This is a genomic window from Flavobacterium celericrescens, assembly GCF_011392075.1.
Taxonomy (GTDB): Bacteria; Bacteroidota; Bacteroidia; order Flavobacteriales; family Flavobacteriaceae; genus Flavobacterium; species Flavobacterium celericrescens.
The window spans coordinates 1-177240 of record NZ_JAAJBV010000007.1; the positions used below are offsets into that span (position 1 = coordinate 1).

The 177240-nt window shown below is 31.3% G+C and carries 176 protein-coding genes, 1 tRNA gene and 2 pseudogenes; 133 read left to right on the forward strand and 46 right to left on the reverse strand.

Annotation, left to right across the window (positions count from 1 at the left end):
- Positions 1-201: 201 nt before the first annotated feature.
- Positions 202-1491, reverse strand: a complete 1290-nt coding sequence (locus G4L40_RS09690) for a replication-associated recombination protein A (RefSeq protein ID WP_166237010.1) — start codon at positions 1489-1491, stop codon at positions 202-204.
- Positions 1492-1563: 72 nt separating this feature from the next.
- Here G4L40_RS09690 and G4L40_RS09695 point away from each other — a divergent pair, with 72 nt between their 5' ends.
- Entirely contained in the window at positions 1564-2316 is a 753-nt protein-coding gene (locus G4L40_RS09695) for a rhomboid family intramembrane serine protease (RefSeq protein WP_166237011.1), read from the forward strand.
- 56 nt (positions 2317-2372) lie between these two features.
- Here the strand turns inward: G4L40_RS09695 and rlmB are convergent, their stop codons facing one another.
- Positions 2373-3107: a 23S rRNA (guanosine(2251)-2'-O)-methyltransferase RlmB gene (gene rlmB / locus G4L40_RS09700; RefSeq protein WP_166237012.1), complete on the reverse strand. Its 735-nt coding sequence runs from the start codon at positions 3105-3107 to the stop codon at positions 2373-2375.
- Positions 3108-3160: 53 nt separating this feature from the next.
- Complete coding sequence (locus G4L40_RS09705) at positions 3161-4822, reverse strand: BamA/TamA family outer membrane protein (RefSeq protein WP_166237013.1); 1662 nt, start codon at positions 4820-4822, stop codon at positions 3161-3163.
- A 214-nt stretch (positions 4823-5036) separates the two neighbouring features.
- Here G4L40_RS09705 and rpsL point away from each other — a divergent pair, with 214 nt between their 5' ends.
- The 35 genes from rpsL (at position 5037) to G4L40_RS09880 (ending at position 26361) form a co-directional block, all read left to right on the forward strand.
- Positions 5037-5444: a 30S ribosomal protein S12 gene (gene rpsL, locus G4L40_RS09710; RefSeq protein WP_026725646.1), complete on the forward strand. Its 408-nt coding sequence runs from the start codon at positions 5037-5039 to the stop codon at positions 5442-5444.
- 24 nt (positions 5445-5468) lie between these two features.
- Positions 5469-5945, forward strand: coding sequence for a 30S ribosomal protein S7 (rpsG, locus tag G4L40_RS09715; RefSeq protein ID WP_073583337.1), 477 nt, complete (start codon positions 5469-5471; stop codon positions 5943-5945).
- An 11-nt stretch (positions 5946-5956) separates the two neighbouring features.
- On the forward strand, positions 5957-8113 hold the full coding sequence (fusA, locus tag G4L40_RS09720) for an elongation factor G (protein WP_166237014.1): 2157 nt from the start codon (positions 5957-5959) through the stop codon (positions 8111-8113).
- A gap of 11 nt (positions 8114-8124) precedes the next feature.
- A complete protein-coding gene (gene rpsJ / locus G4L40_RS09725; RefSeq protein ID WP_009779180.1) occupies positions 8125-8430 on the forward strand; it encodes a 30S ribosomal protein S10 in 306 nt (101 codons plus the stop codon).
- Between the two features lie 233 nt (positions 8431-8663).
- Positions 8664-9281 (forward strand): 50S ribosomal protein L3, encoded by a 618-nt coding sequence (gene rplC, locus G4L40_RS09730; protein ID WP_166237015.1) that lies wholly within the window; start codon positions 8664-8666, stop codon positions 9279-9281.
- Positions 9281-9910 (forward strand): 50S ribosomal protein L4, encoded by a 630-nt coding sequence (rplD, locus tag G4L40_RS09735; protein ID WP_166237016.1) that lies wholly within the window; start codon positions 9281-9283, stop codon positions 9908-9910. The genes rplC and rplD overlap by 1 nt, the downstream gene beginning before the upstream one ends.
- Before the next feature lie 7 nt (positions 9911-9917).
- Complete coding sequence (gene rplW / locus G4L40_RS09740) at positions 9918-10208, forward strand: 50S ribosomal protein L23 (RefSeq protein WP_166237017.1); 291 nt, start codon at positions 9918-9920, stop codon at positions 10206-10208.
- 6 nt (positions 10209-10214) lie between these two features.
- Positions 10215-11039 carry a 50S ribosomal protein L2 gene (rplB, locus tag G4L40_RS09745; RefSeq protein WP_166237018.1) on the forward strand — a complete coding sequence of 275 codons (825 nt, stop codon included), beginning with the start codon at positions 10215-10217 and terminating at the stop codon, positions 11037-11039.
- Between the two features lie 10 nt (positions 11040-11049).
- Entirely contained in the window at positions 11050-11328 is a 279-nt protein-coding gene (rpsS, locus tag G4L40_RS09750; protein WP_073583326.1) for a 30S ribosomal protein S19, read from the forward strand.
- Between the two features lie 6 nt (positions 11329-11334).
- Entirely contained in the window at positions 11335-11745 is a 411-nt protein-coding gene (rplV, locus tag G4L40_RS09755) for a 50S ribosomal protein L22 (protein WP_166237019.1), read from the forward strand.
- Positions 11746-11753: 8 nt separating this feature from the next.
- The gene (rpsC, locus tag G4L40_RS09760) at positions 11754-12485 is read left to right on the forward strand and encodes a 30S ribosomal protein S3 (RefSeq protein WP_166237020.1); all 732 of its coding nucleotides are present in this window, start codon (positions 11754-11756) and stop codon (positions 12483-12485) included.
- A gap of 19 nt (positions 12486-12504) precedes the next feature.
- Positions 12505-12924: a 50S ribosomal protein L16 gene (gene rplP / locus G4L40_RS09765; RefSeq protein ID WP_008254483.1), complete on the forward strand. Its 420-nt coding sequence runs from the start codon at positions 12505-12507 to the stop codon at positions 12922-12924.
- A gap of 12 nt (positions 12925-12936) precedes the next feature.
- Positions 12937-13128, forward strand: a complete 192-nt coding sequence (gene rpmC, locus G4L40_RS09770; protein ID WP_073583320.1) for a 50S ribosomal protein L29 — start codon at positions 12937-12939, stop codon at positions 13126-13128.
- A gap of 18 nt (positions 13129-13146) precedes the next feature.
- A complete protein-coding gene (rpsQ, locus tag G4L40_RS09775) occupies positions 13147-13404 on the forward strand; it encodes a 30S ribosomal protein S17 (RefSeq protein WP_026725636.1) in 258 nt (85 codons plus the stop codon).
- Positions 13405-13406: 2 nt separating this feature from the next.
- On the forward strand, positions 13407-13775 hold the full coding sequence (gene rplN / locus G4L40_RS09780; protein ID WP_007803649.1) for a 50S ribosomal protein L14: 369 nt from the start codon (positions 13407-13409) through the stop codon (positions 13773-13775).
- An 11-nt stretch (positions 13776-13786) separates the two neighbouring features.
- Positions 13787-14101 carry a 50S ribosomal protein L24 gene (gene rplX / locus G4L40_RS09785; RefSeq protein ID WP_026725635.1) on the forward strand — a complete coding sequence of 105 codons (315 nt, stop codon included), beginning with the start codon at positions 13787-13789 and terminating at the stop codon, positions 14099-14101.
- 2 nt (positions 14102-14103) lie between these two features.
- Positions 14104-14655, forward strand: coding sequence for a 50S ribosomal protein L5 (rplE, locus tag G4L40_RS09790; protein ID WP_166237021.1), 552 nt, complete (start codon positions 14104-14106; stop codon positions 14653-14655).
- 3 nt (positions 14656-14658) lie between these two features.
- Positions 14659-14928 carry a 30S ribosomal protein S14 gene (rpsN, locus tag G4L40_RS09795; protein ID WP_008254474.1) on the forward strand — a complete coding sequence of 90 codons (270 nt, stop codon included), beginning with the start codon at positions 14659-14661 and terminating at the stop codon, positions 14926-14928.
- Between the two features lie 104 nt (positions 14929-15032).
- Positions 15033-15431 carry a 30S ribosomal protein S8 gene (rpsH, locus tag G4L40_RS09800; protein ID WP_166237022.1) on the forward strand — a complete coding sequence of 133 codons (399 nt, stop codon included), beginning with the start codon at positions 15033-15035 and terminating at the stop codon, positions 15429-15431.
- A 16-nt stretch (positions 15432-15447) separates the two neighbouring features.
- Entirely contained in the window at positions 15448-15990 is a 543-nt protein-coding gene (rplF, locus tag G4L40_RS09805; protein ID WP_166237023.1) for a 50S ribosomal protein L6, read from the forward strand.
- An 11-nt stretch (positions 15991-16001) separates the two neighbouring features.
- Positions 16002-16352 carry a 50S ribosomal protein L18 gene (gene rplR, locus G4L40_RS09810; protein ID WP_073583312.1) on the forward strand — a complete coding sequence of 117 codons (351 nt, stop codon included), beginning with the start codon at positions 16002-16004 and terminating at the stop codon, positions 16350-16352.
- A 6-nt stretch (positions 16353-16358) separates the two neighbouring features.
- Positions 16359-16883, forward strand: coding sequence for a 30S ribosomal protein S5 (gene rpsE / locus G4L40_RS09815; RefSeq protein WP_166237024.1), 525 nt, complete (start codon positions 16359-16361; stop codon positions 16881-16883).
- Between the two features lie 13 nt (positions 16884-16896).
- Entirely contained in the window at positions 16897-17079 is a 183-nt protein-coding gene (gene rpmD, locus G4L40_RS09820; protein ID WP_166237025.1) for a 50S ribosomal protein L30, read from the forward strand.
- A gap of 12 nt (positions 17080-17091) precedes the next feature.
- Positions 17092-17544: a 50S ribosomal protein L15 gene (rplO, locus tag G4L40_RS09825; RefSeq protein ID WP_166237026.1), complete on the forward strand. Its 453-nt coding sequence runs from the start codon at positions 17092-17094 to the stop codon at positions 17542-17544.
- A 13-nt stretch (positions 17545-17557) separates the two neighbouring features.
- A complete protein-coding gene (secY, locus tag G4L40_RS09830; protein ID WP_166237027.1) occupies positions 17558-18904 on the forward strand; it encodes a preprotein translocase subunit SecY in 1347 nt (448 codons plus the stop codon).
- 5 nt (positions 18905-18909) lie between these two features.
- On the forward strand, positions 18910-19125 hold the full coding sequence (gene infA, locus G4L40_RS09835) for a translation initiation factor IF-1 (protein ID WP_014387717.1): 216 nt from the start codon (positions 18910-18912) through the stop codon (positions 19123-19125).
- Positions 19126-19135: 10 nt separating this feature from the next.
- Positions 19136-19252 carry a type B 50S ribosomal protein L36 gene (ykgO, locus tag G4L40_RS09840; RefSeq protein WP_002987490.1) on the forward strand — a complete coding sequence of 39 codons (117 nt, stop codon included), beginning with the start codon at positions 19136-19138 and terminating at the stop codon, positions 19250-19252.
- Positions 19253-19254: 2 nt separating this feature from the next.
- A complete protein-coding gene (gene rpsM / locus G4L40_RS09845) occupies positions 19255-19629 on the forward strand; it encodes a 30S ribosomal protein S13 (RefSeq protein ID WP_008254460.1) in 375 nt (124 codons plus the stop codon).
- Positions 19630-19640: 11 nt separating this feature from the next.
- The gene (gene rpsK, locus G4L40_RS09850) at positions 19641-20024 is read left to right on the forward strand and encodes a 30S ribosomal protein S11 (protein ID WP_008254446.1); all 384 of its coding nucleotides are present in this window, start codon (positions 19641-19643) and stop codon (positions 20022-20024) included.
- 84 nt (positions 20025-20108) lie between these two features.
- The gene (rpsD, locus tag G4L40_RS09855; RefSeq protein WP_166237028.1) at positions 20109-20714 is read left to right on the forward strand and encodes a 30S ribosomal protein S4; all 606 of its coding nucleotides are present in this window, start codon (positions 20109-20111) and stop codon (positions 20712-20714) included.
- Between the two features lie 21 nt (positions 20715-20735).
- Positions 20736-21728, forward strand: coding sequence for a DNA-directed RNA polymerase subunit alpha (locus tag G4L40_RS09860; protein WP_166237029.1), 993 nt, complete (start codon positions 20736-20738; stop codon positions 21726-21728).
- A 60-nt stretch (positions 21729-21788) separates the two neighbouring features.
- Complete coding sequence (rplQ, locus tag G4L40_RS09865; protein WP_026725622.1) at positions 21789-22271, forward strand: 50S ribosomal protein L17; 483 nt, start codon at positions 21789-21791, stop codon at positions 22269-22271.
- A 133-nt stretch (positions 22272-22404) separates the two neighbouring features.
- A complete protein-coding gene (gene carA, locus G4L40_RS09870; protein ID WP_166237030.1) occupies positions 22405-23514 on the forward strand; it encodes a glutamine-hydrolyzing carbamoyl-phosphate synthase small subunit in 1110 nt (369 codons plus the stop codon).
- Positions 23515-23615: 101 nt separating this feature from the next.
- Positions 23616-24911 (forward strand): phosphopyruvate hydratase, encoded by a 1296-nt coding sequence (gene eno / locus G4L40_RS09875; RefSeq protein WP_166237031.1) that lies wholly within the window; start codon positions 23616-23618, stop codon positions 24909-24911.
- A gap of 166 nt (positions 24912-25077) precedes the next feature.
- A complete protein-coding gene (locus G4L40_RS09880; RefSeq protein WP_166237032.1) occupies positions 25078-26361 on the forward strand; it encodes a citrate synthase in 1284 nt (427 codons plus the stop codon).
- A gap of 53 nt (positions 26362-26414) precedes the next feature.
- Here the strand turns inward: G4L40_RS09880 and G4L40_RS09885 are convergent, their stop codons facing one another.
- On the reverse strand, positions 26415-26786 hold the full coding sequence (locus tag G4L40_RS09885) for a hypothetical protein (protein ID WP_166237033.1): 372 nt from the start codon (positions 26784-26786) through the stop codon (positions 26415-26417).
- A 163-nt stretch (positions 26787-26949) separates the two neighbouring features.
- Between G4L40_RS09885 and G4L40_RS09890 the strand changes: the two genes are divergently transcribed.
- Genes G4L40_RS09890 through ctlX form a run of 3 tightly spaced genes read left to right on the forward strand, consistent with a single transcriptional unit; the run spans position 26950 to position 28951 of the window.
- Positions 26950-27864 (forward strand): dimethylarginine dimethylaminohydrolase family protein, encoded by a 915-nt coding sequence (locus tag G4L40_RS09890; RefSeq protein WP_166237034.1) that lies wholly within the window; start codon positions 26950-26952, stop codon positions 27862-27864.
- Between the two features lie 3 nt (positions 27865-27867).
- Positions 27868-28032 carry a hypothetical protein gene (locus G4L40_RS09895; RefSeq protein ID WP_166237035.1) on the forward strand — a complete coding sequence of 55 codons (165 nt, stop codon included), beginning with the start codon at positions 27868-27870 and terminating at the stop codon, positions 28030-28032.
- On the forward strand, positions 28016-28951 hold the full coding sequence (ctlX, locus tag G4L40_RS09900; protein ID WP_166237036.1) for a citrulline utilization hydrolase CtlX: 936 nt from the start codon (positions 28016-28018) through the stop codon (positions 28949-28951). The genes G4L40_RS09895 and ctlX overlap by 17 nt, the downstream gene beginning before the upstream one ends.
- A 155-nt stretch (positions 28952-29106) precedes the next feature.
- On the opposite strand, the gene G4L40_RS09905 is transcribed toward ctlX, so the two are convergent.
- Positions 29107-29748 carry a MarC family NAAT transporter gene (locus tag G4L40_RS09905; protein ID WP_166237037.1) on the reverse strand — a complete coding sequence of 214 codons (642 nt, stop codon included), beginning with the start codon at positions 29746-29748 and terminating at the stop codon, positions 29107-29109.
- 110 nt (positions 29749-29858) lie between these two features.
- On the opposite strand from G4L40_RS09905, the gene G4L40_RS09910 reads away from it, so the two are divergent.
- Entirely contained in the window at positions 29859-30215 is a 357-nt protein-coding gene (locus tag G4L40_RS09910; protein WP_235922635.1) for a CoA-binding protein, read from the forward strand.
- Here G4L40_RS09910 and G4L40_RS09915 read toward each other — a convergent pair.
- Positions 30212-31708 carry a sodium:solute symporter gene (locus G4L40_RS09915; RefSeq protein WP_166237039.1) on the reverse strand — a complete coding sequence of 499 codons (1497 nt, stop codon included), beginning with the start codon at positions 31706-31708 and terminating at the stop codon, positions 30212-30214. The genes G4L40_RS09910 and G4L40_RS09915 overlap by 4 nt on opposite strands.
- A 91-nt stretch (positions 31709-31799) precedes the next feature.
- Here G4L40_RS09915 and recR point away from each other — a divergent pair, with 91 nt between their 5' ends.
- From recR to G4L40_RS10030, 23 genes are all read left to right on the forward strand, one after another.
- On the forward strand, positions 31800-32417 hold the full coding sequence (gene recR / locus G4L40_RS09920; protein ID WP_166237040.1) for a recombination mediator RecR: 618 nt from the start codon (positions 31800-31802) through the stop codon (positions 32415-32417).
- A gap of 140 nt (positions 32418-32557) precedes the next feature.
- Positions 32558-33343, forward strand: a complete 786-nt coding sequence (locus G4L40_RS09925; protein WP_166237041.1) for a polysaccharide biosynthesis/export family protein — start codon at positions 32558-32560, stop codon at positions 33341-33343.
- Positions 33344-33349: 6 nt separating this feature from the next.
- A complete protein-coding gene (locus tag G4L40_RS09930) occupies positions 33350-35806 on the forward strand; it encodes a polysaccharide biosynthesis tyrosine autokinase (RefSeq protein ID WP_166237042.1) in 2457 nt (818 codons plus the stop codon).
- 7 nt (positions 35807-35813) lie between these two features.
- Positions 35814-36797: an SDR family oxidoreductase gene (locus G4L40_RS09935; protein WP_166237043.1), complete on the forward strand. Its 984-nt coding sequence runs from the start codon at positions 35814-35816 to the stop codon at positions 36795-36797.
- 6 nt (positions 36798-36803) lie between these two features.
- Positions 36804-38195 (forward strand): UDP-glucose 6-dehydrogenase, encoded by a 1392-nt coding sequence (locus G4L40_RS09940; RefSeq protein ID WP_166237165.1) that lies wholly within the window; start codon positions 36804-36806, stop codon positions 38193-38195.
- A gap of 10 nt (positions 38196-38205) precedes the next feature.
- Entirely contained in the window at positions 38206-39483 is a 1278-nt protein-coding gene (locus G4L40_RS09945) for a nucleotide sugar dehydrogenase (protein ID WP_166237044.1), read from the forward strand.
- Between the two features lie 31 nt (positions 39484-39514).
- Positions 39515-40798, forward strand: coding sequence for an O-antigen translocase (locus G4L40_RS09950; protein WP_262886067.1), 1284 nt, complete (start codon positions 39515-39517; stop codon positions 40796-40798).
- Positions 40782-41516 (forward strand): FkbM family methyltransferase, encoded by a 735-nt coding sequence (locus G4L40_RS09955; RefSeq protein WP_166237046.1) that lies wholly within the window; start codon positions 40782-40784, stop codon positions 41514-41516. The genes G4L40_RS09950 and G4L40_RS09955 overlap by 17 nt, the downstream gene beginning before the upstream one ends.
- Before the next feature lie 2 nt (positions 41517-41518).
- The gene (locus G4L40_RS09960; protein WP_166237047.1) at positions 41519-42040 is read left to right on the forward strand and encodes a CatB-related O-acetyltransferase; all 522 of its coding nucleotides are present in this window, start codon (positions 41519-41521) and stop codon (positions 42038-42040) included.
- Positions 42027-43235: a glycosyltransferase family 4 protein gene (locus G4L40_RS09965; protein WP_166237048.1), complete on the forward strand. Its 1209-nt coding sequence runs from the start codon at positions 42027-42029 to the stop codon at positions 43233-43235. Before G4L40_RS09960 ends, G4L40_RS09965 begins: the two co-directional genes overlap by 14 nt.
- Entirely contained in the window at positions 43232-44368 is a 1137-nt protein-coding gene (locus G4L40_RS09970; protein WP_166237049.1) for a glycosyltransferase family 4 protein, read from the forward strand. The genes G4L40_RS09965 and G4L40_RS09970 overlap by 4 nt, the downstream gene beginning before the upstream one ends.
- A complete protein-coding gene (gene wzy / locus G4L40_RS09975; protein ID WP_166237050.1) occupies positions 44368-45633 on the forward strand; it encodes an O-antigen polysaccharide polymerase Wzy in 1266 nt (421 codons plus the stop codon). The genes G4L40_RS09970 and wzy overlap by 1 nt, the downstream gene beginning before the upstream one ends.
- Positions 45630-46760, forward strand: a complete 1131-nt coding sequence (locus G4L40_RS09980; protein WP_166237051.1) for a glycosyltransferase — start codon at positions 45630-45632, stop codon at positions 46758-46760. Before wzy ends, G4L40_RS09980 begins: the two co-directional genes overlap by 4 nt.
- The gene (locus G4L40_RS09985) at positions 46744-47787 is read left to right on the forward strand and encodes a polysaccharide biosynthesis protein (RefSeq protein ID WP_166237052.1); all 1044 of its coding nucleotides are present in this window, start codon (positions 46744-46746) and stop codon (positions 47785-47787) included. The genes G4L40_RS09980 and G4L40_RS09985 overlap by 17 nt, the downstream gene beginning before the upstream one ends.
- A complete protein-coding gene (locus G4L40_RS09990) occupies positions 47787-48905 on the forward strand; it encodes a polysaccharide biosynthesis C-terminal domain-containing protein (protein ID WP_166237053.1) in 1119 nt (372 codons plus the stop codon). Before G4L40_RS09985 ends, G4L40_RS09990 begins: the two co-directional genes overlap by 1 nt.
- Before the next feature lie 3 nt (positions 48906-48908).
- Positions 48909-50045: a non-hydrolyzing UDP-N-acetylglucosamine 2-epimerase gene (gene wecB, locus G4L40_RS09995; RefSeq protein ID WP_166237054.1), complete on the forward strand. Its 1137-nt coding sequence runs from the start codon at positions 48909-48911 to the stop codon at positions 50043-50045.
- A gap of 110 nt (positions 50046-50155) precedes the next feature.
- The gene (locus G4L40_RS13145) at positions 50156-51358 is read left to right on the forward strand and encodes a glycosyltransferase family 4 protein (RefSeq protein WP_166237055.1); all 1203 of its coding nucleotides are present in this window, start codon (positions 50156-50158) and stop codon (positions 51356-51358) included.
- 20 nt (positions 51359-51378) lie between these two features.
- On the forward strand, positions 51379-51984 hold the full coding sequence (locus G4L40_RS10005) for a sugar transferase (protein WP_166237056.1): 606 nt from the start codon (positions 51379-51381) through the stop codon (positions 51982-51984).
- Positions 51985-52005: 21 nt separating this feature from the next.
- Complete coding sequence (locus G4L40_RS10010) at positions 52006-52650, forward strand: acetyltransferase (RefSeq protein WP_166237057.1); 645 nt, start codon at positions 52006-52008, stop codon at positions 52648-52650.
- The gene (locus G4L40_RS10015; protein WP_166237058.1) at positions 52650-53780 is read left to right on the forward strand and encodes an aminotransferase class I/II-fold pyridoxal phosphate-dependent enzyme; all 1131 of its coding nucleotides are present in this window, start codon (positions 52650-52652) and stop codon (positions 53778-53780) included. The genes G4L40_RS10010 and G4L40_RS10015 overlap by 1 nt, the downstream gene beginning before the upstream one ends.
- 100 nt (positions 53781-53880) lie before the next feature.
- Entirely contained in the window at positions 53881-55785 is a 1905-nt protein-coding gene (locus G4L40_RS10020) for a polysaccharide biosynthesis protein (protein WP_166237059.1), read from the forward strand.
- A 47-nt stretch (positions 55786-55832) separates the two neighbouring features.
- Positions 55833-56597 carry a polysaccharide biosynthesis/export family protein gene (locus G4L40_RS10025; protein WP_166237060.1) on the forward strand — a complete coding sequence of 255 codons (765 nt, stop codon included), beginning with the start codon at positions 55833-55835 and terminating at the stop codon, positions 56595-56597.
- A 4-nt stretch (positions 56598-56601) separates the two neighbouring features.
- Positions 56602-58971, forward strand: coding sequence for a GumC family protein (locus G4L40_RS10030; RefSeq protein ID WP_166237061.1), 2370 nt, complete (start codon positions 56602-56604; stop codon positions 58969-58971).
- On the opposite strand, the gene G4L40_RS10035 is transcribed toward G4L40_RS10030, so the two are convergent.
- Positions 58972-59706, reverse strand: a complete 735-nt coding sequence (locus G4L40_RS10035; RefSeq protein WP_166237062.1) for a tyrosine-protein phosphatase — start codon at positions 59704-59706, stop codon at positions 58972-58974.
- 294 nt (positions 59707-60000) lie between these two features.
- On the opposite strand from G4L40_RS10035, the gene G4L40_RS10040 reads away from it, so the two are divergent.
- From G4L40_RS10040 to G4L40_RS10175, 28 genes and pseudogenes are all read left to right on the forward strand, one after another.
- Positions 60001-60891: an ABC transporter permease gene (locus G4L40_RS10040; RefSeq protein WP_394367769.1), complete on the forward strand. Its 891-nt coding sequence runs from the start codon at positions 60001-60003 to the stop codon at positions 60889-60891.
- 68 nt (positions 60892-60959) lie between these two features.
- The gene (locus tag G4L40_RS10045; RefSeq protein ID WP_166237063.1) at positions 60960-61307 is read left to right on the forward strand and encodes a four helix bundle protein; all 348 of its coding nucleotides are present in this window, start codon (positions 60960-60962) and stop codon (positions 61305-61307) included.
- Positions 61308-61352: 45 nt separating this feature from the next.
- On the forward strand, positions 61353-62642 hold the full coding sequence (locus tag G4L40_RS10050) for an ABC transporter ATP-binding protein (protein WP_166237064.1): 1290 nt from the start codon (positions 61353-61355) through the stop codon (positions 62640-62642).
- Positions 62643-62941: 299 nt separating this feature from the next.
- Positions 62942-63098, forward strand: a pseudogene (locus G4L40_RS13205) (chloramphenicol acetyltransferase); the annotation flags it as partial.
- A 102-nt stretch (positions 63099-63200) separates the two neighbouring features.
- Positions 63201-64016 carry a polysaccharide pyruvyl transferase family protein gene (locus tag G4L40_RS10060; protein WP_166237066.1) on the forward strand — a complete coding sequence of 272 codons (816 nt, stop codon included), beginning with the start codon at positions 63201-63203 and terminating at the stop codon, positions 64014-64016.
- Positions 64013-65041: a glycosyltransferase family A protein gene (locus tag G4L40_RS10065; protein ID WP_166237067.1), complete on the forward strand. Its 1029-nt coding sequence runs from the start codon at positions 64013-64015 to the stop codon at positions 65039-65041. Before G4L40_RS10060 ends, G4L40_RS10065 begins: the two co-directional genes overlap by 4 nt.
- Before the next feature lie 10 nt (positions 65042-65051).
- Positions 65052-66128, forward strand: coding sequence for a DegT/DnrJ/EryC1/StrS family aminotransferase (locus tag G4L40_RS10070; protein ID WP_166237068.1), 1077 nt, complete (start codon positions 65052-65054; stop codon positions 66126-66128).
- A complete protein-coding gene (locus G4L40_RS10075; RefSeq protein WP_166237069.1) occupies positions 66125-66829 on the forward strand; it encodes a WbqC family protein in 705 nt (234 codons plus the stop codon). The genes G4L40_RS10070 and G4L40_RS10075 overlap by 4 nt, the downstream gene beginning before the upstream one ends.
- Before the next feature lies 1 nt (position 66830).
- Positions 66831-67790 (forward strand): glycoside hydrolase family protein, encoded by a 960-nt coding sequence (locus G4L40_RS10080; RefSeq protein ID WP_166237070.1) that lies wholly within the window; start codon positions 66831-66833, stop codon positions 67788-67790.
- Positions 67787-68752: a glycoside hydrolase family protein gene (locus G4L40_RS10085; protein WP_166237071.1), complete on the forward strand. Its 966-nt coding sequence runs from the start codon at positions 67787-67789 to the stop codon at positions 68750-68752. Before G4L40_RS10080 ends, G4L40_RS10085 begins: the two co-directional genes overlap by 4 nt.
- Positions 68752-69198, forward strand: a complete 447-nt coding sequence (locus G4L40_RS10090; RefSeq protein ID WP_166237072.1) for a GNAT family N-acetyltransferase — start codon at positions 68752-68754, stop codon at positions 69196-69198. The genes G4L40_RS10085 and G4L40_RS10090 overlap by 1 nt, the downstream gene beginning before the upstream one ends.
- Positions 69195-69935, forward strand: coding sequence for a class I SAM-dependent methyltransferase (locus tag G4L40_RS10095; protein WP_166237073.1), 741 nt, complete (start codon positions 69195-69197; stop codon positions 69933-69935). Before G4L40_RS10090 ends, G4L40_RS10095 begins: the two co-directional genes overlap by 4 nt.
- A 1-nt stretch (position 69936) precedes the next feature.
- Positions 69937-70842: a glycosyltransferase gene (locus G4L40_RS10100; protein ID WP_166237074.1), complete on the forward strand. Its 906-nt coding sequence runs from the start codon at positions 69937-69939 to the stop codon at positions 70840-70842.
- A 9-nt stretch (positions 70843-70851) separates the two neighbouring features.
- Positions 70852-71991 (forward strand): glycosyltransferase family 4 protein, encoded by a 1140-nt coding sequence (locus G4L40_RS10105; RefSeq protein WP_166237075.1) that lies wholly within the window; start codon positions 70852-70854, stop codon positions 71989-71991.
- Positions 71992-71993: 2 nt separating this feature from the next.
- Complete coding sequence (locus tag G4L40_RS10110) at positions 71994-72872, forward strand: glycosyltransferase family 2 protein (RefSeq protein WP_166237076.1); 879 nt, start codon at positions 71994-71996, stop codon at positions 72870-72872.
- A gap of 41 nt (positions 72873-72913) precedes the next feature.
- Positions 72914-74350, forward strand: coding sequence for an MBOAT family O-acyltransferase (locus G4L40_RS10115; RefSeq protein WP_166237077.1), 1437 nt, complete (start codon positions 72914-72916; stop codon positions 74348-74350).
- 1 nt (position 74351) lies between these two features.
- Entirely contained in the window at positions 74352-75260 is a 909-nt protein-coding gene (locus G4L40_RS10120) for a hypothetical protein (protein WP_166237078.1), read from the forward strand.
- Positions 75261-75270: 10 nt separating this feature from the next.
- Complete coding sequence (locus tag G4L40_RS10125) at positions 75271-76428, forward strand: acylneuraminate cytidylyltransferase (RefSeq protein WP_166237079.1); 1158 nt, start codon at positions 75271-75273, stop codon at positions 76426-76428.
- A gap of 179 nt (positions 76429-76607) precedes the next feature.
- Positions 76608-77483 (forward strand): N-acetylneuraminate synthase family protein, encoded by an 876-nt coding sequence (locus G4L40_RS10130; RefSeq protein ID WP_166237080.1) that lies wholly within the window; start codon positions 76608-76610, stop codon positions 77481-77483.
- Positions 77484-77592: 109 nt separating this feature from the next.
- Positions 77593-78987 (forward strand): glycosyltransferase family protein, encoded by a 1395-nt coding sequence (locus G4L40_RS10135; RefSeq protein WP_166237081.1) that lies wholly within the window; start codon positions 77593-77595, stop codon positions 78985-78987.
- Positions 78988-78991: 4 nt separating this feature from the next.
- Positions 78992-80425 carry an MBOAT family O-acyltransferase gene (locus tag G4L40_RS10140; RefSeq protein WP_166237082.1) on the forward strand — a complete coding sequence of 478 codons (1434 nt, stop codon included), beginning with the start codon at positions 78992-78994 and terminating at the stop codon, positions 80423-80425.
- Entirely contained in the window at positions 80425-81312 is an 888-nt protein-coding gene (locus tag G4L40_RS10145) for a hypothetical protein (RefSeq protein WP_166237083.1), read from the forward strand. The genes G4L40_RS10140 and G4L40_RS10145 overlap by 1 nt, the downstream gene beginning before the upstream one ends.
- Positions 81312-82190, forward strand: a complete 879-nt coding sequence (locus tag G4L40_RS10150) for a hypothetical protein (RefSeq protein WP_166237084.1) — start codon at positions 81312-81314, stop codon at positions 82188-82190. The genes G4L40_RS10145 and G4L40_RS10150 overlap by 1 nt, the downstream gene beginning before the upstream one ends.
- A 3-nt stretch (positions 82191-82193) precedes the next feature.
- Positions 82194-83342 carry a glycosyltransferase family 4 protein gene (locus G4L40_RS10155; RefSeq protein ID WP_166237085.1) on the forward strand — a complete coding sequence of 383 codons (1149 nt, stop codon included), beginning with the start codon at positions 82194-82196 and terminating at the stop codon, positions 83340-83342.
- Position 83343: 1 nt separating this feature from the next.
- Positions 83344-84297 carry a hypothetical protein gene (locus tag G4L40_RS10160; protein WP_166237086.1) on the forward strand — a complete coding sequence of 318 codons (954 nt, stop codon included), beginning with the start codon at positions 83344-83346 and terminating at the stop codon, positions 84295-84297.
- Positions 84298-84300: 3 nt separating this feature from the next.
- Positions 84301-85830: a glycosyltransferase family 2 protein gene (locus G4L40_RS10165; RefSeq protein WP_166237087.1), complete on the forward strand. Its 1530-nt coding sequence runs from the start codon at positions 84301-84303 to the stop codon at positions 85828-85830.
- A 3-nt stretch (positions 85831-85833) separates the two neighbouring features.
- Positions 85834-86853, forward strand: a complete 1020-nt coding sequence (locus G4L40_RS10170; RefSeq protein ID WP_166237088.1) for an exostosin domain-containing protein — start codon at positions 85834-85836, stop codon at positions 86851-86853.
- A gap of 1 nt (position 86854) precedes the next feature.
- Positions 86855-87847 (forward strand): glycosyltransferase family 2 protein, encoded by a 993-nt coding sequence (locus tag G4L40_RS10175; protein WP_166237089.1) that lies wholly within the window; start codon positions 86855-86857, stop codon positions 87845-87847.
- 10 nt (positions 87848-87857) lie between these two features.
- Here the strand turns inward: G4L40_RS10175 and G4L40_RS10180 are convergent, their stop codons facing one another.
- The 6 genes from G4L40_RS10180 to G4L40_RS10205 form a co-directional block, all read right to left on the reverse strand.
- Positions 87858-88238: a response regulator gene (locus G4L40_RS10180; protein ID WP_166237090.1), complete on the reverse strand. Its 381-nt coding sequence runs from the start codon at positions 88236-88238 to the stop codon at positions 87858-87860.
- Between the two features lie 5 nt (positions 88239-88243).
- Entirely contained in the window at positions 88244-89224 is a 981-nt protein-coding gene (locus tag G4L40_RS10185; protein ID WP_166237091.1) for a response regulator, read from the reverse strand.
- A 1-nt stretch (position 89225) separates the two neighbouring features.
- Complete coding sequence (locus G4L40_RS10190; protein ID WP_166237092.1) at positions 89226-89657, reverse strand: response regulator; 432 nt, start codon at positions 89655-89657, stop codon at positions 89226-89228.
- Positions 89658-89768: 111 nt separating this feature from the next.
- Complete coding sequence (locus tag G4L40_RS10195; protein ID WP_166237093.1) at positions 89769-90692, reverse strand: sensor histidine kinase; 924 nt, start codon at positions 90690-90692, stop codon at positions 89769-89771.
- A 17-nt stretch (positions 90693-90709) separates the two neighbouring features.
- Positions 90710-92326: an ATP-binding protein gene (locus G4L40_RS10200; RefSeq protein ID WP_166237094.1), complete on the reverse strand. Its 1617-nt coding sequence runs from the start codon at positions 92324-92326 to the stop codon at positions 90710-90712.
- Complete coding sequence (locus G4L40_RS10205; RefSeq protein ID WP_166237095.1) at positions 92323-96348, reverse strand: PAS domain S-box protein; 4026 nt, start codon at positions 96346-96348, stop codon at positions 92323-92325. Before G4L40_RS10205 ends, G4L40_RS10200 begins: the two co-directional genes overlap by 4 nt.
- Before the next feature lie 351 nt (positions 96349-96699).
- Here G4L40_RS10205 and G4L40_RS10210 point away from each other — a divergent pair, with 351 nt between their 5' ends.
- The 10 genes from G4L40_RS10210 (at position 96700) to G4L40_RS10255 (ending at position 110836) form a co-directional block, all read left to right on the forward strand.
- Complete coding sequence (locus G4L40_RS10210) at positions 96700-100944, forward strand: T9SS type B sorting domain-containing protein (protein WP_166237096.1); 4245 nt, start codon at positions 96700-96702, stop codon at positions 100942-100944.
- A 148-nt stretch (positions 100945-101092) separates the two neighbouring features.
- On the forward strand, positions 101093-102025 hold the full coding sequence (locus G4L40_RS10215; protein ID WP_166237097.1) for a PorP/SprF family type IX secretion system membrane protein: 933 nt from the start codon (positions 101093-101095) through the stop codon (positions 102023-102025).
- 178 nt (positions 102026-102203) lie between these two features.
- Positions 102204-103397, forward strand: coding sequence for a sensor histidine kinase (locus G4L40_RS10220; protein WP_166237098.1), 1194 nt, complete (start codon positions 102204-102206; stop codon positions 103395-103397).
- Between the two features lie 80 nt (positions 103398-103477).
- On the forward strand, positions 103478-104233 hold the full coding sequence (locus G4L40_RS10225) for a LytR/AlgR family response regulator transcription factor (RefSeq protein ID WP_166237099.1): 756 nt from the start codon (positions 103478-103480) through the stop codon (positions 104231-104233).
- A gap of 48 nt (positions 104234-104281) precedes the next feature.
- On the forward strand, positions 104282-104650 hold the full coding sequence (locus G4L40_RS10230; RefSeq protein ID WP_166237100.1) for a response regulator: 369 nt from the start codon (positions 104282-104284) through the stop codon (positions 104648-104650).
- Between the two features lie 65 nt (positions 104651-104715).
- Positions 104716-105846 carry a glycosyltransferase family 4 protein gene (locus G4L40_RS10235; protein ID WP_166237101.1) on the forward strand — a complete coding sequence of 377 codons (1131 nt, stop codon included), beginning with the start codon at positions 104716-104718 and terminating at the stop codon, positions 105844-105846.
- A 139-nt stretch (positions 105847-105985) separates the two neighbouring features.
- Complete coding sequence (locus G4L40_RS10240; protein WP_166237102.1) at positions 105986-107059, forward strand: glycosyltransferase; 1074 nt, start codon at positions 105986-105988, stop codon at positions 107057-107059.
- Positions 107056-108414 (forward strand): O-antigen ligase family protein, encoded by a 1359-nt coding sequence (locus G4L40_RS10245; RefSeq protein WP_166237103.1) that lies wholly within the window; start codon positions 107056-107058, stop codon positions 108412-108414. Before G4L40_RS10240 ends, G4L40_RS10245 begins: the two co-directional genes overlap by 4 nt.
- The gene (locus tag G4L40_RS10250) at positions 108374-109387 is read left to right on the forward strand and encodes a glycosyltransferase family 4 protein (RefSeq protein WP_166237104.1); all 1014 of its coding nucleotides are present in this window, start codon (positions 108374-108376) and stop codon (positions 109385-109387) included. The genes G4L40_RS10245 and G4L40_RS10250 overlap by 41 nt, the downstream gene beginning before the upstream one ends.
- 66 nt (positions 109388-109453) lie before the next feature.
- Complete coding sequence (locus G4L40_RS10255) at positions 109454-110836, forward strand: exopolysaccharide biosynthesis polyprenyl glycosylphosphotransferase (protein WP_166237105.1); 1383 nt, start codon at positions 109454-109456, stop codon at positions 110834-110836.
- Between the two features lie 37 nt (positions 110837-110873).
- Here the strand turns inward: G4L40_RS10255 and G4L40_RS10260 are convergent, their stop codons facing one another.
- Entirely contained in the window at positions 110874-111992 is a 1119-nt protein-coding gene (locus tag G4L40_RS10260; RefSeq protein WP_166237106.1) for a lipoprotein N-acyltransferase Lnb domain-containing protein, read from the reverse strand.
- Positions 111993-112057: 65 nt separating this feature from the next.
- Positions 112058-113131 carry a putative type IX sorting system protein PorV2 gene (locus G4L40_RS10265; RefSeq protein ID WP_207785362.1) on the reverse strand — a complete coding sequence of 358 codons (1074 nt, stop codon included), beginning with the start codon at positions 113129-113131 and terminating at the stop codon, positions 112058-112060.
- A gap of 129 nt (positions 113132-113260) precedes the next feature.
- Between G4L40_RS10265 and G4L40_RS10270 the strand changes: the two genes are divergently transcribed.
- Positions 113261-114004 carry a CDP-alcohol phosphatidyltransferase family protein gene (locus G4L40_RS10270; RefSeq protein WP_207785364.1) on the forward strand — a complete coding sequence of 248 codons (744 nt, stop codon included), beginning with the start codon at positions 113261-113263 and terminating at the stop codon, positions 114002-114004.
- Positions 114004-114855, forward strand: coding sequence for a glycoside hydrolase family 25 protein (locus G4L40_RS10275; protein ID WP_166237107.1), 852 nt, complete (start codon positions 114004-114006; stop codon positions 114853-114855). The genes G4L40_RS10270 and G4L40_RS10275 overlap by 1 nt, the downstream gene beginning before the upstream one ends.
- 148 nt (positions 114856-115003) lie before the next feature.
- Here G4L40_RS10275 and G4L40_RS10280 read toward each other — a convergent pair whose 3' ends face one another.
- From G4L40_RS10280 to G4L40_RS10300, 5 genes are all read right to left on the reverse strand, one after another.
- Positions 115004-115462 (reverse strand): hypothetical protein, encoded by a 459-nt coding sequence (locus G4L40_RS10280; protein WP_166237108.1) that lies wholly within the window; start codon positions 115460-115462, stop codon positions 115004-115006.
- Positions 115463-115569: 107 nt separating this feature from the next.
- A complete protein-coding gene (gene lptB, locus G4L40_RS10285; protein ID WP_166237109.1) occupies positions 115570-116367 on the reverse strand; it encodes an LPS export ABC transporter ATP-binding protein in 798 nt (265 codons plus the stop codon).
- Positions 116368-116488: 121 nt separating this feature from the next.
- Positions 116489-116839 (reverse strand): carboxymuconolactone decarboxylase family protein, encoded by a 351-nt coding sequence (locus tag G4L40_RS10290; RefSeq protein ID WP_166237110.1) that lies wholly within the window; start codon positions 116837-116839, stop codon positions 116489-116491.
- 3 nt (positions 116840-116842) lie between these two features.
- Positions 116843-117664 carry a twin-arginine translocase subunit TatC gene (gene tatC / locus G4L40_RS10295; protein WP_166237111.1) on the reverse strand — a complete coding sequence of 274 codons (822 nt, stop codon included), beginning with the start codon at positions 117662-117664 and terminating at the stop codon, positions 116843-116845.
- Entirely contained in the window at positions 117664-118629 is a 966-nt protein-coding gene (locus G4L40_RS10300) for a KpsF/GutQ family sugar-phosphate isomerase (protein WP_166237112.1), read from the reverse strand. The genes tatC and G4L40_RS10300 overlap by 1 nt, the downstream gene beginning before the upstream one ends.
- 85 nt (positions 118630-118714) lie before the next feature.
- Here G4L40_RS10300 and recQ point away from each other — a divergent pair, with 85 nt between their 5' ends.
- Positions 118715-120910, forward strand: a complete 2196-nt coding sequence (gene recQ / locus G4L40_RS10305; protein ID WP_166237113.1) for a DNA helicase RecQ — start codon at positions 118715-118717, stop codon at positions 120908-120910.
- Between the two features lie 79 nt (positions 120911-120989).
- Here the strand turns inward: recQ and G4L40_RS10310 are convergent, their stop codons facing one another.
- Positions 120990-121223: a hypothetical protein gene (locus tag G4L40_RS10310; protein WP_166237169.1), complete on the reverse strand. Its 234-nt coding sequence runs from the start codon at positions 121221-121223 to the stop codon at positions 120990-120992.
- An 82-nt stretch (positions 121224-121305) separates the two neighbouring features.
- On the opposite strand from G4L40_RS10310, the gene G4L40_RS10315 reads away from it, so the two are divergent.
- Positions 121306-122868, forward strand: a complete 1563-nt coding sequence (locus G4L40_RS10315) for an NAD(P)/FAD-dependent oxidoreductase (RefSeq protein WP_166237114.1) — start codon at positions 121306-121308, stop codon at positions 122866-122868.
- 50 nt (positions 122869-122918) lie between these two features.
- On the opposite strand, the gene G4L40_RS10320 is transcribed toward G4L40_RS10315, so the two are convergent.
- On the reverse strand, positions 122919-123365 hold the full coding sequence (locus tag G4L40_RS10320; protein WP_166237115.1) for a cold-shock protein: 447 nt from the start codon (positions 123363-123365) through the stop codon (positions 122919-122921).
- A gap of 301 nt (positions 123366-123666) precedes the next feature.
- Here G4L40_RS10320 and idi point away from each other — a divergent pair, with 301 nt between their 5' ends.
- The 6 genes from idi (at position 123667) to G4L40_RS10350 (ending at position 126611) form a co-directional block, all read left to right on the forward strand.
- Complete coding sequence (gene idi, locus G4L40_RS10325) at positions 123667-124194, forward strand: isopentenyl-diphosphate Delta-isomerase (protein WP_166237116.1); 528 nt, start codon at positions 123667-123669, stop codon at positions 124192-124194.
- Between the two features lie 49 nt (positions 124195-124243).
- Positions 124244-124654 (forward strand): 6-pyruvoyl trahydropterin synthase family protein, encoded by a 411-nt coding sequence (locus G4L40_RS10330; RefSeq protein WP_166237117.1) that lies wholly within the window; start codon positions 124244-124246, stop codon positions 124652-124654.
- Between the two features lie 2 nt (positions 124655-124656).
- Positions 124657-125109 carry a peroxiredoxin gene (locus G4L40_RS10335; protein ID WP_166237118.1) on the forward strand — a complete coding sequence of 151 codons (453 nt, stop codon included), beginning with the start codon at positions 124657-124659 and terminating at the stop codon, positions 125107-125109.
- A gap of 60 nt (positions 125110-125169) precedes the next feature.
- Complete coding sequence (locus G4L40_RS10340; protein ID WP_394367770.1) at positions 125170-126135, forward strand: type I phosphomannose isomerase catalytic subunit; 966 nt, start codon at positions 125170-125172, stop codon at positions 126133-126135.
- Positions 126136-126192: 57 nt separating this feature from the next.
- The gene (locus tag G4L40_RS10345) at positions 126193-126462 is read left to right on the forward strand and encodes a hypothetical protein (protein ID WP_166237120.1); all 270 of its coding nucleotides are present in this window, start codon (positions 126193-126195) and stop codon (positions 126460-126462) included.
- Positions 126463-126537: 75 nt separating this feature from the next.
- Positions 126538-126611 (forward strand) — tRNA-Thr (locus G4L40_RS10350).
- Positions 126612-127356: 745 nt separating this feature from the next.
- Here G4L40_RS10350 and G4L40_RS10355 read toward each other — a convergent pair.
- The 6 genes from G4L40_RS10355 to G4L40_RS10380 form a co-directional block, all read right to left on the reverse strand.
- A complete protein-coding gene (locus tag G4L40_RS10355) occupies positions 127357-128076 on the reverse strand; it encodes a DUF4369 domain-containing protein (RefSeq protein WP_166237121.1) in 720 nt (239 codons plus the stop codon).
- A gap of 122 nt (positions 128077-128198) precedes the next feature.
- Positions 128199-130061 (reverse strand): M61 family metallopeptidase, encoded by a 1863-nt coding sequence (locus G4L40_RS10360; protein WP_166237122.1) that lies wholly within the window; start codon positions 130059-130061, stop codon positions 128199-128201.
- Between the two features lie 52 nt (positions 130062-130113).
- Positions 130114-130395 carry a TIGR03643 family protein gene (locus tag G4L40_RS10365; protein WP_166237123.1) on the reverse strand — a complete coding sequence of 94 codons (282 nt, stop codon included), beginning with the start codon at positions 130393-130395 and terminating at the stop codon, positions 130114-130116.
- A 54-nt stretch (positions 130396-130449) separates the two neighbouring features.
- On the reverse strand, positions 130450-130731 hold the full coding sequence (locus G4L40_RS10370) for a TIGR03643 family protein (protein ID WP_166237124.1): 282 nt from the start codon (positions 130729-130731) through the stop codon (positions 130450-130452).
- A gap of 138 nt (positions 130732-130869) precedes the next feature.
- Entirely contained in the window at positions 130870-131472 is a 603-nt protein-coding gene (locus G4L40_RS10375; RefSeq protein ID WP_166237125.1) for an alpha-ketoglutarate-dependent dioxygenase AlkB family protein, read from the reverse strand.
- 47 nt (positions 131473-131519) lie between these two features.
- Complete coding sequence (locus G4L40_RS10380; RefSeq protein WP_166237126.1) at positions 131520-132425, reverse strand: EamA family transporter; 906 nt, start codon at positions 132423-132425, stop codon at positions 131520-131522.
- 157 nt (positions 132426-132582) lie between these two features.
- Between G4L40_RS10380 and G4L40_RS10385 the strand changes: the two genes are divergently transcribed.
- Entirely contained in the window at positions 132583-133179 is a 597-nt protein-coding gene (locus tag G4L40_RS10385) for a murein L,D-transpeptidase catalytic domain-containing protein (protein ID WP_166237127.1), read from the forward strand.
- Between the two features lie 60 nt (positions 133180-133239).
- On the opposite strand, the gene G4L40_RS10390 is transcribed toward G4L40_RS10385, so the two are convergent.
- From G4L40_RS10390 to G4L40_RS10430, 9 genes are all read right to left on the reverse strand, one after another.
- Positions 133240-134058, reverse strand: a complete 819-nt coding sequence (locus G4L40_RS10390) for a hypothetical protein (protein ID WP_166237128.1) — start codon at positions 134056-134058, stop codon at positions 133240-133242.
- A gap of 2 nt (positions 134059-134060) precedes the next feature.
- Entirely contained in the window at positions 134061-134891 is an 831-nt protein-coding gene (locus G4L40_RS10395; RefSeq protein ID WP_166237129.1) for a hypothetical protein, read from the reverse strand.
- A gap of 69 nt (positions 134892-134960) precedes the next feature.
- Positions 134961-135359, reverse strand: coding sequence for a DUF2721 domain-containing protein (locus G4L40_RS10400; RefSeq protein ID WP_166237130.1), 399 nt, complete (start codon positions 135357-135359; stop codon positions 134961-134963).
- Positions 135356-135712 carry an iron chaperone gene (locus tag G4L40_RS10405; protein WP_166237131.1) on the reverse strand — a complete coding sequence of 119 codons (357 nt, stop codon included), beginning with the start codon at positions 135710-135712 and terminating at the stop codon, positions 135356-135358. Before G4L40_RS10405 ends, G4L40_RS10400 begins: the two co-directional genes overlap by 4 nt.
- Before the next feature lie 6 nt (positions 135713-135718).
- Positions 135719-136108, reverse strand: coding sequence for a VOC family protein (locus G4L40_RS10410; RefSeq protein ID WP_166237132.1), 390 nt, complete (start codon positions 136106-136108; stop codon positions 135719-135721).
- A gap of 2 nt (positions 136109-136110) precedes the next feature.
- Positions 136111-136557 (reverse strand): hypothetical protein, encoded by a 447-nt coding sequence (locus tag G4L40_RS10415; RefSeq protein ID WP_166237133.1) that lies wholly within the window; start codon positions 136555-136557, stop codon positions 136111-136113.
- 12 nt (positions 136558-136569) lie between these two features.
- Complete coding sequence (locus tag G4L40_RS10420; protein ID WP_166237134.1) at positions 136570-137088, reverse strand: TlpA family protein disulfide reductase; 519 nt, start codon at positions 137086-137088, stop codon at positions 136570-136572.
- An 80-nt stretch (positions 137089-137168) separates the two neighbouring features.
- The gene (htpG, locus tag G4L40_RS10425; protein ID WP_166237135.1) at positions 137169-139055 is read right to left on the reverse strand and encodes a molecular chaperone HtpG; all 1887 of its coding nucleotides are present in this window, start codon (positions 139053-139055) and stop codon (positions 137169-137171) included.
- A gap of 150 nt (positions 139056-139205) precedes the next feature.
- Entirely contained in the window at positions 139206-139811 is a 606-nt protein-coding gene (locus tag G4L40_RS10430) for a hypothetical protein (RefSeq protein WP_166237136.1), read from the reverse strand.
- 128 nt (positions 139812-139939) lie between these two features.
- Here G4L40_RS10430 and G4L40_RS10435 point away from each other — a divergent pair, with 128 nt between their 5' ends.
- Positions 139940-140860 carry an ABC transporter ATP-binding protein gene (locus tag G4L40_RS10435; RefSeq protein WP_166237137.1) on the forward strand — a complete coding sequence of 307 codons (921 nt, stop codon included), beginning with the start codon at positions 139940-139942 and terminating at the stop codon, positions 140858-140860.
- A 28-nt stretch (positions 140861-140888) separates the two neighbouring features.
- Here G4L40_RS10435 and G4L40_RS10440 read toward each other — a convergent pair whose 3' ends face one another.
- Positions 140889-141506 carry a hypothetical protein gene (locus tag G4L40_RS10440; RefSeq protein WP_166237138.1) on the reverse strand — a complete coding sequence of 206 codons (618 nt, stop codon included), beginning with the start codon at positions 141504-141506 and terminating at the stop codon, positions 140889-140891.
- 111 nt (positions 141507-141617) lie between these two features.
- Between G4L40_RS10440 and G4L40_RS10445 the strand changes: the two genes are divergently transcribed.
- A complete protein-coding gene (locus G4L40_RS10445; RefSeq protein ID WP_166237139.1) occupies positions 141618-142625 on the forward strand; it encodes a 3-oxoacyl-ACP synthase III family protein in 1008 nt (335 codons plus the stop codon).
- A gap of 101 nt (positions 142626-142726) precedes the next feature.
- Here G4L40_RS10445 and G4L40_RS10450 read toward each other — a convergent pair whose 3' ends face one another.
- A complete protein-coding gene (locus G4L40_RS10450) occupies positions 142727-145141 on the reverse strand; it encodes a TonB-dependent receptor domain-containing protein (protein ID WP_166237140.1) in 2415 nt (804 codons plus the stop codon).
- A 167-nt stretch (positions 145142-145308) separates the two neighbouring features.
- On the opposite strand from G4L40_RS10450, the gene argS reads away from it, so the two are divergent.
- From argS to G4L40_RS10515, 13 genes are all read left to right on the forward strand, one after another.
- Positions 145309-147087, forward strand: coding sequence for an arginine--tRNA ligase (gene argS, locus G4L40_RS10455; RefSeq protein WP_166237141.1), 1779 nt, complete (start codon positions 145309-145311; stop codon positions 147085-147087).
- An 85-nt stretch (positions 147088-147172) separates the two neighbouring features.
- On the forward strand, positions 147173-148621 hold the full coding sequence (locus G4L40_RS10460; protein ID WP_166237142.1) for an SGNH/GDSL hydrolase family protein: 1449 nt from the start codon (positions 147173-147175) through the stop codon (positions 148619-148621).
- Positions 148611-150023, forward strand: a complete 1413-nt coding sequence (locus tag G4L40_RS10465; protein ID WP_166237143.1) for a GDSL-type esterase/lipase family protein — start codon at positions 148611-148613, stop codon at positions 150021-150023. Before G4L40_RS10460 ends, G4L40_RS10465 begins: the two co-directional genes overlap by 11 nt.
- A gap of 2 nt (positions 150024-150025) precedes the next feature.
- Complete coding sequence (locus G4L40_RS10470; RefSeq protein WP_166237144.1) at positions 150026-151717, forward strand: MBOAT family O-acyltransferase; 1692 nt, start codon at positions 150026-150028, stop codon at positions 151715-151717.
- Positions 151718-151782: 65 nt separating this feature from the next.
- Positions 151783-151971 carry a hypothetical protein gene (locus G4L40_RS10475; RefSeq protein ID WP_166237145.1) on the forward strand — a complete coding sequence of 63 codons (189 nt, stop codon included), beginning with the start codon at positions 151783-151785 and terminating at the stop codon, positions 151969-151971.
- A gap of 42 nt (positions 151972-152013) precedes the next feature.
- On the forward strand, positions 152014-152328 hold the full coding sequence (locus tag G4L40_RS10480; RefSeq protein ID WP_166237146.1) for a hypothetical protein: 315 nt from the start codon (positions 152014-152016) through the stop codon (positions 152326-152328).
- Between the two features lie 66 nt (positions 152329-152394).
- A complete protein-coding gene (locus G4L40_RS10485; RefSeq protein WP_166237147.1) occupies positions 152395-153996 on the forward strand; it encodes a hypothetical protein in 1602 nt (533 codons plus the stop codon).
- Positions 153997-154102: 106 nt separating this feature from the next.
- Positions 154103-154309, forward strand: a complete 207-nt coding sequence (locus G4L40_RS10490) for a hypothetical protein (RefSeq protein WP_166237148.1) — start codon at positions 154103-154105, stop codon at positions 154307-154309.
- 145 nt (positions 154310-154454) lie between these two features.
- Positions 154455-155768: a TolC family protein gene (locus G4L40_RS10495; protein WP_166237149.1), complete on the forward strand. Its 1314-nt coding sequence runs from the start codon at positions 154455-154457 to the stop codon at positions 155766-155768.
- 48 nt (positions 155769-155816) lie between these two features.
- The gene (locus tag G4L40_RS10500) at positions 155817-156899 is read left to right on the forward strand and encodes an efflux RND transporter periplasmic adaptor subunit (RefSeq protein WP_166237150.1); all 1083 of its coding nucleotides are present in this window, start codon (positions 155817-155819) and stop codon (positions 156897-156899) included.
- Positions 156900-156970: 71 nt separating this feature from the next.
- Entirely contained in the window at positions 156971-160165 is a 3195-nt protein-coding gene (locus G4L40_RS10505) for an efflux RND transporter permease subunit (RefSeq protein WP_166237151.1), read from the forward strand.
- Between the two features lie 58 nt (positions 160166-160223).
- On the forward strand, positions 160224-160529 hold the full coding sequence (locus G4L40_RS10510; RefSeq protein WP_166237152.1) for a hypothetical protein: 306 nt from the start codon (positions 160224-160226) through the stop codon (positions 160527-160529).
- A 9-nt stretch (positions 160530-160538) separates the two neighbouring features.
- A complete protein-coding gene (locus G4L40_RS10515; protein WP_133609854.1) occupies positions 160539-160727 on the forward strand; it encodes a YgaP family membrane protein in 189 nt (62 codons plus the stop codon).
- 33 nt (positions 160728-160760) lie between these two features.
- On the opposite strand, the gene G4L40_RS10520 is transcribed toward G4L40_RS10515, so the two are convergent.
- The 4 genes from G4L40_RS10520 to G4L40_RS10535 are packed head-to-tail and all read right to left on the reverse strand — an operon-like array spanning position 160761 to position 165513.
- Positions 160761-163304: a TonB-dependent receptor gene (locus tag G4L40_RS10520; RefSeq protein ID WP_166237153.1), complete on the reverse strand. Its 2544-nt coding sequence runs from the start codon at positions 163302-163304 to the stop codon at positions 160761-160763.
- Positions 163305-164204 carry a FecR family protein gene (locus tag G4L40_RS10525; protein WP_166237154.1) on the reverse strand — a complete coding sequence of 300 codons (900 nt, stop codon included), beginning with the start codon at positions 164202-164204 and terminating at the stop codon, positions 163305-163307.
- Positions 164205-164252: 48 nt separating this feature from the next.
- Positions 164253-164954 carry a c-type cytochrome gene (locus G4L40_RS10530; RefSeq protein ID WP_166237155.1) on the reverse strand — a complete coding sequence of 234 codons (702 nt, stop codon included), beginning with the start codon at positions 164952-164954 and terminating at the stop codon, positions 164253-164255.
- Positions 164955-164997: 43 nt separating this feature from the next.
- The gene (locus tag G4L40_RS10535) at positions 164998-165513 is read right to left on the reverse strand and encodes an RNA polymerase sigma factor (protein ID WP_166237156.1); all 516 of its coding nucleotides are present in this window, start codon (positions 165511-165513) and stop codon (positions 164998-165000) included.
- A gap of 301 nt (positions 165514-165814) precedes the next feature.
- Here G4L40_RS10535 and G4L40_RS10540 point away from each other — a divergent pair, with 301 nt between their 5' ends.
- From G4L40_RS10540 to G4L40_RS10555, 4 genes are all read left to right on the forward strand, one after another.
- Positions 165815-166849: a hypothetical protein gene (locus tag G4L40_RS10540; protein ID WP_166237157.1), complete on the forward strand. Its 1035-nt coding sequence runs from the start codon at positions 165815-165817 to the stop codon at positions 166847-166849.
- A gap of 42 nt (positions 166850-166891) precedes the next feature.
- On the forward strand, positions 166892-167356 hold the full coding sequence (locus G4L40_RS10545) for a hypothetical protein (RefSeq protein WP_166237158.1): 465 nt from the start codon (positions 166892-166894) through the stop codon (positions 167354-167356).
- 135 nt (positions 167357-167491) lie between these two features.
- Positions 167492-168838 (forward strand): signal recognition particle protein, encoded by a 1347-nt coding sequence (gene ffh, locus G4L40_RS10550; RefSeq protein ID WP_166237159.1) that lies wholly within the window; start codon positions 167492-167494, stop codon positions 168836-168838.
- 129 nt (positions 168839-168967) lie between these two features.
- Positions 168968-169849, forward strand: coding sequence for a bifunctional 5,10-methylenetetrahydrofolate dehydrogenase/5,10-methenyltetrahydrofolate cyclohydrolase (locus tag G4L40_RS10555; RefSeq protein ID WP_166237160.1), 882 nt, complete (start codon positions 168968-168970; stop codon positions 169847-169849).
- 44 nt (positions 169850-169893) lie between these two features.
- Here G4L40_RS10555 and G4L40_RS10560 read toward each other — a convergent pair whose 3' ends face one another.
- Both G4L40_RS10560 and G4L40_RS10565 read right to left on the reverse strand, forming a co-directional pair.
- Positions 169894-170103 carry a hypothetical protein gene (locus G4L40_RS10560; protein ID WP_166237161.1) on the reverse strand — a complete coding sequence of 70 codons (210 nt, stop codon included), beginning with the start codon at positions 170101-170103 and terminating at the stop codon, positions 169894-169896.
- A 52-nt stretch (positions 170104-170155) separates the two neighbouring features.
- Positions 170156-171751, reverse strand: coding sequence for a peptide chain release factor 3 (locus tag G4L40_RS10565; RefSeq protein ID WP_166237162.1), 1596 nt, complete (start codon positions 171749-171751; stop codon positions 170156-170158).
- An 89-nt stretch (positions 171752-171840) separates the two neighbouring features.
- Between G4L40_RS10565 and G4L40_RS10570 the strand changes: the two genes are divergently transcribed.
- Positions 171841-172467, forward strand: a complete 627-nt coding sequence (locus tag G4L40_RS10570; protein WP_166237163.1) for a response regulator — start codon at positions 171841-171843, stop codon at positions 172465-172467.
- Here G4L40_RS10570 and G4L40_RS10575 read toward each other — a convergent pair.
- Complete coding sequence (locus G4L40_RS10575) at positions 172464-175451, reverse strand: sensor histidine kinase (RefSeq protein ID WP_166237164.1); 2988 nt, start codon at positions 175449-175451, stop codon at positions 172464-172466. The two genes, G4L40_RS10570 and G4L40_RS10575, sit on opposite strands and share 4 nt — an antisense overlap.
- A 228-nt stretch (positions 175452-175679) precedes the next feature.
- On the opposite strand from G4L40_RS10575, the pseudogene G4L40_RS10580 reads away from it, so the two are divergent.
- Positions 175680-177240 (forward strand): annotated as a pseudogene (locus G4L40_RS10580) (hypothetical protein); the annotation flags it as partial.

Consider the following 177240-nt stretch of genomic DNA (forward strand, 5'->3'; position numbering starts at 1 on the left):
AAAAGTAAAAAGTAAAAAGTAAAAAGTAAAAAGTAAAAAGTAAAAAGTAAAAAGTAAAAAGTAAAAAGTAAAAAGTAAAAAGTAAAAAGTAAAAAGTAAAAAGTAAAAAGTAAAAAGTAAAAAGTAAAAAGTAATTTTGCACTACTCACTACTCACTACTCACTACTCACTACTCACTACTCACTACTCACTACTCACTACTCAATAACCATACTTATCTTTCCATCTGTTTTTTAAAAATTGACGTAATTCTTTTTCACGAGCATTTTCGCCAGGTTCAAAGAATTTAGTTTCCGCAATTTCAGTTGGTAAAAACTCTTGCTCGGCAAAGTTGTTAGGAAAATCGTGTGAGTATTTGTACTCTTCGCCATAACCTAACTCTTTCATTAGTTTGGTTGGAGCATTTCGTAAGTGAATTGGAACCGGTAAATCACCAGTTTGTTTTACCATTTGTTGCGCTTTCCCAATCGCCATATAACTCGCGTTACTTTTTGCTGAAGTTGCCAAATAAATCGCACATTGACTCAAAATAATTCTGCTTTCAGGATAACCAATGGTGGTTACGGCTTGAAACGTATTATTTGCCATTATCAATGCCGTTGGATTGGCATTTCCAATATCTTCACTGGCTAAAATAAGCATTCTTCGGGCGATGAATTTTACATCTTCGCCACCTTCAATCATTCGAGCTAACCAATACACCGCACCATTTGGGTCGCTTCCACGAATTGATTTGATGAATGCGGAAACAATATCATAATGTTGTTCGCCTGTTTTGTCATACAATACCGTGTTTTTTTGCACCAATTGCATTACTTTTTCATTTGTAACTTCTATGAGTGCTGAGCTTGTCGAAGTATCGGTTGCATTAATGACCAATTCGAAAATATTCAATAATTTTCTTCCATCTCCACCCGAAAGTCTTAACAAAGCTTCGGTTTCTTTTAATTGAATGTCTTTGTTTTGTAGCTGAATATCGGTTTTCATAGCACGATGTAATAAAGCTTCCAAATCTTCTTTGGTAAACGCATTCAAAACATAAACCTGACATCTTGACAATAAAGCAGGAATGACTTCAAAACTCGGATTTTCAGTGGTTGCGCCTATCAAAGTTACCCAACCTTTTTCTACCGCAGCTAATAGTGAATCTTGTTGCGATTTAGAAAAACGATGAATCTCGTCAATAAATAAAATCGGATTTTTTGCGGTGAATAAACCGCTGCTTTGCTTTGCTTTTTCAATAACTTCACGAATGTCTTTTACTCCAGAATGTATCGCACTCAATTGATAAAACGGACGTTTACTTTCTTGCGCCATAATTTGCGCTAAGGTCGTTTTCCCAGTTCCGGGTGGTCCCCATAAAATTAAACTTGGGATTAATCCTTTGGCAATTTGTTGCGTTAAAGAACCATCAGGTCCAACTAAGTGCAATTGGCTGATGTAATCTGATAATTGTTGTGGGCGAATGCGTTCGGCTAATGGTTGATTCATGACGTAAAATTACAATTTTATGACAAATGTGCATAGAAATAATTTTGGCTTTATCTTTGAACGCAATTCAACATGGAAAAACAGCATGATAATCCTTTTCAGTTTACAAAAGCGGTCATTTTATTACCGCTATTTTTTGTATTGACTTTATGGTTGGTTTTTTGGTACGAGTTGCATTTTCATCATAGTTTGTCGCATTTTGGAATTTATCCAAGGGAAGTTTTTGGATTAAAAGGAATTCTTTTTAGTCCGTTTTTACATGGCGATATTGAACATTTGGCCAATAATTCTGTTGCTTTATTAGTGTTGTTACCTATTTTGAGATATTTCTACAAGGAACAATCATTTGTCGTGTTGTTTTTGGGAATTCTGTTTTCAGGATTAGGAACTTGGTTGCTCGGAAGACCAAGTTATCACATTGGCGCTAGTGGATTAATCTATGCTTTGGTAAGTTTTATTTTCTTCAAAGGTATTTTTACCAAATATTATCGATTAGTTGCTTTATCCTTCACTATCGTAATTTTATACGGCGGAAGCGTTTGGTATATGTTTCCGAATGTGAAAGAAGGTATTTCTTGGGAAGGCCATTTAGCTGGATTTATTGTAGGATTAGCATTAGCATTAGTTTTAAAAACGCCACAATTTGGGAAAACAATTTTTTACGAATGGCAAAAACCCGATTTCAATCCTGAACTCGATCCATTTATGAAAAACTTCGACGAAAAAGGAAATTTTAATCCGCCACCAAAACCTGAAGAAATGATTAGAGAATATTTCAATTCTTCTATGAAAGTGGTTTATGAGTTTTTGGGAGGGAAGAAGTAATTTTAAAAAAAAATGCTTCTGGATTCAGAAGCATTTTATAAAATATCTATATAAGATTACATTCTCTGTCTAACCACTTCATACAAAAAAGCACCGCAAGCTACAGAAACATTTAACGATTCGATAGTTCCAAACATAGGTAATTTTGCTTTTTCATCAACAATTTTTAATACAGATGGATTTACTCCTCTGTCTTCGCTACCCATAATAATTGCTACGCCTTCGTTGAAGTTGATGTCAAAAATGTGTTGGTCCGTTTTTTCAGTTGCCGCAACGGTTTTGATTCCGCTTCCTTGTAAATAGAAAATAGCATCTTTAATGTGGTCTACTTTACAAATCGGTACATTAAAAACAGCTCCAGCCGAAGTTTTAACCGTATCACCATTCACAGGGGCCGAACCTTGTTTTTGGATAATGATTCCGTCAACACCCGTACATTCTGCAGTTCTAATGATAGCGCCAAAGTTACGCGCATCAGATAATTGATCTAAAATTAGGAATAAAGGTTTTTTACCACTTTCAATAACACTTTCAACCATAGTTTCTAAGGCTACAAAAGAAATAGGAGCAATGGTTGCCACCGCACCTTGGTGATTATTTGGAGTTAATCGGTTTAGTTTTTCAACAGGAACGTAAGAAAAGTTAATGTTGTTTCTTTTCATCGTTTTCATCAAATCCTGCATCAAGTCGCCTTGCGCATCTTTTTGAACGAATACTTTGTCAATTTCCTTTTTAGCGTTAATTGCTTCAATTATTGCTCTAATCCCGAATATTTGGTTGTCTTTTTCCATGGTGCAAAGATAGGATTTTAGTTTGATTTTTGGAGAGTTTCTAATTTAGTGAATTAGAAATTCGTTTTAAAACTAATATGCACAATAGAATTCGAAAGTTTTATCGCTTGTTCGCTCGTGCTTCCATTAGCGTAAACTAAATTGAATAATCCGTTTTTGGTAAACAATCCAAATCCGAAACCTAAACCTAATAATCGGTCTTCAATGTTAGCAGTTTTGTCTTGGAAATAGCCGAAATCGGTAATAGAATGTAAATATAAATTAGAAGCTAATAAATAACGATATTCCGCTATGATTCCGCTATACGCATTCGCTTGCAAACTGTTCTCGTTGAAACCTCGAATCGAATTAATTCCTCCAAATCGAAACAATTCATTTATAATGTAATTATCACTTTGTAAATAAAAAGATTGATTTCTAACAAAAATGCTGTTTTTCTGATTCAGATTAAAACTATAATTCAAATCTAATTGTGTAAAAAACTGACTCGTTTTCTGAGATGCAATTGTTCGATTTCCTGTTCCAAATTTTATAAAAACTTTTGCTTTTTCAGGAAAAATAAAACTATCGGGATTTAACTCAAGATGCTCAAAACTTGAAGTTAAAAAGGTGTTGGTAAAATCATTCAAACTAAATGAATTCGTATTTTGAATATCTACAGAAGTTGTTTTTTGATAACCTACAAAAGCTTTCGTGTTGTAAGCGAAATAGTAACCCAAATTCAAATCGGTCATGGTATTCTGAAAAGTGGAATCTTGTTTAAAAATTCTCAAATTCGCTTTAATTCCAATAGGACTTTTGAAGATATACGGCAATTCTGTTCCGATGTTGAAAGAAGTTTGTTTGTTGCCATCGTTTTTCCAATACAAATTGAATTTTTCTCCCGTGTTTAAAATGTTTTGCAATTGTAAATCTAAATAGCCATTAAAAGTTAATTTACTTTTATCGTCATTAGAGAATCCAATAAAACCATCAAATTTATTCGGTTTCGATTTTTCAACGTAAACGAAAATCTTGGTGGAATCGGTAGTAAATAAAATTTCAGGATATTTGATTTGATTCACGAATTGCAATTTGTCAAAAGTATCGTTAATCTGTTTTAAATTGTCTTGATTGAAAGTGGCTTTTTTGGCTTTTTTGGTGATTGCTTTTTTAATCCCTGTTGGAAATTTATCATAACCTACAATTACTAAATCGGTAATATTTCTTTTCGAATTGAGTTTTAGTTGTAATTCAGAAAACAAATTATTCTCAATTTTTCGTTGATTAATCAATTGTAAATTTGCTAAGGAATAGCCTTTCTTTTCTAATAAAGCGATTTTACCTTTCATGAAATTCTCTACTTCATTTGTGGCAATAATCAAAGTGTCACTTTCTAATTGCAGCAACAATTTTTCTTCGGTAGAAAGTTTACCTATATATATAGTGTTGTTTTTTATCGGATTTCCCAAATTGTATTTAAAAACAAAACTGCTGTCATTCACTTTTTTCTGTTCCAATAACTGCCAATCAAAATAACCTTGATTTGTTAATTTACTTTCAAAACGTTTTTGTTCTTCTAAAATAGAAGCCACCGAAGCGTGTTTGGATTCGTATTGCAAACTATCAATGGTTTTGTTTTCTTTTTCAGATGTTCCAGCTACTTCTAAATAGAAGTTTTGTCCCAATGAAAATTGGAAGCATAGACATACGATAAAAAGAAGAATAGATTTCATTGCTGTAAAGAAACGAAAAAAAGCAAAATAAATTTTATTTGTAGTACTGTGTTGTTGTTCTATTTTGATAACTCAATACAAATCAAATTACTACTAAAATGTAATCATATTGAAAATTAATAAATTATGATTTGGAAAGTAAAAAATAATTCCTACATTTGCAACCCCGTAAAAAGCGGGAATTTTAAACAGTAAAAATTTTTAGTATTTAATTATGCCAACAATTCAACAATTAGTAAGAACAGGGAGAACCCAAATAACTAAGAAGAGTAAATCGGCTGCTTTAGATTCTTGTCCTCAAAGAAGAGGTGTGTGTACTCGTGTTTACACAACAACTCCTAAAAAACCAAACTCAGCAATGAGAAAGGTAGCTAGGGTTCGTTTAACAAACGGTAACGAGGTGAATGCATACATTCCTGGAGAAGGTCACAATCTACAAGAGCACTCGATAGTATTAGTTAGAGGTGGAAGAGTAAAAGATTTACCAGGTGTACGTTACCACATCGTACGTGGAGCATTAGACACTGCGGGTGTTGCAGGAAGAACACAACGTAGATCTAAGTATGGAGCAAAACGTCCAAAACCAGGACAAGCACCTGCACCAACTGGAAAGAAAAAGTAATTTAAAATCTTTTAAAGAAAAGACATGAGAAAAAGAGCGGCCAAAAAAAGACCACTTTTACCAGATCCAAAATTTAACGATCAGTTAGTAACACGTTTTGTGAATAACTTAATGTGGGATGGTAAAAAATCAACAGCTTTTAAAGTTTTCTATGATGCATTAGAAATCGTTGAAACTAAAAAGCAAGATGCAGAAAAATCTGCTTTAGAGATTTGGAAAGATGCATTAACAAACGTTATGCCTCACGTAGAAGTTCGTTCACGTAGAGTGGGTGGAGCTACATTTCAAATTCCAATGCAAATTCGTCCAGATAGAAAGATTTCTTATGCTATCAAATGGATGATTCTTTATGCAAGAAGAAGAAACGAAAAATCAATGGCAGGTAAATTAGCTTCTGAAATTTTAGCTGCGGCTAAAGAAGAAGGTGCTGCTGTTAAGAAAAGAATGGATACTCACAAAATGGCAGATGCTAATAAAGCATTCTCTCACTTTAGATTTTAATTCGTATAGAAATGGCTAGAGATTTAAAATATACAAGAAACATTGGAATTGCTGCTCACATTGATGCTGGTAAAACAACAACTACTGAGCGTATCTTATTCTATACTGGAAAATCACACAAAATTGGTGAAGTACATGATGGTGCTGCAACAATGGACTGGATGGCACAAGAGCAAGAAAGAGGTATTACAATTACTTCTGCTGCTACAACTTGTGAATGGAGTTTTCCAACAGAGCAAGGAAAAATTTTATCAGAATCAAAACCTTACCACTTTAATATTATCGATACTCCTGGTCACGTTGACTTTACAGTTGAGGTAAACCGTTCGTTACGTGTATTAGATGGTTTAGTGTTTTTATTTAGTGCAGTTGATGGTGTTGAGCCTCAATCTGAAACTAACTGGAGATTAGCAGATCAATATAGAGTTCCACGTATGGGATTCGTAAACAAAATGGACCGTCAAGGTTCTAACTTCTTAAATGTTTGTCAACAAGTGAAAGACATGTTGAAATCAAACGCGGTTGCTATTACTTTACCTATTGGTGAAGAAAATGATTTCAAAGGAGTAGTTGATTTAGTGAAAAACCAAGCTATTATTTGGCATGACGAAACTCAAGGGGCAACTTTTGATATTGTGCCTATCCCAGCAGATATGGTTGACGAAGTAAAACAATACCGTTCAATTTTAATTGAAGAGATTGCTACTTACGACGAAAACTTGTTGGAAAAATATATGGAAGACGAAAACTCTATTACTGAGGATGAAATCAATACAGCTTTAAGAGCTGCTACAATTGATATGGCTATCATTCCTATGATTGCTGGTTCTTCATTCAAAAATAAAGGAGTTCAGTTCATGTTAGATGCAGTATGTAAATACTTGCCATCGCCAATGGATAAAGAAGGTATCGAGGGAATCCATCCTGATGATAAAGATTTATTAGAAGAAGATCAAAAGAAAATTTTACGTCGTCCTGATCCAAAAGAGCCTTTTGCAGCTTTAGCATTTAAAATCGCTACTGACCCTTATGTTGGTCGTTTAGCTTTCTTCCGTGCTTATTCAGGTCGTTTAGATGCGGGTTCTTATATCTTGAACACTCGTTCTGGAAACAAAGAGCGTATATCTCGTATTTATCAAATGCACGCTAACAAACAAAATCCAATCGAATATATTGAGGCTGGAGATATTGGAGCGGCTGTAGGATTTAAGGATATCAAGACAGGAGATACAATGTGTGATGAAAAACACCCAATTATTCTTGAGTCAATGAAATTCCCTGATCCAGTAATTGGTATCGCTATTGAGCCAAAAACAAAAGCTGACGTAGATAAAATGGGTATGGCTTTAGCTAAATTAGCAGAAGAAGATCCAACGTTTACTGTTAGAACTGATGAGGCTTCAGGTCAAACGATTATTTCAGGTATGGGTGAGTTACACTTAGACATCCTTGTAGATCGTATGAAACGTGAGTTTAAAGTTGAGGTTAACCAAGGTGAGCCACAAGTAGAGTATAAAGAAGCGTTCACAAAATCTGCACAACACAGAGAAGTTTACAAAAAACAATCTGGAGGTCGTGGTAAATTTGGTGATATCGTATTCCGTTTAGAACCTGCTGATTTAGTAGACGGTAAAGCTCCTATGGGATTACAGTTTGTTAATGAAGTAAAAGGTGGTAACGTACCAAAAGAATATATTCCAGCTGTAGAAAAAGGTTTCAGAGAAGCTATGAAAGCAGGTCCTTTAGCAGGATATGCTGTAGATAGTTTGAAAGTAACTTTATTAGACGGATCTTTCCACCCTGTGGATTCTGATGCTCTTTCTTTTGAATTAGCTGCAAAAATGGGATATAAAGAAGTTGGACGTGCTGCTGGAGCTGTTATTCTTGAGCCAATCATGAAAATCGAAGTTATTACTCCAGAAGAAAACATGGGTGATATCGTAGGTGACTTGAACCGTCGTAGAGGTCAAGTAAATGATATGGGTGATAGAAATGGTGCTAAAACTATCAAAGCTGATGTGCCTTTATCTGAAATGTTTGGTTATGTAACTACATTAAGAACATTATCATCTGGTAGAGCTACTTCAACAATGGAGTTTTCACATTATGCAGAAACACCTTCTAATATTTCAGAAGCTGTAATCAAAAAAGCAAAAGGTAACGCTTAATTTTTAAGAAAATGAGTCAAAAAATCAGAATAAAATTAAAATCTTACGATCACAATTTAGTAGATAAATCTGCTGAGAAGATTGTAAAAACTGTAAAAAGTACAGGTGCAGTGGTGACAGGTCCAATTCCATTACCAACTCACAAAAAGATTTTTACTGTATTACGTTCTCCACACGTTAATAAAAAATCAAGAGAGCAATTCGAATTAAGTTCATATAAGAGATTGTTAGATATCTACAGTTCTTCTTCTAAAACTATCGATGCTTTAATGAAATTGGAATTACCTAGCGGAGTTGAAGTAGAAATCAAAGTATAATTGATTTAGATTTAAAAATCGCAATAAATTGAAAAAACCGTTAATGTTGTAAGCATTACGGTTTTTTTCTTATCATTTTTGTTGAGTAAAAAAGCCTTTTTTAAAGAAATTTTACTTAACTATTTATTTTTGCGATAATTAAAAAATAATTTATATATTTGCACCCTCAAAATGAGTAGTGTGCAAATACTATTTGTTATATAAAAAAGAGTTTAATTAATAATTAGTTTAATATGTCTGGGTTAATCGGAAGAAAAATTGGCATGACTAGCATCTTTGATGAGAACGGGAAAAATATTCCTTGTACTGTAATCGAGTGTGGTCCATGCGTTGTTACCCAAGTCAGAACCAATGAAGTAGACGGATATTCTGCTATTCAGTTAGGTTTCGATGACAAAGCTGAAAAACGTTCTATTAAAGCTGAGTTAGGTCACTTTAAGAAAGCGGGAACAGCTGCAAAGAAAAAAGTCGTTGAATTCAAAGGTTTTGAACAGGAGTACAAATTAGGCGATGTAATCGCTGTTGACTTATTCGCAGAAGGTGAATTTGTTGATGTTGTTGGAGTATCAAAAGGTAAAGGATTCCAAGGGGTTGTAAAACGTCATGGTTTTGGAGGTGTTGGACAAGCTACACATGGTCAACATAACCGTTTGAGAGCACCTGGTTCTGTAGGAGCTTCGTCTTATCCGTCAAGAGTATTCAAAGGAATGCGTATGGCTGGAAGAACTGGAGGAGAAAATGTAACAGTACAAAACCTTAGAGTTTTAAAAGTGGTTGGAGAAAAGAATCTTTTAGTGATAAAAGGTTGTGTACCAGGTCATAAAAACTCTTATGTAATCATTCAGAAGTAATGGAAGTAAAAGTTTTAGATATCAACGGAAAAGAAACTGGAAGAAAAGTTCAACTTTCTGATTCAGTTTTCGCAATTGAGCCTAACAAGCACGCGGTTTATCTTGATGTTAAGCAATACTTAGCAAATCAAAGACAAGGAAATCATAAAGCAAAAGAAAGAGCTGAAGTTGCTGGAAGTACTCGTAAAATCAAGAAACAAAAAGGGACAGGAACTGCTCGTGCAGGATCTGCAAAAAATCCTTTGTTTAAAGGAGGAGGTACTGTTTTTGGACCAAGACCAAGAAGCTACTCGTTCAAATTGAATAAAAACTTAAAAAGATTAGCTCGTAAATCGGCTTTATCTTTAAAAGTAAATGAATCAAATTTAGTAGTAGTAGAAGATTTTACATTTGAAACACCAAGCACTAAAAATTTCATTAACGTATTGAAATCTTTAGGGTTAGAGAATAAAAAATCTTTATTTGTGTTGGGTGATACAAATAAAAATGTATATTTGTCGTCACGCAATTTAAAAGCGTCTAGCGTTGTAACTACTTCAGAATTAAGTACTTATGCAATTTTAAATGCAAAAAGTTTAGTTCTTTTAGAAGGTGCAGTAGACGGAATTGAAGCTAATTTAAGTAAATAATAAGATTATGAGTATCATAATTAAGCCTATTATAACTGAGAAAATAACTAAAGATGGTGAAGTTTTTAACCGTTTTGGTTTTGTAGTTGCAAAATCTGCTAACAAAATTCAAATCAAAAATGCTGTTGAGGCAGCTTTTGGAGTGAATGTAGTTGCAGTTAATACAATGAACTATAGAGCTGATAGAAGTGTTAAATATACCAAAAGTGGTTTAATCAGTGGGAAAACAAATGCTTACAAAAAAGCAGTTGTTCAAGTTCAAGAGGGAGAAACAATAGATTTTTATACTAATATCTAATAGAAAATGTCAGTTAGAAAATTAAAACCTATTACCCCAGGTCAGCGATTTAGAGTTGTTAATAGCTTTGACACTATTACAACTGATAAGCCGGAGCGTTCATTGATCGCACCGAAAAAAAACTCTGGAGGTAGAAATAGTCAAGGAAAAATGACCATGCGTTACACAGGCGGTGGTCACAAACAAAAGTATCGTATTATTGATTTTAAAAGAACTAAAGCTGGAATTCCTGCGACAGTTAAAACAATAGAGTATGATCCAAATCGTTCAGCTTTTATTTCATTGTTAGTGTATGCTGACGGAGCAAAAACTTATGTTATTGCACAAAATGGATTACAAGTTGGACAAACTGTAGTTTCAGGTGTTGATGCGTCTCCAGAAATTGGAAATGCAATGCCTTTAAGTAAAATTCCTCTAGGAACTGTTATTTCGTGTATCGAATTAAGACCAGGTCAAGGAGCTGTAATTGCTCGTTCTGCAGGAACTTTCGCTCAATTAATGGCAAGAGACGGAAAATATGCAACAATTAAAATGCCTTCAGGTGAAACAAGATTAATCTTGTTGACTTGTTCAGCAACAATTGGAGCTGTTTCTAACTCAGACCACCAATTAATCGTATCAGGTAAAGCTGGTAGATCAAGATGGTTAGGTAGAAGACCAAGAACAAGACCAGTAGCAATGAATCCAGTTGATCACCCAATGGGAGGTGGTGAAGGACGTTCATCTGGAGGTCATCCACGTTCAAGAAAAGGTTTACCTGCTAAAGGTTATAGAACTCGTTCTAAAGTTAACCCGAGTAATAAGTATATTGTAGAACGTAGAAAGAAATAATTAGATAGACATGGCACGTTCATTAAAAAAAGGACCATTCGTTCACTATAAATTAGAGAAGAAAGTTCAAGAAAATATTGCAGGTGGTAATAAAGGTGTTGTAAAGACTTGGTCTAGAGCATCTATGATTACTCCAGATTTTGTTGGACAGACAATCGCAGTTCACAATGGTCGTCAATTTGTTCCAGTTTATGTAACTGAGAACATGGTAGGACACAAATTAGGAGAGTTTTCACCAACAAGATCTTTTAGAGGTCATGCTGGAGCTAAAAATAAAGGTAAAAAATAAGAAGCAATGGGAGTTCGTAAAAGAGAAGTTGCGGATGCAAGAAAAGAGGCTAACAAGTCTATTGCATTTGCTAAATTAAATAACTGTCCAACTTCACCTAGAAAAATGCGCTTAGTTGCAGATTTAGTAAGAGGTCAGAAAGTTGAACTAGCTCTTAATATTTTAAGATTTAGTCAAAAAGAAGCTTCAAGAAAATTAGAAAAATTGTTATTATCTGCTATCAATAATTATATGCAGAAAAACGAAGACGCTAATTTAGAAGAAGCAGGCTTATTTGTAAAAACGATTACTGTAGATGGTGGTATGATGTTAAAAAGACTTCGTCCAGCTCCACAAGGTCGTGCACACAGAATTAGAAAACGTTCTAATCACGTAACAATCGTGTTAGGATCAAATAATAACACACAAAGCAATTAATAAACAGTATGGGACAAAAGACAAATCCAATAGGAAATAGACTTGGTATCATCAGAGGATGGGACTCAAACTGGTATGGAGGTAATGACTACGGTGATAAAATCGCTGAAGATTACAAAATCAGAAAGTATATCCATGCACGTTTATCTAAAGCTAGTGTATCAAAAATAATTATCGAGAGAACTTTAAAACTTGTAACCGTTACTATCACTACTGCTAGACCTGGTATTATTATCGGAAAAGGTGGTCAAGAGGTAGACAAGTTAAAAGAAGAACTTAAGAAAATTACTGACAAAGAAGTTCAAATTAACATCTTTGAAATTAAAAGACCTGAACTTGATGCTTACTTAGTAGGTACAAGTATTGCTCGTCAAATTGAAAGTAGAATTTCATACAGAAGAGCAATTAAAATGGCTATTGCTGCTGCAATGCGTATGAACGCAGAAGGTATCAAAGTACAAATTTCTGGTCGTTTGAATGGAGCTGAAATGGCGCGTTCAGAAAACTTTAAAGAAGGTAGAATTCCTTTGTCAACTTTCAGAGCTGATATTGATTATTCATTAGCTGAAGCACATACTACTTATGGTAGAATGGGTATCAAAGTATGGATAATGAAAGGTGAGGTTTATGGAAAAAGAGATCTTTCTCCGTTAGTTGGTATGGACAAACAAAAGTCTAAATCATCAGGATCATCTGCTCCAAAAAGAGAAGGTAAACCAAACGCACGCAAAAGAAAGTAATTATTTAAACTAAAGAAAAATGTTACAGCCTAAAAGAACAAAATACCGTAAGGTACAGAAAGGTAGAATGAAAGGCGTTTCTCAAAGAGGACACGAGCTTTCTAACGGAATGTTTGGTATCAAATCTTTAGATTCTTCATTTATTACTTCTCGTCAAATTGAAGCAGCTCGTATCGCAGCAACACGTTTCATGAAAAGAGAAGGTCAATTATGGATCAAAATATTTCCAGATAAACCTATTACAAAGAAACCATTAGAAGTACGTATGGGTAAAGGTAAAGGTGCAGTTGAATATTGGGCTGCAGTTGTTAAACCTGGTAAAATTATGTTTGAAGTTGGAGGAGTTCCTCTATCTGTTGCTAAAGAAGCTTTACGCTTAGCGGCTCAAAAACTTCCTGTTAAAACTAAGTTTATCGTTGCTAGAGATTTCGAAGCATAATCAAAATTTATTATGAAACAATCAGAAATTAAAAATCTATCTGCAGCTGAGTTACAAGAACAACTTAGTCAGTTAAAGAAAACGTATACCGACCTAAAAAATGCTCATGCAATATCTCCAATTCAAAATCCTCTTCAGTTAAGAACTTTAAGAAGATCGGTTGCGAGATTACATACAGAGTTAACTAAAAGAGAGTTACAATAATTGTACACTAGCTGAAAGATGGAAAAAAGAAATTTAAGAAAAGAGAGAATTGGTGTGGTGACTTCAAACAAAATGGAGAAATCTATTGTTGTGTCACAAACTACAAAAGTGAAACACCCATTATACGGTAAGTTCGTGTTGAAAACTAAAAAATATGTTGCACACGACGAAACAAACGATTGTAACATTGGAGATACTGTAAGAATTATGGAGACACGTCCATTAAGTAAATCTAAATGTTGGAGATTAGTTGAAATCATTGAAAGAGCGAAGTAATTATGGTACAACAAGAGTCAAGATTAAAAGTAGCAGATAACACAGGAGCGAAAGAAGTTCTTACGATCCGTGTTTTAGGAGGAACGAAACGTCGTTATGCCTCTGTTGGTGACAAAATTGTAGTTTCAATTAAAGATGCAACTCCAAACGGAAACGTTAAAAAAGGAGCAGTATCAACTGCAGTAGTTGTACGTACCAAAAAAGAAGTGAGAAGAGCTGATGGATCTTACATCCGTTTTGACGATAACGCATGTGTATTGTTAAACGCTGCAGGAGAAATGAGAGGAACTCGTGTTTTTGGTCCGGTTGCCAGAGAACTTCGTGAAAAACAATTCATGAAAATTGTATCATTAGCACCTGAAGTGCTTTAATTCTTATACAAATGATAAAGCTAAAAATTAAATCAGGAGATATCGTAAGAGTTATTGCTGGAGACCACAAAGGTTCTGAAGGTAAAGTTCTTAGAGTTCTTCGTGAGAAAAACAAAGCGGTTGTTGAAGGGGTTAACATGGTTTCAAAACATACTAAACCAAGTGCTAAAAACCCTCAAGGAGGAATCGTTAAGAAAGAAGCTCCTATTCATGTGTCTAACTTGTCTTTAATTGACCCTAAGTCAAAAGAAGTAACTAAAGTTGGTTTCAAACAAGAAGGAGACAAGAAAGTGAGATTTTCAAAAAAATCTAATCAAGTACTATAGTTATGGCATATATTCCTAGACTAAAAGAAGAATATAAGAGTAGAGTAATTGCTGCTCTTACAGAAGAATTCGGTTACAAAAACGTTATGCAAGTTCCAAAACTTGAAAAAATTGTTGTAAGCCGTGGAGTTGGTGCAGCTGTATCTGACAAAAAGTTAGTTGATTACGCTGTTGAAGAAATGACAAAAATTACTGGGCAAAAAGCAGTTGCTACTATTTCTAAAAAAGACGTTGCGTCTTTCAAATTAAGAAAAGGTATGCCAATTGGTGCTAAAGTAACTTTACGTGGAGAAAGAATGTATGAATTCTTAGATAGATTGATTACTTCATCTTTACCGCGTGTTAGAGATTTCAGCGGAATTAAATCTACAGGTTTTGACGGAAGAGGAAATTATAACTTAGGTGTTTTAGAACAAATCATTTTCCCTGAAATTGATATTGATAAAGTAAATAAAATATCTGGTTTTGATATCACTTTTGTAACATCTGCTCAAACAGATAAAGAAGCAAAATCATTATTAGCGGAATTAGGATTACCTTTTAAAAAGAATTAAGATATGGCTAAAGAATCAATGAAAGCCCGTGAGGTAAAGAGACAAGCAGTTGTTGACAAATATGCAGAAAAAAGAAAAGCGCTAAAAGCTGCTGGTGATTTTGAAGCATTACAAAAATTACCTAAAAATGCATCTCCAGTACGTTTACATAATCGTTGTAAATTAACAGGTAGACCAAGAGGGTATATGCGTCAATTCGGTCTTTCTCGTGTTACATTCCGTGAAATGGCTAACCAAGGATTAATTCCAGGTGTGAAAAAAGCATCTTGGTAATTTGAAATAAAGTTATTACTTTTGCAATCCAAAAAATAATTTAACTGGTTAAAGGTTCAATCCGCTGAGGGCGGATTGAAAACCATAACCGCAAATATATACATATGTATACAGATCCAATTGCCGATTATCTAACACGTGTTAGGAATGCAGTGAGAGCTAACCATAAAGTGGTTGAAATTCCAGCATCTAACATGAAGAAAGAAATCACAAAAATTTTATTCGATCAAGGATATATCTTAAGTTACAAATTTGAAGACAACTCTGTTCAGGGTTCAATCAAAATTGCTCTTAAATATGATAAAGACACGAAAGAGTCTGTTATCAAAGATATCCAAAGAATTAGTAAACCAGGTTTACGTAAATATGCAAGTTCAGCTAACTTACCAAGAATCTTAAATGGTTTAGGTATTGCTATTGTTTCTACATCAAAAGGATTGATGACTGGAAAACAAGCTAAGCAATTAAATGTTGGTGGAGAAGTAATTTGTTACGTATATTAATAATAAAGACGAGACAATGTCAAGAATAGGTAAAAATCCAATTGCAATTCCAGCTGGAGTAACTGTAGAAGTTAAAGATGCTGTAGTTACAGTTAAAGGAAAATTAGGCGAGCTTACTCAAGAATTTTCTGATGTAACAGTAAAAATCGAAGATAACAATGTTATCGTTGAACGTTCATCAGATCACAAAGATGAGAGAGCGAAACACGGACTTTATCGTGCATTAATCAACAATATGATTGTTGGTGTTTCTGAAGGTTTTACAAAAGAGTTAGAATTAGTTGGGGTTGGATATAGAGCTTCTAATCAAGGTCAAAAACTTGATTTAGCTTTAGGTTTCTCTCACAACATCGTTCTAGAAGTTGTAAAAGAAGTTACTGTTGAAACAGTATCAGAAAAAGGTAAAAATCCGATAGTGAAATTATCTTCATTCGACAAACAATTATTAGGTCAAGTAGCTGCGAAGATCAGAGGTTTCCGCAAACCTGAACCATATAAAGGAAAAGGAGTTAAGTTTGTAGGAGAAGAACTAAGAAGAAAAGCAGGTAAATCAGCTTAAAAATTAAGACTATGTCATTAACAAAATCTGAAAGAAGACAAAGAATTAAGTTCAGAATCAGAAAGATTGTAAGCGGAACTGCTGCTCAACCAAGACTTTCTGTATTCAGAAGTAATAAAGAAATCTATGCGCAAATCATAGACGACGTAAACGGTACAACTTTAGTTGCAGCTTCATCGAGAGATAAAGGTGTTGCGCAAGGAACTGCTGTTGAAACTGCAAAGGCAGTTGGTAAATTAGTTGCTGAAAAAGCACTTAAAGCAGGTATTTCAACAATCTCTTTTGATAGAGGTGGGTATTTATACCATGGACGTGTGAAATCATTAGCTGAAGGAGCTAGAGAAGCTGGACTTAAATTCTAAGAAATTATGTATCATAATTATAAAAACGTAGAGATTGTAAAACCAGGAGGTCTTGAATTAAAAGATCGTTTGGTGAGTGTAAATCGTGTTACTAAAGTTACTAAAGGAGGTAGAGCATTTGGTTTCTCTGCTATCGTAGTAGTTGGTGATGAAAACGGTGTGGTAGGTCATGGATTAGGAAAATCTAAAGATGTTTCTGAAGCTATTGCTAAAGCAGTAGAAGATGCTAAGAAAAATCTTGTTAGAATTCCTTTACATGGACAATCAGTACCTCATGAACAAAAAGGTAAATTTGGTGGAGCAAGAGTGTTTTTAATGCCTGCTTCTCATGGTACTGGAGTAATTGCTGGTGGTGCGGTTCGTGCCGTATTAGAATCAGTAGGTATTCATGATGTATTGTCTAAATCACAAGGTTCATCGAACCCTCATAATGTTGTTAAAGCTACTTTTGATGCTTTATTACAAATGAGAAGTGCTGTAACTATTGCGAAACAAAGAGGAGTATCTTTAGAAAAAGTATTCAAAGGTTAATTAACAGGAAATCATGGCAAAATTATTAGTAAAACAAGTAAGAAGTAAAATCAATTGTCCTCTTGATCAAAAGAGAACTTTGGAAGCTTTAGGTCTTCGTAAAATGGGACAAGTTGTTGAGCATGATGCAAATCCTGCTATCCTTGGAATGGTAAATAAAGTTAAACACTTAGTTTCTGTTGAAGAAACTAAATAACACTATACAGTTATGAATTTAAGTAACTTACAACCAGCTGAAGGTTCAGTTCACAACCAAAATAAAAGAGTAGGTAGAGGAGAAGGTTCTGGTAAAGGTGGTACCGCTGCACGTGGACACAAAGGAGCTAAGTCTCGTTCTGGATATTCTAAGAAAATTGGTTTTGAAGGTGGTCAAATGCCACTTCAAAGACGTGTGCCTAAATTTGGTTTCAAGAATATTAATAGAGTAGAATATCAAGGAATTAATCTTGATTCATTACAATTATTAGTAGAAAACGGAGTAGTTACAGATACAGTTGATTTTACTGTATATGTTGATACACGTTTGGCTACAAAAAATAGCTTAGTAAAGATTTTAGGAAGAGGTGAGCTAAAAACAAAACTTAAAGTAAGTGCTCACAAATTTACTGCATCTGCTAAAGCGGCAATTGAAGCTGCTGGTGGAGAAGCTGTAACTTTATAATCCTTTTAGTAAAATGAAGAAATTTATAGAATCATTCATCAACGTTTGGAAAATTGAAGAGTTAAAAAATAGAATTTTATTAACTCTTGGATTGTTATTAGTGTATCGTTTTGGTGCGCAAGTAACACTTCCTGGAATTGATGCTACTAAATTGACAAATCTTACAAACCAAACTAATGAAGGTATTGGATGGTTAATTAATGTATTTACAGGAGGTGCGTTTTCGCAAGCTTCTGTATTTGCATTGGGTATCATGCCATATATCTCAGCTTCCATTGTAGTTCAATTAATGGGAATTGCAGTGCCATATTTACAAAAATTACAAAAAGACGGTGAAAGTGGTAGAAAGAAAATTAACCAAATTACAAGATGGTTAACTATTTTGATTACTTTAGTTCAAGGTCCGGGTTATATTTATAACTTATATAACACATTGCCAGGTGAGGCATTTATGTTAGGAGCTGGCTCTTTTCCATTCTTATTTTCATCTGTACTAATTTTAGTTACAGGTACAATTTTTGCAATGTGGTTAGGAGAAAAAATTACCGACAAAGGTATTGGTAATGGTATATCTTTATTGATAATGGTTGGTATTATTGCTAGAATGCCTCAGGCTTTTATTCAAGAATTTTCATCTAGAACAACACAAGCAAATGGTGGTGTGATGATGATTGTTATTGAATTAATACTTTGGTTCTTAGTAATTATAGCATGTATTTTATTAGTAATGGCTGTAAGAAAAATTCCAGTACAATACGCTAGACGTACAGTTTCTGGGGATTTTGAACAAGACATGATGGGAGGAAACAGACAGTTTATTCCTTTGAAGTTAAATGCATCAGGTGTTATGCCGATCATTTTTGCTCAAGCGATTATGTTTATTCCAGCTGCAGTTTCTGGTTTGTCAAAATCAGATAGTGCACTTTCATTAGCAGCAATGTTTAATGATCCATTTGGTTTGGTATATAATATTGTTTTTGCTTTGTTAATTGTAATTTTTACGTACTTTTACACCGCAATTACTGTACCAACAAATAAAATGGCTGATGATTTAAAAAGAAGTGGTGGTTTTATTCCAGGTGTTAAACCAGGAGTTGAAACAGGAGATTACCTAGATAAAATAATGTCATTAATAACTTTCCCAGGTTCGTTATTTCTTGCTTTAATCGCTGTGTTCCCAGCTATAGCAGTAAGTTTACTTGGTGTACAAGGAGCATGGGGTTATTTTTATGGAGGTACTTCTTTATTAATTATGGTTGGAGTTGCAATAGATACTATTCAACAAATAAATTCTTATTTATTGAATAAACACTATGATGGTTTGATGAAAAGTGGTAAAAATAGAAAAGCAGTAGCTTAATTTTTATGGCAAAACAATCAGCAATAGAACAAGACGGAACAATTGTAGAAGCATTGTCAAATGCTATGTTTCGTGTAGAGTTAGAAAACGGACACGTTGTAATTGCTCATATATCTGGTAAAATGCGTATGCATTATATAAAATTATTACCAGGTGACAAGGTAAAACTTGAAATGAGCCCTTATGATTTGTCTAAAGCAAGAATTACTTATAGATACTAAAGCTATTAAAATGAAAGTAAGAGCATCAGTTAAAAAGAGAAGTGCCGAGTGCATTATTGTACGTAGAAAAGGAAGATTATACGTTATTAACAAAAAGAATCCTAGATTTAAACAAAGACAAGGATAATTATGGCAAGAATTGCAGGGGTAGATATACCTAAACAAAAAAGAGGAATCATTGCTTTAACATACATATTTGGTATTGGTAAAAGCAGAGCTAAAGATATTTTAGCTAAAGCTCAAGTGAGCGAAGACAAAAAAGTTCAAGACTGGAATGATGACGAGATCGGAGCAATCCGTGATGCTGTTTCTTATTTCAAAATTGAAGGAGAATTGCGTTCAGAAATTCAATTAAACATCAAGCGTTTAATGGATATTGGATGTCAAAGAGGTATTCGTCATAGAGCTGGACTTCCATTAAGAGGTCAAAGAACTAAAAACAACTCTAGAACTAGAAAAGGTAAGAGAAAAACTGTTGCTAACAAGAAAAAAGCAACTAAATAATAAGTAATAATATGGCTAAAGCAACTGCAAAAAAACGTAAAGTTATCGTTGAATCTTCGGGTGAAGCGCATATTAATGCTACTTTTAACAACATCATCATTTCTTTAACAAATAAGAAAGGTGAAGTAATTTCTTGGTCTTCAGCTGGTAAAATGGGCTTTAGAGGTTCTAAAAAGAATACTCCTTATGCAGCTCAAATGGCAGCAGAAGATTGTAGTAAAGTAGCTCTTGAAGCTGGACTAAAGAAAGTTAAAGTTTATGTGAAAGGTCCAGGAAATGGAAGAGAATCTGCAATCAGATCTATTCATAATTCTGGAGTTGAAGTTACAGAAATCATTGATGTAACTCCAATGCCACATAACGGATGTCGTCCTCCGAAAAGAAGAAGAGTATAATTTAAGTATAATATAGGTAGGTTTAAAATTATCGAAGGATATAGACCTGAATTCATAATTCCTACCTTTTTTAATTTTTTTAAAATGGCAAGATATACTGGTCCAAAAACTAAAATTGCTCGTAAATTTGGCGAAGCAATATTCGGAGAAGACAAAGCCTTCGAAAAAAGAAATTACCCTCCAGGGCAACATGGTTTAGCTAAAAAGAGAGGTAAAAAATCTGAATATGCAGTTCAGTTAATGGAAAAGCAAAAAGCGAAGTACACTTACGGAATTCTTGAAAAACAATTCAGAAACTTATTTAAAAAAGCATCTGCTGCTTCTGGAGTAACAGGTGAAATTTTACTTCAATTATGTGAAGCTCGTTTAGATAATGTTGTTTACAGAATGGGTATTGCTCCTTCTCGTAGAGCTGCACGTCAAATCGTAGTTCACAGACACATCACTGTTAATGGTGAATTAGTAAACGTTCCTTCTTATCACTTAAAAGCGGGTGATAAAGTTGCTGTGCGTGAAAAATCAAAATCTCTTGAAGCTATTGACCGTTCTTTAGCTGCATCTTCTCAAGTTTATGAGTGGATTACTTGGAATAATGATACTAAAGAAGGTACTTTTGTTTCTGTACCTCAAAGACTTCAAATTCCAGAAAATATTAAAGAACAACTAATCGTTGAGTTGTATAACAAATAATAATTGACATTAGTCGAACATATGGCAATATTTAATTTTCAAAAGCCCGATAAAGTTATCATGATCGATTCTACCGATTTCGAAGGTAAATTTGAATTTAGACCTTTGGAACCTGGTTACGGATTGACTGTTGGTAATGCACTTAGAAGAGTTTTGCTTTCTTCTCTTGAAGGATATGCAATTACATCAGTAAGAATTGAAGGTGTAGAACATGAGTTCTCTACAATTTCTGGTGTGGTTGAAGATGTTACAGAAATTATCTTAAATCTAAAACAAGTACGTTTCAAACGTCAAATTGAAGATATCGATAATGAATCTGTTTCTATTTCTCTTTCAGGAAAAGATAAAATTACTGCAGGTGATTTTCAAAAATTTATTTCTGGTTTTCAAGTATTGAATCCAGATTTAGTTATCTGTAATTTAGATAGCAAAACAACTTTGAACATGGAGCTTTCTATCGAAAAAGGTAGAGGTTATGTTCCTGCAGAAGAAAACAAGAAAAACAATGCACCAATAGGAACTATTTTTACAGATTCGATTTACACACCTGTAAAGAATGTAAAATATTCTATTGAAAATTTCCGTGTGGAACAAAAAACTGATTACGAAAAATTAGTTTTTGAAATTATTACAGACGGTTCTATTCATCCTAAAGACGCATTAACTGAAGCAGCTAAAACGTTGATTCACCACTTTATGTTGTTTTCTGATGAGAGAATTACTCTTGAGGCTGATGAAATTGCTCAAACTGAGTCTTATGATGAAGAATCACTTCATATGAGACAGTTATTGAAAACTAAATTAGTTGATATGGACTTGTCAGTTAGAGCATTAAATTGTTTAAAAGCGGCTGAAGTTGATACATTAGGTGATTTAGTATCTTTCAATAAGAACGACTTAATGAAGTTCCGTAATTTTGGTAAAAAATCATTAACTGAATTAGATGAGTTAGTGGCAAATAAAAACCTAACTTTCGGAATGGATTTAACTAAATACAAGTTAGATAAAGAATAATTGCTTCATATTTTGCGCTCCGAAAGGATTGAAGCAAGATGAAGATAAATAATAGACGTCATGAGACACGGAAAAAAATTCAATCATTTAAGTAGACAAAAAGGACATAGAGCTGCTATGTTAGCTAATATGGCTTGTTCTTTAATCGAACATAAACGTATCAACACTACTGTTGCTAAAGCGAAAGCTTTAAAACAATTTGTTGAACCATTAGTTACAAAATCAAAAGAAGATACTACTCACAACCGTCGTATTTGTTTTTCTTACTTAAGAAACAAATATGCAGTTACAGAACTTTTCAGAGAAGTTGCTGCTAAAGTAGGTGACCGTCCAGGAGGATACACTCGTATCATCAAGTTAGGAAACCGTTTAGGAGATAACGCTGATATGGCAATGATTGAGTTAGTAGATTTCAACACATTGTATAATGGTGGTAAAAAAGAAGTTAAGAAAACGACTCGTCGTGGAAAAGCTAAAAAAGCTGAAGGTACTCCTGAAGCTCCAGCAGCTGAAACTTCTGAAAACACTGAAGCTACAGAATAATCATGATATCATTCATGTAAAAATAATAAGGATAGACTTTTTTAAGTTTATCCTTTTTTTTTGGTTTTACGAATCAAACATTTTCTTAAAACAACTTTTATAACTAAATTTGCATTCACAACAACACAACACAATGAAATACAACAATCGTTCTAAAGCCGTTTTACTTCTTAAAGACGGTACTATTTTTCACGGAAAATCAATCGGAATTGAAGGTGTAACTTTTGGTGAAGTCGCTTTTAACACAGGAACAACAGGGTATCAAGAAATTTTTACAGATCCTTCTTATTTCGGTCAAATCATGGTTACTACCAATGCGCACATTGGAAATTATGGTGTGAATGAGAAAGAAGTAGAATCAGATTCAGTGAAAATTTCAGGATTAGTTTGTAAAAATTTCAGCTTTAATTTTTCACGCGAAGACGCAACTGAAAGTTTATTTGATTATTTAAACAAGCAAAATCTTATTGTAATTTCCGATGTTGATACAAGAGCATTGGTAAGTTATATCAGAGATAACGGTGCAATGAATGCGGTTATTTGTACGGATGGAACTCCGATTGAAGAATTAAAAGAAAGATTAGCAAATGTTCCAGATATGAATGGTTTGGAATTGGCTTCTAAAGTATCTACTAAAGAACCATATTTCTTTGGTGAACAATCGGCTAAATATAAAATATCAGCTTTAGATTTAGGAATTAAAACAAATATTCTCAGAAATTTGGCTAAGAGAGATTGTTATATCAAAGTTTTCCCATATAACGCTTCATTTGAGGATTTGAAAGCATTTAATCCGGATGGTTATTTCTTATCAAACGGACCTGGTGACCCGGAGCCATTAGAAACTGCTCAAGAAGTTGCACGTCAAATTTTAAATGAGAATAAACCATTATTTGGGATTTGTTTAGGGCACCAAATTATTGGTTTAGCCAACGGAATTTCAACATATAAGATGTTCAACGGCCATCGTGGAATCAATCATCCAGTAAAAAATGTAATTACAGGAAAAGGTGAAATTACTTCTCAAAATCACGGTTTTGCTATCGTAAGAGAAGAATTAGACAAGCATCCTGATTTCGAATTAACTCACGAGCATTTGAATGACGGAACTGTAGCAGGGATGAGAATGAAATCGAAAAACTGTTTTTCAGTGCAATATCACCCAGAAGCTAGCCCTGGACCACATGATTCAAGCTATTTATTTGACCAATTTATTGAAAATATAAAAACTGCAAGCAACTAAAACGTTATCGTTTATAAGTTTTTAGAGTTTTTAAAAATCATTGTAGTTTAAATTATAAATTTGTTATTATTCAAAAGATAGTAACTTAAAAAAAATATAAAATGAGTATAATTATCAAAGTTCACGCTAGACAAATTTTAGATTCTCGTGGAAATCCAACAATTGAAGTTGATGTAGTTACAGATAACGGAATTTTAGGAAGAGCAGCTGTGCCAAGTGGTGCTTCTACAGGCGAACATGAAGCGGTGGAGCTTCGTGATGGTGGTAAAGCTTACATGGGTAAAGGTGTAATGAAAGCGGTTGAAAATGTAAATTCAAAAATTGCTGAAGCGGTTGTAGGAATGTCGGTTTTTGAGCAAAATTTAATCGACAAAATGATGATTGAATTAGACGGAACAGCAAACAAATCAAACTTAGGTGCTAATGCTATTTTAGGTGTTTCTTTAGCGGTTGCAAAAGCTGCGGCTAATGAATTAGGAATGCCGTTATATCGTTACGTTGGAGGTGTTTCTGCGAATACATTGCCAGTTCCGATGATGAATATCATCAACGGTGGTTCACATTCTGATGCTCCAATCGCGTTTCAAGAATTCATGATTATGCCTGTGAAAGCAAAAGATTTCACTCACGCTATGCAAATGGGAACTGAAATCTTTCACAACTTAAAAAAAGTATTACACGACAGAAATTTATCTACAGCAGTAGGTGATGAAGGTGGATTTGCTCCAAATTTAGCTGGAGGAACTGAAGATGCTTTAGATTCAATCAAATTAGCGGTTACCAATGCTGGCTACACTTTTGGTGATGATGTAATGATTGCTTTAGATTGTGCAGCTTCTGAATTTTATGTTAACGGAAAATACGATTACACTAAATTTGAAGGTGAAACAGGAAAAATCAGAACTTCTGAAGAACAAGCTTCTTACTTAGCAGAATTAACGGAAAAATATCCAATTATTTCTATCGAAGACGGAATGTATGAAGACGATTGGGAAGGATGGAAATTATTAACAGAGAAAATCGGTGATAAAGTACAATTAGTGGGTGACGATTTATTCGTAACAAACGTAGAAAGATTATCTCGCGGAATAAGTCAATCAATTGCGAATTCTATTTTAATTAAAGTAAACCAAATCGGAACGTTAACAGAAACGATTGCAGCTGTAAATATGGCGCATAACGCTGGATATACTTCGGTAATGTCACACCGTTCTGGAGAAACAGAAGATAACACGATTGCAGATTTAGCAGTTGCTTTGAACTGTGGACAAATCAAAACGGGTTCGGCTTCTCGTTCAGATCGTATGGCAAAATACAATCAATTATTACGCATTGAAGAAGAATTAGCAGATGTGGCTTATTTTCCTGGCGTAAATGCTTTTAAAATAAAAAGATAAATATTTTAATAATATTTTTAAAATCCTGTTATAATTTATTTATAGCAGGATTTTTTCATGTATATTATTTAACCATAAATTATAATAATTTTCTTTATTGTTCGAGGATTATTTGTTAAATTCGCAAAATACATAAATATTTATCAAAAAAACACATTATAATTATATGTCAAAAACTGCAATATTAGAGCTTGATGGCAAAAAGTATGAGTTCCCGGTAATTGTTGGGACTGAAAATGAGGTTGCTATCGACATAGACAAGTTACGAAGTGCCTCTGGTGCTATCACAATTGATCCTGGATATAAAAACTCTGGGTCGTGTACAAGTGAGATTACTTTTTTAGATGGTGAAGAAGGAATTTTACGTTATAGAGGATATTCAATAGAAGATTTAGCAGATAAAGCTGATTTTCTGGAAGTTTCTTATTTGTTAATCTTTGGAGAACTTCCTACAGCAGAACAATTAGAAAAATTTGAAAATGATATTAGAAAGTACACTTTAGTTAGTGAAGAGATGAAAAGCATCATAGATGGTTTTCCTAGAACAGCTCATCCAATGGGTGTTTTGGCTTCATTAACAAGTGCTTTAACTGCTTTTAATCCTAAGTCTGTGAATCCTCACAACGAAAAAGAAATGTATGATGCAGTTTGTAAAACTATGGGTAAATTCTTAGTAATTGCTACATGGACTTACAGAAAAACAATGGGATATCCATTAAATTACTACGATAATACAAAAGGATACGTTGATAATTTCATGCGCTTAATGTTTGAATTGCCAACTGGACCTTATAAAGCTGACCCAAAAGTAGTAGCTGCTTTAGATAAATTATTCATCTTACACGCAGACCACGAACAAAACTGTTCTACTTCTACTGTAAGAATTGTAGGTTCATCTCATGCTGGATTATTTGCTTCTATTTCTGCAGGAGTTTCTGCACTTTGGGGGCCACTTCACGGTGGAGCTAACCAAGCGGTTTTAGAAATGTTACAAGAAATTCATGATAATGGTGGTGATGTTGCTAAATTCGTTTTAAAAGCAAAAGATAAAGACGATCCGTTCCGTTTAATGGGATTTGGTCACCGAGTTTATAAAAACTTTGATCCAAGAGCAACAATCATTAAAAAAGCAGCTGATGATGTATTAAACTCGTTAGGAGTTGATGATCCATTATTAGATATTGCAAAACAATTAGAAAAAGTAGCTTTAGAAGACGAATATTTCAAATCAAGAAACTTATATCCAAATGTAGATTTTTATTCAGGAATCATCTACCGTGCAATGGGAATTCCGGTTGAAATGTTTACAGTGTTATTCGCTATTGGTCGTTTACCAGGTTGGATTGCACAATGGAAAGAAATGAGAGTGAATAAAGAACCAATTGGTCGTCCAAGACAAGTTTATACAGGTTATACATTACGACCTTTCAAAGAAGTAAAAGACAGATAATCATAAAAAATCCCACTACAATTAGTGGGATTTTTGTTTTATAAGTTTAGAATTTATTCAGTAGGTTTTTGTGCTTCCTCTTCTGTATTTCCTGTTAAATCTTCTACTTTATCTTCTACAGTTTCAGCTGCATTTTGTAATGATTCTTTTAAGTTGTGTGCTTTTTCTTCCACCCAACCAGCTGCTTCTGCGGTTTTTTCTTTAGCGACATCAACAAATTCGTTTACTTTTTCTGGTACGCCCATTTCTTCAAGTTTGCCTGAAACTTTTTCGGCTACATTTTCAACCGTTTCTTTTACATCTTCTGCTACATCGGCAGCTTTTTCTGCTACACTTTCTGCAACTTCGCTTAAATTTTCTTTTGCGCTTTCTGCTGTTTGTTTAGCTTTTCCAAAAAGAGAGCTAAAAAAATTTGATAATCCCATGATAATTTGATTTTTAAGTTCTTATCAAATGTAGTGAAAAATTATGAATTTCAAGAAGTTGAATATGTGAAATAAACCAATAAATGGCAATAACTATATCGTTTGCTTTTTTTATATTTGCCATATTAGCGAAACCAATAAACGCAATCAAAAAACTAAAGTTATGTTACAATTAAATGTAAAAAACGAAACATCACGATTAAGGGCAGTGGTGTTAGGAACTGCTTTAAGTAATGGTCCAACACCTACAATAGAAGAAGCTTATGATCCAAAATCATTAGAACATATCAAAGCAGGTACATATCCTGTAGAAGCTGATATGATTAAAGAAATGGAAGCTTTTAACGCTGTATTTCAAAAATATGATGTAAAAGTTTTTAGACCACAAATAATTGAAAATTATAACCAAATTTTCGCAAGAGACATTGGGTTTGTTATAGATGATATTTTTATTAAAGCAAATATTTTACCAGATAGAGAGCGTGAATTAGATGCAATTCAGTATGTTATTGATCAAATTGATCCCAAAAAAGTAGTGCGTCCTCCAGAAGAAGTTCATATCGAAGGTGGCGATGTAATGCCTTGGAACGATTATATTTTTATCGGAACGTACAAAGGTTCAGATTATAAAGATTATATTACTGCAAGAACTAACATGCAAGGTGTGAATTATATTAAAGAATTATTTCCAAATAAAATTGTGAAGGAGTTCGACTTAGTAAAATCGAAAATTGAACCTCGTGATAATGCATTGCATTTAGATTGTTGTTTTCAACCTGTTGGAACAGACAAAGGAATTATTTACAAAAGTGGTTTCCGTGAAGAAGCCGATTATATGTTTTTAGTAAATTTATTCGGAAAAGAAAACTTATTTCACATCGAGAGAGAAGAAATGTATCACATGAATTCAAATGTGTTTTCCATCGCTCCTGATGTAGTGGTTTCCGAAAAAAACTTTACCAGATTAAACAATTGGCTTCGTGAAAACGGATTTACAGTAGAAGAAATTCCCTACGCAGAAATTGCAAAACAAGAAGGTTTGTTAAGATGTTCAACTTTACCTTTAATTAGAGATTAGGTTATGCTTACTACAATCTATTTTTATGTGGTTTTTCCAATAATTATTGTAAGTGCAATAGTGTATGTTGTTAAGAACACTAAAAATCCAAATAAAAATAATGTCGTAATTAAAAAATACGATTTATCAGAAAAAAATAAAGAAGAAAAACATGAACCAAACAACTAATTCCATATTGATGATTCGTCCGGTAGCATTCCGTATGAACGAACAAACAGCGGTGAATAATTATTACCAAAAAGTATTAGATAATTTAACACCAACTTCGGTTAACGCAAAAGCACAAGAAGAATTTGATACTTTCGTTCAAAAGTTAAGAATGATTGGATTAAATGTTGTGGTAGTTGAAGATACATTAAGTCCAGATACACCAGATAGTATTTTTCCAAACAATTGGATTTCATTTCATGAAAATGGAGATGTAGTTTTATATCCAATGTTTGCCGAAAATCGTCGTTTAGAAAGAAGAGAAGATGTTTTAGATCGTTTGGAAGATGAAGGTTTTGTAATCAACGAAATCATGGATTACACTTCAGCTGAAGAAGACGAAGTTTTCTTAGAAGGAACTGGAAGTATCGTTTTAGATAGAGCAAACGGAAAAGCATATTGTGCCTTATCTCCAAGAGCAGATGAAGAATTATTCATCGAATTTTGTGAAGATTTCGAATTTACTCCTGTAATTTTTGAAGCCTTCCAAACGGTAAGCGGAGAAAGAAAACACATTTATCATACCAATGTAATTATGTGTGTAGGCGAAACTTTTGCGGTTATTTGTGCAGATTGTATAGATGATAAAAAAGAACGCAAAATGGTCTTAGATAGCTTGAAAGGCGATGAAAAAGAAGTTATTCTTATCACTGAAGACCAAGTAAACAATTTCGCTGGAAATATGTTAGAAGTTAAAGGAACTGATGATAGAAGATATTTAATTATGAGCGCTTCAGCACATCAAAGTTTGACTAAAAAGCAAATTGCACAATTAGAAGAACATGTAACTATTGTAAGTTCAAGTTTAGATACCATTGAAGCTTGTGGTGGTGGAAGCGCGCGTTGTATGATGGCAGAAATTTTCTTGCCTAAAGAATAATAATGCCGTCATTTCGAGTGGTTTTTAAGAGTGAAAATGCTAATTTTTGCTCTTAAAAATTGTATCGAGAACTATAGAAATAATACAATTTAAAAAAAAGAATCCCAAATTTCGAAGTATTCGGAATTTGGGATTCTTTTTTCTTAATTCAAAAATTAAATTCCTCTTACAATACTCAAAACCGCACTGATAATGTATTGAATACCAATTGCAATCGTCAAAAAGCCAATGATTCTAGAAATAGCAACAATTCCAGATGAACCTAAAATGTTTGCTAAATAGTGTGCACTTCTTAAAATAATATAGATTGCAAATGCAACTGTTAAAATGGCAATACAAGAGCTTACAATTTCATAAGTTGAGATAACTTCTCCACTTTCTTTTAGTTCTTGATAGTAGGCAATCAATAATGAAATAGATCCTGGTCCAGCTAGCATTGGCATTGCTAATGGTGTCAATGCGATATCATGACGATTTTCAACCTCTTTTTGCACCTTCTTATTAATTCCTTTGTTTTTGCTGAAATTTCCATTTAGTAAACCAAATCCAGAACTAGTAATGATTATTCCTCCAGCAATTCGAAGTGCAGTAATTGTGATGCCAAAAAAACTTAACACATATTGTCCAATAAAAAAGGATATTATCAATATGATAAAAACATTAAATGATGTCAATAAGGATACTTTTGATCGTTCGGCTTTACTATAACCTTGTGTAAGTCCAACAAATATTGGAACAGTTCCAATTGGGTTTAGAACAGAAAATAAAGCAGCAAATAGATAAATAAATATTTCCATAGTTTTTTTGCAAATGTAATAGCGATTTTTTTGTAGGGTATTAAAATAATGTAATTTCAAAGTTATACTTATTATTTTAATTTACTAAATTTATGAAAAATATTATTCAAATGAAAACATTAGTATTAGGAGCATCAACCAATAAAGAGCGTTATTCATATAAAGCTATTCATAACTTAGTGGATAAAAGCCATCAAGTAGTAGCCATAGGTTCAAAAAAGGGAATGGCATTTGATATTCCAATTGAAACAGATAAAATAGATTTTCACGCTATTGATACTGTAACTATATATTTGAATCCAAAAGCTCAAGAAGAATATTATGACTATATTTTGTCATTAAAACCAAGACGTGTTATTTTTAATCCCGGCACTGAAAATCCAACTTTTTTTAAACTTCTTGAGGCAAATAATATTCAATATGAAGTAGCTTGTACTTTAGTATTATTGGCTACAAATCAATATTAAAATTTTGTTTGCCCAGTTGCTGGTTTACTGATTAAAAATAAACCTATAAAAGTAATCAATCCATTTACAATAATTAGTTCATTATCAAAAACATAATCACCAAATAAATCGGTTGAATATGTAGATATAAAAAAGCAAATTGCAGGTGAAATTACACAAATTAAAGGCACTAATTTATCGTTAACTGTTTTGGATTTTACAAATAGACCAAAAGCATATAATCCTAAAAGTGGGCCATAGGTATAAGAGGCAATTTTAAAAATCATTTTAACTACTGAAGCATCATTAACAGCGTTAAAAAATACAATTACCAAAAACATTAACAACGAAAAGCCTAAGTGAACAGCATGTCTTTTGCGAACAATATTTGGACTATTTAAGTTTTCACTTTTGTCCATGCCTAAAAAATCAACGCAAAAAGAGGTAGTTAAAGCTGTTAAAGCAGAATCGGTTGTAGCAAAAGTAGCCGCGGTTAATCCTAATAAAAAAACTATTGCGGGAATTAACCCTAATGATTTTAAAGCAATTTCAGGAAATAAAAAATCTGTTCTAGCAACACCATCAACCACAGGAACTTGAATGCCGTTTTTTTCTGCAAATAAATAAAGAAGGGCACCAACACTCAAAAAGAAAATATTGATAATTACAAAAATTCCGGTAAAGGTGAACATGTTTTTTTGTGCCTCGCCTATAGTAGCACAGCTCAAATTCTTTTGCATTAAGTCTTGGTCAAGCCCAACCATAGCAATAGTTACAAAAATTCCACCCAAAACTTGTTTCCAAAAATAATTTCCTTTTAAAAAATCTTCAAAGAAGAAAACTTTTGAATATTGACTTTCTTTTACAGTTTCAAAGGCTTGTAAAAAGCTTAAATCTAAACTTTTGCAAATAAAAATAATGGTTAAAAATACCGAAGAAACTAAGAAAAAAGTTTGTAAAGTATCTGTAATAATGATTGTTTTTAATCCACCTCTATAGGTGTATGCAAATATTAATGCTAATGAAATCAATACTGTTAGAGCAAACGGAATTTTGTAATAATCAAAAACATAACGTTGTAAAACAATAACTACTAAGTATAATCTAAATGCCGAGCCAATTGTTCTACTAATCAAAAAAATAGAAGCGGCCGTTTTGTAACTTACTATTCCTAAGCGTTGTTCAATATAACCGTAAATTGAAGTTAAATTCATGCGATAGTACAGTGGTAATAGTACTTTAGCAATAATTAAAAAACCAATAGCATTTCCAAGTACAAACTGAAAATATTTGAATTGCAAATCAGGATTTCCTACTTCGCCAGGGACCGAAATAAAAGTTACGCCAGATAGTGCTGTTCCTATCATTCCAAAAGCAACTAAATACCATTTTGAGTTTTTATTTGCTTTAAAAAAAGCTTCATTTCCACTATCTTTTCTACTTACAAAATGGGAGATGATAAATAATAAACCAAAGTAAATTATGATTAATGATAAAATTGCAAATGGACTCATTTTTTATATTAATTTTTGTTGGTGGCAATTTACATAAATAATCTTCAAAAAATCAAATTATCTAAACCTCAAAATTTGTTACTTTTGTACCATGGAATTGCCTTCAAAATTATTAGAAAATGCGGTCAACGAGATGTCTCAATTGCCAGGAATTGGTAAAAGAACGGCATTACGATTGGTATTACATCTATTAAAACAACCTGTAGAGCAAACTGAGGAACTTACAACTGCACTAGAAAACATGCGAAAAGACATTCAATTTTGCAAAAAGTGTCATACAATTTCTGATGCCGAAGTTTGTATAATTTGTTCAAATCCTGCGAGAGATAAGTCAATTATTTGTGTTGTTGAAGATGTTAGAGATGTAATGGCTATTGAAAACACAAATATGTTCAAAGGCGTTTATCATGTGCTTGGAGGCAAAATTTCTCCAATTGAAGGAGTTGGTCCAAGTCAACTGAAAATTACATCATTAGTTGAAAAAGTAAAAGAAGGAACTATTTCTGAAATTATTTTTGCTTTAAGCTCAACAATGGAAGGAGATACAACTAATTTTTACATTTATAAACAAATCAAAGAGTATCAAATCAAAACTTCTACAATAGCACGCGGAATCGCTGTGGGTGACGAATTAGAATATGCAGATGAAGTTACTTTAGGTAGAAGTTTGTTAAACAGAATTCCATTTGAAACTTCAATCAAGCAATAATTGATGAAATTTGCATCAAATTGTTATAATCACTTCGTTATTTTAATTGTAAAAACTATATTTGTTTCCTAAAATAGTATAGGTTTTTTAGTTTTATAGCTAAGTAAAATAAATTCCCTAACTTTTATGTTATTTATCTGATGAAAAAAATAATTGTTTTTGCTATAATTGCTTCTTTATTTGCGTCTTGTATTCCAAATAAAGATTTGGTTTATCTACAAAATAAAGGTACAAATTCTAGTGCAATTGAAGTAACTCAAGAAGCTTCAAAGCCATATCGAGTTCAAACAAACGATATTATCACCATTTCAATAAAAGCACTTGATCAAAAATTGGTCGATATGTTTAATCCATCAGAATCGGGTTCGACAGAAACTTCTCAACAAGGACTATATTTTAAAGGCTTTACGGTTGATGATCATGGTAACATTAGAATTCCAGTTTTAGGAGAATTAAACGTATTAGGTTTTACCTTAGATGAGATAAGACAAAAAGTCGAAAAACAATTATTGGACGAATATTTTAAAGCGGAAGCTAATATTTTTGTAACAGTTAAATTAGCTGGATTGCGTTATACTATCAATGGCGAAATAGGTTCACCAGGTACAAATGTTTTATATCAAGATAGAGCAACAATTATGGAGGCAATCGCAAATTCTGGAGATATTACAATTACCGGAAATAGAAAAGAGGTTCAGATTATTAGAAAATTTCCTCATGGTTTTGAAACGCATTCTATAGATTTAACAGATGCAAAATCTATGAATTCTCCATATTTTTATATTCAACCAAACGATTATATCATCGTTAAACCATTGAAACAAAAATCATGGGGAACAGGAACTACAGGAGTACAAACTGTAGCAACTATAGTTTCAGCACTTTCATTGGTAACCACTGCAATTCTGTTAAGTAAAAATCTATAATTAATTATGTTAGATACAAAAGATTTTAATTTTTTTGAGTCACAAAACAGCTTTGATTTTAAAGGATTTCTTTTAAAAATTTTAAGTTATTGGAAGTGGTTTGTATTATCTTTGATAATAACTTTTCTAATTGCATATAATGTAAATATTAGAAAGGAGAAGATTTATGGAATGGAATCTTTAATTGTAGTTGAAGATCAAAATAATCCATTTTTTACTTCAAATACAAGTTTAGTTTTCAATTGGGGAGGAACATCAGATAAAGTGCAAACCATTATTACTTCCTTAAAATCTCGTTCACATAATGAAGTTGTTGTTGATAAATTGCAATATTATATCAAGTATTTAAGAAAAGGTAAATACTATTTTCAAGATGCCTATGGAGAAGTTCCTTTCTATGTAAAAATTGATAAAAGTAAAGGACAACTTTTTGCAAGACCTATCAAAGTTAAATTTGTTAGTCCAACACAGTTTGAAATTAGCGTAGATTTTGAAGAAGCAACTTCGGTTCCGTTGATGCATTATGCTGATTTGTCTACAACTAATTTTGCTGTTGGAAATAAAGAATTTAAAAAAGTATTTAAAGTTGGGGAGCAAATTAACCTTCCATTTTTACATTTAATAGTTGAAGTCAAACCAGAAGCTTTTGATTATGTAAATGCTGAATATTATTTGCAATTTGACGATTTTAATGCAACTGTAGGTGCTTACAGAGGAATTGATGTTTCTGCGGATGTAAAAGCTTTATCTGTTGTAAGACTGCAACTTGAAGGCTCAAATAAGTATCGATTGGTTGAATATTTAAATGCAACAGTTGATGTTTTAAGAAAAAATCAATTAGACAGTAAAAATCTTTTTGCTAATAATACCATTAATTTTATTGATAGTACATTAGTTGAAATGGAAGGTCAAATAAAAGATGCAGAAGGCGAGTTGAAGGCATTTAGAAAAGGTAAAAATGTTTTTGACTTAGAAGAAGAAGGTGGTTCAATACTTTCTGAAAAGCTATCAACTTATGATATTCAAAAAGATGAAATTGATAGAAAAATTGCTTATTACAATCTTTTAAAAAATTATTTAGTCAAAAGTACAGATTATTCTAAATTACCTGCTCCAACTGTTGCTGGGATTGATGATCCAAATATTATTGGAAATGTTTCAAGATTAATCCAACTTTCTGCTGAACGTTCAAAAATGGCATATTCAGTAAAAAATAAAGGAATGTTTACTGATTTTGATGTGCAAATGGAGGCTGTTAAAAATGTGCTTCTAGAAAATATTGCTAGCTCAAAAAGTGCTTTGATGATTGATTTATCAATTGTAAATAAAAATATAGGTCTTGCAGAAAGCCAAGCGAGTTTATTGCCTGAACAAAAACAAGAACATTTAAAAATCACTAGAAAATACAATCTAAAAGACAAAATTTATAGCACTTTTCTAGAAAAACGAAGCGAGGCTGAAATTGTTAAAGCAGCTAATATTTCTGATATCAATTTTTTAGATAGAGCAAAAGACGTTGGAGGCGGACTAAGAGGTCCAAAAACAAGTATTAACTATATTTTAGCTGCGCTTTTAGGTTTTTTAATCCCATTAGTAATTGTATTTATTATTACGCTTTTAGATAATAATATTAATAGTGTTGAAGATATTCAAAAATTAACAAAAATTCCTGTAATTGGTGTCATTGGGAAAAAGAATACAGACAACAACTTATCCGTTTTTGAAAAACCAAAATCACCTTTGGCAGAATCATTTAGAGCCATTCGTTCTTCACTTCAGTTTTTGTATAAAAAACAACAAAAAGAAGGAGCAAAAATATTAATGCTAACCTCATCAGTGAGTGGTGAAGGTAAAACATTTTGTTCTATCAATTTAGCTACAGTTTTTGCTTTAAGCGAAAAGAAAACAGTAATTGTTGGTTTAGATTTAAGAAAACCTAGAATTTTTGGAGATTTTAATATTGATAATATAACTGGGGTCGTGAATTATCTTATTGGACAAAAAACAATTGATGAAGTTGTTCAAAAAACACATATTCCATTTTTAGATGTGATTCCTTCAGGACCAATTCCTCCTAATCCAGCAGAATTATTAATGGGAGAGTCTATGGCGGAAATGATTGAAGAATTAAAACAAAAATATGATTACATAATTTTGGATACTCCACCAGTTGGTTTGGTTTCTGATGCATTAGAATTGGCACATTTTTGTGATGCAACACTTTATGTAACAAGACAAAGTTTTACCAAAAAAGGAATGTTAAGCGTTGTAAATGAGAAACATAAACGCGGTGAATTACATAATATTAGTGTCCTTTTTAATGGTTTTCAAAACAAAGCAAAATATGGTTACGGTTATGGGTATGGCTACGGTTACGGGTATGGAGCTTATGGAGAAGGTTATCATGATGATAAAATAGAACCAAAAGGTTGGAAAAAAATTCTTGAAAAATTTAAGAAATAAGAAGCAAATGACAAGAATAGTTGATAAAAAAATATTGATTACAGGTGGAGCGGGTTTTATCGGTTCAAATCTTTGTAACTATTTTTTAGAAAACAATATCGTGGTTTGCTTAGATAATTTCTCTACAGGACATAGATACAATATTGAGCATTTACTTTCTAATCCAAATTTCACGTTGATTGAAGGAGATATTAGAAATTTTGAAACTTGTGAAAAAGCAGTTTCAGGAATTGATTATGTACTTCATGAAGCTGCATTGGGTAGTGTGCCTCGTTCAATTAATGATCCTATCACTTCAAACGCGGTAAATGTTTCGGGATTTTTAAACATGTTGACAGCTGCCAGAAATGCAAATGTTAAGCGTTTTATATATGCTGCAAGTTCATCTACTTATGGTGATTCTGAAAAATTACCAAAAATTGAGGAGGTTATTGGAAAACCACTTTCGCCTTATGCTGTTACTAAATATGTAAATGAATTGTATGCAGATGTGTTTAGTAAAACCTATGGAATTGAAACAATAGGATTGCGTTATTTTAACGTTTTTGGAAGAAATCAAGATCCAAATGGCGCTTATGCAGCAGTAATTCCTAAATTTGTAGCCCAATTTTTAAATCATGAAAGTCCAGTTATTAATGGTGATGGTAATTTTTCTCGAGATTTTACTTACATCGATAACGTGATTCAAATGAATGAATTGGCTATGTTGACAGAAAATCCAGAGGCAATAAATACAGTTTATAATACTGCTTTTGGTGAAAGAACAACTTTAAATGAGTTAGTAAATTCATTAAAAGAGTTTTTGTCAAAACATGATGAAGAAATCGCGAATGTTCCCATCATTTATGGAGCAAATAGAGTTGGAGATATTCCTCACTCGTTAGCAAGTATTGAAAAAGCAAAAAAACTACTAAATTACCAACCAAAGTTCTCCATGAGAGATGGTTTGAAAGAAGCGGTAAATTGGTATTGGAATAATTTAAAAAAATAAATTTATATAATGATTACTAATATTTGTTGTATCGGTGCAGGATATGTTGGAGGCCCTACAATGGCAATTATTGCTCAAAAATGTCCACATATAAGAGTTACTGTAGTTGATTTAAACGAAAAGAGAATTGCCGCTTGGAACGATCCAAATGTAAATAATATTCCTATCTATGAGCCAGGATTAAGTGATGTTGTGGCTGAAGCTAGAGGAAGAAATTTGTTTTTTTCAACAGAAGTTGATAAAGCAATTGATGAAGCACAAATGATTTTCATTTCGGTAAATACACCAACTAAAACCTATGGAGTAGGAAAAGGAATGGCTGCCGATTTAAAATATATTGAGTTGTGTGCACGTCAAATTGCTCGTGTATCAAAAAACGATAAAATTGTTGTAGAAAAATCAACATTGCCAGTTAGAACAGCGAGTGCGATTAAAGATATTTTAGATAATACAGGAAATGGAGTTAATTTTCAAATTTTGTCTAATCCTGAATTTTTAGCAGAAGGAACAGCCGTTGAAGATTTATTTGCACCAGACAGAGTTTTAATAGGTGGAGATACAACTCCTGAAGGACAAAAGGCAATCCAACAATTAGTTGATGTATATGCAAATTGGGTTCCAACGGATAAAATTTTAACCACTAATGTTTGGTCTTCTGAATTGTCAAAATTAACAGCTAATGCTTTTTTAGCACAACGAGTTTCTTCAATTAATGCATTGAGTGAATTATGTGAAAAAACAGGTGCTGATGTTAATGAAGTAGCAAAAGCAATTGGATTGGATAGTAGAATTGGGCCTAAATTTTTAAAGGCTTCTGTTGGTTTTGGAGGTTCATGTTTTCAAAAAGATATTTTAAACTTAGTTTATATCGCAAAATCATACGGTTTAAACGAAGTAGCTGATTATTGGGAACAAGTAATTATTATGAACGATCACCAAAAACGTCGTTTTGCAAAAAATATAATAAAAACATTATATAACACCGTTTCGGGTAAAAAAATAGCATTCTTAGGTTGGGCATTTAAAAAAGATACTAACGACACTCGTGAATCAGCAGCAATTTATGTAGCAGATGATTTGTTAAGCGAGCAAGCAAATATTAGTGTTTATGATCCAAAAGTTGGTATTGAACAAATCCAATTTGATTTAAACTATTTGGAAACCCGTTCTGAAGCAGAAAATTTAAAGGGTGTTCAAGTAGCAACTAATGCATACGAAGCTTGTAATAATGCTCATGCTATTGCTGTTTTAACGGAATGGGACGAATTTAAAACATATGACTGGCAAAAAATATATGACAATATGTTAAAGCCTGCATTTGTTTTTGATGGAAGAAATTTACTAAATAAAGCAGAATTAGAAAAAATTGGTTTTGTTTACCAAGCAATTGGTTCATAATAAAGAAATAATGAGTATAAAAATTGCAGTAATTGGTTTAGGTTACGTAGGGCTTCCGTTAGCAAGATTGTTTGCTACGAAATTTCCCGTGATTGGTTTTGATATTAATGGGCAACGTATTTCTGAACTAAACAACGGAATTGATTTAACATTAGAGGTTGAAGAAGATTTATTAAAATCAGTATTAGTCAATAAGCCTTCAAATGAAATAGGATTATATTGTTCAAATCAATTAGTAGATATTGCCGATTGTAATTACTATATCGTTACGGTTCCAACACCAGTAGATAAACACAATAAACCTGATTTGACACCTCTATATAAAGCAAGTGAAACAGTTGCTAAAGTTTTAAAGAAAGGTGATATTGTAATTTATGAATCAACAGTTTATCCTGGAGTTACAGAAGAAGAATGTGTACCTGTTTTAGAAAAAATGTCAGGATTGAAATTCAATGAAGATTTCTTTGCAGGCTATTCTCCTGAACGAATTAATCCAGGAGATAAAGAGCATACGGTTGAAAAAATATTAAAAGTAACTGCTGGTTCTACTCCAGAAATTGGTAAAAAAGTAGATGCTCTATACAATAGTGTGGTAACTGCTGGAACGCATTTAGCACCAACAATCAAAGTAGCAGAAGCAGCAAAAGTGATTGAAAACTCACAGCGTGATATTAATATTGCTTTTGTAAATGAATTGGCAAAAATTTTTAATATTCTTGAAATAGATACTAAAGCTGTATTAGAAGCTGCTGGAACAAAATGGAACTTTCTTCCTTTTAAACCAGGTTTGGTTGGTGGGCATTGTATAGGAGTTGATCCGTATTATTTGGCCCAAAAAGCATTAGAAGCAGGTTATCATCCAGAAATTATTTTAGCGGGTCGCCGTATGAATGATAGTATGGGTGAATATGTAGCTTCACAAGTAGTGAAGTTAATGATTAAAAAAGAAATTGTTTTACACGAAGCGAAATTATTGCTTTTAGGCGTGACTTTTAAAGAAAACTGCCCAGATGTTCGTAATACTAAAATTGTAGATATTGTTCATGCTTTAAAAGGATATGGAATTAATATTACTATATATGATCCTTGGGCAAAACCTGAAGAAGTAAAGCATGAATATGGAATAGAAACGACACAAGTTTTACCAAATTCTAAGTTTGATGCTGTTATTTTGGGTGTCGCACATAAAGAATTTGCTGCCTTGGATTTAAAATCATTAACAAAAGATTCAAATGTAATTTACGATGTTAAAGGCTTTTTATCAGATGTAGTAGACGGAAGATTATAGTTTTTCATTTTAATAAAATCCCCCAAATCTATTGAAAGAAAAAATAAAATCTCTTTTAAATTCTCAGCTCGTACAAGTATCTTCTTTTACGTCGATTTCAACATTGATAAAAATAGGAACTACTTTTATTTCAGCTAAAGTTTTGGCGGTTTTTACTGGTCCAGCAGGGATTGCCATGTTGGGACAATTGACAAATTTTATTACAATCTTAATACAAGTTTCTACTGGAGCAACTGGGACAGGAATTGTGAAACTGACGGGTCAATATCAAGAGGATAAGCCACAACTTAAAAAAATTATTGACACCTCGTTTACGTTAAACATCTTGTTTTCGGGTTTAGTTTTATTATTAATTTTTTTATTTCAAAATCAACTTACACTTTTTGTGTTTAATGATTTAAAATATAAATGGTTGTTGTATTTTGTCGCTATTGGAACGCCTTTAATAGCAATAAATAATTTTATTTTATCTGTAATTAGTGGATTGCACCAATTTAAAAAATATGTGGCGATTAATATTTTTTCAAGTATATTAAGCGTAATTCTAACGGTAGGATTAGTTTATTTTTACACTATAGATGGCGCGCTTTTGGCATACATCTTGACGCAAACTCTGATATTTTTCGTGAGTTTATTTTATAGTAAAACCATTCAGTGGAAAGAAACAATTTCTTTTGCAATAGATAAATCGATTACAAAAAAACTAGCTCATTTTTCACTTTATGTTATTGTAAGCGCATTTTGTTTTCCTTTTGCGCAAATCTTAGTTAGAAATTTAATAATCGATACATTAGGAATTGATACTGCAGGAATTTGGGAAGGGACAAATCGTATTTCAAGTATGTATTTGTTGTTGATAACAAGTGCAATTGGAGTTTATTTTTTTCCAAAAATTAGCAACTTAAAAACTATTCAAGATGTTAGTAAAGAATTAAATTTTGCATTCAAAGTATTTGTTGGAGCAACCCTTTTTGCTGGATTTTTACTTTTACTATTAAAAAGTTTTATTATTCCATTAGTACTTTCAAAAGCATTTTTACCTATAAATAACATTTTATATATTCAAGTTATTGGAGATGTTTTTTTAATAGCCAAAATGTTACTTTCCATGGTTTTATTAAGCAGGGATAAAACGAAAGTAATGGTGTTTTTTGAAATTATTTTCACAGCAATTTATATTGTATCCAATTATATTTTGGTTTCAAGTTTTCCCGATTTGACAAATATTATTTGGGCTTATCCAATTTATACATTTTTATATTTCCTAACTTTGTTTTTAACCTACAAGAAAATTGCAAATGTTGTTGAAAATTAAAGCCTTAATCGCAAAAATAATTGTAAATGATTTTACTGGAAAAGTAATAACAACATTATTTTCCAACAAAATTTCATTTCATAATTTGACAATTAATATTTCTAATCCAATAATTAGAAAAAGAATTGGAGCATCATTATATTTCAAAACCTATGAAAGTGCTGAGGTTCGATTCATATCAAAATATTTACAAAATTTTGATGGAAATATTGTCGAATTTGGAGCAAGTATTGGCGTGGTTTCTTCTACATTAGCAAAAGCAAACCCAAAAGCAAAATTGTTTTCTTTTGAAGCAGATTCAAGATTTATACCTGTAATTACTAACAATTTTAAAATTAACAAGATTGATAATGCCAATTGCTTTAATGAAATAATAGGCGCTTCGGGATATGAATTTATTCCGGGTGAAGACAATACAATGGGTAAAATTTCTAAAAGGGATGTAGTTTTAAACAACATGAATTCGCTATCTACTATTTTAGAAAAATATAAAATTCAAGAGTATATTTTGGTTTCAGATATTGAAGGAGCCGAATATTTTGTATTAAGTGAAAATGAATCCGTTTTTAAAAATTGCCCAATGCTAATAATGGAATTACATCCTATACAAATTGAAGATAAATTAATTTCAGTTGAAGATTTAAAAGTAAGAATTCAAGAGCTAGGTTATTCAATTGTTGAGCAATATGGTTCAAATGTTGTAGCGAAAAAAAACTAATAATGAAATTAATCAAAGCAATATTATCTGATATTTTATCTTTTTTTGAAAGGATAATTTCCTATTGCTTTTGGAATTTTAAAGGAGTTAGAATTACAATTTCTTGTCAAGTTTCAAGAAAAGCTATTATTGAGAAAGGTTGTGTTTTTTCTGGACATTCAATCATTACTGAAAATGCTAAAATTGGCACTTTTACTTATGGTTACAATGTAAATATTAATAATGCAGTTGTAGGAAGTTATTGTTCATTAGCACCAGATGTTAAAATAGGTTTAGACGAACATCCATTAGATAAAACTTCAACACACCCACATTTTTATCCTAAAATGGAGCAAAAAAAAGCGGTTATTGGAAATCACGTTTGGTTAGGAGCAAATGCTGTTGTTTTATCTGGAGTAATAATTGAAAATCATAGTGTTATTGCTGCTGGAGCTGTTGTTACTAAAAATGTAAATGAATATGAAATTGTAGGTGGTGTTCCTGCAAAAATCATTGGAAATAGAGATAAAAATGCAACAAAATAAATACATCGTAGTTCATGCAGGTAAGCGAGATGATTACCAAGTGGCTTTAGCATTGCATGAAGCTAATATGTTGTATTGCTTAGTCACTGAAGCCTATTTTCCATTAGATAAAAAGTGGTTTGTATTTTTAACTGATTTTTTAGGTATTCGGTCTAAATTTTATAGAAGATACAAAGAAGGTTTGCCATCATCAAAAGTTTGTATTCCTTGGAAAGCACATTTTTATGAGATGTTGTTTTTGTGGACTAAAAATGTTTCATTTGATAGTAAAAAAGGATATGCTTTAGGCAAATATGCAAGAAAATTAAGCCAAAAATATAATATTCCGATAATAGCCGTAAATACTTGTGCGGCTGATGCTTTTCAAGGAAATTTGATTCAACCAAAAATTCTATTTCAATTTCATCCACAAGCTGATTTTGTTAAAGAATTATTTTTAGAAGAAATTAAATTCAATCCAAAAGCAGAAAAAACATTACGACAAGAATATGAGTTTTCACTTTCAACAGAGCAATTACAACTTCTTTCAAGTGAAGTGAAATTAGCAACAGATTTTCTTTGTGCAAGTTCATTAACTAAAAAATCATTGATGTTCAAAGGTGTATCTGAAGATAAAATTAAAGTGATTCCTTATGGAGTTGATACAGCTAAATTCACTTTTTCGGAAAGAAAACATTCAGAGATTTTTAAAGTGATTTTTATCGGAAGTTTGAACCAACGAAAAGGAATTACTTATTTGTTAGATGCTTTAGCGCAATTGCAAAACATTGAGTTAACCATTGTAACTCGAGGAATTTATGATGAAACGTTGATACAGAATTATAATTTTCCAATACATGTTGTAGTCGATGTACCACACGAAAAATTGCAAGACGAATTACACAAAGCACATTGTTTTGTTTTGCCTTCAATTTTGGAAGGATTTGGCCAAGTGATTCTTGAAGCTATGGCAACCGGAATTCCAGTAATTGCAACGGAAAACACCGCCGCTATTGATATTATTGAAAGCGGCAAAGAAGGTTTTGTAACACCAATTAGAAATGTTCAAGCAATAAAAGAAAATATAGAAAAATTACAAAACGATTTCTCTCTAGTACAAGTAATGGGAAAAGCCGCGCACGAAAAAGCTAAAATATATTCTTGGCAAAAGTTTAGAACCGATTTAGTAACCCATATACAATCACTTTCTAAATGAAGTTATTAGTTGTTACCAATATTCCAACTCCTTATCGCATTGCATTTTTTAATGTATTGCAACAACAACTATTGCTTCAAAATGGAAAATTAAAAGTGTTATATTGTGCTGAAAATGAACCTGATCGTCATTGGAAAATTGATTTTTCAGAACAAAAATTTGAATACGAAATTCTCAAAGGTTTTCATGCAACTGTTGGAGGTTTGTTTCTACATTTTAATCCATCAATTTTAAAAAAAACTGCAGCATTTAATCCAGATTATATTTTATATGCTGGTTCTTGGAATATGCCAACAGTAGTTTTTAGTTTGCTTTTCAATTCGGTTTTCAATACAAAGTACAAGAAGATTTTTTGGAGCGAAGGTCATGATGGAAGTATTTTGCATAAAACAGGAATTGTACCAACCATTAGAAAATTTATTCAGAATAAATTTGATGCTTTTGCGGTTCCAAACGAAAGAAGTAAAAGCTATCTTTTTGAAATATTAGGTTTGAAAAAGAAGCCTATAGTAATTTTACCCAACACGGTTGATGGTGATTTTTTTACCAAACCTGAAACTTGGAACATAGAAAATTCAAAAGAAGTAAAATTAGAATTTAATATTCCGCACAATTCAAAAATCATCATTCAAGTTGCACAAATCGAAGATAGGAAAGGTGTTTTTGAACTTGTATCTTATTGGCAAAAATTGCAACATAAAGAAAATTATCATTTAGTTTTTGTTGGAGAAGGCTCATTAAAAAATAAATTAATAGCAGAAAATCAATCTGAGAATACCATTCATTTCTTAGGAAATCAAACCAAAGAAAATGTTCGAAAGTTATTATTTGCTGCTGATGTTTTTGTATTATTAACCAAAAACGACCCGAATCCACTAACTCTTATTGAAGCTAGTTATGCAAAACTACCGATTCTAACTACAAAATTTGCAGGAAATTGCAATGAAATTGTGCTTGGCGAAAACGGTGTTGTTATGCAGGAAATTAGTTTTGCTACCTTTGAAATTGCTTTCGAAAAAATGAAACAAATTTCAGCAAGTAATCGTGGCGAAATTTCTTTTCAAAATGTAAAACAAAATTTTGATAGCGAGCAAGTTGCTCGTAATTTTATAGAACAATTATACAAAGTTTAATGAGTATTTATTTAGATATAATTTTAGTTGCTTTTCTCTTTATTTATTTGGTAAAAGAGAAGAAATTGAATATTCTAAATTCGTCATTAATTTACTTATTTATTCATGTTTTTTTTGTTACGTTGAGAGGAATTCAAATTTTTTTCTTGGATGCAAAAATCATCTCAAATAAGTGGTATTCAACGTATATTACAATTGATGAAATTGATAAAGCAATATTTTTAGCCGATATTTCATTAGTTGCTTTTTTTATAGGTTTCAATTTTTTTACCGACGGTTTTAGAAAAAAAGGAGCTTTATTAGTAAAGAAATTTCAAAACTATAAAGAAACAAGACAACGCTGGATTGACTATTATTTAATTGCTGTTTTTGTAGCTGGAATAATTGGAATTGTAACCTATCGTTCCATTGCTGACCGAGATATTGATACTGAAGAATTTTCAACATTTTCAAACTTTTTGACTAGTTTAGGAATTATTTCTGCAATTGTTTTATTGTATGAAAAAGGATTTAAAAAGGTATATGTTGCTTATTTTTTCTTGTTAATTGTCTTTTATTCGCTTCAAGGAGAAAATCGATTTAGAGTAGTTTTAGCATTGTTATTTGTGTTAATGTATTACTTAAAAACACTAAATCTTAGAATGCCACCTTGGAAATATTACATTCTGGGATTTGTATTTATTTTATTCAGTTTTCCATTAAAAGAGGTAGGTAAAAACTTTCAAGAAACTGGTAAAATTGATGTTTCAGAAGTGGTTAAAGATTCATTTGAAGAGTTTTCTGAAGGTGAATCTGGAGATATGTCATTTATTGAACAAAGCGCTGGTATGGTTGGTGCTATGGAATTAAAAAACAAGATTTTTTATGGAAGCACTTATCAACCTATTTTCTTTTTCTTTGTGCCAAGAAGTATGTGGGCAGAAAAACCTGCTTTGAACGAATGGCAACATCAAATTTCAATTTCAGGGCGTGATTTTGGCGAAATGGGACAAATCTCATTAATTAGTGGTGAATCGTATGCTAATTTTAGATATTTTGGCGTTTTTATAGTTTCATTTTTAATTGGTAGATGGTATTCATATTTGTACAATAAATATTCAAATTTACCAGCCAAACACAAAGGTTTTTTATTGCTTTTATTGTTCAATATGGTCTTATTTCAAGTGTGGAGAGATGGAATGATTTCATTAATTTTATTCCCATTTTTGAACTACTTACCGATTATGATTTTATATTTTATTAAGAAACCAATTCCTGTAAAATGAAAATACTAATCAATTGTTCAAATTTGCGCGTTGGCGGTGGTTTACAAGTTGCTCATTCTTTTTTGCATGAAATCAAAAGCAACATTGAACACGATTTTTTGGTTGTATTGTCAGAAAATTTGCAGCCGCAAATCAATAAAGATGATTTTGGCCGAAATTTTCAATTTGTAAATTATAGCATCAAGCCATCGGTTGCAAAAACGGTTTTTGGTAGAGACAAAAAATTAGATGATTTAGAGCATATATTTCAGCCAGAAGTTGTTTTTTCTGTATTTGGTCCTACGTATTGGCGCCCTAAAACAAAACATATTTGCGGATTTGCTAAGCCAGATTATATTTACAAAGATTCGCCATACTTTAAACAAATTTCGTTATTTCAAAAAATGAAATTAAGTGCAATGGAGTTTTTTCACATGTCGGATTTTAAAAGAAATAATGATTTGTTGATTACTGAAAATCCAGATGTAACTCGAATTCTTGCCCAAAAAGTACCTCAAAAAGTAGTAACGGTTACCAATTTTTACAATCAAATTTTTGAAGATGAATCACTTTGGGATAAATCAATTCAAATTAATGAATCAAAGGAAACCCTAAAATTGCTAACGATATCAGCAAATTATCCTCATAAAAATTTAGCGATTATTAAAAAAGTAATTCCAGTTTTAAAAAATCAATTTCCGAGTTTTCAATTTAAGTTTTTTCTAACCATAGATAGAAGTGAATTCGGAATTTCTGAAACAGATTCTTTAAATCAAAATATAGAATTTTTGGGAAAAGTTGCAATAAATCAATGTCCAAGCCTATATTCTCAATGTGATTTCTTATTTTTACCAACATTGTTAGAATGTTTCTCAGCATCGTATTGTGAGGCAATGTTTATGCAAAAACCAATTTTAACATCAAACTTATCATTTGCAACAGGAATTTGTGGAAAAGCAGCACAATATTTTAATCCAATGGATGAAAACGATATAGCAAATACAATTTATGAATTAGCTACTAATAATGAATTACAAAATGAAATAAAAGCATTCGGAATCCCCCAATTAAAAACATTTGACTCGTCCCAAATTAGAGCCAAAAAATATATAGAACTAATCACATCAAAAGATGCAATTAAAAGATAAAATATTATTGATTACTGGAGGAACTGGTTCTTTCGGAAATGCAGTTTTGCATAAATTTTTACCTACTGAACACTTTAAAGAAATCCGAATTTTAAGTCGTGATGAGAAAAAGCAAGATGATTTACGAAAAAAAGTAAATAATCCTAAAGTGAAATTTTATATTGGCGATGTTCGTGATATACATAGTATTGACGCTGCTATTAAAGGCGTAGATTATATTTTTCATGCTGCTGCTTTAAAACAAGTGCCTTCATGTGAATTTTTTCCAATGGAAGCCGTAAAAACAAATATCATTGGAACTGATAATGTATTAACAATTGCCGAAAAATATGAAGTTAAAAAAGTAGTTGTTCTCAGTACAGATAAAGCCGCTTATCCAATTAATGCTATGGGAATGTCTAAGGCAATGATGGAAAAAGTAATGGTAGCTAAATCTCGTAATTTAGATGATACCAAAACCATTTTTTGTGGCACACGCTATGGAAATGTAATGGCTTCAAGAGGTTCTGTGATTCCGTTATTTGTAGAACAAATTAAAGCTGGAAAAGCAATTACTATCACCGATCCAAACATGACACGTTTCATGATGACGCTGGAAGATGCAGTTGACTTGGTTTTATACGCTTTCGAAAATGGAAAACAAGGTGATTTATTTGTGCAAAAATCACCAGCTTGTACAATTGAAGTTTTGGCTAAAGCCTTAAATTCATTATACGAATCGAATTCAGAAATTAAAATCATTGGTACACGTCATGGTGAAAAAGTGTATGAAACATTAGTCAATAGAGAAGATATGGTTAAAGCGGAAGATTGTGGAAATTATTTCAGAATCCCAGCGGATAATCGTAATTTGAATTATGAACAATATTTTTCAGAAGGTGAGGTTAAATTAGCCGATTTAGAAGAATATCATTCCAATAATACCGAAATTTTCGATGTTGAAGAAATGAAACAGTTGTTGTTGCAATTGCCTTTAATCAGAAAGGATATTTTAGGAGAAAGTATGAATCAATATTTTGATTTATAATGATTAGAATAGGAATCACAGGTCAAGAAGGTTTCGTTGGCAAACATTTATGCAATACATTAGGTTTATTTCCTGATGAATTTATTCGTGTCGAATTTCAATGTGATTTTTTTGGAAATGATAATGAATTAGACAATTTTGTTTCTCAGTGTGATGTGATTGTGCATTTAGCAGCTATGAATCGCCATGAAAGCCAAGAAGTTATTTATGAAACGAATGTAAATTTGGTTCATAAATTAATTGCTTCTTTAGAAAGAACAAATTCAAAACCACATGTTTTGCTTTCTTCTTCAACTCAAGAAGAGCGTGATAATTTGTACGGAAAATCAAAAAAAGAGGGTAGAGAGCTAGTTGCCAATTGGGCAAAAAAGAATCAAGCTATTTATACAGGTTTAGTCATTCCAAATGTTTTTGGACCTTTTGGAAAACCTTTCTATAATTCAGTTGTAGCCACATTTTGTCATCAAGTTTCGCATAACGAAACTCCAAAAATTGATGTAGATGGTGACTTAAAACTGATTTATGTTGGCGAGTTGGTACAAGAAATTATTAACCAAATTAGAACTAAGAATCATCAGTCAAAACTAGAAATTCAACATACATCTGAAAAGAAAGTTTCTGAAATTTTGGCTTTAGTACAACACTATAAATCAGAATATCAAGATAAAGGAATTATTCCAATAGCAGCATCAACTTTTGAATTAAACTTATTTAATACCTATCGATGTTATATGGATATTGCGAATCATTTTCCAGTGAAATTGACACAACATACAGATGATAGAGGAAGTTTTGTGGAAATTATTCGATTAGATGTTGGTGGACAAGTTTCTTTTTCAACAACCAAACCAAATATTACAAGAGGGAATCACTTTCATACAAGAAAAATTGAACGTTTTGCAGTTATTAAAGGAAAAGCATTAATTCAATTGCGAAAAATTGGAACTAATGAGGTTTTAAATTTTGAATTAAATGGAGACGAACCTGCTTACGTAGATATGCCAATTTGGTACACACATAATATAAAAAATATAGGTGATGACATTTTGTACACCAACTTTTGGATTAATGAATTTTTCAATCCAAATGATACAGATACCTATTTCGAAGAAGTGTAAATTATGAAAAAACTAAAACTTATAACTGTTGTAGGAACACGTCCAGAAATTATTCGTTTATCACGAGTGATGGCAGCTTTTGATGCTTCTGAAGCTATAGAACATACACTTGTTCACACAGGACAAAATTATGATTACGAGTTAAATCAAATATTTTTTGATGATTTAGGTATTCGTAAACCTGATTATTTTTTGGATGCTGCTGGAAAAACAGCTACAGAAACCGTTGGACAAATTTTAATTAAAATCGACCCACTTTTAGATGAAGTCCAACCAGATGCATTCTTAGTTTTGGGCGATACGAACAGTTGTTTGTGTGCTATTCCTGCTAAAAAACGTCAAATTCCAATTTTTCACATGGAAGCTGGAAACCGTTGTTTTGATCAGAGAGTTCCTGAAGAAACCAATCGTAAAATTGTAGATCATATTTCAGATGTGAATTTAACTTATAGCGATATTGCTCGCGAATATTTACTTCGCGAAGGTTTGCCTGCAGATAGAATTATCAAAACGGGTTCGCCAATGTTTGAAGTGCTGCATCATTATTTACCAAATATTCAAGCATCAGATATTCTTTCAACACTTAATTTAGAAAAAGGAAAATACTTTGTAGTATCATCACATCGTGAAGAAAACATCAATAATCTTGATAATTTTAATAGTTTAATTGAAAGTTTAAATCAAATTGCAGAACAATATAAATTGCCAATTATTGTAAGCACCCACCCACGAACTCGTAACATGATTGAAAGTAAGAATGTAAAAGTTCGTGAGGAAGTTCAGTTTTTAAAACCAATGGGATTTAACGATTATAATGCTTTACAAATGAATGCATTTGCGGTTTTATCGGACAGTGGAACCATATCAGAGGAATCTTCAATTTTAAATTTTCCAGCTTTAAATATTCGCCAAGCACACGAACGACCAGAAGCCATGGAAGAAGCATCTGTAATGATGGTCGGACTTTCACCTGAAAGAATCATGCAAGGTTTAGTTCAATTACAAACTCAAAAAACGGGCTTTGAAAGAAATTTCCGCCCAGTTGCCGATTATTCTATGCCAAATGTTTCTGAAAAAATGGTACGAATTATTTTGAGTTATACGGATTATGTGAATCGAGTAGTTTGGAGTAAAAAATAGTGTTCAGTTGTCAGTTTTTAGTGTTCAGTAAAATTGTTAAAAGCCCAAAGTTATACACAAAGTAAAGAATCCATAAAATCCTTTTAATCTGCGTGAAATAAAAATATTTCGTGAAACAAAACAGTAAAATTTTATTTTTAGCATTAGCTTATCCAAAAATTCCAAATTCGAGTAATTTATACACCGATTTAATGGAAGAATTTCGCAATCAAGGTCATGATATTTTTGTTGTGGCGCCAGCTGTGAATGATTCAGAAATTGGATTGATAAACGAAGAAGGGATTTCAGTAATCCGTGTTAAAACGTTGCCTTTGTTGAATGTCAACCCAATTCAAAAAGGAATTGCAAATGTGTTATTGCCTTTTCAATATAAGAAAGCAATTAAAAAGCATTTCAAATCAGAAACATTAGATTTAATCATCATGCCAACACCTCCAATTAGTTTAGTAGATGTGGCAAGTTGGTTAAAAAATAAATATCAATCGAATTTATATTTAATTTTGAGAGATATTTTTCCTCAAAACGCAGTCGATTTGGGTATGATGAAAAAAGGTGGAATGTTATATAATTTCTTCCGAAAAAAAGAGCATTTACTTTATGAATTGGCTGATCAAATTGGCTGTATGTCACAAGGAAATATTGATTATGTGATGCGTCATAATCCAAAAGTAAAAGTTAGAAAATTACATCTATTACCAAATTGGCAAAAAGAAATTCCACAGTTTTCTGGAGACAAAGAAGCTTTAAGAAAGAAATATAGTTTTGATGATAACTTTGTTATTATTTTTGGTGGAAATATTGGGTTGCCTCAAAAGTTAGAAAATATTTTGGCTGTCGCCGAATTATTTCAGCCAGAAGATAAAGTTTTGTTTTTTATTGTTGGACAAGGAACTGAAAAAGCTAAGATTGAAAAATTAATTCAAGAGAAAAACATCCAAAATGTGGTGATTAAAAATTCATTACCACGAGAAGATTATCAAAACATTATCTCGGTGGCCGATTGTGGCTTGATTTCTTTACATGAAAATTTTACCATTCCGAATATTCCATCTAAATCGTTGAGTTATTTCAATGCTAGAATTCCGGTTTTAGCAGCAATTGATAGTAATACAGATTACGGAAAGATTATTCAAGACGAAGTTAAAGCTGGAGTTTGGGCACCATCAAACCAAGCTTATCTAATCAAAGAAAAAATTGATTTATTGCGGGCAAATCCGCAACTTTGTATACAAATGGGTGAGAATGGTTATCAATATTTTGTGAATCATGTGACACCAAAGCATAGTTATGAGATAATTATGAATCAAGTATAAAGAGCCAAGTAAAAAGTAATATGTATTTAAAAATAGTAAAACCAATTTTAGATTTTCTACTTGCCGTGATAGGATTTATTATCTTATTGCCAGTGTTTCTATTGGTTACTGTTTTGTTGTTTTTTGCTAATGAAGGAAAACCTTTTTTCATTCAGCGTCGACCTGGTAAAAATTGTAAAGTATTCAGTATTATCAAGTTCAAAACCATGAATGATAAAAAAGATGCTACGGGAAAATTATTACATGATTCAGAAAGATTGACAGCTGTTGGGAAATTTGTTCGGAAAACTTCTTTAGATGAAATTCCGCAATTATTAAATGTGATAAAAGGAGATATGAGTTTAATAGGACCAAGACCATTACTAACCGATTATGTTCATTTATATAATGCATTTCAAAATCGCCGACATGAAATGAAACCTGGAATTACAGGTTGGGCTCAAGTTAATGGTAGAAATGCAATTTCTTGGGATAAGCGTTTTGAATTGGATGTTTATTATGTTGATCATGTTTCTTTTACATTAGATTTAAAAATCTTATTTTTAACCGCTAAAAAAGTAGTAATTAGCGAAGGAATAAATGCGGAAAACGCCGCTACAATTGAGCCTTTTGAAGGTCAATATTAATTATTTATGTGCCCCCTACATATGAAAAAAATAGCTATTATAGGAGCTGGAGGTTTTGGAAGAGAAGTAAAAATGCTTATTGACCAAATTAATGCAGTTGGAAATAAATACCAATTCATTGGATATTATGATGATGGAAAAGAAAAAGGAACATTAATAAATGGTTTTCCAGTTTTAGGAAAGGTTGCCGATTTGAATAATGTTTCTGAAGAGATTGCTGTAGCTTTGGCATTAGGAAATCCAGCTTACAAAAAGAATGTAGTTGCTCTAATTAACAATTCAAAAATAACATACGAAACGTTGATTCATCCTTCTGTTTTAATTGGGAATGATGCTGTTTCAATTGGAAAAGGAACCGTAATTTGTGCAGGAAATATAATCACATGTAATATTATGATTAAAGATTATGTTACAATTAATTTAGCTTGTACAATAGGGCACGATACTATTTTAGAATCTTATGTGTCTTTGATGCCAGCAGTGAATGTTTCTGGAGAAGTAGTTATTGAAGAGGCTGTTTATGTAGGTACAGGAGCAAAAATAATCAATCAAGTTTCTGTTGGAAAAAACACCACAATTGGTGCTGGAGCTGTGGTTTCTAAATCGCTTCCCGAGAATTGTACAGCTGTTGGAATTCCAGCTAAACCTATAAAATTTCATTCATAATGCAACAAGAAAAAATATGGTTGTCTTCACCACATATGGGTGGCAACGAGCAGAAATTTGTACAGCAAGCCTTTGAAACCAATTGGGTAGCGCCATTGGGACCTAATGTGAATGGATTTGAACAAGATTTAGAATATTATTTGGACCAAAATGTTTTTGTTGGTGCTTTGAGTTCAGGGACTGCAGCGTTACATTTAGGGTTGATTTTATTAGGAGTTAAGGCTGGTGATGAGGTAATCTGTCAATCGATGACTTTTTCGGCATCTGCTAATCCTATTGCTTATTTAGGAGCTACACCAATCTTCATTGACAGCGAAAAAGATACGTGGAACATGTGTCCAATAGCATTAGAACAAGCAATCAAAGATAGAATTTCAAGAGGTAAAAAGCCCAAAGCTATAATTCCTGTTCATTTATATGGAATGCCAGCTAAAATGGATGAGATAAAAGCAATTGCAAATCAGTATGAAATCCCAATTTTAGAAGATAGTGCCGAGGCTTTAGGAAGTTCGTACAAAGGTCAAAAATGTGGAACATTCGGTGATATATCCGTTTTGTCTTTTAATGGGAATAAAATTATAACTACTTCGGGTGGCGGGGCAATTGTTACACATACTAAAGAATTAAAAGATAAGGCAGTTTTCTTATCTACACAAGCTAGAGATAATGCGCCACATTATCAGCATTCTCAAATCGGCTATAATTATCGAATGAGTAATATTTGCGCTGGTATTGGTCGAGGACAAATGGAAGTTTTGAATGCTCATGTAGGATTGCGAAGAAAAATGCATCAATTTTATATGGATTTCTTTTCAACAATAGATTCGGTTAAAGTATTACACGAACCAACGGCTGATTATTATTCTAATCACTGGTTAACGGCTATTGTATTAGAGTCTTATGAGAAAAGAGAAGCTTTGCGATTAGTTTTTGAACAAGCAAATATTGAAACTAGACCATTATGGAAACCAATGCATTTGCAACCTGTTTTTGAAAATTCTCCTTATTATGGAACTTCAGTTTCTGAAGAATTGTTTACTAATGGATTGTGTTTGCCGTCGGGTTCTAATCTTTCTGAAAATGAGCAAAATAGAATTCTTTCAGTGCTTAACTATTTCTTTATGAAGTAATTTGAGATTGCTAATCAAATTTTGTTAAATTTGTCTCCCCAAATTAATTTTAGTGCCACAAAATAAAAGCGAAAATACTTCGTCAATTGCTTCATTTTTAATGAAGAACAAAATTATTCACTTAGGATATCTACCTAGATGGGTTATATTTTCTATTGATATTGCCATTGTTTTATTCGCCAATTTAGTTACTTATTTGATAGTTTCTAATTTGACTTTCAAATATTATGATACAGCTTCAGTTTTTCAGAGAACATTGATTATTGTATTGACACAGGTTTTTTTCTTTTTTTCTTTTAAAACGTATGCCGGAATTATAAGACATTCTACTTTAAATGACGGATTCAATCTTTTCAAAGCAACATTTAGTACTTTTCTAGCTTTAGCGGTATTAAATTATTCTCATTATTATTTTATAGGAACTAAGATTTTTTTAATGCCGGCTTTGCTGTTGATGTTTTTTATTTCCTTTATTTTTTTGTTATCTTTTAGAATAGCGGTAAAAATTATATACCAAATTTATATAGAAGCAAGTCATGCTTCTGGATATCAAAGAGTCGTGATTTATGGAACCGATAATCATGCAATTGCACTAGCAAACGCTTTAAAAGCAGAGCAGCCTAGACGATACAAATTGGTAGGTTTTATTGATAAATACAAGAATAATGTTACTAAAACTATCTTGGATTTGCCTATTGTTTCTCATGATACATCTATTGTTAAAATCTTAGCTGAATTAAATGCTGATAACTTAATAATTGCAGATAAAAATATTCCTAGTAAGTTACAGCTTTTAATTATAGATCAGTGTTTAGAAAACGATATTAAATTATTGACTGTTCCTGTGGTAACTGATTGGAACAATCAAAGACAACTTACAAAGAGCATTAAAACTTTTGAAATACAGGATTTGTTAGATAGAAAACCAATTGTTTTAAATACAGATTTAATTTCTAAGCAAATTCAAAATAAAATTGTTTTAATCACAGGAGCTGCAGGTTCTATAGGAAGCGAAATAGTAAATCAAGTAATTGAATTTAATCCTCAAAAAATCATTGTTGTAGACCAAGCCGAAACACCACTACACCAATTGTGCCTTGATTTAGAAAAGAAAATGAATAAAAGCACTTTTATCCCATATGTTGCAGATGTAAGAGATGAAAAGGTTATGGAACAAATTTTCGAGTTGTATCAACCTCATGTGGTATATCACGCTGCGGCTTATAAGCATGTGCCTTTGATGGAAAGCAATCCGTATCAGGCAATTTATACTAATGTTTTTGGGACAAAAGTGATTGCTGATTTAGCATTGAAATACAAAAGCGATTCTTTTGTAATGGTGTCGACAGATAAAGCGGTAAATCCTAGTAATATTATGGGAGCTAGTAAGCGAATTGCAGAGCAATATGTACAGGCGTTAGCGTTTGAAGTTGAAAATAGTGCTATCTACAATACAAAATTTATTACTACCCGCTTTGGAAATGTATTAGGTTCAAATGGTTCAGTTGTGCCGTTATTTACAAAACAAATTGAAGCTGGAGGGCCAATTACAATTACACATCCTGATATTATTCGATATTTTATGACCATTCCCGAAGCTTGTCAATTGGTTTTAGAAGCGGGCTCTATGGGTAATGGTGGTGAAATTTATATTTTTGATATGGGTAAGCCAGTAAAAATTATTGATTTGGCTCATAAAATGATTCGATTGGCTGGTTTTGTTCCTGAAAAAGATATTCAAGTTGCAATTGTTGGTTTACGCCCAGGTGAAAAGTTATTTGAGGAATTATTGAATGACTCTTCTAAAACTCAACCAACACATCATGAAAAAATAATGATAGCAAAGGAAGAGAGTACGCAAGAGTTCAAAGAAATTAAAATAGCTATTAACCGATTGGTGCAAGAAGCATCAGGTTTGACAACTCTAGAAATTGTAAAGCAAATGAAAGTGCTTGTGCCTGAATTTAAAAGTAATAATTCTGAATTTACAGATTTAGACAGTTAAAAGAGCTATAATTCATGAAAGAAATTATATTTGTAAAAAAATCCCCTATGAAAGCAATTTATCGATTAGCTACATTTTTGTTACTTGCTGTGCTACTACAGTCTTGTTCTTCGTCTAAAAATATTGCTTATTTTCAAGATACAATTGCTAGTTCGGCTGCACAAAAGTTTGAACCTGTTCTACAACCAGACGATGTTTTGAATATTGTGATTTCTTCTGAAAATCCTGAAATTGCTGCACCATACAATTTAAAAACAGTTGTTTTTCAAGGGAATACAGAAAGTAGTGTGGCACAAGAACGTCTGCAAACGTATCTAATTGACCAGACAGGTTTTATAGAATTGCCTATGGTTGGCAAGGTAAAATTAGCTGGTCTAACCAGAACAGAAGCAGTTAATGAACTTAAAAAAGTATTAACAGACCATATCAAAGATCCTATAATTAATTTAAGAATTGTAAATTTTAAAGTCTCTATTTTAGGTGAAGTTGCTAAACCTGGGGTTTACACGATTCAAAGTGAGCGCGTTACTTTGGTTGAAGCTTTGGCTTTAGCGGGAGATTTAACTATTTATGGTAAACGAAATGATATTCTTTTAATCCGAGAAAAAGAAGGTGTAAAAACCATGCAACGCATTGATATCACGAAATCGGAATTTATTAATTCTCCGTATTATTATTTAACTCAAAACGATGTAGTTTATATTGAGCCTAATAAAACTAGAGTTAATTCATCTGTAATTGGACCTAATATAGCTGTTGGGATTTCGGCATTGTCATTAGTGGTTACTATATTAGCCTTAACAATAAAATAATAAGATGTATCAGTATAGCAATTCAATAGAAGATAGTTCGGAGAAAAGTTTTAATCTTCGTGAACAAATTGAAGGATATTTAAGCTATTGGAAATGGTTTGTTGTTGGCGTTGCCATTACGATTTCTGTGGCTTTTATTTATTTGCGTTATGCTGTTCCGTTGTATAGTGCTAGTTCCACTATTTTAGTTAAGGATGAACGAAAAGGTGGTTTGGCTTCAGAATTGTCTGCGTTTTCAGATTTAGGAATGCTAAAAAATGTAAAAAGTAATGTAGATAACGAAATAGAAGTTATTAAATCTAGAACGCTTGTTGAAAAAACAGTTAAAGATTTAGGGTTGAATATTTCCTACATTAACGAAGGAAGAATCAAAGATGGTGAAATTTATAAAGATTCTCCAATTGTGGTTTTCTTTTCTAATCAAAACGAGCAATTTTATAAAGAAAGCCATAAACTTAGAGTTGTTGCTGCTTCAGCTTCTACGTATACATTGTATGATGAAACAGGCAATAAAAGAGGTGTTTTTAAATATGGTGAAACTATTAAATATAAATCTGGAACTTGTAGTATTTTAAAAAACAATTTAGAGCCAGAGAAGAATAAAACCGAATTTTCTATTCGAATTGAAATCCAACCTGTTTTACAAGTTGCTGAAAGCTATAAAGCCCGATTAAAGGTAATGGCTTTGAGTAAAAACACTAGTGTTATAGAGTTGTCGTTTGTAGATCCAGTGTTGTATAGAGCGGAGGATTTTTTAGACGCATTAGTTCGAAATTACAATCAAGATGCTATTGATGATAAAAACTTTATTTCTGAAAATACTTCAAAGTTTATCGAGCAGCGATTGAAATTAATTTCTCAAGAATTAGAAGGTGTTGAAAAAGACGCGGAAGAATTTAAGAAAACGAATAAAGTAACTGACATAACTTCAGAAGCAGGGTTGTTTTTAGAAAATGCAAGTGAGTTTGAAAAACGTGAAATTGAAACAGAAACCCAATTGAAAGTAGTAAACACAATGTTGGACTACATGAAAAACACCACAAATGAGAATTTAATTCCAGCCAATATTTTAACTTCAGATGTAAATGCAGTGGGATTAATTGATCAATACAATCAATTGGTTCTTGAACGCAACCGAATATTAAAAACTGCGGGACCAAAAAATAGCATGGTATTAGCAGTTGATAAAAAAATTGCGTCATTAAAAAGTAATGTTTCTTCTAGTTTGAATCAATTAAAAGCATCCTTGCAAATTAAGAAGAACGATTTAGCGCGTCAAAATGCTATAGTGGATGGTCGAATTTCTCAAATACCTACACAAGAAAAAGAATTTAGAATTATTGCTAGACAACAACAAGTTAAAGAAGCACTGTATCTATATTTATTAGAAAAAAGGGAAGAAACAGCTATTTCGTTAGCGGTTACAGAGCCTAATGCAAAAGTAATTGATCAAGCACATGCAGCATTAAGTCCTGTTTCGCCTAATAGAAAAGTGGTTTATATTGTATCACTTTTCTTAGGATTATTTATTCCCTTTGCAATTATTTATTTGATTCGATTATTTGATACCAAAGTAAAATCACGATTGGATATTGAAAAAGCAACAACAATGCCTTTTATTGGTGATGTGCCAAAATCGGAAACTTCGGAACAAATTATTAGTACCAATAGCAGAACAAGTACAGCTGAAGCGCTACGAATTGTGCGTACTAATTTAGAGTTTTTATTGAATGAAGTGCCAGAAGGAGTTGCCAAAACTATTTTCTTAACATCAACATTTCCAAAAGAAGGAAAAACATTTATTTCGGTAAACTTGGCGTCAACTATTGCGTTGTCTGATAAGAAAGTGCTGTTAGTTGGATTAGATATTAGAAATCCTAAATTAGAAGAGTATTTAGTAGTTCCAAAAGTAGGAATAACTAATTATTTAGCTTCTAAAGAATATACAAATATTGAAGATTTTATTACTAAAGTTGATGGTTTCTCAAATTTTTATGCGTTGCCAGCGGGTGTTATTCCTCCTAATCCAGCTGAGTTATTGATGGGTAAAAAAGTAGGGGAGTTATTTGAGAAATTAAAACAAGATTATGATTACATTATCGTTGATACAGCTCCTGTAAGTTTGGTAACGGACACATTGTTAATTGCAAAATATGCCGACACATTTATTTATGTAACTCGTGCCAATTATTTAGACAAACGTATGTTGTCGTTGCCAGAAAAATTATACCAAGAAAAGAAATTACCTAATATGTCAATCTTGATCAATGATACTGATTCTACCAAAGGGTATGGCTATGGCTATGGATACGGTTATGGCTATGGTTTAGATGAAAAACCAGCGTCAGCTTGGAAGAGATTGTTTAAGAAATAGTTACTTAAAAAACACATTTTTAGCAATTGTTTCTTCTAGTATTTGATTGTTTTTGATGATTAATTTGTTTTGAAATGCTGCTACGTGGTTTTTGTGATGAAAATCGGAACCCACAAAGTCGTATAGTTTTTCTTTTAGTAAATAATCAGCAATTTCTGAGGCATTTTTACCATAATAACCTACTGTGGCAAGTAAATTTAATTGAAATAAGCAACCCGCTTTTTTCAGTTTAGCAAACTCTTTTTTATTAGAATGGAAATAGGTGTATCGTTCTGGGTGTGCTAAAACCAATTGATATCCTTTTAATTGCAATTCAAATAGAAAATCATACAATTGAATGGGTGCATTCAAATATGACATTTCAATTAAAATGAAATTGTCTTTTAATGTTAATAGTTTTTCTTGTTGTATTTGCTGCATTAAATTTTCGTCTAAAAAATATTCTGAAGCATACTGTAAATCAACTTGTTTGGTTAAACTTGGTAGCTCTGTTTGCGTTTTTTGATGAGCAGCTATTATAGTGTTTGTTGTGTTATCCCATACGTTTTTCATTGTATGAGGTGTAGTAATCACTTTTGAAAAACCATAACTTATCATTGATTCTAATAAAAATTTAGAATCTTCTATTTGTTGTGCACCATCATCAATTCCGGGTAATATATGGGAATGAATGTCCACATAATTTGTAGGAATTAGTTCAGAAAGTTTAGGTTTTGTCTTGAAAAAGGATAACATGATTGGGAATTTGATGCAAAGATAGTTTTTTTTATGAAGTTCAATATCTGAATAAGAAGTTGTGCTATTATATTCTTACGGTATATAGTTTATATATAGTATCAGTGCTATATCAGTGCTATATTAGTGCTGTATCTATGCTTTATTGTGCTTTTTGACTAACTTTAAAATGCTTGTATTTAGGCTTGTTATTTATTTTATAACTATAATTTTGAATTTTTTGTATAGAATTTGCGTTATTTCTTGAATTAATTTGTCTTCTGTTTAAAATAGTGTATTTTTGATATGGTAAAAATGAAAGTCCCTGAATACATGAATAAAACCGAATTTTCAGACGAAGAATGGTTGTTTGAGATTGCTCCTAAAAACAATTTTTTTTCACTAAATCTTAAAGAGGTTTGGCGTTATAGAGATTTACTTATGCTGTTTGTAAAGCGTGATATTGTAACGGTATACAAGCAAACTATTTTAGGTCCTCTTTGGTACTTAATACAACCCTTATTTACTTCTATAATATTTACAATTATTTTTAATAATGTAGCCGGAATTAAAACGGGAGAAACACCAGCTTTCTTATTTAATTTAGGTGGTGTTATGGTGTGGAATTATTTTACTTCTTGTTTAAATGATACCTCTGATACTTTTAAGAAAAATGCTTCGATATTTGGAAAAGTATATTTTCCAAGGCTTATTGTTCCATTATCAATTGTGATTTCTAATTTGGTAAAATTTGGTATACAGTTTTTAATTTTCATTGCCTTTTATATCTATTACTTTATGATTGGTAAAGTAACTTTCCAATTCACAACAGCAACTTTATTTTTCCCAATATTAGTAGCTATTATGGGAATTCTTGGCTTAGGCTTAGGGATGATTATTTCTTCATTGGTTACAAAATATCGCGATTTAAGTTTTTTGGTTGGATTTGGAGTGCAACTCTTAATGTATGTATCTGCTGTGATGTATCCAATGGTATTATTAAAAGAAAAGTTACCCACTTTTGGATGGTTAATTGAATATAATCCTTTAGCTTATGTAATTGAAACAGCGCGTTATATGTTATTAAACGAAGGAAGTATTTCTGTTTCAGGATTGCTTTATACTGTTGTAGTAACAATTGTTGTGTTTTTTGTAGGATTATTGATTTTTAATAAAACAGAAAAGAGTTTTATTGATACGGTTTAGAGTGAGGAGTGAGAGGTGAGGAGTTAAATTTGGGAGATAATAAAGAATAGTAATTTGTAAATAAAAAGATGAATCACAAAGATTTAGATGTTTGGAAAAAAAGTATGGATTTGGTTGAAGCCATTTATGCTTTATCTAAGTTTTTTCCTGATGATGAAAAGTTTGGACTTACAAATCAGATTAGAAGAGCATCGGTTTCTGTTCCTTCAAATATTTCTGAAGGTGCCGCAAGAAAAAGCGATAAAGAGTTCATACAATTTCTTTATATTGCTTTAGGATCTTTGTCAGAATTGGAAACACAATACTTGATAGCTGTTCGTTTAAAATACATAATTGAGAATAAAGAAATTGAAAATAAAATTAATGAAGTAAAGAAGATGATAGTTGGATTACGAAATTATTTATTGAAAAAATAATTTTTACAATTCACTTCTCACCATTCACTTCTCACCATTTTTAGGATGAAAGATATCATATTAAGAGCCGAAAACATTTCTAAACAATATCGTTTAGGTACTGTGGGTACTGGTACATTGAGTCATGATTTGAATCGATGGTGGCATGCCATTCGTGGTAAAGAAGATCCTTATTTAAAAGTAGGCGAAACCAATGATCGAAGTGCAAAAGGGAATAGCGAATATGTTTGGGCTTTGCAGGACATTAATTTTGAAGTTGCTAAAGGAGAGGTTTTAGGAATTATTGGAAAAAATGGAGCTGGAAAATCAACGTTATTAAAAATATTATCAAAAGTTACCGCACCTACTACAGGTGTAATTAAATCTAGAGGAAGAATTGCTTCTTTGTTGGAAGTAGGAACTGGTTTTAATCCTGAATTGACTGGAAGAGAAAATATTTATTTGAATGGCGCTATTTTAGGGATGACCAAAAAAGAAATCACTTCAAAATTAGATGAAATAGTAGCTTTTAGTGGTTGTGAACGTTATATTGATACGCCAACAAAGCGTTACAGCAGTGGAATGACTGTTCGATTAGCTTTTGCTGTAGCCGCTTTTTTAGAACCCGAAATCTTAGTTGTAGATGAGGTATTAGCCGTTGGAGATGCTGAGTTTCAAAAGAAAGCCATTGGTAAAATGCAAGACATTTCTAAAAGCGAAGGTAGAACGGTTTTATTTGTGAGTCATAATATGGCGGCGGTAAGAAGTTTGTGTACCAAAGGAATGTTGATAGAACATGGAAAAACTGTTTTTTTTGGTGATATTGATGAAACGATTGATTTGTATTTAAAAAGTAGTATTTTTTCCTTCAACAGCAATAATTATATTGAATTTGAAGAGAAAGAAAATATGCCAATTCAAATTTCAAAGTTTGAGGTTAGCTCTTTGAATTCTAGAGGGGAGCGTTCTAATTCTAGTGGAGTATTGATGGGCGATATTCTTGAATTTTCAATTTTTGTTTTAGCTAAACAGGCTTACAGCAATTTAAAAGCAAGTGTTATTATTTCTACTGCCAGTGGTACTCGAATAGCAGCAATAAGATCGAATGAAATTACGGATATAGTATATGAAACAAATGGAGATTTTGTTTTTAAAGCTACTGCTTCTGATTTAAAATTAATGCCTGGTGATTATGTAGTTACTATAGCATTGGCAGAGAATAATACTACTATAGCAATTAAAGAAGAATGTATCGGCTTTAGTATTGTGCCTACAGATGTTTATGGAACGGGAAGAATTCCAAAAGGAAATTTATATGTTTATTCTGAAGCAAAATGGGAATTAAATCAAAAATAAAATATTGGTTATCTGTAAAATTGAAGCGTGTGCTGGACTATGAAAAACTTCCTGTACTAATTCAATCTAACACTTCCGTTGAGGTAGGTAGAGATAGTTTTCATAATGGTAAATTTGAGATTCGAGGTATAGGAAAAATTCTAATTGGCTCGTTTTGCGCGTTTGGTAGAGATATTAAATTGATAACATCAAATCATGATTATAATTTTGCCGCATTACAATACGGATTTTATAAAAAATACTTTGCTCAAAAGCCAAATCTAGCTAATGGAATAAGTGCTGCATATGCTATCGAAATAGGTAGCGATGTGTGGATAGGTGACAATGTAAGTATACTTCCAAATGTAAAGATAGGACATGGAGCCATTATAGGAACAGGCAGTGTAGTTACTAAAGATGTTGCACCATACACCATTGTTGGAGGAGTTCCTGCTAAGTTTATAAAGGATAGGTTTACTGAAGCCTCAAAAAATATGTTATTAGCTTCTGAGTGGTGGAATTGGGATGATGAAAAGATAAAATCGAACAAAGATTTTTTCTTTAAAAATTATAATGCTAATGAATAAGATATATGTTTATTGGTGGGCATTACATGAAAGAGGTGCTGTAGATAATTATGGAGATATTTTAGCTCCTTTTTTAGCTGAAAAATTATCAGGTAAAAAAGTGGTTAAAGTTTCGCATCCAATGCATCGATGGTACAAATGGCTCATAAAGCATTATGTTACAGTAGGTAGTATAATTTGCGCTGCCAGTAAGAATTCGATAGTTTGGGGAAGTGGTATTATAAAGGCAAATGAAAATGTTAGAGCAGCAAAGTTTGTTGCGGTTAGAGGACCAAGAACTCGAAATAGATTATTAGAATTAGGATATGAAGTTCCTGAAGTTTATGGTGATCCAGCCTTGTTGTTGCCAAGATTTATTCCAAATGTAGCAGAAAAAAAATATGACCTAGGAATTATTCCTCATTATGTAGATTATGATAGTGTTGTGGAGCAATTTAAGTCTAATTCAAAAGTTAAGGTTATTAATTTGATGACAGCTGATATTGTGAAAACAACTCAAGAAATTTTAGCATGTAAACAAATCATATCATCATCGTTGCATGGTGTAATTGTGTCGCATGCATATGAAATTCCAGCTCTGTGGGTTAAATTTTCCAATAAGTTGGCGGGTGATAACGTTAAGTTTTATGATTATTTCGAATCGTTAGACATTTCTTATACACAAGAATTTTATATTGATCCAACAAAAAGTACAATTGCGGATTTTGAAACATTATTAATCGAAAATAGTTCGATTTTATTACCATCGCCAGCAATTCTAAAACAAAGACAAGAAGCCCTTTTTGCATCTTGTCCTTTTAAAAAATGAGAAAAGGAGCTAATATTTCAAAAGATGTTATACTAGAGTCGAGTGTTTCTTCACATCGGGTAATTATTCCTTTGTATATTCCACATGAAGAAGATTACTATAAAGAATCCTATCAAATTTTTGAATATTGTTTGTTTTCAATAATTAAAACAAGTGTTACAAAACTAAAAATTTCGGTAGTAAGCAATAATTCATGTAATTCAGTAAACGATAAACTTTATGCTTTGCAAAAACAAGGCTATATAGATGAATTGATTATTGAAAATGAGGCAATAGGAAAAGTCAATAGTATTTTAAAAGCTTTGCGAACAGCTGAAGAGCGGTTAATAACCATTACAGATGCTGATGTTTTGTTTTGTAATGGATGGGAAGCAGCTGTTGTTGAAGTGTTTGAAGCTTTTCCAAAAGCAGGAGCGGTTTGTCCAGTGCCTGTTTTTAGAAAGCAATTGCATTTAACGAGTAATATTTGGTGGCGCTATTTGTTCTCAAAAAAGTTATCTTTTAGTCCGGTAAAAAATCCTGAAGCGATGGAGCGTTTTGCACAAAGTTTGGGATGGTTTTCGCTTGAAGATAGATTTAAAGATGTAATCTGTACCTTGGAAGGTAAAAATAATGTTTTAGCTGTTTTAGGTTGTTCTCATTTTGTAGCAACGTATAAAAGAGAAGTGTTTGAGCAATTACCAAGAAGTAATTCCAAATACAAATTAGGTGGCGATAGCGAGTTTTTGTATACAGATGAACCTGTTTTAAAAATGGGTGGTTATCGATTGGCAACATATGACAACTATGCTTATCATATGGGAAATCATGTAGAGCCATGGATGCAAAATGTATATGAAACCATTACAGAAATAGAAAGTAAAAAAGAAATAGCTCATGCTTTTAAAAAATTAAAGAAAAGCTCGTGGAGTTATTTTTTTACAGAACGTATTTTTAAAAAAATATTCTATTTTAAAGTGTGTTATGATTTTCTTCTTCACAAAAAAGGATTAACAAAAGAGCAGTTAAAAAAATTTTGGTATTAAACACGAATATATGATTAATGTAACTAAAACATTTTTTCCTCCGATAGAGGAATATCAAATGCAACTGCAACGCATTTGGAGTAACCAATGGTTAACGAATCGCGGAGAGTTGGTGTTGGAGTTAGAAGAGAAGCTGAAAAAATATTTGGAGGTTAATCATATATTAATTACAAATAATGGCACCATTCCATTGCAAATAGCTTTGAAGCTATTAGGGAAAGAAGGAGAAATTATAACCACTCCTTTTAGTTATGTGGCTACTACAGCTGCAATAGTTTGGGAAAATTGTAAGCCTGTTTTTGTTGATATTCATCCAGAATATTTAACTATCGATGAGACAAAAATTGAAGAAGCTATAACAGATAAAACAACAGCAATTTTAGCAACGCATGTTTTTGGTAACCCATGTAACGTAGAAGTTATCAACTCCATTGCTCAAAAACACAATTTAAAAGTAATTTATGATGCTGCTCATGCTTTTGGAGTTACTTATAATGAACATTCTATTTTTAATTACGGAGATATTAGTACTTGTAGTTTTCATGCTACAAAGTTATTCCATTCAGGAGAAGGCGGTGCGTTATTTGCAAAAGATGCAGATTTGCAACATCAATTGTTTTATAGTCACAATTTTGGGCATAATGGACCTTTAGCTTTTTATGGATTAGGAATAAATGCTAAAATTTCTGAATTGCAAGGAGCTATGGGTTTAGCTGTTTTACCTCATATGCAAACGATTCTTTCAGAGCGAAAAAAAGTTGTTGATTTTTATAACACGCAATTAGATTTCGATAAATTAAAAACTATTAAGATAAGATCAAATACGGAATGGAATTATAGTTATTATCCTGTAATTTTTGAGTCTGAAAAGAAATTATTAGAAGTTCAAGCTGCTTTAAATCAAATGCAAATTTTTCCAAGACGTTATTTTTATCCATCTTTGAATAAGATAGAATACATTGAAGCATTAGAAATGAAAGTGTCTGAGAGTATTGCTTCAAGAGTATTGTGTTTGCCTTTGTATGTAGGGTTAAAAAATGCTGAATTACATCAAATAATTACTACTATTAATTATGCATTAAAATGAAAGTAGCAATAATGCAACCTTATTTTTTTCCTTACATTGGTTATTTTCAATTAATCAATGCGGTAGATATATTTGTGTTATATGATGAAATTGAATACACAAAAAAAGGTTGGATTAATAGAAATAGATTATTAAAAAATGGTTCGGATGAACTTTTTTCTTTACCATTAAAAAAGGATTCTGATTTTTTAATGATTAATCAGCGCTATTTGTCTGATAATTGGTCTGTGGACAAAAAAAAGTTATTGAATACTTTTAATGAAGCATATAGAAAAGCGCCTTTTTTTAAGGAAACTTTTATATTAATAGAGCAATGTTTAAATTACTCTAATATAAATTTATTTCATTTTTTATATGAGTCTATTAAGTGTATTTGTAATCATTTAAATATTGAGACAAAATTGATTGTTTCATCAACTTTAGATTTTGATAATAGTCTAAAGGCAGCAGATAAAGTTTTAAATATTTGTAAAGTATTAAAAGCAAATGAATATATAAATCCCATAGGAGGACTAGAATTATATAATAAAGATTTTTTTAAAAAAGATGACATAGTTTTACATTTTTTAAAAGCTAAAAATGTGACTTACAAGCAATTTGAAAATAATTTTATTCCATTCTTGTCTATAATAGATGTATTAATGTTTAATTCTATAGAAGAAGTTAAAAAGATGATAGCATCTGAATACGAAATACTATAAAATGGAAAAATTAAATTGGATAAAAAAAGGATTATTATTTAATCCAAAAGAGCATAATACTCCACTATGGATGAATGAATTTGCACAAGCACCACACGTGTTGCATTTTCAAGATTTTATTAGAGTTTATTTTTCATGTCGTCCATGCCCTGATGCTAATGGACAATATGTAAGTTATTCTGCATATGCTGATTTTGATTTTGATTTTAAGCTTATATCAATTTCAGAGCATCCGATTTTACCTTTAGGACAACTGGGTACTTTTGATGAATTTGGAACTTATCCTGTTTCTGTAATAAAAAATGAAGATCAATATTATGCCTATTATGCTGGGTGGACAAGATGTGAATCGGTTCCTTTTAATACTGCCATAGGTTTTGCAAAAAGTAATCACCCAGATTCATTTAATAAAGTAGGTGATGGTCCTTTAATTTCTTATTCTGTTGATGAACCATTTGTAATTAGTGGTCCTAAAATTAGAAAATTTAATGATATTTATTATTTGTTTTATATAGCTGGAACTGATTGGATTTTAGATAATGGTAAACCAGAACCAATCTATAAAATAAGAATGGCAGAGAGTAAAGATGGGATTCATTTTATAAAAGCAGATAAACAATTAATTGAAAATAAATTAGGCGAGTATGAAGCACAGGCAAGTCCTGATGTCTTTTATAAAAATGGCAAATATCATATGTTTTTTTGCTATCGGGGAGGAGCTAATTATAGAGGCAAAGAGAATGGTTATCGAATAGGTTATGCTAATTCAATTGATTTAGTAAATTGGAACAGAAATGATGATTATGTTGGTATAGATGTTTCAGATGAAGGATGGGATAGTGAAATGATAAGTTATCCTCATGTGTTTGAGCTAAACAATAAAGTACATATGTTTTATTTAGGTAATCAAGTTGGAAAGCAAGGATTTGGTTGGGCAACATTAGAAAATGAATTGTTATGATTTGGAAGAAAAAAGGAAAGTTTTTTGATCCGACTATAGATAAGTTGGCAAATCATATTGTAGAGTTTGCTCAATCGCCACAAACTATTGTTTTTGATGATTTTATTAGGGTTTATTTTTCTACTAGAACACGTGATGAAAAAGGAGCTTATTTAAGCCATATTGCTTACATTGATGTTGATTTGAATTTTGAAAAAATAATTGACTTTTCAAAAAAAGAGGTTATTGGATTAGGTCATTTAGGAACATTTGACGAGCATGGAATTTTTCCAATAAGTCCCTTCAAAGATGAAGATAAACTATATGCTTTTACTTGTGGATGGAATAGAAGAATTTCTGTTCCAGTTGAAACAGGTATAGGATTGGCAATTTCAAATGATAATGGGGCTACTTTTCAAAGAATTGGGAAAGGACCTATTCTAGCTTCTTCCCTTTTAGAGCCTGTTTTAGTAGGTGATGGATTTGTTCAAAAATATGAAGAAATATATCATATGTGGTATATTTTTGGTACAAAATGGATACCAGAAACAGAAAATGAACCAGTAGCAAGGGTATACAAAATTGGTCATGCAACATCTACTGATATGATAAATTGGACAAAGGAAGAAGGAAAACAAATTGTTTCTGATATTTTAAATGAAAATGAATGTCAAGCATTACCAACAGTAATAAAGATAAAGGATACTTATCATATGTATTTCTGTTTTAGAGAAGCAACAGATTTTAGGAAAAACCCAGAAAGAGGCTATAGATTAGGATATGCAACATCCAAAGATTTGATAAATTGGAATAGAGATGATGAAAAAGGAGGACTGTTTAAATCTCAAAAAGTATCAGATTGGGATAGTGAAATGATGTGTTATCCACATATTTTTACTGCAAATGAAAAAGTGTTTTTGCTGTATAATGGAAATGAATTTGGTAAATTTGGTTTTGGTGTAGCGGAATTAATTAGTGAATAATGGAAAAAATAGAATATCAAATCAATCAATCAAGCTATGATGATATTTATGACCATTTAATTGCTTGCGATGTTTATTTTGTTCCAAGGCTTAGTGAAAAAGTAGCTATTGATATATATTCTAAGAAAATTATTGATAATGCAATTCGAATTGAAGCATGGGAAAATAATGTACTTGTCGGATTAATTGCGTTTTATTCAAATAAAGAAAATTCATTTGCATACATAACAAATGTAAGTGTCTTGAATGAATTTAAAGGAATTGGGATTGCAAAAAAGCTTATGCAAGAAACAATAAATGAAGTTCAAAAAATAAAATTTAAAACAATACAATTAGAAGTTAATAAGTCAAATTCAAAAGCAATAAGTTTATACAAGTTATTAGATTTCGAAATAGACGATGAAAATCAAGATAATTATTTAATGAAAAAAAATATTATAAAATGAATACAAGAGATTACAACAAAGAATTAAAAGATACTTCAGATCATAAATATGCTTATAATTTTGATTTTGATGTAATGCATCATTTTATGCTTAAATCATTTCTTCCATTTTTTAAAGAAGGAAATTTTCTTGAATTAGGTAGTTTTAAAGGCGATTTTACAAGAAAATTTTTGCCATATTTTGATGATATTACTTGTGTAGAAGCATCTGATGAAGCAATGGATTTAGCAAAAAAAGAGTTTGGTGATAGTGTAAAATATATCAACTCTCTTTTTGAAACAGCTTCTTTGCCAACAAAATATGATAATATTGTTTTAACACATGTATTAGAACATATTGATGACCCAGTTAAAGTATTAAAACGAATTAACGATGAATGGCTTTCTGAAAACGGGAGATTTTTTTTAGTTTGTCCAAATGCTAATGCACCTTCAAGACAAATTGCAGTAAAAATGGGATTAATTTCTCATAATGCTGCGGTTACGCCAGCAGAAAAAGAGCACGGACATCATATTACATATACACTTGATACTTTAGAACGTGATGCAAAAGCAGCAGGGTTAAAAGTTGTACATCGTTCAGGTATATTTTTTAAAGCATTGGCAAATTTTCAATGGGATAGATTATTACAAACTGATATTATTTCAAAGGAATATTTAGAGGGTTGTTACGAACTAGGACAACAATATCCAGATTTGTGTTCTAGCATTTTTTTAATGTGTGAGAAAGGAGAATAATATGAATAAAAAACCTCTGTCTGTTTGTTTTATTACTTATAATCATGAAAAATATGTCACACAAGCATTAGATAGTATCTTGATGCAAAAAACAGATTTTGAATGGGATTTAGTAGTCGCGGATGATTATTCAACAGATTCGACAAGAGCTAAAATTCTGGAATATAAAGCTAGGTTTCCTGAAAAGATACATTTAATTTTTCAAGAAAAAAATGTTGGGCCTGCACAAAACTTTATAGATTTAATCACTTTTCCAAATTCAAAATATATTGCCTATTTAGAAGGTGATGACTATTGGACTGATCCTTATAAATTGCAAAAACAATATAATATTTTAGAACAGCATCCTGATTGTGTTTTATGTTTTACAGATTATTCTAATTTATATGCAGAAAACAAATTGGTTGAGGTTAGTAAAAATAAATTAGCCATCAAAACTCAATTTTCAGATTTAATACAACGAAATTATATAGCAACTCTAACTGTTATGTATCGAAATACTAAAGAGGTTTTACCTATTTGGTATAAAGATATGAAAATTGGTGATTGGCCCCTTTATTTATGGTTAATGAAGGATGGTCATAAGGCATATTATCTAAAAGAAAACACTGCGGTTTATAGACACGGAGTTGGAGTTTCTGTTAATATGGTCAAGAGAATTAGTGTTATTACTTTAAATTTATTACAAATCTTAAATGAACTTCAAAAAGACGTTTCTTTTAAACCGCATAAGAATGTAATTTCTAATAGTATTTTTGAAAGAAAAAAAGAATTATTAAAAAGTTATATAAGGGAAAATCAAGTAAGTAAAGTAATATCGGTTTATTTTGAAATGATTAGATTTTCAACTTTCATAAGTATTACTAAATTATTGTTATTCTCTATGTTTAAAAAAATCAGAAGTTAGTTTTAATACATGAAAATTCTATTCGTCTCTATACCAAATCATCATTTTTTTCAATGGGCTAACCAGTTGAAAGATGCTGGGCATGAAGTGCATTGGTTTGATATTACAGATGGTGCAGGTTTTTCTTCAAAAATCAATTGGATTCAACAGCATAATGGTTGGAAGTTGCGATGGAATTTCCCCGGTCGTTATTTTATAAAACGAAAATTTCCAAGCATTTATCAGTTCATCAATCGATTTAATACACATAAAACAGCAACTGTTTTTGATAATTTACTTGCTACCATACAACCCGATGTAATTCACTGTTTTGAGATGAATTTGTCTGGAATTCCAATACTACCTGTTTTAGAAAAATATCCTAATATTCCATTAATTTATTCATCTTGGGGAAGTGATTTGTATGATTTTAAAAGTTTTGGATTAAGTGAAGCTATAGTAAAACAATTTTTACAACGCGTCGATTATTTGATTACAGACTGTAAAAGGGATTATCAATTGGCACTTTCATACGGATTTTCCAATGCGTTTTTAGGTGTTTTTCCTGGTAATGGAGGTATTTTATTTCAGTCAACTTATATTTTGCCTACCGAAGAAAGAGACATTATCTTGGTAAAAGGATATGAAGATGGTGTAGGCAAGGCATTAAATGTCTTAGAAGCCATACAAGAATTAGGATTGTTTGTTATCCAGAATTATAAAATTGTGGTCTATAGTGCTGATAAAAAAGTGGTGGATTTTATAGCTACATCACGTTTTTATGAATCAGCAGAAGTGTTTGAGAGAAATCATTATATTCCCAATGAAGCTATATTAGAATTCATGGGAAAATCAGTAATTCATATTGGTAATAGTGTCTCAGATGGAATGCCTAATTCTTTGTTAGAGGCTATGGGCATGGGTGCATTTCCAATTCAAACGAATCCTGGTGGCGCAACAGAAGAGGTTGTTGAGCACGGTGTAAATGGTTATTTAATTACTTTTCCAGAAAGTAAATCAGAAATAGCTCATTTGATTAAGAGTGCTTTAACTAACTTGACATTGCGAAAAAAGGCGCAAGAATATAATGTGTCTTTTATGAATGCGCATTACAATAGAGCTATTTTACAATCAAAAATAGTGGCGTTATATCAAAATTTGTTACCATAATTATGCAAGTTTCTTTTTTAATTGTTACTAAAAATCGTCCAGAGGCTTTGGCTTTTACTTTGAATAAGTTGAAAGCTCAAATTGATTTGTCTGTACATGAGGTATTGGTTTTTATTGATGGTTGTAAAGCGACTGAAGCATTAGTTAGCCAATTTGATTGGGTACAATGGACGATTGCAAAGAAAAGCATTAGTGCTTCACCAGCTCGAAATGTATTGTATAAAAAAGCTGAAGGCGAAATTTTTATTGGTTTAGATGATGATGCGCATCCTATAACGGCTGATTTTATTACTAAAGTACAAGCGCAATTTAATAGTAATGAAACGCTAGGAATTATTGCTTTTCAGGAGATAAGAGGTGTTTATGATGCTGACGAAACGGCTTTGTCTCATTTTAAAGAAAAAGATTCTTATTTTACAAATGATTTTATTGGTTGTGGTTTTGCAATTAAAAAAAGTGTATATCATCAAACGAATGGTTTTCCTGTGTGGATGACAATATATGGTGAAGAACCTGCTTTGGCTTTAGAAGTTTTAGATTTAGGTTATACGATATATTACCAAAATGATATTGCTGTTAATCATCGGGTTGATACTAAAAAACGATTGGGTCAAGGCAGAAACTATTTTCGTTTTGAAAACCAATTTCGTAATAGTATCCGTTTTTATTTGGTGTATTATCCTAAGCCATTTTTAAAAGTAATCAAATTGTTGGTTCATAATTTAAAAAAATATGGGGTAAAAGATTTTCATTTTTTCAGATTATATGTCAAAGTATTTTTTACTTTTTTGATACAACTATTTTCCATCTTAAGCTATAGAAAGCCAGTTAAAAAGGAAACATTGCAAAAAAGAAGTCAATTAAAAAGTATGAATTATTAATTTTTTTAGATATTTGAACTTTTTAAACCCTAAACTATTCCATGCTTTTTAATTCTATAGACTTTGCTCTTTTCTTTCCATTAATATTTATATTATATTGGTTTTTTACTTCAAAAAGTTTGAAGTGGCAAAATCTATTATTACTTGTAGCCAGTTATTATTTTTATTCTTGTTGGGATTGGCGTTTTCTTTTTTTACTTGTTTTTTCTACACTATTAGATTATTATTCAGGTTTGCAAATTGAAAAAAGTGGCTCTGAACGATTGCGAAAGTTTTGGTTTTGGTTGAGTATTGGTATTAACTTAGGTTTTTTAGGTGTTTTTAAATATTTTAACTTTTTTGCCAGTTCATTTGCTGATTTGTTTGCTTCATTTGGTTTTCAAATCAACATTTGGTCTTTAAATATTATCTTGCCTGTAGGTATTTCTTTTTATACGTTTCATGGGCTCTCGTATGTTATTGATGTGTATAAAAAAAGGATTCCTGCAGAGAAAAATTTTGTTGAATACTCCGTTTTCGTATCTTATTTTCCACTTTTAGTTGCAGGACCTATTGAGCGAGCTACTCATTTATTACCTCAAATAAAAAAAGCACGCAAATTTAATTATTTCCAAGCTGTGGATGGTTTGCGACAAATATTATGGGGTTTATTTAAAAAGATAGTAATCGCTGATAATTGTGCTGAATATGCCAATTTAGTATTTAATAATTCAGATGATTATTCGGGTAGTACATTAGTAATGGGAGCTATTTTTTTTACTTTTCAGATTTATGGTGATTTTTCAGGCTATTCTGATATTGCTTTAGGAACCTCCAGATTGTTTGGTATTGAATTGTTGAAGAATTTTTCATTCCCATATTTTTCTAGAGATATTGCCGAATTTTGGCGCCGCTGGCATATATCGTTATCGTCTTGGTTTAAAGATTATTTATACATTCCATTGGGTGGAAGCAAAGGCGGAAAATGGATGCAAATACGCAACACCTTTGCCATATTTTTAGTAAGTGGCTTTTGGCATGGTGCCAACTGGACCTTTATTATTTGGGGATTATTAAATGCAATTTACTTTTTACCCTTATTGTTGTCCAATAAGAACAGAAACCATATTGATATCGTTGCAAAGAATAGTTATTTGCCTTCAATCAGAGAGTTTTTTGCAATGGCAGTAACTTTTATGTTAACCGTTTTTGCATGGATATTTTTTAGAGCCAATACTTTAACGCATGCTATTCATTACATAAAAGCTATTTTCACCAAGCAATTGTTTAGCCTTCCTGAGGTAAGACCATCACATGTAATTGCGCTAATTTTTGTTTTTATGTGTATTGAGTGGTTTGGAAGAAAAAATGATTATGCTTTAGCGACTTTTGGATTGAGTTGGCCAAAAGCTTTTCGTTGGTCATTTTATATGGTTTTGCTAATTGCTATTTTTATTTTAGGAACTAAAGAACAAGAATTTATTTATTTTCAATTTTAACATGAAAAAGTTTTTACTTAAGCTACTTTTATTTGCGGCTATCTTTTTTATAATTGATAAGCTTTTTTATGTTTTTATTCATGTGTCGCCTAATTATCAGGTGGATAACCGAATTGAATTATTATTGCAAGGAAAAATTAATAAAGATATCATCGTTTTAGGTTCTTCACGTGGTGCAATGAATATTATTGCAGGTCAAATAGAAAAAGAAACAAAGCAATCAGCTTATAATATAGCTTTCCCAGGTTCAGATGTGGAATTTCATGAATTTATTTTAAAAACATTATTGAAATACAACAAAAAGCCAAAAACTATAATTTTTGCAGTCGATGAATCGCTTGAATTAATTCCAACAACTTCAATAACGTATCGTTTGGATAGGTTGTATCCATTGGTAAAATACAATTATATTAATCAGGAATTGATTCGTAGAGGCGATCGAAATTTTACCTCTTGGTTTATGTGTTTGTCACGATTGAATAAAACTAATTTTGCGTTAGAACGAAAACCAACAAAATTTGATTCTATACTTCCATGTGGCTCTATGCCAGTTAATTTTGAAGATACAAAGTATACTAAGCCCTATAAGTATGAAATTCCATCTTATAGTATAGCCAAGGAATCATCAGTTAAAAAAGCGGCATATCAATCTATTTTAAAGCAATGTGAGGCTAATAATATTCAAGTCGTTTTTGCCTTTTCACCTAATTTTGTGGCACATAGTAAAGCTTTTGAAAATAGAATCCGCGATTTGGCACTTCCTAACTCCAAATTTTTTATTTACGACACTACCAATTCAGTTTATCAAAATAAATTGTATTTTTACGATGAATCGCATTTGAATCAAAAAGGAGCAGCCATTTTTACAAGTGAGTTGAGTGCTTTTTTAAATCAAATGCCACAAAAATAATTTCAAATACATGAAAAAAGTAGCCATTATACCACTTCGTAAAGGTTCGAAAGGGATTCCAGGAAAGAATAAAAAAAAATTATTAGGTCGCCCTTTATTTTCATGGGTTTTGGGCGCAGCTATTTTTTCCGATTTGGATGAGGTTTATGTGTTTACAGATGATGAAGAGATATTAAATTATGTAGAAAAAGAATATCATTGGACTACAAAAGTAAAAGGATTACTGCGTGATGATGTTAATGCAAATGATACCGCATCAACAGAAAGTGCTATGCTTGAATTTGCAGAAAAGATCAACTATAATTTTGATATGTTGTGCTTGTTGCAAGCTACTTCGCCATTAACAACAGCTGAAAATATCAATGAAGCCATTGTAAATATGTATGTTCCAAATAATGTTTCTGTATTGTCTGTAGTAAAAACACATCGTTTTACTTGGAATTCTGATGGTACTCCTCAAAATTATGATGTTTTTAATCGCCCGCGTCGTCAAGATTTTGATAGTTTATTGGTGGAAAATGGAGCGATTTATATGACTACAAAAGATGCTTTTATAAGTTCAAAAAATAGAGTGAGTGGTAAAATTGGTTTGGTTGAAATGCCAGAAGAAACACTTGTGGAAATCGATAGTTTGAGCGATTGGACAATGGTTGAGAATTTAGTAGCTGCAAGACAAAAATCGTTAAAAGCACAACAGCGAATCAATTATTTGGTTTTAGATGTTGATGGTGTTTTTACAGATGGTTGTGTGTATTATGGTGCTGAAGGCGAGTTGATGAAAAAGTTTGATATGCGCGATGGTATGGGCTTGGAAATTTTGAGACAAAATGGAGTAGAAGTTGTAGTGATTACTTCTGAAAATTCAGATTTGGTAGCTAAGCGCATGCAGAAATTACAAATTAAGCATACTTTTTTAGGTGTTAAAGATAAATATTCATTCCTTCAAAATTTTATAGACCAACAACAAACTTTATGGGCTAATTTAGCTTATGTGGGTGATGATGTAAATGATTTGGCAAATCTTTGTACGGTAGGTTGGTCATTTGCTCCAGCTAATGCCACTGCTGTTGTAAAACAAAATGTAGATTTTACTTTGACTAATAATTCTGCTGATGGTGCTATCAGAGAAGTTTGTGAGTGGATCATGAAGTATAATGCAAGGTTTTAAAGACTTCGACAGGCACACTCTGACATTTGAGTTAATTGGTTATATATTTGTGTGAAATTATTTTAGTTTGACAGAATAGAAGTTCTTTCTAAACACAATTAACCAAATAATAATCACTTAACATTGTGATTATTCGATAAAATTATTTTTCTTTGCCTTTCCTTACTAATTGTATGAAAATGAACACTTATAAAGCCCCTTATGTAATCGCTGAAATTGGTTGTAACCACAAAGGCGAAATGGAAATTGCTAAAGAACTAATCAAAATCGCAAAGATTTTTTGTAATGCCGATGCAGTAAAATTTCAAAAGCGTAATAATGTAGAATTGCTAACTGAAGAGCAGTATAATGCACCGCATCCAAATCCAGCAAACTCTTATGGAGATACTTATGGAGCACATAGAGAGTTTTTGGAATTTGATGTTAATCAACATGCCGAATTAAAAGCCTATTGTGAAGAAATTGGTATTGTGTATTCAACTTCTGTTTGGGATACTACTTCGGCTAAAGAAATAGCTTCTTTAAATCCTGAATTTATTAAAATTCCTTCCGCCTGTAACAATAATTATGACATGTTAGGTTGGCTGTGTGATAATTATCAAGGTGAAATTCATATTTCTACAGGGATGACTACTAAAGGAGAAGCCGATGATTTGGTTAATTTCTTTACTTCAAAAGGGCGTAACAAAGATTTGGTGTTATATAACTGTACTTCTGGATATCCAGTTCCTTTTGAAGATGTTTGTTTGTTAGACATTAACTTATTGCTAGATAAATACGGAGATAAAGTAAAACATATTGGTTTCTCTGGGCATCATCTAGGAATTGCGGTAGATGTTGCTGCTTACACTTTAGGAGCAAATATTATCGAACGCCATTATACTATTGATAGAACTTGGAAAGGTACTGATCATGCAGCATCGTTAGAGCCAGAAGGATTGCGCAAATTATGCCGAGATTTAAAAGCGGTTTCTAAAGCCTTAACTTTTAAAAGCCAAGATATTTTGCCAATTGAACAGGTACAACGAGATAAATTAAAAAATAAAAAAGTATAATATTTAATCCCTTCGTAAGAAGGGATTTTATTTCTTAGGTGTATTAGTTTTAAAGCCTTATAGAAATGAAATAAATACTATATTTGCTCCCTATTTAATGAATTTAAAAATGAATAAAAAGGCTTTTATTTTTTTGCCAGATGGTGTGGGTTTGCGCAATTTTGCGTTGACTAATTTTAATACTATAGGAAAAGCTTTGGGCTATGAAATAGTGTATTGGAATAACACTCCTTTTAAAATAAAAGATGAATTAGGTTTTGATGAATTAGTTATCGAAAATCAACAATTACATCCTATGACCACTGTGTTTACACGTGCCCGTAAAAGAAGTGAATTAAATGTTTTTGATAAGAAATTCAAAGAAACAGTCTACAATACTTATAATTTTCCACAATCTTATAAAGGAATAAAAAATGCTTTTAAAAGTTTGTATGTAGATTTTTTAGTAGCTACAAAATCTTCTGAAAGAGGCGTTGTTTCAATACGTGAAAAAATTAAAAAGTTGGAGCGTTCAACTGCAAAATATGAGTATTGTAAAAAACAATTATTAGAACATAAGCCGGATATTGTTTTCTGTACGAATCCACGACCTACTCAAGCCATTGCACCAATATTAGCGGCTCAAGATTTAGGAATTCCAACAGCTTCCTTTATTTTTTCATGGGATAATTTACCCAAGGCAACCACTTTAATCGAGCCTGATTATTATTTTGTTTGGAGTGATTACATGAAAAATGAGTTACTACAATATTGTCCGTATGTAAAACCAGAACAGGTTTTTGTAACTGGGACACCGCAATTTGAAAGTCATTTTGATGTAAGTTTGTTGCAATCGAAAGAAGATTTTTATAATACTCATCATTTAAATTTAAGTACAAGATATATTTGTTTTTCGGGTGATGATATCGTTACCTCACCTTTAGATCAATATTATTTAGAAGATTTAGCTGTATCGGTTCGTGAGTTAAACCAACTAGGTTATAATTTAGGCATAATTTATAGAAAATGCCCCGTTGATTTTACAGATAGATATGATGCTGTCTTAAAAAAATATGACGATGTTATTATTTCTATTGATCCTTTATGGCGACCAGTTGGAACAAGTTGGAATGAAATTATGCCAACTAAGGAAGATTTTGCATTGCAAGCTAATATTTGTCATCATACAGAATTTGTTGGCAACATTGCCTCATCCATGGTTTTTGATTTTGTTGCACATGATAAATCGTGTTTGTTTTTTGATTACGAACAACCGCAATTACAAAAAGGAATTCGTGATATAGGACAAAACTATAAATACATTCATTTCCGTTCAATGCCTAATAATGAAGCGGCTTTATTTGTACATAACAAAAAAGAATTAACTACAATTGTAAAAGCTATTTTAGACGAAAATAAATCTAATGTTCCAGTGGGAAAAAAATGGTTTGATGTGGTTGTAGGAAATGAGCCAACAAAAGCTTCTGAAAATATTTGGGAAGGCATTAATGCAATTGTAAAATAAAAGTATGTTTTTCAACTCCTTATCTTTCGCTATATTTTTACCAATTGTATTTTTATTCTATTGGTTCATTTTTGCTAAAAATAAAACTACTCAAAACGCAGTGCTAATCGTTGCGAGTTATTACTTTTACTCGTGTTGGGATTGGCGTTTTTTGTTTTTATTGGTGTTTTCTACGTTGTTGGATTACTTTAGTGCCATCATGATGGAAAATAGTACGACTGATAAAAAGCGTAAATTGTGGTTGTGGTTGACAATTGGTATTAACTTAGGGTTTTTAGGCGTTTTTAAATATTATGATTTTTTTGCCCAATCCTTTGCTGATTTATTACAAGGTTTTGGATTCCATACTAATCCAGTTTTATTGAAATTAATTCTTCCAGTAGGAATTTCGTTTTATACGTTTCATGGCTTATCGTATGTGATTGATATTTATTACAAACGCATCACAGCCGAACGCAATTTTATAGACTATTCACTGTTTGTGAGTTATTTTCCGCTTTTAGTTGCTGGGCCAATTGAAAGAGCCACGCACTTATTGCCACAAGTAAAAGTTAAACGCCATTTTGATTTAGAGAAAGCCAAAGAAGGTGTTTATCAAATTATATGGGGATTGGTTAAAAAAGTGGTTATTGCTGATAGTTGTGCTACTTATGCCAACGCTGTTTTTGATCATTACGAATCGATGAATTCGTTGTCATTAGCATTGGGAGCCGTGTATTTTGCTTTCCAAATTTATGGGGATTTTTCAGGCTATTCCGATATCGCACTAGGGACATCCAAATTGTTTGGGATTGATTTATTAAAGAATTTTAATTATCCTTATTTTTCTCGAGATATTGCAGAATTTTGGCGCCGTTGGCATATTTCATTGTCGTCTTGGTTTCGCGATTATTTGTATATTCCATTGGGAGGAAGTCAAGGTGGTATGTGGATGAAAGTAAGAAATACGTTTATTATTTTCTTGGTCAGTGGGTTTTGGCATGGTGCCAATTGGACTTATATCGTTTGGGGATTAATCAATGCGATATATTTCTTACCCTTGTTGCTTCAAAATAAAAATCGTTCCAATATGGGCGAAATAGTAATGGGTTGGGATATTGGTAGTTTAAAAACTATTTTGAATATTCTGGGGACATTTGCTTTGAGTACGTTGGCTTGGATTTTTTTTAGAGCCAAATCCTTAACTGAGGCTATTGGATATCTTCAACGAATGTTTACTGATTTCCATTTTGAAAGCCAATATTTGAATAATGAACGATACAATTTTGAACTCTTACTTTTGGTTTTCGTTTTTGTAGGAGTAGAATGGTTCAATCGATCAAAAGTAGAACCTTTGTCAGGAAAAGCATCTTGGATAAAAGTAACGTTGGCTATTATGGCTTTATTAGCTTTAGGTGTGTATTCAGATTATAAAGAATTTATTTATTTCCAATTCTAATGAAAGTATTTTTTCTCTTTGTCGGAAAAATTATGGTTGTGCTTTTGCTCTCTGCTTTTGCATTGGATTTGGGTTATTCTTATGTGTATTCAAAGTCTACTACAAGAAATAAAATTGAAAATATTTTAAATGGTGAGCCTAAAGAATTTGATGTTATCATGTTAGGTTCTTCAAGAGCTAATAATCATTTTGTACCTCAATTATTTATAGAAAAAGGATTAAAGGCTTATAATTATGGCATGAGTGGTTCTAGGCTACAAGAATCAGCTCTAGTGCTTCAATTAATGTTGTCCAAAAAATATGATATTAAAAATATAATTCTTGAAGTTGATTTGAATATCAATACTGAAGGCTATTCTGATGGAACACGCGCTCGCTTTATGCCTTATCTTAAGTCAAATGAAACGGTTGCTAATTATTATGGCGAAATTATACCAGAATTTCAGTCGTTGTATTATTTGCCTTTTTATCGCTACATTCAGTATGATTCTCAAATTGGTTTTAGAGAAATGGTTTTTGCAGCCATTCATAAATCTTCGGCAAGTGTGTTAAATGAAGGTTTTTATGCTTTACAAGGTGAAGGACTTAACATGCAGTATGATTTAACTAAATATACGCCAAAGAAAAACAAAGATTATGAATTAATTAAAAAGTTGTGTAATAACAATGGTATCAATCTAATAGTTGTGAGTACACCTATGTGTGAGCATGTGAAAGGAATAAACTATTTTGAGGCCATAAAAAATGTTTATCCCGAAGTGCATAATTATGAAAATGTAGTAACAGAAGATAAATATTTTTCTACTTGTGGGCACATGAATGAAGCTGGTGCTCGCGTTTTTACTGCAAAAATCATAGAGGATTTCTTTCCAACAAAAGCAAAGTAATGAAGGCGTTTTTTCTCTTTATCGGAAAAATTATAGTTGTGCTTTTGCTGTCAGCAATTGTATTGGATTTTATTTATACCACAGTTTTTGCACAATCGAAAATTAGAAATAAAGTAGAAAATGTTATCAATTCGAAACCTCAAAATTACGATGTGATTATTTTAGGGACATCAAGAGCTAATAATCATTTTGTTTCGGAATTGTTTGCGGAAAAAGGATTGAAGACTTTTAATTATGGGATGAGTGGTGCACATTTATTTGAAACTTCATTGCTGTTGAAATTGATGGTTGAGCGCGGGTGGAAGATTAAAAACATCATTATAGAAACCGATTTGAATTTATGTAATGAAAAGCGTGATGATGGTACTTTTGGTCGTTTTATGCCTTTTATGCATCAATCAAAAACTATAGCTGACCATTTTAAAAATGAAACCGATTTTGCCGAACTGTATTATGTTCCTTTTTATCGCTATATTCAGTTTGATGCAAAAGTTGGATTAAGGGCTTTTTATAAAACGGCTATTGGCGAACCTACGAATGTATTGGCAAATAATGGTTATTATCCGTTGGGATTTAATCCAAAGGCGAATATGAAAAATAATATTGAAAGTTTAGTGCCATTACGTAACCGTTATTTCGAAGAAATTAAGCAAATTTGTAAAAGTAATAACATCAATCTGATTGCAGTGACCACGCCTATGTGTTCTAATGTAAAAGGAATGGGTTATTTCAAAAAAGTAAAAAAGTTATATCCTGAAATTAACGAATATGAACATATAGTTGATGGAGACGAGTACTTTTCTTCTTGTGGGCATTTGAATGATAAAGGCGCTAGGTTGTTTACTGCTAAAATTATTGAAGATTTATTTAAAAAATAAACTATGCACATTGCTTTTCTTACCCCCGAATATCCTCACTCGAAAGTTAAACATTCGGGAGGGCTTGGCACGAGTATCAAAAACTTGGTAGTTGCCTTAGTTGAAAAAGGAATACGTGTAACGGTTTTTATTTATGGACAACCTCAAGCCGCTGTTTTTGAAGAAAATGGTGTTATTTTTCATTTGATTGCCAATAAAAAATATCGATTTGCAAAGTGGTTTTTTTATCGAAAGTATATTCAAAACTATGTTAATTCGGTTGTTAAAAAGGAGAGAATAGATATTATAGAAGCACCTGATTGGACTGGTGTAACAGCTTTTATGCGTTTTGATATTCCTTTGATTATTCGTTTTCATGGTAGTGATACCTATTTTTGTCATTTAGAACAACGTAAACAAAAGTTTAAAAACCGTTTGTTTGAAACGGTAGCGGTTCGAAATGCGCAAGGCTATATTGCGCCTACCAAATATGCTGGTGAAGTATCGGCTCAATTGTTTGGCTTGTCTAAACAGCAAATTACTACCATTCATTATGGGTTGGATTTAAAACAGTTTCAAAATGAAAGTCCAGCCCAGTTTGAAAAAGGGTTGTTGTTGTATATAGGAACAATTATAAGAAAAAAAGGTGTTTTTGAATTGCCAGCAATTTTTAAAAAAGTATTGGAACAAGTGCCTACCGCAAAATTGGTTTTGATTGGTGGTGATTCATCTGATATACAAACAGGAAGTGCTTCTTCTTGGGAATTAGTGAAAGCTACGTTTGATTCGTCTGTACTTGAACAAGTTGATTATAAAGGAAAAATACCTTATTCAGAAGTGCAAACGTATATTAAAAAAGCTAACGTGTGTTTGTTTCCTACTTATGCAGAAACGTTAGGAATGGTAACCATAGAATCTATGGCGATGCAAAAACCTGTTGTGAATAGCAATATTGGTTGGGCACAAGAATTAATGGAAGATGGAAAAAGTGGATTTTTGGTGCATCCTTCACATCATGAAGAATATGCTAATCGTATTGTCTCTGTTTTACAAAACGATGGATTATATACTCAGCTTGGAACATCGGCTTGTTCATTTGTTTCAGAGCGATTTGATATTGAAAATGTAGTAAAAATGAATATTCAATTTTACGAATCTAAAATACATCTTTAGTATGCTAAAATCCTTAAAAAAAATAGCAAGTAAATTGCATAAAAGAGTAAGATTGATATTTTTTTATGGACGTCGTATTACTTTTTCAAGAACTAATGATACCAAAACAATCATTATTTGTTTTGATGGTGTTTTTTCACATGGTGGTTTAGTAGACAGGATAAAAGGAATGATTTCGTTTTATGAAGTAGCAAAACAACTAAATTGTGATTTTAAAATAAGATTTGATCACCCGTTTGATTTAGATGTTTATTTTGAACCAAATGACCATAACTGGAAAATAGAAAAAGAAGTGCAATACAATCCATTTGATACAGAGATTCTTTATTTGATGGATAATTTTGATTCTAATCCGCTGGCATTAATTCAACAATCTAAAGCAAAAACAATTTTAGTGTATTGTAATATTGATTATTCTAAAACTATGTTTCCAGAATACACAGTAGAGCAACATGCTAACCAATGGCGAAATAATTTTAATGAACTCTTTAAAAAATCGACATTTTTATCACAAGAAATTTCAAAGTTACCTCAGGAAGAACATTTGGTATTTCATACTCGTTTTACCTCTTTGATGGGAGATTTTAAAGATTCTTCAGTCAAACTAATTTCAGAACAGGAAAAACAGCAATTGATAACAATATTGGTTGAAAAAATTCATCAAAAAGCATTGTTGTATCCTAATCGTTCGGTTTATGTTTTGTCTGATAGTGTTATATTTTTAGATTACATTCGTAAAAATACTACATATAAAGTTTTAGAAGGAACACCAAAACATGTTGATATCAAAAATAATGATGCCAGTTTGGAATCACATACCAAAACCTTAACCGATTTCTTTTTCATAGCATCGAGTGATAGCGTATATTTGTTAAAAGAAAATAAAATGTACATGAGTGGTTTTTCAAAATATGCAGCCATTTTAGGCAATAAACCATTTGAGGTAATTCAATAATAGATGATTGTAGTTGTTCACAATACTAGGATAGTAACACAAATAGTTACTGCTGATGGAAATCATTTAGGGCTTTTTAAAAAAAGTATTGGTGCCACTTTGTTTGATTTGGCTAAAAAATATCCTGAAGAAGTATTAGCTTGGTGTGATGAACGTGCTTATACTTGTTTTGATGCACACATGGCTTCAGCTTTGTTGCATCATGATAAAATGATATTGTCTTTTAATCCAAATATAAACGAGTATCTAAGTACACGATTTGGGTATGTAGATCATGCTTCTATTTTATCGATTCCAAAAAATGTTTCTTTTTTTACTTGGCAAGTATCTGCTACAGTTGGTGTAGTAAAGTCAAGTTTGTTAAACGCTTTGAATGAATTAGTTCCAAATAAAAATGAACCTTTTGATTATTTATTGCAATCGTTGACCAAGCGAGCTATGCCAAATGGTTTGTTTTGTTATTCAGAGCCTAAATTATTGACTCGCTCCATAGGTTTTAATCAAGAATCGAGTTCAGACTATATTTTGTTTCGATTTGTAAAGCAACACAAAAGTTTGAAATGGTTGGTTGTTCTGTTTTTTAATATTTTGATGTATGAAAAAAGACTTTCCATTTTACCTTTGATTTATGCATTATTTTTTGCTGCCCGAAAATGGAATAATAAGCAATTAGAGAGGGTTGAAGTTTGTTCTAAAAAGCAAGTTGTTTCAACTGGAGAAATTGACGTAATTGTTCCTACTATTGGCCGTCCAGAGCATGTTTATCATGTTTTGTGCGATTTGCGAAATCAAACGCATTTGCCTCAAAAAGTAATAGTAGTAGAGCAAAATCCAGCGCTTAATAGTAATTCACAATTGAACTTTCTTACTCAAGAAATTTGGCCATTTATCATAGATCATACGTTTACACATCAGCCAGGCGCTTGTAATGCTAGAAATATAGCGCTTTCTAAAGTGACGAGTGAATGGGTTTTTATGTGTGATGATGACAATCGATTTGAAGCTACTTTAATTGAAAAAGTATTGGCTAATGTAAAACAATATGGAGTAGAAGTGCTTTCGACAGCATATCCACAAGTTAATGAGCGTATTGATTATATGACAATTCATCAAACTACAATTTTTGGTTCAGGAAATAGTTTCGTAAAATCTTCTTATTTGAAACAAGTACAATTTGATGCTACTTATGAGTTTTGTTATGGAGAGGATTTTGATTTTGGAATGCAATTGAGAAAAGCTGGTGCTGATGTAGTATATTTTCCAAGTCCAGCAATTACCCATTTAAAAGCGCCAATGGGCGGGTTTAGAATTAAACCTGTATTCAAGTGGAGTCAAGATGTTGTGCAGCCAATTCCATCGCCAACTATTTTATTAAATTATTTGAAGTATAGAACCAAAGAGCAAGTTGATGCGTATAAAACTATTTTTTATTTTAAAAAGTGGAAAAAAAATGTTTTTCAAAACCCTTTTGTATTTTTAAAAGAGACAAATTTGCATTGGAACGCAAGTAAAAAATGGTCAGAAAAAATTTAATCGATGTTGAAATTCTATACCTATATAAAAGAAATAACCCCAGAAAATCGTAAACGCGTTTTTCCTATGCTTTTTGATTGGTTTTATTTGGAAAATCCACTTGTAAAAGAATACTTTAAGCAGGTAGAAGCAATTGAAGAAGCTGATGTTTGTATTTTACCCATTGATTTAGGCTTTTATTTATCTAATAATAGAAAACAAGAGGTTGAACAGTTTATTGCTGCTGCAAAGCAAAACAATAAAAAAGTTTGGATATACAGTGGAGGTGATTTTGGAACTACAATTGAAGAAGATTTGATAACTTTTAGATTGGGAGGGTTTCATTCAAAAATGAATGCAAATACTTTTGTTATGCCATCTTTTGTTAATGATCCTTATAGCACAATTATTACATCAAAATGGCAACCACTCTCTAAAAATGAAAAACCAACAATTGGTTTTGTTGGAAATGCAGATGGTTCATTTTCTAAATGGGTAAAAGAAGCATTAATTTATTCAAAACAAGTTTTATTGCGATTACTGAAAAAAGATTTTACAGATAATCAATCTTTTTATCCGTCAAGTAGTATGCGATTCAAATTGTTAGATAAGCTTAGGGTTTCTGATAGAATTGATGCAGATTTTATTTACAGAAATAAATATAGAGCAGGTGCGAATAATGAAGCTCAAAAAAGCAAAACAACTTTGGAGTTTTATGAAAATATTGAGCGTAATTTATACACTTTTTGTTTGCGAGGTTCTGGAAATTTTTCGGTTCGATTTTATGAAACATTGATGATGGGAAGAATTCCGGTTTTAATAGATACTGATGTTCGTTTGCCCTATCATAATCATGTAGATTGGAATAATCATTGTGTAATTGCTACATCACAGAACTATATTGAACAAATTGTAGCTTTTCATGAAAAACATTCAGAAGAGGAGTTGATTGAAATACAGAAAAAAAATAGAAGATTAGCTTTAGAGCAATTGAATAGACAGGCTTATTTTATCTCAATTTCTAAATTAGAAAACAGTATTTGATATGCAATTTACTTTAATTATTTGTACTTACATGCGAGCGCAACCTTTGCTAAAGTTGTTGCAGTCTGTTAATTTGCAATCATTGTATCCTAATGAAATTTTAGTAATTGATGGTTCAATAGATGACAACACACAAAAAATGTTAGTTGAGAATAAGTTTCAAAATTTAACGTATTATAAAGTTGATGCTAAAGATCGTGGATTAACTAAGCAGCGTAATTATGGTATAGCTAGAGTTCAAGAAGCCAGCGAAATAATTTGTTTTTTAGATGATGATACGGTTTTGGAGTCAAATTATTTTGAAGAAATTATAAAAACGTATGCATTATTTCCAGAAGCATTAGGAGTTGGCGGATATATTAGCAATGAAACCAATTGGACCAAAACAACTTCAGATTATCAAGCAAAAGGAAATGAGTTTTGTTACGACGGTTGGAAAAGAAAAGATGGTTCTCGTTTTGTTTGGCGTAAGAAGTTAGGCTTGGATAGTAATCGTGCTCCAGGTTGTTTGCCTGAGTTTTCTCATGGAAGAAGCATTGGTTTTTTGCCGCCTTCTGGTAAGATATATGAAGTAGAGCAATTAATGGGAGGAGTTTCTTCGTTTAGAAAAGATATATTTAAAGATTTTCAATTTTCTACCTATTTTGAAGGTTATGGATTGTATGAGGATGCAGATTTTACATTACGCCTTTCTAAAACAGGAAAATTATATGTGAATACCGCAGCTCAATTAGGTCATTTTCATGATGCATCTGGGCGACCAAATAAATATGATTATGGCAAAATGGTGGTTAGAAATGGTTGGTATGTTTGGCGAGTTAAGTATTCAAATCCTTCGTTTACTGCTAAAGTGAAATGGCATTTAATTACTTTGTTATTAACTGCAATTAGAGGTACAAATATTTTCACAACTAAAAAAAGAAAAGAAGCTGCTACCGAGACTTTCGGACGAATAGTGGGGTGGTTTTCATTAATTTTTAATAAACCATTATGATAAAATTATTTTAATAAAATTCTTCTTTTATCTCAGACAGTATTTCTTTAGCGACAGGTTTTGAGATAAATTTTTTGATGCTTTTATAATTTTTGGATTTAATTATATCTTGCTCGCTAGTTGATGAAGTTAGTAAATAAACAGAAAAATTTTCTGTATTTATTTTTGGTTCTATTTCTTCTAAAAATTCCCAGCCATTCATGATTGGCATATTGATGTCTAGGAAAATAAAATATTTTTCAATTGATTTGTAATTGCTGTTTAGAAAGTTAATGGCTTCGTTTCCATTTTTAAAAATCATAGGATTGTCTAAAAAACCTGCATTTATGAGCATTTTTTTTAAAATTAATACAGAAACTGCATCGTCATCTATGATTAATAACTGTTTCATGAGTTCTACTCATTTAATGAAATTTCTTTTGATTTGTCAATAATTTCTTTGACAATTGTATCTAATTCTTGTGCTGAATTGTTTAAAATAGCTACTAATTCTTTTGTTTCTTCTGTGGCATTTTTGTCTTCTAAAACGAGTTGTGCTAAGCCTAATATTTGCGAAATCGGAGCTCTCACAATATGTGATTGTGTCCAGGCTATTTCTTTAAGTTTTTGATTTTGTAATTCTATTTCTTTTATATGATTTAGGCTTTTAGTGATGTCATTAGTAAGCATGATTTTGGCCTTTTTTCCATTGAAGGTTATGACATTACTTCTGCTGTCAACAAATATAATATTGCCATTTTTTTTCTTATGGGTCATTATTCTTGAAGTGCTGTCTTCTTTGTCTATTGTATCTTCTTCATGAATAATGGCTTCTATTTTTAAGTTTAAAAAATCATTGTGGCTATATCCGTATAAATTTACAGCAGCTTCATTAACATCTAGGAAAAATAAAGTTTCGATATCATATACACAGATAGGTAATGGGCTTAGTTGAAACAAATCTGAATATAATTGTTCTGATTCTCTTATTTTTACTAAGTTTTTATTTCTTTCAATATTATAAATAATGCTTTTATAAAGAGTAGTACTATTTAAATCATCTTTTAATAAATAGTCTGAAATCCCCAGAGCGAGTGATTTTGTAGCAAATGAAAAATCAGAATATCCTGTAAGTACAACTACAGGAATTTTTTTAGATATTTTTAAAACTTCAATAATTAGCTCGGTTCCGCTTTTGTCTGGTAGTGAAAGGTCAAGAAAGATTAAATCAAACTCAGTAGTTATTTTGTCTTGAAATTCTAGCAATTCTTTAAAACGTTCAAAATGAAAAATGGTAGGGGTTTCAATTTTTTCATTTAGATATTCTTCCAGAAGAAAAAAGTCTCCTAGATTATCTTCAACAACAATTAATTTATAATTTTTATTGTCCTTTTGCATATCATCTTAAAGTGGGCAATTTAGCTATTTTGAACCAAAACTTTCCTAATGAATTGATTACATCAAAAAAGTCATTTATATCTGCAGGTTTGGTGATATAGCAGTTTGCTTGATTATTATAAGTTGCGTTAATATCATTTGAAGATGAAGATGTTGTTAAAATGATGACAGGAATATGCTTTGTACGTTCATTTTGTTTTATATGATGTAATACTTCATGACCATTTAACAGCGGTAAATTTATGTCTAAAAGTATTAAATCGGGAAGTTCAACTTCAGCTCTTCCTTCTTCAAGTGATAAATAATTAAGTGCTTCTTTTCCATTTCTAGCGACATTGATATTAGAATTAAATTCACATTCTTCAAATGCTTCAGTAGTCAAAACAATGTCGCCTTCATTGTCTTCGACGAGTAGAATTTCAATTTTTTTCATTAAATAGTTGCGTTTAGGTTGTTTGTTTAAAAATAAAAGTACAAAAAAAAATCTAAAAATGTAGAAGTAATTCTACATTTTTAGATAAAATTTATAAAAAGTCCTACAAAATTAAGATTTTGGTAATTTAATGTAGAAATTACTTCCCACATTTATTTTTGATTCTACCCAAATTTTACCATTTAAATTGGTGATTATTTTTTTTGCTATGGCTAAGCCTGATCCTGTTCCTGTATCATTAGCACTATTGTTTAACTTTTGGAACAGGATAAAAATTTTGTCAAAATATTCTTCTTCAATTCCAATTCCGTTATCGCTAACTTTGAATAACCAATTTTTTTTTAAATCTACAGCTTCAATAGTTATTGTTAAAGGGCTGTTGTTTTTTTTGAATTTGATTGCGTTGTCGATTATGTTTTTAAAAACAATAAAAATTAATTCTTTATCAGAAAATATGGTAGGTAGGTTTTGGTAATCAATTATAATATTTTTATTGATTTCTTTGGCTTTAAATTGTTCTTCTATTGTGCATATTAGGTTGTGTAAATTTACTTTTTCAGAAATGATTGTTTTATTTATTTTAGAATATTCTAATAGGTCTAGAATGATTCTTCTCATTTTATAGGCACCTTCTACTGCAAAGTGTATGTAGTTTTTACCTTTTTCGTCTAAAACAGGTGTGTATTTTTTTTCAATATGTGTTAAGAAGCTAGTTACAGTTCTAGCGGGTTCTTGTAAATCATGCGAAGCAAGGTTGATGTATTTTTCTAATTCTTGGTTTGTGGTTTCTAGTTCTTGCGCATATTTTTTTAATTGATTCATTTTTTGCTTAATTGCATCATTGTGTTTTTTTAAAACTAGGTATAGCAATAATGCTGTTGATAGGATGTAAAAAGTTCCTTTAATATTTTGAAAATGAGTGATTGCATCTAAATCATTTTTACTCATAAATATTAGGAGCATTTCATCACTGATAAAAATCCATAGTAGTCCGATGAATATGTATTGTAGCGTAACTTTTATTTCTGACTTCATGGTGAATAGATTATGGGTTATACAATTTTTTTAGCGATAGTAAAATAAAAGGTACTGCCTTGGTTTACTGTAGATTCTACCCAAATTTTACCGCCTAAGTTTTCTATTATTTTTTTAACTATTGCTAGTCCCATACCATTTCCAGAATCTTGTTCTCGTGTTAATAATCGTTGAAAGAGTATGAATATCTTTTCAAAATATTTTTCTTCAATGCCAATTCCATTATCTTTTACTGCAAACCCCCAGGTGTTTTTATCAGCTTTGAACGGATCAATTTGAATGATAATGTCTCCGTCTTCTTTTGAATATTTTATAGCATTACTAATTAGGTTTTGAAAAATTTGGATGATTGGTGATTTATAGCAAAATATAGTTGGTAGGTTATTATATTGAATAATAACATTTCTGTTTTTGATTGCATTTTTGTGGTAGCCAATAATTTCTTCAACTAAATCATTGACATTAATTTCTACAGGTTCCTCGTTGTATTTTCCTGCTCTTGAGAATTCTAAAATATCTAATATGATTGTTTTCATTCTCTTTGCTCCATCTACTGCAAAGAATATGTATTTTTTGCCTTTTTCGTCGAGCAAATCGTTGTATTTTTTTTCTAAAAGAGAAAGGAAGCTGGAAATCATTCTTAACGGCTCTTGTAAGTCATGTGAAATGATGTATGCAAAATATTCTAGTTCTTTGTTTGTTGATGATAACTCTTTTGCTCGGTTGTCTAAAATACGATTTAGTTTTTCTAAGTCTTTTGTTTTTTCGGCAACTAATCGTTTGAGTTTGATAGGTTGTTCGGCTAATTGTCTTATAAAGAAAGCAATAATAATACTTAACGCAAGCCCAAAGAAACCAAAGATTGACGCTCTATTTAGGTGTTGTGGGTCTTTTAATTTTACATATAGGTACCATTCGCCAGAAGAAATAAATGTTTTGTATATGATTCCTTTATTAAAGTTAGTTTTATTTTTGAATAAAAATTTATCTTTAGTAGTGTCATTTTTTTCTACTAATTGAAAGTCAAATCGATTTTTACTTCCTGTATCATTTAGTCCGATTGCATTTAGAAATGTTTTTTGTTTGATTATTATGGCAGAGAATCCCCAGAGTTTGTTTTTTTTGTATATAGGTTGTCTGCCTATGATTCCTATGCCACCTTGTACTAAATTTAAAGGACCTTCAAAAAAAAGTTTGTCTTTTTTAACAGCTTCTAATGCAGCTTTTTCATGTTGTTTATCAGAGAAAATGTTATATCCAATGGTTGCTTCATTGCCAAGTAATGGATATGTTTTAGTGATTGTACTTCCTTTTACGAGTTGAAGCGCATCTATAAATTTATTTTTTTCTAATAAATCTTTTGAAACAGATTCGAAATTTTTTTCTTCCAAATCATTTTCCACCAAGAAACTGATGATTTTAACAGCATTATGGCTAAAATTTATGGCGCTTTCTAATTGATTTTTTGTGTTAATTGCTTCTTCTTTTACTTGTAAAAATTCGTTTTCTTTTTCTACAGAAAAAATTCTAAAAGCGATTGTTTGTGTAATTATGAATAACACGAAAAAGGCCATTAAGGCGAGTTGATTTGGCCAATAATCTAATGATTTGTTTATTTTTTTTATTATTTTCATCTTCTTGGTAATGTAAAATAAAAGGTGCTTCCTTTTCCGACTTCAGATTCTAGCCAGATTTTTCCGCCTAAATTTTCAATTAATTTTTTTACTATCGCGAGTCCCATTCCGGTTCCACTATATTCTTCTTTTGAATGTAATCTTTGAAAAATTACAAAAATTTTATTTAAATATTCTTTGTCTACTCCAATACCATTGTCTTCAATTTTAAATAGCCATTTTTTATCTAATTTTTCAAATGAAATATTGATTACTGGTGTGTTGTTTGTTTTTTGATATTTAATTGCGTTTCCAATTAAGTTATGAAAAATTTGGATTAATGGCGATTTGTAGCTGTGAATTTCGGGTAAGTTATTAAAAATAATTTTTGCTTTTGTTTCTTCGATTATTTTTTGATTTATTTTGCAAACTTCATTTACAATTGTATTGATATTAATAATTTCTTTTTCTTCACTAGTATTTTTACTTACTTTAGAATATTCAAGAATGTCTAATATGATATTTCTCATTCTGTATGCGCCATCAACCGCAAAGTGAATGTATTGTTTTCCTTTATCGTCTAATTTGTTTTGGTATTTGTTTTCTAATTGCGTTAAAAAACTGGTTACCATGCGTAAAGGTTCTTGTAAATCATGTGATGCAATGTACGCAAATTGTTCTAACTCTTGATTTGAATTGATTAGATCTTTTGTTTGAATTTCTAGTTTTTTATTTAAGATTTTTAATGATTCTTCATGTTCTTTTCGTTCAGTTATATCTTGAAGAGCTCCTACAATTCTAGTGGCGATGCCTTGTTCATTTCGTATTATGATTCCGCGGTTTATAACAAAAGCATATTTTCCATTAGCTTTGATGTACCTGTATTCTTTTTCCCAGTTTGATTTTTTAGGGTTTTTAATTGCTCTTTTTAATGACTCAATGACTTCTTCTGCCTCGTCAGGGTGAACTCTTGATTTAATTAAATTTAATATGTCAATGTCGTGAATTTTGTTTGGTACGGCATAACCAAATAATTTTTTGAAACCATTTCCTCTATATATAGAGTTTTCTTCTAAATTCCAATCCCATATGGCATCGTTTGTTGCCAATGTAGATTTTTCAAATCGTTCGTTTGAAGCTCTGAGTTCTTCTTCGATTTTTTTTGTAGTGGTAATGTCTTTGTAATATACTGAAAGTCCTTCTTTTGATGGGTATGCACTAACGTCTAACCAAACATCTAGATATTCAAAAAAATCTTGGAAATAAACATTCTTATTGGTTTTTACTGATTTTTTATAATTAATATCATAAACACCGCCTTCTAAATGAGGGAAAAATTCCCAAAAATTCTTTCCTATTAATTCTTCTCTTTTTACACCCGTTATTTTTTCAGATTCTTTATTCCAGTAGGTTACTATCCAGTTTTTGTCTAAAGTAAAAAAGGCATCTCCAATACTTTCTAAAATATTATTGCGTTCTTTTAATGTGCTTTCTAAATCAGCCTGTACTTTCATTCTGTGAATTTTAGCGGCTAAATTTGATGTTACATTATAAAGGAAAGATATTTCGCTATATTTCCATTTTCTTTCTAGGCTACAATCATCAAAACCAATGAATCCATGTAGTGTATTGTTAATTGTTATGGGTAGAATTAATACTGATTTGATATTTTGAATTAATAGGGATTCTTTAAGTTCTCCTTCAGGTAATTGTGAAACAATGGCTGTAAAAGGTTCTCCTTTTTGTAATGGGTTAAAAAAATCAGAGAATGATGCTACTGGGATATTTTGCCATAGCGGATTTTCTATTTCTGGTTCTATATGTTCTTGAGTCCATTCAATTTTTTGACTACAACTTTTTGTGTTTGTTTCAGGATGTTCATGTATTTCAAAATAATAAACTCTATCCACATTAATTGTATTTCCAGCGATTTTAAAAACATTGTTTAAAGATTCATACCAGTTGTTGGATTGTAATAGTTCTGTAATAATGTCTGTTAGGGCTGATAAATAATTGTTTTTTTTGGCTAATTCAAGTTCATTTTGTTTTTGAGTGTTTATGTCCTGTATGCTTCCAGAAATTTTAATGCATTTGCCTTTTTTATCTTGCTCAGATTGTCCAATACATCTAATCCATTTATTTTTATTGTTTTTTGTTCTTATTTTAAATTCTTTATCAAAAGAATCACCAAACTTAATTAAATTATTAAAAGTTAGGTTTACATCTTCCTTGTTTTTGTCAGAGAATGTGTTTAAAAAATCTTTGTATTTAATCTTTGTATCTAGTTCAAATTCAAATATTTTTTTTGCAATATTTGATAAAAATATTTCATCATTATTTTTTAAAGTATATTCCCAGCTACCCACTTTGGCGAGTTTTGCTGTTTCATGAAATAGTTGTTGAAGTTTCTTGATGTCAGTTATGTTTCTACCATAAGCAAATACTTGTCCTTCTTCTCCAAAAATATCTGATGAACTCCAAGAAATCCATATATAATCTCCGTTTTTTGATCGATATCTGTTAGTAAAGTTATAAGAATTTCGTTCACCCGTAATGTTTTTTTCATATTCTTTATTAGAAGTATTCAAATCGTCGGGATGTAAGAAAAAGGTGAATGGATTCGCCATTAATTCTTTTTCACTATAGTTTAATAATTTACAGAATGCTGGATTTACTTTAGTGAAATATCCTTTTGTGTTAACGATTGTTAAAATATCTGAAGAACTTTGAAACATTAGGTACAACATTTCTTCTTGTTCTTTTCTTTTGATCTCTGCACCAAGAAAATTTCCTAAGTTTAGGAAAGGTTGCGTTCTTAATTCATCATTTTTTAAGTCTTCATTGGCGCTTAGAATTAATGTTCCAATGAAATTATTGTTGTGTAAAAGTGGTATTCCTATAATTGATTTTATTTCTAAAGAGATGGCAAGTTCGGTTCGTTTGAATTTTGTTGTTATTTCTTCAGGGGTCCAAATTTCAGGTTCTTGTTTTTGCCATAAAGTACCTGGTAGTCCATCTCCTTTTTCAAAAGAATTGATTGAGTTTGTTTTTTTGTAAATCGAATCTGTTTTTTTATCTTTTGTAAGCGATTGAATTAGATGGATTTTGTTTTTATCATTATTAAGAATCCAAATTTCTGCAGTTAGAAAGTCTCCATATTCTATTAAAAATTTTAATGAAGATTCTAAAATTTTTTTTAGGTTTATTTCTTCTTTAAAAAATGTTGCTAGTTGGTTTTCTATTTTATTTTTAATTCTTGAATTTATCTTAGAGTTGTTGTTTTTTAATACACCAATAATTTTTTGAGGAATACCTTTATCGTTTCTAATTACATGGACAGTATCTTCGATGTGTGAATATGTGCCATCTTTTTTTATAACACGAAATTCTTCAGTCCATTTGTTGTCGTTGTTTTTTAAAATAAAATTGTCCCAGCTTTGTTTAGCTGCTTTATAGTCAGCTGGATGAACGAGTTTTTCCCAATCATTTGACGAAAAATTTTTATTATCGTATTCAAGGCTAAAATAGTTGTAGAAATTTTCGCTGAAATCAACAATTCTAGTTGTTAAATCAACTTCATATATTATGTCATCGGTGATTTTATTTAGAAGGTCAAATCTTTCGTTGTTTTTTTTAAGTTGAGATTGTGTTTCAATTAGATTAGTTACATCATTGCTATTTATGATGTAGCCATTAATTGTATCGTCGTTAACATGATTTGAAATTGCGCAATTGAGCCAAATCCACTTATTGCTTTTTGTTTTAAAGCGATGTGGAGTACAATCTACAGCATTATTAGTTGCAATTTTTTCAAATTCGACTTTTATTTTGTGTATGTCTTCAGGATGAATGTAATTGAAAATATTTTTTCCTATTAGTTCGTCTTCTTTGTAGCCAATTATTTTTTCAGCATTTGAACTAATAAAAGTATAATTACCTTTTGTATCAATAATGGCTGATAATTCTAGACTTCGTTGGTTTAGTGCTTGATATTTTTTTTGATTTAAAACGTTTAGGTTTTCAATCACTTTTTTTTCTGGCATAGCTTAAATAAATTAGAAAACAGATATAGTTTTAAAAGAACCAAATGCTAGTGTTTTGATTTTATGAATATGGGGGTTATTCAATTCAAATCACTACGTAAAGTTAATAAAAAAAATATTAAAACATTATGTTTATTGTAATAAAATATTGATTTTATTGAGGTTTTGTTAAAAGTTTAGCTTGTGGTTTGTTTTATGTAACAATTGAGGATTTTACAAAAAACATAATCTTTCCAAATAATACCACTTATTAATAAAACAGGACCACTTGTTAATAGTTGATTGATTCTCAAGTATGGTTGCAGCAACTTTGTCTCACCAAAAAGAAAGAATTAATTAAACTGAACGCTTATGAGAACAAAGATACTTATACTAGTTGCTAAAATTAGCTTGATTGTTCTTTTATTATTAGATACAGTTGCTTATTCACAATGTGTGAATGGTGCTGTTCGTCCAGCTGATAACTTTATAGTGAATACTTATTCTCCGAGATGTAATAATGGAACAGATGGGGAGCTTCGCTTTTCAAATCTATATAGTACAGTAGGAACAAATGATTTTACCAACCAACAATATTCTGTTCGAATTTTAAATGGACCAAATGGAAGTTCTGTTTATTCTATTCCTTTAAATTCTTCAAATTATACAGTAACAGGATTGTCTGCGGGAGTTTATACAGTAGATATAATTGATCAATGTGGTGGTAATAGTGCGGATAGAGTGGTTACGATACAAAATCCACCTGCGAATATTCCAATTATCAATACTAATGTAGTTTTAAAAGATAAATTTACCGATACTTCTTTAATAGGTTGTGGAAATGTGTTCAAGTTTAGATTGAAAACAATGTCTGGAACAACTACAGGTAATGTGACCTATGTTTTTACTAATAATTTAGGAGCATCATTAACTTTTATAAATCCAATTCAACAGTCTGCTAATCCAAATTTTACAGGATTCGTTATTGATATTAATATTCCACAAGATTTTTTCAACGGAGCAAACTTAAATTATACAGGATATAATTCTTGTGGTGCAATCACTGGAGGTGTTTTAGAATTACCAGTTGATCAAACAATAATTTTTGACACTCCAAAAATTGTAAGTGTGTCAAATCCTGTAGATCAATGTTTGATAGGCTATGATGTTAAATTTTTTAGAATTAATGTTGTTAATCCAGTTCAAATAAGTGTTGAGGAGTTAAACAATCCGGGTGCAATTCCATTAGATATTAACAATCAACCTATAGTTGCGCAACAAGTTAATTTAACCCATTTAAATGCTACCCCATTAGGAGGTTCTACACCAGTTTCTTTGGGATTACGATTTGATGTTGATTATGTAATCACATTAGTTGATGCTTGCGGTTTGACTTATCAAAAAAACATCAAACAAGAGAGCGTTCCGTTTGCACCACAAATTTCATGTAGTAATGGAGCTAGTGTAATAGATTATGCGGGTTATTTTGATGATGTAACTTTCTTAAATTTTAATGAATTGCCAATTTCAAGTTTGGCGGTTCCACCTTTAACAATAACTTTTAATTCAGGTCCCAATACATATTCAACACAATCAGGAACCGGAAGTCAGGTGACTTCATCTGCAATTGGATACCCTTTTTCAACTATTATAACTACTCCAAATGTTCCTTCATTGTTATCTAATGATGGTGTAAAATCATTTCCTGCAGGGACATATAATTTTACCGTAACTGACGCTTGTGGAAAAACAAGTACGTTTGATTACACTGCTACTTGTTTGAGAAATTCAGCGATATCCCATACTATGAATTACTGTGGTCCTATTACAAGTATGGTTCAGGTGATGATTTCTATTCCTGCGGTACTTACAAATACGTATGCAGCGATATATAAATCTGATGGAACTGTCGTAATTTCAGGCATTATAAGTAATGGAGCTCCATTTAACTATTCTAGCGCAAATGGAGGAACTCTTAATGTTAATCTTCAAAATAATGAAACTTATTATTTTAGATATGGAGGTATGATTTCTCAAAATGCACTTTCTCAACCAGATCAATTAGGGGGTGTTAACGGATTACCAAGACTTTCAGGAGGTTATTTGTATGAATATCAATTTAGTGTGGATTTGAATCCGTTTTATTTTACTTCTATTGATGCTTGTGATACTTCTGTAAACATGGTAGCAACTGGAGGAAAAGCACCATACACATATACTTTGTTTGATGTTGCAGGAACTACACAATTGACATCATATCAATCTTCTTCTTCGTTTACGGGGTTGGTTCCTGGAACCACTTATACTGCTAAAGCAAAAGATGATTGCGGAAGAGAATTTACACAACAATTCTACGTGTATCTTGCTCCTAATCCAACGATTGCAAGTTTAGTTCAACCAACTTGTCAATCTTCTATAGGAGCTGTAACATTTGGTAGCTTACCTGCGAATTGGTCTATTACAGAAATGAATTCAGGAACTGTTTACACAGGTACAACTCCTACATACACCATATCAAATCTACAAGCTGGGACATACAATTACATCTTTAAAGATGTAAATACGAATTGTGCAAATCAGATTGCATTGCCAATTTCAATTGTGGCTTATACAAATTGTCCGATTGCAACTAATGATGTGGTTTTATACACTGGTGGTTCGGTTTCTACTATAAATGCAACATTGAATGATATACAAGGAGCACAAGTTAATCCTACAACTATTAGATTGATTGCGCCTTCTATTGCTACAGACTTGGTTTTTTGTAGTACAGGACAAGTTATTGGGTTTGAAATTCCAAACGAAGGGGGTTGGGCTGTAGACATTGTTTCTGGTGTAGTAACTTTTACTCCTTTTGTAAATTTTGCAGGGATTCCAAGTAATGTTTCTTATAATGTTAAAGATTTTAATGGTAATGTAAGTAATGAAGCAGTTATTAGTTTTGATTTGCTACCAATAGCTGTAGATGATACTTCTTATTATGCTGTTGGAACAGCTGTGACAATTAATGTAGTTTCAAATGATACTTTAGGTGATGTGGTGAATCCTCAAACAGTTGCATTTGTTGCGCCAACTTCTCCTAGTGGAATAGTTACTACGCCATTAAGTATGGTAGTTCCTGGCGAAGGCTCTTGGTCTATTGATGCTGTTTCGGGCGCTGTAACATTTGTACCACAAGCAGGATTTTATGGTACACCAACACCTAAAAATTATCAAGTAAGTGATTTACAAGGAAATGTTTCTAATCAAGCCGTTATCACATTAAATTCTCAATGTGAGTTAGAAGTTACTTGTCCAAATTTTGGTATTACTACTGTACAATGTTACACCGAAATTCCTACGGCTACAACTTTAACAATAGCAGCATTTGAACAGCTTGGTGATAATTCGGGTACTATCGGTGATACTTCTTGTGGAAATGTAGTTATTACAGCTACTAACAGCAATTTTACGGGTTGTAATTCAGATGTTGTTAGAACTTATACTATATCGGTTTATGCTGATACTAATTTGAATGGATTGAAAGATGTTAATGAAAATGCAGTTTTAAGCACTATAACATGTGCTCAAGTGTTTCATGTAAACGATACAGTTGCGCCTGTTTTTTCAAGTGTTTTACCTGCAGATGTAGTAGTAGAATGTAATGCTATTCCTGCTGTTGAAACTTTGCAAGCTACTGATAACTGTGGTGTGGTAACAGTTGTTTCTCAAGATCAAATGGTTTTAGGAACATGTAATAACTCGTATGCGATTGTTAGAAGTTGGATAGCAACAGATGATTGTGGAAATTCAGTAAGTCATGTTCAAAATATTACTGTTCAAGACACTACTTCTCCTGTGTTTACTTTTAATGTTCCGTCAGAATTAACTATTGAGAATGGAGATGCAATACCAACTTATACCGTTACTGCTATTGATAATTGTGGAGTTGCCACAATAACATATGAAGAAGAAACTATTCAAGGAAGTTGTTCTGGAAATTATGAAATTATAAGATATTGGACAGCTACAGATTCATGTGGGAATGCAGATATGATTTCTCAAGTAATTACGGTTGTAGATACTACGGCTCCTGTTTTTACAGAAAATTTACAAGAAGTAATTTATGTAGACTGTGGAAGTATTCCAGTTGCACCACAATTGAATGCTACTGATGCTATAAGTGAGGTTACGGTAACTTTTGAAGAAACAAAAGAACAAGGTGATTGTGTAAGTATGTCTAGAATTATTAGAAAATGGACTGCTGAAGACGCGTGTGGCAATAGTTCCACTTTTACTCAAGTATTAAATATGGCTTGTGAGATTACAATATTTAACGCATTAACACCTAATAATGATGGTAAAAATGATGTTTTTTATTTAGAAGGAATAGAGTGTTATCCTAACAACTCAGTAGAAATTTTTAACCGATACGGAGCAAAAATCTTTGAAGTTAAAGGATATGACAATGTTAGCAATGTATTTACTGGTAAATCTGGTGCTGAATGGAATGTTTCAGGAGATGTATTGCCAACAGGAACTTATTTCTACATTATTAAATATGATTTTGTTATTGAAAATTTAGGTGAAAGAAAAGATGTTCAAAAAACAGGTTATCTGTATGTAAACAATAATTAGTAAGGAATAGTTGAGTTTTTTAAGTTCAATTTTTGGGGCTTATTACCATGAAAGGAGTGTCTTAACTCCTTTCGGGTAATAAGATTAATAAACCTAGAAATGCTTTTACTCAATTATAATTCTTAAAAAACTCCCAAAAATTGACATCATGAATTATTTAACTCAACTCGTAAAAGTAATCCCCATTTTACTTTTATGCTTGACTGACGCATTATTTGCGCAACAAGACCCACAGTATACAAATTATATGTATAACACTATGAATGTTAATCCGGCCTATGCAGGAACAAAAGAAGTAATGAGCATACTAGGAATGTATAGAGCTCAATGGGTAGGCTTAGATGGTGCGCCAGTAACAAGTACTTTTTCTTTGCATTCTCCTATTGGGGTATCTAATATGGGACTTGGATTGTCTTTTGTAAATGATCAAATTGGTCCTTCAGATGAAAATACCATTTCGATTGATTTTTCATATCGATTAAATTTTGATAACCTATCTACTTTGGCTTTGGGTATTAAAACGACTGCTAATTTACTGAATGTTGATTATACTAAATTGAGTATATATGATCCTACAGATCCACAATTTCAGAGCAATATTGATAATCGTTTTTCGCCTAATTTTGGTGCGGGTGCTTATTGGTATTCTGATCATCATTATGTTGGGTTGTCGGTGCCAAATTTTTTAGAAACGAAACATTATGATGATAATGATATGACTAGCTTGGCTAGAGAAAAAATGCATTATTATCTAATGGCAGGCTATGTATTTGATCTTACTTCAAATATTAAAATGAAGCCTGCTTTTCTTTCAAAAGTAGTAGCAGGAGCTCCTTTTCAATTGGATATGACGGCAAATTTTTTGTTTCATGAAAAATTAACGGTTGGTGCAGCCTATCGATTAAATGCTTCTGTGAGTGGATTAGTTGGTTTTCAATTATCTGACAAGTTATTTGTTGGTTATTCATATGATGCAGAGACTTCAAAATTAGCTAATTACAATTCGGGTTCTCATGAAATATTTTTGAGATTTGAGATTTTTAAAGCCGAAGAAAAAATTTATTCCCCACGATTTTTTTAAAGTATCTAAATTTTTGGATTCCTTTAAAAATTATTTAAGAAATACAGACATATTTGTTACTTATAGCTTTTTTATATGCTATTTTAATAAATTTTATCTAATTTTATAATAATAATGTCTTTCTTGAAAGAAATTGTTATTAAAAGTAGATTGTTAAATAATTTAATACTGTTTTCAAATGTTGCATCAAGATGAAGAAGAAAAACGATTAAAGGTTTTAAAAGAGTTTAATATACTTGATACTAAGCCCGAAGAGATTTATGATGACATTACTCAAATAGCTTCATCTATTTGTAATATGCCAGTTGCGATGATTAGTTTAGTTGATAAAAATCGTCAATTTTTTAAGTCGCGCCTTGGTGTTGATATTTCAGAAACACCTATTGAAAATTCAGTATGTTATCATGCCATCCTTTCAAGAGATGAGGTTTTTGAAGTTCCTGATTTACGAATGGATGATCGGTTTAAAGCGTTTCCATTGGTTGTTAATGAACCGCATTTTGTTTCTTATTTTGGTGTTCCATTGTTAAATACACAAGGGGTTGCTTTTGGAGCTTTGTGTGTGTTGAGTAAAGATGAGGTAAAAACAATTTCTGAAGAACAAAAAAAGTCTTTAAAAAAATTAGCAAAACAAGTTATCTATATTTTAGAATTAAGAAAAAAGCAAGAAGAATTGACTATTTATCATGAACAAGTAGAGAATTATGCTCAAGAAATGGAAAATTTTGCATTCACAGCAGCTCATGATTTAAGGTCGCCTTTGAGGGCTATTAATTCTTTTTTAAAAATGATTGAAGCTAAAAGCAATCAAGACGATGAAAAAGAAAAAGTGTATTTTAAATTTGTTTTTGATAGTGTAAAACGAATGGATAAGCTGATTGTAGATTTGTTAGAATATGCTAAATCAAATAAAAAAATAGCTGATAAAGAACTAATTAATTTGAATCAGCTGGTTACAGATGTTTTTTCGAGTTTGGTAGAAGATAATTTAGCAGAAAAGCCTTTGCTTTCAAAAGGTGATTTGCCTGAAGTTTTTACATCAAAGATTGCAATCAATATGGTATTTCACAATTTGATTGATAATGCCTTGAAATATCAAAAAAGCGATAATGTAGCTGCTATAACGATTAATTATGCTGAAGATTCAAAATCCCATATTTTTGAAATAATTGATAACGGAATTGGCGTTGAAGAAGAGCATTTGGAATTAATTTTTCAGCCTTTCAAACGATTACATACTCAGGCAGAGTTTGTGGGTAGTGGATTAGGGTTGGCTGCTGTAAAAAAAATGGTAGAAAGTTTAGGCGGTCAAATTTCTGTTAACTCACAAATCGGAGTCGGTTCTGTCTTTACTTTTTCGATTCCAAAATAAAATATTTATTTTCATTATTTTTTTATTATATTTATACCTTTATTAATTAAAATAAATTCGTTTTAATTTCAATATTACCTATGAAGTTAATAAAGGCCTTGTTAATAGATGATGATTTAGATGCAATTCAACAAATTAAAAAATTTGGAGAAGAAAACGCTGTTATCATTTCAGTATGTGGGTTTTCAAATACACTTCAAGAGAGTATAGAATTTATCAAAGAAGCTAAACCCGAACTTATTTTTTTCAATCCCTCTATAGAAAATCTAGCGCATTTTAATTCACTTAAGGAATTAGATTTTAATATTCCGAAGTTTATTTTTATTTCAAAAGATGAGAAAGATGCTTTTCAAGCTTTTAAACATAACGCAATTGATTTTTTAAAAAAACCATTAGATTTTAATGATTTGATCGTTTCTCTTTATAAAGTTATAAAAAATATAGAGATGGAAATTAGTTTTCAAGATCAAAAGTTAAACCAAATAAATTCGATTAATTCTTCTAGTCAGAACAATGGATTTTTAGCTATTTCATCTACTGATAAAATTGAATTGATTAAGGTTGATGATATTGTTTTTTGTAGAGCGGACGGTAAATACACAGAGTTTGTATTAAGTAATGGAACCAAGATTTTATCAAGTAAAAATTTAGGAGAATACAATAATGTATTGACTTATAATTACTTTTTTAGAATTCATCATTCCTATGTTATCAATATCAAGCACATCTCAAAAATCACTAAGAAAGATGGCTTGTATTGTGAGTTTACTAATGGTGTTGCTTTGCCGATAGCTAAACGTAGACAAGAAGAATTTATTAAGTTTATTAAACTATAATGCTAACGTTACATTTATTAAGTTATGTCCAAGAAGTTTAAAAGAATAATGATTGTTGATGATAATGAATTTGATTGTTACATTACATCAAAATTGATTAATAGTTTTGATTCAACAATAGATATAATGGAATTTAATTCCTCAACAACTGCAATTGAGTATTTGGAGGAGTATCAAAGCGATTTAAAAAAATTACCAAGTTTAATTTTTTTAGACATCTATATGCCTATATTAGATGGTTTTAAATTTATAGAAAGATTTTCAAAGCTTTCTGAAAAGATTAAAGATTATACTAAGATTTGTATTTTGTCGACTACTGTAGACGATCTTCATATACATAAAGCTAAAATTGATGAGAATGTATTGTTTACGAGTAAACCCATAACAATGGAGTTTATTCAAAGCATAGCTCAATAATCTTCAATTTATGAATTGTTCTGTTTCCTATTAAATGTGTTATTTTTACCATTTAAAACCTATTTATGAAACTGGCAATTATAACTCACGTTCAACATATAAAGCATAATAAACAATATTATGGCTATTCTCCTTATATACGTGAGATGAACATTTGGTTAAAATATGTTGATGAGGTAATCGTTGTAGCTCCTTTAGTTCAAAAAGAATTAAATCCAATTCATGAAAAATATAATCACTCAAAAATAGATTTTTGCCAAGTTAAAGAGTTTGATATTACTTCAGTTTTTAATGTGTTCAAAGCAATTTTTCTGTTGCCAAAAATTGCAATTCAAGTTTATAAAGCAATGTCTCAAGCAGACCATATTCATTTACGTTGCCCTGGAAATATGGGGTTAGTTGGAGCTATGGTTCAAATTTTATTTCCAAAAAAATCAAAAACTGCAAAATATGCAGGTAATTGGGATCCTAATGCTAAACAGCCTTTTACATACAAATTACAGCGTTGGATTTTGAGTAATACTTTTTTGACTAAAAACATGCAAGTTTTAGTTTATGGTACTTGGGAAAACCAATCTAAAAATATTAAACCTTTTTTTACCGCAACTTATAGTGAATCTGAAATTCAGGATTCAGCATTTAGCATTCAGAATAAGTCATTTCATGAACCTTTTGTTTTTCTTTTTGTTGGGACTTTATCCAAAGGGAAGCAGCCATTATATGCCCTTCAACTTTTAGAAGAATTGCATAAAGCAGGTAAAAAAGTAAACTTGAATTTTTATGGAGATGGAATTTTAAGAGATGATGTGGCTCAATATATAGCTACCCATAATTTAGGAAACATAGTTTCATTAAAAGGGAATCAAACTAAAGAAACAGTTTTAAAAGCATATCAAGATAGTCATTTTTTAATTTTACCTTCCAAAAGTGAAGGTTGGCCAAAAGTGGTTGCAGAAGCTATGTTTTGGGGATGTGTTCCTATAGTTTCAAAAGTTTCTTGTGTGCCCTATATGGTGGGTGATGGAAGGAGAGGAGTTGTTTTAATCGAGAAATTAAGTCAAGATATAAGTCAAATAAAAGCAGTTTTAGATAACAACGGAGTATATCAAAAAATGGCTTCCGAAGCAAAAATATGGTCAAGACAATTTACTACGGATAAATTTGAAGCAGAGATTAAGAATTTATTATTACAATAATATCATATTAGACTTTTCAGTTGAAACCGAATTATGGATTTTGTTCTTGTCTTTGATATTGAAATTGATTTTTGAAATTAACTTTGTTCTTGAACTTGAAATTTAATTCCCTATTTTTACAGCAATAAATTACCAATAAATGCGTGTTGTTCAATTAATAGATAGTTTAGAAGCCGGTGGAGCTGAACGTATGGCGGTAAATATTGCTAATGGTTTATGTAACAAGTTGTCTTTCTCGGCTTTAGTAACAACACGAAAGGAAGGAACGCTTAAAAAAAGTATTCAGAGCAACGTGGTTTATTCTTTTTTAGGTAAAGCACACACGTTTGATTTAAAAGCCATTTTGAGATTTCGTGCTTTTATACTTGCAAATAATATTGATATCATTCATGCCCATGGTTCTTCTTATTTTTTTGCTATTTTGGTTAAGATTACTTTCCCTAAAGTTAAAATTTTCTGGCACGATCATCATGGAAATAGAGTGCATAAACAAAAAACAAATAGTGTTTTAAAATTAGTTTCTTTCTTTTTTTCTGGTGTTTTTACTGTCAATGAAGAATTAAAAGATTGGGCGAGAAAGAAATTGTTCTGCAAAAATATTTATTTTATCCCCAATTTTGCAGTGGAAAATCTTACAGAAGTAGCAACAACATTTTTAAAAGGAGAAGCAGGCAAACGTATGATTTGTTTAGCTAATTTAAGAAACCCGAAAAACCATATTACATTGTTGAAATCTTTTGTAGCCAGTGATGCAAAAAAGCTAAACTGGACATTACATTTGGTAGGATATGATAAAAATGATGTTTATTCAAATAATTTAAAGCAATTTGTTAAAGAAAATGATTTTGAAGAAAATGTGTTTTTTTATGGAAGTTGCAATGATATTGGGTTGATTCTAAAGCAAGGAAATATAGGTGTTTTAACTTCTACTTATGAAGGGTTTCCAGTTACTCTTTTAGAGTATGGAATGGCAAATCTAACAGTTATTTCAACTAATGTAGGGTACTGTAAATCAGTAATTCAACATAATGTTACAGGTTTGTTGTTCAATCCACTAGATGAAATAGAACTAACTGATTGTATAAATTTTTTATTAAGAGATTGTATTCATTCTGAAAAATTATCGACGAACTTGTATAAATTTGTTAGCGAAAATTATTCAGAATTATTTGTAGTTAGTGCACTTATCAAACATTATAATAGGGCGAATTGAAAAATAAACAATTAACATATTTTACTATAATTGGAGCACATATTGCATTGGCAATACTAGTGTATACAATTCCATTTTTGTCTATTATTTATGGATTATTAATTCCTTTATTTGGAACGTTGTATGTTTTAAAAACACAGAATAAGCATAATGAAGTATTGTGGATTAGTGCTTATGTAGCAGCTTCTGAAGTTTTTTTAAGAATGACAGAAGGAAATTTAGTGCATGAAGTTGCTAAGTATGAAGTAATATACTTTATGGTATTAGGTATGTTTTATAAAGGGTTTTCAAGGAAAGCTTTGATATATGTTGTTTTCTTGTTGTTGCTAATTCCGGGGATAATCTATGGTTCATATGAGTTGAGTTTTGAAGCAAATGTGCGTAAGGCTATTTTATTTAATATTTTGGGACCAATATGTTTAGGAGTAAGCGCTATTTATTGCTATCGAAGACCAGTAACTTCCAATACAATCTATAAAATTTTAGCCTTTACAGGATTTCCTATTATTACCATTGTCACTTATTTGTTTTTAAAAACTCCAAATGTAAAGGAAGCAGTAACAGGAACTTCGTCAAATTTTGCTACTTCCGGAGGGTTTGGACCCAATCAGGTTTCAACTATATTAGGATTGGGTATGATTGTGTTTTTTGCTTTGTTTTTGTTGTATTCAAAAACTAAAAAAGAAATTGTTATTCATATAGCATTATTGTCTATTACATCGTTTAGAGCAATTGTTACGTTTTCGAGAGGAGGCGTCTATACAGGAGTGTTAGGAATTTTACTCTTAATAGCTATCGTTTATTTGTATTCTAATCAACAAAATAAAAGTAAAATTTTGGCATTGTTTGTCTTTATGTGTTTAGGAGGGACAGGTGTTTGGATTTTTAGTTCTTATCAAACTAGTGGAATGATTGAATATCGCTACGCTAATCAAGATGCAGCGGGACGTGTAAAGAAAGATAAATTAGGAGGAAGGGAAGAAATTTCTAGAACTGAATTGGCTATGTTTTGGGAAAATCCATTAACTGGTGTAGGGGTTGGAAAAAATAAAGAATATAGAGAAGAGCTAACAGGAAGGGTAGCCGCATCTCACAATGAAATCACACGAATGTTAGCAGAACAAGGAGCGCTCGGGATAGTGTGCTTATTAATTTTAATAACAACTCCACTGTTTTTATATTTTGATAATAAGCAACATTTGTTGTTATTGTCTTTTTATGTTTTTTGGTTGTTAACCATTAATCATGCGGCTATGCGTATAGCAGCTCCCGCTTTTATTTATGCTTTATCACTTTTAAAAGTTTCATTTACAAATGAAGAAACGCCTGTTGTACATAGGGAATCAGCTGTCTAAACATGGCTATAATAAAACATCAATAGAAACCCTAGGTGTTTTTTTAGCAGATGAAGGATATGAATTGAGTTATACGTCTGATAAAAAAAATCAGTTGTATAGGTTATTAGATATGATAGGTACTACTTTCTATAATGTAAATAAGGTAGATTTTATTTTAATAGATACTTATAGTACATTTAGTTTTTGGTATGCCTTTTTTTGTAGTCAAATTGCGAGAGTATTTAATGTTAAGTATATATGTATATTAAGAGGAGGAGATTTGCCAAATCGGCTACAAAAAAATCCTAAGTTATGTAAAATGATATTTGCAAATGCTTATAAAAATGTAGCGCCTTCAGGCTATTTAAAGCAAGCTTTTGAACACCGAGGTTATTCCAATATTTTGTATATTCCAAACTCTATTGAAATTCAAAATTATTCTTATAAACAGCGTGAAAAAATAGCTCCAAATTTGTTGTGGGTGCGTGCTTTTGCTACAATATATAATCCTGAAATGGCTGTTAAAGTGTTATTTGAATTGCGCAAAACATATCCTAATGCAACATTAACTATGGTAGGACCAGATAAAGATGGAAGTTTGTTGCGTACCAAAGCTTTTGCAGATTCACTAGGTGTTGCTGTTTGTTTTACAGGGAAATTAGCTAAAGAAGATTGGTGGCAGTTGTCTGCAAATTATGATATTTTTATTAATACCACACATTTTGATAATACGCCAGTTAGTGTAATGGAAGCAATGGCTTTAGGTTTACCAGTAGTTAGTACAAATGTTGGAGGTATACCTTTTTTATTGACAGATAATGAAAACGCCTTGTTAGTAGATGATAATAATGCTAATCAAATGGTTTCTGCGATACTTAAATTACTTGAAAATCCTGTAGAGTCAAAAAAGTTATCTACAAGCGCAAGAAACTATATTGAGCAAATGGATTGGGAAATAGTAAAAAACAAATGGCACGCATTACTTGCTTAAAAATTAAATAATTGTTCTGTTTTAAAGTTTTATTTATTACTTTGCATTAGAATAATCCCCCAAATTATGATTAGTGCCAAAAAAATTCATTTTGAAATATCTGAGCGAAAAATTCTTTTACGTATCTTGGATGTGCTTTTTGTTGTGTTAACTTTAGCACTCATAGGTCATTTTTTACAATTTGATTATTTTAAAGTTTCTAAGACAAATTATTATTGGACACTAGTTTTAGCTTTATATATAAATTTCTTTGGGACAATTTTTGAGATGTATAATTTGCAAACCGCAAGTAATCGATTTCAAATTACTAAAAGTGTTATTCTTACTACAGCATTAACGGTATTACTGTATTTATTAACGCCTTTTTATACACCCATTTTACCATCAAATCGTTTGCAGATTATTTTATTTTTCTTCGCAATTTTGATTGCGTTATTGGTGTGGCGTAATTTGTATATTGTATTCTTAGCGTCAAATCGATTTCTTAAAAAGGTTTTGTTTATCGCAAGTAGCAAAGAAATAGATCAATTAGTAGCTGAATTATTTTCTGTTAATCCTCATTATAGTGTTGTGGGATATGTAGCAACAGATGAAACACCTCAAAAAACTAAAATTAATTTGGTTGATGAAACTTGTTTGGAAGCATTTATTTACAAAAATTATGTTTCTGAAATTGTGGTTACTCAAATTAAGAATAAGACAAATTCTATTGAATTGTATTCAGAATTACTGAGCTATTTAGAAAGAGGTGTTGTTATTCGTCAATACAAGGAAGTTTATGAGAATAGCACTTATCGATTGCCAATTAATTTTGAAAGTAAAGAACTGTATAAGTTTTTTCCTTTTAGTAGAAGTAATCAGAATAAATTGTATGTGTATTATAGTCGAATTTTTGATGTTGTTTTTTCTATAATTGGGTTATTTGGTTTCTTTTTGATTGCTCCAATTTTATGGATTATAAATCTTTTTGCAAACAAAGGAAAATTCTTTTACACACAAGAGCGCGTTGGAAAAAACGGCATTCCATTTACAATATACAAATTAAGAACAATGGTTCAAGATGCAGAGAAAAATGGAGCTGTTTTTGCTACTGCAAATGATGCAAGAATTACACCTTTTGGTAAGTTTTTAAGAAAGACTCGTTTAGATGAATTACCACAGTTTATAAATGTTTTAAAAGGTGATATGGCAATTATAGGGCCAAGACCAGAACGTCCTGTTTTTGTAAACGAAATTGCTCAAACCATTCCACTATATCAAACAAGACATGTTATTAAGCCAGGACTTACGGGCTGGGCACAAGTGAATTATTCTTACGGGACAAATCTTGAAGATAGTCTGATGAAATTGCGCTACGATTTATATTATATTAAACACCGAAGCTTGTTTTTGGATATTAATATTGTAGTAAAAACAATGAGTACGGTTTTGTTTTTTAGAGGGCAATAATCAGTGTTCAGTAATTAGTGTTTAGTTGGCAATATTATTAGCGTGTCAGATTTAATTTCTTACGCTGTAAAACAATTTTTCCAATCCAATAAAAATGTATTGTTATAAACGGCCATACAATTTCTAAGTGTATTTTGTTTAACATGTAAACGAAATAGATTAGTAAAAAGGCAAGACAAATTTTCCCAATTAAAACTATTTTAGCGTTGTTCTGTTTCCAATAATACCAAGCAAAAACTAATAATAGTGGATTGAATAATAAAATGTTATAATTCCATAATATTTCTTCATGGAGTGAATATAAACCGACTAAAGAGAAAAACATACCTAATAATCCTGCGATAATAAAATATGTTGTTTTAATCCATTTTTTGCCTAAAATAACTAAAAGTAGCAACGCGCCAATTAAAGAATAAATTGAGTTTAACCAATTGAAAGGAATGTTGGTTTTTTGAGCCACTAAAATTGTTTCATTCGATTTTTCTATAGCTTTTTCGTTAACTTTAGTTTGCGAAATTGCTTTTTTGAATTCGTAAGGTAAAAATAAACGCGTAGCAGGTTCATCTACTTTAGTTCCAAAAATTAATTGAATGCCTAATTTCATGTAAAAATCAGACATATATGGATACAAAATTTCTCTGTATGATTGATTTGAACTGCTCGATTTTATGTATTCTTTTCCTAAAGTAGTATTGATTTTGTCTACAACCATCGTAGTACAATTTCTATCAATGAATTTGTAAGTATAAAATCGATCATCACTATAAACAGATGCATTTAATTGCTGAAACAATTGGTTGATTTGTGTTGGAGAAAGTGCTAATTCTTGTTCAATAATTTCTCTATTTTCTGCCTGATAGTTGTAGTAAAAATCAATATAACTTCCGTTGGTTACAAAATATTGTAAATCGCCTTTTACAAACCGACCAATGAAATTAGGTGTGCTAAAATCAAATGCTCCATAATTATAAACAACGTCAATTTGTTGTGAAATATCTTGAATTCGAATACCTGTGTGACCATACATTGCATATGATTCTGGTCCAGTACCACAAGTTAAAATACTTACTTTAGCTTGGTTTGAAAGTGAAATATTTTGGGAAAAACCATTAAAAGAAATTAAAATTAGTAACGCGAAAAGTAGTTTTTTTATCATTCTTTATTTTGTTTCAAGTTTCAAGTTTCAAGTTTTTTATCCAATTATCTAGCGGTTATCTTCCATTATCTAAACAATTCCCAATCTACTTTTAACGAAAAAATATTGGAATACAAAGCAGCACTTTGATCACCCAAGTCGGTTAGTGCATAATCTACTTGGATGCCTTTGTATTTGAATCCTAACCCAATATTCGGCTGAAAACTTAGTTTTTTAGAATCGTCAATTTGTGTGATTTGTTGAAAATTGCCAACACCACCTCTTAAATAAACTAAATCAATATATCCAAACTCAAACCCTAAAGCTGGGTCAATACTTACAGCGCTAGTTGAAATGATATCGTTAGTTTGTGCAAATTGCATATTCAAATTGGCTGCAGCTAACAAGCTATAATCATAGCGAATAATCCATTTTTTAGACATTCCTAATTGTGCTTTTGGCAATGTGATTTCGCTAGTTTCTGGTAATTCTTGATTTTCGCCTGGAATGGCATCGGCAATTTCTTGGTATTTTTCCTCGTCGATAGTCCAAGTATTGTAAGTAGTGGTGATGTCACGAATCATTAAGCCAAATTTCCAATCTTCTTCATCACTAATGTATTGAATTCCTAAATCTAGCCCAAATCCCCATGAATTAGCAAAGTCGCCAATAACTCTTCGGATTACTTTTGCATTTACCCCATAATTTAAACCTTCAATAGGTAAGCTTCGTGCATAAGAAACGGTTAATCCATAGTCTGCTGTGGAAAACAATGAAATTCTATTGTAATCTATATTTCCTTCGCTATCAATTAATTGGGTGGTGTTTAAAATGTCGTCTACTCCAAAACGAATTAATGAAATTCCAACGGCACTTCGGTCGTCTATTGGCATTGCAAAACCAGCGTAATCATACTGGGCAATATTTGCAAAATAATTAGCGTGCATTAATGAAAACTGTTTGTCTTCTAAATGCAATAATCCAGCCGGATTCCAATAACCTGAATTTACATCATTTGTATGTGAAACCACTGCATTGGACATTCCTAAAGCGGCGGCATCAACACCAATATTCATAAACTCATTCGAATATTTTCGAACGGTTTGTGCGTAGTTTAATGAAGTAATACAAACGAAAAGAAATAAAACGGTCTTTTTCAATGCCAATTTTTTTACAAAGATGAAATAAATTTCTTAAATACTAAACTCTAAATGTATTAACTTATTGTATTACATTTGCTGTAAATTATTTAAATCTCTACTTTTTGAGTATTTTTTAAACGTATTTGTATGCAAATTAAAAAACACATTCCAAACGCTATTACTTTATTAAACCTTGCTAGTGGTTTATTAGCTATTATTGCCATTTTTAAAGGCTATTATGATGAAGCTTTTATTTTCGTTTGTGTGGGCATCTTTTTTGATTTTTGGGACGGATTTTTTGCTCGTAAATTTAATGTTTCTGGTGAATTAGGTTTGCAATTGGATTCGCTTGCGGATGTGGTTACAAGTGGAGTGGTGCCAGGACTTATGATTTTCAAGTTGTTGCAAGATATTCAGGAAGATGATACTTCAAAATATTTTTTAACGGAAGAATATTACTACATGGGATTTGTACCCTATTTAGGATTTATCATCACATTGGCTTCAGCTTATAGATTGGCAAAATTTAATATTGATACACGTCAAACAGATTCGTTTATTGGTTTACCTACTCCAGCGAATGCATTATTTATTATGAGTATTCCAATGATTCAATTTGCCGGAACACACGAATGGCTAGTTGATGCTTTGTTCAATCCATTTGTATTGTTGGGAATTAGTTTGTTAAGCGCTTACATGTTGAATGCAGAAATTCCTTTATTTTCTTTAAAGATTAAGAATTTTAGTTGGGAAAAAAATAAATTGCAAGTTATCTTTTTAGCCTTGTCAGTAGTTTTATTGTTTGTATTAGAATTTACTGCTTTACCTGTAATAATTTTACTTTATGTTGCGTTATCGGTACTAAATAATACTGTTTTGGCAAAAAAATAATGGCGCAACCTATTCGAAGAAAAAGAACAACTAAAAAAAGTAAACCACGTTTTTTTGGAAAGTGGTTTTTGGCTATTTTTTCTTTTTTTCTTATTTTGATTGTTTCTATTGGTATTTATAAATTCCGGGATGGTTTTTTGTATTATTTAGGCTTTAAAACCGATAAATATGCTAATGGATTAACCGCAGATGAACGAAAATTAGCCGATATTCGAATTTATGAAGTTTTACACAAGCATGATGATAAAGCCATTGGTTTTGATGTTTCTGAATATCAAAGCGAAATAGATTGGGAACAAACGTATCATATTGATGAATCGTTTGAATTGTCTTTTGTCTTTATTCGTGCAACGGCAGGAAAAGATAGAATCGATTCGAAATTTAAAGCGAATTGGAAAGGAGCAAAAGCGCGTCAATTGATTCGTGGCGCTTATCATTATTATCGACCAAACGAAAATTCAATTGAGCAAGCAGAAAATTTTATCAAAAATGTTAGGCTAAAAAAAGGCGATTTGCCACCCGTTTTAGATATTGAAAAATTACCTAAATCACAATCTATTGATAGTTTAAAAGTGGGTTTACGACGCTGGTTAAATAAAGTTGAAAAACACTACAAAGTAAAACCTATTATTTATTCAGGAGAAAGTTATTACACCGATTTCTTAAAAGATGAATTTTCAGAATACCCGCTATGGATTGCCAATTACAATTTTTGGCGTAATAATTTAGAATCTGATTGGCAATTTTGGCAATTCACTGAGAAAGCTCAAATTGAAGGTGTTGTTGGTATGGTTGATGTCAATATTTTTAATGGAGATAAAAATAAGTTGTTGATGAAGTGTATTCAATAACTGTTGATTATCATTTCCACGATTGACGTTAGTTACTAACTATGGAACTGATTATTTTCTGTTAAGAATAATATTTCTTGCGAAACGTGAAAGTTAATTTACCACAAAATTCGCACTTGTGCCAAACGTGTGTTAGCAGTAATTCTTATTATTTTAATTTTACTTCTTCCAAGAAATTATTCCACGCTGTTTTTCCAATTATTTGTGACGATTGGTAACCTGTTTGGAATACAATTACTCTGTCTTTTAACTTAATAGTATCTGCAAAATACTGCTTAATTTGCTTTTGATTATTAAGAAAAACAATCATATAATTTGATTTTGAGTCAGGACAATAAGCCGTCCTTTCTGCGTTTTTGAATAAACTTTTAAAATTTTGAATTTGAACTTTATTTTCTGCGGCATATTTTTCTTTTGCAACAAAAGCTGAATCGTCATGTGAATATTCATGCTGATTTTCTTTTTTTGTCAGGAAAACAATTTTTGTGCAGCTATCTACAGCTCCATAAAACTGTTCATCCTTTCTCGGTTGCCATGTTTTTTTATTTTTTTGATTACAGCTAATGATTGTTAACTGAATTAAAATTATAATAAAGAAGTTTCTCATATTTAAGTTTGCGTTCTGAAGAATTACGGCTAACTCTTGAATATACGATTTAAAAAAACTTAATGTGACTTAGTGCTTAACTTCGTGAAACTTTGTGATACAAAAAACTACTCTTTGTTCAAATTTAATTCACCTTTACCGTGAATGATGGTAGTTTTCGGAGCTTCAAAATCGATTTTCTTTTTACGTAATTCAAAATTTTGTCCTAAATAAACACGTCTAACTACTTCATCAGCTGCTAATTCTTCTGGTTTTCCTGCTTTTAGAATTCCTCCTTCAAACATTAAATATGTTTTATCTGTAATGGCTAATGTTTCTTGTACGTTATGGTCGGTGATTAAAATTCCGATATTTTTATTTTTTAATTGAGCAACAATTCTTTGAATGTCTTCTACAGCTACTGGGTCAACACCTGCAAAAGGTTCGTCCAAAAGAATGAATTTTGGATCTGTTGCCAAAGCACGAGCAATTTCAGTACGACGTCGTTCTCCACCCGAAAGTAAATCCCCGCGATTGGTGCGGATGTGTTGTAAAGCGAATTCATCAATTAACGCTTCCATTTTAGCTTCTTGTTCTGCTTTTGAAAGCGTAGTTAATTGTAACACACTCATGATGTTATCTTCGATAGTTAATTTTCTAAAAACAGAAGCCTCTTGTGCTAAATAACCAATTCCATTCTGTGCACGTTTGTACATAGGAAAATTAGTAATATTCATATCGTCTAAATAAATATTACCGCTGTTTGGTTTTACTAAACCCACAATCATGTAGAAAGATGTTGTTTTTCCAGCTCCGTTTGGACCTAATAATCCAACGATTTCTCCTTGGTTTACTTCAACGGAAATTCCTTTTACAACACTTCTTTTTTTATAGGTTTTGACTAGATTTTCTGCTCTAAGCTTCATAGTGTGGTTATGAGTTTAAAAGGTTATGAGTTTAAAAGACATTATGGTACAAATAAACAAATAAACAATTTAACAGTTAAACGAATTAACAATAATTTATTTTCTGCCTACTAAATACTCCTTACTGAACACTTTCTTCAAGTGCTTCCCAAAACTCATAGGCTCTTCTTAAATGAGGAATTACGATAGTTCCGCCAACTAAAGTGGCAATTCCCATAGCTTCCATCATTTCTTCTTTGTTTACGCCATTTTTATATGCGGTTTCTAAATGATATTTAATGCAATCATCACAGCGCAATACAGCTGAAGCTACTAATCCTAAAAGTTCTTTTGTTTTAACATCTAAAGCGCCTTCCATGTATGCGTTGGTGTCTACATTGAAAATTCTTTTGATGACTTTGTTGTTATCTGCTAACAATTTTTCGTTCATTTTCGAACGATAATCGTTAAATTCTTTTACTAAATCAGCCATTTTTTATGCGTTTAATTTTTCTTTTTCTTTGTTTTTAATCACTACAGCACTAATGAAAATGCTGATTTCATATAAAATTAATAAAGGAATCGAAACGACAATTTGGCTCACCACATCAGGAGGTGTGACAATTGCTGCAACTACCAATATTAATACGATAGCATATTTTCGATATTTTCTTAAAAATTCAGGAGTTACTAATCCTACTTTAGATAAGAAATAGATTATTATTGGCATTTCAAAAATTAATCCACAAGCAATTACAGAAGTTTTAATCATGCCGATGTAGGATTGAATGTTGATGTCGTTTTTGATTTCAGGACTTACTGTAAAAGTTGCAAAGAAATTAACAGACATTGGAATAATCACAAAATAGCCAAATAATACTCCTAAGAAGAATAATAAGGATGCGATTGAAATAAATGCCTTGGCGTATTTTCGCTCTTTTTCATATAAAGCAGGACTAATAAATTTCCATAATAGCCATAATATATATGGAAATGCTATAATAAACCCAGCGGTGATACATGTCCAAATCAATAGTGATATTTGACCTTCTATAGCTGTGTTTTGAATGTTAAAAGGTAATTCTTTGACACAAAAAGATTCTGCCAAATCTAATTTGGTTGATAATTCACAAAAAATGCGATAGGTAATAAAGTTTGGGTCCTTTGGGCCAAAAATAATTTCGTTAAAAATAAAATCACTAAAAAAGAAAGCTACCGTTGCGCAGATCAAAATGGCAATTGTGCTTCTAACTAATAACCAACGTAATTCTTCGAGATGGTCTAAAAACGACATCTCTCCCATACTTTTTTTTGTCATTATACAATTCCTTCTTTTAATATATCATGTAAATGTAATACGCCTTTATATTCATTGTTATCAATTACTACTAATTGCGTAATTGCATTGTTTTCTAAAATATCCAAAGCTTCTGAAACCAAGATAGTTGAACTAATATGTTTTGGGTTTTTTGTCATAATATCTTTAGCGGTTAAATCCGAAAAAGAATCACGATTGTTTAACATTCTTCGGATATCGCCATCAGTAATAATTCCAATAACATGGTTGTTTTCAATTACTGCGGTTACACCTAAACGTTTTTCAGAAATTTCCATGATTACCTTCTTGATAGATGCATCAGGTGTTACTATTGGTTTGTGAGTAGTGTCTAACATATCTTTCACACGAAGCAATAATTTTTTGCCTAAAGCGCCTCCTGGATGATAAACGGCAAAATCTTCGCTTTTAAAGTTTCTCATTTCCATTAAACAAACGGCTAAAGCATCTCCTAAAACCAATTGTGCTGTTGTGCTATTTGTGGGTGCTAAATTGTTTGGACAAGCTTCGTTTTCTACATAAGCATGTAAAATATAATGTGATTCTTTTCCTAAAAAAGAGTTTTTATCTGCAGTCATTCCGATTAATGTATTGCCAAAACGCTTTAAAAGAGGTGCTAAAACTTTTATTTCAGGACTGTTTCCGCTTTTTGAAATGCAAATTACAATATCTTCAGGTTGTACCATTCCTAAATCACCGTGAACAGCCTCAGCAGCATGTAAAAACATTGAAGGAGTTCCTGTAGAATTTAAGGTAGCTACAATTTTCTGAGCTATTAATGCGCTTTTTCCTATACCGGTTACTACTAGTCTTCCTTTGGTGTTAAAAATTTCGGTAACACTTTTTGCGAAGTCTTCATCTAGATAGTTTACTAGATTTTCAATGCTTTTACTTTCTGATAAAAGTGTTCTTTTTGCGGTGGCTAAAATCGTTTCAGTTGTGCTCAAAATAGAAATATTAAAAAATTTGTATGTCTAAAAGAAAATCGTATCTTTATGTTTGCAAATTTAGGTAAAATCATATTAATAGAGAATGAATCCACACGAAATTGATTTACATAAAGAATTAAAGAAATATTTTGGTTTTAACCAGTTCAAAGGTCTTCAGGAACAAGTAGTTAAGAGTATCATCACCGGAAATAATACATTTGTTATTATGCCAACTGGTGGCGGTAAGTCGTTGTGTTATCAATTACCAGCTTTAGTGTTAGATGGAACTGCAATTGTGGTTTCTCCGCTTATTGCCTTGATGAAAAACCAAGTTGATGCTATACGAAGTTTGAGTTCTGAAACTGGAATTGCCCATGTTTTAAATTCATCTTTGAATAAAACAGAAGTTAATCAAGTAAAAAAAGATATTACTTCAGGTGTAACTAAGTTGTTATATGTAGCTCCAGAATCACTTACAAAAGAGGAATATTTGCAATTTTTAAATGAAGTTAAAATTTCATTTGTAGCAATTGATGAAGCGCATTGTATTTCGGAATGGGGACATGATTTTAGACCTGAATATAGAAATTTAAGAAACATTGTGCGTCAATTAGGTGATGTTCCAGTTATTGGATTAACGGCTACCGCAACTCCTAAAGTACAAGAAGATATATTGAAAAACTTGGATATGCCTAACGCAAATACATTCAAGGCTTCTTTTAATCGTCCTAATTTATATTACGAAGTACGCACAAAAACTAAAAATATAGAATCGGATATCATTCGATTTATCAAACAACACAAAGGAAAATCGGGAGTTATTTATTGTTTAAGTCGTAAAAAAGTGGAAGAAATTGCACAAGTTTTACAAGTAAACGGTATTAGTGCAGTACCTTATCATGCTGGATTAGATGCGAAAACACGCGCAAAACATCAAGACATGTTTTTGATGGAAGATGTGGAAGTTGTTGTAGCAACCATTGCTTTTGGTATGGGAATCGATAAACCTGATGTTCGTTTTGTAATCCATCATGATATTCCAAAATCGTTAGAAAGTTATTATCAAGAAACAGGTCGAGCAGGTCGAGATGGTGGCGAAGGACATTGTTTAGCCTATTATTCGTATAAAGACATTGAAAAATTAGAAAAATTTCTTTCTGGAAAACCTGTTGCTGAACAAGAAATCGGGTTTGCATTATTGCAAGAAGTTGTAGCTTATGCAGAAACATCAATGTCGCGTCGTAAATTTTTACTACACTATTTTGGTGAAGAGTTTGATGATGTTGATGGTGAAGGTGCAGATATGGACGACAATGTTCGTAATCCAAAATCAAAAGTAGAAGCGCAAGATCAAGTAGTTACTTTGTTAAAAGTCGTTCGCGATACGAAGCAATTGTTTAAATCTAAAGAAGTTATTTTTGCATTAGTTGGTAAAATAAATGCGATTATAAAAGCGCAAAGAATAGATACACAATCTTATTTTGGAAGTGGTTCAAAATATGATGAAAAATATTGGATGGCTTTAATTAGGCAAGTACTGGTTGATGGGTTATTAACAAAAGATATCGAGACTTATGGCGTTTTAAAATTATCTGAAAAAGGAGAAGCATTTATCAAAAAGCCAACTTCGTTTATGATGTCTGAAGATCATGAATACAATGAAGAAGAAGACGATGCTATTGTAACAGCTGCAAAATCATCTGGAACAGCAGACGAAGCTTTGATGAGTATGTTGCGTGATTTACGTAAAAAAGTGGCTAAAAAACTTGGAATTCCTCCATTTGTAGTGTTTCAGGACCCTTCTCTAGAAGATATGGCACTTAAATATCCAATTTCTATAGACGAATTAAGTAATGTCCATGGAGTAGGAGAAGGAAAGGCTAAAAAATATGGTAAAGAATTTGTTGAATTAATTGCAAGATATGTAGAAAATAATGATATTATTCGTCCGGATGACTTGGTGGTAAAATCTACAGGAGCCAATTCTGGATTAAAGTTGTATATTATTCAAAATGTTGACCGAAAATTAGCCTTAGACGATATCGCAAAAGCAAAAGGTTTAGATATGGACGGTTTGTTGAAAGAAATGGAGCAAATTGTTTATTCAGGAACAAAATTAAATATCAATTATTGGATTGATGATATATTAGATGAAGATCAACAAGAAGAAATTCATGATTATTTCATGGATTCAGAATCGGATAATATCAAAGATGCTTTGAAGGAATTTGATGGCGATTATGATATTGAAGAACTTCGTTTGATGCGAATCAAGTTTATTAGTGAGGTAGCAAATTAATAGTCAATTCGAAAAAAAATAAATTCCAAATTCTAAATTATTAAAATTAGAGTTTGGAATTTTTTTATGGAATTTTTATTTAAAATATTTCTCCCCGATGCGGTTTTAAAATATCTCTAAATGTAATCATGTCTTTTTCATCCACAACAATAAAAGCTATGGCATGCATTTCGTTGATAATTTCAAAACCAGTTTTTTCTAAAGTAATATTTTCTTTTTCTAAATATTCGTTTAGGTGAATATCATGATGTTCAGCAGTTTTTGCTGCTGCTTCACCTCTAAAATCCCAAATTAATTTTATTTTTCGCATTATGTAAGTTTCAAGGATACAAAGTTACAAAGTCAACTTTCAAATTACTATTTTTGCAACGGAATAATCTTAATTCATTAATTAAATGCCACGCGAATTTCAATTTCAGGTTTCACCCGAAGTAGCTGCAAACGAAAGTTTGTTAGCTCAACATGTAGCTAAGTTATTTCAAGTAAGCTCAAAAGATATTCAAAAAGTTGTGGTCTTAAAACGTTCGATTGATGCACGTCAGAAAGCTATTAAAATGAATATAAAAGCGAATGTTTTTTTGGTTGGTGAAGAATATGTTGACTCAAAAATCGAATTGCCAGATTACCCTAATGTATCTAGCAAACAAGAGGTTATTATTGTTGGTGCTGGTCCTGCTGGATTATTCGCTGCTTTGCAATTAATTGAATTGGGTTTAAAACCAATTGTTTTAGAACGAGGTAAAGATGTACGTGGTCGTCGTCGCGATTTAAAAGCAATCAATCGTGATGGAATTGTAAATGAAGATTCCAATTATTGTTTTGGAGAAGGTGGAGCAGGAACCTATTCTGATGGAAAATTATATACGCGTTCTAAAAAACGTGGTGATGTAGACCGAATTTTAGCACTTTTGGTTGGTTTTGGAGCTACTCCAGATATTTTAGTAGAAGCACATCCACACATTGGGACTAATAAATTACCTCAAATTATCCAAGATATTCGAGAAAAAATCATCGCTTGTGGCGGTCAAGTATTGTTTGAAACTAGAGTGACTGATTTTATAGTAAAAAACAACGAAATGCAAGGTGTTGTTGTTCAAAATGGTGATGTCATTTCGGCGAATAAAGTCATTTTAGCAACTGGACATTCAGCGCGTGATATTTTTGAATTATTACATAAAAAAAATATTTTTATTGAAGCGAAACCTTTTGCTTTAGGAGTTCGTGCAGAACATCCACAAGAATTAATTGACCAAATTCAATACTCGTGTGATTTCAGAGGAGATTATTTACCACCAGCACCATATTCTATTGTAAAACAAGTAAATGGTCGTGGTATGTATTCGTTTTGTATGTGTCCAGGTGGTGTTATTGCACCTTGTGCGACGGCTCCAGGAGAAGTGGTTACTAATGGTTGGTCTCCTTCCAAACGCGATCAAGCCACAGCGAATTCTGGAATTGTAGTGGAATTGAAATTGGAAGATTTTAAACCTTATGAAAAATTCGGACCGTTAGCAGGAATGGAATTTCAAAAAAGTATCGAACAAAAAGCATGGTATTTGGCAGGTTCAACCCAAAAAGTTCCAGCTCAAAGAATGGTTGATTTTACTCAAAATAAAGTTTCGGCAGCTATTCCAAAAACTTCTTATGTTCCGGGAACTACTTCAATAGAAATGGGACAAGTTTTTCCTGGATTTTTAACCCAAATTATGCGCGAAGGTTTTGTTCAATTCGGAAAATCAATGCGAGGTTACATGACGAATGAAGCGATTTTACATGCTCCAGAAAGCAGAACTTCTTCACCTGTGCGAATTCCAAGAGATAATTTTTCATTGGAACACGTTCAAATCAAAGGTTTATACCCTTGTGGAGAAGGAGCAGGTTATGCAGGAGGTATTATTTCAGCCGCAATTGATGGTGAAAAATGTGCTTTAAAAATTGCAGAGAGTTTGGTGAAATAAAAAAAATCACAGTTCTCACCGTGATTTTATATTTATGTTGTTATAAAAAATTATATTTTTTTAACTCTAACAGCATTCATTCCTTTAGCTCCTTTTTCTAACTCATAAGTTACTAAATTTCCTTCTTTTACATCGTCTAATAAACCACTGATGTGAACAAAGTATTTTTCGCCCGTTTCAACTTCTTTGATAAATCCAAAACCTTTTGATTCGTTGAAAAAATCTATTGTTCCTCTACGTTCAGCTGGTGTTTCTTCAGTTTCTGTTCTTCTTGATATTCCAATTTCGATGCTTTCTACATCTACAATGATTTTTTTAGCAGGGTCTGGTGGCGTATTTGTTAAGTGACCATTTTCATCAACATACACATAAATATCGTCACCCGACAATTTTGGATTTGCTTTTCGAGCTTCCTTTTTTTCTTGTTTTTCTTTCTTTTTCTTTGCTCTTAGTTTCTCTTGTTCTTTTTTGTTAAAAGTTTCCTGTGGTCTAGCCATTAAATGTAATTCGTAATTTAAATTAATAATATGTTAAAAGTATAAGGATAAAAACACACAAGCGAATTAAACAAAAATGTATAAAGTACTTTGAGTCAAAGTTTTGCAAGAAGAAATTAATATCTTTACCAATGCTACAAAAGTAGTCAAAATATGCTATACTTTTTCATTTTGGCACTTTCTTTTATGTTTTACTTTTTAAGATGCGTTTTGATTCAACATAAGTTAAACTTTTCACAAACGATAAAACCACTTTAATATCCTTACTTTTTTCGTATTTTTGACAAGTATATAAAAAGTTATGAAAGAAGAACAAGTAATATTAGTGAATAAAAATGATGAGCCAATTGGACTAATGAACAAGATGGAAGCACATGAAAAAGCAGTTTTACATAGAGCTTTTTCTGTTTTTATTTTGAATGATAAAAATGAAGTGATGTTGCAACAACGTGCGCATCATAAATATCATTCTCCATTGTTATGGACCAATACTTGTTGTAGTCATCAGCGTGCTGGTGAAACTAATATTGAAGCGGGAAAACGTCGTTTGTTTGAAGAAATGGGGTTTGAAGTGGAGCTGAAAGAATTATTTCATTTTATATACAAAGCACCATTTGATAATGGTTTAACCGAACACGAGTTGGATCATGTGATGATAGGTTATTATAACGGAGAACCTATTATTAATGATGATGAAGTAGAAAGTTGGAAATGGATGAAGATTGAAGCAATTAAAGATGATATGGTTCAAAATCCAGTAATTTATACGGTTTGGTTTAAAATAATTTTTGATGAGTTTTATCATTATTTAGAAGATCATAAACTCTAAATTTCCAAGCCACTAATTCTGAATTCAAATTTCTAAATTTTAAATTACCATGAGAGTAACTGTTTCAAGAAAAGCCCATTTTAATGCCGCTCATCGATTGTATCGAAAAGATTGGTCTATGGAAAAAAATCAGGAAGTTTTTGGAAAATGTAACAACCCAAATTTTCATGGCCATAATTACGAATTGATTGTTTCGGTAACTGGTGAAGTTGATGCAGCAACAGGTTATGTTATTGATACTAAAGTTTTGTCTGATTTGATTAAAGAGCATATTGAAGAAGCATTTGATCATAAAAACTTGAACGAAGATGTTCCTGAGTTTAAGGAATTGAATCCTACAGCCGAACATATTGCTTACATTATTTGGAATAAACTTAGAGGTTTAATTACTTTAGATAAAGAGTTAGAAATTACTTTATACGAAACACCAAGAAACTTTGTAATCTATAAAGGAAACTAATTATGGCAATTCAAATAGGAGACAAGTTACCACATTTTATAGCTGTTAAACAAGATGGAAGTACTTTTGATTCTAATTCTATACAAAACAAACCAGTTGTAATTTATTTTTATCCAAAAGACAATACACCAGGTTGTACCACACAAGCCTGCAGTTTTAGAGATGCCTACCAAGATTTTCAAGATTTGGGTGCAGAAGTTATCGGTGTAAGCGGAGATTCGGTTATTTCGCATCAAAATTTTCAGCAAAAATTCAAGTTGCCGTTCATCTTACTCTCAGATGCTAATAGGGAATTGCGTAAGTTATTTGGAGTTCCTACTGCGCTTTTTGGTTTAATTCCAGGGAGAGTAACGTATGTTTTTGATGCTTATGGAAAATGCATCTATATATTTGATAGTATGAAAGCTAAAAATCATATTGCGAATGCATTAATTACACTTCAATCTATTAAATAAAGCATTACCAATAGCAGTTATAATTAACTATAAATTTTGCATCTTTGCAATCTTATTATATTGACAATGAAGTTTTATCCATTAACTTTTACACCTATTTTGAAAGACCGTATTTGGGGCGGAACTAAATTGAAAACTTATCTAAATAAGTCAATTATTTCTGAAACTACAGGCGAAAGTTGGGAAATATCAACAGTTCCTAACGATGTGAGTGTAGTAAATAATGGTGCTTTTGAAGGTAAAAACATCAATGAAATCATCGATTTATATCCTGCAGAAATATTAGGAAAGGAAGTTGTTGCTCGTTTTGGGAAGCAATTTCCATTGTTGTTTAAATTCATAGATGCCAAAGAGGATTTATCCATACAATTGCATCCCAATGATGAATTAGCCAAAGAGCGTCATGATTCATTTGGTAAAACTGAAATGTGGTATGTAATGCAAGCCGATGCATCTTCTCGTTTAGTAGTTGGATTTAAAAATGATTCTAATCAACAAGAATATTTAGAAAAATTAGCAACTAAAGATTTGGTTTCTTTATTAAATGAATATCCAGTTAAAAGAGGCGATGTTTTTTTTCTAGAAACAGGAACTATTCATGCAATTGGAGCTGGAGTTGTAGTGGCCGAAATTCAGCAGACTAGTGATATTACCTATCGAATTTATGATTGGGACAGGGTTGATAGTCATGGAAATGGAAGAGAATTGCATACGGAATTAGCTTTAGATGCAATTAATTATCAGATTACGGCATCTAAGGTAGATTATATAGAGCAAACAAATCAAGCAGCTAAAGTGGTTGATTGTCCTTATTTTGTTACAAATATTGTGGCTTTGCAAGACCATTTTATTTGGAAAAAAACTAAAGAATCTTTTACTGTTTTTATGTGTACCAATGGTCAATTTGAATTGATTTTGAATGGTGAAATTATGCGTTTTCAAATGGGCGATACGATTTTGATTCCTGCAATTATAGATCATTTGACTTTAAAAGGTAAAGCGACAATATTAGAAATTTCGATATAATGTATTGAGAACAAAATATATTATGTAATTTTGCATTAAATTTTAAATAAATAAAAAATGGCAAGCGTTAAAAACTTGAAAAAAGAAATCAACTATGTTTTAGGTGATATTGTAAATATCGTTTATGTATGGGAAATGACTACAGTAGGAAAACCAACTGAAGCTTCTGATAAATTAGTTGATGAAATCTACGAAACTTTTGATTCTTTAATGACAAGAGCAAATCAAAAAGACGTTGAGAGCAAAAAAGCACATTTTAAACAAATTCGTAAAGATTACGAAGCGGCTGCTAATCAATTTGTTGCGAAAATAAACGAATTAAACTAAAAAAAATGCAATAAAAAGTGCAGATTTTTTTTGGAAATTTAAAATTCAGAATTATATTTGCACCGCATTAGAGTTGCCGGTGTAGCTCAGCTGGCTAGAGCAGCTGATTTGTAATCAGCAGGTCGTGGGTTCGAGTCCCTCCATCGGCTCTAATTAAAACCATCACTTAAAAAGTGATGGTTTTTTTGTTTTGTGACTTCTGTACTTGATTTAGAATCTTTTGTATTGCTTGCGCGAGCGTCACGCTTGTGCGCATAAAGTATAATGTGTGTTTTGAATATTTGAAATTGTAGTCACGAGCAAGATGCTCGCGCTAGCGGTGAGAAATATTTAGGTTTTACATTTTTTACTCTTAAGTAGTAAATCGTTAAAAAACAGGAATAGCAAAAAATGAATAAAATTAATACCAAATAAAAAATTACTATCTAAATTAAAGGTGTTTACATATAAAATGACATTATAAGGTAGTGCTGAAAATCTTGAGCTTAAATTTCCATCGTTAAAAATATAAAAAGATATTTCTGGACCAAGTAAGAATTTGTATGAAAGACCATAAAAAACAAAAGTAATTATTTGAAAAAAATTAGATAGAATTAGAAAAGACAAAGCTATTTTAATAGCTTTATTAAGTTGATACAGCAAAATAGAAATGATACTTAAAAGACTATAAAAGAAAAAAAATAAAGTATTAAATTTTAAATCCAATTGAAAAAGACTAATTAAACTAGGAATTAAACATATGATATGTATAATTAAATAGTATATAATAATTGCTTTTCTCATTTAATAGGTTTATTTATAGTTAATAGTAAAAATAGTCTATTTGTATTGCATTTCAAATTATGATTAAAAGTAAAAAACCACAACGAATAAGTTGTGGTTTTTTACTTTTAATTATTTTTCAGTAGTTTTTCTTTCTTTTATATATTCAGTAAGCATTTTGCCATATTTTGATTTGGCTACATCGGGTTTCATGCTTTTTTGAATGGTGTCTAAGTAAGTAATATTTATATTAGCAATTTCAGAAAGTGCTAAATAAGGCGCAATTGCATTATCGCTATGATTTACTGCAAAATTTGCTGTATATCTGTATTTTCTTTTCAAAAGATTTTGGTAAGCGGTTTCAATACTGTCAGAAGTGGCTTGATTTGGTTTCAATTCGTTTTTTAAACGCTTTTCTATTAATGTTAAGTTTTCTTCGTTAAAACGACGGTTAATTTTATTGAATTCTACCCATAAATCGTGACTTTTTGAACCTGTAATTTTAGCCCCAGCAAAAAATTCTTTTAATGTAGTTTCAATTTGTATGTTTCCTGGTTCTGCAAAAAACATCAGGTTATTGTCTATTGAATTAGTTTGACCTCTATCTAAAAACAAGTAAAGCATTTCTGGACTTTCTAATTTGATATTACTTTCAAATTTAGAATCTCCTTTGATAATAATACTGTCTAAAATCACTAAAGCAGAATCTTGAATTTTTTGAATGTATAATTTACCTTGACCTAATCCTTCTACATTTCCTGTGATATGTACATTTTCTCCTTCTGCTCCGTCTTTCTTTTCACAAGATATGAACGCTATTATTATAAGTAATGATAATACTATTTTCTTCATTTTAAATTTTTTATTTTAAGTTCGCAAAGTAAATAAAAAATCCTCAAAATACACTGTACTTTGAGGATTCTATTTTTAATTCCAAGAGTAAACACTAATTAGAAATTTAAAAGTCTGTAATTTTAACCTCTTAACCAAGCTTCTCTAATTGCTTTTTTGCTAGCATCAGTTGCTTGGTAACCGTCTTGTTTTTCTTTAGGCATTACAATTTTTCCTTTTAAAATTTGTTCTTTTCCGTCTCTTTTGATTTTTACAGTAATTGCCTCTCCATCTTTCCAATTCATGCTCTTCATGATCATGTCATAGATATTGTCTAAGTTATAAGCAGTATCGTTAATTGCGATAATTTTATCATTGTTTTTAATTCCTAAAGTAGTAAAGAATGCATTCAATTCAATTTCAGGTAAAATCATGATTTCTTTTGTGTTAGGATCAACTGTGATATATGGCTGCGTTTGATCTTTTAAAAATGGATTTCCTGCGATTTCAATTGATGCTTCTGTTACTCCCATTTTAGCAAAAAATTGTTCGTAAGGAATAGGTGTTTCGCCAGCGACATATTTGTTTAAAAATTCGCCAACAGCTGGATACGTAAGTTCAGTAATTTTTCCGAATAATTCTTCGTCTTTGAATGCTTTTTTAGTGCCATATTCTGTTGCTAAATCTTGCATTAAATTTAAGATTCCTTTTTTACCATTACTGTTTTCTCTGATTAAGATGTCAACACACATTGCAATTAAAGCTCCTTTTTGATATACGTTAACATATTGGTCTTTGTAAGGTGCATTTAAAACGTTTTTACTCATTTTAGTAAAACTCATTTTGTCGTTCATTTGACGCGATTGTGCAATTTTACCAGCCATTCTTTCAAAGAATTGTTTTTCGTCGATTAAGCCTTGGTTTACTTGGAATAAGTTTGCAAAATATTCTGTTACGCCTTCATACATCCATAAGTGCTCAGACATTTGCGGATTATTGAAGTCAAAATATTGAATTTCGTTTGAATGAACTGTTAAAGGTGTAACAATGTGGAAAAATTCGTGAGAAACTACATCTTTCAATTGTTCTTGTAGCATTTCTAATCCCATCATTTCTGGCATTACAACCGTTGTTGATGTTGGGTGTTCAAGTGCACCAAATCCTTTTGCATCTTTTCCTGCCATATCAGATAAATAAAGTAGGATTGCATATTTTTTAGTAGAATTTATTGGGCCTAAGAAACGTTTTTGAGCTTTCATCATCGTTTCCATATTTGGCGTAATTTGTTCAGCTGTATATTTTCCTGTTGGAGAATATACACTGATGATAATTTCCATATCATCTACCATAAATGAAGTGTAATCTGGTTTAGAGTACATAATTGGCATTTCAACCAAATTAGCATATTTAGGCATTACAAACACATCAGAAGTAGTGCTTGCATCCGCATCTGTCATCGCAGAAACGCCTAATAAGTTTGCAGGATGTGTTACTGTTAATTTGTATTGCGTTTCTTCTTTTCCTTTAAAATAGCCAATGAAACCATGAGTGTTCAACATAAAGTTTACACCTGCATTTATATTTGTACCTGCTGGAGAAAATACGTCGTCTCCTTCACCAAATCCAGCACCGCTTTCAGTGTCATAGGTGTCGTTTACTAAATAAGTGATTTTTGCTAATTTAGTTGCTTCAGAAATTACATAGGTGTTTTCGTCAGTTTTTGCAATTTTTAGTGCATTTCCTTTTGCGTCAAATGCTTTAACATTTTCTACATAACGTCCATAGTCGTCTTCTGAATATGTTCCTGGAACTGTTTTAGGAATTAAAAAAGTAGCTGTTTCTGTAGTAAAAGTTGGTGTAACAATAGTAACTTGAACTTTGTCGTCTTTTACATTTACTAAATCAATGGTTACGTCAACTTCATTTTTTGCTGTTGCTGCTTTTTGAGTCGAATTACAACTCCATAGGAAACTCACTACTGCTAGTGAAAGAATTATTTTTTTCATCTTTAATCTTAGTTTATAAGCATAAGTAGATGAAATGAATAAAATGTTACAGTTATCGTTTAGAGATTTTATTACCTGTAATTTGTCTTTGTAATTTACATTTGAATCGGTCTATTCCGTTAGCACGTAGTTTTGTGTGCTTTGTTGCTCTACCTTGAACGCGTTCGCGCCACATTTTAAAGCTTGAGGGTTTCATTTCACGACGCATAATTTCAATTGTTTCCTGCTCAGAAATACCAAATTGAAAAGTGATTGCTTCAAATGGTGTCCGGTCTTCCCAAGCCATTTCAATGATTCGGTCGATTTGAATTTCGGTGAAATTTTTGTTTTGCATGGAGCAAATTTCTGTATAAAATAAAAAAACTCTTGTTCAACAAGAGTTAAATTTTTAATCAAATTTATTTTTAAAGTAATATTTACTATCTAAATCATCATCTTCCAAATCGTTATATTTCATTGGTTTCGGTTTTGGTTTACTTGCCGTAACTTTCTTTTTCCAAAGTTCAAAATTATCTTTGGATAAACGTTTGCGCATCAATTCAGTAACATCATTTTCTGATACACCAAATTCTTCTTTTAAAACTTCAAAAGGTTTTTTTTCCTCTTGCGCCATAGCAACAACTCTATCTAGTGTTTCGTTGTCGAATTCTGAAATTTTCTTCTTTTTCATGAAGTAAATACTATTTTTTTATAGTTTAAAGGTTAATAATTCAATATTAATAAAAAAATAAATTCAAAAAATATGCCAATTACTTTTTCGGAAATTTTTAAAAAAAGCTATTATTTGATGTTTGTTTTTGAATAAAATCTACAAAATCGTTCGAAATGTTAAATTTATTCTACTCTTTTTTGGCTGCGAAGCTTTTGGTATTTGATGTTTGTAGTGAATTTGACTACCTTCTTTCATGAGTAATAAACTTCCGTGGTTTAAATTGAGTGATAATTTTATAGTATTATCCGAAATATGTTTCAGTTGAAACTGACGTTCTTCACCAAAACTGACTGATGCTATTATTGGATTTCTACCTAATTCTCGTTCGTTATCGGCATGCCATCCATTACTGTCTTTTTCATTTCGGTATAAATTTGCTAAAACAGTTGTGAAATTTTCATTGCAAAGCACTTCAATTTCATTTTTTATATGCATTATTGTGCTGTTCCATGGTTGAGGTTGCATCGTTAATCCGGAATAGGAATAAGGTTTTCCTTCATTTCCAAATAGACAAGTTAATCGCGGTTGTAATATTTTTTTTCCAAAAATTGTAATTTCTTCATGCTTCCATGGTGTTTCATTTGTTAGTTTTTCAAATAATATATCTGCTTCCTCTTTAGAAAAGAAGTTAGGATAAAATTCAAAAACTGCTTCGGGTAGCGGTAAAATTATTTTTTCTTTAGGGAATAGATTGAGCATAAAAAAAGCGATGTATAACACCGCTAATTTACTTATTTTTTGGTTGATTATTTTCTTTTAAACTGAATATTCATGATTACGATAGCTAAAATGATTAAAGCAATTCCTAACCATTGTATTCCTAAGACTTCTTCGTTTAAAAGGAAGAAAGCCATCATTACCGAAACAGGTAATTCTAATGAAGAAACAATACTTCCTAATCCAATTCCTGTGTGGGGAAAACCTGCATTTAGTAGCATAGGTGGGATAATTGTTCCAAAAAGGGCTAAAACGATTCCCCATTTTGTAAAAATTTCAAAGTTAAATGGTGTGGTTTGAGTGTATAAGCTGAAGCCAAAAACAATTACTGCACCACCAAGAAGCATGTACAAACTTCTTTGTGCTGATGAAATTCCTAATGCTACTTTGTTTGCTGTAAACATTGTAGTTGTAAATGAAGTTGCGGCTAATAATCCCCAAAATAAACCATTTGTCCAATCAATATTCGGGTCGTTAAAATTGATTTTGAAAATATTTATAGCGAAAGCAGTTCCTATCAAAACTATAATTACTGCAATTATTTTTTGTAATGAAGGCGCTTTTTTGTCTAAAAACCATTCTAATAAAACACCCATCCAAACCGTTTGCATCAATAATACAATTCCTATTGATACCGGAATGTATTTTACGGCTAAATAGTAAAAAACGCTTGTCATACCAAGAGATGTTCCAGCTAGCATTAAGTGTAAAATGTTTTTAGGACTTGCTTTAACAGCTGTGTTTTTATTTTTAGTTCTTTGGAATAAATTGATGATTAAAATTCCAATAATTCCATAGATAAATTGTGAGGAAGTTACTTCAGCTGTAGTAAAATCTTCTTTGTAAGCCAGTTTTACGAAAGTTGCTAACATTCCGTAACTGGTAGCGCCTAGAGCTACTAAAAAAACACCTTTGATTATATTGTTGTTTGACATCTCCTGATTTTTTTAGGGGGCGCAAATATAAGGTAAAAAGAAAAAAGAAAAAGAAAAAAGAGAATAGATTTTTGGATAGTTTAATTTTAGTAAGAATTTAACAGTGCTCTACTAAATAAAAATTTTAAAATGGAGTTATGGTATTAAATCAATTAATATGAAACACTTTTTACTACTAACGATTCTTAGTTTTTTATGTTGTAATAATGCTGAAAGAAATATTGATGCACCAAAAGATTATTCTAAAATTCATGCCGAAGCATTAGCATTTTGCCAAAAAGAAAATTTTAATGAAGAATATTATTTTTTGGTAGATTTAAGTGTTCATTCGGGTAAAAATAGATTTTTTATTTATGATTTTGTAACGAAAAAAGTTTTGGATAAAAACCTTGTAACGCATGGAAGTTGCGATCAGTTTGAAGAAAATCCAGAAAAGTGGGAAAAGGTAAAATTTGATCATAGAGTTGATAGTCATTGTTCTATGAAAGGGAAATATAAAATAGGCAATCGTGATTATAGTTCGTGGGGAATCAATGTGAAATATTGGTTGCATGGATTAGAAACATCCAATAAAAATGCAGAAAAAAGGGTTGTTGTTTTGCATTCTTGGAATGCTGTAAAAAACAAAGAAGTGTTTCCAAAATATTCGCCTTTGAGTTGGGGCTGTCCAGCAGTTTCAAACGAGTTTATGGAAAAACTCGATATTCGTTTGAAACAATCAAAAAAACCTGTTTTGTTGTGGATTGTAGAATAAAAAATCTCGTTTAATTGCTTTAAACGAGATTTTACTTCAAATTATATAATAAACTAACCCTTATCTTCTACCACCACGACGTTTTGTTTTTACAACTGTAGTTTTTCCTCTTTTATTTTTATGTATTACTGTAGTTCCTCTTCTGTTATGTACTACTACAGTTGATTTGCTTCTTCTTGGAGCATATACTTTTCGAGCTACAACGACTCTATGTGTTGCTGTTCTATGATAATATACGCGGTGATGTGCACATCTTCCATAAAAAATAGAGTATCGATATGGTCTCCAAGGTTTCCACCATCTTGGATAGAATCCCCATCTGTGAGGAGAAACCCAAACTACATAACCAGGCGCATATAAAAAGCGTACACTTGGCCAAAACCAAACATTTACTACAACACCAGTTGTTGTAATTTCAGGAACATTTGGTCCACCTTTTGATTTTTCGATTTTTTCATCTACTTCAAAAGGCTCTACAATTGTGTTTTCCGCATATAATTCTGAATCACCTTCAATTTGTAGTATTGCTGTTTCGTTTCCTGTCTTTTCAATGCCAATTGTTGCAATGTCTTGTTTTTCTTTTTCACTTAAATATGTGCTTAGAACAATAACATGAGTATCTTTTTCTTGAATGTCTTGCACCACAATGTAATCAATTTCTCCATCATTATTTAAATCAAGATTGTTAACATTATTGTTTTCTTCATTGATTAATTTTTCAAACTCTTCTAATGAATTTGCTTGTTTGAATAATGCTAATGCACCTTCTAAGCTAAAGTTTTCACCCGTGTATTCTGGTAAATCATTTTTATCATCATCTTGAGCGAAGCTTGTTGTAATTCCTAGAATTAGCAACAAAAGAAAGGATAATCTTTTCATAATTAATACAATATTACGTTATAAATAGTTCCGTTTGAATGTGTGTAGGTGGCTAAGTTGTCACAAGTATTGTTTCCGTAGTCTAAGATTCCATCAAGAACACTTCCTTGTAAGTCTAATTGTCCTTGTGAAATATGATTACAAGCATATTTTTTAATTAAAGTTTCAACTACTGTAACACTTAAAGATGCACCACCTGTTTTGGTAATTGTGTGGCTTCCAGAAGTAATTTCGTATATATTATCGGCTAATATTAATGTGCTTACACCAGCAGTTTGTTTTACAGTTCTTGTGCCATAATGATTAAAAACTACACCTGCTGGATTAGTTATTTTGCCATTCGTAATTGTTCGTGTCCACTGAGGTATAGCTGTGTTTGTAGTTGTATTTTCATATACTACTGTGCCTTCAACTTTTCTACCGTTTACATAATAATTACTTCCTCTTTCAATGGTCATGATGCTTCCATTGTTCATTACATAATCAGTAATTGTGATAGTGATAATTCCAGAACGCGTTATACCGTTGTATGTGCAACCTGTTCCAAAATCAACAGTAAATATTTTTGGAAAAATACCCGGAGTTGTGTTGTTAACATTTACAGAAGCACAAGGAGTAATTGCATTTGATTGCAGAGAATTTCTGTCAGAATAGCTTGAATTATCGCTAGATATATCAATTCCAGAATTAAAATCTAATTCATTTGTTAAATCAATATCTGCTGATGCATTTATTAATTCTTTATCAAGTGCTAGGTTTTCTTCTCTATTACAAGAAACAAAACTCAAAGACATTACTAGAAGTCCAAAAGTGCAAAATTTTAAATTTTTCATAGTTGTTTTTTTAGCGATTATAATGTTTAGACATTGTATTACTATAAAGGTTTAATGAAAAGTTAAAAATTATTCAATGTCTTCTGATAAATCTTTTAAGTGTACACGAAGAGCGTTTACCGAAATGCTAATTTCCCAAAATGAAATACCTAATGAAATTAGTAAACTAAGCAAGCTAGCTCCAAAAATATATATGCCAATTGTTGATTGGTTTACATACAATAAAAGCATTGTAAATACAGATAAAAATAAACACATTACGCCAAAAAGTTGCATATAGCGAATTAGCGTTAATCGTAAGTTTAGGTTTTTAATCTCTAATAAAATGCTCTTGTTTTGATTGTCGTCGTAATTTTTCTTTAGCCCGCGAACAATTTGTGCAATAGTTAAAAAACGATTCGTATAGGCCAATAAAATAAGTGAAGTTGCAGAGAATAAAAGTGCTGGAGTTTCAAGTGATAAGGTCATTTTTTTATTTTATTTTCGTTAATTCTAAAAGCAACAATTTTTTTAATCAAATCAATAGGTAAATCTTCGTTTAATGGAAATTGAATAGTTCCTTTTGAGTTTTTATATATTGAAATTTCTTTTTGAAATTTTTCAATTCCAGAAGCACCAGGATAAAAGCCTATGTGGTTTTTGTAGGCAGCAAAATGTACAAGATTACCATTCAAATAAAAAGTTGGTATTCCGTAGCTAATTTTTTCTGTAGCTTCAGGTGCAATTTTCTGAATAACCATTCTTATTTCGGTTAAAATATTTTGAATATTCTCAGGAAAATTATTAATATACTCGTCAATACTATTGGTTTTTGTTTGCATAGTAATTTAAATTTTAGTTGCAAAAGCAATAACATGGCCGTCAAAATCAGCAACATAACCAACTGTATCACCCCAATCTCTTAATGCTATTGGACTAATTTCAATTGCCCCAGCTCTTTTTGCTTCTTCAAAAATAGTTTCCAAATTTTCCACTTGAAGATACAATTCGCACCTTGGAATTCCATTTCCCGATGTTGGATGCGGCAATATAGGAGTGATGATTTTTGCAATTCCTTCATTTGGCATTAAGCCTATTTTTACAAATTCATTAATAGTGAATTCTGTCATGCCAGGAACATCCAAACTAGGATTTTGTCGCAGAATCGTTTCATAGAATTTTGTGCTTTTTTCTTGGTTTGAAACGTATAGGATGAATTCTATTCTTTTGATTTGCATCTTTATTTTAAGATTTCAAATTCTTCTTGTTTATTATTACATTTAAAGATTACTTTATGACATTCTCTATCAAAAAGAAAATCTAAGTTTTTGTTTGTGATTTCAAAACTAACCGATGTTAAATAACGTTCGGTAACATTTGAATGAGTACTAACAATTTCTTTTGTGTCTGAATTTAATACAGCAACTTCTTTTTTATCTTTAATAAAAATCAATTCAGCACCATTAAAACTTTTGTAAGGTTTAAAACCTACAACATTAATATCAAGAAATTCATATTCTTCGATTTCAGTTATTTCTGTCCAAATCCCACCGCCATTTGACGTTAAAGCAATTTTGTCTCCGGTAATATTCGTAATGATATTTTCTGTAAAAGTGTCAACATGATTTTTTTCTGATGTGTCAACTCCTCCTAAAGCAACAACAACTTTTTTTAATATATTTATCATTTAAAATCTGCTTTATTTTTTTGTCAACTCTTCAATTTTCTTTTTTAATTCTTCAAAATCATCTTGGTTGAAACCAATTGAAGTATAAATAATGGTTCCTGTTTCATCTATTAGATAATTCCTTGGGATGAATTGTGTTGCAAAAAGTTTATAAATAGTTCTTGCTTCATCTGGATAAATAGGAAAAGTGAATTTTTTCTTTGCGATAAAAGCATTGGTTTCTTCTAATTTATGTTCTCTACCAAAACTCATTAAAATGAAATTATCGTTTTTATGAACATTCCAGATCTCAGTTTCTAAATGAGGCATTTCTTGAATACACGGACCACACCAAGTAGCAAAAAAGTTAATTAAAATTATTTTTCCCTTGTGTTCCGATATGTTTTTTGATTCTCCTTTTTCATTTATATAACTAAACATAGGTAGTTTATCACCAACCTTTAAAATGTTTGTCTTTTCATAATCTACATTGTTTTGTGCTGATACAAGGTTGAAAAGGAAAAGAATTGATAGTAATGCTAGTTTCTTCATGAAATATTTTTTTTATCAAATATAAAAAAATCCTGACTGATTTCATAAACCAGTCAGGATTAATACTAAAGTTCTATTTCTTACTTCAAAGTTTCAAAACTTCTCTTTACAAAAGCCGTCAATTCTTCACCTTTTAATAAACCTTGCGAAATTTTTGCTAAATCTAATGCTTGTTTTACTAGCAATTCTTGTGCAGATTTATCTTCGGTTTGTAGAATAGCTGTAGCTAAATTTGAGTTTGAATTTACAACCAAATTATACATATCAGGGAAGTTGCCCATGCCAAACATGCCACCACCGCCAGTTGCGCTCATTTCTTTCATTCTTCGCATAAATTCGGGTTGTGTAATCATAAATGGCGCTGCATTGCTATCCATTGGTTCTAATTGAACGGTATAGTTTGCTTTTGGAACAATTGCTTCTAAAATCGATTTTAAATTGGTTTGTTCTTCTTCGCTTAATTTCGAAATTTGAACATCATCTTTTTGAATCAATTTGTCTATGTGATCTGCATCTACACGAGCAAAAGTTAAATTCTCGTTATCAGCTTCTAATTTTTGAATCAAATGCGAAACAATTGGTGAATCTAGCAGTAAAACTTGATATCCTTTTTCTTTTGCAATGTCAATATAGCTATGTTGTGCATCTTTATTTGAAGCATATAAAACAACTAATTTTCCGTTTTTGTCGGTTTGATTTGATGCAATTGTTTCTTTTAATTCAGATAATGTAAAGTATTTATCATCCGTTGTTGGATACAGTACAAAATCACCTGCTTTTTCATAAAATTTTGGTTCCGAAAGCATTCCATATTCCAACACAATTTTAATATCGTTCCATTTTTGTTCAAAATCTTCACGATTTTCGTTGAATAACGATTTCAATTTATCGGCAACTTTTCGAGTAATGTAATTCGAAATTTTCTTTACATTCCCATCGGCTTGTAAATATGAGCGCGATACGTTTAACGGAATATCAGGTGAATCAATCACACCTTTAAGCATACCTAAAAACTCAGGCACAATTCCTTCTACATTGTCGGTAACAAAAACCTGATTTTGATACAGTTGAATTTTATCTTTTTGCATTTGTAAATCGGCCGACATTTTTGGGAAATATAAAATCCCGGTCAAATTAAACGGATAATCTACATTTAAGTGAATGTTGAATAATGGTTCTTCAAATTGCATTGGATACAATTCGTGATAGAATTTTTTGTAATCCTCATCAGTCAAATCCACTGGTTGTTTTGTCCAAGCTGGATTTGGATTGTTGATGATGTTGTCTATTTCTTGGTATTCTGTTTTGTAATCTTCTGGCGCATCTTCTGGTTTTGGAAGAGCTTCTTGTTTGGTTCCAAATTTAATCGGAATAGGCATGAATTTGTTATACTTCGTCAACAATTCACTAATTTTATATTCTTCTAAAAATTCTAAAGAATCTTCTGCAATGTGTAAAATTATTTCCGAACCTCTGTCGGTTTTGTCGTGTGGAACCAATGAAAATTCTGGGCTTCCATCACATGTCCAATGTGCTGCTGGTTCATCTTTGTAAGATTTTGTGATGATTTCCACTTTTGAGGCCACCATAAAAGCGGAATAGAATCCTAATCCAAAATGACCAATTACACCTGAATCTTTGGCAGAATCTTTATATTTTTCTAAAAATTCTTCCGCACCTGAAAAAGCAATTTGGTTGATGTATTTTTCTACTTCATCAGCCGTCATCCCTAAACCTTGGTCAATAATGTGTAGTTTTTTAGCTTCTTTGTCGATTTTAACCTCAATAATTGGGTTACCATATTCAACTTTTGCTTCACCAATACTGGTTAAGTGTTTTAATTTTAAAGTAGCGTCGGTTGCATTAGAAACTAATTCGCGAAGAAAAATTTCGTGGTCGCTATACAAGAATTTTTTAATTAGTGGAAAGATGTTTTCTACAGAAACGTTAATTTTTCCTGATGCCATATTTTAAAATTTTAGTTAAACAATTTGATGTTTCAGATACTTCAAAACAAGTACCAAACTAGATTTGGTGACAAATTGACATAAAAAAATCCTAATTCAAAAAAGAGAATTAGGATAGGTTAAGTATTAAGTAGGGGGTTGGTTTCTTGTTTAGTAACTACCAAATTTATAGGTTAAACCAGCAGTTACATTATACATAATTCCTGTAATTGAGTTAGCTTGACCTACATAGGTTAAAGTTCCGTCAAAATAGTAATGTTGAGAAATATTAAAAATCATTGAAGCATCTAATCCTAAATATAAGTTTTCAGCAACTTTATATTGTGGACTAATTCCCATAATTACATTCGCAATATGGTCTGTTTTATCTAAAGTAGGAATATCAGATTTCAAAATTGATAATCCACCACCAGCATGTGCTAGTACTCTAAAATTTCCATAAGAAGCTCTTGAGTCAATTAAATTTGAAACATTCATTACACCTTGTAAAGAAATTCTTGTGTTTTTTGAGCCAGATTCAATTCCCGTATCTTCATTTTCAATTGAGAAAGTATCTGAAGCAAAATCAATTTTAGCTCCAAAAGTTTCGTCAAAATCATATGAAACTCCACCACCAAAATGTGTAAATCCGTTATAGCTAGGTTCAAAAGAACCATTAAGTCCATAATTTGCTTCGATGCTAAATTGTGCTTGTGAGGTATTTGTGAAAAATATTGCAACTAGGGTTATTGCAAAAAATAGGGATTTTTTTTTCATTGTTAAATTTCGTTAAAATTGGGGAGTGCAATATAGAATTAATTTCAGTATTTAAAAAAAATATTTTCTTTAAATTTTAATCATAAATGTTTTATGGTTTTCTTTGCTCTAAGAAACGCTCAATATATATGCTAAAAGTACAATCTGTCCGATTTTCGTATCTCAATACTTTGGTGATTAATAGTTTAACTTTTTCTTTATCCAAAGGAAAAAGCATGGCTATTATAGGCGAGAGCGGTTGTGGTAAAAGTACATTGCTTAAATTAATTTATGGTTTGCATGACGTTGATGAAGGACAAATATTTTGGGATGATATCGCTGTTCAAGGACCAAAATTCCATTTGATTCCAGGGATGCCTTTTATGAAATATTTAGCTCAAGATTTTGATTTGATGCCATTTATTACGGTTGCAGAAAATGTTGGTAAGTATTTGTCTAACTTTTTTCCAGAAGAGAAACAAACTAGAATTGCAGAATTGTTAGAAATTGTTGAAATGACCGAATATGCAAATGTAAAAGCAAAATTATTGAGTGGTGGTCAAATGCAACGTGTAGCATTAGCAAGAGTTTTAGCCTTGGAACCCGAAGTTTTATTGCTTGACGAGCCTTTTAGTCATATTGATAATTTTAGAAAAAATAGCCTTCGAAGAAAATTATTTAGTTATTTAAAACAAAAAAACATCACTTGTATAGTTGCCACACATGACAGTACAGATGTTTTAGCTTTTGCAGATGAGGTATTAATTGTAAAAGATGGAAATATCATTGAAAAAGGTTATCCTAAAGAAATTTATAATCACCCAAAAAACAAATATATAGCTTCGCTTTTTGGAGATGTTAATGCAATAGTTATTAATGGGATAAATCATTTGATTTATCCACACCAATTAAAAGTTAGTGAAAAATCTGAATTGAAAGTAAATGTAATACATTCCTATTTTAGAGGAAATCATTATTTAATTGAAGCTATGTATGAAAATCAATCTGTGTTTTTTGAAAATGTGATGGATATAGAAATGGGTAAAGAGTTGTATTTAGAAATTATCTAAATCTAAATATTGCACTATTTTTATTTGATTACTTCTGTTTGTTGAAACTTTTTTCATTCAAAATAATTTTGTTTCTTTTTATCTGAATAGTGTCGTTTTCAAAATATTTTTTTTCATAATTTTTACTAAATATTTTAATTTTTATGAAGGTGCTTTTTGAATTTTTTATAGAATAAATATTTTTTTCTAGAGACAAGTTTATTGATGAAAATTCAATTTTGTCAGATACATTAAATGAGTAGTTGTTTAAAATTATTTTTCCATCTTCATTTGTTGTGATATATATGTTTTGATTCATAATAAAATCCACGCCATATATTCCATAATTGTTTTCATCAACAACATGTATTATTGATTCATCATCATTTCCTTTTAAAGATTCTTCTACTGTAAAATAATCATTCTGATATTCGGGATAACTATTTATTATTATCTCCCCATTTTTTAAATACCAATTACCTTTACTTTCACTAATTAATAGTGGTATCTTACTATAGAATTCAAAAGTATGATTACTATTAAATTTTAGAAATTCATTACCTAAAATTGTTTTATTAACAAATATACCATCAACTTCTCGATTTTTTGTGGATTTACAATTAATAAAGATTGATGTTAGTAGTAGTAAAGTAATAATCTTATTCATTTCAGAATCTTTATTAACAAATATAATTCAAATTATCAAAATCTAAATAAATCGTTCCTAAATTATTAATTTCGTATTTTTGCTATACTAAAAACAAATACCACATAGAATATGTATCATTCAAAAATAGCAGGATTAGGTTATTATGTTCCTGAAAACATTGTTACAAACGACGATTTATCTAAAATTATAGAAACCAATGACGAATGGATTCAAGAGCGAACAGGAATTCAAGAGCGTCGTCATGTGATTAGAGGAGAAGATACTACTACAACGATGGGTGTAAAGGCAGCTAAGATTGCCATAGAGCGTTCTGGTGTTGCTAAAGAAGATATTGATTTTGTCATTTTTGCTACGTTGAGTCCTGATTATTATTTTCCTGGTCCAGGCGTTTTAGTACAACGTGATTTGGGTCTAAGGACAGTTGGTGCTTTGGATGTTCGTAATCAATGTTCGGGTTTTGTGTATGCGATTTCAATTGCCGACCAGTATATTAAAACTGGAATGTATAAAAATGTTTTAGTTATTGGCTCTGAATTACATTCAACCGGTTTAGATATGACCACTCGTGGTAGAGGTGTGTCAGTAATTTTTGGAGATGGAGCAGGAGCAGCAGTACTTTCAAGAGAAGAAGATTTGACCAAAGGAATTTTATCTACACATTTACATTCAGAAGGTCAACATGCTGAGGAATTGTCTCTTGTTGCACCAGGAATGGGGAAACGTTGGGTAACCGATATCATTGCAGATAATAACCCAAATGATGAAAGTTATTATCCTTATATGAACGGACAATTCGTTTTCAAAAATGCAGTAGTTCGTTTTAGTGAAGTAATTAACGAAGGCTTACAAGCCAATAATTTGCAAGTTTCGGATATTAATATGTTGGTACCACATCAAGCAAATTTGAGAATTTCACAATTCATTCAGCAGAAATTCCGTTTAACAGATGACCAGGTTTTTAATAATATTCAAAAATATGGAAACACAACCGCAGCTTCTATTCCAATTGCTTTAACAGAAGCTTGGGAACAAAGAAAAATTAAATCAGGTGATTTAGTTGTTTTAGCAGCTTTTGGTTCTGGATTTACTTGGGGAAGTGTGATTATTAGATGGTAATTTTAGAGAATAGAATAAAGAAAATAGAATATAGATAAAAAGCGTTCTGAAATTTTCAGAACGCTTTTTTTATGGTTTATAAATGGAGGGGTTGGGGGAGGCTAGAACATTCCGCCACCACCTTGTGTTTCGTTAGCATCTCTTTGTTTTCTAGCTAAAGCACGGTTTTTTCCGCCGCCAAAAATATAGTTGATTCCAACATAAAATGTTTGACTTTCCCAATAAAAAGCACCTTGTTGACGGTATGGAATTTTACCATCAAAAGCAAAACGCATGTTTTCAAAGACGTCATTATAACGTGCAGTAATTGTTCCTTTGCCTTTTAAAATGTTGTAAGTAGCTCCAAAATCCATTTTGTACATCGCTTTTCGGTCATATTGTAGTCCTTTGTCTTTACCTCTGTACATTCCAAATAATTGAAAACGTAAATCTTTTGTAGCAGTAAAACTGTTATTAATTCTTGCATTGAAGGTTGTTACATCAACTTCAGCATTTTCTAAAGCATTCATATTTGCATTTTGAATCGTTCCTTTTGCCGTTTTGAAATAAATATCCGCACTTGCATTAGCTGACCACCATTTTGTGAACTTTAAATTAGCAGAAGATTCAATTCCATAGGCATTATTGTTGTCAAAATTTGCATATGATAAAATGTTTCGATTTACATTATTTGGGTCGTTATAAACTGTTCTTGAAATTTCATCTGAAATACTTCTGTAGAAAACACCACTTGTAATGGAACCAATTTTTGTTGTTCGTGTATAATTTGCTTCAAATGAATTTGTAAATTGTGGTGCTAATGCTGGATTTCCTCTCGATTCCATTAATGGAGTTGTCCATTCTCTAATCGGACTAATTTGTCCAATGCTTGGTCGATCAACTCTTCTAGAATAATTGAAATTAAAAGAGTTTTTATCGTTTGCAGTGTAAGTAAAAAATGCTGAAGGATATGCCGTAAATAAATCATCTGAAATATTTTGAGTATCACTAAATGCTGGATTTGTTTCTTCAATGGCAAAATTAGCATCTAAGTCAAAATATTCTAAACGAACGCCAAGTTGCCCGCTCCATTTCCCAATTTGCTTTCCTAAATTAGCATATGCAGAATAAATATTTCTTCCAAAATCAAACGAATTATTTGCACTTGTAAAACTTGGATTGATATCGTTAAACTGATTTCCAGAATTTTGAATTCTTGTTTCAACTCCTAATTCTAATTTTAATGTTTCAGATATCGGATTTACATAATCAGCATTCATTTGAAAATAATCTGTTGTTCCTTTAACTAAATTGGTTCTTTCAAAACTTTCTGTTGGATTTGAAATGGTTTCGTTGTACACCGTGTTTTCATCATTCACTGTGTGTGAATAATTTAATTGAAGTTCGAAATTTTCATCTTTCTTTTCAAAATCATGTTTAAAAACCATGTCATAGGTTTGGTTTTTGTTGGTGCTGTTGCTTCCAAAAAGTTGATTAGTATTTCTGTTTGCAATTGCATCATCATAAATTACTGTAGTAAATCCATTTCCATCACCATAAGTAAAACTTTGATTGGTATATGCTGATAAAGTGTTTTTATCATTGATATAATAATCCATTCCAAATTTTACTAAATGCGAATTGTTTTTGTTGTTAAATTGAAAATCTTGTCTGTTTTCTTGGTTTGTTCTTTCGCTTTCTACAAATCCATGATTGGCGTTTTTACCATGGTTAAATCCATAATTGGTATAAAAATTTACTTTTCCAACACGATAATTTAAGTTCAAAGCTGAATTTGTTTTTGGTGTAATTCCAAAAGTTACACCAGAATTGATAGAGCCATTAAATCCATCTTGTGAATTTTTGTGTAAAATAATATTGATAATTCCACTCATTCCTTCAGGATTATATTTTGCCGAAGGATTTGTAATCAATTCAATTTGTTTGATAGAAGCTGATGGAATTTGTTGCAATAGTTGCTCAATAGAAACATTAGAAGGTTTTCCATCAACCAAAACTCTCACATTGCTATTTCCTCTCATGCTAATTTCTTTCGTTTGCGGATCGATGCTAACAGTTGGAATGTTATTCATAATTTCAGATGCAGTTGTTCCAGAAGCAATTAAATCTTTTCCAACATTGATTACTTTTCTATCTATTTTTTGCACCATACTTGATCGTTCAGCAACAATTTGAACTTCTTTTAATTCAGTTACATCTTCTTCAATGGTAATTGTTCCTAAATTAAAATTTGCATCATTTGTCAAATCAACAGTTTTACTACTTGTGATATAGCCAATAAATTGAAATTCAACAGTGTATTTTTGAACCGCTAATTGATTGATTGCAAAACTTCCATCGTCTTTTGTTACACCGCCTGTGATAATTTTATCATTGTCTTTAATAACAATGTTTACATAAGGCAATGGTTGCTTAGTGTTTTTGTCGATAATCTTCCCTTTAATTGTTCCCGAATTTTGAGCAAATCCGTAGAAAAGACTACATAAAAAACACGTAATAATTAATTTTAGTTTCATTTGTTTGTTTTTAAAATAATATTGATGATTGTAGCTAATAGACTTCAACATTTGTTAATTGTTACAATTTTTTTGAAATTATTTTTTTGATGTAAAAAAACTAACAGCGAATTACCATTCGCAAACTACTATTTATTACCTTTGCGCGTTCTAAAAATTAGGTAAAAATGACATTACATCACACATTAACATTGCACATCCAAAAAGCAGTTCAGGAATTATTCGGTATAGCTATCGAAAAAGTTGAATTTCAAGCTACTAGGAAAGAATTTGAAGGTGATATAACTATGGTAGTTTTTCCTTTGGTAAAAGCATTAAAAGGCAATCCTGTTGAAATTGGAAATCAGATTGGAAATTACTTAGTAACGAATGTAAATGAAGTTTCTAAGTTTAATGTGGTAGGCGGATTTTTAAACATCGTGATTTCGGATGTTTTTTATGTGGAATTTTTCAATACGATTAAAAACAACGAAACATTTGGTTTTGTAGCTCCAAAAGAAGGAGAAAAAGCGGTAATGGTAGAATATTCTTCGCCAAACACCAATAAACCTTTGCATTTAGGACACATCAGAAATAACTTGTTAGGATATTCGGTTGCCGAAATTTTAAAAGCATCTGGAAAAAAAGTATACAAAACGCAAATTATCAACGATAGAGGAATTCACATCTGTAAATCGATGTTGGCTTGGCAAAAATTCGGTAACGGACAAACGCCAGCTTCAACCGGATTGAAAGGTGACAAATTGGTTGGGAATTTCTATGTGGAATTTGATAAACAATACAAAAAAGAAATTTCAGAATTAATCGCTCAAGGTAAAACCGAAGACGAAGCAAAAAAACTAGCACCATCCATTTTAGAAGCACAACAAATGCTTTTAGATTGGGAAAATGGAAAGCCAGAAGTTATCGAACTATGGAAAACCATGAACCAATGGGTATATGATGGATTTGCTCAAACGTATAAAAATCTTGGCGTTGATTTTGATAGCTATTATTATGAATCAAACACCTATTTACTTGGAAAAGAAGTAGTACAATTTGGTTTAGAAAAAGGCATTTTCGAGAAAGATCCAGATGGTTCAGTTTGGATTGATTTAACAGCGGATGGTTTAGATAGAAAAATCGTACTTCGTTCTGACGGAACTGCGGTTTATATGACACAAGATATTGGAACCGCAATCCAACGTGTGAAAGATTTTCCAGATGTTGGAGGAATGGTTTACACTGTAGGAAACGAACAGGATTACCACTTCAAAGTATTATTCTTAATCTTGAAAAAATTAGGATTTGATTGGGCTGACAGTTTATATCATTTATCTTATGGAATGGTAGAATTACCTTCAGGAAAAATGAAATCTCGTGAAGGAACAGTTGTTGACGCTGATGATTTAATGGCAGAAATGACTACAACTGCACAAACTATTTCAGAAGATTTAGGAAAGTTAGATGGTTATTCTGAAGAGGAAAAAGCGGTTTTATTCAAAACAATCGGTTTAGGTGCGTTGAAATATTACATGTTGAAGGTTGATCCGAAAAAACAAATGATGTTCAATCCAGAAGAATCAGTTGATTTTGCAGGAAATACTGGGCCATTCATTCAATATACTTACGCTCGTATTCAATCGATTTTAAGAAAAGCGGATTTTGATACTTCAATTTCAATTTCTGGATTAGAATTACATGAAAAAGAGAAAGAATTAATCAAGCAAGTGCAGTTGTTTCCTGAAGTAATTCAAAATGCAGCTGAGAATCACAGTCCGGCTTTGATTGCAAATTATACGTATGATTTGGTAAAAGAATTCAACTCGTTCTATCAGCAAGTTTCTATCTTAGGAGAAGAAAATCACGATAAAAAAGTATTTCGAGTACAGTTGTCAAAATCTGTTGGAAACACAATAAAAAATGCATTTCAATTGTTAGGAATTGAAGTTCCTGAAAGAATGTAAGCGAGTTACGAGTTTAAAGTTACAAGTTACGAGTTTATGATTATACTTGATTTTTTAACTTGTATTTGATATTGAAATATAATAAATGAACACATCAAAATATTTTATTCAAGCATTAATTGTAGTGGTTTTTTCAACCCTATCATTTTTAGCATTCAAAACATTTCTACCCAAGAAAATTTTTCCTGAAAGCACAGCAAATTCTAAAAATATTGTTGTAGACAGCTTGCTTTTAGAAGCATTAGCAGAAGATGGAGCTATTAAAGAAAAAGATACGTTATCAAATAAAACAATTGATTTTAAGGTTGTTAACGGAATAAAATTCCCAGATGAAACTTTTGATGAATACAAAGGAAATCAATATTTGGTCACTTTTTTTGAAAAATTGTTTCAATTGGAAACCAAAAAGCAAGGAAATGTTCGTATAGCTTATTTTGGTGATTCAATGACAGATGGTGATTTGATAGTTAAGGATTTTAGAACTTATTTGCAAGAACGTTTTGGTGGTCAAGGTGTTGGTTTTGTTAATATTACATCAGAATCAGCTAGTTCAAGAAGTTCACTTACACACGAATTTTCGGGTAATTGGAAAACACAATCGTATTTGAAGGTTAAAAGACCATCACGTGCTTTTGGTGTAAATGGGCATGTGTTTTTTGCTAACGATACTTCAAATGTAGCTTGGGTAAAATACAAAGCAACCAAAACAAAATTTGCCTCAGAATTACCAAAACCAACATTGTTCTACGGAAGCTCATCAAATAAAAACGGAAAGGTTTTTTATACTGTAGGTTCTGATACTATTTTCAAAAAATTATCACCAAACAATACTTTAAACACATTGACTCTGTCAGAAGGGAATTTGAAAAACATAAAAGTAAATTTTTCTAAAGCTGATTCAATTCCTTTTTATGGTTTTAATTTTGATGATGGAAAAGGAGTTCATGTTGATAATTTTTCAAACAGAGGAAATTCTGGACTTCCATTAGGAACATTTGATACGGCTACAATGAAAGCGTTTCATGCAAAATTAGGTTATGATTTAATTGTATTACAATATGGAGCTAATGTGTTGAATTATGGAACATTAGATTATACTTGGTATGAAAAACGAATGACTAAAGTTGTAAATCATTTGAAAGAATGTTTTCCTGGCGTCTCAATTTTAATTATATCAACGGCAGATAAATCAACTAAGTATGATTTGGAAATGAAAACAGATTCGGCTGTCGTTCCATTGAATACTGCACAAAAGAGATATGCTATTAAATCAGAAGCGAGTTTTGTAAATATTTACACATTAATGGGTGGTGATGGTTCTATGGTAAAATGGGTAGATGAAGTTCCTGCAAAAGCAAATAAAGATTATACACATTTTAATCATAGAGGTGCTAAAGAAGTAGCAAATATGATTTTTAACCAAATTAATCAAGGGTACGAAACCTATAAAAATTTAAGAAAAAAGCGCAAACCAGCCACTCCTGTAAAAAGAGATACGGTTGCTGTAAAAAAGGATTCAATACATGAAGAATAAGATAATATTGTTTTTACTTGGATTGACTTCCTTTGGTTTTGCTCAAGAAGTGGATACAACTTTTGTAGCGATTGATTCTACTATTGTTGATACTGTTGAGGTTACTTTTGATAAAAATGATATACAAAATACGAGTGCAATTGCTGCTTTTTATGAAAGATTGTACCAATTAGAACAATCAAAAGAAGGTAAAATAAATGTAGTTCATATTGGGGATTCTCACATTCAAGCCGATTTGTTTACTGCAAGAATGAGAAATCATCTGCAAAATACTTTTGGAAATGCGGGTTTTGGATTTACATTTCCATATAGTGTTGCAAAGACAAATAATAGCGCACCCATTCGATTTACTGCTTCGGGAAGTTTTCAGAGTGTACGAAATTTATATGCCGATTCATCAAAACCTGTTGGTTTAAGTGGAATCGCTTTGGAAACAAAATCTGATAATTTTGCCATACAAGTACAAGTAAAAGATGCACGATATAATTTTACCAATTTAAAGGTAATTACACCTCAAAACACTAATTTATTTGATGTCTCGGTTTCTAATAAAAATATTGTAATAGAAACTAAAGTGCCTAAAAAAATAACGCATAAGGTAAAACCTGGTGAAGTTTTAGGTGGGATTGCAGACAAATATAATGTGTCGTTGAAAGCTCTTAAAAAAGCAAATGGGTTAAAAAGTGATATGATTAGAGATGGAAAAATTTTGACAATCCCTTCAAAGCAGACACAGCCTAGATTTGTAACTAAAACAGAGTTTGTGCCTATAGATTTGCAAACTTCATTTTTTTCAAATGATTATATTTCGGAAAAACCATTGGACAAAATAGCAATAGTTCCGAATCAAAATGTTAATGATTTTGCTCTGAATGGATTGATTTTAGGAAACAACGCACCAGGAATCACTTACAGCGGCATTGGCGTCAATGGTGCAAAATGTTCAGATTATAATAAATTTCCACTATTTTTTGAGCAATTGCCCGCTTTACAACCTGATTTAATTATTATATCGTTAGGTACAAATGAAAGTTTTGATAAGCAATCTGCAGAACAATATTTTAAGCAATTGAACCAGATGATTGCTTCAATTAAAGAAAAAACACCCCTAGCAACCATTTTGGTAACAACACCGCCACCTTCGGTTTTACATAGAAAATACACGAACACTTTTATTGCTGATTATGCAGTAAAAATCAAAGAAAATGCCCATTCAAATGGTTATGCAGTTTGGGATTTATTTGAAGTTTTTGGTGGCAATAAAAATATTTTTAAGAATGCTGCAAAAGGTTTAATGTCTCGCGATAAAGTACATTATTCCAAAATTGGTTATGAAAAACAAGCCGATTTATTCTTTGAAGCATTTTTACAATCATATGAATTATATAAATCAGCAAAATAGTTGTGATAGCACTTTTTTCAATACAAAATTGGTTTACTGAAACCTTTGGTACAATAACGATAGAAACGGTTAAGAATTGGTTTATTTATAATCCAAAAGAGCCTTTGTTGTTTAATACAGGTTTATTTTTGGGCTTGTTTATTGTTTTTTATGCTATTTATATTTCGTTGCAAAACACATTTTATAAACGATTGGTTTATGTAATTGCGTTTTCATTGTTTTTTTACTATAAATCGAGTGGCATTTACTTTTTATTGTTGGTTGCGTCTTCAGTAGTAGATTACAATTTGGGTAATTTGGTGCATCGAACAACGAGTGTTTTTTATAAGAAAGTGTGCTTAGCGTTTAGTGTTATTTTAAATCTTGGTTTTCTTGGTTATTTTAAATATACCAATTTTGTAATTGACACTTATAATTCAGTTTCTGGAGCTCATTTTGCCTTTCAAAAAATTATACTTCCGGTCGGAATTTCATTCTATACTTTTCAATCCATTAGTTATATTATAGAAGTATATCGTAAAGAAATTGAACCAACGAAACATTATGTTGATTATTTGTTTTTCGTTTCGTTTTTTCCGCAGTTAGTTGCTGGGCCAATTGTAAGAGCCAAAGATTTTTTACCACAAATTTATCAGAAATTAAACATAACTAAAGAAGAAGTAAATAGAGCATTGCTTTTAATTATTGGAGGTTTACTTAAGAAAACGGTAATTTCAGATTATATCTCAATCAATTTTGTTGATCGTGTTTTTGATGCTCCTTCGAGTTATACTGCTTTTGAAAATTTAATGGCTTCTTATGGTTATGCCATTCAAATTTATTGTGATTTCTCGGGTTATTCTGATATGGCTATCGGGGTGGCTTTGTTGCTAGGTTTTAAATTACCAACCAACTTTAGAACACCTTATCAATCGGCATCGATTACCGAGTTTTGGAGAAGATGGCATATTTCGCTATCAACTTGGTTGAAAGATTTCTTGTATATTTCGGTAGGAGGAAACAGAAAAGGAACTTTTGCAGGATTTTTATTTCCAGCTTTGTTCTTTTTTATATTGATTTTATGGAGTATTTCCTTCATCGGAACAAGCCACGTGCCTTTATTTATATCAGTCGGTGGAGCTATTGCTTTTGTAATGACTTTCTTACTTTCAAAAGATAGAGAGCGAAATATGTTTACCAATGTAAATTTACTGACAACAATGTTACTTGGCGGTTTATGGCATGGTGCAAGTTTGCGTTTTATTATTTGGGGAGCTTTACATGGAATTGCTTTAGCGGTTCATAAAATTGTTTTGGAATATTTTCCAGCAAAAGTTGATGTAAAGAAAAGTGTGTTTAGTTATGTTTGGACTATTTTGGCTATTGTTTTAACCTTTCATTTTGTAACTTTTTGTTGGATTTTCTTCCGAGCAAAAGATTTTGTAACAGCTATAGAAGTCATTCAAAATATTGGAAAAGTAACCTTTGACATGAACCAATGGATGGTTATTATTTCTGGATACAAAAATGTGTTTTTGTTAATGACAATTGGATTTATATGGCATTTTCTTCCTGAAAAAATGGTTAATTTGATGCAAAATAGTTTTAAAGCATTGCCATTAATTGGAAAAGCTATTGTGTTAGGATTTGTATTTTGGGTAGTTTATGCTACAGCTTCAGCAGGTCCACAACCTTTTATTTACTTTCAGTTTTAAGTAACATTTGATACACAAAAATATTTTTTGTTGATATATATTTGACGATAAAATCAAAAGTAAACATGAAGCATATTTTATTTACAAATTGGCATTTGATGCGCATTGTACGGTTAGTATTTGCAATATTTTTATTTGTTCAAGCTTATGTTACTTCTGAATGGTTTTTTATAGCTTTTGGATTATTTTTTTTAATACAAGCTCTTTTTAATACGGGGTGTGGTGCAAATGGTTGCCAAATTCCTAAAAAATAATACATTTGTTTCATTGCTAAAATAATTTGCACGATTGTGAAAATGAAATTTCTAACTTACATTCTTTTTTTCTATCTGATGACATTAAATACTTTGCCATCAGTAAGAGCTATAAAAATGTTAGTAAGTTCAGAATGTGGAATTTCATGCAATGGTTCAGAAACTTCTGGTTGCGAGAAAGGGAAAATTATTATGAGTTTAAATTTCAGTCCCATACAGTTTGTTGCTGAAATTTCATTAAAAGAATTTAATAGTACACCAGAGTTTTATTCTGAAAAACAAAAATCTAATTACGAAAAGATTTTCATCCCAAAATATCAACACTCTATTTGGCATCCACCAAAGTTTTTCGTTTAAAAAATTTAAAAGTTTATTAATTACTTATGCTCTTTTAGCATAGGTTTAACTTATAATTTATTTAAAATGAAAAAATATTTTATAGTGATATTTTTGGCTTCTATACAGTCATTAATAGCACAAACTACGTTTGATTATAATGTAGTTTTAACTCCTGTTTCGGTTTCTGGATTGCCAGGTTTGCATTCTTATGCTTTTGGACAGCATAATGGGAAATGGTTAATTATTGGAGGAAGAAAAGATGGTGTTCATGCGCGCCAACCTTTTAATTCATTTCCAGGAGCACAAAATAACACAGATATTTATGTGGTTGATATTGCTACACAACAATCTTGGTCTGCATCAGTAAATTCAATTCCAGTAGGAATTAAAGAGCAGTTGCAATCTACCAATATGAATTTTTATCAAGACGGTGATGCTTTGTTTATTATTGGAGGATATGCTTATGCAGCTTCAGCAGACGATCATAAAACATTCAATAATTTGACTTCCGTTGATGTGCCAAATTTGATGAACGCCATCATTGCTGGAACACCAATAACTTCTTATTTCAAGCAAATTTCGAATGATGTTTTTGCAATAACTGGTGGACAATTGGCTAAAATTGGAACTACTTTTTATTTGGTAGGCGGACATCGTTTTGATGGAAGATATAACCCAATGAATAACCCAACTTTTACGCAAACGTATTCAAATGCTATCCGAAAATTTACAATTGATAATTCTGGGAGTAATTTAAGTTATGCTAATTATGAAACGATTACTGATGCAGTTCATTTGCACCGAAGAGATTATAATCTTGTACCACAAGTTTTTCCTGATGGAGAGTTAGGGTATACAATTTCATCTGGTGTATTTCAAATTGCGGTTGATTTGCCCTTTTTGTATCCAGTAGATATAAAAGCTAGTGGCTATTATCCACAAACAAGTTTTAACCAATATTTAAGTAATTATCACAGTGGAAAAGTGGGTTTATATGACGCAACTTTAAATCAAATGCACAACTTATTTTTTGGCGGAATGAGTCAGTATTATTATCAAGCAGGTAATTTAGTTCAAGATAATACGGTTCCGTTTGTAAAAACAATTAGTAGAACTTCAAGAGATGCTTCAGGTAATTTGTATGAATATAATTTGCCAGTTGAGATGCCAAATCTTAAAGGAGCTGGAGCCGAGTTTATTCCGAATAAAACTTTACCTCATTACTCAAACGAAGTTATTCAATTATCTAATATTACTTCTAATGAATTTGTGATTGGGCATTTATATGGTGGCATTCTAAGTTCTTCTTTGTCTGCATTTACAGATAATCAAACAGGATTGACTTCTGCCGATCCTACTATCTATGAAGTTAAATTGGTAAAAAATCCAGTTTTAACTGTTCAACAAATTGACGGAAAAAATCCTTTTTCTGTGATTGTTTCGCCAAATCCAACCTCACTTGATACTGTGCGTGTAGAGTTTAACTTGCCTTATGATACAACTGTTGGTTATTTTATTTCAACATTAGAAGGAAAAGTTGTTGAAGAAGGAGATATCGAAGATATTCATACTGGAAAAACGAGTATGAATTTTAGTATTGCATCGGCTAAGACAGATTTTGTAATTATTACTTTTGTATTTGATGATAAATTTTATGTTTCAGAAAAAGTAATTAAAAAGCAATAACTGTTAAATTAATAAAAAATTAAGAGTACTATTTCTAAAATTATATATATTTGTCATAGTATAATTAGAACACAAAAAATAAATAACAATTTAAAAAATAATAAAGATGAAAAAATTAGTTTCAATCATGGCTGTAGCAGCTTTTATGTTGTCAATGAATGTTAATGCTCAAGAGCCAAAACAAAAAGCAAAAAAAGAAACTGCTAAAACTGAAAAATCTTGCTCAACTGCAGAAAAAAAATCTTGTGGTTCTGAAGGTAAATCAGGTGGATGTTGTTCATCTAAAAAAGCTACTGAGAAAAAAGCTGAGTAGTTTTAATCAAATAAATTTAAAGTGCCTCGATTTTTTCGAGGCATTTTTTTTATGTAACATATATTACAAGTCTATGTAACTCTTGTTACCGACTACGGTTTTTCGGCATCGTACTTTTGTTCAGTAATAAAATGAAAATTAAACGATGAAGAAAATCAATTTATTAGTAGCAATTGGAATTGCGTTTGGGACAGTTAATGTTTATGCGCAGGATACCTTATCCATTTCCAAAAATGATTTGTTACAAAAAGTCACAGAAAATAACCTACAGATTAAAGTTGCCGAAAAATCTTTTCAATCTGCAAAGGCAGATTATCGTCAATCAAATGCACTTTTTTTACCCAATATTACTGTTTCGCATACAGGAATAGTTACTACCAATCCTTTAATGGCGTTTGGTTCCAAATTAAATCAAGGAATCTTAACGGCTTCCGATTTTAATCCAGCATTGTTAAATGATCCTGATAAAACTCAAAATTTTGCAACCAAAATAGAAGTGCAACAACCACTTATCAACTTAGATGGTTTGTACGGAAGACAAGCTGCTAGAGCTAAAATGGATGCTTTTCAACTACAAACAGAGCGCACTAAAGAATATTTAGAACTTGAAGTTTCAAAAGCTTATATGCAATTGCAATTGGCATATAAAGCGGTAAAAGTTTTAGAGAAAGCAAATACAACAGCACAAGGGAATTTAAAATTGGTAGAAAACTATTTCAAAAACGGAATGTTACAAAAAACCGATTTATTAAATGTGCAAGTTCGTGTAAATGAGATTACGAATCAATTACAATATGCCAAATCGAATGTACAAAATACGTCCGATTATTTAGCATTTTTATTGAATGAAGATATGGTTGGAAAAACCTACAAGCCAGCAGAAGCTTTAGATAATTCAATAGCAATCGAAAGTATCAATACAACAATTTCTGATTCTAGAAAAGATATTCAAGCGATGCAAAAATCGTCTGAAGCGTACAAAAAGATGTTTCAATCATCCAAATTCGGATTCTTACCACGATTAAATGCTTTTGGAAGTTATGAATTGTATGATCAAAATATTTTCGGAACTTCAGCTAAAGGGTATTTAGTAGGAGCACAATTATCTTGGAATATTTTTGATGGATATAAAAACATCGGAAAAACACAAAAAGCTAAAGTTGATTTTGAAAAAGCAACGGTTGAAACCGAACAATACAAAAAACAAAGTCAGTTAGAATTGAATAAAACCAATCGTCAATTACTTGATGCCGAAAACAAAGTGAATTTATCAAAATTAGCTTTTGAACAATCGCAAGAAGCATTTAGAATTCGTCAAAATAGATTCACACAAGGATTAGAAAAAACAACTGATTTATTAATGGCTGAAACGCAAATGGCACAAAAAGAATTAGAGCATTTGCAAGCCGTTTTCGAATATAACTTTACTAAGCAATACTTACAATTTTTAACGAAATAAACAGCAAGAACAAGTTCAAGCGCAAGTTCAAAATCAAAATTTAACAACATGAAAAAAATAATAACAATCATTACACTATCATCTTTAATCTTAACTTCTTGTGGAAGTGATAAAAAAGAAAATGTTGCTGATTTACCTTCAATTCCAGTAAAAGTGGCTGGAAATTCTGGAAACTCAAATAGTCCGTATGTAACAGCAAGTGGGAAAATAGAATCGGAAAATAGTGCAAATTTAAGCACAAGAATGATGGGATATGTAACCAAAGTGAATGTAAAAGTGGGACAAAATGTTTCAGCTGGACAACTTTTAGTAAGCATCAATAATACCGATTTACAAGCTAAAAAAGCACAAGTGGATGCATCTATCACACAAGCGACTGCAGCATACATCAATGCAAAAAAAGATTATGATCGTTTTGTGAATTTGTTTGCACAACAATCGGCTTCTCAAAAAGAATTAGACGATATGACCGCTCGCTACGAAATGGCAAAAGCAGGTTTAGAAGCAGCCAAACAAATGCGTAATGAAGTGATGGCGCAGTTTTCTTATTCGAATATTACAGCTCCATTTTCAGGAACAGTTACTAATACTTTCGTAAAAGAAGGTGATATGGCAAATCCAGGAATGCCTTTAGTAAGTATAGAAGGTGCTTCAAGATTACAAGTAACCGCAATGGTTTCGGAAAGTGATATTTCGAATGTAAAAAATGGTATGCCAGTTAAAATCAACGTGAAATCATTAAACAAAGAAGTCTCAGGAAAGGTTTCGGAAGTGAGTTTATCCGCAAAAAATACAGGAGGACAATATTTGGTGAAAGTAACATTAGACAAAATGGATAAAGAAATTTTATCTGGAATGTTTGTAAATGTGCAATTTCCAACGGCTAAAAAAGAAACAACTACTGTAAAATCTGATATAGTTCTAGTTCCAGAAAGTGCTTTGGTTAAACAAGGACAATTAACGGGAATTTACACTGTAGGAAGTGGTAATGTTGCTATTCTAAGATGGTTGCGAATTGGGAAAGCATTCGGCAATCAAGTAGAAGTATTATCAGGATTAGCAGCAGACGAACAATATATTGTTTCAGCAGAAGGAAAATTATTCAACGGAGCTAAGGTTAGTGTTCAGTAATCAGTCGCAGTTTTCAGTTTTAAGCATTGTCTTTTAAACTTTTAAACGCATAAACATTTAAACTTAAAAAAATGCAAGAAGGTATATCAGGTAAAATAGCCAATTTCTTTATCAACTCAAAATTAACCATTTTATTGATGGTGGCGTTGATGATTATTGGTACATATAGTTCGTTCTTAATTCCAAGAGAAGAAGAACCGCAAATTAACGTTCCTATGGCCGATGTTATGGTCATGTATCCTGGCGCAAGTCCGTCTGAGATAGAAAATAGAGTGGTAAAACCATTAGAAAAAATCATTGGCAACATCAAAGGAGTAGAGCACATTCACAGCATGGCGATGAATGGTTATTCGATGATGGTGGTGCAATTTTATGTGGGTGAAAACAGCGAAGATTCGTATGTAAAATTATACGACGAATTGATGAAAAACCGCACGATGTTCCCAGAAGGAGTAATGCAACCTATCGTAAAAACACGTTCGATTGATGATGTTCCGATGTTGGGGTTAACACTTTGGAGTGAAAAATATGATGATTTCCAATTACGTCAAATCGCAGAAGAAGTTACTTCGGAAGTTGAAAAAGTAAAAGATGTTGCCATTACGAAAGAAATTGGTGGAAGAACACGCGAACTAAAAGTAGTTTTAGATAAAGATAAAATGGCTGAAAATGGTGTAGATGCATTGAGCATTATGCAAATGATTCAAGCCAATAACGGTAGTTCGCAATCTGGAAGTTTTGTACAGAATGATACGGAATATTTAGTAACTACTGGTAAGTTTTTAGCCACTTCGGAAGATGTTGAAAACTTGGTGGTTGGTGTAAACAATAATATGCCGGTTTACTTAAAACAAGTCGCTTCGATTCAAGACGGACCTCAAACACCAAAAAATTATGTGTCTTTTGGTTACGGAAAAGCGAATGAGAAATTCTCAAAATTTAACTCGGAATATCCAGCCGTAACCATTTCGGTGGCGAAAGTTAAAGGTGCCGATGCGATGCAGATTTCAGAGAAAATCATTGAAAAAGTTGAAGCTTTAAAGAAAAATATTATCCCTGAAGATGTACATGTTGAAGTTTCCAGAAATTACGGAGAAACAGCATCTCACAAAGTAGGAGAGTTGTTGTTGCACTTAGGTGTTGCTATTATTGCAGTAACGGTTTTAGTAATGCTAGCCATGGGTTGGAGAGGTGGATTAGTGGTTTTCTTCTCTGTTCCATTAACCTTTGCTTTGACCTTATTTAGTTACTATTTATTAGGGTATACACTAAACCGAATTACTCTTTTTGCCCTAGTGTTCGTAGTAGGTATTGTGGTCGACGATAGTATTATTATTGCCGAAAACATGCACCGCCATTTCAAAATGAAGCGACTGCCTTTTAAACAAGCAGCTATTTACGCGATTAACGAAGTAGGAAATCCAACCATTTTAGCAACGTTTACTGTAATTGCGGCTATCTTACCAATGGCTTTCGTATCGGGAATGATGGGGCCTTATATGAGTCCGATGCCTATTGGCGCTTCGATTGCAATGATATTATCGTTGTTTGTAGCTTTGACCGTTACACCTTATTTGGGATACCATTTATTACATGAAAAAGACGAGCAAGAAAACAAAGAAGAACAAGGTTTAGAAACATCTTGGATTTATAAAATCTATAAAAAAATTGAGCAACCACTTTTAGACAATTCTAAAAAACGTAATCTAATGTTTTTGATTACTGGTGTTTTGTTAATTGGTTCGGTTTTGATGTTTTTTACCAAATCGGTAGCGGTAAAAATGTTGCCTTTTGATAATAAAAACGAATTCCAAGTGGTAATCGATATGCCAGAAGGAACTACATTAGAAAGAACAGCTGCCGTTACTAAAGAAATTGCGCAATATCTTTCAACGGTTCCTGAAGTGGTAGATTATCAGAATTATATTGGTGCTTCGGCTCCGATAACTTTTAATGGTTTGGTACGTCATTACGATATGCGGGGTGGAAGCAATATGGCGGATATTCAAGTGAATTTATTACACAAAGAAGATCGTGATTTACAAAGTCATGATATTGCAAAAGTAGTGCGTCCAGAAGTACAAAAAATCGCTAAAAAATATGGTGCGAATGTAAAAATTGTAGAAGTTCCACCTGGGCCACCCGTTTTGTCAACGTTAGTAGCTGAGGTTTATGGACCTAATTACGAAGATCAAATCAAAGTAGCGAATCAAGTAAAAAACATTTTAGAAACTACTTCTGATGTGGTAGATACGGATTGGATGGTGGAAGCGCCTCAAGTGGAATATAAATTGGAAGTTGATAGAGAAAAAGCCATGTTGAACGGAATTGCTCCGCAACAAGTAGTCGGTAATTTGACTTATTTGTTAAGAGAAATGCCGGTTTCCAACTTGTATGATGAGCGTTCAAATAATCCTGTGGGTATTACACTTTCATTAGCAGACAAAGACAAAACTTCGATGCAAGATATTCAAAATTTGAAAATTAAAGGAAGTCGTGGTAATGTGGTTCCGGTTAGTGATTTGGTAAAAGTTACTACAGATACACTTCAAAATACGATTTACAGAAAAGATCAAAAACGAGTAGTTTATGTTTTAGCCGATATGGCGGGAGCATTAGAAAGTCCTGTGTATGCGATTTTGGGAATGAATGAGAAGTTAGAAAAAATGCAATTACCAAAAGGATATAAAGTAAACGAATTGTATATGGATTCTCCTTCTGATGAAAGCGATTTTACTGTAAAATGGGATGGAGAATGGCAAATTACTTTAGAAGTGTTCCGTGATTTAGGCGCAGCGTTCTTAGTTGTAATTATCGTGATTTACATGTTGATTGTAGGTTGGTTCCAAAATTTCAAAACACCAATCGTCATGATGGTTGCAATTCCACTTTCTTTAGTTGGAATTGTATTAGGTCACTGGTTATTAGGTGCTTTCTTTACGGCAACTTCATTCATTGGAATGATTGCCTTAGCTGGAGTTATGGTGCGGAATTCGGTCTTACTGATTGACTTTATTGAAATTCGTTTAAACGATGGTGTTCCAATGAAACAAGCTATTATTGAAGCTGGAGCTGTTAGAACAACCCCAATTTTATTAACAACAGGAGCAGTAGTAATCGGAGCCTCAATCATTTTGTTTGATCCAATTTTCCAAGGATTAGCTATTTCGTTAGTAGCAGGGGCGATTGTTTCAACTTTATTGACATTAATCGTTGTGCCTTTGATTTACTACATCACGGAACGTAAAAAATGGGAGAAAAAATAATTAATAATTAACCTGTAAGGTTTTCAAAACCTTGTAGGTTTCTACAAATAAAAAAATTATGAAATTAATATTAATCACAGCGATAGCAGAATTTGAAAAAGACGTCAAAAAGATGCTAAAAGAAGCCAAAGTAAAATCGTATTCTTACCGAGATGTTAAAGGTTTTAGAGATGCTTCAGGAGAAGGTGTAGAATCCAATTGGTTTGGTTCAGAAATGAATGAAATTGATTCTATAGTATTTTATGCTTTTGTAGAAAAACAAAATGTGGATTTATTATGTGGCATTGTTGGTGAATTTAACGGAAATCAAAATTCAGCTTCAAAAGTACATGCTGCGGTTTTTTCAGTAGAACGATATAATTAAAATTACGATATGATAAACAGATTAATAAGAGCAATAGCAGGAACCTTCATCATTTTAAGCGTGCTGTTAGGTATGTATGTCAACGAAAATTGGTATTGGTTTACCATTTTTGTAGGTGCAAATTTATTACAATCATCCATTACCAAGTGGTGTTTGATGGAAGATATTTTGAGAAAAGTATTTAAAATTCAAGATTAAGATTAAAAGTCAGGTGAAAGCCTGACTTTTTCTTTAGAATGTAAATCTTAAAAAGGCATTTGGTGTTCTTTCTAACGAGAAAGTATTTATTTGTTCCACAACATTTGTGTTATTGTTTATGCGATAATGTTGATTGATACTTGTTTTATTATTCAATACATTTTGTATAGAAAAACCTAAATTTAGTGTTGATTTTTTACCAATATTGAAAGCATAAGCACCTGAAAAATTCACTTGGAAATAATCTTCTAAATTAGATGAATTTGGCGATTGATAACCTACAGTTGGTGTTTCTGGGTCAGTGTAGATGGGTGTTGTGCTTATTGGTAAGGTTGTTGGTTTTCCTGTAAACCATTGTGCACCAATGGCTAGTTTTATATTTTTAAAATCTGAAATAATAGCAGATTTTATGGTGTGTTTTATTTCAAAATTATTCGGAAAAGCCGTTGTGTTTAATGTTTTAAAGTCATAATTGTTTTCTTGAAAAGTATAGCTTATCCAAGCAGTAATTGGTCTGAATTGTTTTTGAATTAAAAATTCGGTTCCATATACGGTATAATTTCCATTGGTTTTTACAAATTCATATTGGTTTTGAAAACCTTGACTCATACTGGTAATTCCATCTACTTTTTTGTAGAAATTTTCTAGAGTTAGCAACCAATTATTTTTGTTGAACGAAAATCCTAATGAAGCTTGATTACTTTTCACAATCGGAATGTCTTTGTTATTAGATAAAGTCCATCTTCGTTTTTCGATGCCTAAAAAATCTTGTTGTAAATCTACAATTTGTGAAGTAGTTTGATGTTTGCTTTCACCCATAATTTCCAATTGAAAAAACGGAGTAAATTTATAATTTAACTGAACTCGAGGTTCAAAAATAAATGTTGAAAATTCTTGAATATAATTTTGTCTAAATCCAATTCGACCATTAAATTTATCGTTTGACGAACGGTATTTCAGTTCGGCAATTAGTGCATGATTTTTTAAAACTTCTTTAATTTTTCTTGAAAAAATAGGTGTGTTTACAATATCTACATTTCGCACACCAATTTCATTAAATTGATAGCCATTCAAAAAGGTGAATTTATCTGATAAAACATGACTGTTTTGTAATTTTATTCCTGTATCTAAAATAGTGTTTTCTTGATTAAAAATTTGATTACTTTCTATCGATTCATTTTCAGAATTAATATTGTAATAAGAAGCATAAATTGAAATTTCGCTACTATTTTTCGCATTCCAATCTGTTTTTAATAATGCATTTGCACCGTAAGTTTGTTGTTCTAAACAACTGTATTTTGAAGTTGTAATACTGTTTTCTGTTTTAGTTTGTAACACGTCCAAGACGTTGCTGATGCTTAAAATATCAATGAATAAATCTGTTTTTCGCTTTATTTTTTGATGGTATTGTGCCGTAAAATCATAAAAATAGAAATCTTCGTCTGAATTATATTTAATATTTTGATTGTCAAAATAATTAGTAACTATAGTGTTTTGAAAAATCTTATTGAAGTAATTCGTATAGGTTGGAGAAGTTACTAAATCTGTGTAAGATCGTCTGCCACTAATTTCAATATTTGATTTTTTTGACGTTTTGACTTTTGTATAAAAATCAGCATTAATTAAGTTTAAACCAATAGCGCCACGAGTATTTTCTATAGAATCCGTATGTGTTGAAATTAAAACCGAACTCGAAACACCATCGCCATAAAAAGCGGATGTTCCATTTTTAGCAATATTAATTTTGTGTGCTAAATTGGGATTTAAAGAAGAAATTAATCCAAAAAAATGCCCTGTTTGATACAATCTAATTCCATTCCAAAGAAACAAATTTTGGTCATGTGTTCCGCCTCTTACACTTGTATTTGAAATGTTTTCATCGGTAGCGTTTATACCAGGAATTTGTTGCATGGTTTGAAAAACATCAGGCTCAGTTAGACCAGGAAGTTGCCCGATTTTTTTAGGTTTTATTTCAAATGTTCCATCTTTTCTTTTGGTAATTCCTTTGGTTAAATAGACAGTTGTTACGACGGGTTCCAAATCGTTTATAATACTTTTTAGATAGATTTTCGGGCAATTTTCTACATATAAAAAAGTTGATTGTACCAATTTGGTTTTATAATTCAAATGAGAAATTTCTATATCGTTTGCCGATTTTACATTGAGTTCAAAATATCCTAAATCATTTGTAATTGTGGTGCTGTTTGTTGCTGTTATTTGTAGAAAAGCACCAATGATGGGTTCTTTGGTTTCTTCATCTAAAAGGAATCCACACAAAGGTTTGTCAAGTTTTTGATTGTTAATTACTGATATGTATTTTTTTGAAATAAATTCAAATTTTAATTGGGTTTTTTCAGTAATGTAGTTCAGTTTTTCTTGTAATGTTAATGAATTTGAAGGTGGAACTAGTTTGAAAACCGCAATTTCTTCTTCGATGTAATTAAAGCTAACTTGGTGTTTTTTGCTGATGTTCTCAAAAATTGTTTTCAATAAAACAGCATTGCCTTTATCTTGCGCACGAAGCGGCAAAACAAAGACAAATAAGCTGATAATTATTAAAAAACGATTATAATTCATTTACTTTTTTACTAATTCAAAACTTGTTTCGTTTGATTTTTTTATTTGTAAATGATAGGTTGAGGCAATTATTTGTAAGGCTACATCTAAATTATTATTTGGAATTTTTCCAGTAAATAATTGATCTGTTGCTATAGTATTTGTTTTAATGGTTACGTTATATGTGTTTTCAATATCAGTAATAATAGTTTTTAAGTTTTGATTTGTAAAACTCATTTCTATTTCATCAGAAGCCCAGTTTGGCATTGATAATGTTGTTTTTCCTTCTGTTTTAGAATCATTTTCAAAAGTAACTAACATTCCTTTTGTTAAAATAAGTTCCTGATTTTTATAGTTTACTTTTACTCTTCCTTCGTAGCAAGTTACTTCAAAGGTATTGTCTTTTGAGTTTACATTGAATTGTGTTCCTAAAACGGTCACTTTTCCTAAATTCGTATTGACTTCAAATGTTTTTCCTTTTGCAACTTTAAAGTAAGCTTCACCTTTTAAATCGATGGTTCGGTTGTTTTTCCAGAAGAAAGTTTTGTATTCTATAGACGAATTTTTATTAACTAATACTTCTGAATTATCTGGTAAACTTACTGTTTGAGTAAGGCTTGTGCCATAATATTTTTCTTTGAAATTATTAACAACAAAAAAACTTAATCCTAAACCAATTACTAATATCGCCGCAACACGAGTAAACCAATTTCGTTGAAGTTTCACAACTTTTGTTTCTTTTTTAGTAGCAACAACGCTACTTAACATTTTATCTTGGTCGAATTCAGGTGTTTTTAAGCGTGCTGAATTTTCTTTGATTTTTTCATACAAAGTAAAGTCCGGATTTTGCTTAAATTCGGCTAATTCTTCATCAGTAAGTTCGTTATTAAGCCATTTGGCTAATTTGTAATCTTCGTCCATAATTTTTGCATTACAATAATGTAACAAGTATATTGTTTTTTACCCTACTTAGTTCATTCCATTTTCAATCCAAGTGCGAACAGCGTTTATTTCATTTTCAGAAATTTTATCACTCATAAAAGGCATTGGTGTAACTCCAGCTTCGTGATTAATTGCTTTTAAAAGTTTTCCATTTTTCACAACTTCCAATACTGTGTTTTTATTTGAAAAGTCATATCCATTCGCAGGAGATTTTCCAGAATGACAACCAATACAATGATTTTCAATAACCAATTTTAAACTATTTTCAAATGTCAGGTTTGAAGTTGCAATTAAAGTTTCTTCACAACTATTATTTTGCATCCCTTGGTTAACCCATTTTAAAAGAATATTTTTTTGATTACTTGATAACTTTTCATGAGGGTAAGGAGGCATTTTATTTCTCAAAATCACTTTCGCTAACTCATTTTTTTGTTCATCATCATCATCTTCTGTTTCAATTGTTGCTAATATGTTTTCATAGTTGTTAAGCAAGACTCCATGCGAGTTTTTTTCAGGATTATGACACATTATGCATTTTGTTTGCAAAATAGGTAAAACCTGTTGTTTAAAATAAATAATGGTAGTGTCACAACCTATGACTTTATATTCAGGGTTTGAATTATAAAAAATAGTTTCATTAGTTTTAAAACTAAAAAATAAAACTGATGTTACAATTATAAAAAGTAATACAGGTAATGAATAAATTGTATTTAAAGATTTTTTTTTCATTAAGGTTTAATTTAATAATTAAACAAATATGTTGTTTTTTACCCTACTTAAAATTTTCAATTTCTTTTTTTAGTTCAATCAACGCCAAGTGAATACGCTTTTCAACAGCTTTTACGCTAATGTTTAATTCTGAGGCAATTTCGGCATATTTTTTACCATCAATTCGGTGCATTAAAAATGCAATTCGTTGTGTTTCATTAATATTGTTAATGGCTTTTAATAGTTTAGACTCAAATTGTTCTTGTTCTAAAATATGTTCTGGATTTTCATTGGTTCTATCTACTAGAGTGTTGTTCTTTTCATAATTCAAAACTACCTTGTTGTGTGCAATTGCATTTAATGAATTGTTTGTAGCAATGGTATAAATATAAGATTTAGCTTTTTCTAGCGGAACATCTTTACAATTTTGCCATAATTTTATAAAAGCTTCCTGTGTAGCATCTTCAGCTTGGTCTGTATTTCCAAATTTGTAGTAGAGAAAATTTCGTAAACCTTTAGCATGACTTTTAAAAAAAGCTGAAAAAATATTTTCTTGGCAAATAGTACTATTTTCGGACATGTTTTGTGAATTGCTTAAAATAAAATAATTTTTGGTAGGGTTTTTTAAAAGTAGGTTGTTATATCTGTACATACAAATATAATCATTATTTGATTAAAAAAAATTTGAATATGGAAACAATAATTAAAAAAGCAATTACTAAAGATGAAAAGTCAATTTACATGATAGCACAGATTGTTATATGGTTTTTTAATTTTTTAATAATGCTTACTCTTTTTGTTTTAAAATTATTTTAAAAAGAAGGTAGGGTAAAATAAATTTGAATTGTTTTATGATAAGTAACCCAAAAACACTGTATAATATGAAACTAAATCGTTTTTTAATTTTAAGCCTAGTAGGTTTATTTTTAATGTCTTGTCAGAGTGAAGAAAATGAAGTCATTCAAGATACAACTCAGAATTTGACGAATACTTCACCATTAACTACTTTAGTAACACGAGTTACACAAAACCCAACATCTGGTGATAATGTTATGGATAATTCAAGCTGCTTTAGCGTTGTTTTACCAGTAACAGTAATTGTAAATGGTCAAAATATTGTGGTGTCAACTCAAGCGGATTATCAAACGGTTCAAGATGCTATTGATGCTTTTTCTAACGATGATGATATTGTGAATTTTGTATACCCTATAACAATTCAGTATCAAAACTTTTCTACACAAGTTTTACAAGATTCAGACGATTTAGATGATGTAATTGATGATTGTGGAGAAGATGATGGTTTTGATGAAATTGATTGCATAAGCTTCAATTTTCCAATTGTAATTAGTGTGTATAATTCTAATAATCAATTAGCTGATACAATTACAATTACTAACAATAGTGATTTGTATAATTTCTTAGAAAACCTTGAAGATAACGAATATATCGCTATTCAATATCCAATTTCGTTAACAAATGCTAACGGACAGAATGTTACAATAACAAATAATGATCAGTTAGAAGATGTTATTGAAGATTCAATCGATGATTGCGATGATTCTCCTTCTGGAGGTGGTGGTAGTACTACATTGAGTACAATTATAGCAGATGGTTCTTGGTATGTGTCATATTTTTTTGATGACACAGATGAAACTTCAGATTATACAGGTTATAATTTTACATTTAATAGTAATGGAACGTCATTAGCAGTAAAAAATACAATTTCATTAAACGGAACTTGGTCTAATTATATGGATAGTGGTGAAGAAAAATTAGAGTTTTCTTTTGATGGAATTACATTGGATGAATTAGAAGATGATTGGGAAGTTATCGAATATACTGCAACACAAATTAGATTGAAAGATGTAAGTGGTGGTAATGGAGGAACGGACTATTTATACCTAACAAAAAATTAAACAAACTAAATTATAAACAAAAACAAATTAAATTTTAATCCTATGAAAAAATTAGCTTTAATCCCAATGTTGTCATTGATTTTTATGTTAAACGTAGCTTCAATGTGTTCAAGTGATGATAATTCAAGTTCATCAGCTGATCCAACTCCAGTAATTAATACAGTAACTTCTGGAACTTGGAGAATTACATTTTATGAAGATTCTGGAGTAAACGAAACGTATCATTTTACTGGTTATAATTTTACTTTTGGTTCTGCAAATGTATTGACAGCAACAAATGGAACAAATACTTATACAGGGTCATGGTCTGTAACTAATGACGATAGTAATGATGATAGTCCTAGTAATGATTTAGATTTCAATATCTTATTTTCATCTCCAGCAAATTTTGCTGATGAATTGTCTGATGATTGGGATATTTTATCTAGAACAGATACAAAAATTGAATTAGTTGATGTAAGTGGTGGTAACGGCGGAACTGATTATCTTACTTTAGAAAAAAACTAAAAAACTCACACACTTTTTGCCCCGATTAAACCAGTCTAAGAGGCTGGTTTTTTTATTTAAAACAAACCCATTCACTCACTTTGCAACTTTATAACTTTATGTTATCTTTGCACTTCATTACACAAATTCAGAATTATGTTTGATAATTTAAGCGATAAGTTAGATAAAGCGTTACACCTATTAAAAGGACATGGTAAAATTACGGATGTAAACGTTGCCGATACTTTAAAAGAAGTACGTAGAGCATTATTAGATGCGGACGTTAACTTTAAAATTGCCAAAGATTTTACCACTAGAGTAAAAGATAAAGCTATAGGAGAAAACGTATTAACTACGTTACAACCTGGTCAGTTAATGGTGAAAATCGTTAAAGATGAATTGGCTGAATTAATGGGTGGTGATGCTGCGGGAATTAATCTTTCAGGAAATCCTTCTGTGATTTTGATGTCAGGTTTACAAGGTTCTGGTAAAACTACCTTTTCTGGGAAGTTAGCCAACTTTTTAAAAACTAAAAAGAACAAAAAACCTTTATTGGTAGCTTGTGATATCTATCGTCCTGCGGCAATTAATCAATTACACGTAGTTGGAGGACAAATTGGGGTTGAAGTCTATTCAGAACCAGAAAATAAAAATCCTGTTGAAATTGCTCAAAACGCAATCAAACATGCAAAAGCAAATGGTTTCAATGTAGTAATCGTCGATACTGCTGGTCGTTTGGCTGTGGATGAAGAAATGATGAACGAAATAGCAAATGTTCACAAAGCTATTCAACCACAAGAAACGTTATTTGTTGTAGATGCGATGACGGGACAAGATGCGGTAAACACAGCAAAAGCATTCAACGATAGATTAAATTTTGATGGAGTTATTTTAACAAAGTTAGATGGTGATACGCGTGGTGGAGCTGCAATTTCGATTAAATCAGTAGTTAATAAACCAATCAAATTCATCGGTACAGGTGAAAAAATGGAAGCTATTGATGTATTCTACCCATCTCGTATGGCTGATAGAATCTTGGGAATGGGAGACGTTGTTTCCTTAGTAGAAAGAGCACAAGAGCAATACGACGAAGAAGAAGCAAGAAAATTACAAAAGAAAATCGCTAAAAACGAATTTGGTTTTGATGATTTCTTAGCGCAAATTCAGCAAATCAAGAAGATGGGTAACATGAAAGACCTTGTTGGAATGATTCCTGGAGCAGGAAAAGCGTTAAAAGATGTTGAAATTGAAGACGACGCTTTTAAACACATTGAAGCTATTATCCAATCAATGACACCGGCTGAAAGAAGTAAACCATCATTAATCGATGTGAAACGTAAAAATAGAATAGCGAAAGGCTCTGGGAGAAAAATTGAAGAAGTAAATCAATTGATGAAACAATTTGACCAAATGAGCAAAATGATGAAAATGATGCAAGGCGGTGGTGGAAAAAATTTGATGAAAGCCATGGCTGGAATGAAAGGCGGAATGCCAAGAATGTAAATTATAGTTTAAGGTTTAAAATTTCAAATAAAGAAAGTTTTGAACCTTATTTTTTTAAAACATACTAACTATTTGTTTTGGGAAACACACAACTTTTAAAACCAAAACACTAAACCTGAAATAAAAACAATGCAATTATTAGACGGAAAAAAAGTATCGGAAGATATTAAAAACGAAATTGCTGCTGAGGTAGCACAAATGAAAGCTAATGGAGAAAAAGTACCTCATTTAGCAGCAATTATTGTAGGTAACGACGGAGCGAGTTTAACTTACGTAGGAAGCAAAGTAAAATCATGCGAGCGAGTAGGTTTTGAATCTACTTTGATTAAAATGCCAAGCACAACTTCCGAAACGGAACTTTTGAAAAAAATCAAAGAATTAAATGAGAATGATGATATAGATGGTTTCATTGTTCAATTGCCGTTACCAAAACAAATCGACACCCAAAAAATCATTGAAGCTATTGATCCTAGTAAAGATGTAGATGGTTTTCATCCAGAAAATTTTGGAAAAATGGCTTTAGATATGTCTACTTTTATTCCAGCAACACCTTTCGGGATTTTAGAATTATTAGAAAGATATAATGTGCCAACCGATGGAAAGCATACGGTAGTAATTGGGAGAAGCCACATTGTAGGTCGTCCAATGGGTATTTTAATGGGAAGAAAAGGATTTCCTGGAAATTCAACGGTAACGGTTACACATAGTCATTCTAAAAATATCAATCAAATTACCTCTCAAGCCGATATTATTATTTCGGCACTTGGAGTTCCAAATTTTCTAAAAGCAGAAATGGTAAAGGATGATGTTGTAATTATTGATGTTGGAATTACTAGAGTAGAAGATGAAACTACTGAAAAAGGATATAGAATTGTAGGTGATGTAGATTTTGAAAATGTATCTAAAAAAGCATCCTACATTACGCCAGTTCCAGGAGGTGTTGGTCCAATGACAATTGCAATGTTGTTAAAAAACACACTTTTGGCAAGAGAACAGAAAAGAAATAAATAAATAAAAAAAGACCTCAATTTGAGGTCTTTTTTTATGGTTGCTTACTATTTATCTTGTAAACTTGTCTTTTTTTGATTTTTGAAGTAGTAAAAAGCAAAAGTGATTCCAAAAATTGCTAGCCAAACCAATTTTGTATTAATTGGAGATGCTGGTGGATCATCGTCTGCTGGTGGGTCTACCGGCTGCGCAACACTTAAAAAGCTAATAAAAGCCATAAAAATGGTTGCATAAAGTTTTAATAAATTAGGTTTCATATTTCGTGTTTTGGGGGATAAATTAAAAATATAATACAATAGTAGTAAAAAATTATCTCTTTTGAAAATCTGAGGTAAAAAATAACTCAACAGAAGGGTATTTTTGTTGTGTCATTTGAATCGAAAATTCACTATCTGCTAAAAATACTAGTTGTCCATACTTGTCTGTACCCATAAATTTTTGCTTAACACGCTTAAATTCAGCGAATTCTTCATTTTTTGGATCTTGGGGTTTTACCCAACAAGCTTTGAATGCTGGAAAATTTTCATAGGTGCATTTTGCACTATATTCATGTTCTAAACGATATTGAATAACTTCATATTGTAATGCGCCTACAGTTCCAATTACTTTTCGTCCGTTCATTTCTAACGTAAAAAGCTGTGCAACACCTTCGTCCATTAATTGATCAATTCCTTTTTCTAATTGTTTAGATTTCAATGGGTCAGCATTATTGATGTATCTAAAATGCTCCGGAGAAAAACTTGGAATTCCTTTAAAATTCATTTTTTCACCTTCGGTTAGTGTGTCTCCAATTTTAAAGTTTCCGGTGTCATGCAATCCTACAATATCGCCAGGATAAGAGATGTCTACAATTTCTTTTTTCTCAGCAAAAAAAGCATTTGGACTCGAAAATTTTAGATTTTTTCCTTGTCTTACGTGTAAATAAGGTTTGTTTTTTTCAAAAGTTCCTGAAACAATCTTAACAAAGGCTAACCTGTCTCGATGCTTTGGATCCATATTTGCGTGAATTTTGAAAACAAAACCACTTAATTTTTCTTCTTCTGGTCTAACTAATCTAGTATCGGATTCTTTAGCTCTTGGAGTTGGAGCGATTTCAACGAAACAATCTAACAATTCTCTTACACCAAAATTATTTAAGGCAGAGCCGAAAAATACGGGTTGTAAATCACCAGAAAGATATTCTTCGGTACTAAAAGCTGGATATACTTCTCCAATTAATTCAAGTTCTTCTCTTAAGCGATTGGCTGGTTTTTCTCCTATAATTCCTTCTAATTCTTTGCTTTCAATATCTGAAAAAGCAATTGTTTCTTCAATGTTTTTTCTACTATCTCCTTCAAAAAGATTAATATTTTTTTCCCAAATGTTATAAATTCCTTTGAAATCATATCCCATTCCGATAGGAAAACTCAAAGGTGTTACGCGAAGTTTTAATTTTTGCTCTACTTCATCCATTAAATCAAAAGCATCTTTTCCTTCACGATCTAATTTGTTAATAAAAACAATCATCGGAATATTTCTCATTCTACAAACTTCAACCAGTTTTTCGGTTTGTTCCTCAACACCTTTTGCTACGTCGATTACAACAATAACGCTATCTACAGCTGTTAAAGTTCTAAAAGTGTCTTCGGCAAAATCTTTGTGACCAGGGGTGTCTAAAATATTAATTTTTTTATCCTTATAGTTAAATGCCAAGACAGATGTAGCAACAGAAATTCCTCTTTGACGCTCAATTTCCATAAAATCTGAAGTGGCACCTTTTTTAATTTTGTTGCTCTTTACGGCACCAGCTTCTTGAATTGCTCCACCAAACAAAAGTAATTTTTCGGTAAGTGTTGTTTTACCAGCATCTGGATGCGAAATAATTCCAAAAGTTCTTCTTCTTGCGATTTCTTCTATAAAGCTCATGTGTAATAATTTTGTGCAAAAATAGTATTTATAAATAACATTTTATTCTATCATTTATTTATTATTTTAGCATTTTAATTTTAGCCCCCATGAAATATAAAATATTAATTGTTGATGATCATTTAGTTGTAAAAGCTGGTGTTTCAATTATTTTGAAAAATGAAATTCCAAATTTAGAAATATCTTATGCCTGTAATTATTCAGAAACTTTACAGAAAATTAAAGTTGATCAATTTGATTTAATTATTTTAGATATCAATATTCCTGGAGGTAAAAATACTGAAATGATAAGTGAGATAAGACATTTTCTATCAAATGTCAAGATATTGATGTTTTCAGCTCATGAAGAAGAATTTTATGCCTTAAGATATATTCATGCAGGAGCAGATGGTTATTTGAATAAGCTTAGTGGCGAGGATAAAATTGTTGAAGCAGTTAGATCTATTATGGATTATGGTAAGTATTTAACCGATGAAATAATTGATAAATTAAACAATAGTCAAGTTAATAACGAACCCATAAATCCATTTGATAAGTTGTCTAATAGAGAAATAGAAATAGCGAAATTATTGGTAAGAGGCGATGGTAATCTTGAAATTTCTAATAACTTAGGTATTCAAATGTCGACAGTGAGCACATATAAAAACAGAATTTTTGAAAAGTTAAAAATTAATAACCTTGTTGAATTGATAGAAAAATACAATTTACATGTTTAATTATCGTCAATTATTATTGTAACTTTCGTGCCTTCATTTTCTTTCGAATAAATTTTTAAGTCACCTTTTAATAGGCGTAAAAGTTCTAAAACCATGTGTAATCCAAGACCATAATTTTGAATTGCAAGTTTATCAGTTTCAAAGTTTTTTTGAAGATTCAAATAGTAATTTTTTATTTCATCAGGCATTCCACATCCCGTATCTTCTACGCTTATATAAATTTTGTTTTTGATTAGGTTTGTTTCAATTGTTATAGCTCCAATGACTGTATTTTTAATTGCATTATCCAATAAGTTATGGATAATAATTCCTGTAATTTTTTTGTTTAAATTAATTTGAGAAGGAGCGAAGTTATTGTATGTTATTACTATTGCATTTCCTTCTGCAATATTTTTAAATAGTTTAATTTTGTCGTTAATAATACTATCAATAGATTCTTTTTTTAATTCGTTTAAGTTTTTATGTTCAATAAATATTTTTGAATAATCAACAAGGTTTTCAACAAATCGATAAAGTTGATTGGCAGATTCATGCATGATTTTTGCATTATCTTTTATGTTGTCATCATTTGTTATTAGTGATTTTTCGTGCAAATGTTTAGCGGTAATAGATAAAAATTTAAGCGGACTTTTAATGTCGTGACTGATGGTTCCAATCAATTTTTTTTGTTGTAAAACTTCCTGTGAGAGATTGTTTTTTGCTGCTTTTAAATTAGTAACTGTGCTAATTAAATCTGCAGTTCTTTCATTTATTATTTGTTCTAGAGCATCGTTTTTCTTTTTTATAAAATTATAACGTAGTCGTATACCAATAATTAAAAAAGAGGTTATTATTATGGCTAAAAATATTTTAAACCATAGTTTTTCATAAAAAAGGAAAGGAATATTAATGATTATTTTTTCTATTTCATATGTTGACGAAAATGGCTTAAGTTTTCTTATATAAAGAGTATGTACTCCAGGAGGAATATTTGTGAAACTAATTTCTTTTTCATCATTTAAATGAATCCATTTGTCATTTTTGTTAAGGTCTAGTTTTGCTTCAAAATAAATGTTGTCATGATTTCCAAAATATGGAAAATCAATTTTGAATTTTACCCGATTAAAGTTTCGATTAAGGAATAATGTATCGTTAAAATAACTTGTTTTTCCGTCTAATTCAATTTCATTTATGTAAAAATTGTTTGTTGGTAATATTTTGTTTACTTTTTTTGGATGAAACGCCACTAAACCATTTAAACTTGGATATATAAAATAGCCGTTTTCTAATTTAGCGCTACAAGGTTGGCAGCCACCATTAAATTCATTAGTTAAAAAACCATTGTTTGAATCATAATGGTGGTAGTAAACAGGCGATTTATCATTATAGTATGCTAATAGGTTTTTTTTATCAACTTCTATTAATCCTTTATTCGTGCTTATCCAAAAGTGGTCATCTATATCTTCATTAATGCAATGCGCAGATGTTAAATACGAATAGTTATCAATTGGCATTTTGTAAAACCTATTGTTTTTAAATAAACTAAAGCCATTACTATAAGTACATACCCAAATAGTGTTGTCTTTGCTAATAAAAATGCTTCTTATGTCGTTCTTGTCACAAGGTATTTTTTTTGTTTTTTGTTTTATTACATCATAAATAATTAAGTTGCCTGGTGATGCCATTAATATTTTGTGGTCTTTAGTTTCAGCAAAATAATTAACAGCTTTATCTATATTTCTTATATAATTTGGTTTTGAATTTGGGTCATTGGCGTTTATCGTAGCAACAAAAACTTTCATGTTTCCTTCTTTTCTAAAACCTATCCAAATTTTATTTTTTGAATCACAAAAGATGCTGCCAATTGTTGCTTTAAATTCATTCTTTATTGAAGTTTTGTAATTTGTATTCTTAAAAAAGCAAGTAAGCGTTGTATTGTTCTGAATCCAAATGTTTTTCTGTTTGTCTATAGCAATTCCAAATTGGTATCCATTGGTGTTAAGTTTTAAATCGGCAATTAATTGATTTACACTAAATATTTCACCTTTAGCAGTAATGAAATTCTCGTTTGAAATTGGAATTATTGAATAATAATTGTTATCAACCTTTTTAAAGTTATTAAGAATACTAAACTTGTTTAAAGATATTATTCCCAGTCCTTTATTGTCAGTTCCAATAAATAGTTTATTACTCTTAATATCATAAAATAAGCACTTTATAGTATATTGACGAGGAATATTTACTTGATGAAGTAACGAAAAATAAAGTTTATTGGTTGCTTTTTTTAAAATAAAAATTTCATTGTCTGTATAAACAAAATATTGTTGTGTTAAATGATTGTAAATTATTTTCGCATTTTTCTTTATGAAAATTTTATTTTTTTTCTCGCTATTGTCAAATGTTGAGTAATCCCCATTATTATTTAACCAGATCAATTCGTTATTTAGTAAAAAATAGTCTGTATTAGGTTTGTATTGATGAGTTATTTCTGTTTTTTTCTTATTGTTCTTGTTGAATAAAAGGATTTTATCTTTTTCAATTTTATAATAGTCTCCATTTTGAGTTTTAATTTTACTATGTAATAAATCAAATTTTTGTTTGGTATTATTGTTTGTATAAAATCTTAAATTTTCGTATTCATCATAAGAGGTGAGGTTGTACTTCTCTTTAATTTTAATAGCTTTTCTTTTGTTAATAATGATATTATCTGCATAGCCCTCAGTGAATGTTTTTAGTGAATCTACTATTGTATTACCACTTAGATATAAAAATCTATTAGAAATATTTCCTGTAGTATTACTATTAAAAGTTTTAAAGTTAGAACCGTCAAATCTTACTAAGCCATTTTCGGTAGTCATCCAAATAAATCCATACTTATCGGGTGCAATGCTTTTAACAGAATTTTGAGGCAAATGCTCTGTATCTGCCGAATACCATTCTTCGTGGTAATTCTGTTGAGAAAAACCAAGTTGAATTATTAATAATATGAAATAGAATCTGTTCAACTTTTTAAATTTAATCGACAAAGTGTAATTTTATTTCGACAAAATACAGTGTAGTAATTATTCTACAATATTTATTGATGTGCTATGCAAATATCTTAAAAAAAACTTAATAGTTTTGTTCGGTTAATTTAATTTCAAATTAGTTTTTATTTTGACAACCCCCTCTACGGTTTTAAGATTAAAAAAAATTTGTAATTATTTACAAAATGTAACTATTAAATATAGATTATGAACAATCCTTTACTAATTGATTTTTTGAACTTAAAAAAATCTTTAAAAAAGCATGTAATGTCAATGATGATGTTATTTGTTTTATTTACATCTGTAAATGTTTTTTCTCAAAATTTTGAGAATGTTACTATAACAGGTGTAATATCTGGGAATAATTCAGCGAATGCATTATTTAGTGCTACTTCAGCAACAATTCCAACATTAGCTCGTGTTAGAGCTCAAGTTGTTGCAGGGCCTGGTACTGGAGCATTTACACAGAATTTGGATAATGTAAGATATACTTCAAATCCTGCAGGACCTGGAATTCCAAATAATTTATCCAGAATTAGATTTACATTTTTACAGGCCGATGGTGTAACACCTGTTCCAATTAATGATTACAGGTTTGTAATCAATGATATTGATGGTCCAAACAATGAGTCTTTAGCTACTGATTGTGGAGCGTCAGTTCGTTTTACTGCAACAGCTGACCCAACGAACTTGGTGATTGATAATACACCTCCTGATTTAAATGCAACTGGTAGTGTTAATGAAACTAATGGAGCGCCTAGTAGGGTAATGTATGAATTTAACGACATTACTCAAATAGAGTTCGATAATTATGCTAATAATGGCTTTTTGAAAGATTTTGATATGAATCAAAATGATTTTCCAATTGCTACACCATTATATGCAGTATGTTTAAATGATACAGATGGTGATGGTGTTTCTGATGATTTAGATTTAGACGATGACAATGATGGTATATTAGATGTTACTGAGGCTGGAGGTAATGATCCAAATGGTGATCACGATGGTGATGGATTGCCTAATTTCTTAGATACATCTGATAATTCTGGCGCTTCTGCAACTTATATTGCTAATGCTGATGGTTCTGTAACAAATTACACAGATGCGGATAGTGATGGTTTGCCAGACATATATGAATCGAGTTTAGATGGAGATGCAATTCCTAATCATTTAGATTTAGATTCAGATGATGATGGTTGTTCGGATGCAAATGAATATTATAATTTAGCAACTGCCGATGGTGGTGATGGTGGAGTATATGGAGTAGGAGCACCTGCTGTTAATCCAAATGGAACTGTAATTGCAGCTAGTTATATTGGAGCATATGCAAATGTTGTGTCGCCTGCCGCAGATCCAGATGGAGATGGTTTGACAGGAGTTTGTGAAACGGATAATGATAACGATGGAATTTTAGACGCTACAGATCCTAACGATACGAACCCAGACATTTGTGGAGACTCAGACGGAGACGGCTGTGATGACTGTTCAGTAGGAACAGACAACTTCGGTCCATTATCAGATAGCTTACCATTAAATGACGGAACTGATACAGACGCAGACGGATTATGTGATGCTGGAGATCCTGACGATGATAACGATGGAATTTTAGACGCTACAGATCCTAACGATACGAACCCAGACATTTGTGGAGACTCAGACGGAGACGGCTGTGATGACTGTTCAGTAGGAACAGACAACTTCGGTCCATTATCAGATAGCTTACCATTAAATGACGGAACTGATACAGACGCAGACGGATTATGTGATG

What these genes read in the sequence shown, in the direction of transcription:
- G4L40_RS09690 (WP_166237010.1), bottom strand. Translation starts at nt 1,491, where the DNA reads ATGAATCAACCATTAGCCGAACGCATTCGCCCACAACAATTATCAGAT.
- G4L40_RS09695 (WP_166237011.1), top strand. Translation starts at nt 1,564, where the DNA reads ATGGAAAAACAGCATGATAATCCTTTTCAGTTTACAAAAGCGGTCATT.
- rlmB (WP_166237012.1), bottom strand. Translation starts at nt 3,107, where the DNA reads ATGGAAAAAGACAACCAAATATTCGGGATTAGAGCAATAATTGAAGCA.
- G4L40_RS09705 (WP_166237013.1), bottom strand. Translation starts at nt 4,822, where the DNA reads ATGAAATCTATTCTTCTTTTTATCGTATGTCTATGCTTCCAATTTTCA.
- rpsL (WP_026725646.1), top strand. Translation starts at nt 5,037, where the DNA reads ATGCCAACAATTCAACAATTAGTAAGAACAGGGAGAACCCAAATAACT.
- rpsG (WP_073583337.1), top strand. Translation starts at nt 5,469, where the DNA reads ATGAGAAAAAGAGCGGCCAAAAAAAGACCACTTTTACCAGATCCAAAA.
- fusA (WP_166237014.1), top strand. Translation starts at nt 5,957, where the DNA reads ATGGCTAGAGATTTAAAATATACAAGAAACATTGGAATTGCTGCTCAC.
- rpsJ (WP_009779180.1), top strand. Translation starts at nt 8,125, where the DNA reads ATGAGTCAAAAAATCAGAATAAAATTAAAATCTTACGATCACAATTTA.
- rplC (WP_166237015.1), top strand. Translation starts at nt 8,664, where the DNA reads ATGTCTGGGTTAATCGGAAGAAAAATTGGCATGACTAGCATCTTTGAT.
- rplD (WP_166237016.1), top strand. Translation starts at nt 9,281, where the DNA reads ATGGAAGTAAAAGTTTTAGATATCAACGGAAAAGAAACTGGAAGAAAA.
- rplW (WP_166237017.1), top strand. Translation starts at nt 9,918, where the DNA reads ATGAGTATCATAATTAAGCCTATTATAACTGAGAAAATAACTAAAGAT.
- rplB (WP_166237018.1), top strand. Translation starts at nt 10,215, where the DNA reads ATGTCAGTTAGAAAATTAAAACCTATTACCCCAGGTCAGCGATTTAGA.
- rpsS (WP_073583326.1), top strand. Translation starts at nt 11,050, where the DNA reads ATGGCACGTTCATTAAAAAAAGGACCATTCGTTCACTATAAATTAGAG.
- rplV (WP_166237019.1), top strand. Translation starts at nt 11,335, where the DNA reads ATGGGAGTTCGTAAAAGAGAAGTTGCGGATGCAAGAAAAGAGGCTAAC.
- rpsC (WP_166237020.1), top strand. Translation starts at nt 11,754, where the DNA reads ATGGGACAAAAGACAAATCCAATAGGAAATAGACTTGGTATCATCAGA.
- rplP (WP_008254483.1), top strand. Translation starts at nt 12,505, where the DNA reads ATGTTACAGCCTAAAAGAACAAAATACCGTAAGGTACAGAAAGGTAGA.
- rpmC (WP_073583320.1), top strand. Translation starts at nt 12,937, where the DNA reads ATGAAACAATCAGAAATTAAAAATCTATCTGCAGCTGAGTTACAAGAA.
- rpsQ (WP_026725636.1), top strand. Translation starts at nt 13,147, where the DNA reads ATGGAAAAAAGAAATTTAAGAAAAGAGAGAATTGGTGTGGTGACTTCA.
- rplN (WP_007803649.1), top strand. Translation starts at nt 13,407, where the DNA reads ATGGTACAACAAGAGTCAAGATTAAAAGTAGCAGATAACACAGGAGCG.
- rplX (WP_026725635.1), top strand. Translation starts at nt 13,787, where the DNA reads ATGATAAAGCTAAAAATTAAATCAGGAGATATCGTAAGAGTTATTGCT.
- rplE (WP_166237021.1), top strand. Translation starts at nt 14,104, where the DNA reads ATGGCATATATTCCTAGACTAAAAGAAGAATATAAGAGTAGAGTAATT.
- rpsN (WP_008254474.1), top strand. Translation starts at nt 14,659, where the DNA reads ATGGCTAAAGAATCAATGAAAGCCCGTGAGGTAAAGAGACAAGCAGTT.
- rpsH (WP_166237022.1), top strand. Translation starts at nt 15,033, where the DNA reads ATGTATACAGATCCAATTGCCGATTATCTAACACGTGTTAGGAATGCA.
- rplF (WP_166237023.1), top strand. Translation starts at nt 15,448, where the DNA reads ATGTCAAGAATAGGTAAAAATCCAATTGCAATTCCAGCTGGAGTAACT.
- rplR (WP_073583312.1), top strand. Translation starts at nt 16,002, where the DNA reads ATGTCATTAACAAAATCTGAAAGAAGACAAAGAATTAAGTTCAGAATC.
- rpsE (WP_166237024.1), top strand. Translation starts at nt 16,359, where the DNA reads ATGTATCATAATTATAAAAACGTAGAGATTGTAAAACCAGGAGGTCTT.
- rpmD (WP_166237025.1), top strand. Translation starts at nt 16,897, where the DNA reads ATGGCAAAATTATTAGTAAAACAAGTAAGAAGTAAAATCAATTGTCCT.
- rplO (WP_166237026.1), top strand. Translation starts at nt 17,092, where the DNA reads ATGAATTTAAGTAACTTACAACCAGCTGAAGGTTCAGTTCACAACCAA.
- secY (WP_166237027.1), top strand. Translation starts at nt 17,558, where the DNA reads ATGAAGAAATTTATAGAATCATTCATCAACGTTTGGAAAATTGAAGAG.
- infA (WP_014387717.1), top strand. Translation starts at nt 18,910, where the DNA reads ATGGCAAAACAATCAGCAATAGAACAAGACGGAACAATTGTAGAAGCA.
- ykgO (WP_002987490.1), top strand. Translation starts at nt 19,136, where the DNA reads ATGAAAGTAAGAGCATCAGTTAAAAAGAGAAGTGCCGAGTGCATTATT.
- rpsM (WP_008254460.1), top strand. Translation starts at nt 19,255, where the DNA reads ATGGCAAGAATTGCAGGGGTAGATATACCTAAACAAAAAAGAGGAATC.
- rpsK (WP_008254446.1), top strand. Translation starts at nt 19,641, where the DNA reads ATGGCTAAAGCAACTGCAAAAAAACGTAAAGTTATCGTTGAATCTTCG.
- rpsD (WP_166237028.1), top strand. Translation starts at nt 20,109, where the DNA reads ATGGCAAGATATACTGGTCCAAAAACTAAAATTGCTCGTAAATTTGGC.
- G4L40_RS09860 (WP_166237029.1), top strand. Translation starts at nt 20,736, where the DNA reads ATGGCAATATTTAATTTTCAAAAGCCCGATAAAGTTATCATGATCGAT.
- rplQ (WP_026725622.1), top strand. Translation starts at nt 21,789, where the DNA reads ATGAGACACGGAAAAAAATTCAATCATTTAAGTAGACAAAAAGGACAT.
- carA (WP_166237030.1), top strand. Translation starts at nt 22,405, where the DNA reads ATGAAATACAACAATCGTTCTAAAGCCGTTTTACTTCTTAAAGACGGT.
- eno (WP_166237031.1), top strand. Translation starts at nt 23,616, where the DNA reads ATGAGTATAATTATCAAAGTTCACGCTAGACAAATTTTAGATTCTCGT.
- G4L40_RS09880 (WP_166237032.1), top strand. Translation starts at nt 25,078, where the DNA reads ATGTCAAAAACTGCAATATTAGAGCTTGATGGCAAAAAGTATGAGTTC.
- G4L40_RS09885 (WP_166237033.1), bottom strand. Translation starts at nt 26,786, where the DNA reads ATGGGATTATCAAATTTTTTTAGCTCTCTTTTTGGAAAAGCTAAACAA.
- G4L40_RS09890 (WP_166237034.1), top strand. Translation starts at nt 26,950, where the DNA reads ATGTTACAATTAAATGTAAAAAACGAAACATCACGATTAAGGGCAGTG.
- G4L40_RS09895 (WP_166237035.1), top strand. Translation starts at nt 27,868, where the DNA reads ATGCTTACTACAATCTATTTTTATGTGGTTTTTCCAATAATTATTGTA.
- ctlX (WP_166237036.1), top strand. Translation starts at nt 28,016, where the DNA reads ATGAACCAAACAACTAATTCCATATTGATGATTCGTCCGGTAGCATTC.
- G4L40_RS09905 (WP_166237037.1), bottom strand. Translation starts at nt 29,748, where the DNA reads ATGGAAATATTTATTTATCTATTTGCTGCTTTATTTTCTGTTCTAAAC.
- G4L40_RS09910 (WP_235922635.1), top strand. Translation starts at nt 29,859, where the DNA reads ATGAAAACATTAGTATTAGGAGCATCAACCAATAAAGAGCGTTATTCA.
- G4L40_RS09915 (WP_166237039.1), bottom strand. Translation starts at nt 31,708, where the DNA reads ATGAGTCCATTTGCAATTTTATCATTAATCATAATTTACTTTGGTTTA.
- recR (WP_166237040.1), top strand. Translation starts at nt 31,800, where the DNA reads ATGGAATTGCCTTCAAAATTATTAGAAAATGCGGTCAACGAGATGTCT.
- G4L40_RS09925 (WP_166237041.1), top strand. Translation starts at nt 32,558, where the DNA reads ATGAAAAAAATAATTGTTTTTGCTATAATTGCTTCTTTATTTGCGTCT.
- G4L40_RS09930 (WP_166237042.1), top strand. Translation starts at nt 33,350, where the DNA reads ATGTTAGATACAAAAGATTTTAATTTTTTTGAGTCACAAAACAGCTTT.
- G4L40_RS09935 (WP_166237043.1), top strand. Translation starts at nt 35,814, where the DNA reads ATGACAAGAATAGTTGATAAAAAAATATTGATTACAGGTGGAGCGGGT.
- G4L40_RS09945 (WP_166237044.1), top strand. Translation starts at nt 38,206, where the DNA reads ATGAGTATAAAAATTGCAGTAATTGGTTTAGGTTACGTAGGGCTTCCG.
- G4L40_RS09955 (WP_166237046.1), top strand. Translation starts at nt 40,782, where the DNA reads ATGTTGTTGAAAATTAAAGCCTTAATCGCAAAAATAATTGTAAATGAT.
- G4L40_RS09960 (WP_166237047.1), top strand. Translation starts at nt 41,519, where the DNA reads ATGAAATTAATCAAAGCAATATTATCTGATATTTTATCTTTTTTTGAA.
- G4L40_RS09965 (WP_166237048.1), top strand. Translation starts at nt 42,027, where the DNA reads ATGCAACAAAATAAATACATCGTAGTTCATGCAGGTAAGCGAGATGAT.
- G4L40_RS09970 (WP_166237049.1), top strand. Translation starts at nt 43,232, where the DNA reads ATGAAGTTATTAGTTGTTACCAATATTCCAACTCCTTATCGCATTGCA.
- wzy (WP_166237050.1), top strand. Translation starts at nt 44,368, where the DNA reads ATGAGTATTTATTTAGATATAATTTTAGTTGCTTTTCTCTTTATTTAT.
- G4L40_RS09980 (WP_166237051.1), top strand. Translation starts at nt 45,630, where the DNA reads ATGAAAATACTAATCAATTGTTCAAATTTGCGCGTTGGCGGTGGTTTA.
- G4L40_RS09985 (WP_166237052.1), top strand. Translation starts at nt 46,744, where the DNA reads ATGCAATTAAAAGATAAAATATTATTGATTACTGGAGGAACTGGTTCT.
- G4L40_RS09990 (WP_166237053.1), top strand. Translation starts at nt 47,787, where the DNA reads ATGATTAGAATAGGAATCACAGGTCAAGAAGGTTTCGTTGGCAAACAT.
- wecB (WP_166237054.1), top strand. Translation starts at nt 48,909, where the DNA reads ATGAAAAAACTAAAACTTATAACTGTTGTAGGAACACGTCCAGAAATT.
- G4L40_RS10005 (WP_166237056.1), top strand. Translation starts at nt 51,379, where the DNA reads ATGTATTTAAAAATAGTAAAACCAATTTTAGATTTTCTACTTGCCGTG.
- G4L40_RS10010 (WP_166237057.1), top strand. Translation starts at nt 52,006, where the DNA reads ATGAAAAAAATAGCTATTATAGGAGCTGGAGGTTTTGGAAGAGAAGTA.
- G4L40_RS10015 (WP_166237058.1), top strand. Translation starts at nt 52,650, where the DNA reads ATGCAACAAGAAAAAATATGGTTGTCTTCACCACATATGGGTGGCAAC.
- G4L40_RS10020 (WP_166237059.1), top strand. Translation starts at nt 53,881, where the DNA reads ATGAAGAACAAAATTATTCACTTAGGATATCTACCTAGATGGGTTATA.
- G4L40_RS10025 (WP_166237060.1), top strand. Translation starts at nt 55,833, where the DNA reads ATGAAAGCAATTTATCGATTAGCTACATTTTTGTTACTTGCTGTGCTA.
- G4L40_RS10030 (WP_166237061.1), top strand. Translation starts at nt 56,602, where the DNA reads ATGTATCAGTATAGCAATTCAATAGAAGATAGTTCGGAGAAAAGTTTT.
- G4L40_RS10035 (WP_166237062.1), bottom strand. Translation starts at nt 59,706, where the DNA reads ATGTTATCCTTTTTCAAGACAAAACCTAAACTTTCTGAACTAATTCCT.
- G4L40_RS10040 (WP_394367769.1), top strand. Translation starts at nt 60,001, where the DNA reads ATGAAAGTCCCTGAATACATGAATAAAACCGAATTTTCAGACGAAGAA.
- G4L40_RS10045 (WP_166237063.1), top strand. Translation starts at nt 60,960, where the DNA reads ATGAATCACAAAGATTTAGATGTTTGGAAAAAAAGTATGGATTTGGTT.
- G4L40_RS10050 (WP_166237064.1), top strand. Translation starts at nt 61,353, where the DNA reads ATGAAAGATATCATATTAAGAGCCGAAAACATTTCTAAACAATATCGT.
- G4L40_RS10060 (WP_166237066.1), top strand. Translation starts at nt 63,201, where the DNA reads ATGAATAAGATATATGTTTATTGGTGGGCATTACATGAAAGAGGTGCT.
- G4L40_RS10065 (WP_166237067.1), top strand. Translation starts at nt 64,013, where the DNA reads ATGAGAAAAGGAGCTAATATTTCAAAAGATGTTATACTAGAGTCGAGT.
- G4L40_RS10070 (WP_166237068.1), top strand. Translation starts at nt 65,052, where the DNA reads ATGATTAATGTAACTAAAACATTTTTTCCTCCGATAGAGGAATATCAA.
- G4L40_RS10075 (WP_166237069.1), top strand. Translation starts at nt 66,125, where the DNA reads ATGAAAGTAGCAATAATGCAACCTTATTTTTTTCCTTACATTGGTTAT.
- G4L40_RS10080 (WP_166237070.1), top strand. Translation starts at nt 66,831, where the DNA reads ATGGAAAAATTAAATTGGATAAAAAAAGGATTATTATTTAATCCAAAA.
- G4L40_RS10085 (WP_166237071.1), top strand. Translation starts at nt 67,787, where the DNA reads ATGATTTGGAAGAAAAAAGGAAAGTTTTTTGATCCGACTATAGATAAG.
- G4L40_RS10090 (WP_166237072.1), top strand. Translation starts at nt 68,752, where the DNA reads ATGGAAAAAATAGAATATCAAATCAATCAATCAAGCTATGATGATATT.
- G4L40_RS10095 (WP_166237073.1), top strand. Translation starts at nt 69,195, where the DNA reads ATGAATACAAGAGATTACAACAAAGAATTAAAAGATACTTCAGATCAT.
- G4L40_RS10100 (WP_166237074.1), top strand. Translation starts at nt 69,937, where the DNA reads ATGAATAAAAAACCTCTGTCTGTTTGTTTTATTACTTATAATCATGAA.
- G4L40_RS10105 (WP_166237075.1), top strand. Translation starts at nt 70,852, where the DNA reads ATGAAAATTCTATTCGTCTCTATACCAAATCATCATTTTTTTCAATGG.
- G4L40_RS10110 (WP_166237076.1), top strand. Translation starts at nt 71,994, where the DNA reads ATGCAAGTTTCTTTTTTAATTGTTACTAAAAATCGTCCAGAGGCTTTG.
- G4L40_RS10115 (WP_166237077.1), top strand. Translation starts at nt 72,914, where the DNA reads ATGCTTTTTAATTCTATAGACTTTGCTCTTTTCTTTCCATTAATATTT.
- G4L40_RS10120 (WP_166237078.1), top strand. Translation starts at nt 74,352, where the DNA reads ATGAAAAAGTTTTTACTTAAGCTACTTTTATTTGCGGCTATCTTTTTT.
- G4L40_RS10125 (WP_166237079.1), top strand. Translation starts at nt 75,271, where the DNA reads ATGAAAAAAGTAGCCATTATACCACTTCGTAAAGGTTCGAAAGGGATT.
- G4L40_RS10130 (WP_166237080.1), top strand. Translation starts at nt 76,608, where the DNA reads ATGAACACTTATAAAGCCCCTTATGTAATCGCTGAAATTGGTTGTAAC.
- G4L40_RS10135 (WP_166237081.1), top strand. Translation starts at nt 77,593, where the DNA reads ATGAATAAAAAGGCTTTTATTTTTTTGCCAGATGGTGTGGGTTTGCGC.
- G4L40_RS10140 (WP_166237082.1), top strand. Translation starts at nt 78,992, where the DNA reads ATGTTTTTCAACTCCTTATCTTTCGCTATATTTTTACCAATTGTATTT.
- G4L40_RS10145 (WP_166237083.1), top strand. Translation starts at nt 80,425, where the DNA reads ATGAAAGTATTTTTTCTCTTTGTCGGAAAAATTATGGTTGTGCTTTTG.
- G4L40_RS10150 (WP_166237084.1), top strand. Translation starts at nt 81,312, where the DNA reads ATGAAGGCGTTTTTTCTCTTTATCGGAAAAATTATAGTTGTGCTTTTG.
- G4L40_RS10155 (WP_166237085.1), top strand. Translation starts at nt 82,194, where the DNA reads ATGCACATTGCTTTTCTTACCCCCGAATATCCTCACTCGAAAGTTAAA.
- G4L40_RS10160 (WP_166237086.1), top strand. Translation starts at nt 83,344, where the DNA reads ATGCTAAAATCCTTAAAAAAAATAGCAAGTAAATTGCATAAAAGAGTA.
- G4L40_RS10165 (WP_166237087.1), top strand. Translation starts at nt 84,301, where the DNA reads ATGATTGTAGTTGTTCACAATACTAGGATAGTAACACAAATAGTTACT.
- G4L40_RS10170 (WP_166237088.1), top strand. Translation starts at nt 85,834, where the DNA reads ATGTTGAAATTCTATACCTATATAAAAGAAATAACCCCAGAAAATCGT.
- G4L40_RS10175 (WP_166237089.1), top strand. Translation starts at nt 86,855, where the DNA reads ATGCAATTTACTTTAATTATTTGTACTTACATGCGAGCGCAACCTTTG.
- G4L40_RS10180 (WP_166237090.1), bottom strand. Translation starts at nt 88,238, where the DNA reads ATGAAACAGTTATTAATCATAGATGACGATGCAGTTTCTGTATTAATT.
- G4L40_RS10185 (WP_166237091.1), bottom strand. Translation starts at nt 89,224, where the DNA reads ATGCAAAAGGACAATAAAAATTATAAATTAATTGTTGTTGAAGATAAT.
- G4L40_RS10190 (WP_166237092.1), bottom strand. Translation starts at nt 89,657, where the DNA reads ATGAAAAAAATTGAAATTCTACTCGTCGAAGACAATGAAGGCGACATT.
- G4L40_RS10195 (WP_166237093.1), bottom strand. Translation starts at nt 90,692, where the DNA reads ATGAAGTCAGAAATAAAAGTTACGCTACAATACATATTCATCGGACTA.
- G4L40_RS10200 (WP_166237094.1), bottom strand. Translation starts at nt 92,326, where the DNA reads ATGAAAATAATAAAAAAAATAAACAAATCATTAGATTATTGGCCAAAT.
- G4L40_RS10205 (WP_166237095.1), bottom strand. Translation starts at nt 96,348, where the DNA reads ATGCCAGAAAAAAAAGTGATTGAAAACCTAAACGTTTTAAATCAAAAA.
- G4L40_RS10210 (WP_166237096.1), top strand. Translation starts at nt 96,700, where the DNA reads ATGAGAACAAAGATACTTATACTAGTTGCTAAAATTAGCTTGATTGTT.
- G4L40_RS10215 (WP_166237097.1), top strand. Translation starts at nt 101,093, where the DNA reads ATGAATTATTTAACTCAACTCGTAAAAGTAATCCCCATTTTACTTTTA.
- G4L40_RS10220 (WP_166237098.1), top strand. Translation starts at nt 102,204, where the DNA reads ATGTTGCATCAAGATGAAGAAGAAAAACGATTAAAGGTTTTAAAAGAG.
- G4L40_RS10225 (WP_166237099.1), top strand. Translation starts at nt 103,478, where the DNA reads ATGAAGTTAATAAAGGCCTTGTTAATAGATGATGATTTAGATGCAATT.
- G4L40_RS10230 (WP_166237100.1), top strand. Translation starts at nt 104,282, where the DNA reads ATGATTGTTGATGATAATGAATTTGATTGTTACATTACATCAAAATTG.
- G4L40_RS10235 (WP_166237101.1), top strand. Translation starts at nt 104,716, where the DNA reads ATGAAACTGGCAATTATAACTCACGTTCAACATATAAAGCATAATAAA.
- G4L40_RS10240 (WP_166237102.1), top strand. Translation starts at nt 105,986, where the DNA reads ATGCGTGTTGTTCAATTAATAGATAGTTTAGAAGCCGGTGGAGCTGAA.
- G4L40_RS10250 (WP_166237104.1), top strand. Translation starts at nt 108,374, where the DNA reads ATGAAGAAACGCCTGTTGTACATAGGGAATCAGCTGTCTAAACATGGC.
- G4L40_RS10255 (WP_166237105.1), top strand. Translation starts at nt 109,454, where the DNA reads ATGATTAGTGCCAAAAAAATTCATTTTGAAATATCTGAGCGAAAAATT.
- G4L40_RS10260 (WP_166237106.1), bottom strand. Translation starts at nt 111,992, where the DNA reads ATGATAAAAAAACTACTTTTCGCGTTACTAATTTTAATTTCTTTTAAT.
- G4L40_RS10270 (WP_207785364.1), top strand. Translation starts at nt 113,261, where the DNA reads ATGCAAATTAAAAAACACATTCCAAACGCTATTACTTTATTAAACCTT.
- G4L40_RS10275 (WP_166237107.1), top strand. Translation starts at nt 114,004, where the DNA reads ATGGCGCAACCTATTCGAAGAAAAAGAACAACTAAAAAAAGTAAACCA.
- G4L40_RS10280 (WP_166237108.1), bottom strand. Translation starts at nt 115,462, where the DNA reads ATGAGAAACTTCTTTATTATAATTTTAATTCAGTTAACAATCATTAGC.
- lptB (WP_166237109.1), bottom strand. Translation starts at nt 116,367, where the DNA reads ATGAAGCTTAGAGCAGAAAATCTAGTCAAAACCTATAAAAAAAGAAGT.
- G4L40_RS10290 (WP_166237110.1), bottom strand. Translation starts at nt 116,839, where the DNA reads ATGGCTGATTTAGTAAAAGAATTTAACGATTATCGTTCGAAAATGAAC.
- tatC (WP_166237111.1), bottom strand. Translation starts at nt 117,664, where the DNA reads ATGACAAAAAAAAGTATGGGAGAGATGTCGTTTTTAGACCATCTCGAA.
- recQ (WP_166237113.1), top strand. Translation starts at nt 118,715, where the DNA reads ATGAATCCACACGAAATTGATTTACATAAAGAATTAAAGAAATATTTT.
- G4L40_RS10315 (WP_166237114.1), top strand. Translation starts at nt 121,306, where the DNA reads ATGCCACGCGAATTTCAATTTCAGGTTTCACCCGAAGTAGCTGCAAAC.
- G4L40_RS10320 (WP_166237115.1), bottom strand. Translation starts at nt 123,365, where the DNA reads ATGGCTAGACCACAGGAAACTTTTAACAAAAAAGAACAAGAGAAACTA.
- idi (WP_166237116.1), top strand. Translation starts at nt 123,667, where the DNA reads ATGAAAGAAGAACAAGTAATATTAGTGAATAAAAATGATGAGCCAATT.
- G4L40_RS10330 (WP_166237117.1), top strand. Translation starts at nt 124,244, where the DNA reads ATGAGAGTAACTGTTTCAAGAAAAGCCCATTTTAATGCCGCTCATCGA.
- G4L40_RS10335 (WP_166237118.1), top strand. Translation starts at nt 124,657, where the DNA reads ATGGCAATTCAAATAGGAGACAAGTTACCACATTTTATAGCTGTTAAA.
- G4L40_RS10345 (WP_166237120.1), top strand. Translation starts at nt 126,193, where the DNA reads ATGGCAAGCGTTAAAAACTTGAAAAAAGAAATCAACTATGTTTTAGGT.
- G4L40_RS10355 (WP_166237121.1), bottom strand. Translation starts at nt 128,076, where the DNA reads ATGAAGAAAATAGTATTATCATTACTTATAATAATAGCGTTCATATCT.
- G4L40_RS10360 (WP_166237122.1), bottom strand. Translation starts at nt 130,061, where the DNA reads ATGAAAAAAATAATTCTTTCACTAGCAGTAGTGAGTTTCCTATGGAGT.
- G4L40_RS10365 (WP_166237123.1), bottom strand. Translation starts at nt 130,395, where the DNA reads ATGCAAAACAAAAATTTCACCGAAATTCAAATCGACCGAATCATTGAA.
- G4L40_RS10370 (WP_166237124.1), bottom strand. Translation starts at nt 130,731, where the DNA reads ATGAAAAAGAAGAAAATTTCAGAATTCGACAACGAAACACTAGATAGA.
- G4L40_RS10375 (WP_166237125.1), bottom strand. Translation starts at nt 131,472, where the DNA reads ATGCTCAATCTATTCCCTAAAGAAAAAATAATTTTACCGCTACCCGAA.
- G4L40_RS10380 (WP_166237126.1), bottom strand. Translation starts at nt 132,425, where the DNA reads ATGTCAAACAACAATATAATCAAAGGTGTTTTTTTAGTAGCTCTAGGC.
- G4L40_RS10385 (WP_166237127.1), top strand. Translation starts at nt 132,583, where the DNA reads ATGAAACACTTTTTACTACTAACGATTCTTAGTTTTTTATGTTGTAAT.
- G4L40_RS10390 (WP_166237128.1), bottom strand. Translation starts at nt 134,058, where the DNA reads ATGAAAAGATTATCCTTTCTTTTGTTGCTAATTCTAGGAATTACAACA.
- G4L40_RS10395 (WP_166237129.1), bottom strand. Translation starts at nt 134,891, where the DNA reads ATGAAAAATTTAAAATTTTGCACTTTTGGACTTCTAGTAATGTCTTTG.
- G4L40_RS10400 (WP_166237130.1), bottom strand. Translation starts at nt 135,359, where the DNA reads ATGACCTTATCACTTGAAACTCCAGCACTTTTATTCTCTGCAACTTCA.
- G4L40_RS10405 (WP_166237131.1), bottom strand. Translation starts at nt 135,712, where the DNA reads ATGCAAACAAAAACCAATAGTATTGACGAGTATATTAATAATTTTCCT.
- G4L40_RS10410 (WP_166237132.1), bottom strand. Translation starts at nt 136,108, where the DNA reads ATGCAAATCAAAAGAATAGAATTCATCCTATACGTTTCAAACCAAGAA.
- G4L40_RS10415 (WP_166237133.1), bottom strand. Translation starts at nt 136,557, where the DNA reads ATGATAAATATATTAAAAAAAGTTGTTGTTGCTTTAGGAGGAGTTGAC.
- G4L40_RS10420 (WP_166237134.1), bottom strand. Translation starts at nt 137,088, where the DNA reads ATGAAGAAACTAGCATTACTATCAATTCTTTTCCTTTTCAACCTTGTA.
- htpG (WP_166237135.1), bottom strand. Translation starts at nt 139,055, where the DNA reads ATGGCATCAGGAAAAATTAACGTTTCTGTAGAAAACATCTTTCCACTA.
- G4L40_RS10430 (WP_166237136.1), bottom strand. Translation starts at nt 139,811, where the DNA reads ATGAAAAAAAAATCCCTATTTTTTGCAATAACCCTAGTTGCAATATTT.
- G4L40_RS10435 (WP_166237137.1), top strand. Translation starts at nt 139,940, where the DNA reads ATGCTAAAAGTACAATCTGTCCGATTTTCGTATCTCAATACTTTGGTG.
- G4L40_RS10440 (WP_166237138.1), bottom strand. Translation starts at nt 141,506, where the DNA reads ATGAATAAGATTATTACTTTACTACTACTAACATCAATCTTTATTAAT.
- G4L40_RS10445 (WP_166237139.1), top strand. Translation starts at nt 141,618, where the DNA reads ATGTATCATTCAAAAATAGCAGGATTAGGTTATTATGTTCCTGAAAAC.
- G4L40_RS10450 (WP_166237140.1), bottom strand. Translation starts at nt 145,141, where the DNA reads ATGAAACTAAAATTAATTATTACGTGTTTTTTATGTAGTCTTTTCTAC.
- argS (WP_166237141.1), top strand. Translation starts at nt 145,309, where the DNA reads ATGACATTACATCACACATTAACATTGCACATCCAAAAAGCAGTTCAG.
- G4L40_RS10460 (WP_166237142.1), top strand. Translation starts at nt 147,173, where the DNA reads ATGAACACATCAAAATATTTTATTCAAGCATTAATTGTAGTGGTTTTT.
- G4L40_RS10465 (WP_166237143.1), top strand. Translation starts at nt 148,611, where the DNA reads ATGAAGAATAAGATAATATTGTTTTTACTTGGATTGACTTCCTTTGGT.
- G4L40_RS10475 (WP_166237145.1), top strand. Translation starts at nt 151,783, where the DNA reads ATGAAGCATATTTTATTTACAAATTGGCATTTGATGCGCATTGTACGG.
- G4L40_RS10480 (WP_166237146.1), top strand. Translation starts at nt 152,014, where the DNA reads ATGAAATTTCTAACTTACATTCTTTTTTTCTATCTGATGACATTAAAT.
- G4L40_RS10485 (WP_166237147.1), top strand. Translation starts at nt 152,395, where the DNA reads ATGAAAAAATATTTTATAGTGATATTTTTGGCTTCTATACAGTCATTA.
- G4L40_RS10490 (WP_166237148.1), top strand. Translation starts at nt 154,103, where the DNA reads ATGAAAAAATTAGTTTCAATCATGGCTGTAGCAGCTTTTATGTTGTCA.
- G4L40_RS10495 (WP_166237149.1), top strand. Translation starts at nt 154,455, where the DNA reads ATGAAGAAAATCAATTTATTAGTAGCAATTGGAATTGCGTTTGGGACA.
- G4L40_RS10500 (WP_166237150.1), top strand. Translation starts at nt 155,817, where the DNA reads ATGAAAAAAATAATAACAATCATTACACTATCATCTTTAATCTTAACT.
- G4L40_RS10505 (WP_166237151.1), top strand. Translation starts at nt 156,971, where the DNA reads ATGCAAGAAGGTATATCAGGTAAAATAGCCAATTTCTTTATCAACTCA.
- G4L40_RS10510 (WP_166237152.1), top strand. Translation starts at nt 160,224, where the DNA reads ATGAAATTAATATTAATCACAGCGATAGCAGAATTTGAAAAAGACGTC.
- G4L40_RS10515 (WP_133609854.1), top strand. Translation starts at nt 160,539, where the DNA reads ATGATAAACAGATTAATAAGAGCAATAGCAGGAACCTTCATCATTTTA.
- G4L40_RS10520 (WP_166237153.1), bottom strand. Translation starts at nt 163,304, where the DNA reads ATGAATTATAATCGTTTTTTAATAATTATCAGCTTATTTGTCTTTGTT.
- G4L40_RS10525 (WP_166237154.1), bottom strand. Translation starts at nt 164,204, where the DNA reads ATGGACGAAGATTACAAATTAGCCAAATGGCTTAATAACGAACTTACT.
- G4L40_RS10530 (WP_166237155.1), bottom strand. Translation starts at nt 164,954, where the DNA reads ATGAAAAAAAAATCTTTAAATACAATTTATTCATTACCTGTATTACTT.
- G4L40_RS10535 (WP_166237156.1), bottom strand. Translation starts at nt 165,513, where the DNA reads ATGTCCGAAAATAGTACTATTTGCCAAGAAAATATTTTTTCAGCTTTT.
- G4L40_RS10540 (WP_166237157.1), top strand. Translation starts at nt 165,815, where the DNA reads ATGAAACTAAATCGTTTTTTAATTTTAAGCCTAGTAGGTTTATTTTTA.
- G4L40_RS10545 (WP_166237158.1), top strand. Translation starts at nt 166,892, where the DNA reads ATGAAAAAATTAGCTTTAATCCCAATGTTGTCATTGATTTTTATGTTA.
- ffh (WP_166237159.1), top strand. Translation starts at nt 167,492, where the DNA reads ATGTTTGATAATTTAAGCGATAAGTTAGATAAAGCGTTACACCTATTA.
- G4L40_RS10555 (WP_166237160.1), top strand. Translation starts at nt 168,968, where the DNA reads ATGCAATTATTAGACGGAAAAAAAGTATCGGAAGATATTAAAAACGAA.
- G4L40_RS10560 (WP_166237161.1), bottom strand. Translation starts at nt 170,103, where the DNA reads ATGAAACCTAATTTATTAAAACTTTATGCAACCATTTTTATGGCTTTT.
- G4L40_RS10565 (WP_166237162.1), bottom strand. Translation starts at nt 171,751, where the DNA reads ATGAGCTTTATAGAAGAAATCGCAAGAAGAAGAACTTTTGGAATTATT.
- G4L40_RS10570 (WP_166237163.1), top strand. Translation starts at nt 171,841, where the DNA reads ATGAAATATAAAATATTAATTGTTGATGATCATTTAGTTGTAAAAGCT.